The sequence below is a fragment of the Trichococcus sp. ES5 genome, assembly GCF_900067165.1.
GTDB classification, from domain to species: domain Bacteria; phylum Bacillota; class Bacilli; order Lactobacillales; family Aerococcaceae; genus Trichococcus; species Trichococcus flocculiformis.
The window spans coordinates 1-230,686 of the sequence record NZ_FJND01000002.1; the positions used below are offsets into that span (position 1 = coordinate 1).

Sequence of the window (230,686 nt, forward strand, 5' to 3'; positions counted from 1 at the left end):
TGTATCCTGAACGAGTTTTGGCGGATAAAATATACCGAAATCGCACAAACTTAAGCTACTGCAAAGAACTCGGAATCCGATTATCCGGCCCGTCGCTCGGCAGGCCCAAGAAGGATCAGAAGATTGACAAAAAACAAGAATACAGCGACAACTGCGATCGAGTAGAGGTCGAGAGAGGCTTCAGCCTGGCGAAAAGAAAGTTCGGGCTCAGGCTTATTCGAACACGCCTTGAAGAGACCAGTCTCTGTGTGATTGCTTTATCCATCCTTACAATGAACCTGTCCAAGGTTTCATTGCGCATTTTTTTGACTTTCATCCAATGGATGAGCTCCCCTAGAATTGAACCTCTAATGAAGCCGTAAGCTAAAAATAGGGATTTATTCAGCAGGCATTATTTAATGAGGCACAGTGAAAAAATTGTCGGATTTCATTATTTTAAATCATAAAAACAGAAGGAATGTTGCTAAGTAAATTATGGATAATTAGTGGTTATTTCTGAAAAAAGTTAACGAATTATACAAAAGTGTGTTCGGAAATTACTATCATTTTTGTTCGGAAATACGTGTTATTCATAAACTAAGAATCATGTTAATCTTTTGATGTTGCATTAAATAATTAACAAACTACTAGAAAAGAGTAAATTCGTTTGTGTTTATTATTTTATTTTCAGCGTTCAAGGAGTCAAAAAAATTTTATAACTAGATTTGAGCTTATGGATAAGGCATATGAATAATCACAAAATGGAGGAGAAATTATATGAAAAAGAAGATTTTATTACCAGCATTAACAATATCGATGGCCGGGTTATTTTTGCTTGCAGGATGCTCTCAGAATACAGATGCCGCAAATACATTAGAGGAAACAAGCACCAACAGTACAACTCAAGAAAGTTCTGCGATTATACCAGAAACGATAGCGAACGATGATGAAATTAAAATAATGGTCATAAGAAAAATCGGAGGGGATGATCATACTGCGCAATTCCTCGCAGGCGTGACACAAGAAGGCGAGTCTTTGGGAATAACGGTGGACACCTATAGCGCTAATGGAGACAGCGCAAAATTTCATGATGCAATCAATCAGGCCGCAGAAAAGGATTATGATGGTTTTATCATATCTCATGGCGATGATGAAGCAACATTAGAGGATATAAAAAAAATCACTGATAAAGGTATACCTGTAGTTACATTCGATTCTAATCCCGAAGCAGCTAAGATAGACGGAGTAACACTGACTTCGCAGGATGATGAATCATTGGCACTCCTTTCGTTAAAGAATCTTATTCAGGATCATGATGGAGAAGCAAATATAATTTATTTGTGGGTAGATGGATTTCCTCCAATGGTCAATAGAAATAGGGTATATGAAGTATTGTTGGAAAAATACCCTGGAATCAATGAAGTGGAAAGATTCGGTATTGCAGCATCCGATACATCAGTCCAGACTCAAAATGCTGTAGCTGCAATGCTTGCTAAACACCCGGAGGGTACGATTGATGCAATCTATGCTTCTTGGGATGCTTTTGCTATAGGTGCTCAACGTGCTGTGAAAGAAGCTGGCCGTGATGAAATCGAGATATATGGTATTGATGTGTCGAATGCAGACTTGCAGGCTATGCAAGAAGAAAACAGTACATGGGTCAGTACGGCTGCAGTAGATCCAAAACTTATCGGTGCAGTTGACACAAGAATCTTACTTAAGAAAATCGCAGGAGAAAGCACACCGAAATATTATGATTTAGAGGCTGCATTAATAACACAAGACAAACTTGAAGATAGTGGAGAAACCATAACTATGGAAACTTTGTCTGAAGTGATACCTGGCTGGGGAGAAACAACAGCATTCGAAGAACCCTGGATGACAACGTTAAAAGCAGAAAACTCAAAATAATATATTAAGTGGTCAGTGAGGCTGTGAAGATTCACTGGCCATTTTATTTAGTCAGTATGAAACTATTAATCAAAATTAGATATTACAGGAGAGCGGATGCATAATGAGCACTTTTAATTCAGCGCTTTTAGAAATGAGAGATATTTCATTAGAATTTCCTGGAGTAAAAGCATTGGAAAATGTTAATTTTATCTCTTTAACGGGAAAAGTTCATGCGGTAGTTGGTGCCAATGGTGCAGGGAAATCAACCTTGATGAAAGTTTTGTCAGGGGCAAATAATTCTTTTTCAGGGGATATCTATATCAATGGCGATAAGAAAAATATTAATACACCATCAGATGCAAAAAAATTAGGGATTCAGGTTGTTTATCAGGAAGTGGATATAGCCCTTATCTCCAATTTAACTGTGGCAGAAAATATTATGCTTGACGATATGGTTAATAATATGGAAAAGAGGGTATTCATTAATTGGAAGGAAATTCATAGGAAAGCCTCGGATGTTCTCGGAAAATTAAATTTAGATATAAACACAAAAAAGCAAGTAGATGAATTGACTCTTGCAGAAAAACAGATGGTTCTCATTGCAAGATCAATACATCAGAAATGTCAGTTGCTTATTTTGGATGAGCCAACAGCACCCTTAAGCAATTTGGAAACTGAAGAGTTATTTCGCGTAGTAAACGATTTGAAAACTGCAGGTGTGGGTGTCATTTTTATATCTCATCGACTTCCTGAATTATTTCAGATTTGCGACGATGTGACGGTTATGCGGAACGGAAAGATAGTATCAAACAGAAAAATATCTGAAACTACGCAAAATGAAATCGTCGAGGATATGCTGGGAAGGAAACTTGAAGATATATTCCCGGAAAATAGGAGAAAAATTGGAAAGACAATATTTGAGGCAGTCAGTTTGACTGATAAAAATAAATTGAAAAATATAACTATTCAATTAAATCAAGGAGAGATAATTGGGATAGCAGGTTTGGTAGGAGCAGGAAAGACAGAACTGTGTAAAGCCTTGTTCGGAGATGCTGAGGTGATATCAGGTGATGTTCTACTGGAAGGTAAGAGGCTTGATTTAAAAAGTCCCTATTATGCAGTAAGGAACGGACTTGCTTTTGTACCGGAGGAAAGACGCAAAGAAGGAATATTTGCGGAAGAACCCATTACAACAAACATTTCTTCAGCCAATATAGAAAAATTCAGTAAATTTGCCGGATTCTTAGATTTTAAAGGTGAAGTAAACGCTGCAAAAAAATCCATAGAAGGCCTAGGAATAAAAACTACAGATGAAAAATGTAAAGTAGGATTACTTTCAGGCGGAAATCAGCAGAAGGTTGTAATTGGTAAATGGTTGGATGCCGATGCCAGGATATTTATTTTCGACGAACCAACAAAAGGAGTAGATATAGGGGCGAAGAGAGATATATTCAACCTGATAGGTAAATTGGCTTCGCAAGGAAAAGGAATCATCTATGCATCCAGCGAACTGTCAGAAATCATGGGTATAACAGATAGGATTTATGTATTATACGACGGAAAGATTGCAAAGGAGTTTGAAACTGCTAGTACAAATGAAGAAGAAGTGTTGTTTTATTCTACAGGGGGAGGAAATTATGGAATTAAAATATAAAGAGAAGATTGATAGTGGAGTTTTTGATTACTTATATAAATTCGGGACGATTATTACCATTTTTCTTTTGATAATGATATTTGGCATAGTCGAGAGTTCTTTTTTACAGCCAGAAAATATCATCAATATCTTAAGGTCCATATCAATCGTAACAATTATAGCCGTAGGTGTTACAGTTTCGCTTACAGTAGGCGGTTTTGACTTGTCTGTAGGCTCTGTAGCGTCTGTAGCTGACGCGGTAGTACTATCGATGTTTGTCTGGTATAACCAGGTTACATGGGTATCCATACTTGTTGCTCTGGGAGTTGGACTAATAATGGGTGCGATAAACGCATTGCTAATAGTAAAAGTTAGAATACCGGATATGCTGCTGACACTAGCTACCATGTTCATATTTCAAGGTGTGGCACAGACCTATACAAGAGGCGCTACAGTATCTAAAAATATGATTATGCCTGATGGTAATTTTGCACAAGGGAACGTAACTGAACTTTTCAAAAAATTGGGCCAGGTGCCATGGATAATAATAATAATGGTTGCCATAGTGATCACTGTTCACGTATTCCTTACAAAAACAAAACACGGTAGATATATGTATGTTATTGGGGGAAATCAAGAAGCAGCAAGACTTTCAGGAATTCCTGTGAAAAAATATAAGGTGTATGCATATCTGATATCTGCGTTTTTTGCTTCTGTTGGAGGGATCATCCTAGCGTCCAGAGTACAGACTGCTGAAATAAATGCAGGATCAGCATATCTTATGGATGCAGTAGCGGCTGCATACATTGGATTTTCTGTTGGTGGCTCCGGTAAACCTAATGTGCTGGGAACATTTGTAGGAGCCATACTGATAGGAATACTTCAGAACGGACTCGTTATGATGTCCGTTCCATATTATTCCATGGACATAGTGAAGGGGCTTGTACTTGCTTTTGCTTTAGCCCTTACCTATTGGAGAAAAAAATAAACTGGAGGTAGGGAATGTGTCAAAATTCACAGAAGGTTATTTTACGATGAATGAGGACGATGCCTTGGAATATGCAATCACCGAATTGGGATTGTTCAATCCGGAATCTATGCTCAGTTGCAAAGAAATCGGAGATGGCAACTTAAATTATGTGTTCAGAATTATTGATGCGAATTCAGGTGAGGCAGTGATTATTAAACAGGCTGGACCAATCGCGAGAATTTCCGATGATTTTAAACTTTCACCGGACCGAAATAGAATAGAGAGCGATATCCTGAAGATTCAGCACACTCTGGCAGAAGGATTTGTGCCTGTAATTTTTAAGTATGATTCTGTCATGAACTGTACGGTAATGGAGGATTTGTCAGACCACAAGATCATGCGTGCAGCTCTTCATGAGCACAAAAAATTCCCGCTATTTGCGGAGCACATAGCTACTTTTATGGCCAATACATTACTCTTGAACTCAGATGTTGTCTTGGATCATAAAGAGAAAAAGCAATTAGTGAAAAACTTTATTAATCCTGAATTATGCGAAATAACGGAAAATCTGGTGTACACAGAACCTTTCTATGACTGTGAAAGAAATGATGTGACTCATGCTATAAGAGAATTTGCACTGAAGGAACTGTGGTCAGATGACAAATTACTTTTGGAAACTGCAAAGTTGAAATTTGAATTCATGAATAACGCTCAAACTCTTGTGCATGGCGATCTTCATACAGGATCTATATTCATAAAGGAGGATTCAACAAAGATAATCGACCCTGAATTCGCTTTTTATGGGCCTGCAGGTTATGACGTCGGTAATGTGATCGCAAACCTGATTTTTGCATACGAAAATGCGGAAGCGCGTATAGAAAACCCTAATGAAAGAGAAGAATATAAATCATGGCTTGGAGAAACGATTGTGGATGTAGTGAACTTGTTCAAAGCGAAATTCAATAAACTATGGGAAAAAAGAGTCACTGAACAAACGGCAGCTTATATCGGATTTCAAGAATATTACTTGGATAGCATCATTCGGGATACTGCAGCAGTTGCAGGTTGTGAATTAATCAGAAGGATAATCGGGCTTGCTCATGTAAAAGATATTACAGAAATAGAGGATCCAAAAAAAAGGGAAAGGGCAGAGAAAATATGTCTTTCAGTAGGCAAAAAATTCATCCTTGAGAGGGATTCCTATAAGGACGGCAGAGATTTTATAAACATAGTAAATTCAATCGAGAAAATCATAATCTGACAGGAGGTGCATCATGGATGGATTTCAAAATTCAGGCGTTGCGGTCACTGAATCAGTTAGGCTTGATGACGACAATAATGCCTTGATTATTTTAGATCAGACGCTTCTGCCTAATGAAAAGAAGTATTTAGAAGTGAAGAAAATTGAAGATGTATGGGAAGCAATCCATTCGTTAAGAGTGAGGGGCGCTCCAGCAATCGGAATTGCTGCTGCATTTGGAATATACTTATGGGCAAAGTCATCTCAATCTGAAACATATGAAAATTTATTTGAAGATTTTATAAAGGGCAAGGATTTTCTTGCAACGTCTCGCCCTACTGCAGTAAACCTTTTTTGGGCACTCGATAGGATGGAAGACAGGTTAAAAGCTGAGGAACACAATAAAAAAGCAGAAATGATTGCTGCGCTAAAAGACGAAGCGGAAAAAATTCGCCTGGAGGATGAACAAGTCTGTGAGGCGATCGGCAAAAACGCCTTATCACTACTTGAGCCAGGATGGGGAATACTAACTCACTGCAATGCTGGAACAATAGCAACATCCGGATTAGGTACGGCCTTAGCACCTATTTATCTGGGACAAGCTGAAAGTTATGATTTCAAAGTGTTTGCAGATGAAACAAGACCTTTACTTCAGGGAGCCCGGCTTACAGCATGGGAACTGAAAGAGGCAGGGGTGGATGTTACGCTGATATGCGACAATATGGCTTCCATCGTTATGAAGGAAGGGAAGATACAAGCCGTTCTGGTGGGGTGCGACAGGGTTGTGGCCAATGGTGATGTAGCTAATAAAATAGGAACTTCCGGTGTGGCAATATTGGCAAATTATTACAGCATACCTTTTTATGTATGTGCACCTTTATCGACGATAGATTTAAAATGCGAAACGGGAGATAGCATTGAAATAGAGATCCGCAATGGGGAAGAGATAACTTCAAAATGGTACGAGAAGCCTATGGCTCCTGAAGGTGTCAATACGTATAATCCTTGCTTTGACGTGACTGACCACAAAATAATAACAGCAATTATTACAGAAAAAGGTATTGCTTACCCTCCATATGAAAATAGCCTTAAGAAATTTTTTGAATAGTAGAAATTTTTGAAAGAAGAAAGGAGACAAAAAATGTTTTTTTCTGGTGATAGCAAGCTGCAGCTCCCCTGTGAAAGATTTACTGTGATATACAGAATTTGGGGTGATAAACAAGAAGCTCATGAAAAAGCAAAGGATATTTGTATTGAACAGACCGTAGAATTCCCTGAGGAATTTATTCCAAAAGGAGTGATAGCAAATAATATTGTAGGAAGAATAGAATCTTTTGAATCCTATGATAAAAAAAGCTATACAGCATTTATCAGTTATCCCGTGGAAGCTGCTGCAAATGAGTTTACCCAGCTTTTAAACGTCATTTTTGGGAATATAAGTATGAAACCCGGTATAAAAGTTGAAAAACTGGACCTCCCTGAGTCAGTGCTTAAGAATTTTAAAGGACCAAGATATGGCAAAGAGGGCTTAAGACAGCTGTTGGGAGTTGAAAATCGTCCGTTGTTATCTACGGCACTTAAACCAATGGGTCTGACCAATAAGGAATTAGCAGATCTTGCGTATAAATTTGCACTTGGGGGCATAGACATAATAAAGGATGACCATGGTATATCTAATCAGGCTTTTTCTCCTTTTGAGGAAAGAGTTCATCTTTGTGTGGAGGCTGTAGAAAGGGCAAATAGAGAAACAGGAAATAGAACAATCTATGTGCCGAATATTACTGCTGAAAGCAACCAAATCGTAAACAGAGCCAGACTGGCAAAGGAAATTGGGGCAGGTGGGCTCATGATTGCGCCTGGGCTTACAGGTCTGGATGTTATGAAACAAATTGCTGAAGACGATAGCATAGCGCTTCCTATCATAAGTCATCCAGCTTTCCAGGGAAGTTATGTTTTGGGCAATAACGGAATATCTCAACAGGCGCTTTTTGGACAAATCGCCCGTCTTGCTGGAGCCGATGGGACTATTTTTCCAACCTTTGGCGGCCGTTTCTCATTTAGCCGTGAACAATGCATAAACATAGCGCACGCTTCAGAGGAAAAGATGGGTAATCTGAAGCCGATTTTCCCTTGCCCTGCAGGCGGGATGAGTCTTGAAAGTATTCCCGAATCGCTGCAAGCATACGGAAATGATGTGATTTTCCTCGTAGGAGGAGGCTTATTTAAACATGGGCCTGATATAATCCAGAACTGTAAATATTTTCGTGGGCTAGTCGAGAAGATCAGCAATGTCTGAGATTTGAAGTTGGATTGATTTTTTTATTTTTTGTATTTACAAACATTGCTAGAATTTTTTTAAGAAAGGGAGATTTATTGTGGGGAAATCTTATACTTATCAGGATGTCGAAAAAGCAGCTCATAATATCCGGAAAAATGTTTTGAAATTAACGCTAGAAAGAAACGGTTGTTACTTAGCACAGGCCTGTTCTTCCGCAGAAATTTTAGCTACGCTTTACATGAAAGTATTGCATTTGAGTAAGAGCAAAGCGCCAATGCAGCCCGGCCTGTTTCCAGGAGCTCCATCAAGAGAGAACATGGAATACTTGCAAGGCGCAGCATACCATGGTGATTTAGGTGCTGGAAATGATCGTTTGTTTATATCCCCAGCTCACTACGCTGCACCTGTTTATGCAGCATTGATAGAATGCGGAAGATTGGCAGAAGATGCTTTGGATAAATTCAATACAGACGGTTATGCAATGGAAATGATTGGCGCGAATCACACACCCGGATTCGAAACAGCTGCGGGAACGTTAGCGCAAGCTATCAGTACCGCAGGTGGAACTGCGCATAGTAGAAAATTGAAAAATGAAGATGGCCGAGTATTTGTTTTCATGTCCGATGGCGAATTACAAGAAGGGCAATTATGGGAAGCCATCCAAGCGCTCTCATTTTATAAATTAGATAATTTCGTATTGTTCGTCGATGTAAATGGTCAACAAGTAGAGGGATTAACGAAGGATGTAATGAACATCGAACCAATTGACAAGCGATTTGAAGCTTTTGGTGCAAAAGTTATTACAATAAACGGCCACGATGTTAAGGAAATTAATAAAGCGACAACGAAGGGTGAAAAAGATAAACCTTTGGTCATCCTATGTAAAACATCTGGTACGACAGACATACCGCTTCTAGAGGAAAAGAAGCCATATTTACATTTCATTCGCTTAAAAAAAGGTGAAGAATATGACAAATTCAAAAAATTCTATGACAAATATTAATTTGTGAAAGGAGAATAGTATGATAACCGAAACAAATGTACACTCAAGAAACTTAATCAAGTTTTCGAAAGATAATGATGACGTCATTGTTATGTCGGCAGATTTAGGAACTTCGTGTGAAATAAAAGAATTTCAGGAAGCATTTCCTGAAAGATATCTTTCAATGGGAATTGCAGAACAAAATATGTTGAGTTGGGCTGCAGGCATGGCGAAAGAAGGTTTTAGACCATTAATTCATACATTTGCTGTTTTCCTTTATAGAAGACCCCTTGATCAGTTGGAAATGTCAATCGCTTATCCCAATCTTCCAGTAGCGCTTCTTGGATTTGTTCCGGGCATTACCACTCCAGGTGGAGTTACACATCAATCGATTGAAGATGTTGCGGTGCTTAGAGGTATTCCCAATATGACCATCTTTGATTGCGGGGATGCAACGGATGTAGAATCTGCGTTGGAAATTGCAAAGGAGGTAAATGGTCCCATTTATATAAGAATGCTGAGAGGTGAAATACCTCGCCTGTTCAATCCGCTAAAGCCAACTCAATTTAATAAAGGCAGAACGCTGAGTGAAGGGACAGACATTACATTATTCTCCAGCAGCGTATGTACAGAAGAAGCCATGCGTGCAACTAAATATTTAGAAAACCAAGGGCTATCTGTCCAGCATGTCCATATCACAACATTGAAGCCATTTAATGATCCGCTTGTGGTTGAAAGTATTAAAAAGGCAAAATACGGTGTTATTACAATGGAAAATCATACAGTTATAGGCGGTTTAGGAACTGCGGTAGCCGAAGTAATGGTCGAAAATCAAATCGGCAAGAAACTTATCAAAGTTGGTATTCAAGATGAATTCACCCATGGCGCATCCAAACCATATTTAATGAAAAAATACGGGTTGGATGCTACAGCGCTGATTAATGCAGTAGAAAAATTAATCGGGAAAAACCTTAATTTTAGTGAAGCAGATTTAGATTCTATTCGTTTGGAAGATTATGATGCTGTTTAACTACATCCGTTGATCGTTTCCTGACTGTACTTTAACTTCTTTTGAAACAAGAGGTATCCCACAGTTGGACATAAACGTATGAATATATTTTTTACAATCAAAAGAATAATATTTCAGAAAAAATGAACGTCACCCCAATTTTGAGGTGGCGTTCATTTTCAGTTATTGGATTTATTTGTCTTCCGAATGGCGTTCGCCGACTTGGAACTCATCAGAGTGCTCAAACATGTATTTCACTGTGATGGCTTCTTCGCCTGTCAGCAGTTTGAAATCATCCGTGAAGTTGTCCATCTTGCCCAGGCGGATCGCTTCTCCGAATGTTACCATGCCTTCAGAAGAGAAGGGTGCTTCGGAGTCTTTTTTGAACGCGCCTTCCGTCGTTCTCGGCACGCCCATTGCGTCAAAGATGGCGTAGTTTTCTTCATCGGAGATGGCTTGATAAGTGACGTTGTTGCCGGTCGCTGCGTTCCCGTAATTCACGAAGTCCGTGATGGTCATCAATTCAGGTCCGTTGATGTTCAGAACCGCATCGTGGTATTTGTCGGTAGACAATGCATGCGCAACCGCTTTGGCGCAATCCTTACGGGAAATGTAGGCCATTTTTCCGTCAGCCTGGTTGTTCTGCATGACTCCGCCCATTTTTACGAAGGTGAAGTAGTTGGTGACCATGGCTTCAGCGTATTGAGAGTTGCGCAGGAAAATATGATCCATGCCGATTTCATTGATGTAGTCCTCTGTGAAGATGTGGTCGATTTTTTCGACGCTCGGGTTGGATTCGTCAGCTGCGTTGACCAATGAAGTGTAGATGATCTGCTGAACGCCGGCTTCTTTAGCAGCATCGACAACGTTTTTATGTGCGTTTTGACGTTTTGCGCCGACGAAAGGCATCGAAATCAGCGCAACTTTATCGGCATTTGCGAAAGCTTCAGCCAAGCCGTCTTTGTGGTTGAAGTTTGTTACATGTGTTTCAATCCCTAGGTCTGCATATTTCTTTAGAGCAGCCTCGCTGTATGCGCAGAAAATCAGTTTGTCTTTTTCGACCAAATCCAAAAGGTATTCCGCTGCTTGATTTCCAAGGTTTCCGTCCACGCCTGTCAATAATAATTTACCCATATTTGTATCGTCTCCTGTCTGTTTTTAACTATCTTTATGATATGTGAAACAAAGAGCAAAATCCAATGCAAAAAGCGAATAGGTTATCCGGAAATCGAATAATGCGCTTTGATGGAACGGATCAGCGCTTGGATAGCTGGCTTGGCATTGGCGGATAAATATCCCAAGGCAATCACGAATGTATGGAAGGAGCCTTCGATCGGAATCATGCGGATTTCGTCTGACGGATAGTTCAGATTGTAGTTGTCCGGAAAGAAGCCGATCAGGTTTTCGGTCCGGATCGCGAACAGTTCGGTTTCGACATCGTCCACTGTTTTGGCAATCTGTGGCTGATAACCGTTTTTTTGGGCATGCTGCAGCATCAGATCGTATGACACGCCGATGACGGAAGGATCCAGCATGACTAGGGGATGCTGATATAGTTCAGCAAGGGTAACTGTATCTTTATCAAATAAGGTATGGTTTGCACTGACAACGGCTTGGTATTTGCCGGCGTACAAAGGCACCGTCGTGATGTCTTTTTTGCCTTCGAATTCGGAGTCGAAAGCGATGGCTACATCATAGATACCTTTCACGAGATAGTCGGAAATGTTCTTCAAAAGCACCTTGTTCAGGTTCAGTTCGACGAGCGGGTTTTCTTTCCGGAAATCCGGGATGACGGAAAGAAGCGTCTGGATATCTGTCATGGCTGAATATTCGATCGATAAGGTTTCCCGCTGTTTGCTCTGGAAATTGCGCATTTTCTGCTGCATACTCTGGTATTGCTTCCAGATTACCAGCGCTTCTTCATAGAAAAGCTGGCCGGCTTCCGTTGGCTCGATCGGCGTTCTTTTGCGGTTGATCAACTGAATCTGGAACGTCTCTTCCAATGAAGCGATAGTCTGGCTGATGGTTGTCTGTGACACATAGTTCCGTTTGGCTGTCTCCGTGAAACTGCGGCAGTCCACCAGGTCAATGTAGTATTTGATTTTTTCGATGTTGATGCGGTTCGCCTCCAATCAATAATACTTCTGTCTGTAAAGTACCATATCCTACTGTTAAGAGGCAATCAGAGATTTTGACAGAATTGTTTCACGAATTCGAGGCTGGATGGAAGTGTATAGACATATCTATTTCAACTAAAGCTTTTCGACTGTCATTTTTGGATGAATGGCATATACTAGCGTTAGTTATCAAGGAGGTTATTAAATGAAAATAGAACACATCGGTCTTTGGACTGCGGATTTGGAAAAAATGAAAGAATTTTACTGTGATTACTTTAAGGCTACGGCAGGTGAAAAGTACCATAATCAGAAATCAGGATTCCAATCCTATTTCTTATCCTTCGCGGATGGTGCCAGATTGGAGATCATGCATCGCGAAGATGTAATCAAAGGCTCCCATACAAATGAAATATTAGGCTTCGCGCATCTGGCAATCGCAGTAGGCAGCAAAGACATAGTTGATGCTTTGACGCAAAAACTGGTGGATGCCGGCTATCCTTTGTTGAGCCCGTGCAGAGTGACCGGCGACGGCTATTATGAATCGGTCATCGGCGATCCGGAAGGAAACAGAATCGAAATCACGATTTGACCATAAAAGATGAGGTGAATTGAATGGATCTGAAAGCGATTGTTTTGGACATCGATGGCACGCTGTTGAATGACCAGAAAGAAATCAGCTCGAGAACAAGGGAAGCATTACTGAAAGCGCAAGAATCAGGCGTGAAAGTCGTGTTGGCGTCCGGGAGGCCGATCTCCGCGATGGAACGGTTCTCGAAGGAACTAAAACTGGATCAGTACCACGGCCTGTTGTTGTCCTACAACGGGGCGTGCGTGACGGATTGCGCAACAAATGAGACTTTGTTCAGCCAAAGCATGTCCGACGAAGTGGGCAAGGAAATCCTGGCGCACCTGGCGAACTTTGAAGTGAAGCCGATGGTCGCGCACAAGGATTACATGTACGTGAACAACGTCTATGACTGCATGATCACCGCACCGCCGCATGGATTGAAGAACATCATCGAGTATGAATCGCGCAGCGGCAATTTCAAATTGTGCGAAGTGGACAACCTCGCCGAGTTCGTCGATTTCCCGTTGCACAAGATCTTGGTCGCAGGGGAATCGGAATATCTGGAAGCAAATTGGAAAGCAATCATGCAGCCGTTCGAAGGCCGCGTGAGCGGGTATTTCTCCGCGCCGTTCTACTTCGAATTCACCGACAAGGGCATCGATAAAGCCTTCGCGCTGGATAAATCCCTGCAGCCGCTGGGAATCAACAGCGAAAATGTCATTTCATTCGGTGACGGAGAAAACGACACATCGATCATCGCCTACGCAGGGGTCGGCGTGGCGATGGGCAATGCGATCGACGCCTTGAAAGCGAGCGCGAACGAAATCACGTTGTCCAACAATGAGGACGGCATTGCGCACATGCTTGAAAGATATCTGTAGGAACACTCAATAAAATTAGTTGGAAAAGCCAGAACCGCTTTTGAGCGCTTCTGGCTTTTTGCCGATCACATATTTTAAGAATTGATTAAAAGGATAAATATTTATTGTGAAACGATAAATAAAAGGCTAAACTAACAGTAACAAATCCAAATGAGGTGTTGTAGACATGAAACGAGAAACATTCTTTTTGAAGGCGGTCGTCGTTCTGATGGGCCTTCCGGTAGTAGCGCTCTGCATTTTTATTATCCCGGAAATCGCGGCTTTCTTGGTCGAACTGGTCCCAAGCCTTACTTATTTGCAATATCCATTTATGATCGGACTGTATGCATCCGCTGGCATCTATTTCGTCGCCCTGCACCAAGTCTTTAAATTGTTGGGCTACATCGATATGAACTTGGCGTTTTCCGATTTGACGGTGCAAGTCCTGAAAAACATCAAACTTTGTGCAGCGGCGATCGGCGGGCTGTTCATCCTGTTCATGCCGCTCATTTTTATGATGGGTGATATGGATGACGCTCCAGGCATCGTCCTGATCGGCTTGATCATCATTTTCGCTTGCATGGTGATTGCTGTTTTTGCCGCTGTCCTTCAAAAATTACTGCAAAATGCGATCGCAATTAAACAAGAAAACGACTTTACGATATGAGGTGCGTAAAATGGCAATAATTATCAATATAGACGTCATGTTGGCAAAACGAAAAATGAGCGTAACCGAACTATCGCAGCACGTAGGCATCACAATGGCCAATCTATCCATCTTGAAAACCGGAAAAGCGAAGGCGATCCGCTTCTCGACCTTGGAAGCCATCTGCAAAGCGTTGGACTGCCAACCCGGCGATATCCTGGAATACCGAAAGGATGAAGAAGATGAAGAAGATGGATAGCGGTTCTGGGTCGACAGTACCTGAAAATACAGGGTAAACCCTTAGCCCGATATAGCGCGAACATTCTATATGCTTCACAGAAGGAACTCTGTTAGATTGGGGTTTCTTTTACTATGGTGAGTAAAGAAAGTAGCAACGGAATTGAATATAGGATCAGAAATAGCCCGCCAAAGTATTTTTGGCGGGCTATTTCCGTTAAATAACAGTCAGAAAAACCGCCAAAATCAACTTAACGGGGTATCTCGTGTTGCTCTTATACATTTTACCCCGCTAAATGATTTTTCGCGGGGTAAATCTTAGCTCATTACATCAGCGTAAAGTGAGCTGTTTCTTTCGAGCATGCTTTTGGCGAAGGCGCAGCGGGGGATGATTTTTTTATTTTCCGCTCTGGCCATTTCGGCCACGCGATCAACCAATTGCGCGGCAATTCCCTGGCCACGGTAATCGTCATTCACAAAGGTACGGTCGATGACGATCATGTTGCTGTCTGCAAGAGAATAGGTTATTTCGCAGATTAAGTTTTCGTTTTCGTCTTTTTTGTAGAAACGTAAGTCGCCGCTATCAAAGTTCATTGTCTGATCTCCTTTTTATTTTTTATGTATTTCCAGCATTAAATATCCGATTTCCATTTCATATTATTACTGCCGTTGAGACCAGTCAAGATATTAGTCTTGAAAAGATAGTCACGACGAATGGAAACTTCTACTTGTAAATCATCAATGAAAAAGTATACAATGAAAAAATATTGTACAGGAAATCAAATGTTATAATCGCTGAGACCTAATCTCAGTATAGCTCTATTCATAATTTCTTTATTTGTGGTGTGACCGACCTTCCATGGTCAATTTTTGATAGCAAGAAAGGGGAAATGACATGTTTTCGAAAAGATTTTATGCAGTCGTATTAACATCTTTATTCATTTTTAGCTATACATCAATAACTACTGAGGCAATGGCATCCCAATCATCATCCGAGGCAACCGCAAACCCAAATAGCTCGGCCGATTTTCAGGATGTCATTGTAAGATTTAAAGACAAACCGGGTCAGGCGGAATTACATGCTTTTAAGGGCCTGGGTGGTGATGTCAGCAATGTTTTCACTATTATTCCTGCGATTTCCGGAAGACTTCCGGCGAAAGCCATCGAAGCCCTGAAAAATAATCCTCAAGTGGAAGTAGTCGAATTGGATTATGCTGTGCAGGCACTTGAATATTCGGCAGAAAACGAGCTTGGGAACAGTTGGGGTGCAGATCATATCAACGCCGATGCAGCACTTGCATCCATGTATTCTGGCGAAGGGGTCAAGGTTGCCGTTTTGGACTCCGGAGTGAATTTCAATCACTTTGATCTTCGGGATAACTTTGACTCATCCGCAAATGAATTGGGCTACGATTTTGTTTCGGATGACTTCTTCCCCGAGGATGTTTATGGACATGGCACGCACGTAGCAGGGATACTTGCTGCAGCGAGCAACGGCTTTGGGGTTGTCGGCGTTGCTCCAAACGCACAAATCGTGGCACTCAGAGTTCTGGATGACAATGGAGAAGGTACCACAAGCAGGATCATCGAAGCGCTGCAATGGATTCAGAATTATAATGCCGCGCATCCGGATTCTCCCATACGCATCACAAACAACAGCTACGGCACCGGATCCAATTCGTCCCAGCTCGGGGCAGCTTTTGATGCATTAGCCAGCTCCGGGGTTCTGCATATTGGCGCTGCAGGCAATGAAGGGAGTGCTGCGGGCAACGGTAATAACGTCGGTTATCCGGCCAGATATGATTCGGTAGTAGCCGTCGCAGCTGTCGACAGAAATAATCTGCGGGCCAGTTTTTCCAGTATGGGCTCGGACGTTGAAATAGCCGCGCCAGGTGTAGCTGTACTATCTACATGGAAAGACGGTGTCAATCTATTAGGTCCGCAGCCGTTTTCGTTCGAAGGTTATACAGGCGAGTACTTCATAGAAGCAAACGGAACATCAATGGCTGCACCTCATGTCGCTGGTGTCGCAGCTTTGCTGATGGCAGCCGATCCGAGTTGTACAGCGGAGGCAGTCCGCAATAAAATGAATGAGACGGCCTTGGACTTGGGGGAAATCGGTAAGGATAAATTATACGGTTACGGGTTGGTGGACGCTTCCTCAGCGCTGGGGATCGGATCGATTGCAAATAATCCCCCTGTCGGATACGGCCAGACTGTAGACACAACGCAAAACAGCTCTGTAGCCATCACCCTCATCGCAACAGATCCAGACGGTGATCCGCTGACCTATTCGATTGCTACAGGTCCAGAAAACGGAACAGTAAGCGGAACAGGACCAGACATTACCTATGCACCGAACGCTGACTTCACAGGCGTGGATAGCTTTACATATGAAGTGAAGGACAGCAAAGGTGCAATTGCCACTGCAACAGTGACCATTAATGTTGCGCCTAAAGCTGTACCTGCAAGAACAGTTGATGTGGTTGTCCAGATGAGTGCTACGACCAGAAAAATAAACAAAATAAATCAGGTATGGGCCACAGCTAAAGTGAAAGTAATGGCAGCCGGTTCCCAAGTAGCTGATGCAACTGTTGCCGGCCACTGGGAAGAAGCAACAACAGGTCCTGTTTCTGGGACCACCGGAAAAAGCGGGACAGTGGCATTCACATCCGAAAAGTTAGTCCAGTCGACAGAACAAAGAACGTTCACCTTTGTTGTCGATAGTGTGGTTATAGGAGATGTCAACTATACGCTTAACGGCCAGACGACAAATTCGATAATAAGATGACAGAACACCAACATAAACTGGATTTGACTTAGGGCATTTAAGAATGAAATAAACATAAACGTATGTAAAAGACTTGAACCTTTACTTGCTGAAGGGTCAAGTCTTTTTTACTGCGCTCAGCTGTTCGGAAAAACCTATCAACTGTGTTCGGTTCTGCATAATATTCATTTATCGGCAGTCATGATACCATATGTGAATAGATATTCAATGGAAAAATTACGACAGAAAATTGCTGGTTTAATCTTCTTTTTACAGAAATAATGTCTTGGTATATTGAATCAAGCAAACAGTAAAAGCTGACAAAGGCGCTAAAGTAATCGTTGCTTCCTAAAATATCGGGAAGTTTTTTATTTGTGAGGCGATGATCAGAAACTGGAAAAAGCCATAAAGGATTGGAGGAAAACAATGGACTTGGACTTTATAAGAAAGGCTATCCCCATGTACCAGGAAGCAGCATTCCTTGTGTTGCGCTTGGGTTGGATTGGGATCATCTTTGCCTTTATCATCGGCCTAATTGTCAGTATCGTGCGCTATTATAAATTGCCTGTGTTGTCGCAGTTTTTTGAAGGATACATCGAATTGTCCCGCAATACGCCCTTGATGATACAATTGTTTTTCTTGTATTTTGGCTTGCCGCAGGTTGGTATCCACTTGAGCGCTGAAGTCTGTGGCATATTAGGGTTAACCTTTTTGGGAGGTAGTTACTTTGCGGAAGCGATAAGAGGTGGTTTGGAATCCGTCCCGAATATTCAGATGGAATCAGCGTCCAGTCTGGGTTTATCAAACACGCAAACTTTTCTGTATGTTATTTTCCCGCAGGCAATCGCAAATTCCTTTCCCAGCATCGGGGCGAACATCATCTTTCTGCTGAAAGAAACCTCCGTGTTCAGCGCAATCGCATTAGCCGATCTGGTTTTTGTCGCGAAAGATATCATGGGATTGTATTACAAGACCAATGAAGCGCTATTCTTGATGGTCACAACCTATCTGGTGTTTTTAGTGCCGATATCCCTTTTGATCCATTTCATCGAAAGGAGGTTGCGTTTTGCAGGATTCGGGAATTAACATTTTATTCGAAGGTCAAAATCTGCAACGTATCTTGGAAGGCCTTGGGCAAACGGTTTTTGTCGCAATCATATCAGTCGTGCTTTCATTCATACTGGGACTTTTGGTCGGAATGCTCATGACAAGCAGAAATATCGTTGTTCGGTTCGTCACAAGGCTCTACCTCGAAGTCGTACGGATTGTCCCCGTATTGGTGATGCTGTATATCCTGTACTTCGGCCTTACACGTTGGACAGGCATTCATATTGATAATCGAGTGATCGCCATTTTCGTGTTTACCTTTTGGGGTACGGCTGAAATGGCCGACATCGTCAGAGCATCCGTCACGTCCATACCAAAAATCCAATGGGAAAGCGGACAGGCATTAGGATTGACTGCAGGGCAACTCTATGTGTATGTCATTATTCCTCAGACCGTCCGGCGCATCGTTCCACCGGCCATCAACTTGGCTACCAGGATGGTGAAAACGACAGCGCTGTTGCCGTTGATAGGGATTATTGAAGTCATCAAGGTCGGACAGCAAGTGATTGAAGTATCCGTGAAGGACTATCCGAGTGCTTCCTTCTGGATCTATGGGTTGATCTTCTTCCTGTACTTCATCGTCTGTTACCCGTTATCGAAATTATCCAAAAAATTGGAATTGAAATGGCAAGAGTGAGAAGGGGTGAAGAAACATTGGAAAGTCCAATATTAAAGCTGAAACATGTAAATAAATATTACGGAGAAACTCAGGCCTTGGCTGATATCCAGTTGGATGTAGCCAAAGGAGAAGTTGTGACCATCATCGGACAATCAGGTTGCGGCAAATCGACTGCCCTGCGCTGCATCAATGGTCTGGAGCAAATTCAGTCCGGTAGCATCTTGCTGGATGGAAAAGAGATAGCCGCAGCAGGGACGAATTGGAAAGAAGTCAGGCAGAAAATCGGAATGGTCTTTCAAAAGTATGATCTGTTTCCGCACATGACAGTTCTTGATAATGTCCTATTGGCTCCTTTAAAAGTTCAAAAACGCAAGAAAGAGGAGGCAGCCGAAGAAGCCATTGCGTTGCTGAAACGGGTTGGTCTGGAAGATAAAGCGCATAGCTTCCCGAGGCAGTTGTCCGGCGGGCAGCAGCAACGGGTTGCAATCGTGCGAGCGTTGATGACGCACCCGGAAATCATGCTCTTCGATGAAGTGACGGCGGCGCTCGATCCCGAGATGATCAGGGAAGTCTTGAACGTCATCCTCGATCTGGCAAAAGACGGCATGACGATGCTGATCGTCACCCATGAAATGGCTTTTGCGGAGGCAGTCAGCGATAAAATCGTCTTTATGGAAAAAGGGAACATTGTTGAAATTTCTGAGGATCCGAAAGCTTTTTTCACGCAGCCACAATCGCAAAGGGCTAACGAATTCATCAACACATTCAGGTTTCAATAGAAAGACAATATATATGAAAAAACATTGGAGGAATGAAGAATGAAAAACAAATTTATCAAATCATTGGCTATATTATCAGCGACAGTGGGGCTAGCGGCTTGCGGCGCGGGTGCAACAAATGATTCTTCAGAAGGCTCCGTTGCCAATATTGAAGATAAAACAACAGTGGACACAATCAAAGAAAATGACGTCATCCGCATCGGTGTTTTCGGCGACAAACCGCCGTTCAGTTATGTGGATGCGAACGGAGACAACCAAGGCTTCGACGTTGAGATTTCCAAAAAAATCGCAGAAGATCTGCTAGGGGACTCTTCAAAAATCGAATGGGTCATCACAGAAGCAGCAAACCGAGTGGAGTATCTGGAAACAGGCAAGGTTGACCTGATGATGGCCAACTTCACCGTCACACCGGAACGTGCAGAAGTAGTGGACTTCGCCAACCCATATATGAAAGTATCTATTGGAATCGTTTCTCCAGAAGGGGATGTCATCACGGATGTTTCTCAATTGGAAGGCAAACAATTGATCGTCAACAAAGGAACAACCGCAGAAGCTTATTTCAGAGAAAATTACCCTGATATCGAACTGTTGGTCTATGAGCAAAACACAGAAACGTTCCAAGCCTTATTGGATGGCCGTGGCGCCGCTTTGGCACACGACAATACCTTGATCTTCGGTTGGATCAAAGACAATCCTGGCTTTGTGGCAGGCGTTGAAGCCATCGGGAACGAAGATACCATCGCGCCAGCAGTAGCTAAAGGCGACACCGCATTGTCGGAATGGGTGAATGCAGAGATTGATACGTTGAATGAAAGTGGCTTTATCGCAGAAGCATACGAAAAGACATTAGCCCCAGCATTCAGCTCCGATATTGATCCTGCATCCGTCCTGATAAATCAATAATAAGAGATGCAATTGTCGGCTTGGTCAGCGATAATAGTTTCCCAATACACAAATAGGTCGGGACTTCGGTTCCGGCCTTTTTGAATTTCTCAGATGTTGTGAAAATAAATCAGGTAATCTGTTGATATAAAATGAAAATATAGCGAATCATAATAAAAGTTAATAATAATTCAAGAAAAAGTTGGGTTTCAGACAATTTTACAGAAAAACGATGTTATATCAGCGCGGAAAGCGGATTCCTTTAGATTTTTCAAGTTTGACATGTCGGATGGACTCTCTATAATGAGGGATGTTGGTTTGGATGCATTCTGATAATGAATCTGTACAAATAAAAGTTAATCAGTCTGAGTCCATTTACTAGCTACCTGAAAAATTACATTCAAATGAGAACATATGTGAATAATGTCTCATAAATGAAAGCGGTATTTCTGGTGTAGATAAATATAATTACATTATAGGCTGAACCTATTCAATGTAATAGAGTATATTTGGTTCTGGCTGGAGGCATTATTTAAAACAATTGAAAAAATATATCATTGTGAGGGGCGTTTTATTTTGTCGAAAAAATATATACGGATTATCATTGCAGGTATGCTGTTGATGCTAGGGGTAGGGATTCCGATGAACGGGTTGGCATCGTTTTTCAAACCGGTAACAGAAGCGACCGGATTTTCAGTTTCTCAATTCAGTTTGGTGGGCAGTTTCCTTAATTTGACCGGAATAGTAGCGGTGCCTTTAGTCACCAAATTTTTGCTGCCTAAAATTGGCTTGCGGAAAACATCCATCCTGGGTGGTATTTTCGGAGCATTAGGATTCCTACTATTATCCAACGGAAAATCCTTGCTTGCATTCTACTTGGGGGCAATCGTCATCGGCTTATTTATGATGTCGTCAACAGCAATCGTTTCTGTAACGCTTGTGAATAATTGGTTCCGCAAAAGCCACGGCTTGGTTATGGGACTTGTTGCTGCATCGATCGGCTTAAGCACCGCTATCACGAGCGCAATTGTCCCGACTTTCATCCAAAATTATGGTTGGGAAAAAGGGTTCTTATTATTGGGCGGCATGTACGCTGTTGCTTTGTTCTTGGGAGCGTTTCTGTTGATCGAAAAGCCCGCTGATGTAGGCATGTTGCCTTATGGCGTGACGGAAGATTCGCTTGCAGCTGTAGCAGAACAAGCAACGAATGATTCTTCGACAGTTGTCACCAACCATAAAAACACGGATATGACCTATGCGCAAGCATTGCGTTCGCCAGTATTCTACTTATTGGCCTTGTCATTCGTGTGTTTCGCAATGATTTCCACATTCACCCAACAAATTCCGATCTTCTTTACGACAAAAGGTGCGACTGATGTTCAAGCAGGTATGGTTTTGTCGATCGCGGCCATCGTCATGATCGCTTCCAAGATCATCATGGGCATCGCCAGTGACAAGCTGGGTGCAACAAAAGCTTTCTACATCTTCACGATTATCTATATCCTAGCATTCTGCATCTTTGCCGCAACGGATAACATCACTATCTTAACCGGAGCAGCGATGATTTATGCAGTCAGCACAGGTGTCCCTGCTGTAATGAACCAATTAGTGACGTTTGAGGTTTTAGGGAAAAAGGAAATCACGGCTATTTGGGGCATCTTATCGACAGCAAGTAGCCTGGGTTTAGCTTTGGGCGGCCCTTTGCTGGGTTACTTCTATGATGCAACCGGCAGCTACAACATGACAATCATCGTCAGCATCGTCTTCATGGTTGTGTGCTTAGCATCGTTCTTCTTCGCTGTAACGTTAAGAAAAGGCGAACTCAGAAAGGCTTAATAGATGATTAATAATCAAAAATTGTTATCTGAACGAGAATATATTAAGCCGCTCTCCTGATCGAGAGCGGCTTTTTTGGTTTATACAGTAATTAAAATATAGCTATAAAAAATATTTTTTTATGCTTTTGAAGTGGTACAATTAAATTAAAATAACATTAATAATATTTTGTAAGGAGGGTAACTATGCAAGGTAATGTAATTCCATTATCACAGTTAATGCAAGGCGGTGGTGCTCGCTTCATTATCCCTGTTTATCAGAGAAATTATGATTGGAAGAAAGCTAACTGCAAAAAACTTTATGATGATTTGATCGATGTATCACAGACTGACAAGAAGAAGCATTTTTTCGGCAGCATCGTTTATAAACCAAGCGGAATGATGAGTGAGGTAATCATCATAGATGGGCAGCAACGGTTAACTACAGTTTCGTTATTGCTGTTGGCAATGATGAATCTGTTATTTGAAGGAAAAGTGACTTCCAACGAAGAAAGTAAGGCTGAAATGATCAAGGATTTATACTTGACCAACCCTTTTAAAAAAGGTGATGAAAAACTGAAACTGAAGCCAATAAAAAAAGATAATCTTGCTTTTCAAAAATTATTTGGCGATCCAGATGAGTTTATTATGTCATCAAATATGACCGTAAATTATTTATACTTCTATAACCGTATCCAAGAAAAGAACATTAATATCGATGAACTATTCAGTGCCTTACAAAAACTGGAAATCATGCAGGTCAGCTTAGACTCCCCAGAAGATGATCCTCAGTTAATATTTGAAAGTTTAAACTCCACCGGATTGGATTTAAGCGAGGGTGACAAAATTCGGAACTTTATTCTGATGGGAGAAACTCCTTCTAACCAAGAGGAGTACTATGAGAAATATTGGAACCTTATCGAGGAAAAAACTGCATATGACGTTAGTGATTTTATACGTCACTATTTAACGCTAAAGCAAAATAAGATTCCAAATTTGTCGAATATCTATTTTGATTTTAAAGAATATGTAATAACCAACGGGATAGCAATTAAATCGCTTTTGATTGACCTTTTGGCTTACGCAAAGCGGTATGAGCAAATAAAGGAAGCCTCTACAACAACAAAAGGCGTTAATGAGGTATTGAAGCGCATCAATGTATTGGAAATGAACGTCATGACGCCTTTCTTTCTTGAAATCCTAAAAAATTACGAAGATTCCGTCCTTAGTATGGATGAGCTACTGGAAATTTTCAGAGTAACTGAAGACTTTATCGTTAGACGATCCATCTGTAATTTGCCCACAAATGCTTTGAATAAAATATTTTCAACACTCAATAGAGATGTCTTAAAACTTGCCACGAATCAAGATGATTACGCTGAAGTGATGAAATATATACTTCTCAATAAAACTGGCAGCTCAAGAATGCCAAGAGATGATGAGTTTAGAGAGGCAATCAATTCAAAAGACTTTTATCATATCAACAACAAATGGCGCGCCTATATCTTTAACCGCTTAGAGAATAGAGAGAGTAAAGAGACAACGGAAATAGTCGACGGCTTGCTCAATGCAAAGAAATACAGCATTGAACATATTATGCCCCAAACATTATCTAAAGAATGGCAGAAAGATCTTGGAGAGAATTATGAAGAATTACATGAAATCTGGTTAAATCGTTTAGCAAATCTTACTGTTACCGGATACAACTCCAATTACAGCAATCGAACATTTTCCGTTAAAAGAGACATGCCGGATGGTTTCAAGGCCAGCCCTTTCAGGCTGAATGAATATTTAAAAAAAGCAGAAAGATGGACAGAGCCAGAACTTAAGGAAAGAGCAAAAGACATGGAAAAGAATGCATTAAATTTATGGAAATACCCAAGTACTGCATTTGAACCAATCATCACTGATGTGGGAGCCGTTCCCTTTGATTCTGATCAAGATTACACCGGTATGACGATTGCTGCTTTTGAATTTTTAGGGAGCGGAAGGATTCCAGTCAAGTTTTGGAAGGAAATGACAATAAAGATTATCAAGATGTTATTTGATAGGGATCCCAGCAGCCTCTATCAATTGGCCGCATCTGAAGAGTCTGGACTGGCAGTATCCTTTATAGAAGAAGAACGAGATGGATACGTGAAAATTGCAGAACGCCTATATTTCTACGGAGAGACGAGCACTTGGGCCAAAGAGAACAGTCTTAAAAAATTGTTCGAACTGTACAGAATAGCTGAAGATGATCTATTGATAGAATTCAAGGATGGCGAAATTGGGGACCCGGAGGGGAAAAAGAAAATCCAGAATGTAGTGATGGATACTATCAAATTAGTACTTGATACAAATCCGGAAATAATCAGGGATAGTAAAGCTAATTTCAGATACATACGGTTTACAACCCAAACGTTGGATGCTCTGATTGAGAAAACTGGGTCGGGTTGGACTGCCTCAAAACGAGTCCTTTTATATGAGTGCGACATTAAAAGTGGTAAATTAGGTTTCACGCTGTATGTGGGACCTGGTGATGAAAGCACTAGACAAAATATCTTGAAAATTGCCGAAAAAAACCAGACTCAAACAATTTTTTCTGAAATAAGCAGTGGGAAAAAATGGACTCAAATCTACAGAAAAGATATCTTGCCTAAGAATTACGTTGAACAGTTCAAAGTTGATATAGAAGATTTAAAGAATGAAATCAAGGAAAAGATGGATGACTTTTTAAGTACTGACATGATTCAAATAAATGATCTCATAGCGAGTGAGTATAGGAGTTAGTAAATAGGATAGATTAATGATTGGTGGGGTGTTACTTTTGGAAAAAGAATTGCTAGAACTGATTGAAAATGGGTATGAATCAAACTTCTTAGATTTCAAAACAAAGATGTATTCCCGTAAAGGAAATCCCGATATATTAAAGGATATTATGGCGATGGCGAATTCAAATCATCTAGGGAAAAAATATATCATAATGGGACTCGATGAGGATGGATACGGTGGAAAAAGTATATGTGGCATTACCCCCGAGGAAAAGGTAGATTCTTCAACCTATCAGCAGTTTATTTACAATAATATAGAGCCTGATGTGCATTTCAATCTGTACTACAGAGAATATCTTGGAAAAGAACTTGCTATCATTGAAATTGGCGACACTCGTGATAAACCATATGTCATAAAAAAAGACTTTAAAGAAATTAAGCAAGGGTTGTGCCTAGTAAGAAAAGGGAGTACGAATGCAGTCGCCAACCGGGGTGATTTTGAATACATGTATAGTGAAAAATCGGGGGAATTTGAACTTAAAATTCTCGGAAATTATCTTAGAGCAACAGATGGCACAGCGTTATTAGACGTTTCTTTTAGGAATTTATCCACCTATCCTGTAACCATTATTTCTGGAAGACTCCTGATTAAAGATTCTCAAAATACGATTAGATCAAAACATAATGTCAACGGGTTCGGCAAAGAGGTAGGTGCTGATTTCCGTATTGAAATCCCTGCTAAAAGAGAATTTACAGGCGACTTATATCTAGGTTTTAAATCTAGCGATTGTCTACGTCTGAGCCTTGATGATACTGGATATACCGATGAAAAGTTTATTTTTGTCCTACAATTTAGGGATTCTACCGGGAACGAATATGAAGTAACATCTCCAGATGTTACTGTATTCGCAAAAGGGAAATGCCTATGGAAAGTTAAACTTAAGAACCAATCGACAAAGTAAAATCCCGCAAATTCAAACATGATTGATCAGGTAAAGGAGTGAATTACAAAGTAATTAAATAGTTTTGATGAATTTACTTCTTTATTGATATATCAAAGGATGTACATATTATGAGAGATATGAAATCTACCAAATCGATGAAATCTAGGTAGTGCCAAAAATTCTATGGAAACTGCCCAAAATAACGAGGTGATGTGAAAAACCAAGCCCTGCTATTCAAAGTTAGGTGAAACAAACGCTCTTGACAACCGAGCCAATGGTTTCTTCCTTTGCCGTCAAGGGCGACGGTATACAAAAGGAGCAGCACAAAGTAGCCCTTGGCTTAGAAAATTTTAAACCATTGGCTTTTCGGATTGTAAAGAGTACGCTCCGCCGTTTGTTTAGTTTATTGGTTCTCTCTTTTTTAGAGGGCTCCGGTGCCAAAAGTTAAGGGGTTTGGTCCATCAGCCAATCTTGAGATAAAGAGATTAATTTTATCCATTTAGCTGGCATGTTAGGAAGTTTGTCCAGCGCAGGGATAAGCACAGGCACCTTCTTTTCCAGGGCCGCGTGCGGTCTTAAAAAGTTGAAGTAGACACAAAACAAGGTCACGAAAGAGACCGATCCCTGTTGGGATCCGAATCTGGTAGTCGCTCTGTAATTACCTTTGAATGTCCGATTCAACCTTTCAATGATTTGTTTTAAAGGGCGGTATTCCTTTGACACCGGATCATTATTTGTAAGTCCGATTACTTGCTTCACATCAAAAGGGATGCCGTGCTGGGCGTAATAGTGTTGAGCCAGAAGGTAGATCGGGTTTCCGTCGACGATAAAAGTCAGGTCTTCCGGTATCTGGGGCATCTTTTTGAATACCTCGCGCAAGGCGTAGATAGCAGATTCTGTATCACGGTTTTGCGAAACATAATTCGACAGAATAATTTTTTTGACCGCATCAAAGAAGAAAAACAAATAGTTCCAGCGACCACTCACCCGGATGTAGGTTTCATCTCCGCAGAATTGATCGGATAATTCGTAAGGGTAGTTCTCCAAAAAGGGCTTCAGAACAACGGAAGTGCTGGACGCGTAATTGAGTATGGTTTGGCCTGTAATTTTAACATTATGTACGTCGTACATAAGTGCCGCTGTTTTCCTGGCGGAAAGACCATAATTCACATGATAAGTAAGTATCAACCCCAACGTGTAAGGGGAACAATGGATATTGGCCAGATTAACTTTCGGCTGAATGATCGAGTCCTTCGAGATGGGTTCAAAAGCAAGGTTGAATTGACGGAAAAGATAATGCATCTTAAATTGGTGCGGTTGATTCTTGAATAAGGCTTTTTCTTCAGGCGTTAATTCCTTTAGCCTTCTCAAGTAATAAGGGCAATCCGTTTTTTTACATTTGTAGACATCAAATCCGTTGCGGTCTTTCACTTTTTCTAACGGATGCATACAATGCGGACATTTTAGAATGGCTTCTTTTGAGTAACGGTTTTTAGGGCTGAATACAGCGTCGCAAACTTTACAATTGCATTGGCCTTTGGCGCCATTGTTGGCATAGAGGTAGTCTGAGGGAGCGCTGCAACACGGGCAGGTCGTGTTGAGGTCTAGGTTGATTTTAACGCCCTTACGGCGTTGAATGGGCTGAAGAACCTTCCCCGTTTTTTCGAAATGAGTTTGAAGAAGCAGGCGATAGTCCAACTTATCAACTTTTTCGATCAAGGGCAGTTCATCGATCTTTAGCTTCTGGTAATTTAAATTGTCCGGAGCAGTTAACTGAGGCATGCGGGAGTTTCGCGTCAACAGGAGTACTAACTTCATCAACGCAAGAATAATCATTCGTTGACGCTTGATAATATCAACTAAATAGGTTAATAATAGAGGTAGCAACTTGTCATCTTCCTTTCTTTTGGGGAAATAGTGCGGTGTCGTTACCATCACTATTGACCAAAAATTGGGGGGTGGCAAGTTGTTTTTGTCGTTAACCCCGTTAAATCAACGAAAAAATACAAAATTGAACGTCTGGCAGAGCTAAACTTTGACAGTACAGAAATCTAAAAGGGGGTGCAAATATGATTGCTGAAATTAAAGGGAAACTGAGCCAAACAGGCTATAATTTGAATGAAAGTTTAGAAGATAACCTAACTGGGAATTTTTTTGGAGCATTGAGGTACATCCCGTTTGATTTGGCGTTGCGGAATATTTTGGTAGCTGGAGTGTATCCAAGTAAAGTTGGCGATTTAATCGGAAAAATTAGCGCTGACTTTTGGAGCGATAAAATAGAATTTTGGCCAAAAGCTGACGAAGGTGAAATCGATGCTTTACTGAATTTCGATGATACGATAATCGGTATTGAAGTGAAGTACGCAAGCGGACTTTCCTCTGATGATAATATAGATAACTCTTCTATTGTAGACAACCAATCCGTCGAGACGGAAGATAGCAAAAATCAACTTGCACGAGAGTCCAGGGACATTTCAAGAAAAGGCGCAGGGAAAACGAAGATTCTACTTTTTATCGCAAATAGTGAATCCTGTCGAAATGTCTATAACGATGTAGTAAACCGTAACATTATCAGCAATGATGTTCAGCTGGCATATATTTCATGGCAAAGCATTTTGGTAGAGTTGAAAAAATTGAAACTAGATGATCGGTATTACCAAGTTATTATCGATGACCTCATTTCCTTACTGATGAAAAAAGGATTCGAAAGTTTCAAAGACATGCAAGTAGATTTTGATGTGGACATCGACCAAGAAAAGTTTTATTCATTTTATCCAACAGATTCGTCAGATTCTGACTTTGAATCGAACAGCAAGATTAAGGGGGCAAATACATTATGAACTCAGTTGATGAAAATATCCGGAATGCCTTTATTGCAGTACATAAAACTCATGAAAATGTTAATCAACTAATGGAATATTGCCGTACAATTGCGAATGAAAAAACAAACTACAAAACTGTAAATGGAAAATTTTTAAAGTGGCAGTGGAACGGCAATTACTACGGATGGTGTATCGATGATTTTATTCTGTTGTTCCAAAGGGAAACGGATAAAATACTCAAGAATGAGTGGCGTGACGGTCCAATATATGCCATGGAGATCATGCTACATAATGATGAACACTTCGAACAGCTGCCCACCATTTACTTGTCAAAATTCGAATATGAAGATATCGCCTCGTGGGAAAAGGGATGTTCAACTTCAAATCATCAGCATTTTTATTATCCCACAAAAGCAGAATATATGGATATACAAATGATTGGAGAGGAAATATACTTAGCTACTCCCGAAATGAAAGAAACAGCAGATCAATATTACGCCGGAGTCAGAAAGGTAAGTTTCGTGCAATTACCATTACTGAGTGTAAATGCTGAAAATGCGGAAGAGACAATATTTGGTAATTTTGAGAAACTGTATCTCTCTAATTATAGTAGCCGGCATCAACTATAACAATTATGGTTATCACTATGAAATACGATTGGGTGTCTCTAATTGGTAAACCATGGCAAAACTACAACAGAATCGATTTAGCGGAAAGTCTATAATGACGGTATTTCCGCTTTTTTTTACTCTCGGAAGATCTAATCCTATAACAATTTGAGTAACTGAAATGGAAGTAAATTAAATAAATATTGAATACCCTTGATATCATTGAGATAATGAGAGCAAATGAAGATGAGGTGGTGGATGCTTTGGTTAATCGTAATAAAGATATAATTGTATCATGGGAATCTGTCAGAGATCAAAATCCAAGCGAATATATAGAAAAAGGCTATTTAGACGCAGATGACAATGTCCGCTTACGGACTGTTTCGGAGTGCTGCAACTGTTTTGGGGCAGGATACAAAGGATTCCAGGGCAGCGGAGCAAAGCATAAGTTTGAGGAAGATACGGACATCAAGCGTTTGAAGTTTTATCCGAATGGAGAGTGGGATAACCACTTAACTTCAGATGGGAACAGGTTCACGGAATTCCATATCAATTCTGCGGAAAATGACAAATATGCTTGGAGTCGATTAACGGAACTGAATCAAAAAATAGCACTCTTCTCTCACGAAAAGACATCTTCATCGAAATATGAAGCCATTTTTAAAGGCTTGTACCGAGTTAACAAAGTGGAAAGCCTGAAGAATAAGAAAGTTACCTATGATCGCATTTCGAAAATAATTCCAACTTACTATCCAAAGAATGTAATAGCACCAAAAGTAATTGCCGAAGCCTATGATAAAGAAGGATATATGGTTGCCCATTTTTATGATGCTGAGGTGTTGGATGGATTTCAGCAGAAATATGCAATGGATTACATCTACCATCTGAAATAATATTAAGATTTTTTCTAATGCATAATATTCCAAAAAAAGAGAACAGAATTGATTGAGCGGAAAACCTTTAGCGATAGAATTTCCGCTCTGCTGTGTGCGCTCGGATCATCTAGGAATTAATTGTATTGAAAAATGAATTATTTTGATATAATAAATACGGTAAACGTTTTCAAAAATTTTTATTCGATGTGTAGAAATTATTTTGATTGTGGGGGAATAATGATGGGAAACAGAAAAAATAAACACTTGAATATATTCTACCATTACAGTCAGGCCGCGGCGGATCCGATTGAGAATAATATCTCTCGAGGCCTAGCCATAATACTAGATTCAAATCCTTTCATATTGGATAGACTATTTGATTTAGTGAATAACAAAATAAGCAGCCCGGTTAGTTCAACTGTGCTCGCTAATTTAGCTATGCTACAAAAAATAGAAAAACCTCAAAGGGAATATGAAGTAAATATTCAAATGAATACAACACAAATAGAACCAGAATACTCAAATATACTTGGGATAACGTTGACAGAAGCTATACTACCAATTCCTATCATGAATCCTTCAAATAACTATGGAACGATAACGGATATAACAATTGAGTACGATGATACATTAATTATTATCGAAGTTAAACCATCGGATCACAATTGCATGGGGCAACTTATCAATCAAATGGAGGGATATATTAGCAATTATTACAAAAATAATAGCAGCGTTGTTAATGGGAATATAGTATCTGTGAGTTGGACGGAAATAGTTGAACTTATTGAGACGTATCAGATATTACACTCGTCAGATAATAAGATTATTAATGATTACTATCATTTGCTAAGAAATATTCATCCAGATTGGATACCTTCTAAACCGCTTAAACTTTGCCAAAATGAGGAAACTGAATTAATAAGTAAAAGAGTTGGAATTATTATGTCTGACTTGGTTAAAAAATTGAATGGAATAAATAATGGCATAAATTATAGTTTGACAAATAACAATACTATGATGTGCAATCTTTCTTGGATAGATCGAATAGTTGTTTGGTACGAATACGATGAGGTGAACAAAGAAGGAAAATTGACTATTAATTTTTGGCCGGGATTTACTAAACCGCAAGCATACAGTTTGATTCAAAAAACGACAGATTTTAAATTTGTGAGCAAGTCGCCCTTGTCATTTTCAACGGCATTGAACAACGAAGTTGTAAATATGCAGATGGTCACCAAACCCTATCTGTGTTTAAAGTCAATGGGTAGTTCTGTGTTAGATGCGTACTTCAATACAAGCGAAATAAAAAGTTTCAATAAACATAAATATCAAAATCTTATGAATATGACTGGAAGAAAGCACAGCATTAATAATCAGTGGACTAATATCTATACACCAGACATAACAAGTAAATTAGAAAATGTAAACCAATTTGACAATGAATTTCAGGATAAGTTTGTGAATTCTAAAAGAACTCAGTACGATTTAATATTTCCTTTTAAAGTACAGGCAAGTATACCCATGGATATTTTGAAAAAAATAGATGTCTCTTCGAACAGTTACACTGATGTGGCTGTTGTTTTAAAAGAACTCATAAATCAAATGATCAAAGAAATTGAATCGTGAGTGTTGTCATCGCATAAGATAAGTGGTTGCATTATGGTGAACCAATAGCTTTTTCCCAAAAAGGAAAAGATATGCGTATGATGGATTAATAGATGAACCAAGGCACTGTTAAACCATGGGTCTTAAAAGATTTTATTCCAAGGCTTGAACTCCAAATTCGTCGATATGAATACATTTGATTTTTTTGAGGGGAATAGTGGAATGTTTTTGCACCAAAACCCTGGATACAAGTAATTTACAGGAAGATCAAAAAAATTTAAAATTTTCAAGCTGTTGATTAACTATAAAGGTGGGAGTACGCATGAAAAAAGAGTTTAGGAAAAAGACAGTCACAGGGAAAATGCGAAATCAGGAAAAAGAGGCAGTAAAAGAAGATCAGGTTGAAAGAGAACTTACAGACAACGATCTGAAGCAAGACGAAAAAGAATTTGAATCATTCTTCTCCGAAGTGTTAAAAAAATTACCGCAAAAAACATCAGCCACTGTAATTAATGCTTATGACAAATCAAAAGAGCAGGCTGAAAAAATTCTGGACAAGAGTAAAAATCAATTTGACGGTATCTTCGATGAGTTTTTGGAAGGTGTTGATGAAGAAACCCGCAAAAAATGTCATACTACTGTTCATGCTGCGTCTTTAACGGCAGCCATTATCGGCTGTTCGCCTATCCCTTTTTCAGATGCAGTCTTGCTGGTTCCAGTCCAGTTAACGATGATGGCTCGCTTGCACAAAATATTCGGTCAATCATGGTCTGAAAGTCTTGGGAAAAGCCTGTCTAAAGAATTGATTGTTGTTGGTTTAGGCAGAAGTGCAGTCGGCAATATCGTGAAATTGATTCCCGCTGTGGGGACCGTTGCAGGTGCCGCAATTAACGGTACCGTTGCCAGCACAATCACTGAATCTTTAGGTTGGGTAACCGTAAAAATGTTAAATGATGGCGAAGATATTTTCGACCAATTCATGTCATTTAAAGGACAGTTTAATACGCTTTTTAAGACACTTCAAAATTCTAGTAAAACGTCGAATAAAAATTAAATGGATGATTCATCAAATTCAGACACTTGGAAAATTTGCTTTGGATTTGAGAATGTTAAAGTCAAAATCGAGAATATAGAGTTCTCTTCAGAATCACGAGAGTTTTAAGGAGAATAGTATTTTCTTTCGCAGTAACGAAAATCTAAACAAAATGCACTCAGCATAAGCTGGGTGTTTTTCTTTTAATAAAAATACCTGAATTCCCAGGAATTATAACAAGGTAAAATAATTCGCTTTTCAATATATGCTATTTTTTTTGAGAAGTTGAACGATTCCATTGTATTGGTAATTCTAAATTGATAAAATGAAGTAGTATAGTGTAATTTATCTAAAAATGTTTGTGCCATTATGACAAGTTAAATAAAAAAATCATTAAGCAGCAAAGAGGTGTTATATGGGTGTTAGTTATAAAAAGCTTTGGATATTGATAATTGACAAAGACATGACGAACGTGGGAGTGAGGAAGGCAGCAAAGATCAGCCCTGCTACATTCACTAAACTAAAAAAAAATGAGATTGTATCGCTCGATATTTTGATCAAAATCTGCAGAATATTGGATTGCGACATCGGGGATATCGTTGAAGTAGTAAAGTAACTGCTGTAGAGAACCGGTGGGGCAGACAGCCCGTTTAAGAAATAGTAACAATGTGGTATTTGGGGGATTATTTATGGAAAAGTATAGTTCAGGGCTTGTAGCGGAATCCTTTTGGTTCATCGAATTCAAGATTTTAATAAAATTAAGGTACGAAGGTAAATCCTGGGATGATATCAAGGCTTTATGCCTGAATGAAAATTTGCTGGGGATTTCGAAGGAATATCGAGCAAAAAGAATTTTTGGCTATCTTAAAAATAGAATTGAAGCAATTGAGGATGGTTATCTAGAAATTTTTATGCATACTGATTTGCAGACTCAAAAAATAATCAATATCCTAGCGTCAGCCAAGAAAAACAGACTATTTTTCGAGTTTCTGTATGAGGTATATCGCGAAAAAGTGAAGCTTGGAGCACTTGAGCTGACGGCAAGTGATATCAATATCTTTTTTAAAAATAAACAAGAGCAAGACGAAATTATGAGCAAGTGGACGGATGTGACTTTACGACGATTGCGCAGTACCTATATGAACTTTTTAGTTGATGCAGGGCTACTGACTATCAGTGATAAGCAAAAAAAAATCACACCTCCAATTCTGGATATAACATTAGAAAACTTTTTAAAAGACACCGGTGAGATGCAATTGATCAAAGCCATTACAGGAGTGAGCTAAATGCAGGATTTAGACAGCAGATTAAACAAGCTTGAAGATAAACTCAAGCAGCCAAACTTCCGAAAAAATAAGGGCCTAGGAAATGAAGTGGGATACTACATATTTGATTATCCTGCAGAGCAAGAACTCCTTGTCAGAGAACGGATTGATTATCTGACATCGAAATATAAAAACGGGAGCCAAGACTTTCAGTTGGTCGTTTTCGATTTGTACGACATCGTCATGGACCTTTTGATTCGTGAAGGATTCCTCGATTTGTGCATAGAATTCGAAAAAACTAAAGGATTTTCGGAAATCACCAAAGCGATAAATGAAATACTTCGAATGGAAGAGGATAACCACAGCAATGAAATCTTGGCACATATCAAGAACAATACGCCTAGCAACTCGATTGTGTTTTTAACGGGCGTCGGGAAATGCTTTCCGATATTGCGTTCCCATAAGGTTTTAAATAACTTGCATCAGTATGTGGACGATGTGCCGGTTATTATGTTTTTCCCTGGAAAGTATGATGGGCAGTCATTGATGCTGTTCTCAGAAATAAAAGACGACAACTATTACAGAGCTTTCAAGCTTGTAGATTGAGGGGTAAAACGATATGTATGTGAAAAATATGTTTGCAAAACCGATCGATAGAGAAATCAAAGGTGTTATAAAGGTTGGACAAGGTGATGACGAAAATATCAGACAAGAACTGGAAGAATACGTTGTTACGAGAGAATTGCAAAAGCATTTTGCAGACTTTTTCTCAAGCTATAAAAAAGGTATCATTGGCAACACAGACAAAATGGGAGTTTGGATATCCGGTTTCTTTGGAAGCGGTAAATCGCATTTCCTGAAAATTTTATCTTATCTTTTGGAGAATCGCTTAGTTGATGGTAAAACAGCCCTTGAATATTTTATCGAAGACAGAAAAATTAAGGATGAGATGGTTCTTGCAGATATGCGGCTTGCTGCAAATGTATCCAGTGATGTCATTCTATTTAATATTGATTCGAAAAGTGGCATGGCCGATTCGCAGAATAATAAAGAAGCCATTCTTTCAGTATTCTTAAAAGTCTTTAACCAGCACCTTGGATTCTATGGAGCGAATCCCTTTTTAGCTGACTTGGAGAGACAGCTTTCCGATGAAGACAAGTATGAGGATTTCAAAAAAGCCTTTAAAGAAATTCGTGGCAAAGAATGGGAAGATTCTCGCCATCAATTTAGACTTATTCAAGATTACGTTTGTAGGTCATTAGTTCAGATTGATTACATGAGCATGGATGCTGCAAAAAATTGGTGCGCAAGTGCAACAGGAGCCTACAATATCGATGTGGCCACTTTTGCAGAAATGGTCAAAAAGCACATTGAAAAGAAAGGCAATAACCATCATGTGGTCTTCCTTGTAGATGAAATTGGTCAATACATCGGCGATGATTCAAAATTGATGCTAAATCTTCAAACCGTGACAGAAGACTTGGGCACCGCTTGTGACGGCAAAGCATGGGTTTTAGTTACCAGTCAACAGGATATAGACAGCATCACCAAAACAAAAGGAAATGATTTTTCCAAGATTCAAGGGCGCTTTGATACCAGACTATCGCTTTCTTCTGCCAACGTGGATGAAGTTATTCGCAAGAGAATACTTGAGAAAACTGAGAGCGGTAAACAGACACTTGGTCTACTTTATGACGAAAAGGACACCATCATCAAAAATCTCATCATTTTCAACGATGGCATAGAAAAGAAACTCTATTCAGATCGCAATAATTTTGCAGCGATCTATCCTTTTGTTCCATATCAGTTCAATCTTCTTGCAAGTGTCCTGACATCCATCAGAACGCACGGTGCCAGCGGTAAACACTTAGCTGAAGGAGAACGTTCCATGCTGGCACTCTTTAAAGAGTCAGCAATGAAAATAATGGACAAGACCGAGGGGACAATTGTTCCTGTAAATATGTTCTACGATCCCTTGGAGGAGTTTTTGGATCATAGCCACAAGGGTGTGATCATTCGCGCTTATGACAATGAATACTTAAATCCCGAGAAATCAGAGGACTGCTTTGATGTCGCTGTGTTAAAAACCTTATTCATGATCAAATACGTCAAAGAAGTGGTGGCTAACCTTGAAAATATAACAAGTCTAATGGTTTCAAATATAGACGACGACAGGATTGCGCTGAAAAATAAAGTCGAGGAGACTTTGAAACGACTTGTCCGTCAAACGCTGATCCAAAAAAATGGTGAGGTTTATGTATTCCTTACTGATGAAGAGCAGGAAATCAATAGAGAAATCGAGAGTCAAAACGTTGAGATTTCAGAAGTTATCGGAAAAGTATCAGAGCTGATATTCGATGGTCTTTTTGATGAAAAGAAATATCGTTATCCTGCATTTAATGGGCGTTATACGTTCTCCTTCAACCAGTTTGTGGACGATAGACCTTACAAGGCAAATCAAAATCATGATATTTCGCTCAAAATATTGACACCGAACTATGAATTGGGGACAGATGAAACTACATTACGCCTAATGAGCGGTCAGAATGCCAGTATTTTGGTGGCGCTTCCTGATGATAAAGCATTTATGGATGAAATTCGGAGCGCTCTAAAAATAGAGAAATACCTGAGATTGAATTCTTCCAATACATTGACAAAGTATGAACAAATCAAAGAAGCGAAACGCGTTGAAATGCGCGAAAGAAGCGGAAATGCAAGGATCTTCCTTGAGCAATCCCTCAGAAATGCTGATATATACAGCAATGGGGATAAACTCCAGATTGGAGCTAAAGATGTTTCTGCTCGAATCAATGAGGCACTGGGCAAGCTCGTGAACGTAACCTACCATAAGCTGTCTTATATCGATACAGCAATGAGTGAAGCTAATATCCGGGCCATTTTGAAGGGAACTAATAATAGCCAACTTTCCATTGACGGTACTACCCAAATACCGAACAGATTGGCACTCAATGATGTTCTTGATTTCGTCAGCATGAACTCGCTAAGACATGCAAAAACTTCCATGAAATCCATTATGGAACGCTTCACAAAACCGCCTTATGGCTTTGTTGGCGATGATGTCCAGTGGTTGGTTGCTAAGTTGTTCAAAGACGGCGATATTGCGTTCTTTGTAAACAATGACGTAGTCACACTGCTGACAAAGTCTGAAGATGAAGTTTACCGTTATTTGAGCCGTAAAGAATATCTTGAAAAACTCCTCACGGAAAAGCGGGAAAAAGCTAACGACAAACAGAAAAAAGTAGTAAGAGAAGTGATGAAAGAGCTCTTCAATGTCACACCTGCCAGTGATGAAGATGATGCTATTTTGAAGAGCTTCCAACAGTACGCGACTCATCTTAAAAATGACTTGGAGAAGTTGGAGATTCATTATAAAAATGAACCAAGTTATCCTGGTGAAAATATAGTAAAGGACGGAAAGGGTTTATTACTGAATTTATTGGCGATCCAATACTCAACCGAATTCTTTAAGACAGTTAATGAAAAACAAGATGAGTTGTTGGAATTTGCAGAAGATTATGAGCCTGTAAAATCATTTTTTAGGGGGGACCAGATTGACATTTGGAATCGCAGCCTCGGACTATTAAAGATTTATGATGACAGCAAGACGTTTATTGTGAACAATGAAATCGAAAAAGTTGTTGAAGAAATAAAGTCCATTATGAAAACCCGTGCACCATACAGAGAAATTAGAAAAATCCCGGATCTTTTAGATCGTTACAAAGAGCTCTATGGCAATTTGCTTACAGAAATGGAAGTGCCCGTTTTTATCGCGATTGAAGAGGCTCGCATTCGTGTCACGGAGGAACTTGAAGGGAAAGAATGCAAAGAGAAATTATCTAGAAGAGTCATTGAGGGCTTTTCGGATCTACGTGATAAGGCGGGGTCTTGTAATAATGTCGCAACGCTACAAAATATCAAAATAGAAGCAGATGCCCTAAAAGTGCGTTTGCTCAATGAAATCAGTAAAGAAGAAGCACTGATTATAGCGACCAGACAAACTGAAAACCCAGATAAAACAACAGGCGGTACCATTGTAGATCCATCAGGTGTTTATATTTCAAATAAACCAAAAACCCGGAAAACAGTCAGTATTAAATCCATCAACTCTGAAACAACTTGGCAAATTGAAACGGAAGACGATGTTGACCGGTATGTTGAAACACTAAAATCAAACTTAAAGAAGAGCATCCAAGAAAATATGATTCTTAATGTAGAATTTTAAATAGGGGGTCAACATGAATAAGACAGCCATCAAGAACTTTGCTGTATGGGCGAGAAGAAAGCTTATCAGCGAAATATCTTATAAAGCAGGCCTGATTGGTATTAACGAAAAGGGGATTTCACAGCCCATTTCCGTTTCAACAGGCAATATCCAGTTTTTTGATATCGGAACTGGGAAACCTAACGAAATATCTGATAATGAAATCAAACAGCGGAATGCCTTGGTAAAACGAATTAGAGAAAAAGAAAGCACATCTGATTACAACACAGCCCTTCAATTTGTTATAGAGGAAGTTGCATACACTTGGTTTAACCGATTGATTGCCATTCGGTTTATGGAAGTCAATGACTATTTGCCATCTCGTATACGGGTGCTTTCCAGCGAAACACCGAAAAAATCTGAGCCGGATATGGTCACAACACCATTCGATACCGATATGGAGTTCTCATCATATGAAACGGATCGAATCATGCAGCTAAAACAGGAAAACAAGTTGGACGAACTGTTTCGTATGCTTTTTATAAAGCAGTGCAACAAACTAAACGAAGTTCTTCCACAGTTGTTTGAGAAAACAGCCGATTATACTGAATTGCTGCTCACCATTTCCTTTACAGATAGTGAGGGCATTGTTAGCCATCTTGTAAATGATATCGCAGAAGAAGATTTCACTGAGGCAGTAGAAATTATTGGATGGATGTATCAGTACTACAATTCTGAGCCCAAAGATGAAGTATTTGCGTTGCTTAAAAAGAACATCAAAATTACAAAAGAGCGTATTCCAGCAGCAACACAGTTATTCACACCTGACTGGATTGTGCGTTATATGGTTGAAAATTCCCTTGGACGATTATGGGTTGAAGGACACCCGAATGATGTTTTAAAGGCCGATTGGAAATACTATCTTGAGGAAGTCGAGCAAGAAGAAAGTGTCAAGGCTGAACTGGAAAAAATCAGAACAGAATACAAGAAACTGAATCCAATTGACATCAAGATAATTGATCCATCTATGGGAAGTGGCCATATTCTTGTTTACGCCTTTGATGTTCTTATGCAGATTTATGAAAGCCAAGGCTATACACAAAGAGATGCAGCAAGTGCAATTGTTAAAAATAACTTATTCGGTCTGGACATTGATGACAGAGCTTACCAGCTAGCATATTTCGCTGTGATGATGAGAGCAACAAAATACGATCGTAGATTTTTAACTAGAGGAGTTATGCCAAAAATATTCTCTATTAAAGAAAGCAATGGAATCAACAGAGCTCATTTGCAATATCTTGGACATTCTTTAAATGAAATGGAGCGAAATACGGCAATTCAACATTTGGAATATTTGTTGGATATATTTTTCGATGCTAAAGAATATGGTTCTATTTTGAATGTAGATAACTACAACTGGGAATTGCTAAGTCATTTTGTAGAGGATTTTCGAATTGAGGGTCAGATATCACTCGAAAGTATTGGTATAGAAGATTCACAAGAAAAATTAAGACAAATCATTGTAATTGGTGAAGCAATGGCTCAGAAATATGATATTGTTGTGACCAATCCTCCTTACATGGGAAGTAATGGTTTAGGAATTAATTTATCAGAATACGTAAAAAAGAATTACCCTGAAGCAAAATCCGATATGTTCGCATGCTTTATTGAAAAAGGATTTTCTTATGCAAAGAACAATGGATTTGTAGCAATGATTACAATGGAAAGTTGGATGTTTTTATCTAGTTTTAAAAGGATGCGAGAAAAAATTATTAGAACCAAAAATATTAGAAACATGGTACACATGCCATATCTTGGGAAAGGTGGAACCAGTCTTGGCATTAATTTCGGAACTGCTGCCGTAGTGTTTGATAATAAAAATATACATAAGTATAAGGCGCAATATGATTATATTCGTTATTATGAGACGAATGCTGATGGAATTCCGCTGGCTTTTCCGACAGTTAATGAACGGTATAAGACAGAAAGCTTAGATGTGTTTTCGAAAATCCCTAGTTCACCGATAGCGTATTGGGTAAGTGCTACTATTATTGATGCTTTTGATAATGGGAAATTGCTTGGGCAAATTGCTTTTCCAAAAACGGGTATGACAACAGGAGACAACAATAGATTTCTAAGATTGTGGTCAGAAGTGAGTATAAAAACAGTAATGCTAAATGCATCTTCTTCTCTGGATGCTAAAAATTCTCAAATGAAATGGTTCCCCTATTGCAAAGGGGGGGGCTACAAACGTTGGTATGGATATAATGAATATTTGGTCAATTGGGAAAATGATGGATTTGAAATCAAGACTAATATAAAAGCTAATGGGCTTAAGGCGGCAAGTGTGAGGAGTGAGTCGTTATATTTCAAAAAACTGATTACCTGGTCTGCTGTAACGTCTGGAAAATTTTCTTGTAGATTATGTGACGGAGGTGCAATTTTTGATTCAGGAGGTTCAAGTATTGCTATTCAAGATAACCTATTATATATACTGGGATTACTAAACAGTAAAGTTGGTCAATACTACTTGGACATAAGCAATGCAACGATTAATTACCAACCAGGCGACATAGCAGGTATACCAGTATTAGAGGGAAATGTTGAACAAATTAATACTCTTGTAAAACAGAACATTCAATTATCAAAAAGTGACTGGGATAGTTTTGAAACTTCATGGGATTTCATAAGGAATCCTCTTTTGTATTCTTTTGATACAATCGCAGAATCTTATTTGTCTTGGGAAAGGGAATGTGCTGATTGTTTTTATCAAATAAAAATCAATGAAGAAGAACTTAACCGCATATTTATTAATATTTATGGCTTACAAAATGAGCTTACTCCGGAAGTGGAAGACAACGATGTTACTGTCCGCAAAGCAGATCTACAAAGAGACATTAAGAGCTTCCTTTCATACGCTGTAGGCTGTATGTTTGGCAGGTATTCGTTGGATGCAGAAGGCCTTACTTATGCAGGTGGTAAATGGGATGATAACAAATACACTACGTTTATCCCAGATATAGATAACTGTATTCTGATTACGGATGAAGAATATTTTGGAGATGACATTGTCGGACGTTTTGTAGAATTCATCAAAAGCGTTTACAGTGTAGAAACACTTGAAGAAAATCTTGCTTTCATTGCCAAAGCACTTGGGAATAAGGGAAACACTTCAAGAGAAATTATCCGCAATTACTTCGTTAAGGACTTCTATAAGGATCATGTAAAAACGTACCAAAAACGTCCTATTTACTGGCTGTACGACAGTGGTAAACAAGATGGATTCAAGGCCCTTGTTTATATGCATCGTTATACTGCTGATACCACAGGAATTGTGCGTGTAGATTATCTTCATAAAATGCAAAAAATCTACATGAGTGAAATTAATCGTATGATAGATATGGCGGAGAACAGTAATAACACTCGTGAAATTGGACAAGCAGAAAAACGTAAGGAAAAGCTTGTCAAGCAACTCAAAGAGACTAAAGAATATGACGAGAAGATTGCTCACCTTGCCATTAGCCGTATAGCAATTGATTTAGATGATGGGGTAAAGGTGAATTATGAAAAGGTGCAGACCGGGCAAGATGGTAAGAAATTGGGCATCCTTGGGAAGATTTGAGGGGTTTAATGGATAAAATGGTAGAGTCATTCATTCAGTTGATTAGGGATGCTCTTGAAAACGTTGGGGATGAATACTATAAACTCACAACGACTTATAGGACCTTAGGAGTTGTCAGAGAAAGAATTTTTTGTTATGAGCTATACCATCAAATGAGGTTGATTCAATCTACAAGAGGACTGACCGATATACAGATACATGGAGAAATTGATAAAAGTGGTCATGTCGGGTTTGACAGAAATGCACGGAAGAACCCTGACTTTGTGTTTCATATCCCAGGTATGATGCAAGGGAATGCAATAGTGGTTGAAGTCAAAGGAAAGATAGAAGGGAACTATCAGGAAGGTGTTTATAAGGATATAGTGACACTATCAAAATTCACTAATTATAAACACTATTACCATTCCGGCATACTCATTATATACAACTATACTTACGATGAGTTTTTGCATAATATGGGAGAATTCCTTAAGAATCGATTGCAAGAAAACAAAGTCCCAACTGATAAAATCATCATTATATGTAAAAAGAGTAAGAGCATTCCTTCGGTTATAAAGAAGCTTAATGACTTTTTAGAAGAGGTGGAATAATGGCAGAGCTTAACCTAAAACAAATTACAGATAAGCTCAACAGCGAATTTGTGGGTGATGTACGCAAACTGGTATTTTGGTACGATGCAGGTGCTGAATTTGTTTCAGACATAGATAGCTTGGAACTTGAACATGCAAAAATTTTAAAGTTGGAGCATGACAATCAGTTCTATATCAAATATTTTTTGGAACGCGAAGATACTAAGACCAATTATTTGGTTTACGCTCCGTTTCCTAAACCTGTCCTTAAAGAAAACCATCTGGCAGATACGATCCGCTATTCGAAAGAGTTTTTTGCAGATCGGGCATCTTTACTTCAAGTTGACTTAGGGATTGATGAAAAATATAAACCAGTGCTGCAGCATTATATCAAGTTCTTCGGTGCAAAAGACAGAACTCAGAAATTCTATGAACTTGAGATTGAAAACTTCAACAAGAGCGTCATTGAGACCGCGCTAATGAGTGTCCTCTGCAGGACAAAAATCGTATCTTTCGAAGAAATCGTCCGTACGGTAATTACGGATGGTGAGCTGGAGGAAAACAAATATCTGGCAGAGTTTGAAAAGTATGATTTAATTGAACCGTTTTGGAAGATGTGCGAAGAAAATTTTGGCTACACCGATGTTTCGCCATCACTATCCAAATTTATTTACACGCTATTTGCCACTTATACCTCGAAGGTTATTCAGTCTGAGCTACCGCAGGCTTGGAAAAACTATTGCTCCTACAAATCAGGCAATATAATCGCGTTTTTGGATAGCTTGATGAACAGCTTGATCTATAAAGATAATTTTGATGAGTTGTCTGATTTAGTTTACAACACTTTGAATGGTGATGCCGTCTTTGAAAAGTTGAATATCAGTGATTTAGCAGAGCTTGAGATTTTCAAAAAAGCGGATGTTTTCTTGCTTAAATGGCTGATAGAAAGGCTTGAGAATGAAGACTCAGATGCCAAAGTAAACGGGCATACGATAACGGAACTTTGCCGAATGAGGAGAAAAATGCATTATGGTCAGCTGTACTATTCTGATTATTATATTTTGGAAAATGCCTATCATCTGATTATGGCAGCGCGTTTTGAGCCTAAGAAAACTGCATCGGACATATGGAAGAGCTATGTAGCGGAAGATTATGCGATTGACCAAAAATACCGCTATTTTTACTATCACTATGACCAAGTGCTCAATAGTACCCCTTTTGAGAATTTGCGGGATTTGGTCGAGAACATCTATACGAATCGTTACCTTAATCCTCTATCAGTGGCTTGGAATCGTGCTTTTATGGAGTGTAAGGGAGGTACAGGGCTGATCAAACAACAAGAGTTTTATGATAAATATGTACGTCGCGCCAAAGAGCGAGTTGTGGTCATTATTTCCGATGCCTTTCGGTTTGAAGTGGGACAGACTTTACTAAAAAGATTGATGGAGGACGAAAAATGTACAGCATCCATGGATGCTATGCAAAGTGTTTTGCCATCCTACACAAGGTTTGGTATGTCTGCACTTCTTCCCCACAGAAAACTATCTATGAGCGATGACTATAGTGTGTTGGTGGATGGCAAGGTCTGTGATAACCTAAATTCGAGAGAGCAGGTATTACAGAGTTTTGTTCCAAATAGTCGTACCGTTCAATTTGATGATATCAAGACCATGAAAATAGCTGAACTAAAAGAAATTTTTTCAGGCCAAGAGGTACTTTATGTTTACCACAATCAAATTGATGCGAGGGGCGACAAACTGAATACTGAAAATGAAGTATTTACGGCATGCGAAGAAGCTGTGGAAGAAATTCATACTATGATCAAGAGACTGACCAGCGCCAACAATATCCGTTTCATCATCACGGCTGATCACGGTTTTATTTACAAACGCGATAAACTGGTTGAAAGTGATAAAATCAGCGGGTTCGATAGGGAAAATGCTTTTGTAGGAAGAAGATATATCATTGCTTCAGAAGGCATCCATGCAGAAGGCGTAGGTACACTGAGATTGGGCGATATACTGGGCAATGAGGATGATCGAATTGTCTCTGTACCGATCGGGAGCGATGTCTTCAAAGTTGCTGGTGGCGGTCAAAACTTCGTCCATGGAGGCTCAACGCTTCAGGAAATCGTGATACCAGTTCTGAATGTCAGAACCAACAAATACCACACTGAAACGAAGGCTGTGAGTATTGCGCTTGTTAGTTCTGTTCAGAAGATTACAAACCTCACGGCGAATTTGGATTTTATCCAAACGGAAGCTGTGACAGATGTGAATAAAGAAACTACCTATAAAGTGTTCTTTATTTCAGATGATAACGAAAAAATTTCTAATGATAACCTATATGTAGCGGATAAAAAAGACAAAGATGCAAGCAAACGTATTTTCCGTTTGAAATTCACTTTCAAAAACAAGAAATATGACAAGAACAGAAAATATTACCTAGTCGCATATGATGAAGTAAATGCTCTTGAAGTCATCCGCCACGAAGTACAAATGGATTTGGCTTTTGCAGATGACTTTGGATTTAATTTCTAAGGCAGGAGGATTAAATATCAATGGAAGAAACTCGATTAGAAAAAACAGACAATCCGAATGCTGTTCTCAATAGGAAATTAAGGCAGTTCTTCGATGGAAAGATTGTCCGCAAAGACTTAACAAAATCCATAAAAGAAGGCGCAAATGTACCTGTTTATGTGCTGGAATTCTTACTGGGACAATACTGCAGCTCGGATGATCCTGAAATCATCGAAGAGGGAGTAAAGACAGTAAAGAAAATTCTCTCAGAAAACTTTGTTCGCCCGGATGAAGCTCAGAAAATTCTTTCGGTTTTACGTGAGAGAGGCAGTTATACGGTAATCGACCGTATAACTGCAAAACTCAACATAAAGGAAGATCGCTACGAGGCTGAATTTTCAAATCTTGGGGTACGGGAAATTCTCCTGGCACCGAGCTATGTTTCGGAATATGATCGTCTTTTATGCGGGGGAATTTGGTGTATCGTACAGCTGGAATATGAATATTTGGAAGAGGACAAAAGATCCACTCCTATTCGTGTACGGAAACTTACACCGATTCAAATGCCCCATATTGAATTGGATGAAATCAAAGAAGCCAGAAAGGAATTCACGAAAGAAGAGTGGCTGAATGTATTGGTCCGCTCAACAGGAATGGAGTCTGATAAATTTACTGATCGTGAAAAGTGGCTTCTGCTTGCCCGCATGATTCCCCTTGTCGAGAATAACTTCAATCTTTGTGAACTCGGTCCCCGTAGCACAGGGAAGTCTCATATTTACAAAGAGATTTCGCCGAATAGTATCCTTGTTTCCGGTGGTCAAACTACTGTTGCCAACTTATTTTACAACATGGCAAACAAAACCGTAGGGCTTGTCGGAATGTGGGACTGTGTGGCTTTTGATGAAGTAGCTGGAATTACCTTCAAAGATAAAGACGGCATTCAGATCATGAAGGACTATATGGCATCGGGCTCTTTTGCTCGAGGCAAAGAGGAGAAGGCAGCCAGTGCGTCTATGGTGTTCGTAGGTAATATAAATCAGAGTGTAGATGTTCTGCTAAAAACATCTCATTTGTTCGAACCATTCCCAGTGGCGATGGCTTACGATACTGCTTTTCTGGACAGGATGCATTGCTATGTACCCGGTTGGGAGATTCCCAAATACAGGCCGGACTTCTTCACAGATGAATATGCCTTCATAACCGATTACCTTTCAGAATTTATGAAAGAAATGCGGAAAGAGCAATTTGGCGATGCTTGCGATAAATTCTTTAAGTTTGGATCGAATTTAAACCAGCGGGACGTCATTGCTGTCAGAAAAATGATCTCAGGTTTCACGAAGCTTCTGTATCCGGATGGTGTATACAACAAAGAGGACATGACGGAAATAATGACTATTTCATTGGAACTACGACGCCGCGTCAAAGAGCAACTCAAAAAAATTGGCGGTATGGAGTTCTATGATGTGAATTTTTCCTATATCGACAATGAGACTTTTGAAGAACATTTCGTTCCAGTGCCGGAGCAAGGGGGCGGTAAACTCATCCCAGAAGGTATGCCCAATCCAGGTCATGTTTACACTATTTCACGTGGCAAAACAGGAATGGTAGGTGTTTACCGATTAGAGACACAGGTTCTTCCGGGCAATGGAAAGTTTGTACGGACCGGGCTTGGATCGGATCGTGATGCGAGAGAAGCTACGAATACAGCCTTTAATTATTTGAAAGCAAATGGCAGAAATATCAGCAATTCCATAAGCACCACCACAAAGGATTATATTGTCAACTATCAGGATTTAAACGGCATAGGTATTACAAAAACCTTGACGCTACCGACCCTTGTGGCAATATGCTCGGCGGCCCTTCAGAAGCCAACTCTATCAAACCTTGCTGTACTTGGTGATATCAGCATTAGCGGAACAATCCTGAAGGTCGAGGAACTTGCGAATACCTTACAGGTCTGTCTGGACAGTGGCGCTAAAAAGGTGCTGATTCCAATAACCTCCGCAGTCGATATGGCCACAGTGCCGCCAGAATTGATGGGAGCGTTTAGTATTATCTTCTACAATACCCCGCAGGAGGCTATTTTTAAGGCATTGGGAGTGGAGTAAAGGATAATTGCTGGATGCTAGTAGATTCAATTTGCAGCCGAAAAAGGTGATAACATAAATCTAATTATTTGAGGAAATGGGTTTGATTTACACTATGGCTTTAAAACTAGATATTACAATTACCGAAACATTCTAATGAAGCATTATCCAGATTCGTGTGATGCTTTCGAGGATTTTCCATATATCAATCTGTCAGGTTCAGACAAGTGGAGCGATTTGGAACATTCCTTAACGATTGGTTATGAAGAATGTATCGAGAATACTGTTGATGAAGAGTATCCAGATTTGAACGACGATAGCGATTCGCGATGGCATGGAATTGATATAGACCTTGAAGAACAAACGAAATTCATATGAAATATTTGCAAATTCACCTCTATAATATTGAAAAATTAAAGATAAATTCTATTTTAAAAGGAGTTATTCAAATTATGTTTATTAGTAAGGTTAAAATAAAGAATTTTAGAAATTTCAAAGACGTTGAGGTTGATCTTGGAGAGCATATGGTTATTGTGGGTGAAAATAAAATAGGGAAATCTAATTTCTTGCATGCTTTGCGTTTAGTGTTAGACCCATCTTTACCAGAGAGTAGTAGAATGTTACAAACATCAGATTTTTGGGATGAATTACCTCGTCCAATTAAGAGTGAAGAAATTAGAATTGATATAGAACTGAAAGATTTTGAAGATGATACGAAGCTAAAAATAATTTTATCTGATTTTTTGATTGATAAAAATCCACTTATTGCTGGGCTTTCATATATATTTTCGCCCGAAGACAATGCAGATGGAGATGAAGAGAATTATATATTTAAAGTTGTCGGGACTGCTAACGAAAACACGTTTAATTACGAACAACGAAGATGGCTTCCATTTGAAGTGTTGTCTGCATTAAGGGATTCAGAAAGTGATTTAGCAAGTTGGAGAAGATCCCCATTAAGACCTTTAATTGAAGTCGCTATAGGGGCAACAAAAAAAGAAGAACTTGATAATGTTGCTAAAGAAATTACAAAATCAACTGATTCTTTAAAAGAACTGAATGAAATAAAAAAATTGACTAAGAAAATAAATAATCAGCTAATAAATATCGTGGGAGATAAACATGCTGTCGAAACAAGTTTAGGGTTTTCACCGGCAGATCCCAATAAACTGTATAGGGCAATAAAAATGTTTATCGATGGTGGAAACAGAGGTGTAGGAGATGCGAGTTTAGGGTCTTCAAATTTATTATATTTAGTATTAAAATTAATTTCATTAGAACAATATGTGAAAGAGAATAACAGAGCTCATACTTTCTTAGCATTAGAGGAGCCTGAAGCTCATTTACATCCACATATTCAGAGGTTAGTATATAAGTATTTATTAAATGATAATAAAGTAATCACAGCAGATGAGGATGATTCATTAATAATTCATAGTATTTCGAATATTTTGACAACTCACTCTCCGTATATTGCAAGTGTTGCACCTATTAAGTCCATAGTTCTAATAAAGGATTCTCAAGAGGAAAAAAAGAATTCTAAAATAGTTTCAACTGTAAATATTCAATTAGACGATAAGGATATTAAAGATTTAGAAAGATATATTAATGTAACCCGAGGAGAATTGCTCTTTGCGAAAGGAATAATTCTAGTTGAAGGGGATGCTGAAGAATTCTTATTACCTGCTTTAGCTGAGTTGGAAGATATTGATTTCGATAAAAATGGGATTACTATTTGTTCCGTCTCAGGAACAAACTTTCTTCCTTATATTAAGTTATTAGGACAGAATGGACTCGATATTCCTTTTGCTATTTTGACAGACTATGATCCTAGGGATTCATTACCTTTGGTTCATAACAGATTAATCAAATTATTAACTGAAATTGACAAATCAACTTCTTATAAAGAATTGGATACCGCCACTCTAATTGCCAAAGGAAAGGATTGGGGTATTTTCACCAATAAACATACTTTAGAAATTGATTTGTTTGAGAGTTTAAACTATGAAATAACTATGACTTTAGATGAGTTAACTACCAATAGAAATGCAAAGTCAAGAGCAAAGAAATGGGGTGAAACGAAAAGCATTTCAGGTGATGAAAGTAGTTACCTTTCAGATATTGAAAATATAGGGAAGGGTAGGTTTGCACAAAGATTAGCTACTAATTTAAGTCCAACTTCAGTTGTTCCTGAATATGTGAAAGGAGCATTGAAATATGTTAAATCAAAAATCCAATAGTAAAATATATAAAAAAATTGCGCTGGAATTGGAAGGGAATCACGAACAACAAGAGGTTTACAATTCTAGTGGGAATTGTGTAGTGTTGGCTGGTCCTGGAAGTGGAAAGACTAAAATTCTTACATTAAAGCTTGCTAAAATATTAAACGAAGACATTGAATCGCCTCAAGCAATTGCTTGTTTAACTTATAATAATGAATGTGTAAGGGAACTTAAAGAACGATTAGCTAAATTAGGTGTAAAAGAAAATAATTCAGTTCTTATTAGTACAGTTCATTCATTTTGTTTGAATCAAGTCATCCGTCCATATAAGCATCTTGTAGAAACTAATTTGCCTAACAAAATTAAAGTTGCATCTTCAACTCAAGTAGATAATTTTTTGCTAAAATCATTTAATCTAACCTTAGGCCGTAAAACGCAGTGTACTGGTGCTTATAAAAATTCGTTTAATATTTACAGGAGAACTATTTTAGATAGAAATTTACCAGAATGGAAAGGGAATGATCAGGATATTGCTGTATGGATAGAAGATTATGAGAGACTACTGAGAGAAGAAAATTTAATTGACTTTGACGATATGGTTTTAACCGGATTAAATATGATTGAACAGAATGAGTGGATTCAAAAATTGATTCAGGCTAAATTTCCAGTGATAGTAATTGATGAGTATCAGGACTTAGGTGTATCCTTAGATAGAATAATAAGGACGTTATGTTTTAAAAATCAAATACGCCTACTCGCAGTTGGAGACCCTGATCAATCTATATATGGTTTTACAGGAGCCCAACCAAATTTATTAGTTGAATTATCAGAGAAGCACGAAGTAGCGAAAATTATATTGAAACAAAACTATAGATCTAAACCAAATATCGTTAAAGCTTCAATGGCGGTAATCTCAGAAGAAAGAGATTTTATTTCAAATAGAACTGATGGAGAAGGTGTAATTAATTTACATAGTATCTCAGATGGGCTAAAGGCACAGTGTTATTACATATGTGATGTTATTATTCCGAAGATATTGGAAGCAGATCCAAGCAACAATCTCGGGGAAATCGGAATATTATACATTGATAAAAATGATGGAGATATAATTAGCAGCACATTGAATGAATATGGGTATCAATATATTCGAGTAGATGGTAATGCTCCATACAACAAAAATATTTTAACATTATGGATAGAAGATTGTGCAATGTGGTGCAGTGGAGGCTGGCAAAAAGGGCACCCTAAACTATCTGAAATAGTTGCTACTTTCAGAAAATTTTATCTGAATTCCAGCTCAACGAAAAGGGAAATTGAACAAAGTGAAAGCATTCTTTGCAAATTTTTGTTTAGAAATCGAGATATCGATTTAAGTTTATTAAAATGGCTTACTTCATTTCATATGGAGGTCATTTCAAAGTTTATAGACAATTTTATAGAAGAACCAGATGTTACCACTGAGTACAAAAAAATGTTTTTATCCGCTCAAAGTGGCCAACTAAAAGATTTTTGTGTCTCATCTCTATCTCATCTATTGGGAGGTAATGATTATCTTAACTTATATACCCTCCATAGTTCAAAGGGGTTAGAGTTTAAATATGTTATTATTTTCGGTTTAGAAGAAGGGAGAATTCCTTGGTTAAATGTTAATGAAAATAAAATTAAAGAATCAAGAAGCCTTTTTTATGTTGGACTAACTAGATCGAAAGATGAAATACATTTACTATATTCAGGATGGTATGAAGATTATAATAAAAGGCGTAGAGAGCACGGACCATCAAGATTCATTACTGAACTTCAAGACTTTATTAAGAAAAATGAAAATGTTAAATGAAGTAGCTATTCTCATTGATTATACTCTGAAGTTAATTGACTAAAACGTCAGAGTATATTGATTTTGAAATCTGATTTTCTTACTGTTAATAGCAAAACAAGAACTTCATGATATCTTTGAAGCATAAAATTTAATTAATTCTAAATTAAGCGACAATTCTGCAAATTAGAGGAGATTTCGCTTTTTTTTTTACCCTCAAACTCAATGCACCCATCCCCTTATGGTAAAATAACCATATTGACTTACACGAACAGGAGGCGATCCGATGGGGTTGCAGTTTATTTTAGGCAAGGAATCGGCGGACAAGAAACAGGTGATATATGAGTGGATTTCGCGGATTATGACGGAGGAGCCGGATGCGGAAGTATTCGTGCTGGTTCCGGAGCACGCGAAGTTCGAGGCGGAGATGTCGATTCTGGAAAAGCTTTGGCAATTCGAGGCTTTTCGCGGTCAGGACATGATGGGCTCGATGAATCTGCAGACGTTCAGTTTCAGCAGGTTGGCGTGGTATTTGCTGAAGAAGTCGCCGATTTTCCAGCAACAGCAATTGTCGGAAGCCGGCCTCAGCATGCTGGTGCGGAAGATTTTGATGGAGAAGGAGCAGGATCTGATCCTTTTCCGCCGTGAAGCCAATAAAGAAGGCTTCATCAAGCAGCTGACTGATCTGTTTCTAGAGCTGCGCAGCGGCCGCATCGAAGAGGAGGATCTGCAGGGGATTTTGGCGAACCATGCTGAATCCGGCAATGAGGCCGACTTCCAGCTGAAGCTGACCGAACTGAAGGAGCTTTACCAGGCCTTCAATGAAGCGCTACTGGACAAGTACCTCGAAAAGGAAGTCATCCTTGAGGCGTTGGCAGGGGTCATCGAAACGCTGGACATGCAGAATACCTATGTCTTCATCGACGGTTTCTACCGTTTCACAGCCCGCGAGCTGCAGATCGTCACGACGCTGCTGCGCTCCGCCAAACAAGTCACGATCACGTTAGCGTTGGACAAAGCCTATGTCGACGAACCGCCGGCCATGCATCAACTGTTCTATACGGCCGGCTCGACCTACCATACGCTTTATCATTTGGCGCGTGGTCTGCGCGTGCAAATCATGAAGGACCATTGGATTGCGAAGGATACGGACGGCTACAAGGATGCGCTGTTGACACTGGAGAATTATTGGATCGCATCCAGCGATGCGACTGCCAACAAAGTCCAAGGTTCTTTTGAGCTGACTGCAGCTCAGAAAGAAGATATCCGCATTTGGGGTTGCGAAACGAAACAGGCGGAAGTTTTTCATGTCGCCAATGAAATCAAAAAACTGGTCGCCGAGGACGGCTACCGTTACAAGGATATCCTGATTTTGGCGCGGACGGTCGAGGAATACGAAACGATCGTCAAGCCAATCTTCGACAAGGACGGTATGGATGTTTTTTATGATAAAGCGGACGCAATGAAGCATCATCCGTTCATGGATTTCATCGACGCACTATTCCGCATCCGTCGCCATCATTGGCGCTATCCGGACATCATGCGTTTGCTGCGCACGGAACTTTTGATGCCGCCAGCCAATCCTGACAATCCGCAAGCGCTCGAGGAAACGGCGGCAGCCGTGCTGCGCTTCCGCGAACAGGTCGATGTGATCGAGAACGTCCTGTTGGCATACGGCTACGAAGGCAACAGCTGGCTTTCGAAAGATGACTGGTATTTTGCGACATTCAGGGACGAGAACGGCAACAGCAACCAGAGCCCCGAGGATAGACGGATGCAGGATACCTCCAACGAGGTCCGCAATTATCTGAGGGATCTGTTGCTGCCGTTTTTCCAGAAGATGGCGAAGGCCAAGACCGGCCGGGAAGCCGCGAAGAACCTGTACAATTTCCTGATTGCCGCCAAAGTCGACAAACAGATGCTGTTCTGGCGCGATGAAGCATTGGCGCAGGGGGACCTGATCCAAGCGCGGCAGCAGGAACAGATCTGGAAAGTTTTCCTGAATCTGCTGGACGAATACGTCGAAATTTTGGGGGACAGCCCTTTCCAGGCGGCAGCTTTCCATGAAATCCTTTTGACCGGTTTTCAGAACGCAACCTTCAGTCTGGTGCCGCCGAGCATCGATCAGGTCGTCTTCTCGAGCATCGAGGGGGCGCGTTTCGAGCCGGCAAAGGTGGTCTTCTTGATGGGGATGACCCAGGACCATCTGCCTGCGCAGAAAGAGAACAAATCATTGTTGACGGAAGAGGACCGCGAGCGGCTCAGTGGCTCGTTGAATAATAATGAAGAGAAATATCTGCATCCGACGACCGCAGAATCGATGGCCGCAGAACCGTATGTGGCCTACCAGGCTTTCCTATCGGGGACGGAGAAGGTCATCTTCAGCTATCCGATGAGTGCGGACGACAGCAAGAAATCACCGAAGATTTCGCCTTATGTGTCGCGCGTAGCCAATGCGCTGCAGATCCCTGTCGAAATCAAGCACCAGGACATCGCTGACGCGGAGGATACGACTGCCTTCCTCGGCAGCAGACAGCAGAACATCAGCCAGCTGGTACATCTGCTGCGCCATCAGCGCGCGACGAATGAACCGGTGCCGACGCTATGGAAGTACATCTTGGCGTACATCTCAAAGGATCCGCAAGCCAAACGGATCATGCAGCAGGTCTTCGCCAGCCTCTGGCACAAGAATGTGCCGAGCAAGCTGACTGCTCCGGTCGCCGAACAGCTCTACGGGAAAGACCTGTATCTGTCGGTCTCGCAGCTCGAGCGCTATTTCGAAGATCCGTACAGCCACTTCCTGCAATACGGCCTGAAGCTCAAGGAACGGGCGAAATACGAGCTGTCCGCTGCCGGTACGGGCGAATTTTTCCATGAAGCCTTGGAACAGATCGTCAACCAGCTGAAGAGCAGGCTCATCGACACCGCTGATCTGAGCGAGGAGACGGTCAAGCAGATTGCCGATGCTGTTCTGCAAAATATCTACGGGAACGACAAATATAAGATTCTGTCGACCTCCAACCGGATGGCCTTCATCCGCGACCAACTGGGCGAAACGATCCAGAAGATGGCTTGGGTCCTCAACCAGCACAGCCGTCGGACGGCGCTGAAGAACATCCGCACCGAAGCGGTCTTTGGGCAAATGGGCGGCGAACAGATGCTGGACGGGTTGGACATGCCGCTGAACAACGGCGGCACCCTGCATATCCGCGGAAAGATCGACCGAATCGACCTGGTCAATGCCGGGGACGAGAATTACCTGACCATCCTCGACTACAAATCGAGCGCGCACAGCTTCAATTTCTCCGACGCCTACTACGGATTGGCGATGCAGATGATCACCTATCTGGATGTGGCCTTGTTGAATGCCGACAAGTTGCTGGCTGGGAAGACCTTGCCGGCAGGTGCTTTCTATCTGCACGTCAAGAACCCGTTCATCAAGCAGAACAGTTTCATGACGCTCGAGGATTACCAGAAGACGATCATCGCCGATTACAAGCTGAAAGGGCTGTTGTTGAACGACACAGCCGTTTTGGATCTGATCGATCCGGCTGTCGAAAGCGGTCAGGCTTCGGAAATCTTCACTTTCAAAAAACTGAAGGCCGGCAATCTGGGCAAAAATGACGATTTGATCACACTGGATGATTTCAACCACCTGATCGCCAAGAACCGGGCCAACATGGTGGAGGCCGGCGAGAAGATCCTCTCCGGCGACCTGAAACTCGACCCGATCAAGGAACGGCCGTATACGCCGACCGTCAGCGGGCCTTATCGCGCCATCTCGCAGTTCGACAACACGTTGCCGGAGAACCGTTACCGCAAATACATCAAATTGACGAAGGAAGATGTCCTTTCGAAGATCAAGCAAGAACTCGACGGGAACAATCAAGAATCGAACGAGGAAGGGGAGGAGCAATGATGACGGGCATACCGGCACGCACACCCAATGAAAAATTCACGGAAACGCAATGGCAATCGATCTATCAGACCGGGGACAACATCCTCGTCTCCGCCTCGGCAGGTTCCGGCAAAACGACGGTTCTGATTCAGCGGATCATCGAAAAAGTGAAGGGCGGAACGAACGTCGATGAACTGCTGGTCGTGACCTTCACCGAATCGGCCGCCAAGGAAATGAAGGAGCGCATGACGGGCGCCATCCAGACCGCCATCAACGAAGCCCAGTCGCAGGAACAATACCTGCACCTGATCAAGCAGCTCTCGCTGATGCCGCAGGCGAACATCTCGACAATCCACGCCTTCTGCCTGAAGGTCATCCAGCGCTATTTCTACCTGATCGATCTGGATCCGGTCTTCCGCTTGCTGGCGGATACGATTGAAGTCGAGCTGCTGAAGGAGGATGTCTGGGAAGAGGTCAAGGAGGAACTCTACGGGGAGCCGGATACGCACTTCAAGAATCTGGCCAAGGCCTATTCGAAGGACCGCAGCGACGACGATCTGATGAAGCTGATCTTCTCGCTCTACGACTTTTCGCGCGCGAACCCGATTCCTTACCGATGGCTGGATTCCCTGTCGTCTTTGTACAACACCGAAGACGGGTTGACGAACAGCGTCCTCTATCAGGAATTGCTGAAGCCGCAGTTGCTGAGCCTGATCGAAGGCATCCGCTACGACATCGAACAAGCGCGGCATTTGGCCGGGCAAGATGTGGAGACGGCTGCCCAGCGCGAAATTTTTGAAACCGAACAGGGCTATGCCGACCGCCTGTTGGAAGCTGTCCAGCAGGATGACTACGAATTGGCCTACACGATTGCTAACGAACAAGTGCAGTTTGCGCGTTGGCCGAGTGCTAAGAAGGCCGATGCGGATGAAGTGAAGGATCAAAAAGCACTGCTGAAAGGCCTGCGCGACAAATACAAGAAGGATTTCGCCGCGTTGAGCGCGCAGTACCTCAACCGGCCGCTTGCGGAGCAGGAGGAAGTGCTGCGGGGCATCCATCCTTATGCTGAAGAGATGGCCCGGGTGACGAAACGCTTTTCCGAAGCCTATTGGGAACGAAAATTGGACGACAATGTGCTCGATTTCAACGATCTGGAGCATCTGACGCTGCAGATTCTAGCGCCGATCGCCGAGGACGGGGAGCGCAAGATGAGCGACGCGAGCGCCTATTACCGCAACAAATTCGAAGAAGTGCTGATCGATGAATACCAGGACGTGAACCAACTGCAGGAGAGCATCCTCTACTGGGTGACGCGGCACCAGCCGGAAACCGAGAACCTGTTCATGGTTGGGGACGTCAAACAGTCCATTTACGCCTTCCGCTTGGCCGACCCGAGCCTGTTCCTGCGCAAATACGCGGCCTTTGCCGATAAAAACGGCGGGGAACGGATCATTCTGGCGGAAAACTTCCGGTCGCGCGCAGAAGTCATCCATTTCACGAATTTCATCTTTGAGCAATTGATGGACGAAAAAGTCGGCCAGATGGACTACGACGAAGCCGCGAAGCTCCAGGCCGGCAACAAATCCTTCCCGGAGAGCGAGCGCAACCAGACCGAACTGCTGATCTACCTGTCGGAGAACGCCGACAATGACGAGGAAGCCCTCACGCCGGAGAACGACCTCGAAGCCGACCTGACGATCGACGACAAAACGGCCGGGGAAGTCACGATGGTGGCGCAGAAAATCAAGGCGCTGATCGATGAGAAGTTCCTGATCTACGACAAAAAGACCAATGAAGAACGGCCGCTTTCCTACCGCGATATCGTGCTGTTGACGCCGACAAAGAAAAATAACCTTGTCATCCTGGAGATCTTCAAGGATTTCCAGATTCCGGTCATCCTGAACGACACGGAAAGCTATTTCCAGCGCACTGAGGTTTCGATCATCCTCTCTTTGCTGAAGGTGATCGACAATCCGCGTCAGGATATCCCGCTTGCGGCAGTGCTGCGTTCGCCGATTGTCGGTTTGGACGAGAAGCAGTTGGCGCTGATCCGCATCCAGCAGAAGAACGGCGATTTCTACGAAGCTGTGCAGCATTTCATCAAAATATGCGAAGCTTCCGGAATCGAGCAGACTGCGGAAATAAAGGATGCGTACAGCAAACTGGCACTGTTCATGGGACGCTTGCACGAATGGCGCAACACGGCCAGACGGAGCAGCCTTGTCACTTTGATCTGGACTATCTACAACGATACCCACTTCCTCGACTACGTCGGCGGAATGGTCGCCGGCAAACAGCGGACGGCCAACCTGCACGCACTCTACGAGCGGGCCAAAAAATACGAGGAAACGAACTACAAAGGGCTGTTCCAATTCATCCGCTTCATCGAGAAGATCCAGCAGCGCGACAAAGATTTGGCGGAGCCGACTTCTTTCAGCGACGATGAGGATGCCGTAAGGGTCATGACCATCCACGCCAGCAAAGGCCTGGAGTTCCCGGTCGTCTTCCTGATGGATCTGTCGAAGCGGTTCAACCTGAGCGATACGCAAAGCAAATACATCTTCTCGGAAACGTTTGGACTAGGAACCGATTATTTCGACGTGCAGCAACGGGTTCAATATCCGTCCTTGGCGCGCCAAGCGTTGGCGATCGAAAAGAAAAAGAAATTGCTGGCGGAAGAGATGCGCAAGCTCTATGTGGCCCTGACCCGCGCCGAACAGAAACTGTTCCTGGTCGGTTCCTACAAATCCGAAGAGAAACTTTGGGCCGATTGGCAAGTGGCCGACGGAACAAGCGGGAAACTGCTGCCGGATTACCTGCGGCTGCAAGCCAGCTCGATGATGAAATGGCTCGGCATGTGCCTGTACCGGCACGAGGACGCCGAGAACGACCATTTCCACAAGGAATACCGGGGCGAACTGACGCACTATCCGGTACACTTCAGCATCCAGACTTTCCGCGAGGAAGACCTGTTGTCCTACATTCCGGTCGTTATGGAGGAGATCAACGAATCGCAGTGGAAAGACGAAATCGAGCAGATGGCGTCGGCGAAAGTCGAAGCGCATGAGCATTCGCTGGCGGAAGAAATGAAGCTGGCTGTTGCCCTGATGGAAGCGAAATACCCCCACGAAGCGGTAACGACGACCACTAGCTACCAGTCCGTTTCGGAGATCAAGCGGCTGTTCGAAGATCCGGACGAGAGCCATATGCTGAAGTTGGATCTGTCCGACACCAAACGGGTCTCCCGCTATGTGGAGCCCGAGTTCCCGCGTCCGCGCTTCATGCAGGAGACGGTGATGCCGAACAGCGCCGAAATCGGTACCGCGACGCATTTCGTGATGCAGTCCGTGGATCTGGAAAAGGAAATTACCGCAGCCTATGTGACGCAACTGTTGCTTGAATTGTTAGGGAATGGGCTGCTGGAGCAAGCCGTCGCGGAGAAGCTCGATGCGGAACAGATTGCCAAGTTCTTCGAAACCGAGTTGGGACAGGAAATCCAAGCGAACGCGGACAGGGTGAGACGGGAAATGCCGTTCTCATTGCTGATTCCGGCCAGTAGGATCTTCACTGAGATACCGGAAGACTCAAGCGACAATCTGCTGATCCACGGTATCATCGACGGCTTCATCGAGTACGACGATCACATCGTCCTCTACGACTTCAAAACCGACTTCGTGGGCGACCAAGCGCCGGTATTGCCCGAGAATATCGTCGACAAGTACCGCGGCCAGATGAACCTGTACAAAAAGGGACTCGAAACCATCCGTCAGAAACCCGTCAGCGCGGCATATATTGCGCTGCTTTCGAACCATACCAATGTGGTTGTTTGATTACGGCGGTATATTATTGAACGACAAACAGAAGGTGCAGCATCCTTGGTTTTCTCCAAGGATGCTGCACCTTTTTCGATACCACGCTGTGCGTGGTGGGGCGCGGGGGCGCGAATTGTCGAATGTTCTTCTAACATTCGACAATTCAGTCTCGTTGGAGGGTCAGATTGTCGAATGTCTTCCACCCATTCGACAATTTAGCTGTTCGTTGCAATAACATTATCGGATATCCTGCATGCATTCGACAATTTCTACCTTATCGCTACCCAGGGCGATACCGGCAACAAAAAAAGGTGGAGCATCCAAGGAATAAATCCAGGATGCTCCACCTTTTTCTGATTTTTCAACAACAGCCCGCTCAAGGTTATTCCAAAACAAGCTGACTATTGGCTTGGATTGTACCAAGAATTGTCCGTGACATAGGCCCGACAAGCAACAATTGTAATGGCAATGCGACAATAACATTTCATGGTTTTTTAGTTTTCTCCTCCCGCGACTTCAGTCGTGGGAGGAGAAAACGATTGGCCAATCGCGCCAAAAACTCTCCTTGATTTCCTAGCTCCTTCCTCTTTCATTTAATGCGAACATAAGTTCTGTTTTTGGTGTACTTTCACTGGCGATTTTAGTATAATAGGGTTATTAAAAGGTGGTGAATGCCGTGGAACTAAATCTGACGATCAAAGCAAGGTTGAAGCTCTCGGACCCTAAAGACGCATTGGCGTTTCAAGAAGTCTGTGAACAGTATAGGCAGGCATGCAATTACGTATCTGATTATGTTTTTAATCACGATTTCGAGTTAAGTTTCGTTAAATTAAACGAATTTTTGTACCATGATGTTCGCCAGCGGTTCCATTTGAAATCCCAATTGACCCAATCAACCTTTCGGACAGTTGCGGCCCGATACAAAACCGTTCAAACGCAACTCCGTCGCAATCCAAAAAAATATGACAGTGGCAAAAAGGATGGGGCCGGAAAGCCAGTGTACATTACAGTTCAAAAGGACCTGAATTGGCTCTGGCACCCTATCCAGTTTTCTCAACCACAAGCAGATTTGGTGCGCAATCGCGATTGGAGCATTGTCGATAACGGCAAAACGTTTTCAATCAATACGCTGAAGGGGCGCGTGAAGTGCAGTTTTTTCCTCAACGGTTTTGAAGAGTATCTTGACGGTACCTGGGCGTTTGGTTTGGCGAAATTGGTCAAATCAGGCAAGCATTGGTTCTTGCATATTTCGGTAAAAAAAGAAGTCGCCGAAATGGAATTGACAGACATCAAACACGTTGTCGGAATCGACAGAGGGTTGCGTCAATTAGTGACAACCTATGACGAAAAAGGCAAAACCACTTTCTTCAACGGAAATGCAGTCTTGAAAAAGCGCGGGCACTACAAAGAACTGCGCCGCAGTTTGCAGACACGCAACACCAGGAACTCCAAACGTCGGATCCGGAAAATGGAAAGTCGAGAGAACCGTTGGATGGCAGATGTGAACCACTGCCTGTCTAAGACACTCGTCTCCCTATATGGTTCCGATACGGTATTTGTGTTGGAAGATTTGATTGGCGTGCGTTTCGCAACGGAACAAGTTGCGAAATCTCAACGCTATGAGCAAGTGTCGTGGGCTTTCTTTCAATTCGGGCAGATGCTCACTTACAAAGCCAACAAAGTTGGCTCAATGGTGGTTGAAGTAAGTGCCGCGTATACAAGTCAGCGTTGTCCCAAGTGTGGCACAATCAAAAAATCCAATCGGGATAAGCACCATCACGAATATTATTGCCCATGCGGTTATCGTTCAAACGATGACCGTGTTGGCGCAATGAATATCCAACAACTTGGGACACAATACGTAAGCGGTGTAGCGAATCCCAAATTTGAGAAACAACAAGCAAATTCCTAGTGCATAAATGTGCTGGATTGCCGGCAAAGTCAACTGTCGGGCTGCTCCATTCCGGTTGAATAAGAATGTTGCAGTGAGTAACGCCAACATTTTGAGGGACCAATCGATCTCAAACTACTCAGGAGTCCGCAGGACGTTTGGACTGCGTAGCGTTAAGCGTAAACCTAAAAGGTATTAGCGAAGCTAATGCACTCGTCACGAAGTGGCGAGAGGCAAGCCCGTGACTTCAGTCATGGGTAGTTGACTCTCCACGCTTCACTATAGGCTGCCCATAAATCATCAGGATGCCTCCTTCAATAAGAACACCGAATAATGACATGAAAGTGACCATCCCTAGAACCATCAAACTGGAGATTGTCAAAATTAACTGCAACTTATTTTCTTTTTTGATGGGTAGTCGAAAAGCGATTTTCTTTGCGATCACTCCTACAACGAATACGTCCAAGATAAAAGCGACAACAAAACCTGGTATTAAGCCTGCCGCAAGCGGCACAAACCCTAAATTGTTATGTAACAGCAGATTGTACAGGCTCATTCCTAACACCATCATTGAGCACATTGTCGTAGTGAAAAAAATTCCTTCTTTCTTGTTTGTGGGCATGTAAACACACATTCTATTTTTGTGTAAAGTCAACCATGGTATCACAAATTTAGAATGCGTGTAAGAAGTATTTTCATAAATAGTTTAAGTATTTTGAAATTCATTATATGGCTATTGCGTAAGTGTCTTCTGAGCCTTGCTCTCAAAGGCTCCTTTAAATGCTGCTATCAGAAATCTATTTCCTTCATCATTTCATCAAAAGAAACAACTTGAGGGTTAGCAATATGTTGTTTCATGGCAATGTGATAAAGATCCATATCGATCTCATCTTCAATTTTTTCCAGCACAGCATTCCTGAAGAGGGAGGAGACCGTAATATTTTTTGTTTTCGCATATTCTTTGATCAATTTCTCATCTTCTTCGTCCATCCGCAATGAAATTGTGCCCATTTCTACCACTCCTTTGTGTATAATGTAATATAAAGCCTGCTGCTATTCAACAATTATCAATTACAGCGCTAGATACGGTGAGCCATTTTCTTCCATTTTGGAAGCTCTAGAAAAGGAGGTAGTGTAATGAAATTCAAATTGAAGGTTACAACGTCCCGTACTTCTCGAATGGAAGAGTTGGTAAAGGCTTCTAATTTTTATGCAGCTACCAAATTTCCGGACAGAAGTCCTCACATGAGGGAACCAAAAAAAGCAGAGATACTCGAGTCTTGGGAGAAACGCCGTAACGGTTTCAAAATAGGGAATATATAAGTGAAAATTAGAAGATGGAGTAGGGGGATAATCTTCCTGCTCCATTTTTCTGTCTTCTTAGAGCAGATTATAAGTGTCTAATCATTAATGCCATCATTTCATCAAAAGAAAGGATGGCACTTTTCGTAAGCTTCCACTTTCGTTTCTTTCGGGATTATGGTACTTTTAGGAGGATGAAGTAAAAGGAGGAATCTCGATGAAACGAATCGATCGAATCTACGAGTATATAAAAATTCGCTCGCAGGAGTGTACAGAAGCTGCTTTTGAGCAGGGGAACGAAGGCGTGACGACTCAGGAAGTTGTGACGGAGCTTCAGATCATACGGCCCAATGCAAGCAGCGACTTAAATGAGCTCGTGCGTCAGGGAAAACTGATCAAATCCTCTGGACGACCAGTCAGATATGCGGATCACTCTTTGAAATGGAATAAGCAACCGCAAAATAAGATGCATCCATATAAAGAAGACCAGCCCAAACCAACAGCAAGGGCAACCAGCGAAACACGCGTTCCCGCTTCTGACATTTCTCGTGTTCCCGCAACCCGGGAAGGAAAGCATACGGGCAACCGTGAAACGAATAATGAGGTGTTTGCGAATGTAATCGGTTCAAATGACAGTATGCGGACTCAAGTTGATCAGGCAAAGGCGGCGATCCTCTATCCTCCTAAGGGGTTAAGCTGCTTGATAACTGGACCTACAGGAAGCGGGAAAACTTTTTTTGTTCATTCGATGTTTCGGTTCGCGCAAGCAAATCAAGTTTTTGCAGCTGATAAGGAGCTGGTTGTGTTCAACTGTGCCGACTATGCGCACAATCCCGAATTATTGATGGCTCATTTATTCGGCTATCGCAAGGGTGCCTTTACAGGAGCGACGGAAACGACGGACGGCTTGATCCAACGGGCAGACGGCGGCATGCTCTTTATGGATGAAGTGCACCGCCTGCCGCCGGAAGGACAAGAAATGATATTTTATCTGATGGATCACGGCACCTACAATCGCTTGGGCGAAACCGATAAAGCCAATAAAGTCAATGTCCGACTTGTTTGCGCAACGACGGAAGATCCCGCTTCCAGTTTGTTGCAGACCTTTGTGCGACGCATCCCGATTGTCATCAAGTTGCCTCAATTTTCGGAGCGGCCGATTGCAGAACAGGTGGACTTGCTGAAACGGATGGTTGCCATCGAAGCCAATCGCATCCAAAGAAGTATCCATGTGAAACAGGACGCGGTGAAGGCTTTGATCGGCAGCGTCACTTATGGAAATGTCGGTCAGCTGAAATCGAATGTGCAACTTGTTTGCGCGCGGGCTTTTTTGAACTATATGAATTCCAGTGACATCTCGATAACGTTGGATGAGCTGACACCAGAAATCCAAAACGGTCTGATGAATCTGGCGAATAATCATCGTGAGCGCTTGAATGAACTCACTCGGATACTGGAGCCCATCCTGACCATGGTACCGAATGAAGGAACGGAAAGTCCAATGATAAGGGATTCCTACGATCTTCCATATAATCTGTATGAGATAATCGGGAATAAGGCTGCGTTGCTGCGGGAGGAGGGGCTTGACCAAGAATCCATCAACCAATTCATTATGACCGACATCAATGTCCACCTCAAATCTTTTTATCGTGATACGGGTTTGACCTTCGATACAGAGAAGAAGCTTTCTGAGATCATTGATCAGCGGATCATTGGCTTTGCAAAAAATATGTTTGAGTATGCCCAAAAACATCTGGATTATCACTTCCAGCGGAATTTCGTCTATGCGATGAGTCTGCATATCAGTTCGTTTTTAAAACGAATTCAATTGGGAGAAAGCAGCCGCACGCTCCATGCAAGCATCAAAAATATGGTGGAAGATTACCCCAAAGAGTTTTCGGTCGCCAAATGGATGAAACAAGAGCTACAAAAAGAATACAACATCAACATCCCTGAAGTGGAGACCTATTACCTGACGTTGTTGTTGGTCTCGCTAAAGCAAGACAATGTTACAGGCCGCGTGGGCGTTGTGATTGCAGCCCATGGCAGGAGCACAGCAACGAGCATGGCTGAGGTTGTGACGACATTGCTGGGGGTCGACAATATCCGTGCCGTGGATATGCCGCTTGAGATGAAGCCCCAAGTAGCCCTCGAAAAAATTATTCATTGTGTCCAAGAAATCGATCGAGGGAGTGGCGTGATTTTGTTGGTGGATATGGGTTCGCTGACGACGTTTTCTGAAAAAATCACGGAGAAAACAGGGATTGAGGTCAAAACCATCGACATGGTCACGACCCCTATCGTTTTGGAGACCGTGCGGAAGACGGACCTTGTAGAAACGACACTTGATGAAATTTATCGATCGCTTCAATCTTTTCGCGGTTATGCAGGCAGCCACGTGACCACAAGGGAAGAGAACGGTCACTCCTTAAAGCTCAAAAAGGCAATCGTTGCTATTTGCGCTTCGGGCGAAGGGACCGCGCAAAAGATGAAAGAGATGCTCGACAAACATCTGGAGAAATATTTTGATGTGGACATCGAGGTGCTGCCGATTTCGGTGATCGATATGGATAAGCAGCTCGTAACCTTGCAACAGAAATATGAAATCTTAGCGACAACAGGAATCGTCAAACCAAAAATCGATGCCGTTTACATTCCAATGGAACATTTTTTCAGTGGGGATGCCGAAAAAGTATTGGACTATTTGGTGGAAGAGTCCGAATCCTATGATGAAAATGAGTTGACATCGGAAAAGGCAAAGCAGATATGTCTGGAATACATGGGCGAAAGCTTTACTTTCTTGAATCCACAAAAGCTGATTGAGCCTTTGTGGAAATTCAGCAGTTCCTTATTGGAAAATAAAGAAAATTATTCTCAATTAATCAATATTCTGATGCACCTGGCGGGAATGTTTGAGCGGGCCTTGCGCCAGGATACATTGATTGCACCGCAAGAAGAACTGAAATTGACTGAACAGACAGAGCGGTTCCAGCAGTTGGAACAGGCTTTAAATATTCTGAGCGGCACCTTTCAAATCGAAATGCCACAAGATGAGATATACTATCTGGAGCAACTGTTGGCCTATCAAGAATAATGATACAGTAAACCATACACTAGCTTTCAGTGCGAACGATACACTAAAACACTAATTGTTTTAGTGTATTTTTTTGTTTCTTAATTCCGTATGATTAAGCCATACACTAAGTTGGCACGCTTTTTGCTAATAGTATAATGACTGGTAAATCGCCTGCCAAGCTTTTTATCCAAACAGTCGCAAAATATATTCAATGGGAGGTATACAAATGGTAGGAATTATCCTAGCAAGTCATGGGAATTTCGCTGAAGGTATTCTGCAATCGGCTTCGATGATTTTCGGCGAACAAGAAAATGTCAAAGCAGTGACACTGGCGCCTAGTGAAGGACCGGACGATGTCAAAGCAAAGATGCAAGAGGCTATTTCATCCTTTGACAACCAAGATGAAGTACTGTTCTTAGTCGATTTATGGGGCGGCACGCCGTTCAACCAAGCCAACAGTCTTTTCGAAGCACATAAAGACACATGGGCGATAATCGCCGGAATGAACCTTCCGATGGTCATCGAAGCGTATGCTGCACGATTGAGCATGGACTCAGCACAAAAAATTGCTGCACAAATTCTTCCAGCAGCGAAGGACGGTGTGAGAGCTAAGCCAGAAAGTTTAGAGCCGAAGAAAGTGGAAGCGGCTTCTGCAGTGCAACAACCAAAAGGCAACCTTCCTGTAGGGACAGTCGTTGGTGATGGAAAAATCAAGTTAGCTTTAGTTCGATTGGATTCACGATTGCTTCATGGACAAGTAGCAACAACGTGGGCAAAATCAGCTGGAACAAATCGGATCATCGTGGTTTCGGATGATGTCTCAAGAGATGAATTGCGGAAAAACCTGATCGTGCAAGCAGCACCGCCAGGAGTCAAAGCCAATGTGATTCCAATCAAAAAAATGATTGAGATTGCGAAAGATCCTCGTTTTGGGAACACCCATGCCCTCTTGCTTTTTGAAAATGTGCAAGATGTCGTTCGGGTAATTGAAGGCGGCGTGAAGATTGAGGAGTTGAATGTTGGATCAATGGCTCACTCAGTCGGCAAGGTTGTCGTGAATAAGGTCTTGTCAATGGGGCCTGAAGATGTGAAAGCATTTGAAGCATTGAAAGCAAAAGGTGTTAAATTTGATGTCCGGAAAGTTCCGAATGATTCATCGGAAAAAATGGATGCGTTGCTGAAAAAAGCTAAAGAAGAATTAGCTAAGGCATAACAAGAAAAGAGGAGGTATATTATGTCAGTCGTTTCTATTATTCTGGTTATCATCGTGGCGTTCTTTGCCGGGATGGAAGGTATTTTGGATGAGTTCCAATTCCATCAACCACTCGTTGCATGTACATTGATCGGTCTGGTCACAGGAAATCTTGAAGCTGGTATTATTCTTGGAGGATCATTACAGATGATCGCATTAGGTTGGGCAAACATCGGAGCCGCTGTAGCACCTGACGCAGCACTCGCTTCTGTCGCATCTGCAATTATTTTAGTTTTGGGTGGTCAAGGGGTAGACGGCGTATCTTCCGCTATTGCCATTGCGATCCCTCTGGCTGTAGCTGGATTGGTTTTGACGATGTTCGTTCGTACACTGGCAGTTCCTGTGGTTCATATGATGGACGCAGCTGCAGAACAAGGTGACTATCGTAAAATTGAGTTGCTTCAAATTGGAGCAATTGCCATGCAAGGTTTGCGGATTGCAATTCCTGCAGCATTGCTTTTGTTCATCCCTGCAGACGCAGTCCGTTCCGGATTGGAAGCAATGCCGGGCTGGCTGACTGATGGAATGGCAATCGGTGGTGGTATGGTTGTAGCGGTTGGTTATGCAATGGTAATCAATATGATGGCCACCAAAGAAGTATGGCCGTTCTTCATCATCGGTTTCGTCGTTGCCGCTGTATCTGAATTGACATTGATCGCATTAGGAGCCCTAGGTGTCGCAATGGCATTGATCTACTTGAACCTTTCTAAAATGGGCGGTTCCGGTAATGGCGGTTCCAGCAATACTGGCGATCCACTTGATTCGATACTCAATGACTATTAGGAAAGGAGACTGCAAACATGGCACAAAATACGGTAGATAAAAAATTCGTATTAACTAAAAAAGATAGACTAGCTGTCGCTTGGCGTTCCACTTTCATTCAAGGATCATGGAACTACGAACGGATGCAAAATGGCGGCTGGGCTTTCGCAATGATTCCAGCAATCAAGAAACTTTATCCAGCAAAAGAAGATCGCGTCCTAGCGTTGAAACGCCACTTGGAATTCTTCAACACACATCCATATGTGGCATCTCCGGTATTAGGAGTAACGCTGGCTCTGGAAGAAGAACGTGCAAACGGAGCTCCAGTAGATGATGTTACGATTCAAGGTGTGAAGGTCGGAATGATGGGACCTCTTGCCGGTGTTGGTGACCCTGTGTTCTGGTTTACAGTCCGTCCGATTTTGGGAGCTTTAGGCGCATCCTTGGCCTTAACAGGAAACATCCTAGGACCTATCCTGTTCTTTGTTGCCTGGAACGCTATCCGTTGGGGATTCATGTGGTATACCCAAGAATTCGGTTATAAGGCTGGATCAAAAATCACTGAGGATTTATCTGGCGGAATCCTGCAAGATTTGACAAAAGGAGCTTCCATTCTGGGGATGTTCGTATTGGCGGCCTTGGTGCAACGTTGGGTATCGATCTCGTTTGCTCCAACCGTTTCATCAGTCAAGCTTCAAGAAGGCGCATTTATCGATTGGGAAAACCTGCCAAGTGGCACTGCCGGCATCCAGGAAGCCCTGATGCAGTATACTTCAGGCTTGTCGTTGACGGACACTAAAGTCACAACCTTGCAAAACAACCTGGATCAATTGATCCCTGGATTGGCAGCGCTGCTGTTGACATTCCTTTGCATGTGGTTGTTGAAGAAGAAAGTATCTCCAATCGTGATCATTCTTGGCTTGTTCATTGTCGGTATCGGCGGACGCTTGATCGGATTGCTGTAATTTTCGGATGCATCAAAAATAACGATTATGAGGCTCAGGCAAACCAGCCTGAGCCTTGTTTTTCTTGTAAAAAGTAAAGAGTGTATATTATACTCAAATCAGACACAAAGAGAGAGGGGCTTATACAATGGTTGAATCCCTGAATGCAAAGGTTGACATGGTAGTGGATGGTACTTCATATATGGGGCTGACCGACTATGGTAAAATTATGATTGGAGATCAAGCGTTTGAATTTTATCATCATCGTGATCCGCGAAAGTTCATTCAAATTCCTTGGGAAGAGGTTGATTATGTACTGGCATCCGTGATGTTCAAAGGGAAGTGGATTCCACGTTTTGCGCTTCAAACAAAGAAGGATGGTACGTATACTTTTTCAGCAAAAAATCCCAAGGACGTGTTGCGTGCGATCCGCATCTATGTAAGCCCGGATCATATGGTTCAATCATTGGGCTTCTTCGATGTTTTGAAGAATGCCTTCAAGCATATGTTCAATAAGAAAGCATCCTAAATAGTGGCAGGAAATCAATTTGCATACGGTTTACGGTTGCTGGATGAACGATTTAAGGAGGTTCTAATGTGGTAATGGATATTCGGTTGGTACGAATCGACGATCGTTTGATTCATGGGCAGGTGGCAACCGTGTGGACAAGACTAAGTAAGGCAGAGCGGATTATTGTCATCAGCGACGAGGTGGCGAGGGATCATCTGCGTAAGACGCTCTTGCGGCAGGTCGCCCCACCTGGTGTAAAGGTCAATGTGATTCCAGTGGAGAAGTTTGTCGAAATTTACTTCGATGATGCGCACAACCAATTTCGGGCGATGCTCTTGTTTACGAATCCACTCGATGTCGCACGCATCGTCCAAAGGGGCGTTCAGCTTGATTCCGTCAATATCGGCAGTATGAGTTATTCAGATGGAAAAAAGATGATCACGAACGCAGTAGCGGTTGATAAACGCGATGTTCAGGCTTTCGAGTACCTGAATTTTAAGGGTATCCACTTGGATATCCGGAAGGTCGTCGCTGACAATAAATTGGATCTCATGCAAGTGCTGAAAAAAGAAGGTTTGGTCTGAGCGCATATTAAAAGAAGACACGAAGCGAATGGAACAGCGCCTTGTGCCTTCTTTGTTTTTACGGAATGGTATATTATCCAGGGGGTGACAGCGTGCTAAAAGAAGCATGTGCAGAAAATTTTACGAACGTCCCAGAACTCATCGAGCGCGGGGCTAAACGGATTGAATTGTGCGATAATTTGGCAGTAGGGGGAACAACACCAAGCGTTGGCGTCATCAAAATTGCAACGGCGTATTGTTCCGACAAAAATGTATCCCTTATCGTGATTCTGCGACCAAGAGGCGGAGATTTTGTTTATTCTGCTATGGAAAAAGCCATCATGATGAGGGACTTAGAAGAAATAATTGCCTTGCAGGCCAATGGTATAGCGGTAGGTGCGTTAACTGCAGCAAACGCATTGGATAAACCCTTTTTGGAGGAAATCGCCAAGCTGGCCAGCGATAATGGAATCGAACTTGCTTTCCACATGGCGTTTGATGAAATACCGGAAGAAAAGCAACGAGACGCCTTATTGTGGTTGGGAGAAATTGGTTTCAAACGGATTTTGACGCATGGCGGTCCTAAAGAAAATACGATTTTTGATAACGCAGCGCACATCGCCGAACTTGCGAAAATCAGTCCCGGTATGACGATCATGCCGGGCGGCGGTATTACGAAAGACAATCTTGCAGACCTTGAAAAAACTTTGGGATTCACCGAAGTACACGGGACGCGAATTGTGTAGGAACCTATCAAAAGCAAAAAAGAGACTGTATCAGAACCAGAACAGGATTTTCTGGCTTTGATGCAGCCTCTTTTGTATGGGCTTACCCCTTTATGCGCAGAGATGCCCCGCCAAAACCTATTTGGCGGGGCAAAATGTCCAAGAAAAACACGAGATTCCCCGTCAAAACCTATTTGGCGGGGAAAAACGTCCGCGGACAACATGAGATTCCCTTCCAAAACCCATTTGGCGGGGAATCCCACCGCCAAACCGCAAAGAAGGGGCTGCCTCATCATCGAGACAGCCCCTTCGTTAGGCATTTTTAGTAAGTGTAGTTATTCAGCGCATTCCACAACAGGAACTCGTTGACGCCGGCATCATACAGTGCCTGCACTTGGGCATCGACTTGTTCTTTGCCGTAGGTTTGGTAGAACCCGGAACCCAGGTAAGAAGCGGTGAAATCCTGAAGCCATGGTCGGCTGATAGGTGGAGTTTCAAGTGTTGCAAGCAACTCGTTTTCGACCTTCATGTATTCAGCAACTAGTTCATACGGGTACAGATCCGGCTTGTAGATGCCGAAGTAATCGGTGCCCCAGTGGCTCGGATAAATCATCGAGGAGATGACATCGACATTTTCGGAAATCTGCGGGAAGTTCTGGCCGATGCCGGATGCTTCGACGACAGAGGCTGTATAGCCGAAGATATCAACGGATACGTCCACGCCGTAGGGCATCAATTTTTCTTTCGCATAAGCGGTAAAGTCTGTGATGGCTTGCACGCGTTTTTCGTCGTCGGTCATTTCCAAGTCAGCGTATTCGCCCATGTCGTAATTCAAGTCATCGCCCCAGACTTCGAAGCCTTCCGGGAAGCGGACATAGTCGAACTGGACTTCCTTGAATCCGACTTTGGCTGCTTCGATCCCGACATTGACTGCATAATCCCAAGTCTGCTTCAGGAACGGGTTGATGAACGATTCGCCGTTGGAAGCGACCCAGACGGAGCCATCGCTTTCGGTGAAGGACATCTCCGGTTGTTCGTTGGCCAACAGCGTATCCTTGAAGGTCACGATGCGGGCAATCGGATAAATCTGTTTCTCTTCCATCACGTCCATCAACTCTTCGATATCTGGGATATACTCTTCCGTATTTTCCTGGATGTGGCTATCCTTCGAGTTGAAGTCTGCAGTCACGACGCCCATGTCATCCTTGATGTCGATGACCATCGCGTTCAGATCGTTTGAATCGACGTAATCGACTAGTTTGTTGAATTTTTCTTCATAGCCGACCGAGTAGGCCGTCACGTAGATCCCTTTTACGCCGTCAGTCGGATAGGCGATTTCGACACCACTGTCGTAGAAGAATTTCTTCGGTAGTTCCTTGGCGGTAGGTGTCTTCAAAAGGGCACCTTGGCGCAGCGTCAGCGTGCTAGTGGCTGCTGTCGTTTCAGCAGAGCTTTCGGTTTCGCTGGCCGATGCAACCGTCGTGCTGGATAGGAAAAACAATAAACTAGCGGCAGCGAGTGTCTGTTTAAAATAAGTCATCATTACATTTCCTCCCGTTCAGGCGATTCGATCACATTTGGATCCACGATGGTGATATCTTTCGCGCGCAGGCCATCGATGATGGCGCCAATCGCGTCGTTTGTCCAGGGACGATCATGCATCAGCAAGTTCGCGCCGTCACCCAAGTATTTTGAATTGACCATGACATCGGCTAAAGCAGTGCCTTCCATGAATTCTTCGACCCAGTCATAGCCGTAGGTCCAGTTCATGATTGTCATGCCTTCCGTTGCGGCGATCGCGATGGTGTCCTCATTATATTGTCCGTATGGGGCACGCAGGAAGCGTGGACGCTCGCCGGTGATTTCTTCGATCAGGTCGTTCGTTGATTTGATTTCCTCCAGTTGTTCGTCATAGGTCAAAGTTTGGAAATCGGGATGCGAATAGGAATGGTTCCCGATTTCGAAGCCCATGTCATAGACGGTCTTGATGTCTTCTCGCGCTTGCTCGTTCGTGAGGAATTGTCCCATTACGAAGAAGATGGCATTGGCATCCTTCGATTTGACGGTTTCGGCAATTTCCACGGTATAGCTGTTCGGTTGCTGCGGCGCATCATCAAAAGTCAACAAAGCGACCTGCGTGTTGCCGTCCTCATCAATCGGTTGGACAGTGGAAATCTCTGGATTGATGCGGTATTCGTAGCTGACGGGCTCAGCTTTTTTTGCTGGCGTTTCTGCAGCGGCAGCCTCAGAGGATTCCGCAGCGCCGGCAGAAGAATCGGCTTCTGCACTTCCTTCCGTACCGATTGCGGCGATGGCTGCTTCCAATTCAACCAATTGCGCATCCAATGTCGTCAAATTCTCAGCGACTGGAGCGAGGTTGGCTTGGTTTGTTTCGGCGCTAAGATTGATCGCTTCGATGCCTGCAAAGAACGTATCAAAAGTGGCATCATCTGCTCCGAAGCCGGTCAACAGTTCTTCTTCCTTGTCCAAGCTGTCTCTATAGGCAGCCAAGTAAGTCAACGAATTTTCGCTGAACAAATCCAACGTTTCGCCGATTGCCTGCATCTGATCCAGCGGCAAGGTCTCTTCGTCGAAGGCAACAAAGTCGGCTTTCGTTTCGGCCAATCCTTCCAAAGCGCTTTCAATCGAATCGGCTAAAGTGCGGCGTTCTTCCAGGTTGCTGAACACGGCTGCCGATCCGTCTTTGAAAGTCTTCAATTCTTCATCGCTGGCCAGCGATTCGTCAAATGTTGTCTGTAATGCGGTCTCCAATTGTTGCAGCTCATTCAATTGGGCAACAATTTCGGTTTCTTCGGTTCTGATCTGGGTGATTGTTTCTGTCGTTTCTTTCACTTGATCTGCGCAGGCTGACAATACCAGTGCACTGGTAAAAACTAATGCAATCTTCTTACCTCTCAACATAAACAAGCTCCTTTATTACGTGATATATAATGTCTACTGAATAATTAACAAACCTTATCATAACAGCGTTTTTAGATGTTTTTTGGTATAATAGATGCATGGAATCCAGCGCAAAACACCAAAAACCCGTGCACTTTTTTCAAAAATGATACGAAGAGGCGATGAAAATGTACAAAAAGCAGACGAATCGGCAATTAACCATTTATGACTTCGATCAGCCATTGGGCCTGACGATGAACCCAGAAAACCGTTGGGTCAAAAAAGCGGATTCGATTCCCTGGTCAGTCATTGAAGATAAGTACGCTGCTCTGTTCAACAGTGACAGAGGAAACATCGCCAAACCGGTAAGGATGGCACTAGGTGCCTTGATTATTCAAAGCGAATTTCAGTATGCAGATACCGAAGTCGTCAATCAGATTCGCGAAAATCCCTATCTGCAGTACTTTGTCGGACTACCCTCTTATAAGGATGAAAAGCCGTTCGACGCTTCTTCGATGGTGCACTTCCGTAAACGTCTCTCGTCCGAAATTCTGATTGAAATCAATGAATTGATCCTCAAACCTATAGAGGATGGAGCAGATGATTCCCAAACTGATGATAATGACAATGATGATGACAATGATGCATCAGGATCTGAGAATGAAGGGACGCTAATTCTAGATGCCACTTGCGCGCCTTCAGAAATCAAGTTCCCGCAAGACACGGAACTGTTGAACGAATGTCGGGAAAAGTTGGAAGGCATCATCGACGTAATCTGCGAAGCAAACCACCTTCCCAAACCCCGCACCTATCGGAAAATGGCCCGAAGGGATTATCTCAACATCGCGCGCAAGAAAAAGAAAAGTGGCAAACAAATTCGCAAAGCCATCGGCAAGCAACTGAACTACATCCGGCGGGATTTAGGTTACATCGACGCATTTCTGGAGCAAGGTTATACGCTAGGAACGAAGCAAGCCGACCTGTTGGGGACTTTGCGGAAATTGTATGAACAGCAGCTCTACATGCACACAAGCAGGACGCACAAAGTGCAGGATCGCATCGTCAGTATCAGCCAGCCGTTTATCCGCCCGATTGTCCGTGGAAAAGCCAAGAATCCAGTGGAGTTCGGAGCCAAACTGGACATGAGCATAACCAATGGGTACGCCCGACTCGAAAAAATTTCCTTCGATGCCTACAACGAGAGCGAATGCCTCATAGTTGCGGTGGAACGGTACAAAGAACGGATGGGAGTTTATCCTGAACGAGTTTTGGCAGATAAAATATACCGAAATCGCACAAACTTGAGCTATTGCAAAGAACTCGGAATCCGATTATCCGGACCGTCGCTCGGCAGGCCCAAGAAGGATCAAAAGATTGACAAAAAACAAGAATACACTGACAACTGCGATCGAGTAGAGGTCGAAAGAGGCTTCAGCCTGGCGAAAAGAAAGTTCGGGCTCAGGCTTATTCGAACACGCCTTGAAGAGACCAGTCTGTGTGTAATTGCTTTATCCATCCTTACAATGAACCTGTCCAAGGTTTCATTGCGCATTTTTTTGACTCTCATCCAATGGATGAGCTTACCCAGAATTGAACCCCTGGTGAACCCGTAAGCTAAAAATGGGGATTTATTCAGCAGGCATTATATAACAATACAATCTTCATTATACCGAAAATGAGGATTCTTTATCAAGGTCGATTGCGCTATATGCAGAAAATTGTTAAAGATACATTAAAATGATAGTCACAACTTACCTGATGTGTAAGGCAAATAAGGCTTCAAGCGGAAATGCCGGAATCAATGACTATACAATTTTGAAAATTAGTTTACAATAGATAGAGGCAAAAGATACGGAAAAACGTTAATTTCAGAATAAGTGAGGCTATCGGATGATTATCTATTATATATTGGCCATCTTGCTGTTGGTCCTGGACCAGTGGAGCAAACTGGCCATCGTAAATAATTTTGCATTGCACGAAGTAAAGGAAGTGCTGCCGGGCATTTTGTCCCTGTTCTACATTCAGAACGAGGGCGCTGCCTGGGGGATTTTTGAAGGAAGAATGTTCTTTTTCTTCATCATCACAGTAGTTGTTGTGGGTGCGATGGTTTATAATGCGCATAAACAGGGGTTCGACAAAAAAATCGTGGGCATCAGTTACGCTTTTCTTTTGAGCGGTGCCATCGGAAATTTCATCGACCGGATGCGGTTGGGTTATGTTGTCGATATGTTCCGCTTGGACTTCATCGATTTTCCGATTTTTAATGTGGCGGATGTCTGTTTGACGATAGGCGTCATCCTGATGACGATCTATATCCTTTTCATGGAAGAGGAAGAAAAGGTAAGTACAAAAAATAAGCTAAAGTAAAGTGGGATTCAAATGACAGAAAAAATCGTTTTTAATATTGATGGTCAAACCGGCAGAATCGATAAGATCTTGGCGGATTTCATGACCGGTACGAGCCGTTCGCAAATTCAGGCATGGATCAAAGACGGCAACTTGATGGTGAACGACAAAGCCGTCAAATCGAATTATAAGGTCCAGGATGGGGATCTTCTGGAATTGACGATTCCGGAACCAGAACAAATCAACGTCACGCCCGAAGACATAGCATTGGATGTCATCTACGAAGACGATGCGTTATTGGTGGTCAATAAGCCGTCAGGAATGGTTGTGCATCCATCCAAAGGGCATCTTTCAGGCACCTTGGTCAACGGCTTGTTGTTCCACGTAAATTCGCTATCCGATGGTACGGCCAACATCCGTCCTGGCATTGTGCACCGCATCGATATGGATACATCCGGCTTATTGGTCGTAGCTAAGACGAACGAAGCGCACCAAAAATTGGCGGAGCAACTTGAGAACCACACGATGGAAAGGGCCTATCTTGCTTTGGTCCATGGCGTCATTCTGCATGAGGATGGTACCATCGATGCGCCGATTGCCCGGATGATGGTCGACCGCAAGAAGCGCACCGTAGCTGACGGTGGTAAAAAAGCAGTGACGCATTTTGAGGTCATTGAGCGTTTCCGTGATTTCACCTTACTGAAGCTGCGCCTTGAAACCGGCCGGACGCATCAGATCCGCGTCCACATGAAATACATTGGCCATCCGTTAGCCGGAGATCCTATGTACGGACCAGCTGAAACGCTCGGTGGTCACGGCCAATATTTGCATGCGGCAACTTTAGGCTTCATCCATCCGAAGACGGGCGAAAACATGCACTTCGAAGCGCCATTGCCCGACTTCTATAGCGAAAAATTAACTGAACTGCGCAAAAACTGATTGACAGAAACGGCTCTATTCGTTATCATTACAGTAATATTCAAGGAACCTTTAAAATAGTCCAGAGAGGCTACAAGGTGCATCACATTTTGTATAGCGTCACGTGACTGTACCCTTATGCCCACATGCATAAGGGTATTTTTTTTATTATTGACGACGAAGGAGTAGTGGAGATGGCAGAAGAAATCGAAATCATGGATGCTCAGACGATGAAACGCGCGCTGACCCGCATCACGCATGAAATATTGGAAAAAAACGATGGTACCGAGAACCTGATTTTGGTGGGCATCAAAACGCGCGGCATCTACCTGGCCCAGCGCATTGCGGAACGAATCAAAGATTTTGAAGGCATCGAGGTGCCTGTGGGCGAGTTGGACATCACGCTTTACCGCGATGATGTGCACCGCGAAACGAATGAGAACCCGGTGTTGCATGAAACGAACATTCCGTTTTCGGTTGCCGGCAAGCATGTCGTACTGGTGGATGATGTACTGTTCACTGCCCGAACGATCCGGGCTGGCATGGATGCAGTGATGGATCTCGGCAGAGCGAAACGGATCACAGTCGCGGTCCTGATCGACAGAGGTCATCGGGAACTGCCGATCAAGGCGGATTACGTCGGCAAAAACATTCCCACATCCCAAGCGGAACAGATTTCCGTCCGTCTGGATGAAGTGGATGGCATTGAAAAAGTAACATTAATCAAGGCGTAAACAAATAGATTGGTGATTCTTTAACTGTGTCCTGAGAGACTCAGAAGAATTTGCTTTGAAGCTTGCTCCATTGCATTTTTTTAGATCACCTTATTTTGTCAAAATTAAGGAGGAAAATAATTATGAGTCAAGCTATGATGACAGTCGTCAGTCAGACAGAAATCGCAAAAGATATTTTCGAATTGCGCCTGAAAGGGGCATTAGTGAATGAGATGGGAGCACCGGATCAGTTCTTGCATATCAGGGTCCCTGGGGATGAACTGCTTTTGAGACGCCCCATCAGCATCGCCGCAATCGATGCCGATAAAGAAGAGTGTGTCATCATCTATCGTACCGAAGGGAAAGGCACTACCATCATCAGTAAGCTTACAGCAGGAGATGAATTGGACATCTTGGGGCCATTGGGTAATGGTTATCCGATCGATATGCTCGCAGCAGGTCAAAACGCTTTATTGATTGGGGGCGGCATCGGTGTTCCTCCGCTCTATGAATTGGCGAAACAATTGCACGCGAAAGGTGTCAACATTGTCAGCTGCTTCGGTTTCAAAAACAAAGAGGAAGTTTTCTACGAAGAGGAATTTGCATCATTCGGCAAAGTGAACATCGCGACTGATGATGGAAGCTACGGCAAACATGGCTTCGTCACGCAATACTTCGATGAAGTGGATGGCTTTGTGCCGGACGCAGTCTTCGCTTGCGGACCGAAAGGCTTGTTGGTGGCGGTCTCGAAAACATTCGATCCAAGCCTTACTTACCTTTCTTTGGAAGAACGGATGGCTTGCGGTATCGGAGCTTGCTACGGCTGCGTCTGCGACAAGAAAAACAGCACATCCGCTTATGATAATTACAGAGTCTGTGTCGAAGGACCGGTCTTCAGAGCAGAGGAGATAGTATTATGAATCGATTAGCAGTCAGTTTACCTGGATTGGAATTAAAAAACCCGATCATCCCGGCGAGTGGATGTTTCGGCTTCGGTGAGGATTACGGCAAGTTTTACGATTTGAGTTTGTTGGGCGCCATCATGACGAAAGCAACGACACTTGAGCCCCGCAAAGGCAATGCCACGCCGCGTTTGGCGGAAACGCCATCCGGTATGTTGAATGCCATCGGATTGCAGAATCCCGGTGTTGAAGCCGTTGTCGCGCATAAGCATACGGCGCTTGAAAAATTCGATGTGCCTTTGATCTCGAACGTTGCCGGAAATACAGTCGACGACTATTACCAAGTCTGTAAGGCGGTTTCCCAATCGCCGAACGTCAAAGCGATCGAATTGAACATTTCTTGCCCGAACGTCCACAAAGGTGGTCTGCAATTCGGAACCGATCCAGAGATGGCAGCTGCTGTAACGCGTGCGGCAAAAAAAGGTGCAACCGTGCCGGTTTACGTGAAACTGTCGCCGAACGTGACGGATATCGTCGAAATCGCTAAAGCGGTTGAAGCAGCTGGAGCAGATGGCATTACGATGATCAACACACTGATAGGCATGCGCATCGATCTGCATACGCGCAAACCGGTCATCGCAAACAAGACGGGAGGCCTATCCGGCCCTGCAATCAAACCGGTAGCCATCCGCATGATTTATCAAGTGGCACGCGCAGTCGATATTCCGATCATCGGGATGGGGGGCGTCTATACAGTTGATGATGTTCTGGAAATGTTCATGGCCGGAGCAAGCGCAGTCGGCGTCGGCATGGCCAATTTCACCGATCCGTTCGTTTGCCCGAAACTGATCGAACAGCTTCCGCAACGCATGGATGAACTTGGCATAAACAGCCTGAAGGAATTAATCAATGAAGTGAGAGAAGGCATCCTGAATGAACGATAAACCGATAATAGCATTGGACTTTTCAACAAGCGAAGAAATCAAGGGCTTTCTTCGGTTATTCGAAGATGAATCACTTTACGTAAAAGTGGGGATGGAATTATATTACCAACACGGAGCAGAAATTGTGAAGTGGATAAAAGATTTGGGCCACGAAATTTTCCTGGACCTGAAATTGCATGATATCCCGAACACGGTTCACCGCGCCATGAAAGGCTTGGCTGCTTTGGGTATCGACATGGTCAATGTCCATGCAGCAGGCGGTTCGGAAATGATGAAAGCTGCTAAAGAAGGCCTCGTTGCCGGTACGCCGGCAGGAAGCGATGTTCCGAAATTGATCGCGGTCACACAATTAACTTCCACATCCGAAGAAGCGATGCAGGCGGAACAGTTGATCAAAGTCAGCCTTCAGGAGAGCGTGCTGCATTACGCTGACCTCACCTGCAAATCCGGACTTGACGGCGTCGTCTGTTCCGCATGGGAAGCGCGCATGATCAAGGACCACACGAATGAAGACTTCATCTGCTTAACACCGGGTATCCGCCCGGCCGGCAGTGCGGTTGGAGACCAGAAGCGTGTCGCAACACCAGGCCGTGCAAGAGAAATCGGCTCAACTTTTATTGTAGTCGGTCGTCCGATCACCCAGGCAGCTGATCCGGTTGCAGCCTATCACGAAATCAAGAACCAATGGAATGGAGCAGAGTAAAATGACGATAGCAAAAGAAGTAGCAAAATCATTATTGGACATCAAGGCAGTGAGCTTAAGTCCACAGAACCCATATACGTGGGCATCAGGCATCAGAAGCCCCATTTACTGCGATAATCGTGTCACCATGAGCTTCCCGGCAGTGCGTAAATTGATTGCCCAAGGTTTGGCTGATCTGATCAAAGAAAAATATCCGGATGCAGAAGTGATCGCCGGAACTGCGACTGCAGGTATCCCGCACGCAGCTTGGATCGCTGACATTTTGGACTTGCCGATGGTCTACATCCGCAGCAAAGCGAAAGATCATGGAACAGGACGTAAAATCGAAGGGAAAATCACTGAAGGCCAAAAAATGGTCGTAGTCGAAGACTTGATTTCCACAGGCGGCAGCGTCATCGAAGCTTCCAAAGCAGCTGAGTTGGAAGGCGCAAATGTATTGGGCTCCGTAGCTATCTTCACTTATGAATTGGCTAAAGGCACAAAAAATTTCGCCGATGCTGGTCTTGCGATCGACACATTGTCCAACTACAGCACACTTTTGGAAGTCGCGCACGAAACTTCGTACATCACCGAAGCTGAAATGGATTTGTTGAAAGACTGGAGCAAAGACCCTGAGAACTGGTTCAAGGGCTAATTTAACGGTCAAATAGTTATCATACGAACCCCCCGTAGACAAGATCTTGAATCTTGCTTGCGGGGGTTTTTCATCATTTTCTTGCAAGTAAGCGCTCTAATGGTGGTATACTGGATGCATGTGTTTTTTTGACAAGTACGGGAAGAGGTGAAAAGGATGGCGAAACAGGAATTCCAACTGAAACAGACGCAGCAACAATCGGTCCGGATGACCCAGCAGCTGCGGCAGGCATTGCACATTCTGCAGATGCCCATGTCGGAACTTTCCGCCTACATTGAGGACAAGGCGTTGGGTAATCCTCTGATGGACATCAAAAAGCAGGCATCGGACACGGGCGCGGTGGCCGTCTCCAATGTATATACGGCGGATAATCAGACGCCCTGGTATGAACGCATGGAAAGCAAGAATCAGTCGCTCTATGATTTTCTGCATGAACAGATCTATCTGAACATGAAAAACACGCCACTCAGGCAGCTGGTTCTGTTCCTCATCCGCTATGTGACGGATGATGGCTATCTGGACATCAAGCTGGAAGAGGCTGCAGAGGCAACCGCGGCCGAGGATACAGAAGTGTTGGACGCCTTGACGCTCCTGCAGCAATTGGATCCTCCGGGTGTCGGTGCCCGCGACCTGCAGGAGTTTCTGATGCTGCAGACCGAAAGGGACGAACAGTCGCCCCCGCTGGCCTACTACATACTGGAAAATTATTTCAAGGAACTTTCCAGCTATCGCTTGGATTCGATCATGGAGGCCGAGGAGATCGACCATGACGAATTGATCGAAATCATCACCTACATGAGTAAGCTGAAGACGAAACTGCAGTGGGAAACCACATTCGAGGAGACGGTCTTCGTCGAACCGGACATCTATGTAGCCATTGCCGAGGACAACACCTTGGACGTTTCGTTCAATCAAAGCGGCCTGCCTTCGGTCGCGTTCAACGAAGACTATTACAGCGAATTGCTGGCATTGGCGGATAAAGATATGAAACGCTATCTGGAAGAAAAAAAGAAAGAAATTTCCTGGATCCAGCAGTGTGTTCTCCAACGGACACAGAATGTCATCAAAATAACGGAAGCCATCCTGCAGCTGCAGGCGGATTATTTCCTGGAAAAAGCCTCGTCGATGAAGCCTATGACGATGAAAAACATCGCCAAACTAACGGACCTGAGCATTTCGACAGTTAGCCGGGTCGTGAACGACAAATATATGGCGACCCCAAAAGGCATCTTTGAATTGCGTTTTTTCTTCCGGAGCGGTTTTATGAAAGAGGATGACGGGGATCAGGTAGCCATCTCATCCATCGTCATCGAAACCGAAATCAAGGAAATAATCGGCCGCGAAGAAAAGGCGAAGCCGGTTTCCGACCAGATGATTGCCGATCATTTCACCGCTCAAGGAATAGACATCTCCCGCAGGACGATCGCGAAATACCGCATGGGTTTGGGCATACCCTCCAGCTCGAAAAGAAAAAGGATATAGTTACGTCGATCGGTGCGGCTGGATAAAAAGAAATACAAAAAAACTGCCTCATTTTAGAGACAGCTCAACGTTCAATTGGTTCTATTGTTACGCAGTTGCTTGTTTTCAGCTAGATTTCCGTAAGTTTGGTTTCCTTTCGGCGTAAAACGGTTTTTCAATTCGGGAAGCTTGTCTGTCCTCGTAGCCTCAAGTCGGGACTCTTCACCAGATTTTGGAAGATTCTTTTTGGCAGTGGACAGCATCAAGCGTATGCGGTTCAACTGGTTCACGGAAGAAACGCCCGGATCATAATCGATGGTTGTGATATTGGATGTGGGATACTGGCTGCGCAGTTCCTTCAGCGTACCTTTGCCGACGATGTGGTTCGGAAGGCAGCCGAATGGTTGCATGCAGATGATGTTGTTTGTTCCGCTTTTCAGCAATTCGACCATTTCGCCGGTAAGGAACCAGCCTTCGCCGGTCTGGTTGCCGATATTGAGAATCGATGCTGCTCCCTCAGCCAACTCATAGATGCCGCTGATGCCGTCGAAACGCTCCGATGCGCGTAAAGCTTTGTCCATCGGCTTTTCGCACATTTCAATGGCTTTGATCATGGCTTCCGCCAGCCGTTTGCTGGATTTTGAGAAGCCCAATTCATCCGTTTTGTACACTTGGTTATAGAAGCTGTAGTTCATGAAGCCGATCAGATCGGGCACGACTGCCTCTGCGCCTTCTTCTTCCAGAATTCTGACAAGGTCGTTGTTGGCAGTCGCCGAGTATTTCACGAGTATTTCACCGACCACGCCGACACGTGGTCTTATTTCGTTGCGGATCGGCAGGGTGTCGAAATCACGGATGATCGCTTTCATGTTTTTATTGAACAAGTGGAAGGAGCCGTTTTCGACGTTTGCTCTCACCTGTTTCAGCCATTGGGCATGCAGGGCATCCGCGCTACCTTTTACGACTTCATAAGGTCTGGTGCGATACACGACACGTTCGAATAAATCGCCATACAAAACGGCGATCAGCAGGCGTTGTAGCATGACCGGCGTGACCTTGAAACCCGGACTTTGTTCAACACCTTTGTTGCCCATCGAGAAGCTGACTACGGGTATTTGAGGGAATCCTGCATCCACAAGCGCTTTTCTCAGCAAAGGAATGTAATTGGTCGCCCGACAGCCGCCGCCTGTTTGGGTAAGCAATACGGACGTATTCTGCAAGTCGTATTTCCCGCTTTCGAGCGCCTTCAGCATCTGCCCGATGGTGATGATGGCAGGATAGCAGGCGTCATTATTGACGAACTTCAAGCCTTCCGAAATATCGTCCTGACCCTCTTCCTGGAGAGAACTATTCAGTTGGACGATAGTGTAGCCCAAGCTGCTCAACGCCACTTCAATCAATCCGTTCTGGTGGATTGGGCTCATCATTGGCACCAAAATCGTATGGTTTTTGCGCATTTCCTTTGTGAAGATGATTTGCGGCGGCGTTTCGTATAGTTTTTTCGGCTCGAAGTGCTCTTTGTCGCGTTCCGCCATGGCTGCCTTCAGGGAACGGATCCGGATCCGGATGGCGCCTAGGTTCTGTCCTTCATCGATTTTCAGAACCGTATGGATTTTGCCGTATTGCTTCAGTATCTCACTGACCTGATCCGTCGTGACGGCATCGATGCCGCAACCGAAGGAATTCAATTGGACCATCTCGAGGTTTTTAACCTTTGTGACGACGCGAGCCGCCGCATAGAGGCGGGAATGGTAGGTCCACTGGTTCACAACCCGCAGATCGTCGACATCCTCCAGATGAGAAATGCTGTCTTCCGTCAGAACGTGGAATCCGTACGCGATGATGACTTCACTGATGCTATGATTGATTTCCGGATCAGAGTGGTAAGGGCGCCCGGCCAGGACGATGCCTTTCTCGTTATTCCGGACAATTTGTTCGATGGCTTCCTCCCCTCGCTGTTGCATGTCGGCTTTGTAGGCATTCAGTTCGCTGAATCCCTTCTCGACGGCGTCTGCCATCTCCTCCCTGGAGATAACCCCGTCGGAAAAGGTCTTGGTCAAAGCCGCGATGACTTGATCCTTATCGTTCAGGTTCAAGAAAGGGTTCCGGTAATCCTGGGCACCACTGCGGATTTCATCAATGTTCATGCGGATGACATCCGGGTAGGATTGCACGATGGGGCAGTTGAAATGGTTGTCCGCATGCTTCGATTCGACTGTTTCAAATATTACGCTCGGATAGAAAATCACATCCACCTTTTTGTTGATCAATTGCTGTATATGGCCATGAACCATTTTGGCAGGGTAACAGATGGTATCGCTGGGAATCGTTCCGATTCCCGTTTCGTACAGTTTCTTGGAGGAGCGGCCTGATAGTTCCACGCGGAAGCCCAGCTCATTGAATACCGTGAACCATAAAGGATAGTTCTCGTATAGGTTCAACACACGAGGGATGCCGATCGTCCCTCGCGACGCTTCTTTTTTCTTCAGCGGTTTGTAGTCGAACAGACGTTTATATTTGTAATCGACCAGATTGATTTTTTCGTCGTGCTTTTCGATTGTAATCTGGGCGCCTTTGTCGCAACGGTTTCCGGTTACGAAACGACGGCCATCCTTGAAAACCGTCACGGTCATCAGGCAATTATTTTCGCAAAGGGTGCAGTGCGTTTGTTTCTTATCAGCTGTAAAATCCTTTATGCTGTCGGCATCGATGATCGCGGACACATCACCGGCTTCGAAAGCTTCCATTGCGATCAGCGCACAACCATAAGCCCCCATCAATCCGGCGATGTTGGGGCGGATGACTTCGCGCTTGCTGATCAGTTCGAAGGCGCGCAGGACCGATTCGTTGTAGAAGGTCCCGCCTTGGCAGACAATCTTTTCACCTAAATCTTCCGGACGTTTGATTTTTATGACTTTGTAGAGGGCGTTCTTGATGACCGAGATGGACAAGCCGGCAGAGATATCCGCAATCGTGGCACCTTCTTTCTGCGCTTGCTTCACTTTTGAATTCATGAAGACCGTACAGCGCGATCCCAGATCGACAGGATGATCCGCCTCCAAGGCAATTTCCGCGAAATCTTTGATGTCATACTTCAATGTTTTCGCGAAGTTTTCAAGAAAAGACCCACAGCCGGAAGAACAAGCTTCATTGAGCTGGATGGAGGAGAGGATGCCGTTGCCCATGGTCATGGCTTTCATATCCTGTCCGCCGATATCCAAAATGAAGTCCACGTCCGGTTGAAATCTGCTCGCCGCTTTGTAGTGGGCAATGGTTTCGACTTCGCCCAAATCTACCACAAGCGCATTTTTTAGCAAAGCCTCACCGTAACCGGTTACACAGGCTTTGCCGATGTAGCTGTTCTTAGGCATTTTTGCATAGAGATCTTCAAGGATGCCCATGGTCACCTGCAAAGGTTCGCCTTCGTTATTGCCGTAATAGGTGTATAGCAGCTCGCCTTCCGGATTGATCAGCGCCACTTTGGTCGTGGTCGATCCGGCGTCTATACCCAGAAAAGCGACGCCGATATGATCTTCCAATGGCGATCGACTGACTTGCGCTTGTGCATGACGGGATCGAAAAGCCGTCAGCTCTGCTTCGTCTTTGAACAGAGGAGGCAAAGTGACGTCGGGCGTAAGTGCTTGATTGTTTTTCGTGTTCATCTGACGGAATAATGCCGGGAAACTAGTTGTTTCATTGCCTTCGGAAGACAAAGCGGCACCGATTGCGACGAACAATTGGGGATTATCCGGAAAAATGATATCTTCAGGCGCAAGTTTCAGCGTCTCGATGAAACGATTACGCAGTTCGCTCATAAAACAGAGCGGACCGCCCAGGAAGGCCACTTTGCCTTTTATCTTTCGACCCGATGCTAATCCGGCAATCGTCTGATTGACGACAGCTTGCAGAACGCTCGCCGCGATATCTTCCTTCCGGGCGCCGTCGTTAATAAGCGGCTGGACATCGGTTTTTGCGAATACGCCGCAACGGGATGCAATCGGGTAGATGGTGTGGTGTCCTTTTGAAAGCTCATTCAGACCAGCTGCGTCGGTTTTCAGCAGATCTGCCATCTGATCAATGAAGGCGCCTGTTCCGCCTGCGCAACTACCGTTCATTCGTTGTTCCAAAGAACCTTCGAAAAAGGTTATTTTCGCATCTTCACCGCCTAGCTCAATTACGACATCCGTCTCGGGTATGAGCGCTTCGACTGTTTTGGTGCATGCGATGACTTCCTGGATGAAGGGGATATCCAACAATTCCGCCAAACCAATTCCACCGGTTCCGGTAATTTCCAAAGTGAAGGTGATATTCCCTAACATTTCATGTGCTTCCGTGAAAATCATTTTTATTGCGTTTTTAACATCGGAAAAATGGCGCTCATATTTTGAAAATACCGTCTCGTCCTTTTCATTTAAGACGACGATTTTTATCGTTGTAGATCCGACGTCTATCCCGATCCGCATTGGTTTTGGCATAATAATTATTCACTCCTGAATATCGTTTTAATTGCGATGAATAGTAATATTTAACATAACAGAAAAATATTTACGGCTATTTTGTGTTCATTCCATTACTTGATTATATAGGAAAAAAACAAAATATACAAAATATACAAAATATACAATAAAAATCATTGAACAAGACGGTACGATCCGGAACATCTCAACTATAAAAGCACAATAATGCTCAGAGATAACCCACCAAACTACAGAGAAAAGGCTGTCTCATTTTTGAGACAGCCCCCAAAGCACGTTTAAGGAGAAGCAGACTTTATACTATCGATCTTGCGACACCACGGAAACCTTCTCTCAATCAGCCTTCAGCGTCCGGACCAATTCCTTATCCGGCGTCACATAAAGGGTTTTTTGGCCTTCGTAGATGACGAAGCCGGGTTTCGCGCCGTTTGGTTTGCGGATGTTCTTGACCGCAACGTAGTCGACAGGGACGTTCGAAGAATTCTGGAACTTGGAATAATAGGCGGCCAAGCTCGCCGCTTCAAAGAGTGTCTCTTCGGAAGGGTGATTGCTTTCGATGATGACATGCGAACCGGGTATGTTTTTCGCATGCAGCCAAATATCCGATTTTTTTGCCGTCTTCAGCGTCAATTGATCGTTCTGCACATTGTTCTTTCCGATCAGGATGGTCGTGCCGTCCGATGACAGGAATTTGTGGGGCTTGCTGGTTTTGTGCTTTTTCTGTTTACCTTTGTACTTTTTCTTCAAATATCCGGATTCGCGCAGCTCGTCCTTTATGTCCTCCAAGTCCTGCGGATCGGAGAGTTGGATCAGCGTTTCGATGGATTCCAGATACTCGTTCTCCGCAAGGGTCTGCTCGATCTGCTCATTCACGTATGTGACGGCAGTGGTGAGCTTCTGATATTTGGAAAAATATTTTTGGGCATTCTGGGAAGGGGTCAGCGCTGGATTCAAGGCAATCGTGATCGGATTCTCATCATCGTAGAAGTTGTTGAGCGTCACTTCCAGATCGCCTTTTTTCATTTGATGCAGATAGGCCGTCAAGATCTCTCCCTTGATCCGGTAGACATCAGCTTTTTCCGTCTCCAACAGCGTCTGGTCCAGTTTCTTCAGCTTCAGCTGGTTCTTCTTGCGTTCCGTGTTGACGATATGGAGCAGCTCGGAAGCCACTTGGTTGATGCGGTCCCGGGATGCTTTTTCATCATAGTAGGCGTCCAACAATTCGCTGAGGCTGTCGTAATGCCTTTTCTCTCCCGGAAGACTACGGAACGGGAAGGGGGTAAAATGTTGTTTCTTTGCGGGTTCCTCGGTCAATGTCGGGATAGCTGTGTCCAGCTGTTGTTTAAATGCGAGAATCGCATCCGCTGCAGACAATCCATCCTGCTCCGTATAATAGCTGATTTCCATTGCGGAATCGCTGCCCAAGCCCTGAAAAGCTCCTTGCAAGGATTTGAATAGCGGTAATTCATCGTTGAATGTGGCCGCGACAGATGCCAGTTCCTCCTTGTCCATCTCAAAAGGGCTCGCTTTGTCCTGATGAGGCGGCAACTGATAGGTGACACCTGGATGCAGCGGCCGGTAACTGTTTTGGTAAAACGGCACATGCTTCAGGCAATCGATGATCATCCTGGTTTGTTTATCAATCAGGAAAATGTTGCTGTGGCGACCCATCAATTCGATGATCAATTCCATCTGGCGCTGGTCGCCGAGTTCATCGAAATTCCGGAACGAGAAAATGACGATCCGGTCGTTGCCCAATTGTTTGATGTCTTCGATGTAGGCACCCTCCAGATTTTTGCGCAACACCATACAGAAATTAGGCGCGGAATCGGGATTGGATAAGTTATCATTGATTACTTGTATCCGAGCGTAGGATGGGTGAGCTGACAGCAATACCCGTTTGTTTTTCCGATTGGCTCGTATGGTAAGAATAATTTCGTGTTGAAACGGTTGATAGACCTTGCTGATCCTGCCGTTTTCCAGGTCGCGGTTCAATTCCTTGACCATGGCACGTGTAAATACACCATCAAAAGACATGAGAACACCTCCTAGTACATGTCAATATACGCCTTTCATTATACCATATCATCTCCGACGTCTGTCCTGTTTCTTTTTCGTATCCTATTAACGAAAAAAACATAAGTTTTAATGGTTATGAAAATGTTAGAATAAAGAAAAAATATGCGAAAATTTTCGGGTTTTTACTTTTATTTTTCTGAAAAAGAATTCCCGCAAATAAACACATGTTCCAAATAGGCAGTTTTAAAAAACGACCGGTCCTGATGTCGATAGCTGATAAGCTACCCCTTTGCAATGCTGGAAGCTATTATCAATAAATACCGGGCCTGAAAAAATGGATGTCCAGATGCCCAAGCAGGCAAAGGCGGGGATGAAACAAAATACTGTTAGTTCCACGATTAAACAAACAGCATATTGATATTTCGGTTCGTTTTTTTTATTTATCGGAATTTAATGAACACCTATGTGCAATATGTCCGATATCTCTTGCGAAAAACGTATCGAACGTGTGGATACAGTGTAATAATAGTACGATGAAATGCTTATATATAAGTATTTAATCGTATACTCCTGGAATCTCTGGCTAACATTTTTTTAGAATTTCGTTTCATCAAATAACACTCCAGGAAATCAATGATCAGGCTAGGGCGCAACTTGATCATTGAACCTGAAAATAAAAAGTAAATAAAATGACATTTAATGTTGCTTTTACACAGTCAGTGACTTATACTAGGGAAGTAATCGAAACATGGAAGCGGTTGCGGCTTGCTGGACCTTGTGCGTTATTGAATATCAGCACCATTATGATTGGAGCCCGTCATAATGGGGGCCTGCTGTTCCTTCATAACCACCAACAAAAAGTCGTCAGCATTTCTCCGTGCGGTGTTGCAGAAGAAAAGGATTGTGATATCCAAACTGAATCCATCGCGACAAGTGGACTTGGGGGCTTGTCGTTTATTAAAAATCTCATCGCTTTGTGGTGAGAGAAATAACCTTGGGGGGATGGAGTACGTAATGGATGAATCAGCAAAATTGCAAGGTATGGTGTTTTGCTCATTTTTTCGTAAGCTAAATCAGCAAACGTATACTGCCATTATTCAATGCATATCCATCCTTCATTCAGCACCCTTCGATTACCTGTATACACAAAAAAGGTGCATTCATTTTGTAGGCCAACTTGAGCTTCCCCCGAAGTTTTTTGGGTCAATCAAAGGAAAAAAGCATGATCACAGGGTTGTTCCTTGATCATGCTTTTTGTTTTGCGGAAAGGAAGCGGAAGACAATATGAGAATACCTCATCTTTTTCTAATCCTACTCTTGACTTTGTTTTTCGCATTGGTTACTATTGAATTATCAATCATAAAGGAGCAATCAAGCATGTCAGCATATACTCGCGTTTCCGAAATGAATTTTTTTGATTGGCAAAGCCACGTGGAGTAGGTTGTTCTTTGTGACGTATTGATTGTCCATAGATACAGCCTCAGATGAAACATCTGAACAGTATCTATGTGGATTACTAAAGATATTTAAGCCGCCACATAGACAATATCGGTCTGTGTGGCGTTTTCTGTATTCAGCCGCCATACTTGGTTCAGATGGCGGTTTTTTTATCACCTTTTTACAAAATAAGAAGCAGAAACATTGGAGGAATCAGAAATGAACAAATTATTCAGAGTACGCGCAAGCATCTTGACCTTAATGGCAGCGACAGTATTAATGGCATGCGGCAATACGGAGGGCAATAATGCGGACACCTCTTCGGACGGTTCTGCAGCAAGCTCCACCGACAGCATCAACTCGGATTTGCCTTACATCGGTATTATGCAATTGACTACCCATCCGGCACTCGATCAGATTGGGGAAGGTATTATCGACCAATTGGAAGAGGCCGGATATGTGGACGGCGTAACGGCAACGATCGATTTCCAAAATGCGCAAGGCGACCAGTCCAATATGCAATCGATAGCGGAGCGGTTCGTTTCGAATGACGCGGACATCATGATCGGCATCGCTACCCCTGCAGCACAAGCCTTGGCGAACGCATCCAGCGATATTCCGATCATTTTGGGAGCCATCACGGATCCGGTGGCTGCCAGCCTTGTGCAGTCAATGGAAAAACCGGGCGGCAACATCACCGGCGTCAGCGACAAGACTCCGGCCCGCGATCAGTTTATTTTGATTCAACAATTGCTTCCTGATGTCAAAACGGTCGGTATCCTTTACTCATCAGCAGAGGACAATTCAATCAGTTCCGCTAAAGAGGCTGAAGAAATTGCTGCTTCATTAGGCTTGAAGACCGTCACGAAAACAGTCACTTCAACGAACGATATCGCGCAAGTCGCTGAAAGCCTTGCTTCCGAAGTGGATGCTATCTACGTACCGACAGATAATACTATCGCAAGCGGATTGGCGACATTGATCCCGGTTGCGGATTCTTACAACATCCCGGTATTCCCTGCTGTGGACACGATGGTTGAAGAAGGCGGATTAGCGACAATCGGTTTGAATCAATATGCATTGGGAACTCAAACGGGTGCTGTTGCGGCTGATATCCTGGCTGGGGCCGATCCCGCTACTTACCCGGTACAGTACGCGACTGGGATCCAACTGGTCATCAATCGAGCAAAAGCAGACCAATTGGGCATCACGATTCCTGATGATATCGCACAGAACGCCATCTTTGTAGGTGAAGGAGAGTAAATTTAATGAACATGATTATTTCCGCCGTCTCCCAAGGGTTGCTTTGGAGTATTCTGGCACTGGGTTTATTTGTAAGTTTCCGTATATTGGATTTGGCTGACATGACTACCGAGGGTTCATTTCCCCTCGGTGCGGCTGTCGCTGTTCAAGCCATCACTTTAGGCGCCAATCCTTATATCGCTATTATATTTGCCATCATTGCCGGCAGTTCAGCCGGACTGATAACTGGTTTTTTGATCACAAAATTGCAGATTCCCAGCCTTTTGGCGGGTATTCTGACGATGACTGGCCTCTATTCCATCAACCTGCGCGTGATGGGTAGAGCAAACATCAGTCTGTTGGGCAAGGATACGATTTTCACCGTTTTCCAAAACATGAATCTCCCAAGACATTTCGACACGATTACGTTGGGCTTGTTGGTAGTCGTATTGATTATTGGGCTCTACGTCATCTTTTTCAAAACGGAATTCGGTCAAGCTGTCATCGCGACAGGTGACAATGAAGCGATGGCCCGCTCATTGGGTATTTCCACAAATACGATGAAAATCGTCGGCCTGATGATTTCGAACGGCATCGTCGCATTGGCCGGGTCCATCATCGCCCAGGACAATGGCTACGCCGACATCAGCATGGGTATCGGAACGATTGTCATCGGTCTGGCTTCGATCATCATCGGCGAAGTATTGTTCACGAACGTCTCTTTCAAAATGCGTTTGGTTTGCCTGATGCTCGGTTCGGTCCTGTACCGCTTGATCATGGTGATGGTATTGGAAGCCGGCATGAATCCGAATGACTTCAAGTTGATTTCAGCCGTATTGTTGACCTTCTTCTTGGCGTTGCCGAAAATCAAGGAAACCTACTACATGTACTCATTGCGAAAGAAGGTGAAGCGAAATGACTAATCATGAAGCGATGTTGACGATGTCACATGTCTCCAAAACGTTCTACCCTAGTTCACCCAATCAGGTCAACGCCCTGCAGGACGTCAATCTGACGGTCAGACAAGGCGATTTCATCACCTTGGTCGGAGGCAACGGAGCAGGCAAATCAACCCTGTTGAATGCCATTTCCGGAAACTTCCTGCCTGATACAGGCGATATCATCGTAAACGGACAAAATGTTACATTCCTGAAAGAAGATAAGCGCGCGCCATACATCAGTCGGGTCTTCCAGGATCCAAAAATGGGGACCGCTCCACGGATGACGGTGCAGGAAAACTTATCCTTGGCATACCGCAGAGGCCAAAAACGGACGCTGCGCTTCGGGACTTCACACGAAGAAAAAGCATTCTTCAAAGAGGAACTGAAAAAATTGGGCTTAGGCCTGGAAAACCGTATGGGCTCTGATATCGGGCTTTTGTCGGGCGGCCAAAGACAAGCCATCGCGCTGCTGATGGCAACGATGAAAAGACCGGATATCCTTCTGCTTGACGAACATACGGCAGCGTTGGATCCGAAAACGGCCAAATTGGTTTTGGAATTGACGAATCAACAAGTGGTCGACAACAACCTTACCAGCATCATGATCACCCACAACCTTCAGGACGCGATCCAGTACGGAAACCGCATGCTGGTGCTGCATCACGGTCAAATCATGAACGATTACGACGCTGAAACGAAGAAAACATTGACGCCCGAAAAAGTGTTTGCTGAACTTCAGGAATTATCCATCCAAGACATCTTGGTCTGACAGAAAGGTAGTGATCTTTATGTGGCATCCGGGAGATGCGATTGGCTTCATCAGCTGCTCGAACGGATTGACGAATAATGACCGCTCGCTGGAAATGGTTTCGTCGCTCAGCCGGAAACTCAAGCATGATTTTGGCCTTGAGACCGTAATGAGTGACGTACTTTTCCTGGATAAAGAGACACAGCAAACCGAGGCCCCTGCATCCCGTGCAGGGGCTTTATTGTCCCTTTATTCCGATGCGAGCGTAAAAGCGATATTTGACTTATCCGGCGGGGATTTAGCCAATGAAATATTGCCTTATCTCGATTTCGGGATCATAAAAAAGAATCCGAAACCCTACTTCGGCTACAGCGATAATTCTGTGATCGTGAATGCGATCCAAGCCAAGACCGGCATCCAGAATATCCTCTATAACCCAAAAGTGCTCGTGAGCCAGGAGGAAGCATTCCAAACACAAGCCCTCCGTGATTTATCCAGCGGTAACGATGCAGACTGGACCAGCACGTTCGGAATAGGCGGAAACAGTGCCTCTGAGCAATCTTCGGTAGTTTTTTCAGGCGGGAATCTGCGTTGTTTCCTGAAGCTGGCAGGGACCCCTTATTGGCCGGAATTGGAAAACAAAGTGATGGTCCTCGAATCGGCAGGCGGCAGGTACGAAGCGATGTGCAGCGGGTTGGCGCAACTGGAACAATTGGTCGCGTTCGAAAAAATCAATGGTATGCTCATCGGGCAATTCACGCAAATCGAGTTGGATGGAAAAAAGGCCGCTTTTCTGGCTGTGTGCAGGGGCTATGCTTCGCGGTACGGGTTCCCGGTGTGGGAAACGGCCTTCATCGGACATGATGACCGTTCCAAGCCGATCCGCATCGGCTGAGGGGACTGTATCTTGCTTGATTGCGAAAAAACACAACATCCGTTTAGTCATCATTGACAAAAGTGTCTATGCGCGTTATTATTTTAGCAACAGAATGAATTTCCTTTAACGAGAGTCCAGAGAGACTACTAAGGAGCATATCAGGCGTACTGCGCCTTCATCATGACTTTATGCCCATTGTCTCTTTGACCATGGGCTTTTTTTCTGGAGATTTATCCTATCGCACAATTTAATAGCGAATGTGAGACTTTAAGGGGGTCCTGTGAGGCCCGCAAGGTCACTAGATGGCCGCTCTGTATCCAAATATGGGAGCGGCTGACCTAGAACCTGAAGAACTTACAAATTCTTCGGGTTCTTTTTGCCTCCATTCACAAAAAAACTAATTGGAGGGCTTTTAAATGATGCAGACGACAAATCAGATCGCATTAAAAAACTTTGTAAGTGTCGAGGAACTCACGAATCTGGAAATCATGTCCCTGATCCTGCGTGCATCCGAATTCAAAAACGGCGTCCAACCGGACAGAAATTTGACTGCGGGAATCTACGCTTCGAACTTATTTTTCGAGAACAGCACACGCACGCACAAAAGCTTTGAAATGGCGGAGCATAAGTTGGGGATGCAGGTCATCGGTTTTGATACTTCGACCAGCAGCGTCAGCAAAGGCGAAACGCTTTATGACACGGTCCTGACCTTATCGGCGATTGGCGTGGATGTGGTCGTTATCCGCCACAGCGCAGAAGCCTACTACAAAGAGTTGATCGAAAGCCCGGGCATTACTGCGTCCATCGTGAACGGCGGAGACGGCGCCGGCCAGCACCCAAGCCAGTGCTTGCTTGATCTCTTGACGATCTACGAAAAGTTCCATACTTTCAGCGGTGTGAAGGTGGCCATCTGCGGCGACTTGTCGCACTCGCGCGTCGCCAAAACAAACATGCAGATGCTGCAACGCCTCGGAGCGACCGTTTATTTCACAGGTCCTGAAGAGTGGTACGATCCTACTTTCGACCAATACGGCACGCACATGGACATTGATGACATCATCGGCGAAGTCGATGTCATCATGCTGCTCCGCGTCCAGACGGAACGTCATGGCGGTAAAGCAATGCGCTATACAAAAGCAGAGTACCTGGATCAATTCGGACTGACTGTCGCTCGGGAAGCCCGCATGAAGGAAACAGCCATCATCATGCATCCCGCTCCAGTCAACCGCGATGTGGAATTGGCGGATAGCCTAGTGGAATGCCGCCGCTCACGGATTGTGACGCAAATGAAAAATGGCGTCTTTGCCAGAATGGCCATCTTGGAAGCCATCGTAAACGGAAGAACAACGAACGGATAACAATAACAATTCACCAGTGGAGGGATAACATGTCAGTTTGGATAAAAAACGCGAAAATGTTGGGTCAAAAAGAGGAACTTATTCCTGTAGAGATATATGTGAAAGACGATAAGATCGCCGCGATCGGCCAGGATCTGCAGGTAGCGGATGCTGATGCAACCGTCATCGATGCCAAGGGTGGTCTGGTCACTCCCGGATTGGTAGATGTGCACGTACATTTGCGTGAACCAGGTTTCACCTATAAAGAAACCATCGAAACAGGCACACAGGCAGCTGCTCGCGGAGGATTCACTACTGTCTGCGCAATGCCGAACGTGAATCCCGTTCCGGATACGGCAGATAAATTTGCTGCTATCCAACAGCTGATCAAAGATACTGCCATCATCAAAGTCAAACAGTACGCGCCAATCACCGAGAACTTGCGCAGTGATGTCCTGACCGATCAGAAGCAATTATTGGAAGCCGGCGCTTTCGCCTTCACCAACGACGGTGTCGGTGTCCAAACGGCCGGAACAATGTATTTGGCGATGCAGGAAGCCGCAAAGAACAACGCCGCACTTGTTGCGCATACAGAAGATGACTCCCTGTTGTTCGGAGGCGTGATGCACAAAGGTACGCGCTCCGACGAATTAAATCTGCCAGGAATCTTGAGCGTTACGGAATCGACACAAATCGCCCGCGATGTGCTTTTGGCGGAAGCGACAGGCTGTCATTACCATGTCTGCCATGTTTCCACGAAAGAAAGCGTACGCGTTATCCGTGATGCCAAACGCGCAGGGATCCATGTCACTGCCGAAGTCGCACCACATCACTTGATTCTGATCGATGGTTCCATCCCAACGGATACTGCCATCTACAAAATGAACCCGCCATTGCGCGGCGCTGAAGACCGCGCAGCCTTGATCGAAGGTTTGTTGGACGGCACAATCGACTGCATCGCAACCGATCATGCACCGCACGGCGAAGAAGAAAAACAAGGCGGTATGGTCGGCGCTCCATTCGGTATCGTCGGCATCGAGACTGCTTTCCAATTAATGTATTCCAACTTCGTCTTGGGCGGCGTCTTCACCTTGAAACAACTGGTCGATTGGATGACCGTCAAGCCTGCAGCATTGTTCGGTATGGGGTCAGGGACACTGGATATCGGATCCCAAGCGGATATCGCCATCTTCGATTTGGCCAACGAATACGAAATCCGCAGCGAAGACTTCCTTTCGAAAGCGACAAATACACCGTTCACCGGCTGGAAAGTCAAAGGTGAAACACTTTATACATTAGTGGATGGCAAGGTCGTCTACACCAAATAAATGCAAGACCCGGAGTAAGCAGCGAATTGCAATTCGTTGCTTATTTCTTTATAATGACTAGGCACAATAATGAATGGATAGGTGAAAAAATGACGAAACATTTAAAGAACATGTTATTGGTCATCGTTGCGGTCACCATAACCGCTATCGGGGCGAGTTTCACAGTGAAAGCCAACGTCGGCGTGGGTGCCTATGAAGCCCTTAACATGAGCATCAACCAACTTTCCGGCATCAAAATCGGAACGCTGGCAATCATATTGAATATCACATGTGTAGGCATCCAATGGCTTTTGATGAAAAAAGATTTTTCGCTCAGACAATTGTTTCAGATTCCTGTCACATTGATTCTCGGCCAAGTGATGAACCTGATGCTTTATACAGTTTTTTCCGGTTTGACGATCGACCAGTACTGGGTGAAGATCGCCATGGTCATTTTAGGGGGCATCATAGCCGCAATCGGGGTCGGATCGATGATGGCTTTAAATTACATCAGTATGCCTTTGGAGGGCGCTTGTATGGCCTTCAGTAACCGTTTCGGCTTCAACTTCGGGAAAGTGCGCCAAATAGTCGATGTGTTGTTGATCGCAGCTGCTTTGCTGATCGCATTCTCAACCGACACCGCCATTACCGTACGCGAAGGGACCATCATCAGCATGCTTTTCTTCCCGCCAAGCATGAATTTCGTCTATGAAAAAATCAGATCTTCGGCCGCTGCGCAGGAACTCTCCATCGATCTGGACTGATTCATTTAGTCATAAACCACTAGATATGGTTTGTTTTTTAATCGATAATACTGTATGATGTATCCATAAGCTTTATTCGAAAAAAGTTTTTATCGGATAATCAATGGAGGGAACCATCATGTCGAACAAGAATGTCACAGTATACACGAAACCAAATTGCATGCAGTGCAATTTCACAAAGAAATTTTTGGATGACAACAGCATCCGTTATGAAATCAAAGATATCCAGGAATCCGAAGTGGCCCTGGCTGAAGTCAAAGAGTTGGGTTTCCAATCTTTGCCTGTAGTCGTCTTTGATGGCGTTGAGCCATTTTTCGGCTTCAGACCTGATTTGCTTGAACAATTGATCACCGCGTAGCCGCCGTTATCCGAACAGCGCCAGATTGTCCTTTCAGGGGCATCCGGCGCTGTTTTTTCTGCTAATTGTGGTGAGTCGTGTTAAAATAGAGGAAACAAAACAACAATTAGAAAGAAAGGGGAGTAAATTTTATGGAAAAATCGTTATATCACACAGAGGTCATAAATAGTGAGGGTTTGAACGGAATAGCCAGAGTATCCGATGGGTCTTCTTTACGAACGTCGGACCCACTGAAAGATTTGCCTGGATTTAATCCGGAGCAATTATTCGGCCTCTCATGGTCGACCTGTTTAAACGCAACCATCGAAGCTCTGTTGAAAGCTAGAGGAGCCCAAGCACGCAGCCAGGTGCAAGTGCATGTCGATTTCTGCAGGGAAGAAGACGGAAAAGGCTTTTATTTCGATCTGAAGGCCTTTGTTTCAGTCGAAGGCATGGAGTTAGCAGACGTCGAGAAACTTGCGCAATCCGCCCATAAACGCTGTCCAGTTTCAAAAATCATCGGTGACTACAATCATGTCACCATCGAAGTTGTCCCTTTCACAGAATAGCGCCTTTTAAATCGTCTGCTGCAATTATCAACTAATCCGTATCACTTTGCATCAGTCTGTTTTGTGATAAAATAGTTAAAAGCAGAAAAGGTGGCGTAGCATATGTTAAAGGACTTTGATTTTGATAAAAAAGACAAGACATTATCCGGCACAAAAAGGTCTGAACTCGGCAGTGAATTGGCCGCTTTGCAAAGAAAATTGGTCAGTAGCGATTCATCCATGCTGATTGTCGTCGATGGCTGGGAATCCTCAGGAAAAGGGCATATATTGAAGGATCTGACGAGAGAATTGGATCCGCGTTATTTCGAAGTAAGCGCCTTTGATGATGCCTTGGACGATTACGCAGAGCGTCCTTTTTTGTGGCGTTTCGCACGGGATTTACCCGGAAAAGGGAGGATCGCTTTTTTTGACCGGAGTTTCTATTCTGAACTCATGAACGATCTGAAAGTGAAGGATGAACGACTGGAACATCACCTTGGCTATATTAGTTTCTTGGAGCGGATGCTGGTTGCTGATAACACGATTGTCCTGAAACTGTTTCTGCACCAGTCCGAAAACACGATGGAAAAACGGATTTCGAAACTGAAAGAAGATCCTTACAGAGAATTCCTCATCACGAAAGACGATGAAAAACAACTCAAAAAGTACCCTAAATATTTGAAACATTTCGATAAAATACTGGAAAACACAAATTTCGAATCGTCTCCGTGGCACGTAATTTCTTCAGAGGATCTGAAAGACGCTTCCCGAGAAGCGATCAGCATCGCAATCAGCACTTTGAAAAGTCATCTTGAGCAGACCGAAAAGAAACCACCCGCGCCGATACGTTCCGGCCTGAAGGAAAAGCCACTGGCCAAAGTCGATCTGAAAGCCGCCATAATGGAAGAAGAGTATGAGGCGCAGCTGCCAAAACTGCAGGAAGAAGCGGGGCAATTGGTCTACGAAATGTGGCTGAAAAAGATTCCGTGTATCCTTGTGTTCGAAGGGACGGATGCAGCCGGCAAGGGTGGTGCAATCAGCCGATTAACGAGACTGATCGACCCCCGCAGCTATGATGTCGCCACAACTGCTGCACCTACGGAAAACGAGAGCCGGTATAACTATCTTTGGCGTTTCTATCAGACTTTCCCGGTAAAAGGAAAGATGACCATTTATGACAGAAGCTGGTACGGCCGCGTATTGGTTGAACGGGTGGAAGGTTTCACGCCAGAACACCGCTGGGCCGCTGCCTATGATGAAATCAATGAAATGGAACACAACTTGGTCCATGACGGCTTGTTGATCATTAAGTTCCTGATCGTGATCGACAAAGAAGAGCAAAAACGGCGCTTCAAGGACCGGGAAAACGACCCGGAGAAGAATCACAAGCTGACCGACGAAGATTGGCGGAACCATGAAAAATTCGAGCAATACGAAGAAGCGATGAACGAGATGGTCGCCAGAACAGACACAAAAGATGCTCCGTGGATCATAGTCGAAGGGACCCAAAAAGAATATGCCCGGATCAAAGTGTTGAAAGAATTCATCAGTCGGGCAAGAGCCTTCATTGATAGCCATGAGGGCAAAAAGTAAGCAAAATAGTCGAATGTAAGCGGGGCGTATAATTTGTTAACAAACAAGAAAGTAACCATCTATGTAACGGGCGGCATCGCAGTCTATAAAGCAGCCGATCTCGTCAGAAAATTCATCAAAGCGGGCGCCGAAGTTAAAGTCGCGATGACCGCTTCGGCCCAGGAATTCGTCACGCCGTTGACATTCCAGGTATTGAGCAAGCACGTCGTCTACACAGATACCTTCGATGAAAAAGATGCACAGTTCGTCAGTCATATCCATTTGGCAGATTGGACGGAGCTTGCAGTCATAGCGCCAGCAACAGCAAACATCGTCGCCAAGATGGCGAACGGCATTGCCGATGATTTTGTGTCGACAGCGCTATTGGCTACGACGGCTCCACGCCTGATTGTGCCTGCCATGAACCAACATATGCTGGAGAATCCGGCTACAGCCCGGAATATGGAAGCTCTGAAAAGTTACGGCTATGAAATCATGGAACCTGACACAGGCTTTTTGGCTGAAGGTTATGAAGGCAAAGGGCGCATGCCTGAACCGGAAAAAATTGTGGAGGCCGCACAGCTGGTCGTTCTGAATAACGCCAAAGAACTGCCTTTGAAAGGTAAAAAAGTGCTCATCACAGCAGGAGGAACAAAAGAGCGCATCGATCCGGTAAGATTCATCAGCAATGATTCTTCCGGAAAAATGGGCTACAGTTTGGCTAAAGCCGCCCGTGATTTAGGTGCTGAGGTGACATTGGTAACCGCAACGAATCTGTTGCCGATACCTTTTGGAGTCGAATCAATTTACGTACAATCATCCGAAGAAATGGAATCAGAAGTGTTAGATAAATTTCACAATCTAGATATGGTCATCATGGCAGCGGCTGTATCTGATTACAGACCGAAAACACAAGCAAACGTCAAAATCAAGAAAACAAACGAGGATTTAACTTTGGTTTTGGAGAAAACGATAGATATTCTGGCTGAACTAGGAAAAAGAAAAACAGGCCAATTTTTGATCGGTTTTGCGGCTGAAACGAATGATGTCGAACATTATGCGCTGGATAAGCTGAAACGCAAAAATGCGGACATGATCGTAGCAAATGACGTTTCGAAAGAATATGCAGGTTTCAACAAAGAAACAAATGAAGTGACCATTTTTCAAGCGGATAAAGAACCAATCCAAATTTCGGTGCGGTCAAAAGATTTGATTGCTGAAGAAATCTTGTATGCAGCGATCGATTCGATGCATGATGATGTTGACGCGGGATAAGTTAAAATGACGAATAAATAATAATATGTAGCAAAATTGCGATAACGTTGATTATTTCGCAATTTTGCTATTTTTATGCGGTATGGTCCGGACGATTATGGTTATCTCAGTATATGATCATTTTTAGATTTAACTTAGTATAATATATATTATGTAAACTAGAATATCCAAATTTAAATAGAAGGTCTTCACCCTATGCTTTTGGAGAGATTTATCAGTATTTTTCTATTATTCTGGATCGCCACAGATAGTAATCTTATTTTTTGTTTTATTTGAGAAAATGTTCCTCGTTGAATTTTTTTCAACTGGACAAATATGCAAAAACATTCTGGAGTATCCACACATATGTTTGAATTTATTTTACGTCAAGATGATTAATCAGGTAATCTGCCGGCAATATAGATTCGCAACCTAAAAAGCGCCCGAGATTTTCCCCGAACGCATGTGAGGGCGCTATGTCAACTTTTCAGAAATTTCTTTGATAACCATATCCTTTAGGGCGTCAAAACTTTCATCCCAAGTTGCAACATTGACACATAGCGAAATTGCTTCATCTGTCGTGAGTGACAATTCTTTGCTGTTCAATGTCAGAAAGGCTTCTAAAGCAACGAAGGCTGTACGTTTATTTGCGTTGTGAAAACAATGTTTTTTGACTAGGTTGATAAACAAGATCGCTGCTTTTTCAATGATTGAAGGATAAACCTCTTCTCCAAATGCAGTAGCATAAACAGAATTGACACACATATGCAACGATCCAGAATCTTTTACACCAATCAATTCATCTGGAGAGTATCGCTGAATGAGATATACATTGATCGCAATGAGTTGGCTTTCAGACAAAGAAACGATCATTTGTCGACCAATTCTTTCAATGCTTCATCATTTTTGTCGCAAATCCCCTTCACCAATTCCATAAACGACTCTGTGATTACTTCTTGTTTCTTTTTCATTGTTACCTTTTCACCCTGTGTATCAAATTCTAAGGTGTCCCCTTCTTTAAGGCCAATTTGCTGCAACACTTCCATCGGAATAGTTACCGCGAGACTGTTTCCGACTTTTCTTAATTTTCTTTCAATAACTTTATTTTCTTTTGTCAGAGTCATTTTCTATTCCTCCTATCATTTGTATACACATTATACATTATACAAGTTATATAGTGAAGAACAAACGCTCTGATACCCGTCAATCGAAATATTCAAGCAGCTTTTCTTTGACTTCTTCGAGGAATTCCAAATCGGAAGCAGTTGGATTTTCGATTTCCAGCAATGTGAGATAATCATCCGAATCCATGCTGTTTACCACCAGTTCTGTTAAAGAACCATGTGGAAATTTGTTCATGCGGATGTCGAGCTCAGATTCGAGATACGCACGGTTACAACCTGAATAGGACTGGATCTTTCTGATCAGATCATCATAATTCACGTTTTTTCTTTGCTCTGTCACAATTTCTTCCATGAACATCAGGATATCCTGTTCCGTTTGACTCTCGTGATCCGGAGTCACCCTTTCCTTCAGGCCTTGCAAAAACTGCTCCAATTTTATTCTGTTGACCGTCACGTTTTTCATAGTACCTCTCCTCGCTCCAGAAACATTTCCAGCAACCTTCGTACCTTTATATTACCACCAAAGTAGCTGATTGAACGAATCAGAGCATTTGCGATACAGGCAAAGAAAAAGAAAAAGCGAAAGCGCCCTTTCCTATTGCCGGAATATGGGCGCGTTCGCTATGTTTTTTCTATTTTCAGCTTCTTACAGGTACAGCTTGCAGCATTTGGTACAATTCAGAAGGAGACGGCACATCGCTGATGTTTTCGGAGTAATGGCTCAGGACAACTTGCCCTTTTCTATCGACGACGATTGTCGCCTGCAGTTGTAATTCATTCCCCTCAAATCGTTGACATTCGATCCCATAATAGTCGAATTCCAGCAATTTATCTTCAGAAACGCCGTATACAAGTTGTCGCATTGACTCTGAAGAAGGAATATTGAAGTGCCCATACAATTCCTGCTCTGGGTCCGCTATGACAGTGAATGGGATGTTCAATTTGGCAGTTCTTTCGGCAACAGCAGCTTCTGTGCCCTGTATCACCATCAGGATTTCGATACCCTGTTCTTTGAGGAATTTGTAGGCATCGCGGTATTTCAGCATGTCCAGTTGGCTCATGCCGCACCCCAGATGTCTCAGGAAAATCACTGCAGTGAAATTGCGTTTCAGCTGAGATTGGAAACTTTCACAATTTCCATTCTTCGTCAAAAATAAAAAGTCGTCTATTTCTGTTCCTTCGGTCAACTTCATGTAGCCCACTCCTTCCGCTTTCCCCTTAAGATTATTCCTTCGAGTGCCATTTTTAATGCCGGTACGTTGATTCCATGTAAGAACATCTTACCGTTTCTTTCTGATTTTGTCGATGTTATTGTTACATTTTCTTGTCAGAATATATTCCACGAGATTTTCCAAAGGCTGTAGCTGTTGTCATATTTGTCTAATAGCTACAAATTAACAGCGCTTACAATTTGTGATAGATTGACTTTGATGAGGCAATCAAGCATATAAGGAGGTGTAGAATATGGCAAGAGGAGGCGGTGGCGGTTCACGTGGAGGAGGCGGTTCATTCGGCGGCAGCCGTGGTGGCGGTGGCCGAAGCAGCGGCGGTCGCGGCAGCTCTTTTGGCAGCGGTTCATTCGGCAGCAGCAAAGGCGGTCGTGGTGGAAGTCGCGGAGGAAGTGGTGGATCATTTGGTGGCGGCGGGTTTAATATCCCCCGTTCCGGTTCGAGTGGCCCGATTTTCCGGAGCGGCCCTATCATCAGAGGCCCCTCATCCGGCGGTCCTATCTTCTCAGGTGGAGGTCCCAGAGGCGCTCCGGGATGCGGCTTAGGATGCGGCACGATTGCGTTGATAGTGATCATTCTGGCTGTCGTTTTTGGTTTGATTTTTTCTTTCAATTCAGGTTCCTCTACCTCCAGTTCGGGTGGAGGCAATGAAATCACCCTTTCCACAGTGGAACGGGAGCCCCTTCCGGATGGTTCAGTAACCGAAACTGATTATTATACGGACACGATTGGCTGGATCGGCAACCGGTCGGAATTGACTTCCGGTATGAAGCATTTTTACGAGAAAACTGGCGTGCAACCCTATCTTTACTTGACGGATGACATCAACGGATCGACCAATCCTTCGATGGAGGATTTGGAAAGCTTTGCGAACGAAAAGTATGACGAACTTTTTGCGGACGAAGCCCACTTGCTGTTGGTCTTCTTCGAATATCAGTCCAGCATGTACATGGATTATTATGTTGTCGGTACGCAGGCTGCCACCGTCATCGATACGGAGGCCGGCGATGTCTTGCTCGATTATATCGATTCCTATTACTACGACGACAATAAGACGGACGAAGAATTTTTCAGCCATGCTTTCCGAGATTCTGCGGATCGCATCATGGAAGTGACGCGTTCCCCGTGGATTACGGTCCTGATCGTATTCGGCGTTGTTGTTCTGCTCGCCCTTCTGTTCTTGTGGTGGAGGCATGCCAAAAAACAAAAGAACCTGGAAGCGCAGCAAACCGAAGACATCCTCAAGACGCCGTTGGATACGTTCGGCAACACCGAGACGGAAGAACTGACGAAAAAATATGATGCCGATGTCCCGCAACAAACCGATACAACCGATATCAACCCTACCCCGCAGCCAGAAGACGAAACCAAGGAAGATATGAAACCCTAAGGAGGAAACGGAAATGGCAATACTGGAGAGATTCTCGGATATCATCAGTGCAAACATCAATGCTTTGATCGACAAAATGGAAAATCCGGAAAAGATGATCGACCAATACCTGCGCGACATGATGGAAGATTTGGCTGAGGTAAAAAGGAGCACGGCCGGCGTCATGGCTGAGGAAACCCGGACTAAACGCTTGGTCGACGAGAACCAGGCCGAAGTCATCAAATATACGGACTACGCCAAAAAAGCCTTGGCTGCTGCCAATGAGAACGATGCCCGAATTTTCCTGACCAAAAAGCAGGAATTGGAAAATGTCGGTGCCGGATTGGCGACTTCATACGCTTCAGCCCATGAGAATGCCGTCAAGATGCGTCAGATGCACGATAAACTGGCAACCGACATCGAAACGCTCAAATCCCGCCGCGAAATGATCAAATCCAAGATGGCGGTCGCCAAAACCCAGGAAACACTCAACAAAGCGACGGATTCCATCGCAAGCACGAAAGGTGCCATGAGCTCTTTCGAACGCATGGAAGAAAAAGCCGACAAAATGTTGGATGAAGCGAATGCGATGTCCGAGTTGAACATGACACCGATCGACGAAGCGAAGGCACTGGAAGAAAAATACGCCAGCCAAGGCTCGGCATCTGTCGAAGATGAGCTTGAGAAAATGAAAAAAGATATGGGATTATAAATCACCATCAAATTAAAAAAGTGCACCCTGCCGACTTTAGATGGCAAGGTGTACTTTTTGCTGTTTTTGTGGAAACGCATTTTGAGGCGATTTCAATCGGGAATGTGTACCCACCATCACGAAACTCTCTCAAAACACGTTATTTTTCTATGGGTGTTAAAATCCGAAATCGATCCGTTTGTATACGTTGTTGATGTTCTCCTGGGTGATGTCGATATAGCGGAGCGTGACCGCCTGCGAAGAGTGCTGAAAGATTGTCTGGAGCAAGGAAATATCGACGCCCTGCTTATAGGAATGGTAGCCGAAGCTCTTCCGCAGCGAATGGGCACTCAAGGTGATGCCGATCATATCCCCGGCATGTGCGATGATGCGGTGCGCCTGCGTGCGTTTGATATGGCTGCTCTTGTCGGCGTTGGAATAGAACAAATAGTCAGCAACAGTCAGCCCTTCCCGTTCCACGTAATCCGAAATGGATTGCTTCAAGCGGTCATGGATGGCCAGCTCCTTCTTCTTGCCCGTTTTCATCTCGACGATCTGATACGACTCTTTCCCTAGCACTTGCCCTACCTTCACGTTCAGGATGTCGCTGATGCGCAACCCAGTACGGATGGCATACTCCAGCAGCAGGCGATTTTTCGAATGAGGCGGATAAACGTCCATCAATGTTTGAATTTGGCTAATGTCTTTGATTGCATGAGTGGTATTCACTGAAATGTCCTCTTGTTTCCTCTATTTTATCCCCTCCGATATCCGGGGGGTTTCGGGTGATTTCGCTAAAAAAAGCATACCATTTCGGCATTGATAAATCAACGTTTCATAGGGAACACAATTATACATGTGTTCCCTTATTTGGTATCCAAATTCATAATTTGAACGGCTGCAGAAACGATTTTTGAGACGATTTCGCGCATGACTAAGGACAACGGTGCGTGAAACGGTACAAATGGCCCCTATTAGGGAATACTTTGACTTTGCGCCGCGGAAGCTTCATACTTATTTAATAAAATCATAATACATTTCGTAGTCTATCTTTGATACAATTTTAGGAAGCTACGAAAGAAAGAAGGTTAAACCATGAAACTGAAAAAAATGATGACAACAGGTCTGGCTTCATTGGCCTTATTGGGAATTACCGCTCCGGCAGCATTCGCCGATAAAGTCGCAATCGAACCGATCTTCACTTATGGCGAAAGTCTGAATGCCGCCCAACTGGAGGAAACCAGAGAAACACTGGGAGTGGCCGATGGGACGAATGAGTTGGTTGTGGCCGTCAATGAACTGAACGGATTGCTGCAGGATGATTATCCTTATAGCCAAGTCTATTCGAGCACGTACATCACGCCTGCCGACAGCGATGGTGCTGTTTCGGTGGAAATCCTGACTCCTGAAACAATCACCTCCATCACAGAGGCACAATACAAGAATGCCGCCATCACAGCCGGTGCAGTGGATGTGGACATCAAGGTGGCATCCGCCGTCACAGTTGACGGATCCGGGGCATTGGCAGGCGTATACAAAGCTTTCGCTGATTCAGGGAATACATTGGACTCTGAAGCTGTAGGGGTAGCCCAGGAAGAATTGGCTGTTACTTCTGCAGTTACCGAAGAAAATAAAGACAACAGCGGGTATTCGGATGAGTTGATGAACGCAGCGATTGTAGAAATGAAACAGGATATCCAAGAAGCTAAGGATGCCAACAACGGCACCCTCAGCGCAGATGAAATCCGTCAGATAGTCGAGGATGTGCTGAAAAACTATAATCTTGACAGTATTCTGTCAGCGGACAACATCACGAATATCCAAAATCTGATGATTAATTTCGGTGACATCAATCTGACGGCCGAGCAAAAAGAACAGATCGCAGCTTTCGGTAAAGAACTGCAAGCCACTGGCGGAAAATTGTTCGAGAAGGCAAAAACGGCCTGGAGCACTGTTGATCAAGAACAACTGAAGGAAGACAGCATGGGCATTTGGGAATCCATCGTCCAATTCTTCACGAACCTTTTCGGCGGGAATGACAGCACTACAACCGAAACCGAATAACCCAAGCTTCAACAACCGGATAATGAAGAAGCCTCCCTTTCTGTATACGTCGAAAGGAAGGCTTCTTGCTATTTGGTGATTCGTTTGGATTTAATCATGGTAGTTCCCTATCGTCTTCACAAAAAAATACAATTTGCATGTTATCCTCTTTAATGAGCACTGATGCATTTATCGAAAGGAGGATACTCGTTTGATGGACCTTCCCGTATTGATTGTTCTCTTTGTTGCGGTAGCTTACTTCAACTATTCCAGCCATGGCAGGTTTGCGTATACGTTCGGCATTTATCTGGACCTCCCCAACGTCATCATCCATGAGTGCGGCCATGCTCTGACGGCGCGCTTATGGGGCGGAAGCATCCAGTCGATAAAATTCAATGTCCTGCCCGCAATCGTCAAAAATAGCGGCATCCTCGGATTGGCCGAAATCGGAAACCGCAGCGGGTTGGGGATGTTCTTTAGCCTTTTGGGCGGCTATGTTTCGCAGGCATTGTTCTTTGTGGTCATGTCCTATCTCTATTTACAGGGACTGTTGCTTTGGATCATTCCGCTTTTTTTGGGCATCTATCTACTAACGAATTTGTTGGCTCGGGAAAAGAGTTTTTGGCAGAATCTGATCATCCTGATTGTTATTGGTATTTCTATTTTGATCTACCGGAACGACTCCAGCATTCTGATTAGGATTTATCAGTCAGTTGACATCATCACAAGCAGTTTCGTCGTCTGGTATATGCTTGGTTTGGCCCATCAATTTTTCATTGTTTTGCTTTTAAAAAATGACAGCCATTGGGACGGAACAGCTTTGGCGACTAAAACATATATCCCTACTATCATCTGGAAAGGCCTCTTTCTCCTTGCCATGGGCGGAGCGTATTTCGCCCCCTCTTGGCTGCAATTACTATTGGTTTAAATCAGACAATCCAAAAAGCTGAAGAAACGCCTCTATAATGGCATTCTTCAGCTTTTTTTGCTGGTTTTATCGTTGGGTCAGATGTGCTTCAATTTTGGCGATGTCTGACAGATCTTTTTCCCGGCCCAACTGCTTCTTCATAACGATGACTGATTCCAGGCTAGCGACCGGAACCCCCTCGATCATCGTGCTGTCCCCGCTATGCCAATCCTCAAAAATTTCTACGTCTTCGCTGTAGATCACTTTGCGGGCAAATTCGCCTTGTTTGATCGGGTATCCCTGAGCTGCTAAAGCTTGGAACGCTTCCTTTGTGCAGCTGATGTCGATATCTTTAGTTTCCTCTTTTATGCCATGCATCACCAATGCCGTTCCGGTGATGACGCAATAGTCCCCAGCTTTCAACGGAAGCGCCGAAACGCTTTCCTTGATTGTTTCTTTTAAAAACATGTCCCTCACTCCTCGTTCATTCACCCAGAGTACATTATATCATGCAGCCAAATCAATTTATTAATGCGAGGCAAAAAAAGAGGGGCCAGCGAGCAGATTATGTGCTCGCTGGCCCCTCTTTTTTGATTCCGTTTATTTCACGTCTTTGAAAAGACCCGTAAAATCGAACGTTGCAAAATAATCCGCTGGTGTTTCTGCGCGGCGGATCATTTCCGTGCCGCCGTCTTCCTTCAACAGGATTTCGGCCGAGCGCAATTTTCCGTTGTAGTTGTACCCCATCGAGAAGCCATGCGCTCCTGTATCATGAATCACGACCAAGTCGCCGATGTCGATTTTAGGCAGCATGCGGTTAACGGCGAATTTGTCGTTGTTTTCGCACAATCCGCCGGTCACATCATACAAGTGATCTGCTGGCTGATCTTCTTTGCCCATCACGGTGATGTGATGATAAGCACCGTACATTGCCGGACGCAACAAATTGACTGCGCTGGCATCCAGGCCGATGTAATCTTTGTAGATGTGTTTTTCATGGATGGCCGTCGCCACCAAGCAACCGTATGGCCCAAGCATGTATCTGCCTAGCTCTGTGTAGATTGCAACATCACCCAAACCAGCAGGCACTAATATCTCTTCGAACGCCTTTCGGACACCTTCGCCGATTTTTGCTACATCCGCAGCTTTTTGCTCCGGTAGGTAAGGAATGCCGATTCCACCTGATAAGTTGATGAAAGTGATATCCGCGCCTGTTTCTTCCTTCAGTTCGACGGCCGTCTGGAACAGGATGCCTGCAAGGATCGGATAGTATTCATCCGCAACGTTATTGCTGGCTAGGAACGAATGCAGGCCGAAGTGCTTCACGCCTTTTGCCATCAACTTTTTGAAACCTTCCGTCAATTGCGGACGTGTGAAGCCGTATTTTGCGTCTTCGGGTTTGTCCATGATTTCGTTGTTGATCGTGAACTCACCGCCTGGATTGAATCGGCAGCTGACCGTTTCCGGCAATCCGGCTACTTCTTCCAGGAAATCGATGTGAGTAATGTCATCCAAATTGATGGTCGCATTCAGTTTGTGGGCGAATTGAAAGTCTTCTTTAGGCGTCACGTTCGAAGAGAACATGATTTCATCGCCTTTGAATCCGAGTGTATCAGCCATCATCAACTCTGTATAAGTCGAACAATCGACGCCACAACCTTCTTCTTTCAGAATCTGCAGAATGGCCGGTGTCGGTGTTGCCTTCACAGCGAAGTATTCTTTAAAGCCTTTGTTCCAGGAGAAAGCTGCATTCAATTTGCGCGCATTCTCACGGATACCTTTTTCATCATATAAATGGAAGGGAGTCGGATACTGTTGTACGATTCCTTCCAACTGCTCTTTTTCAACAAATACTTTTTTTGTCATTTCGCTTCAAATCCTCTCATAATTTCGACTACTTTGATTTCGTTCTGCAACGATTCTTTCAATAAATCAACTACATTTTTCTTCCCGGAATACAGGCACGTGGAAAACTCGCCCTCATCGATATCACCCGTCAAAACGGTCGTGGAGTCCACGATGATCCGTACTTGCTTCTTCGGCTTCTCTAAAACATGGACAGTCATGCCTTCCTGAGGGAACGGCGTATCAGTTATGACGACCATTTTTATGCCGCGCTGATGCGCAACCTGCATTTCCGTCAAAAGGTCCGGCAGGATATTTCCGGAAACGGACAAGTAGACACGGGACTTGGATTCTGAAATCATATTACGCATTTTGTCCAGTATGCGGTGTTCGCCTGTGATGGTTATGTACCCCTCCGCATCTTCTCTTCTTTGCGGGATATTCTTGATCAATTCCTGCTTGGATTCCTGCAGGGATCGGATCTTATTCCCGCAGAATTCCTCCACTGGCACTGGCGTGTATCGGGTTGTCTCCCCCTCAATGATGAAAGCCGCTCCTTTTTCAACCAATGAAGCTAATGATGCATAGGCGTTCGAGCGTGAAATGCCGGTTATTTTTGATACTTCATAGCCGTTCAAATCCCCGTCCGCAAGCAAAGTCAGGTAGATGGTTGCTTCGTGTCTGGTCAAATTAAATCGCGTCAACAATTCTGTGTTATCCACTGAATAAATCCTCTCGTTTCAATGCGTGTTCTGCTTTTTTGACAGTAGTATTACTGCATAGGAACACTATATACTATTTCCGTTTTCTTGTCTATTTCTAATGCTTTTTTCATGATTTTTTTTGATTGATCTATCGGTCCCATGCTGCTCTTCAGACAACATGATGGCTGTAGTGCTCAACTAAGTCCCCGAGCATGTCGGTGGCGATGTCGTTCTGGCCTCCACGCGGGACGATGATGTCGGCCTGGATTTTGGACGGCTCAATGAAGGAATCATGCATCGGTTTGACGGTCGTCAGATAACGGGCGATCGTACTCTCATAGGTGCTGTTCCGTTCGCGGATATCCCTCTCGATTCTTCTGATCAGACAGATGTCAGGTTCCGCATCCACAAATATTTTGATGTCGATCATTGGCACCAACTTGGGTATGGCCAAAATCAGGATTCCTTCCAGTATGACGACCGGTTTTGATTCGATCGAGGTCGTCTTTTTCGAACGCGCTTGCGCACCGAAATCGTAGATCGGCGCCTCGATGTCTTGTCCTGACCGGAGTTTGGCCAAATCCGCTATCAGAAGATCGTTATCGAAAGCATTAGGAGGGTCGAGGTTCAGCTTTTCACGCTCTTGTGCACTCAGATGCGTCTGATCTTTGTAGTACCAATCCTGCGATCTGTATCCATTATAAGCTTTCGACGGGCCACAGGCGAACGCGAATGGCAAAAAAAACAAGAATCTGCTTGAGCGGCAGGCTCTTGTTTCCTTACGTTGTATTCAAATCAAAAATAATGATTTGAGGACCGTTATAATCACAACCAAGCTAAACATTGACAAGACGGTAGTGAAAACGACGATTTGGCTCGCCAAATCCGGGTCCCCGCCCATTTGTTGCGCCATCGTGTAGCTGGATACAGCAGTCGGTCCGCCTAACAACGTCATCATCGGCACCAGATTTTCTCGGGTCAATCCGTAGAGGACAGCCAGCGTCAGACCAATTATCGGGATTAAAACCAACTTGAAGAATACCGTCAATGCCAGTTGGATGCGTGCATTCTTCAAGGCATCAAAGCGGAAAGTACCGCCCATGACAATCAGTGCTAACGGTGTAACCAGCCCTTTGATGCCGCTCAGCGTATCATCGAGGAATACAGGGAACCGGATGCCGGTAAGACTGATCAAAATTCCTGCAAGCGTACCGATGAACATCGGGTTCTTAAGGATGTCCAGAATAATCTGCGCTGGTTGGATTTTATGGTCCGAATAGATGGAAAGTGCCACGACCGACAGAACATTATTTAAGGGAACGATGACTGCAATCAGTATCGATGTCATCCCCAACTGGCTTTCCGACAACAGCGAAGTGGCAATCGGCAAACCGAACAGGACAAAATTGGAGCGGAATGTCCCTTGCAGCATCACTCCGCGTTTAGTATTGTCCTTTTCGATGCGCGGAATGAGCACTGCAAAGAGGAAGAAGATGCTCAACGTGAGGCCTACAGCGAAGAGAAGCACGTCCACTCTGAAGGTGCTTCTGACATCGGCTTCGTAAACATTCATAAGAAGATTGATCGGCAAAAAGAATCGAAAAATAGCATTATTCAATTTTTGATAGGTAGTGCCATCCAATAGTTTTGCCCGCAATAATCCCTGCCCGATCAACATGAACAACAATAAAGGCATTACTGCATTCACTGCAATGGAAAAATTCTCCAATAAAACATCTCCTTTACGTGCAAGTAGAATTAACGATACGCAGCCCTTTTGAGTAATGAAAGGCTGAATCAAACAACACTATCAGTGTACCATACACAGTTGGAGAAGACATACTGATCGCTTATCCATGGACTTTCGATTCAATATCTGCGCGTTATTCTTTGCTCTCAACCCTCTTAAAGCGCTATACTTGAGTAAAGCAGAGAACAGGGGTGGTCAAGATGATTTATGAATTCAGGATTGCTGTCCGCGATATCGGCGTGCCTATATGGCGGGATATCCAAGTGAACAGCGATGAGACTTTCTATGATTTCAACAGTATCATCCAAGCCGCATTCAGTTGGAGCGGGTTTTTCGAACACCGTTTTGAAGTCACGCGCTCCGGAGGTACCGATCTCCTTCCCATCATCATCGAAGAGACACCATTGGATACTCTGGAAGATTACACGGACGACAGCGACTTCAGGGGATATTCCGATGAAGAACGTGAAGATGTGAATGAAATCGAAGAAAATGACTACGATTATTACGATGAAAACGACAGCGCGGAAAATGAGTACCAGACGCTGCAGAAATTTTTCACTGATATCGATGATGCTGCGACCTACATCTATTTCACAGATGCCGTGATAGAAGTGGATATCCAACTCACGGAGATGGTTGTTCCTCAAGAAGATTGCCGCTATCCGATTTGCGTAGCCGCGAAAAATGCCAGTCCTGACGAAATGGAGGACCGCCCCACGATTCTGCAGAATCGGGATAAGTTGAAACTGACAGACTCACAAGATTTGATTCGTTTGATCAACTTCGCATTATCTCAATTGGGGGACTCGGATATTTTCGACACGGAATATGAAAACTTTGGGTCAGAATATGCGTTCGATACAAGCTGGGATGATGTGTTGCCTGATGAGACGGAAGATTCTCCGCCAAATTTCTGATTCCTCTTTTACATTACGCAGCGTACCGCTCATTTAGCAGCGGTATGTTTTTTTGTGCCTCCTGACCGAGTACCCTCACTTTTGCTTGCTTCGGTCCTCATTTTTTGTCATATGTTGGAACAGGTCATACTTTCTTAATAAAATAATCGTCATTCCGAAACAAATGCATCATAAATCTGTGTTATGATATCTTTTGACTGCTCCTGAATCGCAAAAAAAAGCGTTATTCCGCAATTTTTTCAGAGCAAATAGACATACAAGGGGGATTAGGCATGACCTACCCAGTCATCATCGTTTTTCTACTTATCCTGACATTCATTCATATTATGAGACAACGCAACGGCAAGGAGTCCAGATTTCCATTTACGTCAGTGCTTCTCGGTATACTCTTTGGATACCTGCAGCAGGCTACTGCTATCGGCAGCATAGTCGGCATTACGGACCTTGGTTTTTACCTTTCGTTCGCATTTTTAGGCCTGGCCACTCTACAAGTTCTGTTTGGAAAAAGTAAGCAAAAACGCGAAGCAAGTGCCCGAATCCGTAGCGGCGTATCCGGCTTGATATTGGGGACCGGGTTCCTCTATCTGCACACCCAAACAGCCAGCGATCAACTCATAGTTGCCAGAACAGGCATTTCCGACTTGACGCTCTACGTAGCCATCGCTTGCTACGCACTGGCATTCCTCTCCTTTTCGGCCAACTTGAATAAATTGCTGAAGAAGCATGGCACCCATTTCAGAAATGGTATACTCGGCGTCTTCTTTGGCACATTTTTCCTTTTCCTCGATACGCAAACGATGGCTAGCGATTTTTTGACGAACATCACGGGAGTACGCAATCTGCTCGTGTATGCCGCACTCATCAGTTATGCGATTGCTGTCTTCAGTATGCTTATGGAGGGCAACAAGCGCTTGAAACTGGCCAGCGGCAACACCAAACGGGCGATCCTTTGCGCAGGCTTGGGCGCACTATTGAGATACATCCATCTCCGGACAACTTTGGATGATCTCTTAGGCGTATCCGGCTGGATAGGCGCTCTCTCGTTCGGTCTCTTTATTGCAGCCGCAGTTTTTCTGGCGTTGGACCTGTTCAAATCGGGTAAGCTCAAAACCAAGAAGCGCTCTGCTGTAAAGTCGACCAAAAAAACGAAACCTAACTTTACAGAGGAACAGCCGGTTCCTGTAGAAAATCTGGATGCAAGCGGGCTCTCACGGTCTGAATACAGGCGCAAACAAAACTTGTAAGCCTTCCGAATCGCTTATATTTTAAATAAAAAAGCAGTGGACTCTCATCATCTGAGAGCCCGCTGCTTTTTTCAATCTTCGTCCTTGATGTCAGGATCTTCCGGCAAAGGCGTGTTTAAATAGGCCTCCAATTCGTGTTTGTACTTTTCCCTTTGTTCAATAAAAAAATTGAACTGATCGCGATTCAGTAATATTTCATCATCCACCTCGATTATGCGGACTTGCCGTCCGCGGATCAAGCGATGGATTTCACTGATCGGAACTTCCAGATAATCGGCAGTTTCTTGAATATTCAGATACATAATAACACCCTTCATAAAACTCATTTTATTCATTGTACACCAAGTATAGAAATTTCGGAGGGAAATCTCTGATTCATCAACGCAGGCGATTGATGTCGGGATTGAAGTAGTTCTTTCGCTTGACCCAGACAGGACCGTCCCTCTTCGTGATCAAAAGCACATCGATTGGTCCAACGACCGTTTCCATCGCAAAGGAGATTTTCCCTTTGAAAGAGGTGATGTTGACCAATGTTTCAGCTATCAAAGCAAGTTCTTCCTTCGGCATCGAATCGATCGTCATCAACACGGGGGTCAAATGCCGTTCCTGTTTCATGTTGTCGAAGGCATTCAGGCCTGATTCGATCAGCGTCGCCTTCAGTTTGTTGATTTCCGGAGCATCACTTTCCTTCAACAACTTTTTCTCGGTCAGTTCCGAAATGAGTTTTTCGAGTGTAGCGCGGAGCAATTCCCCGAGATCGACCTCCAGATCAGGCGCTATGCCGTTTATGACCGTATGGACCATATCCTGTTGCGCAAATGGAACTATGGCCGAGGAACATCTGTCTTCGACGAAATCATTCAGCACGATTTGGCGCACAGTCAGCCGTTTTTTGATTACTCTATCGACGACGCCGGAAATGTCGTACTGATAGATGCTGGGGAACAGCTCATCGAGGCCGAAACCGGCGATCACCAGTCCGGAGTGGGTGTCGGGATAATAACTGTCGCTGTAAACATAATTCCGCACAAGCTTATAAAGATCCGACTTAAATTTGTCATAGTGGTTTAAGCCCAAGAACACCGTATCGAAAAGCTCCTTAAAAACCTCGTCCAGTTTCTCACCGTAACGATCGGAGAAAACTTTGATCGGCGCCTTTTTGGTGATGCTCTTCATTTTTTCGCTTTCTTTCAGCAAGGCGGGAATCTTTTCCTCGACAGCTTTTTGGTAATCCGCCAGAGTGAAAGCACCGGGTGACGGTACATAAGTTGTATTCTCCAAAATATTGCTGACATTCTCCGCATAACCGATGATGAGCACCTCGGTAAAAATTGAGGAGTAGATCTCATCCACATTCTCGAGATAATTGAAGAATTCTGTGCAGTAATCCCAGACAGTATCCAATGGCCGGGCACCTATTTTTTGATGAAAACCTGTCACGATGATTTCCCATGGAATCCCCATGAATTGTACATTCCCGAACATCATGATACCGATCGAATGGCTCGGGCCGAGCGAAAAAATCTTATTGCCGGAATTGAATATTTTCATTTGTTCGCTGTTCCCCATCGTCAGAGCGGAATCAGCCGCCAGCACCAATCCGTTCGCGTTCAATATCCCTACTTCTGCCGTCATGACGGTTCCTCGCTTCCTTTTGTAAACCCATTCCCGAAAAGCGTTTTCTTTCCTTCATTATAGCCTTCCTCGGGCCTTTTCTCAAAACATTAGGATGCCTGCCTGAGGGCAGCAAAAAAAGCCAGTCGCTACTATTGGGCAGCGACTGGTCCGGATTGATGCTAGTCAGTGAAAGAGTCCAAGCGTGCGTAGGACTGATAACGGTCTTTTGCAGCCAGGAGGCTCTCATCAAAGATAGCCTGTACATGCTCGGCATCATATTGGTTGTATAAGGAAGAGTAGCGAACCTCTTCCATCAGGAAATCCTGGAAACGTTCAAACTGCGGTTCCTTAGAATCCAACTTGAAGGGGTTTTTTCCTTTCAGTTTGTTTTCCGGGTGGAAGCGGTAAAGATGCCAATAGCCAACTTCCACTGCATCTTTTTCGTGCTCTTGCGATACGGTCAACCCGCACTTGATGCCGTGGCTGATGCATGGGGAATAAGCGATGACGATGGAAGGCCCATCATATGCCTCCGCCTCGGAGATGACTTTCAGCGTGTGTCTAGGGTTTGCGCCCATCGCGATCTGGGCGACATAGACATACCCGTAATTCATCATCATCATGCCCAAGTCCTTCTTGCGGACCGGTTTGCCGCCGGAAGCAAACTCTGCGATGGCACCCAGGTTAGACGATTTCGAAACCTGTCCGCCTGTGTTGGAATAGACTTCGGTATCCAGCACGAGGATATTCACATCTTCCCCGCTTGCGAGAACATGGTCGATTCCGCCGAAGCCGATATCATAGGCCCAGCCATCGCCGCCGATCATCCAGGTGGAACGCTTCATCAGATAGTCCTTATAGTCCGTCAGTTCATTGACCAATTGGCGTATCTCCGGATCCGTTGTGTCCGCAGTTTCCAAAGCTTGGATGTAGGCTTCAGCTAATTTGCGGGCGCCATTTTTGTCATTGAATCCTTCAACCCAAGCCGTTGCAGCTGATCTGAGCGAATCAGCTATCTGTAAGTTCAAAAGTTTCCCTGTCAATTCAAGTGTGCGTAGGCGCAGCTGTTTTGTCGCATGGTGCATCCCCAAGCCGAATTCCGCATTATCTTCCAAAAGGGAATTTGCCCATGATGGTCCGCAGCCTGCTTCATTTGTCGTATACGGGGTGGAAGGTGCCGAGCCGCCGTAGATGGATGAGCAGCCTGTCGCATTCGCGATCTGCATACGATCGCCAACCACTTGGGTGACCAGTTTGATGTATGGTGTTTCGCCGCAGCCAGCGCAGGCACCTGAAAACTCGAACAACGGTTTTTCGAATTGGCTGCCTTTCACCGTGTTGATGCCGACAGGATTTTCCTTGTGCGGCAGACGGATCATGTAATCCCAGTTATTGTTTTCCTCCAGATGGTCCTCACGGTTTTTCATCTCGATCGCTTTTTTGCGGGCGGGACAGGTCAGGACGCAGATACCGCAGCCCGTGCAATCGGCAGCGGAAACTTGGATCCGGTATTTATAGTCTTTGTACGGGCGCATCCCGTCCAGGAATTCCATACCTTCAGGGGCATTAGCTGCCTCGTCTTCTGTGGCCAGGAACGGCCGGATGGCGGCATGCGGACAAACAAAGGAGCATTGATTGCACTGGATGCATTCCTCAGGGTTCCAGATCGGTATCTGTACCGCGATTTCGCGTTTCTCGTATTTCGTTGTCCCCTGCGGGAAAGTACCGTCAGCGCGGTCCACAAAGGCGCTGACCGGCAATTGGTCGCCTTCCATCCGTTCCATCATGCTGGCGATGTTGCGGACAAAATCCGGGTGGTCATTCAATACTTCCGGCTCATCCTGCGCATCCTTCCAGCTATCAGGGATGCTGATTTTTTGGACAGCTTCCATACCGGCATCGATCGCTTTCTCGTTCATGGAAATGATGGCTTCGCCTTTGTGCCCGTATGATTTGCGGGCCGCTTCCTTCATGTACTGCATTGCCTCTTCAGCAGGTATGACCGGCAGGATTTTGAAGAAGGCTGCTTGACAGATCGTATTGATCCGCCCGCCCAGACCGATTTGTTTGGCAAGATTGATGGCGTCGATCGTATAGAAGGCAATCTCATTTTGTGCGATATACCGCTTCATCTTGGCAGGCAAACGCATTTCGAGATCCTCGGCACGCCAATTGGTGTTCAGCAGGAAAGCGCCGCCCGGCTTCAGGTTCTTCAGCATGTCGTATTTTTTGACGTAAGCATGGTTGTGGCAAGCCACGAAGTCAGCCTTTTCGATCAGATACGGTTCATGGATAGGCTCCTTGCCGAAGCGCAGATCGGAAATGGTTACCCCGCCCGATTTTTTCGAATCGTAGGAAAAATAGGCTTGGACATGCATATCGGTATGATCCCCGATTATTTTGATCGAATTTTTGTTGGCCCCGACAGTCCCGTCGGAACCGAATCCCCAGAACTGCGCCTCGAAAGTGCCTTCCTGACGAACGTCGATCTGTTCATCGATCGCAAGCGACAGGTGGGTGACGTCATCATTGATGCCGATCGTGAAGGGATGCTTCGGTTGCTCTTTCTTTAGGTTTTTATAGACTGCGAACAGCTGCTCCGGTGTTGTGTCCTTCGACCCCAAGCCATAGCGGCCGCCGATGATCATCGGACGGTCAAGTTGATTGCTGAAGGCAGCCACGACATCCAAAAAGAGCGGTTCGCCTATGGAGCCGGCTTCTTTCGTGCGGTCGAGTACTGCAATCCGTTTTACGGTATCCGGCAAAGCCTTCAAAAAGTGTCCGACGCTGAATGGACGGTAAAGATGCACATTCAGGACACCCACTTTTTCCCCTAAGCGATTCAGGTAATCAGCCGTCTCGCAGGCTGTTTCATACACGGAGCCCATGCAGATGATGACCCGATCGGCATCCACGGCACCGTAATAATTGAACAGGCGGTAGTCGCGGCCTGTCAATTGGTTCATCTTTTCCATATAACCTTCCACAATTTCCGGAACGGCATCGTAATATCTGTTTGCCGCTTCCTTGGTTTGGAAAAAGACGTCAGGATTCTGAGCCGTTCCCCGCAGTGTCGGGTGGTTCGGGCTGAGGCTGCGGTTACGGAATGCCTTCAAGGCATCCTGATCCAGCATTCCCGCGAGGTCGTCATACGATTGGACCTCGATTTTTTGGATTTCATGCGAAGTCCTGAAGCCGTCAAAGAAATGCAGGAACGGCACGCGCCCTTTGATTGCCGCCAAATGGGCGACTGCGGCCAAGTCCGTCGTTTCCTGTACGCTCGAGGATGCCAACATAGCATAGCCTGTCTGTCTGCAGGCCATCACGTCCGAGTGGTCGCCGAAGATGGAAAGCGCATGGCCCCCGACCGCACGAGCGGCAACATGGATGACAGATGGTAACAATTGTCCGGCCATTTTATAGAGGTCGGGTATCATCAACAACAAACCTTGCGATGATGTGTAGGAACACGCCAAGGCGCCCGCTTGTAGCGCTCCGTGAACAGTTCCGGCTGCTCCTGCCTCGGATTGCATTTGGGTCACTTTCACGGTTTGGCCAAAGATGTTCTTGCGGCCCTCCTGCGCCCAATGATCGACAGCATCCGCCATCGGTGAAGAGGGTGTAATGGGATAAATCCCCGACATTTCAGTAAAAGCGTAAGATGTATAGGCTGCAGCCATATTTCCGTCGACAGTCATATACATTTTCTCGTTGGACATAAAGGATTCCTTCTCTCAAATTGTATAATTCACATATAGGTGATAAAGCAACTATTTTTTAGGCCATATCCTTCAGAATGGCATCAGCTGATGCATTTGCATGCTTTCATTATAGCAAAATAGTAAGTGCTCCGGTACACAAAGAAAGGCATTTATTCCCGAATTACCAAAACTTTAAGTATTCTTTATGCATTTATTATCTATATCGATTGGTATAATCCATGAAAATCTTTCATTCCGAAACCGGCGGAGTGAGGATAGGCAATTGCCTTCTGATGGATGCAACGCGCTCGAGATCCAGCGACACGATTGCGATGTCTTCCTCAAAACCAAGTTGAGCCAGCACGCTTCCCCATGGATCAGCCACAAGCGAATGGCCGTAAGCATGGTAACTGAAATCGAGATCGCGGGCGGGACTGACCCCCACCATGAACAGCTGATTGTCGACTGCGCGCGCCCGGAACAGCAATTCCCAATGCGCAGGGCCGGTCGTCATATTGAACGCCCCGGGAACAATGCAGACAAGGGCTCCTTGTTTTTGGAGCAGCTCCCAGTCGCTTTGGAATCGGACGTCAAAACAGATGCCCAAGCCGAACAGGCCGAATTCGGTCTCAAACACACCCATTCCGTCCCCAGGGGTCAACGTATCGGATTCTCTGAAAACTTGCCCGCCCTCGACCTGGATATCGAATAAATGGTTTTTGCTGTAGTCGTGGATTTCGTTGCCTTGGCGATCGAAAGTATAACTTGTGTTGTAAATTTTATTATCCCTGATTTGCGGAATCGATCCGCCTACCACATATATAGCGTGTTCTTTCGCCATACCCGCGAGCCTAATGTAGGTTTCCCCGCCTTTCGGTTCTGCGTACTCTCGGAAATAGGCGTTATCATAAGGACAATTGAACATTTCCGGGAGCACCGCCATATCCGCTCCCCCTTGCGCCGCTTTTTTGACCAATTCTTCTGCACGTTTTAGGTTCGTTTCCTTATCCGCTGTGACCATCATCTGAAGTAAGGCTATTTTCATCCCCATCACCGTCCTATTCATTTTCCTTAGTATAACGTTTTACGGACTTAGTGTCACAAAAAAGCAGAGAAGGCTAAATGGCCTGTCTCTGCTTTTCGATTTCTATGAACTACGACCTGGGTGCCAATCAAAATGCTGGATCAGCATCAGTCTTCTTCATATTCACTGGCGTTATCATCCATATGCTGGCTGCTTGCAATTTGAGCAGCTTCGATGCTTTGGTTGTATTTTTCCAGCTTCTGCTGGACTTTATGGAAGACGCTGCCTTGTGTGTATGTTCCATCCGGTTCGCGTTTTCCGCAATTCATTCCGGTCAATAGCTCGATCCCTTCCGCAACGGTCTTGACGGAATATATGTGGAATTTGGCAGCTTCCACAGCCGCGATGATTTCCTCCTTCAGCATGAGATCGTCCACGTTCTGATTCGGAATGATGACCCCCTGTTCTCCGTTCAAGCCTTTAGCCTCGCATAGATCGAAAAAGCTTTCGATTTTTTCGGTGGCGCCGCCGATCGGTTGGATTTCACCCTTCTGGTTGATGGATCCCGTGACAGCCAGATTCTGCTTCAGCGGAACATCAGCAAGGCTGGACAGGAGCGCATAAAGTTCGGCACTGGAGGCACTGTCTCCGTCGACACCTCCGTAATTCTGTTCAAAAGTCAATTGGGCGCTTACTGCCAGCGGTTTTTCCTGCGCAAACTGACCGCCCAGAAAGCCTGCCAGCGTCAATACCCCTTTTGAATGGCTGCTGCCGCTCATTTTGGTTTCGCGCTCGATGTTGGTCACGCCGTTCGAACCGACATAGGTACGGGCCGTGATTCGCGTCGGATGGCCGAAAGCGTATTCTTCTGTCTGTATGACCGAGAGGCCGTTCACTTGGCCTATGACCGAATCTTCTACATCGATCATGATCTTGTTCTTCAATAACATTTCCTGGAATTTTTCTTCAATCATATTGGCCCTGTATTTCCTCTCAGCCAATGCTTTTTGCACGTGCACATCGGAAACGATCGTTGCACCTTCGTATTTCGCGATGGCGCTGGATTCATGTACAATCTCAGTGATTTCGTTGAATTGAGTGGACAATTTGGCCTGATTACCGGCAAGACGTGATCCGTATTCGATTATTTTTCCTAAGCCGGTACGGTCAAAATGGAGGATTCCAGTTTCTTCGCAGATTGAGCTGATGAAAGAGACATATTTCCTGATATTCTCTTCGTTGCGTTCCATGCTGATATCGAAATCGACTTTTACTTTGAACAGTTTCCTGAAATCTTCATCATAGGTCAGTACTTTGTAGAATATCGGGCTCCCGATCAAAATGATTTTGACGTTCAAGGGAATCGTTTCCGGTTTCAGCGTCAAGGTCGGCACGTAGCGGTATTGTTCGCCGATATTCTCGATCAATGCTTGCTGATGCTTCAGAACCTTTTTCAGGGCATCCCACATGAACGGATCGAACAGCACATCTTTTGCCTGAAGCACCAGATAACCGCCGTTGGCCTGATGGATGGCGCCTGCTTTCACCATCGTGAAGTCCGTAGTCGTGTACATGAATTGGTTTTTGTATTCTATTTTCCCGAAGATATTGTAATAGTTCGTAAAAGGTTCGATGATCGCTGGGGCGCCTTTGCTGTTTTCATTGTTCACAAAGAGATTGACTTTGTATTTTATGAACGGGTCACCGTCGCTTTCCGGCAGCTGGAAAGGATTTTGCGCTTGCGGTGCATCGGCCAACCGGAAGATGATGTTGTTTTCGGTGATGTCCGTCAAAACTTTATCGAGATAATCCAAGATTTTTTCTGAATAAGCGTACTTTTCTTTTAATCTGGCGATGGGAGGCTCTGTCGCAAATCGGGTTATTTGCCTGTCCAATTCCTTTAGCTGCTTATCAGCCTCTTTTTCTAGTGCGCGGGAACCGCGGATGATCTCATCCAGCCTCTTTTCAAGCTTGTAGGTATTTTCATCAATGATTTTGCGTTCTTCTGCCGAAAGAGCTTTGTATTCTTCTGGTGAAAGCTGCTTGCCGTCCCTGATCGGGATCAAGGCCACGCGTCCAGGAGCTTGCCTGACGATGAATCCCGCTTTGAGAGCTTCCTGTTCGATACTCCGAAAAATAGAATCAACCTTTTCCTGGACCACTTGGATGATGGTGCCTTTCTGTTGATCATAATCACTGCTCTCGAACGTTTTCGGAATTAGGCTGCGCATATCCTCTACGAACTCGGTCATGTCATTGCGGAATATTTTGCCTTGCCCTGCAGGCAGAGACACCGCAATCGGTTTGTCCCGATCGGTAAAATTGTAGATATAGCACCAATCATCGGGCGTATTGCCTTTCTCGGCCAAACGGGACACCACGGTCTGGACATAGGTGCTCTTTCCTGTTCCCGGTGGTCCGGAAACAAAGATATTGTAGCCGGGCACTGCCATTCCCAACCCGAAGTCCATCGATTTCACGGCCCGATCCTGACCGATGATGCCCTGCAAGGGAGGGACATCCCTGGATGATTCGCAAAAATTCAGTTCACCGGTATGCAGATAACTCCAACGCAGCTTCTCGACCGGAATACGGTATTTTTCTTCAAGCGACATGCAAAGGACTCCTTTACTGTTGAATTGCGCGTTTTTTGCCGGCGTAACGTATCTCCGGACACCGGAAAGTAAGCGCCGTCATATCTCAACTCTATTGTATAACAATTTTGCCGAGATGTGGAATTTTTTCTAATTTTTATTCAGTTATGAGCACGGGCCATTATTAAGCAAAATCATCATTATCCACTTTTCAGTTATGGATTGCTGCGCTATACTGATGCAATAGAATGGAGGTACCCCTTGCATGCGTTTTACTTTTGACACCAAATTTTTAGCTTTATCCCTATGGATGGCCGTTATTTTTTTCTTGTCCCACCAAAATGGCCATGATTCGTCCGAAACCAGCGGAATCTTATTGGAATTGCTGAAATTATTTGGGATTGGCCCCGGCAGTTCCGTTCAGGGTGTACTCAGTTACTTAGTGCGTAAGGCAGGCCATTTCACCGAATATTTGATTTTGGCTATCCTGTTTTTGCGTACTCGGAAAGAGCGGGGATCATCGGGAAGATCAGCTTTGTATGCGTTGCTGTTCGTATTTTTGTACGCCTCCTCGGACGAGTTCCATCAATCCTTCATTCCGGGAAGAGGTCCTGCATTTACCGATGTATTGATCGATACCGCGGGAGGATTGACCGGCATCATCCTTTTTGAATGGAAGCAGAGCATGCCGGAAAGGCAAAATCGGATCTTCTGCAAAAAATAAACAGGCATCCATCTATTTGATGGTGCCTGTTTTAAAATTATGGAAAAGCCCAGTCGCTGACCTAATCGACGGCATCTTTGGGCTCGTTGAAGACATAGACGTTCAGATCGACTGAATCGTCATCCACGCTTTTTGCCATGATGTGCAGCCCTTCGCAAATCAATTCATTGTCTTTGAAGAGGGGCGTTACCCGATAGCGGACTGTTGTGCCAGATTGGATCGCTTCACTGACAATGTATTCCGAGGCGAAATACATGGCCGGATAGTTCGCGTTGCGGTACAACGTCACCAGATTGCGCCAGTCCTCACCGCTTCCTCCTAGCACATCCGCCAGCAAATGCCCGCGGTTCAGCTGTTTTGGATTCGAATCATTCTGATTGCTTTTCGACCAGCCAGTCGGCAGGATGCTGCTGTTTGCATCGGTTCCCGTCTGGTACATTTCCGGCGTGATCATGGCGTTCATTGTGGTGACGCGGTTCAGCTCATCCAAATCGCCGTAACGGATCCAGCCTTCCCCTTCAAAGCGCAATTCTGAATCATCAAAGGTGCTCTTCCCACCGTTTATTTCGAGGAAGTCCGGGCCAGTATATTGAGGCGCATCATCCGTGGACAGGATTACTGCAGTTGTGGTTGTGCCGTCCTGGTTTGAAGTCGGATCGACTCCTTCATGTATCTCAATCCAGGTAAGGATGAGAAACCAGGCAAACAGCAAAAGCAGCCTCAACAGTTTGTGCTTGCCTGAAGTTTTTCTTTTTGCCATTTTTTCCCCCACAGATAATATTTGAAAGCATTCCTTCATTCTATCAGTCAACCATTGGGAGTGCAAACAGATTTCTGTCAATAATCGAACCCGTTTTCTTTGTCTGAGCAGATTGTATTTTTGAGAACAAAAAAACTCTTCTCAAATTACAAGAAGAGTCGGTAAGGCAAAATTATTCAGTTACTGGCTCATTTTTGACACTCGCCCGGATATCGAATTTCCCTATCGGATCCGGCCCACGCATGACTTCCCGTTTGATTTGGAGCAGGCCATCCTCGTTCACCCGCGTTTTCCATCTGACCAATTGGATCTGGCCACCGGTAATCTCGATGGCGGTTATGTTTGTCGGATAAATGCAGCACCCCGAATTGAAGTAAGGCAAATCTTTAGTCTTCGGATATTTGAAACGGTGCGTATGGCCGCAGATCAGCATTTTTTCATGCTTCTGGATCCACTTCACATAGTTTTTTTCGATTTTATGCCGTTTGTTCATATTTTTTACAGGGCTTGTCGGGCTTTTGACGCCGAATGCATGCAGGAACCGCCAAAAGTACTTCAAGGAAAGCATCGTAGGGTACCACAGTTGATCGTTGGGCAGATCGCCTTGCATGCCGTGGATGACGAATATTTCCTGTTTCGTCTTCCGGTCCTTCAAAACCAAGGCTTCGATTGGTCGGATTCCGGGGAGGAAATCGTAGAAGAACTCGGTATATTCATCATAGTTCCGGAAGTAATTTTGTTCCACATACCATTGGCTTTTCAGGTAGATATTGTGGTTCCCGTAAATCATGATCAGACGTTTTTCGTCATAAAAACGTTTCAGGATAGCGAATACCTCAGGATGGGCATTTTTGATGTGCTTGAACTCGTGGTGTTCCCACAGTTCATCGCCATCCCCGTTTTCAACGTATATGAACTCATTTTTGTAATAGTATTCCAAAGCATACAAAAAAATGTTTTTGTTCCGTGCGAATTCATCCGAAAGGCTTCCATCGCCTCTGTGACAATCGCTCAAAAAAACATAATTGGATGTTTCGTCGATGTATTCGACCCTGGCTTTTTCGTAGGCTTCCGTCAGTCGTTTATCCGTAAACATGCACTTCACCTCATCTCACTGAATCCGTTACTTATATTATAGTTATCCAAGACCGGAAGCGCCACTATTTAGAGTGTTAAGGAACAAGGAGTGCACTGAAATATTTTATCCGGTTCTGCAACTCAGTTTGGTTCGGAGTGTCTTTTTGATGCTCTCGACAGAAGCGGCACGATGCCCAACAGGACCATACCGAATCCGACGATGTAAAAATAAAGGAGATAGACTGAATCAGTGCCGGCTATTTCCAGAACGCCCTTCAGGAAACTGCCAACCGTGAGAGTAGCGATCCCTGAATGGTAGAGGTTGGAAAAGCTGCGCAATCGCTCTGCATCTTCAATATCAACCTTTGCGCGGTTCACGAGATAAATGAGCAGCCCTCCTGCCAATGGGAATAAGAACATCCAAGTCATTGCCGGCGATGTGACGCCGTGCCCAAACAACCTATAAATCTTTTCGAGGACGACCATCGCAACGGTCGCTATGAGATAGGTGATGCCCGTTTTTTGCGGTGCAGAAGACTTGTTATTCATATCCAATATAGACAATGTCGCTCACTTCCCTTTCCCCTGTGCTGTTGCCGCTTGTCGGATTATTGATGATTTCGCCGTTGAAATAGAGTGTCGACGAACCACCGCCATCCAAGTTATAGGCCGTGACAGCCCCTCTGTTTTGCATTTCTTCCGCCAATTGCAGCAGAGAAAAGCCTTCGCTTTCATCGGTCCGGCCATCCGACACGATGATGATGTAGTGCAACGGCGAAATTTGGCCGATGGCGGTCCGCGGATTGCTGGTCATCGATTGGGATACTTCACTTGAAGCATCCACGCTGATTTCACCATCTTCGATCAATGCGGGGCCAAAAGAAATGATTTGCGCAATGCTTGATGTGTCCAGGGAAGACAGACTCGTTTCATTTTCGGAAATGATCGAGAAGTCGCCCTCGTCATCGATGACCAACGCCTCCACATCTTCGGTTTCCCTTGCCGTATCACGGTAAAGTGTTCCATTCCTGAGGACATAACCCGCATCCCGGAAACCATAAAAATCGCCGTTGATCGCCAAAATCGCATCATGGCTGGCAGCGATGCTTGAAGTGACAGCTTTTATGTTCCTGCCGTAAGTGTCCTGTGCCAAAGCGGTTTTCAGAAAGGTAGCATCGGAAACTTGGATATCCACCGCATAATAGGTTGTATTGTTGCTCCGTCCTGTTTCGATGGATATTTGGATATTCTCATCTTCGTAGGAAGATTCGGTGACGATGGCTTCGGTGATCGTTTGTTCACTTACGGATTCGGATACATCCGCCTCCGTCTCCTCATTGCTTGTGCTGGTCGTTGTCTCTGTAGCGGATACCGCAGACAGAGACTTTGGGATGACAAAGGCATCCAATAAGACGAATGCAGTTGCTGCACTCAACAGGCTCGAGTAGATGAGAGCCCAACGATAAGGCTTCGAAAAAAATTGTTTCATAAAATGGTATGTCCTTTCTTGACCGTATTGAATACGTATTTTTTTTGGATAACGTAACTGGAAAAAAAGAGCGATCCATCAATGAATGCTTTTACAAGCAACAACGGAATCGGCAAGTCGCTCAAAAGCTCCACCAGCAGTCCGCTCAAAAACAACTGTGTGATGAAGAGAGCGCCATATTTGATTCCTTGGCTTCCCAATGACCGTTCATTTTGGAATACCCAATGCTTATTCAGCATAAAATTCACAGCTCCGGAGATGCATCTGGCCAACAGGGTCGCAAGGCCTATTTTTGCTGTCTTGGATGGGAACAGGTGGGTGCTGAACAATCCGAACAAAGAGAGGTCCACCAGTGCTGACAGCGCTGAAGACAGACTGTATTTCAGGATATTCCAATAGATGCGGACCGAGTCCTTGATCGGGTCGAAATGCGAGGCGCGGTTATTCTCGATGTAGATGGTCTCTATCAGCACTTGCCTAAAAGGGATTTTGTTTTCCGCAAATGTCATGAGCATATTCATCTCATATTCATATCTTTCCCCTGTCAGACCGAGGCACAGATCAGCGTACTGCATCGGAACGCCCCGCAGTCCGGTCTGGGTATCTTGGCAACGGTTGCCTGTTGCGGCGCGGAAAATCGAAGAAGTCATTTTGTTGCCGAAGCGGCTGCGGAAGGGAATGCCCTGCTCCTTGAAATTCCGTACGCCCAACACCAGTGCCTGCGGATTTCCGCCCAGCGCGCCGGCGATTTCCCCGATGTTTGCGACCGCGTGTTGCCCATCTGCATCCGCCGTCACAAAACCAGTGCTGTCCGGATACTTGTCCAAAAGAAATCTGATGCCCGTCTTCAAGGCCCGTCCTTTTCCGCAATTGCTGGGATGCGTGCAGACATCGCATGCGTATTTGCTTTTCAAAAGTTCGAAAATTGCTGCATATTCCGCACCGCTGCCATCGTCCACCACGATAGTGTGCAGATCCTTTTTCTGTAGCTCTTCAACCAATAAAATCAACTTTTCGTCAGGGTTAAGAGCTGGAATGATTACGACTGGATTCATATTGACGCCTCCTAATTTTTCAGTCCGGCCAACCGTTGCTCCTTTTCTGGTGCTGATTCCATTTTAAAAGAACGCACCCACTGAATTCCTCGAAATCCATACGAATAGTTGCGGAAAAAAAGTAGCGAAACATACACAAATAAAAGCCCTCACCAAGTTTGGAGCAAAAAAAGTGCCTCAACCACAGGAACCGCTCCTGCTGTGGTTGGGGCACTATCATTATTCGGTATATTGCTTAATTCTGAAACACTGGGGTGGAAAGGTATCTTTCGCCGTTATCCGGTGCGATCGTCACTACTGACTTGCCTGCACCAAGTTGGCCGGCCAAAGCTATTGCTCCTGCCACTGCCGCACCGCTGGAGATGCCCACAAGAATGCCTTCTTCTTTGGCAAGTCTGCGCGTCATTTCGAAAGCTTCTTCACTTGAGATCTGGAACACGCCATCGAATACCGCTGTGTCCAATACCTGCGGAATGAAGCCGGTACCGATGCCCTGAATCTTATGCGGTCCTTTTTGGCCACCGCTCAACACTGCGGATTCGGAAGGTTCAAGCGCATAAATGCCGACATCCGGATTCGCTTTTCGTAAGGCTCTCCCTACCCCTGTGATCGTACCGCCTGTTCCGACAGCCGATAAGAAAGCATCGGGGCCGACGCCGTCGAATGCCTCAATGATTTCCGGACCGGTTGTTGTTTCATGGATAGCCGGATTGGCTGGGTTTTCGAACTGCAGAGGCAGAAAATGGCCTGGTTGAGCCGCAATTTCTCTGGCTTTTGCGATAGCTGTAGGCATCCCCTCAGCCCCGGGAGTCAACACAAGTTCGGCGCCATAAGCCGAAAGCAACAGACGCCTCTCGATGCTCATCGTATCCGGCATCACAAAGATGGCTTTATAACCTTTCGCTGCCGCCAACATAGCCAAACCCACGCCTGTATTGCCGCTGGTCGGTTCAACGATTGTGTCGCCCGGCTTCAAGATTCCCTCTTCTTCCGCTGTCGCGATCATGTTCAAGGCGATGCGATCCTTGATGCTGCCGCCGACATTGAACGCCTCCAATTTTACATAGACATCGGCGAATCCTTCCGGTACGACTTTATTTAATTTAATGATTGGTGTTTCCCCAATCAATTCTGCTACCGATGATACGATTTTAACCATAGTAATTCCCCCAGTAAGTTTAATATGTACGACAGTATGTGCCAAAATTCGAGAACGACTTTACTTCTCGGACCTTGAGTGATGATACTAGCTTAACACGCGAATGTTGCTGTGAAAATCAGACATAAACGAACAATGGTGATCGGTTATTCCGAACACCCTTGCTTAACAAGCGTATCACCTTATTATTCGTGCCCCATCAATTTATCTATTGCTGCCTTCGCTTGCTTGTAGCGCGCGTAGTAACTGAATTCGTCCTTGTCGCCGTCCCCTTTCGCGTCAAGCAAGACAACTTTATCCAGATTGCCGCTTTTTGCGATTTCCTCAAGCATCATATCATGGATGGTCCTCAAAAAGACGTTCTCTGAAAATTCCATATTGCGGTAACCGTCGTCGACATATTTCAAAGTCGGTGGTACAACCAAGATCAGGTCCCATAATTGTCTAGCAATAAAGGCATTGGCCGATTGCTCGAAAATTGCGTATTCATCTTGAGTGATGGCATAATCATCGTCCTTAGCGCCAAGACGTGCATAGACTTTTGTTACCATCACGTCTGTATCCAAGATTGCCATCCCTTGGCTAGCTGGATCGGCGATTGTATCCCGGTTCAGCTGGAACTGTCCCGTGACTAACCGCTGATAGTCCATGCCATCCAATTCGAAGTCATTCACATTCGACTCTTCTTGATACTGGCGTGAATATTCAAAACTGAAAGGGCAGGAATACAATTTCGCCAAATCCTTGACCAATGTCGTTTTCCCCCCGCTCGGAGCACCCAAAACCAGTATTTTTTTTGTGAACGCCCTGCGGAAAGGCAAAGCGATGGCATTAAAATAGCGCAAGGCATCGTTTCGGATATTCAGACCGGTTATAGGGTACAGGCTGGTATCAACCAGATGGACCTCGTCGCCGGATTCTCTTTCTAACGCATCCGCCTGCAGCGTTTTACCGGTATACCAGATTTTTTCCGCATCGCTGTACTGTAATGAATCAGCTATCTTGAGCTTGATGACTTGCAACCAAGACTTCCACGCGCTTTCTTTTTGCGGAATACGTTGACCGGCTGCCATCACCACATAAATCTGGTTATCATCCGCAAATAATTCGCGCATATATCGGAATCTCCTGTATACATCCAGACCGAAAGGCTCGCCGAAATCACCATCTTCACCACACACGATCACGACGCAACCGTCATTCTCTTTCTTGGCTTTCAGGATGACTTCCAAATGGCCGATATGGCAAGGTGCGAACGCCCCGAAAACGATACCGATCCGGCTGCCGCTTAATTTGTCTTTGTACAGATTCCCCATCTCAATTCTCCCTTCTGAAGAACGTATTCTCTAGGATACTAATCTTACCTCTTACCTACATTCTACAACTTCTTCGACGCAGCGTATAGCACGAAGGTCCTATCCAAACCATACAATCAGGAACAAGGCGGATTCCCCAAAAAACTTTCAGGACTAATATTACCTGTGTGGTTCTTTTTTGCGTCCGGAAATCTGTTTCCCCGCTGGCGTTCCTTGTGGCCGCGAGCCCCAATACACCCTACTTCAGGCCACGTCTCAGTGCATAGATATATTGCACGATCGGATGCTTCATTCTCACTGATTGTTCCATGTCCATGATTCGTTTCTTGCCGACGCGCCTATCCACTAAGGCCAAGCAATTCAACAGAATGTCTTTGCTTGCGAGACTGTCTTCGATGGGTTGGCTCAAAAATACATCAGCGGTTTTGTTGAAATCGGTTTTGCTTAAGGCCACTTGGGCGGCCATCGTTCCCTTCGCATAGGCCAACAGTTTGCGATCGCTCGCGATTACTGCCAACCGTTCTTCAGGTACTTTTCCGCCGGTTTCTTTCCTGATTTGTTCAATTTCGGCTTCGCTGAGCGGAATCATGACTGCAGGATCATTCTTGATGTCCTGTTCCGACAGGTACCACCTTATTCCTGTCGTTCCGTCCTTCATGTTGAAGATTTTTTTATTGTCTACGGCTATGCGACACTGGCCGTTTTTTTCGGGTGAATAGCGGTAGCTGGTGGATAGGTACTCCACTCTGCCCACCAACACAGGCGCGAGGAAGTTCTCCAACTGCGGCTTCATTTTACTCCAAATCATAATATCCTCCATCAGCAGCTTCAGTGCTGTCCATTTAGTCTACTTTACATTATGTCCAAAAATGTCATGGTCGGTCAATCTTTTTTTACTAGCGAACAGGGCTGAATGCTCACAGCACTAAAATCAACCTCTAAACGATTATAACTAACTGGCAGACTCTGATTCTATTTACACAACTGACCTCTGGGTAGTTAAATATGGGATTTATGCCATGTTCTTGACCACAAAGCAAAAAAACAGCCACAACGATCGCACGGATCATTGTGGCTGCCTTATTTGCACAAATATGAAATCTATTTTTTTTCGTCCTCGTGCATCTTGCGGATCAATTCATCAATCTTGCTTCCGTAAGCCACTGATTCATCTCGTTTAAAGATCAATTCCGGTGTCTTGTAGAGGGTCAGACGCGTTCCAAGTTCCTTGCGGATGAGGCCAGTCGCCTTATCCAAACCTTGTTGCGTTTTTTCGCGATCGCTGGCAAGTTCCGACAAAGTGCTGTAATAGATGGTTGCTTGCTGCAAGTCTCCGGTGATTTCCACATCGGTGATGTTCACATTTGCAACACGTGGATCTTTTACACGCTTAGCCAGGATATCATTGACTTCCCGTTGTATTTCTTGTTTGATTCTTCCTGCTCTGAAATTAGCCATTTCGGTTCACCTCTCACTAGTTAGTTCGATTGCTGTAGAGCATTATTTCTTGATTTCAACCATATGATACGCTTCGATGACATCATCGATGCGGATATCGTTGTAATCTTCGATCATCACACCACATTCGAAGCCTTTTTTAACTTCTTTGGCATCATCCTTGAATCGCTTCAAGCTGGCAAGTTTGCCGTCAAAAATGACGATGTTGTCACGGATGATACGGATGCTGCTGTTTCTGCCGATGTAGCCATCGGTTACGAAAGCTCCACCGATTGTGCCGACTTTAGAAACTTTATAGGTCTCACGGATAAGCGCTTGACCGGTTACTTGCTCTTCGAATTCAGGATCCAGCATCCCTTTCATCGCTGTTTCGATTTCATCGATGGCATTGTAGATAATACGGTGCAGACGGATATCCACATTTTCGCTTTCTGCTTGGATCTTCGCTTGAGGAGTCGGACGAACGTTGAATCCGATCATGATTGCGTTACTGGCTGCTGCCAAAGTAACATCACTCTCGTTGATCGCTCCAGCTGCGGAGTGAACGATTTTGACGCGGACACCCTCAACCTCGATTTTTTGCAAGCTTGCTGCCAAGGCCTCAACTGAACCCTGTACGTCAGCTTTGATGATGACATTGACTTCCTTCAGTTCTCCGTCTTTCAAGCTGGAGAACAAGTTATCCAAGGTCACGCGGTTTTGTGTTGAACGTTGTTCCATAAGGGCACGTTTCGCACGTTCTTCACCTGCTTGACGCGCAGTCTTCTCGTCTTCAAAGACGACAAAGTGATCACCGGCTTGCGGTGCTGCGTTCAAACCTGTAATTTCGACAGGCATTGCAGGTCCAGCCGTTTTTACACGTCTGCCTTGATCGTTGGTCATTACGCGGACACGACCATGCGTATTACCGACTACGATCGGATCGCCGATCTTCAAAGTACCTGATTGCACCAAAACGGTAGCGATCGGGCCTTTGGATTTATCCAAACGGGCTTCGATGACGGAACCGATCGCTAAACGATTCGGATTAGCTTTCAATTCCTGGACTTCAGCGACCAACAGAATCATTTCCAACAATTCATCGATACCTTGTCCGAACTTAGCCGAGATGTTGACGAAAATCGTTTCGCCGCCCCAAGCTTCCGGAACCAAACCTTGATCAGATAACTCCTGCATCACGCGATCTGGATTTGCTGTCGGTTTATCGATTTTATTGACTGCCACAATGATAGGAACATCTGCCGCTTTTGCATGGTTGATGGCTTCGATAGTTTGCGGCATCACACCGTCGTCAGCTGCGACAACGATGATCGTGATGTCTGTGACATCCGCTCCGCGGGCACGCATTGTCGTAAAGGCAGCATGTCCAGGTGTATCCAAGAAAGTGATCGGTTTTCCGTCGATTTTGACCTGGTAAGCGCCGATATGCTGCGTGATTCCGCCTGCTTCGGTTTGAATTACGTTCGTGTTGCGCAGTGAGTCCAAAAGCGTCGTTTTACCGTGATCGACGTGACCCATGATTGTGACAACAGGTGGTCTTGAAACTAATTCTTCCGGATTCTCTTCCATTTCGAAATAGCTGTTCAAATCGGAAATATCCTGCACGATTTTTTCTTCAGCTTCGATGCCATAATCGGCAGCCAACAATTCCAAAGCGTCTTTTCCTAGTGCTTGGTTTTGTGTAACCATGATGCCCATCAGGAATAACTTTTTGATGATTTCAGCTGGTTCACGGTGCAACTTTTTGGCAACTTCCATTACATTCATGCCATCTGTATAGACGAAAGTTTCCGGTAACTCGCGGAATTTGCGTGGAGGTACTGCCGGTCCTTGCTTCGTTGTGCCTTTTTTGAACTTCGAGCGTTTGTTTTTGTTGTAGGGATTGTTGCCTCTCCCTTGATTTCCTTGGCTGCGCGGATTGGAACCGCCGGAATTTTGACCGTATGATGGACGGTTTGATTTGGCTGGCGCATTGGTAGTGGTATTCGTGTTTGCAGTTTTCTGCACTGGTTTGTCATTTGATTTGTTTGGCGAAACAGAGTCAACTCGATTCATTTTAGTATTTGGACGATTTTGTCCAGCTTGGCTTGTGGCTTGCGCCGGCCGTTTTGCATTTTTGTCTGTAGAAGTTTTTGCATGTCCTTTATTTTCGGAACCGTTGTTTTGATTCGAAGAAGGATTCGATGGTTTATTTTTCATGTCTGTGTTTTTCCTCAGTTCACTCTTATCAGTAGTTTTATGTATTTTTGTTGCAGGCGCCTTTTTGTTTTCTGCTGGTTGCTTTTTCTGTGTCGCATTGGATTGCTGTGCACTCGGCTTGGCAACCTGATTTCCAGCAGTGGAAGAGATGGATTGGTTCAACTTTTTGATGTCTCCGTCTTCCATGGTTGACATATGGCTATGATAATCGATCCCCAATTGTTTTGCTTTATCCAACACCGTTTTGCTTGATACCTTGTGTTCTTTTGCATATTCGTAGACACGTTTTTTTTCCATGTCATCACCTTCCTTATCTCATTACTTTGTTCCTTTCAGCCGCATGAAACTTTTGGCGAATCCTCTATCAGTCAAGGCGCAAATGGAACGGGACTTGCCTATTGCTTGACTGATTTGTTCCGAAGTGAAATGCACCAGGAACGGGACTTCATAGTAGCGGCATTTGTTTTCTAATTTTTCTTTGGTGTTAGTGCTGCAGTCTGTCGCACAAAGCACAAAGACTGCTTCATTTTTTTGGATGGACTTGATGGTCATTTCTTCACCTGTAATCAACTTGCCGGCGCGCAATGACAAACCCAGCAAATTCAACATCTTGTCTTCAGGTGTCATAGCAGGCTCCTTGCTTTTTGGTGTTCGACATAATCGAACAGCTCCTGATAGAACGCATCACTGATCGCGATCTCAAGGTGTTTTTCCAAAATATGCTGTTTCCAGGCCTTCTGTACCAATGCAGGTTCCATAGAGACATAGGCTCCTCGGCCATTCATGCGGCCTGTGGGATCGATGGCTATTTCACCTGCTTGATTTTTTACGATGCGGACTAATTCTTTTTTTGGCTTCATCTCATTGGAGACGACGCATTTCCGCATCGGAATTTTTCTTGTCTTCATAAACTTTCACCTCACTGATTAGTCTTGAAGGTCCTTTGTTAATTCATCATAGCTTTCTTCCGGATCTGTCTCGACTTCCGATATCAATTGCTCGACATCTTCAGGATCAAGGATTTTTTCATCATCTTCGTATTCTTCCGTGTAATCTGTATCTTCCGTTGGGACAGCAATGTCATCAGCAACTTCCTCTGCCGTGAAAATTTTGTCCAAGCCAGCGAAAGAATGAAGCGTGTCAGCATCGTCTTCATCGGATGCAACTTTTTGGGCACCGGATTCCATCAATAACTTATTATACTCCGTTTCGGACTTAATATCGATTTTATAGCCTGTCAATTTAGCCGCTAAGCGTGCATTTTGACCTTTCTTACCGATTGCCAGTGATAGTTGATAATCAGGAACGATCACTGTGCAACTGCCGTCTGCTTGATGGAAATCAACGTTCACGACTTGTGCCGGATTCAACGCATTTCCGATGTAGATCGATGGATCTTCGTTCCACTCAACGATATCCATGTTCTCTCCGCGCAATTCGTTTACGATCGCTTGGACACGCTGGCCTCTTGGTCCTACGCAGGTGCCGACAGGGTCGACGTTTTTATCGCGGGAGCGCACGGCTACTTTTGACCGGTCTCCGGCTTCACGGGCGATCGAGACGATTTCGACTACGCCATCGAAGATTTCCGGAACTTCTTGTTCGAACAAGCGCTTCAGCAAGTCGGGATGGCTACGGCTGACAAAAACCTGTGGCCCTTTTGAAGTGTTCTCGACTTTTGTGACGTAAACTTTGATGCGGTCATGCGGCTGGAACGTTTCATTCGGTATTTGTTCCTGCTTGGATAATACTGCTTCAATTTTTCCAAGGCTCACATAAATATAGCGGCTATCCATTCTTTCGACGACACCCGTCAAAATATCATTTTCATAAGCGATGAATTGATTGTAGACGATGCTGCGCTCCGCCTCACGGATGCGTTGCATGATGACTTGTTTGGCTGTTTGAGCGGCAATCCGCCCAAAATCTTTCGGAGTAACCTCAAAACGGATCTTATCGCCTAGTTCGTAAGCTTTGTTGATCTGCAGAGCATCCTCCAAACTTACTTCCAAAGTCGAATCGAACACCATATCCACTACTTCTTTAACTGCGTAAACATGGATGTCCCCTTTTTTAGTATCAAATTCCACTTCAACGTTTTGGGCTTGTCCGTAATTGCGTTTGTAAGCAGACACAAGCGCAGCTTCCAACGCACTGATGACAATCTCTTTTGAAATACCTTTGTCTTTTTCCAACACTTCAAGAGCACTTAACATTTCTTTGCTCATATTACTCGTTCACTCCTATCTCAAAAAATGATTAAAATTGGATAGCCAATCTTGCGTTTGCGATCTGTTTTCTTTCGATTTCGATATCTTTTGTTCTGGTTTTGATTCTGATCGTCAATACAACGGAGTCATCGTTTACTTCCTTCAACGTTCCTTCATAGAATTTCTCGCCATCTATTGCTTGGTAGAAGGACAGATGCACGTATTTGCCGATAGCATTCTGCATATCTGCTTCCGTCTTCAATGGACGTTCTGCACCTGGCGAGGACACCTCCAGGAAATATGCCTGAGGGATCGGATCTGGATCAATAGCGTCCAGTGCTTCACTGACTTTTTCGCTGATCAATGCACACTCTTCAATATCGATGCCGCCTGGCTTATCTATATAAATTCTGAGAAACCAGTTTTTCCCTTCCTTCAAAAACTCCATATCCACTAATTCTAAATTCTGTTCATCAACTATTGGTTGAACCACTACACGAACTTCATCTACTACACGACTCACAGAAATCCTCCTTTATCAATCCTACACCACTGTCAAACATTGGCTGACTGCGTAAAAAGAGTGAGCGTTTCCGCTCACTCCTTCCGACGACTTATTCTTTTATAATCATACACCATTGTGTCAGTAAATGCAAGGACCTACCAACCTAACGGCTTTGGAATAGCCTTTCCTTAAAAATCAAATAAAGAAAGTTGATTTTCATCGGGTAAGTTTTTCAACACTCCGTTTTCATTCATGTAATCAATGATTGTCTTTGAAACTTTCCCTCTTGTCGCCAAATCTTCTTTGGATAAGAATGGTTGGTTTTCCCTGGCTTGAACAATCTGGTTCGCCACGTTGCCGCCTAGTCCCGGAATAGCCCGGAACGGCGCAATCAGCGTATCCCCCTCGATCACGAAATTATTCGCGTGCGATTTGTCAAGATCGACCATTTTGAAATTGAAGCCGCGCTCCACCATCTCGTTCGCCAATTCCAGTACGGTAAGCAAACTTTTTTCCTTGACTGAAGCTTCCAACCCTTTATCCATGATTTCTTTCATGCGGGTCTTGATCATTTCTTTCCCTTGCGTCATCGCGACTAAATCGAAATCCTGCGCGCGCACGGAGAAGAAAGCACAATAATAACGGATCGGTTGGTGCACTTTGAAATAAGCGACGCGCAAAGCCATCAATACATATGCCGCAGCATGGGCTTTCGGGAACATATATTTGATCTTCAGGCACGATTGGATATACCATTCAGGTATTTCTTTTGCCCGCATCTCCGCCTGCCAATCGTCTGGGATCCCTTTCCCTTTCCGGACACTTTCCATGATTTTGAAGGCCAAACCATCATCCATACCGTGATGGATCAGATAGACCATGATGTCATCACGACAACCGATAACATCCGCCAGCGGGATATTGTTCTCGCGGATGAGTGTTTCGGCATTGCCCAAATAAACATCTGTTCCGTGGGAAAGACCGGAAATCTGCAGCAATTCCGCAAATGTGTTCGGACTGGTCTGCTCCAGCATTCCCCGGACAAAGCGCGTCCCGAATTCGGGAATTCCGAGTGTCCCGGTTTTACTGAATATTTGTTCAGGCGTGACGCCCAATACATCAGTACCGCCGAAAATCTTCATGACATCCGGATCATTGGGTGGGATCGTCTGGGGATCGATTCCGGATAGATCTTGCAGCATCCGGATTACAGTCGGATCGTCGTGTCCCAGTATATCCAATTTCAGCACGTTATCATGGATAGAGTGGAAGTCAAAGTGGGTCGTTTTCCATTCAGAATCTTGGGCATCGGCCGGGAACTGGATAGGTGTAAAATCATAGACATCCATGTAGTCCGGAATGACGATGATACCGCCTGGATGCTGTCCCGTCGTCCTTTTTACTCCCGTGCAGCCTTTTGCCAACCGATCGATTTCCGCTGACGAGAATCTGAAATTGTGATCCCGCTCATAGGCTTTGACATAGCCAAAAGCTGTTTTATCAGCCACTGTACCTATTGTTCCGGCACGGTACACATATTCCTCACCGAAGAGCTCCTTGGTGTAAGCATGGGCGTGGGCTTGATATTCCCCTGAAAAGTTCAAGTCGATATCAGGTACCTTGTCCCCGTAGAATCCAAGGAAGGTTTCAAAAGGGATGTCGTGCCCGTCTCGGTCCATATCCGCTCCGCATTTCGGGCAGTCCTTCTTTTCCAAGTCGTAGCCGGAACCGATCGAGCCATCTTCATAGAAGTAGGAATATTTGCATTCCGGACACCGGTAATGCGGCGGTAAAGGATTGACTTCCGTTATACCGGTCATGGTGGCTACAAAACTTGAGCCGACCGAGCCCCGGGATCCAACCAGATAGCCGTCCTGGTTGCTTTTCAGAACCAGTTTTTGGGAAATCAGATAGATGACCGAGAAGCCGTTTCCGATGATCGAATTCAGTTCTTTTTCCAGCCTTTTTTCGACCAGTTCAGGGAGTTGTTCTCCGTAGAGGCGTTTGGCTTCATCATAGGAGAGCCTTGTGACTTCCTCATTCGCCCCCTCCATGTTCGGCGTGTACAACTGATCCTTGATTGGGATTATTTCATCGATGCTGTCGGCAATTTTTTGGGAATTAGATACAACGATCTCCTTTGCTTTTTTTTTGCCGAGGAAGGAGAAACAATCCAACATCTCGTCTGTCGTCCGGAAATGGGCTTCCGGCAGATGCAGGACTTTTCCTTGATTCACCTTCAAAGACCCAATCAATATTTCCCGGTAGATGGCGTCTTCCTTGTTCAAGTAATGCACATTCCCGGTTGCGACGACCGTCTTGCCCAATTCATCGCCGATGGCAACGATTTGGGTAATGATCTCTTCCAGATCACTTTCATTTTTCACCAGTTCTCTCGTGATGAGCGGCGCATAGACCTCTTTTGGCATAACTTCGATGTAATCATAGAACTTGGCTTTCGCTTTAGCAGCCTCTGCCCCTTTTTGCATCATCGCCTCAAATATTTCGCCATCGCTGCAGGCAGAGCCGATCAATAAGTTTTCCCGGGATGCTTGCAGAACGCTGCGCGGCAGACGCGGTGTCCGGTAATAATAATCAATATTAGAAGCAGAAATGATTTTGAAAAGGTCCTTCAGCCCATCCTGGTTTTTTGCCAAAATCGTTGCATGGAACGGCCGCGCTCGTTTGTATGAATCGCCGCCGCCGATGTATTTGTTCAGTTCATCATGAAATAGAATGTTGTGTTCTTCGCGGGCTTCCTTCAGGAATATCCAGCAGAGGGCGCCGGTTGTTTCGGAATCATAAACGGCCCGGTGATGCTGTTCCAAACCGACACCATAGCGTTTCGCCAACGTATTCAAACGATGGGATTTCAATTGCGGGTGCAGGAAACGGGACATCTCCAAGGTATCGATTACAGGTTGTGGCGCTTCGGCCATACCATAGCGTTCATAGCTGTTGTTCAAAAAGCCCATGTCAAAGCTGGCATTGTGGGCTACAAGAATGGTCCCCTCGGCGAATGCAGCGAACTCCTCGAGCACCGTTTTTTCCGGCTTGGAATCGCGGACCATATCATCGGTTATGCCCGTCAATTGGATGGTCGTCTGCGATAACGGATGGCCCGGATTGATGAATTCTTCGAATGTTTCGATGACATTTCCTTTGTACATTTTTACGCCAGCCAGCTCGATGATCGTGTCGTAAACTGCCGATAACCCCGTTGTTTCAACGTCGAATACGACATAGGTCGCTTCACTTAGATCCTCATGGACCGGATTATAGGCTATCGGAACGCCGTCATCGACGACATATGCTTCAATTCCGTACAATATTTTTACGTTATTCGCTTTTCCGGCTGCGTGAGCATCCGGATAGCCTTGCGCAGCAGCATGGTCGGTCAGAGCGATGGCCTTATGTCCCCATTTTGCCGCTTGTTTGACAAAATCACCGATCCCATTGGTGGCATCCATCTGACTCATATTTGAATGCAGGTGCAATTCCACCCTTTTTTCGTCTTCAGGCGCACGATCTTTCCGTTCCGCATGAGCAACTTCGTTCACGTCTCGGCCGTTCACAACCAGATCCCGCATGAAAGTGTCTTCTTGGACACTCCCGCGCACGCGCACCCAGATTCCTTTTTTGACAAGCTCAAAGTTCTGTTCATCCGTTTCATTCGACGAAAACAGTTTTACCGAAAAGGAAGAGGTATAATCCGTCATTTTAAATACGAGCAGTTTCCGCCCGGACCGCAATTCGCGGATTTCACTGTCGAAAATATAGCCTTCGATGACCACCGAACGCTCTTCTTCGGTGATTGAGGCCATCTGCTTGATTTCTTCCTTGCTGGAAATCTGTCTGCCGATCAGCAAGGGGCCGTTATTGCTGCCTTTAGATTGCGAGCCGTCGCTGCGCTGTCTATCCTGCTGATTTTGTTTGATGGCTTCCTCTGCTTGTTTGACCAACATTTCATCCTGTTCTTGTTTTCGGGCCAGATATTGTGCCATTCTGGCTTCGGATGCTGCCTCGTCCACTTCGATTATGATCTGGAAACTCGGAAATCCCAAGACCAGGTAATTCTGTTGGATAATGGACAAGTAGTTGTCTGCCAAATGATTTTTGGTGATTTCGTTTTCAACACTGATAACGACTTTATTGTCCAAAACAACGGGTGTATGTTTGGCAAAAAGACTCAGAACCAGTGGTGATGATATATTGCTGCGTTGGACGACTGTTTCCCAATAGTCCAAGATGCTCTCATTCGTCAAAATCGGTTTCCTGGTTTTGATCTGAAAATCGATTGTGGCGATGGATTGGAATTTTATTTTCATGTGGTTCATCAAAGCAGTGAACACTTCGAAAGGCAGAACGTTATCAAAAACGAACTGAAATGACCATAATTTTGATTTTTTATGCACGATGACTTGTTCGATTTCCCCGTTTTCAAAATACGGTAGATACTCCGGCTGGTGATGCAAATTTATCTGTTCCAACATCTGCTGGAACAATTCATGTTTCGATAACGACATTTGATCTCTCCTTCTCAACTAACAAACAAAAAGATTCAAAGAATGAACGTTCCTTTCTTTGAATCTTCTTATTTTCTTCCTATCATTGGCCAAAGAAAAATCTTTGAATATCATTCCAAGTGACGATGACCATCAGCAGAAGCAACAGCCCCATTCCGATAGCCGTGATGATGCCTTCCTTCTCTGGATCCAACGGCTTGCCTCTGATTCCTTCAACTAGGTTCAGCAGTAGTTTCCCGCCATCCAATGCTGGAATCGGCAATAGATTCACGACACCAAGGTTGATGCTCAAATAGGCCAGAAAACTGAGTACGCTCAGAAAGCCATAATCAACGACTTGCTCGGTGGCCGCATAAATAGCGACAGGCCCGCCGAATGAGTCAGCCTGAAAGCCGGTCCTGAACATGGCAAAGACCAATCCGAAAATGGAAGTGGCAATCACCCAAAATTCTTTGAATCCGTAGCTGATTTTAGCCATCAGCGTGCGATTCATCGGGACAGCGACACCGATCAAACCATACTCGTTGCCTTGTTCATCAGTTTTCGTGTCAGGTGTGACGAGGACATCACGCGCTTCTTCTCCATCAGTCACGACTGTAAGTGTGATTTGGTTGCCCGGATTGGCTTGGATGGCCGTAACCAGTTCCGTCCAGTCAGCGGTTGCATCGCCATTAACAGCCAATACCTCATCATTCTCCCGCAATCCGGCTGCTTCCGCCGGGCTGTCAGGTTGGATTTCTCCCAAGCGACTCTCGTTTACTGTAACGCCGCCTTGCACGAACGCAATCGCGATGAATACCGCGATACCCAAAATGAAATTATTCATCGGTCCGGCGAAGTTTGTCAGCATCCGTTTCAGCAAAGGCGCTGATTGGTATTGTACATCGATGGGAGCGATCTGAACTTCTGTTCCGTCGGTCTCGATGATTGTCGCATCGCGTTTTACTGCGTATCTAACGGGTTCTGAACTTCCCGGAATGATTCCTTTTATGAAAAGTGCGTGTTCCAGATCAGCCTCCAGTAATTCTATCGGCACAGCCTGCAAATGCTGTTTGTTGCTCAAATCTATTTGAATGACCTGTTGCTCTTCATCAAGGGTGATGTTAAGCGGCATACCCGGTTTCAACTCGGTGTCCTCATCCCCGATGCCGGCCATCCGCACATAACCACCGATGGGCAGCATCCGGATTGTGTAGGTTGTCCCGTTTTTGCGATGAGAGAAGATTTTCGGTCCCATGCCGATTGCGAATTCACGAACCAGAATGCCAGCTTTTTTCGCAAAATAGAAATGGCCGAATTCGTGGATGATCACTAATATGCTGAACACGATGATGAACGTTATGATTGTCTGAAACATGTAATCCCTCCCTTTTTGTAGCGTGTCTTCGCTTTGTTAAAAGATGAAATGCAGAAAAATATGGAACACCGGCATCACAAAAAGCGTGCTGTCAAAACGATCAAGCATGCCGCCGTGTCCGGGTAATATCTTCCCGGCATCCTTGACGCCAAAATAACGTTTGAATGCCGATTCTACCAAATCCCCCATCTGGCCACAGACCGAAAGTAAGGCTGCCAGCATGATCTGGAGTCCTAAAGATAACTCCAGCGGATTGTAGTAATGGAAAAATACGATGGCGATCAGCACAGCGGCTATCGAACCGCCGACAGATCCTTCGATTGTTTTATTTGGGCTGATAGCCGGAGCCAACTTGTTTTTGCCAATTTTTCTTCCGATCATGTATGCGCCGATATCCGTTCCCCAAATGATGAACAACACTAAGAGCACCATCCAAAAACCGATGTCCCTTGTCTGCATGAAATAATAAAATCCTCTCCCGACATAAAGGGAGATCAGGACAGAAGCGGCTGCATCGTCGAAGGTAAAATCGTTCCGCGAGAACACAGTAAAAATGAACAGTACCAACGCCTCCAGATAAATTAAAAGCATCGCATCGATGCCATCGGGGATGAACTGCAGATAAGATTCCGGCAACATCAATAATACGGTCGCCAAAGCAGTGATGATACCTTCGACACTGAAGATGGACAGCTTTTTCATCTTCAATAGTTCTTGAACAGCGATCAAACCGATTGCTGTCATGAGCAGTTGCAGCGGCAGTCCCCCAAGCCACAAGAATGGGATGAATACTGCGGCAGCCACTAAGCCTGTGATTACTCTTTCCTTCATAATATCCTCCCTATATGCCGCCGAAACGACGATTGCGATGCTGATATTCTGCTAAAGCCGCCCGCAAGCTGGCTATCGAAAAATCAGGCCAAAATTCTTCCGTAAAGTACATTTCGCTGTACGCTGCCTGCCACAGCAAGAAGTTGCTGAGTCGGATTTCTCCACTGGTGCGGATCAGCAAGTCAGGATCCTGCCATTCACCAAGACCGCTTGTGAATAGGTAACCAGAGAATACGTCATCAGTGATTGCGTCTGCCGAGAGTTTTCCTGCTGCGACATCGTGCGCAATCATCGTTGTAGCTTGAAGGATTTCAGCCCTGGAACCATAATTCAACGCAAAATTCAAAATAAGACCGGTATTGTCCTTTGTCTTTTCGATTGCATTTTGCACGACTTTAAGCGTCTTCTCGGGCAACTGATCGATCCAGCCGATGGTCGTCACTTTGATGTTGTTCTGCATCAACTCCGGCATAAAGACATCAAAAAAATCGATGGGCAATCCCATCAAAAAATTGACTTCGTCAGTCGGACGTTTCCAGTTTTCAGTCGAAAAGGCATACAGCGTCAATACCTTCACATTAAGGCGGCTTGCCTCTATGGTTATCTTTTTAACCGTATTCATACCCTCTTTGTGTCCGTAAACCCGTGGCATCAGTTTTTTCTTTGCCCAACGGCCGTTCCCATCCATAATGATGGCAACATGAGCTGGAATGATGCCATTTTCGTCAAACTGCAAATCTGTTTTTGGATTCTCACTCTTGAATAGAGCCATGCTTTATCCCTCACTTTTTCATAACTCTTTTTATTTTAACAAAAACCCGCCTGAATTCCTATGATTAACCGGAATTTATATAATTTTTAAAAAGAGCCAGGGCACAAATCATTCGAAATGATTTGTGCCCTGGCTGCTTCCCAACGAATGGAATGTTAAACGTCCAAAATTTCTTTTTCTTTGTCCGCCGTTATTTTGTCTATTTCTTTGGAAGATTTGTCGGTGAACTCTTGTACTTTCTTTTCATAAGTCCGTAACTCGTCTTCTGTGATTTCTTTGTTCTTTTCTGCTTTTTTCAACGCCTCGATGGCATCACGGCGAATATTGCGGATAGAAATCTTAGCTGCCTCGTTTTCTTTGCCAACAGTTTTTGCCAACTCTTTACGACGCTCTGAAGTCAATGCCGGAATCACCAAACGAATGACGTTGCCGTCATTGGCTGGGTTGATGCCCAAGTCGCTTTGGTAAATCGCGCGTTCGATATCACCGATACTGGATTTGTCGTAAGGTGTGACCAACAACATGCGTCCTTCAGGAATCGTGATGGATGCTAATTGATTCACTGGTGTGCTCGTTCCGTAGTATTCAACTTCGATACGATCCAATAAACTCGCATTCGCGCGGCCTGCTCGAATCGAGCCTAGTTCGCGGATCAGTGCAGCTTCCGTTTTTTTCATTCTGTCGATCGCATTATCAAGGATTTCTTTAACCATAATTATTTCCCCCTAACAGTCGTTCCGATATCTTCTCCCATTATAACACGGCGAATATTCCCTTGTCTGTTTAAGTTAAATACAACCAGCGGGATGTCGTTATCCATGCTTAATGAGCTTGCTGTAGTATCCATTACTTGCAATCCTTTGGAAATAACATCCAAATGAGTCAATTCAGAGAATTTAGTTGCATTCAAGTCCTTCATCGGATCGGATGAATAGACCCCATCAACATTGTTCTTAGCCATCAAAATAACATCAGCATTGATTTCAGCGGCACGAAGGGCTGCTGTCGTGTCAGTAGAGAAGTATGGATTGCCGGTACCGGCAGCAAATATCACTACGCGTCCTTTTTCAAGGTGACGGACAGCTCTTCTGCGGATATACGGTTCGGCAATTTGTCTCATTTCGATGGAAGTCTGAACACGGGTAGGAACCCCTTCATTCTCCAAGGCATCCTGAAGAGCCAGAGAATTCATGACAGTCGCAAGCATGCCCATATAGTCGGCTTGCGCTCTCTCCATACCCATTTCAGCGCCTGTCGTGCCGCGCCAAATATTGCCGCCGCCCACAACGATAGCTATCTCCACACCCAAGTCATGTACTTCTTTGATTTCTTTTACGATTTCTTCAATCGTCGGTGGGTTAATTCCGAAACCGGTGTCGCCCGCTAAAGCTTCACCACTTAGTTTTAAAACAACGCGTTTGTATTTTGGTTCACTCATTCTATATTTCCCTCCGTAATTGGCTGACCCCTGATTAATCAGGCTTATGACTATGATAAAAAAGCCCCAATTAAGGGGCAATTTTCATTATTTTTTAACTTGGCTCATTACTTCTTCTGCAAAGTCCACAGAGCGTTTCTCGATACCTTCGCCTACAGCGTAGCGAACGAATGATTTAACAACGCCGCCTTTTGAAGCAGCAAATTGTGAAACTGTTTGATCTGGATCTTTAACGAATGGTTGGTCGTTCAATGAAATTTCGCTCAAGAATTTGTTCAAACGGCCTACGATCATTTTTTCAACGATGTTAGCTGGTTTGCCTTCGTTCAAAGCTTGTTCAGTCAGAACTTTCTTTTCATGCTCAAGTTCTTCTGCGGAAACTTCGTCGCGAGAAACATATTTAGGATTGATGGCAGCGATGTGCATAGAAATATCTTTAGCAGCATCAGCATCCGTAGAGCCTTCCAAAACTGTCAATACAGCGATACGTCCGCCTTGGTGCAGGTATGCGCCGAAAGCATCAGCATCTGTTTTTTCAACGATAGCAAAGCGACGCAAAGTAATTTTTTCGCCGATTACAGTAGTAGCATTCAAGATGACATCGTTCAATGAGCCGTCTGCAGTTTCGATCGCTAAAGCAGCTTCCAACGTTTCTGGTTTGTTTTTAGCGATGATTGCTGTAATATCAGCTACCAAGTTTTGGAATTTGTCGTTTTTCGCAACAAAGTCAGTTTCGGCATTGATTTCAGCGATAACAGCTGTATTTCCGTCAACATATACGTTTGCAAGTCCTTCAGCAGCGATACGGTCAGCTTTTTTGGCTGCTTTTGCCATACCATTTTCTCTTAGGTAGTCAACCGCTTTGTCCATGTCGCCATCGACTTCTACTAGAGCTCTTTTAGCATCCATCATGCCTACGCCTGTCATGTCGCGTAATTCTTTAACCATTTTTGCTGTTACTTGTGCCATTTTATGATTCCTCCTGAATATTCTTTTTCATAAAAAAAGCTGCCCCAAAGAGATAGAAAAGATGTCGGCTACCTAATTGGCTATATCTTTCTTCTTTTCTGAGACAGCTCATTGCTTCAAACTAAATAGGAAATATTATTCGTTGTCGCCTTCAACGACTTCAACGATTTCTTCTAATGAAGTTGCTTCGTCAGCTTCAGCCGCAAAAGTTTCTTCAACAGAAATTTCAGCTTGATCATTTCCTTGGTTGCCTTCGATGAAAGCATCAGCCATTTTAGCAGTGATCAATTTAACTGCACGGATAGCATCGTCATTTGAAGGGATTACTACGTCGATTTCATCTGGATCACAGTTAGTGTCAACCATAGCGACGATAGGAATGTTCAATTTGTGCGCTTCTTGAACAGCGATTCTTTCTTTTCTTGGGTCAACGATGAACATTACATCCGGGATTCTAGGCATATCTTTGATACCGCCCAAGAATTTTTCCAAACGTTCTTGTTCTTTTTTCAAGATTGAAACTTCTTTTTTAGGAAGTAGTTCGAAAGTGCCGTCTTCAGACATAGCTTCGATTGATTTCAAACGTTTGATACGTTTTTGGATAGTATCCCAGTTAGTCAAAGTACCACCTAACCAACGGTGATTTACGAAGAACTGACCTGAACGGATAGCTTCGTCTTTAATTGAATCTTGCGCTTGTTTTTTAGTCCCTACGAATAAAGCTACGCCGCCTTCTTCAGCAACATTAAGCATATATTTGTATGCTTCGTCTACTAATTTTACGGTTTTTTGCAAGTCGATGATGTAGATACCGTTTCTCTCTGTAAAGATGTATCTCTTCATTTTTGGGTTCCAACGACGAGTCTGGTGACCGAAGTGTACGCCTGCTTCCAATAATTGTTTCATTGAAATTACTGCCATGTTTATTTCCTCCAAGTTTGTTTTTATTTTCCTCCCCCGATTTCTTCTACAGCAGAAACTCATCTTACGATAAGCAACGTCCGCCGTATCGATCAAGGTGTGAAATGTGGTTTTGCACCGTTGATAATTATATCGAATTACGCTGAAAGAAGCAAGCCTTTTTTCTGAAAATGAATAACAGAAACTTTTTTATAGGATATATCAGGATTGTATCCCCAGAATCTGCTTGATATCATCATTCGTCAACCGTTGTCTGTTGAGCGCTTCTTCCCCTTCCGATACGACCAACTGATCAAAGAGCATTTTTTTATCTTGCTGGAGTTGATTGATTTTCTCTTCGATGGTTCCCTCTGCAATGAAACGATACACTTGCACGTTTTTCTTTTGTCCGATGCGATGCGCTCTGCCTGCGGCTTGCTCTTCGACTGCCGGGTTCCACCACAGATCGAAAAGGATGACAGTGTCAGCGCCAGTCAGGTTCAGCCCGGTACCGCCCGCCTTCAGTGAAATCAAAAAGACGTCCGTATTGCCTTCGTTGAACTGATTTACGAGCGTAATTCTTTCTGCAGGTGGGGTTTTTCCGCTGAGGTACAGATGACTTAAGTTTTCCTTGGCCAATTCCGCTTCAATCAACTTGAGCATCGAAGTGAACTGTGAAAAAACCAAAACATGCTGGTTGTTTTCTTGAGCATTCCTCAATATTTCGACCAGTTGCTCCAATTTACCGGATCCTCCCTCATAAACCGGATCCACCAAACGGGGATCACAGCAAATTTGACGCAAACGAGTCAACCCGGCCAAGATTTCCATCCGGTTCCGTTGGAAATCCTCACTGTCATAATCAGATACCTTTTCCTGCAGTTGCTGCAGATAAGCCAAATACATGACTTTCTGTTCACGGTTTAGACTGCTGTATATGTCCGCTTCCGATTTCTCCGGCAGGTCGCCCAACACATCCGCCTTCAACCGCCGCAACATAAAGGGTTTGGCTGTTTTCGAAATATCTTCGAGTGGCATTTTTTTGAATTCCTGCAATTTTGGAAATAACCCAGGCAGGATCAATTGGAATATCGCCCAAAACTCCGTTACGCTGTTCTCGATCGGCGTACCGCTCAATGCTATGTTGACTCGGGCGTTCAATTTCGCAATGGCACGGAACGTCTTGGTGTTATAGTTATTGACGTACTGGGATTCATCCAGAATCATCGCATAGAAATCACACTTTTGATAAGATTCGATGTCCTGACGGAAACTTTGATAAGATGTGATTGCGATACCGCTCTCCGGCAGTTGGGACAATTGCTCTTCCCGTTCCTTTTTCACGCCGCTGATGACGCTGATCTGAAGCAAAGGTGCGAATTTCTGGAATTCGTACTTCCAGTTGTATATCAGCGAAGCCGGAGCGATCACGAGAGCAGGTTTATTTTCGTTTTTGCCTTCTTCTACTTCACTGAGCAAGAAGGTGATCAGCTGTAGCGTCTTACCGAGTCCCATTTCATCAGCCAAAATACCACCCAAACCATAGTTGGCAAGGAACTTTAGCCATTTGAAGCCGGTCGCTTGATAGGGACGCAAATCCGCTTGCAACGATTTCGGCAGTTCAGCGGGAAACTCATCCGGGTGCTTGATGAAATGATAAAGTTCATTAAGGAAAGCTTGACTGCCTACCTCAGGGTTCAAGTCATTGATTTCTTTTTCAAGCGTCAGGCTTTTTATCATCGGCATGGACAGAATCCCCTCACGAACTTGTGACTCATCTTTGATCAACGAAAGGAAGCGATTCATCTCCCTCATTGTTTCCGTCTCCAAAGACAATATTCGCCCGTCCTCCGTCTTGTAATAGGCGTCATTTTTTTTTAAACTGTTCAGTAATTTGTCTATTTCATTATCCGAAATTCCGTCAACATCAAAACGAATATCCAAAAAAGAATCCCTTGTTCTGCGTTGGACTGAAGTTGACACGACTGTGTCCTCGACTACCAGGTTCTGCAGATCCGGACTTAATTCCACTTCAGCATAGCGGCGCAATGTTGGTACTTTTCTGTAAAGAAAGCTGAATAGGTCGATATCTTTTGCAGCCAGGAAAGATATTTGGTTCTCGATGATGTTGAATTCCAAAGCTTCCAACACCTGCAGGATTCTCTCTTCCGCTATTGTGTCTCTGATCAAGAATTGGGAAGCCGTTTTGGCAGCGCGGTTTTGATTGAAGACTGTTTCTCCGTATTTGAATAAAATTTCCCCTTTTATCCGTTTTGTCGGGCCGCGGAAATGGATTGAGACAGTCAATGGTTCATCGATGATGTTACGTTCCAGTTCATCGCTGAAGTGCACTGTTCCGATCTGTTTCAACAACGGGATAACGTAGGTCAGCAAATCCGATACATCGGACTCTTCGACTCCGATCACATCTGAATCCTCAAAACGTTTCTCAAAAAAAGAGAGGTATCCTAACAGTTTATGCTGTTGCGCACTGAGCGGATGGATTTTGTTGGCTTCGATTAACCAGTCGTACTCCAATAGATGAGTAATGTTGTCGCGCTGGATGCGAAGCTCTATTCCTCTGCCTTTTTTTCCCAACAGGAATTGATAACCCGGTTTTTCGGGACTGATCTGTACATCCGGATATGTATCATCACCGTCAATCCATTCCACCCTGCCGGTTTGGATTAAATCTTCCAAAAGGGAGTGCGCTGAACTCGGCGGAATAATCAGATAGGAATCCAATTTTCTGGCCGTGACATTCAACAATTGCTTGTTCAACGCCGCGGGTTGCTCTTCCAACAATTTATGCAGTCGATGGATGATGGCTTGGTCCGATTCTTGTATCTTCACAGACCGAAAGTCGATCGCATCTCCAAGACGGTAATCCCATTTTTCTTGTTTGGTGAATTGTTCCGTAAATTGTTCTATATTTGTAACCATATACGATTTATCAATCCCTGCACGCAAGGAAAGAGCTAATACATGTTCACCTGTGTTTTGCATCAGATTATTTGGTTTCATGCGGAGAATCTGCAGCGTATACTGCACTAAAAAATCAGCTCGGGTCGTCAGGCTCTGGGCACCTTTATTTTCTTGGAAGAAAATCTGCGTCAAGTCATTCACAAATTCCTGACCGGCAGCTTCTGCATCTACCTGAAACTGCTCTGCACTGCTTTCCGTCAAAATTCGGGTGCCGCATTTCTCTTTCAGATATAATTCAACAGCGATCGTATGCTTGCAATACTGATGGTTTTTCCAGTATTTACACTGGCATAGATCCTGTTCTCTGGCTGTACCATCTAAGGTGACATGATACATTTTACTGCCGAGCACTTCACAATGCCAAACCTGAGTGTGGAAATCCGGTTGTACGGATAGCACACGGTCCTCATTCACATATTCGCGTCCCTCTTGTATCAACTTGTCCGGCATACTCCATTTCACGCTATCACTTCCTCTGTTTCTTGCTGTCCACTCTTTATTGTACTGCAATTCCGTCGAAAAATATACCTTCTTCCCCATTGACGCTTGCCGGAGATGAATATTTAGCTTGAAATATTACACAAACTATCACATACTAATTAGCATAATGCTAAAGCAAAAGGAGACCTGTCATGTTTTTTAAAGCAGTTGTTAACATTGTGAGATTTCTGGTCTGGATAGTGAACGGCAAGACCGAAATCCAAAACAAAGAGTACATTCCAAAGGATACAGTCTTCATCCTTGCAGCACCCCACAGAAGTCTGCTGGATCCAGTTTTTATTTCTTTTGGTGTTTACCCGCATATCTTTTCCTCAATGGCGAAGCAAGAGCTTTTCAAGGGGAAATTTATCACCTGGGTACTCACTCATGTGAACGCGTTCCCTGTCAATCGTGAAAACCCGGGTCCGAGTGCACTGAAACAGCCTGTTTCCATCCTGAAAGAAGGAAAAACCAATCTGCTGATTTTTCCGACCGGATCGAGACATTCCGCCGAAATCAAAGGTGGGACTTCATCCATAGCCAAATTGGCCAATGTACCGATCCTCCCAGTTGTCTATCAAGGCCCGCTCACATTCAAAGATCTTATTTTGAAACGCAAAAAAGCGACAGTCCGCTTCGGCAAGCCCATATACCTGCCGAAGGAAAAGCGGATCTCCAGAGAAGAATTGGCGGCCTACGACGAATTGCTCGGGACTACTTTCCGTCAGTTGGATCAGGAAATCGATCCGAACTTTGTGTATGTAGCGAAATAAATCAGCTGATGTTTGATGTCAAGTATGCAGCAGCTTTCAAAAAAAAAACAGCACCGGAAAATTTCCGGTGCTGTTTTTTGGCATTGCTGCCGATTCGTTTGGTCAATCGTTCATTGACTGGAGCATGTACATGTCATAATAGGTTCCCCGCTTGGCGATCAGTTCTTCATGTGTGCCTCTTTCGATGACGCGCCCTTTGTCCAGCACTAGGATCAGGTGAGCATCCCTGATGGTCGACAAACGATGTGCGATCGCAATCGTTGTTCGGCCTTCACGCATCTTGCGCATGCTTTCTTGGATCAACAGCTCCGTTTCGGTGTCGATATTGGCCGTTGCCTCATCGAGGATGAGCACTTTTGGATCCCGTAAAATCGTACGGGCAAACGAAATCAATTGACGCTCGCCGCTTGAATAGCTGGCTCCTCGTTCAATCACTTTTGCGTGGTAACCTCCGGGAAGCGACTCGATGAATGAATCAGCATGCACAAACGCAGCCGCAGCCTCTATTTCCCGATCGGTGTAGTCCTTATTCATCAATCGGATATTATGCGAGATGTCGCCGTAGAAGAGGAAAGAATCCTGAAGGACCAAACCTATTTTCGAACGGATTTCCTCGATTGGATATGCCTTTATCGATTTCCCATCAATCAAAATTTCGCCCTTCTCGAATTCGTAAAAACGCAACAAGACATTGATGATCGAGCTTTTACCGCTGCCGGTATGTCCAACCAACGCTACCGTTTCACCCGGATTGGCTGTAAAGCTGATGCCTTTCAGCACATCCTGTTTCCCGTCATAAGAGAAAGAAACATCTTTAAATTCGATTCTGCCCTGACTGATCTCCAATTCCGAATCTGCGGGTTGATTTGGCGCCAATTCGGCGTTATCCAATACACTCAGGACCCTGGAACTGGAGACGATACCGTCCTGCAGGGCGCTGAGGTTGTCCATCATCATTCCCATAGGACGGAAGAAATTTTGAATATAGGTAGTGAATGCATAAATGACCCCCAACTCCACAACGCCGTTCAAAGTCTGGTAGCCAAATAACCAAAGGACAATCGCCAAAGCAATTGCCTGCAATAGGTTGACGACCGGCATCAACATCAAAGCATTCATCTGGACCATCGCTACGCGACCTTTACTGTAATCATCATTGATTGCATCAAATTCTGCGCGCAGACGTTTTTCTTGGCGGAACTGCTGAATGATTGCCATACCGGAAATGGATTCATTTAATTTCGTATTCAGCTGGCTCAGTCTTTCACGCATCGTCCGGTAGACACGTGTGCTGTATTTTTGATAATACCAAATCAGACCTGCCATTATCGGGACAAAAACGATGAAGAGCAAGGAAATCTGCTTGTCCAATGTCCACATTGCGATGAACACGGTAATGATGCTGAAAATCCCTTCTGCCAAAGCCAAAAACACATTCCAGAATTCTTTGATGGTTTCTGTGTCATTGGTGACGCGAGACACAATCGAACCAGCTGGAGTTGTATCATAATAACGCATCCCCAATTGATTGATTTTACGGAAAACAGCATTTCGGATATTCTCGACAGTTTGTTCGGATGCCATGCTGAATATATAACGCTGCAGATAAGTGACTAACATCTTCAGCAGTATGGATCCCAGATAGGCCATCGCAAAAAACAGACTGATATTGGTCGTGACATCGCCCACAGCCAGATAATCATCCATATAAATTTGGATGATTCGCGGGGCCACAACATTCACCAACGATAACGCGATACTGAAAAGCAAGGCGATGAAAAATTGATAACGAAAAGGATGGGCAAATCGGAAAATTCTTTTGATTACCCGTAGCTGTTCCTTCAATGGAATTGTCTTAGACCATACTGATCCACTCATGCTTCATCCTTCCCTTCCAATTTGGTTTCGAGTTGTTGTTTTTCATACATTCTTCGGTACCAACCATTCAATTCCATTAACTCATGATGAGTCCCGCGTTCGACGATGCGTCCTTCATCAAGAACAATGATTTCATTCGCATGCATCACACTGCTGATCCGATGGGCTGCGATGATTGTTGTCTGGTCGGCTCGTTGTTGCTTGAGTCCCGTCAAGATTGCTTCTTCGGTTTTCGCGTCCACAGCAGATAAAGAATCATCCAAAATAAGCAGTTCTGGTTCGGTGACTAAGGCTCGCGCAATCGCTATCCGTTGTTTTTGCCCACCTGACAGAGAAACACCTCTCTCGCCGACCAGCGTATCGTATCCAGCGGGGAAGCCAAGGATATCATGATGAATGGCCGTCAAGCGCGCTGCCTCCTCCACCTTTTGCTGGCTGATGGATGGATCAGCGAAACGGATATTTTCCCTGACGTCAGAAGAAAACAGAAAGTTGTCTTGGGGAACGTAACCGATTCCGCTCAGCAATGCATCCAATGAATAATCGCGAATATCGAGCCCATTGTAGTTGATGCTGCCTGTATATTGGTCATACTCACGCAACAGCAGACGGAAAATCGTACTTTTGCCCGATCCAGTTCTGCCGACAATCCCTAACGTTTGCCCCCGCTTTAAATGGAAGGTGACATCATGGAGGCTAATTTCTTTGCTGTTTTGATAGTTGAATGAGGATACCTGAAAATCCAAATCGCCTGAAACCACAGTCCGGATGGCATTTTTCTGCTCCTGGATCGTTGATTTTTCCTTCAGAAGCTCATCAATCCTGCTATAACTGGCACTGCCTCGCTCAAGTACATTGAAAAGTCTGCCCACTGCCAACATTGGCCACGCCATCATTCCGATGTAACTGATGAACGAAACCAACTGACCGATACTGATGCTGCCTTCCACGACAAAGCGACCTCCGAATATGATTGTCAGCGCAAATGAAAGCCCCAAAATAAGTTGGATAGCTGGATCAAATAAGGCATCAACCAGATAGACAGATTTATTTTTTGCAACGACATCTTTTGTCATTGCTTCGAAATCACGAATATCCTCTTCTTCTTCACCAAAAGTTTTGATGACTTTGACGCCGGATACGCTCTCTTGCGTTTTGTCATTCAAACTCGAGAAAGCGGCCTGTGCTTTGCGGAATCGTTTATGCATCTTTTGTCCGAGGATTCGTGACACCAACGTCAAAGCCGGCAATGGGATCATAGCAATGAGCGTCAAACGCCAATCGATCAAGAAGAACATCGTAAAGAGCGTGATCCCGCCTGAAGAAATTGAATCTGCCAATGTCAGGATACCTGCGCCAGCGACCATGCGGATGGCATTCAAATCATTCGTCGCATGCGCCATCAGATCGCCTGTCCTGTACTTTTGGAAGAAGACAGCATCCATTTCGGTGAAATGCTTGAACAATCTTGACCGAAGTATCTTTTCCAGTTCTGCTGAAGTTCCCCAAATCTTCATCCGCCAAATATAACGGAAGAGGTACTGCAGCACGCCCGCTATCAATATGATCGCTGTCCACTTCCACAAAGACGCCATCGTTAACGTGCCAAGTGCTATTTCATCGATAATGATTCCGACGATGCGCGGCGATACAACCTGAAGTATAGCCACAATGATCAGGAAAAAGACGCCCACAAAATAGGCTTTCCATTCCTGACGAAAAAACCAACTCAATTTTTTGAAAATACTCACGGATATTTCCCCTTTCTTGCGTTTATTCAGACAAAATAAAAATGTGGAACCGTAAAGATCCACATTTTGTATATTATTTCATTAGTCTATTTCTTTTTCTTTGTTGATTGTGCTTTCATCGAAGCCATAATTTGTTTAACTTTTCTTTCGGATGGTTTTTGACCCATCTGCATCATCATAGAACGCAACATTTCTTCATTGATCGGTGGATTTTCTTCAAAATATTTTACCATATAACGTCTTGCAAGGAAAAATCCGCCAACCGCGCCTATTACTATTCCTAAAATAACCATCATTACCCATGCTGTTGTTGACACGTATTCATCCCCCTTTCCAAAGCATTCATTCATTAATTGTACTAAAGATTATGAGAAAAAGAAATAGCAATCACGGATAAATTTAGCGATTTTTGGAAAACGCTTCAACATTTGCTGGATTTGTGGCAATACTAGGCATATTCTTACATAATTTTCAAAGAACATGCGAACATCTGTTTGATTTTTTGGGGGATTAATGGTATCCTAAACGATATAAATATAGGATTACGGAGATGATGATCTCATGGTTAAAAATAAAGATTCACGCCAAATTGAAGTGCTTCAATACATTTATGAAGAAGTCCAGGAAAAGGGCTACCCGCCGACCGTAAGGGAAATCGGAAATGCGGTAAAACTGTCATCTACATCTACAGTTCATGGCCATCTGTCGCGTCTTGAAAAAAATGGTTTTATCCAGCGGGATCCTACAAAACCCCGTGCGATAGAATTGACCCAAGCAGGTCTGGACAAATTGGGGATCCTATCAGATAAAATGCCGTTGTTGGGTACTGTCACAGCCGGAGCGCCCATACTTGCCGTAGAAGAAGCAACCGACTATTTCCCGGTTCCCCCGGATCTGCAATCCAATGCGGGATCTTTATTCATGTTGAAAATCCGCGGAGAAAGCATGATCGATGCCGGCATCTTCGATGGCGACTCCGTCATTGTCAGAAAACAGAACACGGCTGAAAACGGAGATATCGTCATAGCCATGACGGACGATGATGAAGCGACCTGCAAACGTTTCTACAAAGAAAATAACTACTATCGTCTGCAACCTGAAAATTCGAGCATGGATCCGATCATCCTGGATTCTGTCCTCATCCTGGGTAAAGTAGTCGGCCTGTACCGGAACCACATCATTTAAAGAACAGTCCTCCAACTGACGCAAAAAGGCTGCCAACCGGCAGCCTTTTTGCGTGTCTATGCTTATTTAGGATTGCTTCTCTTAGTATTCCATCAGCGTGAAGATGTCATACCCTTGGATCAGATCTCTGCCCTTTAAATCCAGCAACTCGATCAAGAACGCCAAGCCCACAACTTCTCCGCCTAATTTTTCAACCAATTCTATAGTCGCGGCTGTAGTGCCGCCAGTAGCCAACAAATCATCACAGACCAGCACTTTATCGCCAGGCAAGATGGCGTCTTGATGCAGTTGCAATGTCGCTTTCCCGTATTCCAGCCCGTAGGATACTTCTACTGTTTCGCGGGGCAATTTGCCTTTTTTGCGGGCCATCGCGAATCCGCAGCCTAATTCCACAGCCACAGGGCAACCGACCATGAAGCCACGCGCTTCAGGTCCGACTACTTTATCAACATTCAAGTCTTGAGCATATTTCACGATTTCCTTGATTGAATAACGATAGGCTTCGCCATTTGCCATCAAAGGGGAAATATCGCGGAAAATGATGCCTTGTTCCGGAAAATCTTTTACGTCAGCAATATATTTTTTTAAATCCATTTTTATGTTCCTCCTAATTATTGAACCATCATCTGTTCATTCAACCATTTTGTCAGTTGCGAAAACGGGCTGTAGATGAATATTTTTTCAGCTTCCATTTTCTGCAGGCGATCTTTGTATACTTGTGTATCAGCCAAAGCCCTTTTGACGGGATTCTTGACCTCATTGATGAAACCATTGTCTATTGTAACAAATCCCGCCTCCAAAAACACTTGAATCATGAAAATGGCAAGATTTTTCTTGATTTTTAAATATTCTGCCAAAGCATCTAATCGATTTCTCACGTCGATATCCTTATGCGAACGGATATACTGGTAAAATTTTGCAAACTGGTCTTTAGGAGGAACGCCATCTGCGTATACGCCATTCGATTCATGAGAGACGACATACACATTTTCGAACTGATTACTCTTCAGGAGATTCGCCAAAAGGTTCAGCTTCAAAGGACATTCGAAGAGCACGAGATTCTTGGCGCTGACGGCCTGCAAGGCATCCACTGTATTGTCCGTGAGCAAGGCCGCATTCGAACTGCTTGGAATACGCTCATAAAATTGTTTCATGATGTTGGAAGTCGAAAATAGATACAAGGCATCTTCCACAGCCAATACCGATTCTTGGATGACCGAACTCCTTTTGTCAAAAAACTGAACATGTTTATTTTTAATGTCCCTCAACTGCAGTTGAGGCTTCGCGCTGTCCCGCCAAACATTAATTGAAAGCTCGCCGATTAGGGAAACGACATCCGCTTCATTCAAATGATTGCTGATGCTCCCCTTATTGAAGCCGATCACATCCAGAAAAAGCTCCTTATCCTTGAGCTTGAACTTTAGATGCTTGTTGTCGGCACCGATTTGTCTGATGTCTGTCAAAGGTACATTTTGGAAGCCGAATATCGGCTTCGGATTGTCGGTACCATATGGTTTCAGCAACTCCAATTCCTTCAAAAACGGCAAGGTGACGTCAGCAAGCGGCAAGATGGCGTCTATATAAATGGATTCGCCCAGCACGATTGCATCATGATAGCGAGCAGCATAGTTGTTGATCTTTTCAGAGAAAGCGGCTAAATCAGCAGCAGGAAGACTCATGCCTGCTGCCATTTTGTGCCCACCGAACTTCGTAAGCGAATCCTTTGCATCTGCCAATGCAGCATAAATGTCCAACGCCTCGGTGCTGCGGGCTGACCCTTTCGCGATACCGGTTTTTTCGTCGATATTAAATAATACGGTTGGCCGTCCAAATTCCTCGACCAATTTGCTTGCCACGATTCCGAGAACGCCCTGATGCCAATTCTTGTTGCCTAACACAACAACGTCCGGCAAATTTTCATTCTTCGCCAATTGGATACGGGCTTCTTCATGGATGGACTGAACTATGCTTTGTCTCTCGACGTTTTTTTCCTGAATATAGGCAACTAATTCAGCAATTTTTTCTTCGTCGAATGACAGCATCAATTCAGCGCCCGGACCCGCATCTTCCAATCGACCGACTGCATTCAAACGTGGTCCGATGATGAAACCGATGCTCTCTTCGTCCAAAACAGCCGTATCTATTCCAGCGGCTTCCATCAATGCAGCCAGCCCGAGCCGATGCGCTTGTTTCATGACTTGTAGTCCTTGTTTCACGATCCAGCGATTTTCGCCTGTCAAACTAACAAGGTCCGCAACAGTGCCGATAGCAGCCAGGTCAAGTGATTCAAAGGGCATTTCCCCCAGAAGGGCCGCCGCGATTTTTAGGGCGACGCCAGCTCCGGAAAGATCCGGGAAAGGATAGGACCCGGCAGGATGTTTCGGGTGGATGACAGCATATGCATCAGGTAAGACAGCCGGCAATTCATGGTGATCGGAAACAATGACGTCTACCCCCATTTTTTTTGCCATCGCTATTGGTTCGTGACCGGAAACTCCGTTATCGCAAGTCAGGATCAGTTGCGCCCCGTTTTCGATCAGTTTTTTGAATGCGGCAGCATTTGGGCCGTAACCATCCGTGAAGCGATTCGGCAAATAATAACCGACATTGCCTCCCAACACTTCAATGGTTTCCACGAGTATGCAAGTACTTGTGATGCCATCCGCATCGTAATCACCATAAACAACGATTTCTTCCCCTGATTCAATAGCTTCAGTCAAACGATGGACGGCTTTATCCATATCGTGCAGCAAATATGGATCATGGAATTCCATTTGGGTCCCTTCGACGAATGCTGTGATTTGTTCCTTTGTTTCAAGTCCGCGCTGCATGCACAGTAGGACGAACTTTTCTGATAAGCCCGTAGCCTGACTGATTCCCAGGCTTATAGATGCATCAATTTCTGATTTGCGTATTTTCCAATTCATCTTTGACGATAACAATTTACCGACTCCTTACTTTGTAAACTATATAGAAGCACTGCAGCTTCCTTAACCGAAAAAAGACTAGAAGCTAAACCCGTTCTAGTCTTTTCTTTCTAACTTGAAGTAGCCATCAAATGAATCTCTAGCTCTGTTTTTATCAAATTTTGCTCGGTTGATCTGGGTTACCAACAGTCAGCTTTTTTATCAACTCTTCTTCAAGCGAATTGATTTTGCTGTCTTTCTGGGATAACTGCATCCGCAGATCGCTCAGTTGCTGTTCGTATCCGGCTTTTGCAGTATCTACGGCTGTTTGGATCTCTTTGCTTTTTGCGTCGACTTCGGCACGCATCTGTTTGAACTCTTTGTTCTTCTTCGTCGCACTCCCTGTCGCAACCAATAAAGTGATGAGCGAGCCCATCAGAAGTGAAACAAGAATGACGATGATCAGAGGTCCATCCAAGACGGCGAACCCAAAATTGACCGGCACAGAATCAACGTTAAAAACGGCAAACAACACAATGATGATGATCAAAATAATACCTGCTACTAATCTCCATTGATTTTTCATTATAATCGCCCCACTCATTTTGATGTTTACACACTCTTATTATCATCTTTTTGCCCATGCATCGTCAACTTACAACCCTTGAGAACAAATGTAAGTATGTTCTCAATGGTTCCGGCAATTATTTCATCAGAGCAATGTCGAACTCGTCATAGTCATTGACAAGTTTTGTATTCTGAAAGACTTTACGGGCATCCCGCTGCAGCTGATGCGCATTGCCGTTCAAGTAACGCGCACTGATGTGAGTCAAATAAAGTTGCTTTACGTTTGCTTCTTTTGCTACGTTAGCGGCATCGATGCACGTTGAGTGGAAATAATCAGAAGCTATCGCTTGGTCTTCTTTCCCAAAGGTACTCTCATGAACCAACACATCGGCATCTCTGGCTAAAACGACTGTATTTTTCGTTCTTCTTGTGTCGCCTAAAATCGTTACGACGCGTCCATTAGTTGTTTTTCCAATAAAGTCCAGTCCGTTGATGGTTCTTCCGTCAGGCAAAACAACAGTCTCGCCGTTCTTGAGTTTTCCATAGAGCGGTCCTGCGGGAACATCCATCTCTTTGAGTTTATCGGCCTGCAATTCTCCTGGATAGTCTGCTTCTTCAACACGGTATCCATACGAAATGATACCATGATTCAGCTTTGCACAACTGACGCGAAATTGCTCATCTTCAAACACAACGCCATCTTCCGTTATTTCGTGGAAAAAGATCGGATAGCGCAAGTGCGACTGGGATATACGCAGACTGGTCAACACAAATTCCTTTATTCCGACAGGGCCATAGATGTTCAAGGGAGTATTGCCGCCTTGAAAAGCCCGACTGCTCAAAAAGCCAGGCAGTCCGAATATATGATCTCCATGCAGATGGGTGATGAAGATTTTTTCCACTTTCCTGGGTCGGATAGTTGTTTTGAGTACACGCTGCTGTGTACCCTCCCCGCAGTCAAAAAGCCAGATGGCATTGCGTTCATCCAACAGCTTCAATGCTATACTGGAAAGATTTCTGCTGGTGGAAGGAACACCTGCTCCTGTGCCTAAAAATTGAATTTTCATAATCAATTGCTCCCATTTTCATCATTTAATTCTTGATAGATTTGCTCTGCCACAAAAAGGGCTAATTGTTGAGCGCCAGTCGGATTCGGATGGACTTGGTCCTCCAGAAGCCAATCGCCATGCCCGCTGCTGTAGGCATTCCAATCCAGAAGATGGACATTGGAATGCGTGCTTTCGGCAAGTTCCAATTGCTCATTCACGCTGTCCTTCCAGATTCTCGGAACATTCGTGGTGAGAAAAAACAAATCCTTGGATGTCCCGATTTCCTCTATGAAGCGTTCTATTTGCGTACGGGTGAAAGTCCCGTTGGAACCAAGAAAGACAACAACCGTATCATGTAATTGCTCCCGTTTTTTTAAATCAGCAATCACCTCAGTGGTTTGGTATAGCTGTCTGCTGACTGCACCTTCGACAACTGCCCGACCAAAAATAGTAACCAGCTGATCCGAAACCGAGAGCAACACAGAGTCGCCTATGAAGGTAATATCAGCATCATGGGCAAATAAAACTACCTCTCGTTCCAGCCCTTCAATATTGTTGATGGCCCTGCTGCGGGCGGAAGCATCACGATTGATTTCTTCCATCTTACTCTGGCTGGCTGCGATCTGCTCTCGCAATTCCTGCACATCGGCATTTTTGCCGGATTTTGCCTGGACCAAACCAGTCAGTGCAATCAGCAGCAGGCAAACACTGCCGGTTGCAAAGATTTTTTCCGGAAAATGCCCGGTGAAACCGAGGGATCCTGAAAGTTTTCTTTTGGAAAAAGTATCCCCAAGACGCCAAGACGGCCCAAACGGTATTTTCCGCCGCTCTTTTTCGAATAGTTGGTAACCTATTTCGGAAAGACAGAGGATGAGTACCAGTTGGATCAAAACATGGCGACCGGGATCAACGCTTGTATCAACTACTTTTGCTTGATAAAGGGAAACGACCGGATAGTACCACAGATACAGAAGGAAACTCCGCCTGCCGATCCACTGAAACGGCTTGAACCGCAGTATTTTTGAAATGAAATTTGCCGGATGTGCTGTTAAGACAACCGCAATGCCGATCATGACACTATTGAAGAACATCCCGCCTCTGTAAGTGAATGCCTGACTATCCAACATGCTGCTGAACATGACGCCGAGAACAGCGTAGCTCAATAATCCGGCGAGCGTCAATCTTCGACCAATCTGCTTCGGCACCGGTTCGTCCAGCCTCTCCAACGGCCAGACAACCGAAAGCGCGCTGCCGATCATAAACGAAAATAAACGCGTATCCGTCCCGTAATAAACGCGTGAAGCGTCCTCTCCAGGTACGTACAACATCCCCATCGCAAGAGCGGAAAACAAAGAAAGTAAGACCGCTGTGTAGAGGATTATCCGTTTATCTTTGTACAACGCCAACAGCAACAACATAACCAGTGGCCAGATGATATAGAATTGGCTTATGATCGAAAGGAACCAGAGATGCATGAACGGTGACTGCACATAGAATTGTTCAAAATAAGAAGCTCCAACAGAAATTTGCCACCAGTTATTGAACATCCCTAATGAAGAAAGGATCCATGGCCGTAAATTCAGTAAGAGTCCTCTTTGGAACAAAGTGATATATGCGGTCACTACTATCATCATCGATAGCAACGGAAAGAAAAGCTTGTGGAACCTTCTGGACAAATAGCTCTTGTAAGCCAGTTTGCCCTTTTCGCTGTATTCTTTGATCACCGACGCTGTAACGAAAAATCCGGTCAGGATGAAAAAAATGTTAACTGCTAAGTAGCCGCCGGGCAAAACATGAGGCATCAAATGATAGAAAATGATGGCAATAATCGCAAGCGCCCGCATCCCATCCAATGGAACGGAACGTTTTTGTACTGTCACGATAATTATCCCCCATTTATTGATACTGATGTTACTTTTTAATCGACGAACTCAAAATGGTAAGTCATGATGCGGACCATGTCGCCGTCTTTCGCTCCCTTGGCCCTCAGTTTTTCATCCACACCCATTTGGCGCAGTTGACGCGCGAAACGCATGATGCTTTCGTCATGAGCAAAATTGGTCATGTTGAATAATTTTTCCAGTCTTTCGCCACCCAAAACCCATGTGGAATCAGGATCGCGTCCGATAGTGAATTGTTCTTGATTTTCTTCGAATTTGTAAAGGACGGATGATTCGACTTCTTCTTCGTCGAATAATGGGAACTCCGGCGTTTCTTTCAGAACTTCTGCAGTGTAGTCCAACAATTCGGCTACGCCGGTAGTCGACCAGGCTGAAATCGGGAAGATTCTCGGTGCTTCGTCATCTCCGAATTTTTCGGCGATTTGTTGTTTGAAGATTTCAAGATTATCTTCCGCTTCCGCCACATCCATTTTATTGGCTACAATCACGGTCGGTCTTTCCAGTAAACGCAATTGGTAACTTTCCAATTCTTTGTTGATTTTTTCATAGTCATCGAAAGGATCTCTGCCTTCTGTGCCGCCCATATCGATGACATGCAGAATGACTCTTGTGCGCTCGATGTGGCGCAAAAATTGGATCCCCAGACCTACGCCTTGGGATGCGCCCTCGATCAATCCCGGTAAATCGGCCATGACAAACTCTTCTCCACTGCGGGTTTGTACCATACCTAAATTGGGCACGAGCGTAGTGAAGTGATAAGCTGCGATTTTTGGTTTCGCTTTTGACACAATCGACAGCAATGTCGATTTACCGACTGATGGGAAGCCCACTAAACCGACGTCCGCGATGACTTTCAGCTCAAGCTCCAACTCCAGCTCTTGCCCGGGTTCACCATTTTCGGCGATTTCGGGTGCAGGGTTTCTCGCAGTGGCAAAACGGTTATTCCCGCGTCCGCCACGTCCGCCTCTTGCGACTACAGCCTGTTGGCCAGCTTCAGTCAGATCAGCGATGAGTTCTTTTGTTTCCGCATTGCGCACAATCGTACCCGGCGGCACCCTGACTATCGTGTCTTTTGCTCCACGGCCGAACATACTCTTACTCATGCCGTTTTCACCGGGCTTGCCCCTGAAATTGCGGTTATAACGGAAATCCAACAACGTGCGCAGGCCTGGATCCACTTCGAAAATGATGCTTCCCCCACGACCGCCGTCGCCACCTGCAGGCCCCCCATCGGGAACATACTTTTCGCGACGGAAAGCTACCATACCATCGCCGCCTTTACCGGCTTTTACATGCACTTTTGCATGATCTAAAAACATTGACATCTTTTTTCCCCCTTGGAAAACTGTTCGGCACTCTATATGCCGAACAAAATGATTCGATTGGCCCAACATTTCCAAATGCGCTTCCGCAGACAAAAAGTTGGACCGTTATCTTTAACAAATAATTTGCGCTTCTTTTTTCTGAACCGCTCATTCTTCCCTCTTAATTTACCATATTAACCAAAAAACGAAAAGAAAATACAGTATGGGAGGTATTGATCCCGCCAGCGCTCGGCGAAAAACAAAATGATGGAGTCGGGAGTAAACAATGTTAGCCCCGCCTCCATCACTTCACTATTTAAGGATCAATTTTCTGACATCAGCAAACTGCATAATGCTCAACGTCAGGTTTCCGAGCGTGTTCAAACGGTTACTGCGGATCGCAATATCCTCGACCATTACCATGTTTTCATCGAAATAAGCTTCAATGTATGGCACAATCGCAGCCAAGGCCGCATAATCCGCTTCCGGATCGCCGTGTGAAAGAGCCAAATCGAGATGGTTAATCTGTACGTACAGATTCTTTTCGCTGGCTGTTTCAAGAAGATCTTTCTGAACAGGAATCGATTCTTCAGGATTCCCGGAAATGTTTACGACACGCGCAAGAGCTTCCATGATCGCCTTGAACGATGCCTCTTCACTGTGCGCCTGCAATACTTTTGCGTTTGCAAACAAAATGTTGACATCTTGTTCTCCGGATTGCAACACAGCTTCCACTATATCATATCGGATGCCGTAGTTTTGAAGTTTCTGTTGGATACGGGCTTTTGCAAAAACAGCAAGTTCATTCATTGTTTTGGAGAACGATTCTGTATCTTCAACCGCATACACCTCTACCAACAAGCTGGAGAGCAACTCTTCCAATGAAAACGACCATTGGTATTTTTCGATGATCTGAATGACCCCGATCATTTGACGGCGCAAAGCATAAGGATCATTCGATCCCGTCGGAACCATTCCTTGCAAGAAGAAGCTGATGATGCTGTCCAATTTGTCCGCCATCGCCAAAACTGCTCCGACTTGGGTCTCCGGCAATGCACCTTCACTGGACACAGGGAGATAGTGTTCGCGGATTGCGGTCGCTACTGCTGCGGTTTCGCCTTGTTGTAGCGCATAGACTTCACCCATGATCCCTTGCAATTCCGTAAATTCGGAAACCATATTGGTTACCAAATCAAATTTATAGATGAAAGCCGCACGTAACAATTGCGTTTTGTCATCCTCTGCCAAATCAAGCAAATCAGCAAGGTGAGCAGCAATTTTAGCTGTGTTGTCCATCTTATCATGAATGGACCCGATTTTCGAATGGAATGTGACTTTTTTTAATTTTTCGACCGACTGCGCAATAGTGATGCGTTGATCTTCGTTGAAGAAGAATAAGCCATCCTCAAGTCGTGCTGTCAGGACCTTTTCATTTCCTTTCTTAACGTTATCGATGAATGCGCCATTCCCGTTGCGTACGGATATGAAGTACGGCAACAGTTTCCCGGATTTATCCTTCACTTCGAAATAGCGTTGGTGGTCCTTCATCGATGTGATCAATACATCTGCCGGCAACGTCAAATATTTGCTGTCGTATTCCCCGAAAAAGGCAGTCGGGTATTCGACCAATGCTGTAACTTCTTCCAACAAGGTTTCATCGTTAGGGATGATCCAGCCGTTTTCAGATTCAATCTGCTGGAATTGGGCACGGATCATATTTTTTCTTTTGTCCTGGTCGGCGATGACGTGTTGTTCCGCTAATTTTTCTGCGTACTCACTTGCATCCGCAAGCATCACTTCTTTGCCCAAGAAACGATGTCCGCGCGTGGTCCGGCCTGAAACGACATCCAAAACTTGGAATGGGATGATTTCATCGTCAGCAAGGGCCGCAATCCAATGGATCGGTCGGATGTATTTGAAGTGATGGTTGCCCCAGTGCATCGAAACAGGGAAAGTCATCGACTCAACAACTGTGTTCAATTCCTTCAGGACTTCTGAGGAAGCTTGTCCGCTCGTTTCCTTCTTGACGAACACATACTCTACACCATTCAGTTCATCAAAGAAGATATCTTCAGGCGTCAATCCTTGCCCGCGGACAAAACCTAGTGCAGCTTTTGACCAGCTGCCGTCCGCCTGCAAAGCGATTTTTTTTGCGGGTCCTTTGACGATTTCAGCCAAATCCGCCTGTTTATCACTCACTCCGCTGGCGATGACCGCCAATCGTCTCGGTGTTGCATACATTTCGATTGCATTAAAGCTGATGCGGTTATCTTCTAAAAAAGCAGTCATCTTTTCTTTCAGTTGGATACTGCTGCTGCGCACATATTTCGCAGGCATTTCTTCCAGTCCGATTTCTAATAATACAGTTTGACTCATCAATTTAGTCCTCCTTCAGGGCAAGTTCTTTTTGATCATCCGAAAGCAAAGGGAAACCCAATTCTTTTCTCTTTTGGACAAAAGCTTTCGCCAATTGGCGTGCCATATTGCGGATCCGCGCGAGATAACCTGCGCGGTCTGTAGCAGAAATGACCCCTCTTGCATCCAACAGATTAAAGGCATGCGAACTCTTCAGGACATAGTCATACGCCGGATGCACAAGACCATTTTCGATCTGTTTTGTCGCTTCTGCTTCAAACGAATCGAACAGTTGGAACAATAAATCAACGTTGCTCTCCTCAAACGAATATTTGGAATGTTCATATTCCGGCTGGCCGAAGATTTCGCCATATTTCACGCCCTCTGTCCATTCAAGATCGTAGACACTGTTCACATCCTGGATATAAGAAGCCAAGCGCTCCAGCCCATAAGTGATTTCGCTCGTGACAGGGCTGCATTCCAAACCGCCCACTTGCTGGAAATAGGTGAACTGGGTTACTTCCATCCCGTCCAACCAGACTTCCCAGCCCAAGCCTGCGCAACCCAATGAAGGGTTTTCCCAGTTGTCCTCTACAAAGCGGATATCGTGTTCGATCGGATCGATGCCCAGCACCTTCAGACTTTCCAGATAGAGTTCCTGGATATTATCCGGTGATGGCTTCATGACCACCTGGAATTGGTGATGCTGATACAGGCGGTTGGGATTCTCACCATAACGGCCGTCAGCAGGACGACGTGAAGGCTCCACGTAAGCGGCATTCCATGGTTCTGGTCCGATTGCGCGCAAGAAAGTGTACGGGCTCATTGTTCCGGCACCCTTCTCCGTATCATAGGACTGCATCAATAGGCAGCCTTGATCTGCCCAAAAATTTTGTAGCGCTTGAATCATTTTTTGCACAGTTAATTTGTTTTCCATCATAATTCTCCTCCACTTGAAATAATACATAAAAAAAGTCCCTATGCATCAAGTTTCCTTGAAACATAGGGACGAATATTTTCGCGGTTCCACCCTAATTCCGGCTGACGCCGGCACTTCGTTACAGGACTCGGATACGCCTTTCCGCAATAGTCTCCCGCTTTGGCTCACACTATCCCAAATTCGCTTTTCGGTACTGACCAGAGGTACTTTTATCTTCAACGTCCAGTATTTAGTTATCCTCAATATTAGCCTTGTTTATGCAGATTGTCAAGAATTACTTGGATCGGACTGTACGCTTTCGTTCGGCTTGTTTGGCTCCGGTTCGGTAGCGGAACGGAACGGGATTTCAACCTTTGTCTCCCAAGCGTACATCTGATCGATGAAGCTCTTACTTTTCAGGCGGATCCCGACATATTCTTCATATAATTCGTCGATGAAGGCTCTGAGCGCCTGTTTTGTCTCCGGTTTTATTTTTATGTTCCCGACTTGCTTGGGCGTTACCAATTGGAAAATACGGGCAAAATGGATTGCCGCAGGGCTTGCATGTGATCTTCTGGGATCCTCACCGTAATGTTTCTGGCATAGCGCTCCGGAATATTTGACCGAAAAATCGAATGGTTCCTGTTTGCTGTGACAGACAACGCATTCCTGCAGTTGCGGAGCTGCTCCGAAATATTTCAATACCCGCATCTCGAAAATGTTCACTATGACTTCCGCATCCATCCCGTTCTGCATGGCGACCAGAGATTCCTCGAGCAGATCGTAGAGGTCGGCTGCCTTGATGGCATCATTAATGGCCGCATCGGCTAAGTTGTTCAAATAAGTCGCATAGGCATTCAGGTGGATGTCCGTTTGCATGTTGGAAAAATGGGAGATATCGCGACTATCCTGAAGGAAGCTGAGTCCGTCATCTTTGATGTGGCCAAGATAAGTCGCTTTCGTGAATGGCAGCAACGCTGCTTTCAGGGAATGGTTCGGATTTTTGATGTTCTTTACAAAAAACATCCGTTTTCCATGTTCACGCGTAAATATTTTTACCAAAGCATCCTTTTCCCTGTGTTTTCGGATCGATAAGACGATGCCATCAAATTGCTGATATATCTCCATGTCGCATCCTTTCAAAAACAGAAGAGCCCGGAAGGCAACCTCCCAAACTCTTTCTGATTGCTATACGAATACCTTTAGCGCACGAGCTGATCAATCGTAATCTTTTTGGCGGTAACCGTAGTCCTGCAGATAACTCTGTTTGTCGCGCCAATCTTTTTGGACTTTTACCCAAAGTTCGAGGTAGATCTTATCACCAAGCATCGCTTCGATATCGCGGCGTGCACGGACACCGATTTCTTTCAACATTTTCCCGCCTTTGCCGATGATGATGCCTTTCTGGCTAGCACGATCGACGATGATGGTTGCGTGTACGTGCACTTTATCATCTTCATTGCGCAACATCGATTCCACGACGACTGCCACGGAATGCGGCACTTCTTCTTTGGTCAACTGCAGGATCTTTTCGCGGATGAATTCGGACACGACGAAATATTCCGGATGATCCGTCACTTGATCGTCCGGATAGAATTGCGGTCCTTCCGGCATGTATTTTTTGATGGTGACCATCATTTCATCGACATTGTTCCCTTGAATGGCGGAAATCGGAATCACTTCATTAAATTCATTGTCTGACGTATAGTCCATAATGATTTTAAGCAATTCCTCCGGCTTGACCTGATCGATTTTGTTGATGACCAAGAATTTCGGCGTGCGCAGATTTTTGAGTTTCTCAAGGATAAAATTATCGCCCGCCCCTCTTTTTTCTGCCGCATTCACCATAAAGAGAACCAGATCCACTTCATTGAACGTACTGTATGCGCTCTTCAGCATAAAATCGTTCAAACGCGTCTGCGGTTTGTGGATTCCGGGAGTGTCGATGAACACAATTTGGGAATCATCCGAAGTGACTACTCCTTGGATTTTGTTCCGTGTAGTTTGCGGGACATCGCTCATGATAGCGACCTTTTGACCGACAATACGGTTCAGTAGGGTGGATTTTCCTACGTTCGGTCTCCCGATGATGGAGACGAACCCAGATTTGAAATCTTCTTTTTTATTCATACAAAACTCCTCAAATTAACTTATAATATAATTCCACAAACTCGGGCAAAAAAATGATAGCTGCAATAACAATGGTAAAGAGTACTGTAACCAAGACCGCTCCGGCAGCGATATCTTTTGCTTTCTTTGCGAGAGGATGATATTCGTAATCCGTAACCAAATCGACCACATTTTCAAATATCGTATTCAAAAATTCCATGATGATGACCAAAAATATGCAGAAGATGATCACGATCCATTCCGTTGTGCTCGATTCGAAAATCCATGCCAACAGAAGCGGTATCAAGCCCAACAAGGCATGGCTGCGCATATTCTTTTCTTCTTTGAGGATAATGCCGATGCCATCCAAAGCATGCCTAACTGAAGCGAAAAAATTTGGATTCTTGCCAACTTTCCCCATTTTTTCCTTACTCGTCTCTTTTAAGTCCATAAGCATCCAATATCTCTTTCTGAAGACCAAACATTTCCTTTTCGTCTTCCTCCGTCATGTGATCATAACCATTCAAATGCAGGAAACCATGCAAAGCAAGGAAACCCAGTTCTCTTTCGAAACTGTGACCATAGGACTCCGCTTGTTCAAGGGTCTTTTCGGTTGAAATGATGATATCGCCAATGTTGGTGGGGAACAATCCGGATATGCTTTCCATATTGATTGGGAAGTCATCATCCATGTCATCATTCAGCGCAAAGCTGATGACGTCCGTCGCTTGATCTTTGTTGCGGTATTCTCGATTGATCTCCTGGATACGATTGTTGTCCACAAACGTGATCGACAATTCGGTATCCGGTGCCAACTTCAAATACTCCCCCGCAAAGGAAATCAGGGAATGGACCAACTCCGTGTGGTCTTTTTGTACAGATTCTGTTTCATCAAAAATATCTATTTCCATATAATCGCTCACTTTTCTATGTTGTGTTTTGTTTCCTCTTTGACATCATATGCTTTGATGATGTTCGCAACGACCGGATGCCGCACGACATCATAGGTATCAAAGGTGACAAAAGCGATATCCGGGATGCCCTTAAGTTTCTTCTCGGCATCAATCAATCCTGACAGCGCCCCTTTCGGCAAATCGATTTGGGTCTTGTCACCGTTGACGATCATTTTTGAACCGAACCCGAGCCGCGTCAGGAACATCTTCATCTGTGCGACGGTCGTATTCTGAGCCTCATCAAGGATGATGAAGGCATCTTCCAGCGTCCGTCCACGCATATAAGCTAGCGGCGCAATTTCGATGACTCCCCTGTCCATCAAACGTGTGGTGTGCTCAACCCCGTAGATTGCATAAAGCGCATCATAGACCGGACGCAGATACGGGTCAACTTTTTCCTTCAGATCTCCGGGTAAAAATCCCAGATTTTCACCAGCTTCAACAGCTGGACGTGTCAGGATGATTTTTTTTACTTTACCGTTCTTCAGAGCCTCAACAGCCATCACTACGGCCAAGAACGTTTTCCCGGTCCCGGCAGGACCTATTCCGAAAACAACATCTTTATTCTTGACGGCTTGCACATATTGTCTTTGGCCGAAATTTTTTGCCCGGATAGGCTTGCCTGCGTATGATCTGCCTATTTCCTCTTCGTAAAGGTTAATGAAGAAGTCAAGGCTTCCGCGTTCCGACATTTTTATAGCTGTGACGATATCTGTTTGTGAAATAGGGATGCCGCGCGCTGACAGTTCCAATAGTTGCTTAATCAGGGAGCGGGCTCTGTCGACAGCTGGCTCTTCACCACTGATTTCAATTTTCATGCCGCGGCTTGTAATGGTCACATGCAGAGCATCTTCCAGCATCCTCAGATGCTTATCCTGCGATCCAAATAATTGAGGCAAGACGGATGCGTCCGTCACTTCAATTTTCTCTGTTTTATTCACTTTATCGGTCAAACAAGCTACACTCCTCTTTTTGGGGATTTTTTTCACTGCTCATTGCCTACATTATAACATAAAGCGGCAAGGCTTATGAAAGTATTTATCCCTCTTACGTTCAAGGTGATTCTGCAGAACGACAAAAAAATGGAATGATACGGAGATCATCCCATTCTTTATCGATAAGTCTCTAAGAATTTTAGAATGTGAGCATCTGACTGTTAGAATTTACGTTTTCTGGCAGCTTCAGATTTTTTCTTGCGTCTCACACTTGGCTTTTCATAAAATTCATGTTTACGAGCGTCTTGTAGAGTTCCAGTTTTTGAAACAGTACGTTTAAAGCGACGAAGAGCATCATCAAGAGATTCGTTTTTACGAACAACTGTTTTTGACATTAAATATTCCCTCCCTCCGAGCATTAAAAGTAACGTTTCCTTTTGAAAGTAAGTAATCAAAATGAAATTGTTCTTTTGATATTATATCATAGAAGAAAGCAATTGCAACGTTTTATTGTAAAACAACAATAGGATTTCTACCATCAGAATAAACCTGAGTTTTCTGTACTGACTTTCGCGCTATCCGGCAGTCAGACAGTTCTTGCAAACACCAAATATTTCGAAGCGGTGGGAAGAAATCTGGCATCCTTCCAACTGTTGCTCGAAGAAATCCATCGGACACATCTGCAAAGCAATCGTCATTCCGCATTGTTGACAAATAAAGTGATGATGATGGTGTCCCTCGTGCAGACAAGTGATCCGGAAAAGTTTTTCGTTGTTCAATTCTGTTTCTTCCAAGATTCCAACTTCAACAAAAGTGTACAGATTGCGGTATATCGTATCATAGCTGAGTGTCGGATATTCCTCCTCCAAAGCCTGTAAAACTGCTTTTGCCGGAAGGTAGCGGTTCTCTTCCACAAAGACAGTAATGATATCTTCTCTTTTTTGAGTGTATTTATAACCGTGCTTTTTTAATCGCTGCAGTGCAATTGTTACGGTATCTACTGGCATCATTTTCCCTCCCGACTCTATCATTTTCAAATTGACTATAGTATATTATTAGTGAGAATGCAATGATTAAGATTCAGGAAGGACGAAATTATATGGAACAACAGGAGCAACAGGACCTACATTTTGTCATTATATCCGATTCAGTGGGAGATACGGCCAGGAAAGTCCTTCAGGCAGTCTTGGCGCAATTCCCATCACTGACAGTTCATATGTATCACTATCCGTTCATCAGAAAAATGAAGGATCTGGAGCCAGTATTGGAAGAGGCCAAAGAGCTGAAAGCATTTGTCATCCATACTTTGGTCGTCGAAAATTTGAGTGAGTTCACAGACGATTTCTGCGAAGCAGAGAATTTGCCTTGCTATAACATACTGAAGGACTTGGTCAAGGATATTTCCAAAGCAACGGGACAACTGCCACTCAAGAGGGCGGGCGCTTTGCACCGTCTGGACGACGAATATTTCAACCGGATCAGCGCTATCGAATTCGCTGTCAAATATGATGACGGAAAAGATCCAAAAGGCTTTTTGGATGCGGATCTCGTCCTGCTGGGCGTTTCGCGTACTTCAAAAACCCCACTTTCCATGTTTTTGGCAAACAAAAACATCAAAGTAGCAAACTTGCCGATTATGCCGGAAGCCTCAGTGCCCGAAGAGATTTGGCAAGTGGATCCGAAGAAAATCGTAGGATTGACCAATGATGCCGAAGTGTTGAATAATTTCCGAAAAGAACGGATGATCGCCTACGGATTATCGCCTGAAACCATCTATTCGGACATGGATCGTATCCGGGCTGAATTGGAATATGCGTATGATTTGTACAACAAATTGGGTTGCATTGTCATCAATGTATCCAAACGTTCTATAGAAGAAACAGCCGCGATCATCATGAGCAGCATCGAAATCTCCGATACAACCATCATTCCGTAAAACCAAAAGAAGAGAACCCGTTGATTCATTCGGGCCCTCTTCTTTTTTCTATTTTGCAGCCGGGCAGTTTGGTCAGAACCCTCTGCTGGATCCACCGCCTCCGGAAGAACCGCCGCCTCCGAAGCCGCCACCACCACCAAATCCACCGCCTCCAAATCCGCCTCCGCCATATCCGCCACGATGATTGTTACCGCGGTAACTGCTCCCGCCGCCTCCACTAAGAAGCAACCACCACAACGGGTTCATTCCACCACCACGTCCACCGCGACCGCCTCTGCCACCAAAAAAGAAGGACAACAGCAAAAGAATAAACAGGAATTGGATAAGGGATGCGAAGAACGACGAATCGTCCTCCACATATTGCGTCGTATTGACAGGATAACCGGAGAAAATCACTTCATCATCATATTGATACTCCTGATTGATGACAACTGCCGCCTCCGTAAAGATTTCTTTCAGGCCACCATCGAAATCGTTGGCCGAAAGATACTCCAGATGATTGTCCAGAATTCTGCCCGTTCTACTGTCCGTCAGGGCACCTTCCAGACCATACCCGATCTCGAAGCGGATTTCCCTTTCTTCCAGAGCCAACAAAATCAGTACACCATTGTCAGCATCCGCTTGACCGATTTTCCATTTTTCAAACAGATCGACAGAATACTCCTCGATTGTCTCGCCTTCCAGTGAATCAACCACTGCCACGACAACTTGAGGTTTCTCCTCGGTCAATTCGTACTGCTCATTCACACTCATGATGAATGTTTTTGTTTCTTCGGAGAGCGTACCGCTTGGATCATAGACATAAAATTCGCTTGTCGGATCTGGTAACTCCTGCGCGTTTTTGGATGGTGCGAACATCATCGAAAAGAAGAATGCTCCCAAAACCAAAAGTAGTTGCCATCGCACCTTTTTTCTCATTTGAAACAAAGCATCCTCAACCCCTCAATTATTCGTCATCTGTATTCAGATCTACACTAGGCGCGGTTTCAGCGCCGCTGACCGCTTCAAAATAAGATTTTTCATCAAATCCGAAAAGTCCGGCCATGAGCGACCCAGGGAAGCGTTTGACTTTGTTGTTGTATTGTTGCACAGATTCGTTGTATCGATCCCTTTCGACAGAAATTCTGTTTTCTGTGCCCGCCAACTCATCCATCAAAGCCGTCACCTGCTCATTCGATTTCAATTCCGGATAGTTCTCGACAATCACCAACAGACGCGAAAGTGCAGATTCCATTTCGTTGCTGGCGGCAACCTGTTCTTCGGTCGTTTGGGCACTGCCGATTCTGGCACGGGCATCAGCGATTGCGCCGAACACTTCCTGTTCCTGTTCCATGGCTCCTTTTACTGATTCCACCAAGTTGGGGATCAGATCATAACGTCTTTGGAGCTTGGTTTCCACATTCGCCCATTGCACATCGACATTGCTTTCCTCAGTCACCAAACCATTATAAGAGCTGATCAATGGCACTCCCAACAACAACACTGCAATAAAAACACCGATTAAGCCTTTCAACCAACCTTTCATCTTCCCATCTCCTTCATTCATTTATTTTGTGCTTGTATATAATTATCCCTGATTCCAGACAAAACCGCATCCATCCAAAGATGTATTTCTTACTGGTTCAATATGTCTTCCAATAAGCCCGGATTGAATGTCTGCGACTTCAGCATATCCAATTCGAATCTGTAAGGCGCCTTTTTGTTCTTTTTGTCCTCGCCCACGAACGGCGTTTCCAATATTTTCGGCAAATCCTGCAGTTGCGGATGGTGAACGATTTTATTCAGAGTTTCGAAGCCGATGGTGCCGAATCCGATATTCGCATGTCTGTCTTTGTGGGCCCCTCTCTCGTTTTTTGAGTCGTTGACATGAATCATTTTCAAACGTTCCAGGCCGATGATGCGGTCGAATTCTTCCAACACACCATCGAAGTCCTCTTTGACGTTATAGCCCGCATCATTCGTATGGCACGTATCCAACGTCACCGAAAGTTTGTCGTTATGGACTACCCCATCCATGATGGCAGCCAGCTCTTCAAACGTCCGGCCGATCTCTGTGCCTTTTCCGGCCATCGTTTCCAATGCAATCTGCGCTGTCTGACTAGGCTCCAGCACTTCATTCAAGCCCTTGATGATCTGTTTGATGCCTATCTCAGAACCTGCGCCGACATGCGAACCTGGATGCAACGTGATTTGTTTTGCACCAAGCGCTTGAGCCCGCACGATTTCTTCGCGCAAAAATCCGATCGCAAATTCAAAATGATCCGGTTTCGTTGTATTCGCCAAATTGATGATGTAGGGTGCATGGACGACCAACTCGACCAGACCATGCTTCGCCATATAATCCATTCCTTCCGGAATATTCATCTCATCGACACTTTTTCTCCGGGTATTCTGCGGAGCGCCTGTGTAAATCATAAATACCGAAGAACCGTATGACGCTGCCTCCTCTGCTGAACCCAACAGCATTTTTTTGCCGCCCATAGAAACATGTGAACCTATCTTTAACATATCTTCACCCTTTTATTGTGTATTATCCTAAAAAGCAATTCCGCCTAATCCAAAGCAACAGACGAAAAAAAACAGCCTTATGATACGATTATTGTATCATAAGGCCTGTTTTCATTACCATCAGATGCTCTTTTTAGTTCAATTGCTAATCCAAGGTTAGTCCAAAGAGGCGATTTTCAGGCTCAATTCTTTCAACTGAGCTGCGCTTACTTCGCTTGGGGCGTTCGTCATCGGGTCGAAAGCTTTCCCGTTTTTAGGGAACGCGATCACTTCGCGGATGTTCGATTCACCAGCCAACAACATGACCAAACGATCCAACCCTAAAGCGATGCCCCCATGAGGTGGGAACCCGTAATCGAATGCATCCATCAAGAAACCGAACTCCTCTTCAGCCTCTTCTTTACTGAAACCAAGTGCCGCAAACATCTGCTCCTGTACTTCTCTTGTGTGGATACGCAACGAGCCTCCGCCGATCTCATAACCGTTCAGGACGATATCATAGGCTTGCGCATAAACTTCTTCCGGATGTTCGGCTAATTTGCTAAGATCTTCATCATTCGGACGTGTGAACGGGTGGTGCATTGCAGTGTAACGTTTTGCGTCCGCATCGTACTCAAGCAATGGCCAATCCACAACCCAAACGAAAGCGAATTGGGATTTGTCGATTAGATCAAGATCGCGGCCAAACTTCAGACGCAACTCTCCAAGCGCTTGATAGACGATTTCTTTTTTATCAGCAACAAACACAAGCAAGTCTCCAGGCTCAGCATCCATCAGTCTGATCAATTCATCGCTGTCTTCGGTAAAGAATTTCGCCACGGCGCCTTTCAATCCATCTTCTTCGACTTTCATCCAAGCCATGCCTTTTGCGCCGTATTGTTTGGCGTACTCGATCAGGTTATCCATGTCTTTGCGTGAATAAGCATCGGCTTTACCTTTAACGTTCAAGCCACGGACTTGTCCGCCGCTTTCACTTGTTGCTTTGAATACGTTGAATGAAGAAGTTTTCGCAAATTCGTTCATGTCGATCAGTTCCAACGCGAAACGAGTATCCGGCTTATCACTGCCGAAACGGTTCATCGCCTCATCATAGGAGATGCGAGGGAATGGAGCCGGAATATCTTTGCCCAGAACGTCCTTCATGACTTTTTGAAGCATGTTTTCGGTAATTTCCTGAATCTCCTCAGCAGAAAGGAAACTTGTTTCGATATCCACTTGCGTAAATTCTGGCTGTCTGTCACCGCGCAAATCTTCATCGCGGAAGCAACGAACGATCTGGTAATAGCGGTCAAATCCAGCGCCCATCAGCATCTGTTTGAACAGTTGCGGCGATTGTGGCAGTGCGTAAAATTCGCCTTGGTGGACACGGGATGGAACGATATAGTCACGCGCACCTTCCGGAGTCGATTTCGTCAAATATGGTGTTTCGATATCCATAAAATTCAAGTCATCCAAATAATTACGGACAGTACGCGTCGTTTGATGGCGAATTTTCATGTTGTTCATCATTTTGTCTCTTCTTAAGTCAATGTAGCGGTATTTCATGCGCAGTTCATCCGATACGTTCAGATCGCCTTCGATATAGAACGGCGGTGTTTTCGCTTTCGCCAAAATTTCCACGGATTCCGCTTCAATTTCGATCGTTCCTGTACCGATATTCGGATTAATTTGATTTTCTTCACGTAGGACTACTTTACCTTTGACTTGCAGGACATATTCTCCACGGATCGTTTCTGCAATACGGAAGGCTTCTTCGCTGAATTCCGTGTTGAAAACGACTTGGACGATGCCTTCACGGTCACGCAGATGGATAAAGATCAATCCACCCAAGTCCCTTCTTTTGTTTACCCAACCATTGGCGACGACAGTCTGCCCAACCGATGCTTCTGTCAATAATCCGCAATACTCTGTTCTTCTTTCCATTTTCACTACCCTCTTCTGTATTTTCTAGTCTTCTTTTCCAAAAAATTCATTAAAAGCCGTCATATCGGCTGTCTGTGTTTTGTACACTTTATCGAAATCAGCATAAATTTCAGCCAATGATAAAGTCTGTTCTTTGCCGGTTGACATCACTTTGAATTGCACCTGTTTGTTATTCAATTCATTCTCGCCGATTGTCAGGACCACTTTGGCTCCATTTTTCGTAGCGGTTTTGAATTGGGCTTTGGCTTTGCGGTCATGGAAGTCTCGATCCGCCGAATACCCTGCTTGGCGCGCATTTTGGACCAATTTCAAGGTTTCGATGTTCGTAGCTTCTCCCAGACCGACCACATAAACATCCAACTCGGATAATTTTGGCACATCGACTTGCTGGTCCTTGATCAAAAGGATCAGCCTTTCCAAGCCCATTCCGAAGCCAAATCCAGGAACCTCCGGCCCGCCGATTTCCTGAACCAAGCCATCATAGCGGCCACCGCCGCAGATGGTCGTTTCGGCTCCGAAGACTGCGGACGAAGTCATAATTTCAAAGATAGTGTCTTGGTAATAGTCGAGTCCGCGGACCATATTGCTGTTGATAGTGAACGGAATTTCCAATGCCTGAAGCATTTCCTGAACCGCCTCAAAATGTTTCCTTGAATCATCCGACAAGAACTCCAAGATGCTTGGTGCCTGGGCAACGATTTCCTTGTCGCGCTTGTCTTTGCTGTCCAACACGCGCAACGGATTCTTATGTAAACGAGTCTGGGAATCTTTGCTCAGTTCATCATGGAACGGTTCTAGGTAGGCGATCAGCGCTTCGCGGTATCTGATCCGGTCTTCAGTTTTCCCCAAAGAATTGATGACCAATTTCAGATCGCTCAATTCCAATTCCTTCAGTATATCCCATGCCAATGCCATTGTTTCGACATCGGTCGCCGGATTCACGCTTCCGAAAACTTCCACACCCAATTGGTGGAATTGTCGCATTCTTCCGCCTTGTGGTCTTTCGTAGCGGAACATTGGGCTGATGTAATAGACTTTCAGCGGTTTTGGATGTTCAGGACCGAACAGTTTGTTCTCAACATAAGCCCTAACCACCGGGGCTGTTCCTTCCGGCTTCAATGCGATATGGCGTTCGCCTTTGTCGAAGAAATCATACATTTCTTTCGATACGATATCGCTCGTATCGCCAACGCCTCTGGAAAACAACTCATAGCTTTCAAACATCGGCGTGCGGATTTCCGAAAATTGATAGTCATGCAATAAGATTCGGGCTGTCTCTTCCACATATTGCCAAATTTCTGCTTCCTGCAAAAATATGTCAGCAGTCCCTTTTGGTTTTTGTATCATTTTTATAACCATTCCTTTCGCTTCATACTGTTTTTTGTCTGAAAAAAAGCAAAAAAATAGCCCTCTTTCCATCATGGAAAAGGACGATTAGTCAGACGTGGTGCCACCTTTATTCGAAAGCATAGCTTTCCTTTAACGAGTAACGTTCGTGGCGTAATAGCTTTTCACTATTAATCCTCCAACCTGTCTTTCAAATAAACGTTTGGGAGTGCTCTCAGCCGCGGCAATCCTCTCTGAATCAAACCAATCTATTCTACTTCGATCTTCACTGGACATTTATAATTTCCTTAACGATACAAGATAAGCTTCGAATTGTCAATACTGTTTTCATCATATTTTCATCTTGATGTACTTCCCCCCTGTCCAGATACAGCACAACTTTATAATTTCTGAAAAGGCTTTGCATTGGATAACGTATCTTTGCTATAATGATAGAAGAATTGAACAATTTTTGTAAATTTTATGCATCCCAAACCAGAAAGGAGACAATCAGTGAAAACTATCGGAAAAAATAGACATCTGTTCTTCTTGATGCTTGTTTTGCTATTTGTTGGATTGGGCTCCTTCGGTACGGTAGCATTAGCCAACTATACTTCGGTCAGCATCTCCGCCAGCATCGTAAACGTCCGGTCCGGTCCGGGTTTATCTTACGATATTATGACGCAAATACAAGGCGGATCCTCTGTCAACGTTTTAGCGGATAAGAACGAATGGTATAAAGTCCGGTTATCGGATGGAAGAATCGGTTGGGTAGCAAGCTGGCTGATCAACAATACCGAAATCGCGGCAACCTCCGAATTGCTGGCAACGGTCCTTGCACCCTCCGCCAATATCCGGCAGGAGAACAATGAAACATCTGAAGTCGTCGGAACGGCTATTTCAGGTGAAAAATTCGCCCTATTATACGAAGAAAACGGTTGGAGCCAAATCCAATACAACAATAAAGTTGCTTGGATTTTGTCTGAGCTGATCGAAATTTCACCAGGCAGCATTCAGTTGGCGCCAGAAACAGTCGATACCACTGCCGTTGTTGCAGACGACACTAATCCGAAAGTGATCATCACGATGGATGGCGTAAATGTCCGCAGCAGTGCTTCGACAGGCAGCAATATCCTGTTCATTGCCGAAAAAGGCGAAGAGTACGAACTGATCAGCGAATCCGGTGATTTCTATAAGATCCTATATGAGGGAAACAAGGAAGGTTACGTCGCCTCCTGGTTGGTGGAAACATCCGAATCACTCGGTGCGCCAGTCACTGCGTCATCGACCACCACGCTTGCAGAAGCGACAATCGTGATTGATCCGGGCCACGGAGGAGAAGATCCGGGTGCGGAAGGTACTTATATTTATGAGAAGGAAGTCACACTCAAAACCGCTCAAGCTGTGGCGGAAAAATTACGCAGTGCCGGAGCCAACGTCATATTGACGCGCACCTCGGACATCTATGTCACTTTGGAAGATCGCGCAGAAATGAGTAATGTCAACAATGCTGATTTATTCATCAGTCTGCATTACGACTCCACCGCAAGCGGTACTTCAGCGACTGGCTTTACGACTTATTATTACGCAGATGAGGATATCCCGTTAGCCAATCTGGTCGATAATCACCTGGCTGACACCTTGCCGTTGCAGGACAACGGATCCAAGTTCGGAGATTTCCTGGTTACACGCGAAAATGATCAGCCGGCCTTGCTGTTGGAACTTGGCTATATGAACAACGAATCCGACGTCAAGACCTTCAATTCCGACTACTATCGCTCGCTGGTGGCAGAAAGCATCTACCAAGCATTGACCGAATATTTCCAATAAGAAAGCGGAACGGGTTCGTTCAGCCCTGAGTAAGGAAACACTGTGACCTAATCGGTCAAGTACTCTGATGTCACAGTGCGACATCAGAGGGCCTCACTGCGAGACCAGTTGGATGGCCTGATGACAGGAATAAGCGATTGAAATCGCAAGAGTCATGACAATTTAGGAAATCGTGCCGACTGAGCATCGAAGAGCCCAATTGCTGAGAGACTTCCGAAACAAAGGAATCAACGTGACCGTACCGGTCAGTTGTATCATGTTTCTAAGCAATCAAAGATGGCAAGAACCATGACAAGTCGAACAGTATGTCTTGGCTCGTAGAGACAAGAGGTTCCTTTATCACTTTTCCGAAGGGCTAACCCGTGAAGCTAGACATCAAGAAAACAGAGTCTGCAGCTTGAACCTCGAATGGTTCAAGCTGCAGACTCTGTTATTTGTTTTTGGAATCGATGATTATGGTTACAGGCCCATCGTTGACCAAAGAAACCGCCATGTGCGCCCCGAACTCACCGGACGCCACTGAGAATCCTTCAGCTCTTAACCGTTCATTGAACTCTTGATAGAGCGCCTCGCCGGTTTCGGGGGCGGCCGCATTGATGAAGCTTGGACGATTGCCTTTTTTTGTATCAGCGAATAAAGTGAACTGGGATATGGAAAGAATGTCTCCACCCACATCCTTCAAAGAGCGGTTCATTTTCCCCTCTTCATCCTCAAAAACCCTGAGATTTGCAACTTTACGGGCAAGGTAGCACACATCTTCTTGTGCATCCTCTTTACCGATACCGACCAATAGCATGAACCCTTTACCAATTTCTCCTATGATTTCCCCATTAACCAAGACGGCTGCTTCCGTCACTTTCTGCACAACTACACGCATAAATTTCCTCTATTCACTTTGATTAATCAGGATATGACCCTTCTGACTGTGTACACATCCGGAATATTTTTTATTTTATCAACGATTTTATCCAGTTGACTCAAATTCTGAATTCCAATTTTCAGCGTAATGACCGCAATTTTATTGCTGTCGACTTTCCCGTTGACGCTGCTGAGATTTTTGGTCATTGTGTTCACCACATGCAGAATTTCATTCAAGAGGCCTGAGCGATTATAGCCTTCGACTGTCAACTCGGTTTCGTAATCGATGGTGGACGTGCCGGCATCCTCCCATTCGACTTCGATCAGCCGATCGCCATGTTCTCCCGATACCTGCACATTCGGGCAATCTTTCCTATGGACTGAGATGCCGCGCCCTTTTGTGATGTATCCGACAATTTCATCTCCTGGGACCGGATTGCAGCAATGGCTGATGCGGATGAGCAGATTATCTACACCTTGAATGACTACACCACCTTCATGGCGGATCTTCATTTTAGGGTTGTCTTTTTTCGTTTTTTGCTCGATTGTGTCCAACTGTTGTTCCGCTTTGTGTTTGTCCCGCTCCCGGCGTGCTTTCTCGGTCAAACGGTTGGATACAATAAACGCGGACAATTCACCGAACCCGATGGCTGCATACAGATCATCCTCTGAATTGACATTGAAGCGATTCAATAAATCTTTGATTGCTTGTTTCGTCAGGAATTCTTTTGGTGAAAATTCCATTTCCGTCAGTTGTTTTTCCAGCATATCGCGGCCTTTGATGACGTGTTCATCACGGTCCTGCAGCTTGAAGTAGCGTTTGATTTTGTTTTTTGCCTTACTGGTGGAAACCAAGTTGACCCAGTCCCTGCTCGGACCGAATGAGTTCGGTGATGTCATCACTTCGATGATATCGCCATTCTGCAGTTTGTAGTTCAAAGGGACAATCTTGCCATTGACTTTTGCCCCAATGGTTTTATGTCCGATTTCAGTATGGATATTATAGGCGAAATCCAAAGGGCCGGCACCCGATGGCAATTCGACGACATCGCCTTTCGGAGTGAAGACATAAACCTTGTCCTTGAAGATATCCTCCTTGACGCTTTCGACGAACTCACTAGCATTCTTGGAATCATCCTGCAAGTCGATCAGATCACGGAACCAATCGATCTGATGGGGCATCTTATCGGGATCGATTTTTTTGGTGATACCCTCTTTGTATGCCCAGTGAGCCGCAACCCCGTACTCCGCGACTTGGTGCATTTCGATTGTCCGGATTTGGATTTCGACTGGCGTTCCTTGTGTCCCGATAACTGTCGTATGCAGCGACTGATACATATTCGCCTTAGGCATGGCGATATAGTCTTTGAACCGACCCGGCATCGGTTTCCATTTTGTATGAATAGCACCCAAAACGGCATAACAGTCTTTGATGGAATGGACGATGACGCGGATAGCCAAAAGATCATAGATTTCCGTGAATTGTTTCTTTTGGTCCTTCATTTTCCGATAAATGGAGTTGATATGCTTCGGCCTGCCGTAGATGTCGGCCTCAATCTCTAATTCATCGATTGAGTCTTTGATTTTGTTGATCGTGTCCTTGATGTAGAGCTCCCGTTCATCGCGTTTGCTGTTCATCAAGTGAACAATCCGGTAATATTGCTGTGGATTCAAATACCTGAGCGACGTATCCTCCAATTCCCATTTGATCCGGTTCATCCCCAGGCGGTGGGCCAAGGGTGCATATATCTCCAAAGTCTCATTTGAGATGGTCCGTTGTTTTTCCGGCTTGTGATATTTCAATGTCCGCATATTGTGCAATCTGTCCGCTAGTTTCACCATGATGATCCGTAAATCCTTCGCCATGGCCATCAACATTTTGCGGTGGTTTTCAGCCTGTTGCTCTTCATGCGACTTGTATTCGATTTTCCCTAACTTGGTAACGCCATCCACCAGAATGGCGACGGTTTTGGAGAATTCCCGTTCGATATCATCCAAAGTAAATTCTGTATCTTCCACAACATCATGCAAAAATCCCGTTGCGATCGTTTCTGGATCTAATTTCAAATCTGCCAATATCGCTGCGACTTGAGTCGGATGAACGAAGTATTCCTCACCGGACTTCCGCATCTGTCCGCTATGAGCCTCCCGGGCAAAATCACACGCTTTTTGGACAAATGCCACGTGGGTTTCATTCATATATTCCGCGCATAGCTGCACAACCTCTTCAGGTGAATAGGTTTTGATTTTCGGCATGTTGTCACTCCTGACTCTTTAAGATTATGTATTTCCTTACTGCAGTTCCATTCTCAGACGGAACCAATACCGAGCATACGCTGTTCCGTAAATAAAAAAATGAATATTTCCTTTTATTATACTTTAAATCGGAACGATGCGCCATCAACAATTATCCTCGGTTCACGAGCATAATGCACTATAAAAAACCTTGAAGGACAGCTTCATAAAAAAAGCAGTCATTCAAGGTTCCTTGATCATTTAATTATTCGGATGCAAACGGAGCACCCCATGCATTTATCTGACCGCAAGCCAACCTTCGACGATTTTCTTGCCACTGGAAGTGCCCAAACGAGTCGCGCCGGCTGCAATGAAAGCCAAGGCGTCTTCGTACGTGCGCACTCCACCGCTTGCTTTCACATCCATCACGGGACCGACAGTTTTACGCATCAGTGCGATATCTTCCAAAGTTGCACCACCTGTCGAAAAGCCGGTGGATGTCTTGACAAAGTCGGCACCAGCCTTTTGGGCCAACTGGCAAGCGATGACTTTTTCCTCATCGGTCAACAGACAGGTCTCAATGATGACCTTCAGGATCGCTTTGCCTTTTACGGCTTCGACCAAAGCTGCGATTTCATGTTCGACAGTCTGATAATCGCCATCCTTCAAAGCGCCAATGTTGATGACCATATCGACTTCATCAGCACCGTTCTGGACCGCCTGTTTCGCTTCGAAAGTCTTCACTTCAGCCGTATTGGCACCATGCGGAAACCCAATGACCGTACAGACAAGCACATCCGAGCCGGTCAGGAAGGCTTCTACTTTTTTGACCCAGTAGGGTTGCACGCAGACGGACTTGAAGTCATATTCCCTCGCCTCTTCGCAAAGGGCTTTGATTTCCTCCTCTGTCGCATCTTGTCTTAATAATGTGTGATCGATATACTTGTTTAATTTTTCAACCATTTTTATCCGCTCCTTTTCTTAATTCCATTTCATAGGATACTGCCGCCAACGCATATAAAGGGGCTGTTTCGGCCCGCAAAATCCTCGGTCCCAAAGCACAGCTCTTATGGCCGGCTTGTCTGAACGCCGCCAGTTCTTCCGGCGCTAATCCGCCTTCAGGGCCAAATACAAACAACAAAGAATCGCCTGGTTCAAGATTTCCCAGTGTGTTCACCAAGATGCTGCCCTCACCGACCTTTGCATCCTCTTCATAGGCAATCAATACTTTACTGTATTTTTCCGCTTCCGCCAACAACTCTTTGAGGTTGTGCACAGGATGCACAAAAGGCTCTTTTTGGCGGTGCGATTGCTCCGCGGCCTCTCTCGCAATTTTCTGCAGGCGCTGCTGTTTTTTTGCGCTTTTGTCCGCTGTCCACTTCACAACCGCATTTTTTGCTGAAAAAGGCAGGAAGGCTGCCGCGCCCAACTCTGTACCCTTCTGTACGATATATTCCAGCTTGTCGCCCTTCGGCAAACCGCAGGCAATCGTAATCTTGACCGGAAGTTCCGTTGAACGGTCTTCATCAGCCACCCATTTCAAACTGACCGTATTTGCGGATATGTCAATGAGCTCCGCAACGAACGAAATGCCTGAATTGTCGGCCAAATATACTTGCTCCCCCTGCTTCATGCGCATCACATGCACCATATGGTGATGGAAATCATCCGACAAAATGATCGGCTGCGTTTGATAATCTCTTGTCAGCGGCGGAATGATGTATCGTTGCATGCTTCAATCCTCCAGGTTTTTAGTGCAGATCAGGCAAACCCAATCCTTCATTTGCTTTTCTTGTTCGATCTCAAAGCCATTGCTGATCAAAGCAGCGATCAGTTCCGCTTTCTTCGATTCGATGATGCCCGAAAGGATGAAATAGCCATCATCCTTAAGATTCTTGTAGGCATCGGGAAGCAACAGCAGAAGGATTTCCGCCAAGATATTCGCAACGATGATGTCCGCTTCTTGATCAGCGATCCCTACCAAAAGGTTGTTCTCTTTGACGATGACGTCCGAAGCATAAGCATTATAAGCAATGTTCTCTTTGGAGACGCGTGTTGCGATTTCGTCGATATCGTAGGCATAGACAGTGTCTGCGCCCATTGCCTTGGCTGCGATGCTCAAAACGCCCGATCCGGTACCAACATCGATCACTTTTTCGCCGCCCCGCATCACTGCTTCGAGTGCTTCGATGGACAGACGCGTGGTTGGATGCGTGCCGGTACCGAAGGCCATGCCTGGATCCAATTGAATCAGCATTTCTTTTTCATCTTCAGGTGTGTATTCTTCCCAATAAGGTACAATCGTCAAAAAGCGGGTCAAGCGAATCGGATGGAAATATTCTTTCCAAGAGTTTTCCCAATCCTCTTCCTTCACTTCGTTGATCTGCAGCTCATTCCTCCCGATTTTTAGATCGATCTTTTCCAGTTCCGCCAGCTGTTCTTTGATGAACAACACAGTGTCCTGAAAACCCGCGTTGTTCGGATAATAAGCCATGATATAAACGGCATGCCCTTCTTCAGGCAACGCACGTTCCTCCTTTATTTGCCCGAAACCGTCGTCCTGAAGATTGACGAAGTCCAATTCGTCATCTATGGCGACACCTTTCGCACCAGCTTCCATCAATATATTCGATACAGCCTCAACTGCTTCGGTAGCAGTCACAACCTTCACTTCATTCCATTCCATTTACATTCACCTTTCCTACCATCAAGGATAACGATAATACGTTTCATCAAATCTTCCTAATTCCTTCAGTGTTTCGATTGTCTGCATAAAATTCAGCTCATTCCAATGCAATTCGAAGCTGGACTCACTCTCGTCTTTCAGAAAATCCCTGAGTTTAGTGTTTGCTTCTCCGACCGTCAAGCGAATATTCTTAACGACCGCTTCCGCCAATCCTCCCTGAATCCCTTTTTTCCGATCGAATGGGATACCCGTTAAATACTCCTCCGTTTTGATTTTTGAAGACGCGCGATCATAAAACAAAACAGAATCTTCAAAAATGAACCGATCTTCGTGATTCGAGTGGCCAAATATGTCAGAAATACTATTGTCTGGAGGATAACTGACTTCTAATAATAACACAATTTCGACTGTATGGAACGGTTTATGCCACTCCAATCGCCATTCACAAGGCAAGTGTTGTTCTTCCAGTTCCTCGTGGAGTTTGTCGATCATACTTTTGTTCATTCTCTTCCTCCTCGTGCCCTCATTTCGGCTGATCTTTACTGGCTCTGTGCCGCCTCCGGATGATGCTCTCCATCCATTGTAGCAAATAATGAGAAAAAGATATATTCCGGGCTATGCATCAGCAAATTATTTTAGTGAAAATCAGCCCCGGATTATTGAGGGAACGATTTCTAAAAGATCCGGTTTATGATATATTTAGTCTAGGCAAAAAGTTGGAGGGATATTTCATGACAGAACACTCAGAGATCAGACAATCCATCGATTACTTGGTCGCGCGCATCGCACGTGATTACCAAAAAGAAGAATACAAAGACTGCTTAAAAATCCAAATTCCGTTCGGTCGCAGGGCTGAAATACTTTTGGCTGACGATTACCTCACTCCGGATGAAAAAATCATTTTTGAGGATGGTATCGATCCGGCCATAAAAAGTGAACTCTTCAAAGAGGTCCTGCAAGCTAAAACGGATAAGGTCTTCAAGAGTTTTCTATTGGAAATATTCGGCAAGCAGCCGGTTCTTAATGAAAATTTATCCATCACAACCACTAAATCGGGCGACAAGCAATACATCATCATCAATTTCCAAGGAGCCTTGCCATATTAAGCTTTCCATTCACGCAGAGGCTTTATGATCCGCGGCTGAAGCAAGAAAAAATTAAGTTGAGTTTATGCGAAAAGCCTGATATGATGTTGATTAGAATATTTGCTTATTAATATTACTTTTTTATGCTATACTGTTTAGGTAACAAGGACAACTAACGAGGTGTGCAAATATGGCAGATAAAAATCTAACAACTAAAGATATTCTGCAAAAAGAATTCAAAAGCGCTATGAGAGGCTATAATGTTGCAGAAGTCGATGAATATCTGGATATGATCATAAGAGATTATGAATCTTATCAAAAAGATCTTTCTTATCTTCAAAGCGAAAATGAACGTTTGATGAGCCGTGTGGATGAGTTGACGAAGCAAGCAGTTTTAGCTAAGCCGACCCAATCGAATGTATCATCAGTCGGCAGCGGTGTAACGAATTTTGATATTCTGAAACGCCTTTCCAACTTGGAGAAACATGTATTCGGTTCAAAATTGGATGAAACCAACGAAGAAGCAAACTAGCATCAATAGACATTTGTAAATTTCGGGTAATTGCGGTCTCCTTCATGGAGGCTGAGGAAAGTCCATGCTCGCACAAGCTGAGATGCTTGTAGTGTTCGTGCTTAGCGAAACAATAAGCTAAGGCAATCGAGAGATTGACGGCAGAAAAAAAGGCTAAGGGCTCTGCCTATGCCTGAGTATTCTTGAAAGTGCCACAGTGACGAAGCAGACGGGGAAATCTTTCTGGTGGAACGCGGTAAACCCCTCGAGCGAGCAACCCAAACTTTGGTAGGGGCACTCTTTCCAAGGAAATGAACGAGGGAAAGAGGCAGAAATGCAGATAGATAATTACCTCCGCCATCAGAGGCCTGGCTCCGATGGCGTGACAGAACATGGCTTACAGAAATTTACAAATCAGGCTTTTTTTCTTCAAAAAGAATACGATCGAGGATGGGACAAGCTAATTTTTGTCCCATTTTTCGTGCATTATCCGGCAATTTCTAAGGCAAAACAATAAGGAGCACTAAATGAAAACTTATCAACTAATGGCTACGGCCGCAAGCGGCATCGAAGCAATCACCGGCAATGAGCTGAAAAAAATGGGCTACAATGTCCAAGTAGAGAACGGCAAGGCCTACTTCACCGGTACGGAAGCGGACATCATCACCACCAACCTGTGGCTGCGCACCGCTGATCGCATCAAAATCGTTTTCGGCAAATTCGAAGCAAAAACCTTCGATGATCTTTTCGAGCAAACGAAAGCTTTGCCGTGGGAACAAATCCTACCGATGGATGCAGAATTCCCTGTTTCCGGCAAATCACAAAAATCGACCTTGTACAGTGTCCCCGATTGCCAAGCGATCGTAAAGAAGGCCATCGTCAACCGTCTGAGCGAATACTATCACCGTCGTACCCGTTTGCCTGAATCCGGCGCACTTTATCCGATTGAAGTGGCCATCAACAAGGATGAAGTGATCCTGACGATCGACACAAGCGGTTCCAGTCTTTTCAAACGCGGTTACCGTTCCGAAAAAGGTGGCGCACCATTGAAGGAAAATATGGCGGCCGCTTTGGTGATGTTGACCAATTGGTTCCCTGATCGCCCCTTCTATGATCCGACTTGCGGTTCCGGCACGATTCCGATTGAAGCAGCTCTTATCGGCTTGAACATCGCGCCTGGTTTGAAGCGCTCATTCCCTTCCGAAGAGTGGAACATTTTTGAAGAAGGTATGTGGGATCGTATCCGCAATGAAGCCAAAGCTGCCGCGAATTTCGATGTGAAGTTGGATATCGGCGGTTCGGACATCGATCCACATGTCATCGCCATCGCGAAGAGCAATGCCGAGAAAGCAGGCGTTGCGGATTATGTCACTTTCAAACAGTTGGCTTTGGCCGACTTCACGACTACCAAGGAATACGGCACAATTGTCTGCAACCCGCCCTACGGTGAGCGTCTTTCCGATCAAGAAGAGATCGAGATACTCTACAAAGAGATGGGCCAAGTTTTCCGCCCATTGAAGACATGGAGCAAGTACATTCTGACGAGCGAATTGCTTTTCGAAGAATTTTACGGCGAAAGAGCTACGAAAAAACGCAAACTCTACAACGGCAGATTGCGTACCGATCTGTTCCAATATTGGGGAACGCGCCCGCCGAGAGTCAAAAAAGAACTTGATGCCAGCGAAACCAAAGAAAAATAATTTTTTCAAATAAATAAAAGCAGTCCGGACTCCTCGCTGATGCGGTTTCGTTCGGACTGCTTTATTTTTTCATATTCCCGAAAAATCTCAAGCTTGCTCATTTGTTCTTTTTGGTGAGCTGATAGAGTGCTTTTTTTGCGAGATTATCGGCTCCTTTATTTTCCTTTTCCGGAATCCATTCCAAGTAAAAATTCGTGAACGCAGCCAATTCCTGCAAGGTCTCTTCCAGATACAATTTGTGTTCCGTTTTTTTTGTATACTTTTTCCTGATCGACTCGGCAACAAGTTTGCTGTCTGTATAACAAAAGATGAGTTGGTCTTGTTTGTTTTGCGCTTTCAGGTGGCGCAAGCCATACAGAAGCGCTTCGAATTCAGCCCGATGATTATCCATCCTGCCCTCTAAAGGCAGGCCTATTTGCTCTTGTACACCGTCCTCAACGATCAAAATCCCAATGGCAGCATACCCTTCTTTTCCGGTGGCCGCCCCATCCACAAATAATTTTATCAAATGCTCCACATCCCAAAAAACAAAGGTGAAAGAAAATCCTGAACGGATTCTCCTCACCTTTGCGGTTTACTGTACTTGTTTATGATTCTGCCACGACGATCACATTAGTGGCTTGTGGTCCTCTTACGCCTTCAGCGATATCAAACTGAACGTGTTGCCCTTCCTCAAGTCTTTTGAAGCCTTCTCCAGCTATACCGGTAAAATGTACGAAGATGTCGTCATCCTGTTGGTCGAATTCAATAAAACCATACCCTTTATCATTATTGAACCACTTTACTTTGCCAAATTCCATTGTACATCCTCCTTAAACCCTCAATTCTTTGGAACTGCTTTCACAAAGACGGGTTACCCCCATTATAGAGAGGAATCCCTATAGAGTCAATTATTCTGATAGCTTCATTGGCACTTATTCAAAAAAACCAAAAAATTCGGCCAGCTTATTTTCCAATTGATCAATTTCATCGCGGATTTTATTTTCGCTCGGCTCGCCCGTCGATCCGATCCCATTGTAAATGCGGTAGACCACCTCCAACCACTCCGAAACGGACGGTATGGTCCTGGCTTCGAACGGATAAAGAAGGGACAACTGCATGAAAAAGGCATTTTCCATGGCATCTGCCACAGTCGGATTTTTATTGGCGATTTCTTCACGGATATACGCCATTCCTTCTTTGTACGTCTTTGACTCGATCAAGGGGACCAATCCAGCCAGGTCCAATTTTTCTTCGCTTCCGTCCAACCTGACAGCTACCGTCGGATGGAGCCCACGCGCAAGAAATTGATGAATGATCTCTGTTTTGAGCATCCGATGGAGATTATTATTCATGAGTAAGCGTTGCGCTATCTTGCCGAATTGATCATCCTCCAATTCCTTCAATTGTTGCGCGTATGTCTGCTGCTTGTGGAACGGTTGCGTATCGATGTTTTTTTCAGCTTGGAGGATTTCTGAACTTCTTTTTAGTTTTTTTTCCAAATTTTTCAGTTCAGCTTTCTCGACTTCGGCCTCCAATTGCTCCAAAGCAAATTGATGTTCCATCGAAAGCCCGAAAGTATTTTTGCGTGCTTCGATTTGTTCACGAGCCATGTCGAATGATCCGGAATGCAATAAGCCTTTCAAGTAAAGGAAATCAATGTCGTCGACCGAAATGGCGGAAGCAATATCCGGACGCATTTCGTTTATCATCTCCAGGCACTTATCTGTTTGATCAGTCTCTTGCAACAACATGAGGTACAGCGGGAGGATATCGTCCGTCTTTTTGATGGCAACAGCCTTGCCGATCCATTCTTCCGCAAGCTGCAGATTCCCCTCTTCAAATGCCAATAGTCCCTTTTTCAAGTATCCTTCGTAATTTAATGGAAAAATAATTTTATCTCCCATTTCCATCACCCCAATCTACGCTGATTTTCCAGTTAGGTTATTATAACACAAAAGCGAACGCGAAAAAAACCGCCCCGCACAGCTGCTGCTGTGTGGGCGGTCCATAATCGTTCAGTGATCAATAGTTCCGGAATCGTTTCTGGCGTTGCTCGACCAATTCAGCTGGCGTCAGTTGCTTCAGCTCTTTCAGCTTGGCACTTAATTCCTGCTTCAGTTCCAGCATGACATCATCCGATTTACGGGCCACTTTCCTACGGGTTTCCATAATGATTTTGTCGATGACGTCCAATGAAAAGAGATCATCAGGCGTCAACTTCATTACTTTGGCTGCTTCATCGGATCGTGAAGAATCTTTCCACAAAATGGAAGCAAAGCCTTCCGGTGACAGGACAGAATACATGGTATTCTCCAACATCCATACCTCGTTGCCCATTGCCAGCGCCAAGGCTCCGCCGCTGCCTCCCTCACCGATGAAGATGGCGATGAAAGGAACCGTCAATTGGCTCATCACCAAAAGCGACTCAGCGATGGCTTCACCGATGCCTCGATCTTCAGAATCGACATCGCAAAAAGCGCCTGAGGTATTGATGAAAGTAACGATCGGACGATTGAATTTCTCCGCCTGTTTCATCAAACGGATCGCTTTGCGGTAGCCCTCCGGATGCGGCGATCCGAAATTCCGGTAGACATTTTCAGTCACGTCATGGCCTTTTTGGGTTCCGATGACGGTTACCGGCATATCATCCAACAATGCGATCCCACCGACGATAGCAGGGTCGTCACCGAACTTTCTGTCGCCGTGGAATTCAACAAAGCCTTCACAAATGGCATGGATCATTTCTGTCGCCGTCAGACGGGAGATGCTTCTTGCAGAGGTGATAATTTCTTTGACATCCTTCACTGCACTTCACCCGCCTTTTCTGCAAAAGCATGCAACAGCAATAGATGCTGCAATGCTCTCCTTAAATCTTTTCTGGCTACTATTTTGTCGATAAAGCCGTTTTCCAGCACTTTTTCAGCTGTCTGGAAGCCTTCTGGTAATTTTGCTTTGATTGTCTGTTCGATGACGCGCTTGCCGGCGAAACCGACAGTCGCCCCTGTTTCAGCTAGGATAATATCCCCCTGCATTGCAAAGCTGGCCGTTACGCCCCCAGTTGTCGGATCGGTCAGGACTGTGATGTACAAAAGTCCTGCTTTACTGTGATTGGAGACTGCAACGCTGACTTTAGCCATCTGCATCAAGGACATGATGCCCTCTTGCATTCTGGCACCGCCTGAAGCCGTGAAGACGATGATTGGGAGCTTTTCAAGCGTTGCACGTTCAAATGCACGTGTCAATTTCTCGCCGACCACTTTCCCCATGCTTGCCATGATAAAGTTCGAATCCATCACACACAAAGCAACTTTATGCTTATTGATGAATGCCGCGCCTGTTACAACCGCTTCGTCAAGTCCCGTTTTTTCTTTGGCGATCTTCAATTTGTTCTCATACCCGGGAAACGCCAGTGGATTTTCTTCAGGCATGAGCGCATTCCATTCATCAAAAGTACCTTCATCAACGATACTGGAAATGCGTTCGTATGCCGGGATCCTGAAATTGTAGGCACAATGCGGGCATACTTTATCTTTCCCTAAATCCTTGCTGTAGATCGTCTTTTGACAATTCGGGCATTTTTCCCATAGGCCTTCAGGAACGATCGGTTTCTGATCGTCTGCTTTTGAAGCGGGACCTTGAGCTATCGGAATGTAAGGACGCTTACGAAATAATTTCATTTCCTCACCTCTAGTGTGACTTGTTGACTAATTGATTTATACACTTTCCTCTTCTTCAGGCGCCCACGTCTTCAGGAACACATTTTGGAGATATTCTGTATCGTAATCTCCGGAAATGAAGTTTGGATCCTGCAGAATATCTTCTTGGAAGAATTGGTTCGTGTCGACTCCCTCGATGACCAGTTCCTGCAGCGCACGCCTCATCTTGGCGATGGCTTCACTTCTGTCGTCGCCTTTTGTGATGATTTTGGCGATCATCGAGTCATAGAACGGCGGAATAATATATCCGCCGTACATGGCGCTTTCCACACGCAAGCCATTCCCGCCGCTGGGCAAGAACAGGTAGTCGATTTTCCCGGACGAAGGACGGAAGCCCAAAGCCGGATTTTCAGCATTGATACGGCACTCGATCGTATGACCGGTGATAACAACTTCATCTTGCGTAAAGGACAAAGGCTCACCGCTCGCAATGCGCAATTGTTCCTTTACGATATCGATGCCAGTCGCCATTTCGGTTACCGGATGCTCCACTTGGATACGTGTGTTCATTTCCATGAAATAAAACCGTTGTTCCGTATCGACAAGAAACTCGATTGTCCCTGCATTGGTATAGCCGACATGTTTAGCCGCCCGGATGGCGACGTCCCCCATGGCTTTGCGGGTCTCCTCAGAAATAAATGTGGATGGACTTTCTTCCAACACTTTCTGATGATTGCGTTGCAAGGAGCAATCACGCTCGCCCAAATGGACGACATTTCCGAAAGAATCACCTAAAATCTGCACTTCGATATGGCGAGCCGGCGTGATGATCTTTTCAAGGTACATGCTGTCGTCCCCGAAAGCCGCCTTAGCTTCCGCTTTCGCTTGGCTGAAGGCTGCCTCCAGTCCGTTTTCTTGGTAGACTTTCCGCATCCCTTTACCGCCGCCTCCAGCGGCAGCTTTCAGGATGACGGGATAACCGATTTTCTCAGCTTGTACCACTGCCTCTTCGTATGAAGAGATGTAGCCTTCGCTTCCCGGAGTGACTGGTACGCCTGCTGCAATCATCGTCTTGCGGGCATTTGCTTTATTGCCCATCAGGTCGATGATGGTGGAAGAAGGTCCGATGAATCGGATATTCATTTCTTCACACATTGTGGCGAATGCGCTGTTTTCCGAGAGGAATCCGAAGCCTGGGTGGATAGCTTGTGCCCCTGTAACGACTGCTGCACTCAAGATGCTTGTCATGTTCAGATAGGAATCGCTTGCTTTTGCAGGGCCGATACAAATAGCCTGAGTGGCTAGTTGTGTATGCAGTGCTTCGCGGTCAGCTTCAGAATAGACCGCAACCGTTTGGATTCCTAACTCATGACAAGCACGAATGATCCTGACAGCAATTTCTCCTCTGTTTGCGATCAATACCTTCGTAAACATATTATCTACCAATGATGAATGTCATTTCAACTTCACAAACTTTTTTGTCACCGACAAAAGCTTGCCCATAACCGATACCTGCAAATTTCTTCAATTTGACGATATCCACTTGGAGGCGAAGAACGTCTCCTGGAACAACTTTTTGACGGAATTTGACTTTATTCAATCCGCCCAAGTAAGCTGTCTGACCCTTGAAATCAGGCAATGTCAACAACGGAATAGATCCTGCTTGAGCCAATGCTTCAACAATCAGTACACCTGGCATTACTGGCTCTCCAGGGAAGTGGCCTTGGAAGAAAGGCTCGTTGATTGTTACGTTTTTGTAGCAGACGATGTGTTCGCCTGGTGTCAATTCTTCAACTTTATCGATGAAGAAAATCGGATAGCGATTCGGGATGATATCCATTACTTCTTGTGCACTCAATAAACTCATTTTATTAGTCTCCTTTTATTAGACGATACGGAACAATGGTTGGTTGTATTCAACGATTTGTTCATTTTCAACCAACACTTCAACGATTTCCCCATCGAATTCGCTTTTGATTTCATTCATAAGTTTCATCGCTTCCACCAAACAGACAACGTCGCCTTTTGCGATGCTCTGGCCTTTAATGGCGTAAGGTTTTGCTTCAGGGGTCGGTGCCAGGTAAACAACACCGACGATCGGGGAAGTGATGATTTTTCCTTCTTTTGCAGTAGCCTCTTCAGAAACAGCCTCCTTGAGGTTTTGGACTGGAGCGATCACTGCTGGACTAGGAACTTCTGCCGGGATGTTGTCGCTTGACTGCTGGTTCGTTTGAACCAACTTGTTCTTCGACAACAGGAGCTGAAAGTCACCTGTCTGATAGTGCAACTCAGTCAAGGTTGAATCATCGATCAAGGAGATCAGGCTTTTTACATCTTCAATATTCATGTATTAAGCCTCCCATTTTTTGAAACATAGTATGGCATTGTGGCCGCCGAAGCCCAGAGAGTTACTCAATGTGTAAGTGACTTCTTTTTCACGTCCTACATTCGGGATGTAGTCCAGATCGCAATTTTCATCAGCCGTTTGGAAGCCGATTGTTGGTGGCATGAAATCATCTTGGATAGCTTTGACACAGGCAACCGCTTCGATACCGCCGGCTGCGCCCAGCAAATGTCCCGTCATACTCTTTGTGCTTGAGATAGCGACATTGTGAGCTTCTTCGCCGAATGCGTACTTGATTGCAGCCGTTTCGCCTGAATCATTTGCAGGCGTACTTGTTCCATGAGCGTTGATGTAATCGACTTGCGCTGGAGTGATGCCTGCTTCTTTCATCGCTAGGATCATCGCTTTGCCAGCACCGCTTCCATCAGCTGATGGAGCCGTCATATGATAGGCATCACAGGTGACGCCATAACCGACAACTTCAGCCAAGATGTTTGCGCCGCGTGCCAGTGCGTGATCAAGATTTTCAAGCATCAAAATGCCCGCACCTTCACCCATGACAAAACCATTTCGTTCTTTATCGAAAGGAATGGACGCACGGTCCGGATCGGTGCTAGTGGATAAAGCAGTCAGAGCCGCGAAACCAGCGATACCGATTTCACACACCGTAGCTTCCGATCCACCTGCAAGCATCAAATCGGCATAACCATGCTTGATGCTGCGGAATGCTTCTCCGATTGAATTTGTCGCAGAAGCACAAGCAGTAACGATGTCCATGCTTGGTCCTTTAGCACCGAATTTGATGGCAGTATTTCCTGCCGCCATGTTGCCGATTGCCATCGGAACGAACATAGGTGGGACGCGTTTCGGTCCTTTTTCATGCATTTTGATGATGCCGGATTCCATTGTAATGAAACCGCCGACACCAGAGCCGATGGTAACGCCAAAGCGGTCCGCATCGATTTTTTCCATGTCGATGCCGCTTTGTTCCACGGCTTGAGCAGAGGCAGCTACCGCATATTGCGAAAACAAATCCATACGCTTGTATTCTTTTCGGTCCATATACTTGGTCGCATCAAAGTCTTTCACTTCACCTGCGACGGAAATGCCCGTTTCGCTTGCATCAAAATTTGTGATGGCAGCAATACCGTTTTTACCGTTTTTGATGCCGTCCCAAAATTCAGTGACTGTATTTCCTAAAGGGGTGATAGCACCCATACCTGTAATAACAACGCGATTCATATTTATCCTCCTGTCTTACATGTACATGCCGCCATTGACACTGATGGTCTGGCCGGTGATGTAAGTATTCTCACTCAAGAAGACAGCAGTGTTTGCCACTTCTTCGGCTTTTCCAAATCGTTTCAATGGGATTTGCGTCAACATTTGTTCTTGAATCTTTTCCGAAAGAACATCCGTCATTTCCGTTTCGATGAATCCTGGTGCAATGGCATTACATGTAATGCCTCTTGTTGCAGCTTCACGGGCGACAGATTTCGTCAATCCGATGATGCCGGCTTTGCTGGCAGCATAGTTGGCCTGCCCTGTATTTCCGGTTTCACCGACTACGCTTGAAATGTTGATGATGCTGCCGGCTCTTTGTTTCAGCATTAGCGGCAAAGCGTGGCGGATCATATTGAAGGTACCCTTCAAATTCACTTGATAAGTGGCATCAAAGTCCTCCTCATCCATGCGCATGATCAATTTGTCGCGGGTAATCCCAGCATTGTTAACCAAAACATCCACGGAACCGAATAGTTCTTTGGCTTGGCTGACGATTTCTTTGGCAGTCTCAAAATCGCTGACATCTCCTAGGAGCGTTTTTACAGTTACACCGTAAGATTCCAGATGCGCAACTTTTTCTTCAGCAATCGGTTTACGTGCATTCAGAACGATATTGGCTCCACGTTTCGCATAAGCTTCAGCGATGGCTTCGCCGATTCCTCTTGAACTACCAGTGACGATGACCGTCTTTCCTTTTAAATCCAAGACTATCCCTCATTTCTTGTCTGATCTTCTTATTTTTGTAATCCTTCAAGGGTCTTGCTGAGGGATTTCAAATCCTCCACATTATATACAGCGACCTCTTTGTTGATTTTTTTGATGAATTTGCTTAAAGTCGTGCCTGGGCCGACTTCCACAAAGGTGTCCACTCCCAGTTCAACCAACTTGCGGACGCTGTCTTCCCAAAGTACCGGCGATTCGATCTGACGCACTAAAAGGCCCTTGATGGCGTCTTTCGCTACGATCGTCGCTTCGGTATTGCCTACGACAGGTATCCTCGGTTCACCCACGTTCACCTCAGCCAAAGCCACTTCCAACTTTTCCGCTGCAGGATGCAACAGTGCTGTATGGAAAGGACCGCTGACGTTCAACGGGATAATGCGCTTCACGCCTTTGGACTCAAGAATTTCGATGGCTTTATCCACGCCTTCGATTTCTCCGCCGATAACAATCTGCGTCGGCATGTTGTAGTTGGCAGGCGCGACATAGGCTGTCTCGCTCGCTTCCCGGCAAGATTCTTCGATGACAGAACGTTCCGCATTCATGACGGCAGCCATTTTCCCACGGCCTGCCGGCACAGCTTCGCTCATGTATTTTCCGCGTTTCGCTACGAGCGAAATAGCCTCATTAAAAGAAAAAGCATTGGCTTTCACCAGTGCTGTATATTCTCCGAGGCTCAATCCTGCAACAAAATCTGGCTGAATTCCCTTTTCAGCTAGTAATTGATCAAGGGCGTAGCTAACCGTTAAGATTGCTGGTTGTGTATATTCAGTTAAATGAAGCTTGTCATTCTCTTGGAAACATAATTCTGCAACATCGTAACCAAGTGTTGCTGAGGCTTCCTCAAAAACAGCGCGCACAACGGCATACTCGTTATAAAGTTCTTGACCCATACCGAAACATTGTGCACCCTGACCACTATAGACAAAAGCTGTTGCCATTATTTCACCTCTATAAATTTGTTACTCAGCCCACAATTTAGCTTGGGCCAAAATAACTTCTTTGCATTCCGTCATATACTCTTGTATGATCTCGTGACACGTTTGTTCCTTCGAAATCAAACCGGCGATTTGTCCGGCCATCATCGAACCGTAGTCTTTATCGCCATCAACAGTCGCTCTTTTCAGAGCGCCTTTGCCCATTTCTTCAAGTTTTGCCAAGTCCGGATTTTCCTTGCTTGTCTCTTCTTTTTCGACTTGCAGATATTCTCTGGTCAACTTATTGCGCAACACACGAACAGGATGTCCGGTAATCTGACCGGTAATGACTGTATCGATATCTTTCGCCTTGAGAATAGCATTCTTGAAGTTTTGATGTGCATTGGATTCTGTGGCAACTACAAAACGAGTACCTACCTGAACAGCAGATGCGCCCAACATGAAAGCAGCTGCCATCCCACGTCCGTCGCCGATACCACCGGCAGCGATGACTGGAATCGAAACGGCATCGACAACCTGAGGAACCAGGGCAAGTGTCGTTGTTTTCCCGATGTGACCACCGGATTCCATGCCTTCGACTACGACAGCGTGTGCGCCATCTTTCTCCATTCTTCTCGCTAAAGCTACGGAGGCCACTACCGGAATAACGGTGATGCCTGCTTCTTTGAATTGGTTCATATAACGGGCTGGACTTCCGGCGCCGGTTGTGACAACCTTAACGCCGGCAGCGATCACTGCTTCTACGATAGCATCGACATGCGGATTCAAAAGCATGATGTTTACACCGAAAGGCTTATCCGTCAATGCTTTCATTTTCGAAATTTTCTCATTCGCTACATCCACACTATCATGTCCAGTCCCGATAAGACCCAAACCACCAGCATTGGAAACGGCACTTGCCAAATCAGCATCCGCTACCCACGCCATTGCCCCTTGAATGATGGGATATTGAATACCTAATAATTCACATAATTCTGATTTCATACAAGGCCTACTTTCCTGCTACTGCTTATTCTGCTAATTGAGCGTCAACGTATTTAACTAAATCTTCAACAGTGTTGATGCCTTCGTCTGATTCGATTTTGATGTCGAATTCGTCTTCGATGTCGTTGATGATTTGGAATAAGTCTAAGCTGTCCGCATCTAAGTCTTCTCTGAAGTTAGTTGTTAATTGTACTTCTTCTACTTCTTTGTCCAATTGGTCCACGATAATAGCTTGAATTTTTTCGAATGTCATAATAAATTCCTCCAAATATGTTTTTTTTAGTTTAATGATACTACGATGGCTCCCCAAGTGAGGCCGCCACCAAATCCTGTCATCAGCACCTTATCTTTGGTGCCGAGTTGAATTTCCTTGGTTTGAACAAGCTGATCCAACAATATCGGAATGCTTGCTGCTGAAGTGTTGCCCGTTTCCGCAATGTTTGTGGCAAACAGTGAAAATGGCAATTTCACTTTTTTGCTGATTGCCTCCAATAAGCGCACATTTGCTTGATGAGCCAAAATCTTCTTCAGATCGCCATCAGAAAGATTTCCCTTCTCCATCACTTCGCGTATGACGCTTGGCACACTGCGGATTGCAAAATCAAAGATGGCTCTGCCATCCATCGTAAGGAAAGCTTGTTCCTTTTGCGAGGAGTCTCCATACGGATTTTCTACTTTCATCGTGTTCGCCACTAATGCCATATGGCGTCCACCATCAGAATGGATCGCTTCTGCAACGAAGCAATCATCTTCCGTTCGTTCCAACAACAATCCGCCAGCGCCATCCCCAAACAGAACAGCCGTAGAACGGTCTTCCCAGTTGACGACTTTTGACATTGTCTCAGCACCGATGATCATGCCATATTGATAGAGACCGCTCTGCATCATATGGAGACCGGTGGACAATGCGTAGACAAAGCCGGAACAAGCTGCATTGATATCGAAACAGAAAGCATTTACTGCGCCTATCTTTTCTTGCACTAAACAAGCAGTCGACGGGCTGAGAGCATCCGGCGTCATTGTTGCTACGATAATGAAGTCCAGTTGGTCTGCAGTGATCTTACCGTTTAGCAAAATTTTGACGGCCGCTTTGCTTGATAAATCGGAAGTATTTTCATCCTTCGAAATGTGTCGGCTGCGGATGCCTGTCCTTTTGCTGATCCACTCATCACTTGTGTCCATGATTTTAGACAGATCATCGTTTGAGATGACCTGTTCAGGAAGGTAGTGACCTGTTGCGCTAATCTTTGAACCCAATTTCATCAACCCTGTTCCTTGATATTTTGAACTAACCCAAATAAGAAACCGTGAAGATTGTTTAGGCCTTTCAGCAAAACTTTCACTTCCTGATCTTCCATATCGCGAATAGTATTTTTTACCATCTCTCTATGGAACTTATCATGAAGACGATACAGTAAGCGTCCTTTTTTGGTTAATCCTAGTTTTACGACTCTGCGGTCTTTCTCCATCCGAATGCGTTCGACATACCCCTTTTTTACCAGAGCGTTTATGGCCACCGTCAAAGTTCCCGCAGTAATGTTCAATTTTTTTGCTACTTCAGAAGTTGTATGAGCTTGATACATGCCGATTGCCTCGACTGTATGCATCTCCTTGATGGATAAATCAGAAAATGTACTGACACGCAATGCACGCTCTTCGATATCCAACACTTCACTGAATACTGCTACGAGATATGAGTTAATTTTATCTATGGAATGATCCAAAGATAGCTCTCCTCCTTTCGATGCCCAATCAAACCACATGCGCTTGAAGGTCAAAATAGTTTGATGTTCAAACCTTTCGACTTTCAAACTATATAAAATTTTATACAACCTGTCAAGCATTTCGATAATAATTTTTCTGTTATATCTTCCGGTGCCGCAAGATTCATTGAGTCCCTACTCTATTTAAAACGGTTACGTTGAACTGCAGGATAACCAACCTGCTTGGTATGGCCTGCCGCAACAAAAAGAAGCGACGATGAGTGCCGCTTCTTTTGCATATATGTATTAATCAACTTTAACAAATTCTTCAATGTCTTTGAAATTTACGATTGTTTTATCCTCGCAGATGTCTTTCATCGTGCCGGAGGACAAATCCCAGTAGATCTCTACGACGGCGCTATTTGTCAATAATTTCCGGATTACTCCTACCATTTCCTGCTTGCGGAAGGTAAATTTTATTTCGTCACCGATTTCAGGTCGTATAGATTCCTTGATGGCTTCGACGACTTCCAAAGCCTGCTCATACGATACGCCAAGCAGATTCGCAATACGTGAGTTGCTCGTGCCCTTACGTAATTCGCTCTCAATCATGGTTTTTGTTTCATCAGTAATATTTCGTACCATCTCCATTATCGCCTCACTTTTAAGAACCAGGAACTACAACACACTTACAAGTAGTAGTATACCACACTTTTCATCATTTAGCCTATTTTTCCAATTATTGCCTTTAACATCGAAACATATCTTTCATTTTATTGACAGCTGTCCGCAATTTCATTCTAAATAGGTATTAATTATCTGTTCAGTATGAGGTATAATAAGGATGTGAAGATTTTAACATTCTGTTTAGGAGGGATTTATGATGTTGAATGATCTGATTACGATACTGAAATATGAATACACGGTGCACCCAGGAGAATATTTCAATGTCGATACCTACTGGGTAAAAAACATGTCTGAAGTGAAGACTGTCATCATCGACCAGGATCATGTATTCACGAAAATGGTAAGTTTTTATCCCAAAAATTTTGTCATCTATTTGGAGCAGTTCCCTGACCAAAGCATCTATCGCACCAACTTTCCGCTGAAAAAAATTGATAACAGCGATTCGCATGAGGTTCTTTTCGACGAGACGACAAAAAATATCTTTGAATATCTGGATTGATTTCCGGATATCTTACAAGCCATTCTACAGAAAAAGATCGCTGCAAGGATAATAGTCCTTGCAGCGGTCTTTTCAATTATTTTTAGACGTCTCAAGAGAGATTCGAACTCCCGACCGTTCGCTTAGAAGGCGAATGCTCTATCCGGCTGAGCTATTGAGACAAAATGATTATTCGGCCAAACAAATTTGAAGAAGTTTCAAACCAGTGCCACAAGAAATGATTATACAGCAATCCGTTTAAATAGTCACCATAATTTTGACTATTTCCACAAAAAAATTTCACTGCTGCAACAAATAGATAATTATGTTTTGCTATCCATCTTCAGCACTGAACATCGCTCTGTGCCGAGAAAAAAAGCGTCACACCCGCTTCACAACGGATGTAACCCCTTCTCTGACAAGGACATTTGATCCTGAAAACAGATAGGACGTCTCAAGAGAGATTCGAACTCCCGACCGTTCGCTTAGAAGGCGAATGCTCTATCCGGCTGAGCTATTGAGACAAAATTTTGAGTCCTCAAAACGACTCACAACATTTAATATTATAGGCGATGACCAGCTTAAAGTCAATACTATTTCGTAGGAAGGTTTCGAGGTTTTCCTGCAGGTGAGCTCCTTATGTAAAAAAAAAAAGTGATTTTCAGGCTGAGTACAGATTTGACTCAACCTGAAATCACAAATCATTCTGCGAAGAACGTATCCTTCACGGCTGCAGTGACTGCCAATTTGACATGCTCGTAGGTCAGTCCGCCTTGCACATACAAGAGATAAGGCGGTCTGATCGGCCCGTCTGCCGTCAATTCCAGGCTTGCGCCCTGAATGAAGGTTCCGGCAGCCATGATGACATCATCTTCATAACCGGGCATATAGGCCGGAATCGGTTTGACTGCTGCGTTAACCGGCGAATATTTCTGGATCGTCTGGGCAAAAGCAATCATCGCTTCCTTGCTCGGTAATGCGACCATCTGGATCAAATCAGTGCGGGGGCTGTCCCAAGCAGGGGTAGACGGTACGTTGCACTCCTCCAATAATCCTGCTGTATAGACAGCACCTTTCACCGCTTCGCCGACAACATGGGGCGCCAAAAATAAGCCTTGATACATCTCCAAAAGGCTGTAGAGTGAGGCGCCTGCTTCACGACCGATACCGGGAGTTGTCAGTCGGTATGCACACCGTTCAATCAGGTCCTCTCTGCCAGCGAGGTAACCACCCATCTTCACGATGCCGCCGCCCGGGTTTTTGATGAGGGAACCGGCAATCAGATCCGCTCCGACTTCAATCGGCTCAAGTGTTTCGACGAACTCGCCATAACAGTTGTCGACAAAAAAGACAACTTCCGGACCAACGTGCGGTCGGATTGCCGCAATCATCTCCTTAATTTCGTTTATTGTAAAGGAAGGTCTGGCTGCATAGCCACGTGAGCGTTGTATCGCGATTATTTTTGTTTTTGTACTGATTTTTCTAAGAACACTCGGAATATCCACTTTGCCGTCCGCAAGCAGATCGATATGCTGATAAGCGATGTTGAACTCTTTTAGGGAGCCGATTCCGTTTCCGGTCAAACCAACGATGTCCAACAACGTATCGTATGGCGTTCCGGTTACGTAGATCAATTCATCGCCGGGACGCAAGACTCCGAAGAGCGCAGTCGAAATAGCGTGTGTTCCGGAAATGATTTGCGGCCTGACCAAAGCGGCTTCAGCCTGAAAAATCTCTGCATAGACTTTCTCGAGCGTATCGCGGCCGTCGTCATCATAGCCATAGCCTGTGCTAGGATTAAAATGGTAATCGCTGACGCGGTGCTTCCGGAAAGCCTCAAGCACCTTGCCTTGATTAAATAAAGCCTTCTCCTGTATTTCTTTAAACACGGGCTGGATTTTGTTGTCCACTTTAACGACCAGATCCGCCAGTAGTTCTTCTTTATTCGTCACTTGCATCAGTTACTTTGTCTCCTAACCACTTTGAATTCGTTTTAGCATATCCTCTTAAGCGATATGCGTTTGTTTCCTCTATGTACTCAATGGATTCCACAAAGGTCTCTTGCTGCATCTTATTCATCGTCCGGGCTTCAGGGCCGCTTGCATCAATGTCCTTTGTATACGGAACCAACATTTTGGCGATTTCATCCCAGATGAAGTCCTTCAATCGGTTGATGTCGTCATCTTCAAGGGCAGAAATTACGATGTTCGGGAAGAGTCTCGGCTGGAAATCCGGGCTTGCAAGATCCCGTTTGTTGTAGATCGTCAACATAGGTGTCTTATCCATGTCCAAATCCTTCAACAATGCCAAGACGGTCTTCTCATGCTGATCGATGAAGGAAGTCGAAGCATCCACTACATGCAAAAATACATCCATATTGCGGCTCTCCTCCAACGTTGAATGGAAAGCATGGATCAACTGTGTCGGAAGGTCCTGGATAAAACCTACAGTGTCGGTTATAGTTGCCTGGAATTGATTAGGCAATGTCAGCTTCCTTGTCAAAGGATCCAGCGTTGCAAACAATTTATCTTCTTCCAACGTTGCTGCATCAGTCAAGCGGTTAATGACCGTCGATTTGCCTGCATTCGTGTAACCAATCAAGCCGATTTGGAAAACTTCGCTGGCATGGCGCTTTTCTCTTGCCCTTTGACGGTGAAGTTCTGTTTCTTCCAATGTCTTTTTGATTTCCTGCATCTGACTGTGTATATGTCTACGGTCGGTCTCGAGTTTTGTCTCACCCGGTCCTCTTGTTCCTATTCCACCGCCTAGACGGGATAAATTAACGCCTTGACCCATCAAACGCGGCAACAGATAACTCAACTGCGCCAAGGCTACCTGAAGTTTCCCTTCTTTACTGCGTGCGCGCATTGCAAAGATATCCAATATCAGTTGAACACGATCGATGACTTTGCAATCGACAGTTTCTTGGATGTTGCGCACTTGCTTGGAAGAAAGCTCCTGTTGGAAAATGACGGTATCTGCTTCTAATTCTGCACACAAATTCACTAGCTCTTCCACTTTCCCTTTGCCGATGACAGTGCGCGAATCCTTACGTTCCCTCTTTTGGGTCAATACGCCGACAACTTCCCCTAATGCGGTTTCGGTCAATTCAGCCAGTTCTCTCAGCTCATATTCAAAGGCTTCATCTGTTTGATTCGTCTGAACGTTAACCAAAATTACTTTTTCTTTCGTATTTTCCATAGAATTTCCAACTTTCTTTATACGTTCTTTATCATCCATCAGGCTAAGAACGCCTCGACTAAATCTTCGATTTTCTGCATATCATGGCTGTTCCGAACCAAATCAAACCAATGGATGCCGCTCATTCTGTTTCGAAACCAGGTCAACTGCCGTTTGGCATAGCGTCTGGAATTTTGCTTCAGCATTTCTGTGGCTTCTTCATATGTGATTTCACCATTGAAATAACCGAACCATTCTTTGTAGCCGATGCCTCTTGTCGCTTGCGTCTTGACGGGCAGTTTCCTGTCAAAAAGAGCTTTAGCTTCTTCAACCAGACCCTTATCAGTCATCAGATCCACCCGTCTGTTGATGCGATCGTAAAGGATACCGCGATCGGTGTCAAGCCCAATCAGCAAGGCGTCATAATGTGGAGCTGTCTCCCGATCTGCCTGATCCGAGAAACGCTTTCCGCTGAAGTGGATCACTTCCAAAGCGCGGATCACCCTTCTGCTGTTGTTCGGATGGATCTGTTCAGCTGCTTTGGGATCCTTCGCCTGCAATTGTTTCCATATGCACATGGCATCAGTCCGCTCCAACTCAGCCTCCAGTTGTTTCCGGTAGTCAGGATTTTCGGCAGCCACCCCGCCAAACTGCATATCAAACAATAGTCCTTCTATATAAAGTCCCGAACCTCCGACAACGATCGGTAGCTTGCCTCTGGCCAGGATCGACTCGATTGCTTGTCTGGCGTCCCTTTTGAAATCGGACGCCGTGTAATCCTGCTCCACTGGAATGATATCCAAAAGATGGTGCGGGATGCCTTCAGCCTCTTCCTCGGTCACTTTAGCCGTACCGATGTCCAACCCTGCGTACACTTGCATGGAATCGCCATTGATGATTTCACCGTTATATTTTTTTGCCAGTCGGATGCTCAGTGCGGTTTTCCCCACTGCTGTCGGTCCGACAATGACCATGATTTTCTCTAAATTTTTCTTTGTTTCAGACACCCTGAATCACCTTTCTCATCTGCAGTGCGCGTTCCGGATAATCCGTGATCATCGAATCGATATTTTTGCGCAGACAAACCTGCATTTCGACCTTTCGATTCACCGTCCAAACGCGTAGCGGAATCTTTGATTGTTCGAAAGGGGGCAGACTGCGCAGAATCGAGAATTTCGGATGCCAACCTTCCACAGCAATTCCTTCACCTAGATCCAGTCGTTGCTTGCCTTTCTTACTGAAAAGCAGGGCAATTTTCGAGTCTTGGCGCAACTCCTTGATTTTTTTCAAGGTTTCGTAATGGAAACTGGAGTAGATGACCGAAAATTGGGCAAGATAAGGCTCTGCCAAAGCAAGCACCTTTTCTTCGATTGCGGAATATTGAAACACATCCGTCTTCAATTCAACATTAAGGACGCCTGTAAAGTGATTCTCGGCCAAAAGGGTCAACACCTCCTGGAGCGTCGGGATACGGGCGTTGCTGTATTTCGGATCGAACCAACTGCCGGCATCCAGTTCCTTCAATTGCTTCAGCGTCATCTCTTTGACATAGCCTTTTCCGGATGTCGTGCGGTCCACGGTCTCGTCATGGATGACCACTACCTGACCATCCCTGCTTAAATGGACGTCCAGTTCGATACCGTCGCTGGAAACTTTCAGAGCTTCCTGAAAAGCCTCCAGTGTATTTTCTGGCCGGTTTCCGCGGCTGCCTCTATGCGCGATGATTTTAGTGTATGCCAATCTCTTCAATCCTTCCGGTCTGTTCTACTGCGCAGTTCTTCTGTTACGCTTTGTTTTTTTCGGTATCGGCCAACTCAAGCAATTCTTTCGCATGAGCCAGCGAAAGTTCCGTGATATCGGTACCTGCCAACATCCGCGCCACTTCGTTGATGCGTTCAGCACCGAACAGCGACTTGACATGCGTCTTTGTCCGATCGGCAATGATTTCCTTTTCTATATAAATGTGCTGATCCGCCATCGCCGCCACTTGCGGAAGATGCGTGATGCAAAGCACTTGTGAGTAACCGGCCACCAAGTGGATCTTATTGGCTATCGCCTGCGCTACCCTGCCCGAGACACCCGTATCCACTTCATCAAAGATGATGCTGGTGATGCCTTGGGTTTTGGTGAAAATGGCTTTCATCGCCAACATCATCCTTGAAAGTTCGCCACCGCTGGCAACCTTCGCCAATGCTTTTAAAGGTTCGCCGACATTCGTCGCAATATAGAATTCCACCTGATCCAAGCCGTTATCAGTGATTTGAACCTTTCCTGGTTGTTCATGGAACACCGTCTTGAAAAGGACCTTGTCCATGTACAATTCCTTCAGCTGCAGTTGGATCTGTTCTTCCAGAACGGTTGCAGCTTTCTTCCGGATAGTGGTCAATTGTCTGCCGACAGCCAAGATCTCTTCTTTTGCTTTGTTGTAGTCCACATTGAGTTTCTCAAGGTAGCTTTCCCGGTTTTCGATCAGATCCAGCTCTTGGGAAATTTTTTCGTAATGCCCCAGCACTTCATTGATTGTGTTTCCGTATTTCCGCTTCAACTGGCGGATCAATTCCAATCGGTTCTCGATTTCGTTCAAGCGCCCTTCATCGTAGGACAATTGCTCGATCTCCGACAGGATGTCACCTGCGCATTCCTGCAGTTGGTAATACGCTGCCGAGACCGAGGATGCAATTGCCTGGTAGACTGGATTGATGTCCTGCACTTTTTCCAGCGCCGCCATGCCGAGACCGATTTTGTCGATGCCGTTCTCTTCACTGTTCTGCATTGAATCGTACGCACTCGTTAAAGCCTGCATGACTTTTTGGTAGTTGACGAGCAGGTTCCGCTCCTCTTCCAATTTTTCATCCTCTGCAGCATCTTTCAACTGCGCTTGTTCGATTTCCTGGATTTGGAAAGTCAACAAGTCGATTCTTTGGACCGTTTCTTTCTCGTCCGTCTTCAGTTTGATCAGTTGCTTGCGTGTATCCACATATTTGGCATAAGTATTGAGATAGGTCGTTTTGACTTCTCTCAGTTCATTCCCGGCAAACTGATCCAGCAGGTCGATATGTTTTTGCGGATCCATCAATTCTTGATGCTCGTTCTGCCCGTGGATATCGATCAGCGTTTCGCCTACTTCACGCAGAGTCGCAACTGTCACGATTGTCCCGTTGACGCGGGAAATGTTTTTGCCGTTTCGGGAAAGTTCCCGCTGCAGCAAAACTTGGTTCCCGTCTGCTTCGATTCCGTATGACTCCAACACGGAAACTGTCTTGGCGTTTTCGGGAATACTGAAAAGCCCTTGGATGACCGTCTTGTTTTCGCCGTATCGAATCAAATCGTTGGATCCTCTTCCGCCTGCCAACAGACCTACGGCATCGATGATGATGGATTTCCCTGCGCCGGTTTCCCCAGTCAGCACGGTCATACCCTCGTCGAAACTCACTTGAAGATTTTCAATTATTGCAAAATTTTTAATGGACAACTCTTGTAACATTCCGTATTCCCCTTCGCAATGGTTCCTTAGTCACCTATTTATCGGAAATCGAGATTGATTTGCTCTTAAGCTGCAGGTAAGCCTCTTTGACGACTTGCTGGCTGTCTATTTCCGGAGAAATGATTCCCGGCGCATGATCATTAGCCTCTAAATGGACCAAAAATTCGATGTTTCCGGTCCCACCTGTGATGGGCGAAAAGCTCAGATTTTTCACATCAAACCCGGTCAGCGAAGCGAAATCCAAGATGTCCCGCAACACTTCATTATGGACTGCCGGATCACTGACGATGCCTTTTTTGCCGATTTTCCCTCTTCCAGCTTCGAATTGCGGTTTGATCAGCGCAACGACGTCTCCGCCGACAGCGATGATTTCCTTCAGGACAGGCAAAATCAGTTTCAACGAAATGAAGGATACATCGATGGAAGCCATCTCGGGCCTTCCTTTTTCAAAATCCTCAAGCTTGCTGTAACGGAAATTCACCCGTTCCATCACCTCGACGCGCTCATCCTGGCGCAACTTCCAATCCAATTGGTTGTAGCCGACATCCAGTGCGTAGCATAATTTCGCTCCATTTTGGAGCGCGACATCCGTAAAACCGCCCGTTGAACTGCCGATATCCAAAAAGATTTTGTCCTTAGGGTTCACTTGGAATAAAGCGATGGCTTTTTCAAGTTTCAATCCGCCACGGCTCACGTATTTCAATGTTTCTCCTTTTATGTGGAGCGTTTTCTCGACGGAAATTTTTTCGCCCGGTTTGTCGTAGCGCTGGTTGTTTTCGTCATAGATTTGCCCGGCCATGATCAATCTTTTGGCTTTTTCACGGGAATCTGTCAAGCCCTGTTGTACTACAAGTAAATCCAATCTTTCTTTTTCCATGATAATCTCCCGTTATATTCTGACATAATCCAATATTTGGCGGAATACATCTATTTTGTTCTCCGTATCGCCATTGGATAGTACCACTCGATTCAAACAGTCTTCCGCTTGGCGAATGACGTCGTTCAGTTCTTGAATGGCTCCGGCGATACCCAATAAGGATGGGTATGTATTTTTGTTCAATGCGGCATCATGATGGATGGTTTTGCCTGTCTCGGCCTCATCCAACACGACATCCTTCAGATCGTTGTGGATTTGGTATGCCAAACCTAAGTGTCTGGAGTATCTTTCCATCTCGGTTATGAACAGTTCATCCGCATCCGCGATGAGGCATCCCGCCGTGACAGCGTACCTTATCAATGCGCCGGTCTTTTTATCGTGGACTTGCTTCAACTCTTCTATTGTCAGTGCCTTCTTTTCACCATCAACATCATCCATCTGGCCGGCGATCATGCCGTTCGGACCCGAGGCTTTCGCCAACAAGTCGATCAGTTTGATTCTTTTTTCCGCCGGAATGTCAGAGGATTGTGCAAGGATTTCAAATGCCGCCGTCAACAACGCATCACCTGCAAGGATTGCGGTGGATTCTCCGAATACTTTATGGGAAGTCAAGCGCCCCCGTCTGTAATCATCATCATCCATGGCCGGCAGATCATCATGGATCAAGGAATACGTATGGATATATTCCAAAGCGGCTGCGGCTGCGAAGCCATCCGCAATCTCACCGTCGGCCAACCAAAGCGTCGCCAACACTAAAAGAGGGCGAATTCTTTTTCCGCCCCCCATTAAAGAATACGCCATCGCTTTGTGCAGATTTTCTTGCGAAGGCACACGTGCATCCAATTCCGAGTAGAGGAAAGCATCGAATCGAGGCATCCATTCCGATTGAAATTCACTAAGATTCATGCCTGTCATTCTCCTTCGGTTTGGGTTGCCGGCGCTTCAAAATTCGCTTCCGAACCGTCCGGATTAACGATTTTTGTCAACGTTTTTTCAGCATTGTTCAAAGTGTCTTGGCAATATTTGCTGAGATCCATCCCGACCTTGAATTGCTCCAATGCCTCTTCCAAGGGGACATCCCCTGCTTCCAGTCTTGTTACAATAGCTTCTAATTGGTTCATCGCTTCTTCAAAACTTACTTTTTTTTCGGCCTTCATCATTTTTCCTCCACCACTTGTTTTACTTCCGCTTCGGCGTAACCGTCCGAAAAATTCACTTTCAATTTATCGCCGCTTTGCAATTCCTTGACGGATGCGACTACGTTCCCGTCCCTTGTCGTATAAGTGTACCCCCGCGACATGATCTTCAACGGGCTCAACAAGTCCAACGATTGCATAGCCGATGTCATGCGCATTTCCTTTTGTTTCAAGTAGCGGTCCATGGCCCTTTGCAGTTCATCGGTGACCTGCTGTCTGCGATTGCCGGCCAGCTGAACGTCTCTTGCCGGATTGCGGTTTTCAAGACGCAATTGCAGCCGTTGCGACTCATTGGAGCGCAAATGGATCTGCTGTTGCATCTGATTTGCCAGTCGTTGCTGCACCTGGTCGGCTTTGATGGCATAACCTTCATACATCCGCTCCGGTTGTCTGAAGATATACGATTGCATGGCGCGATTCAATCGTTGTTGTTGCATCGTATGCAGATGCCGCATTTTCTGATAGAGCCTGTTGTCGATCTGATGGATATAACGGATGACATCGCTCAACACCGGCACAGACAATTCTGCCGCTGCTGTTGGGGTAGCGGCACGGACATCGGCAACAAAGTCAGCCAATGTCGTATCCGTTTCATGACCTACAGAAGAAATGACCGGGACACTCATAGCCGCTATTTGCCGAACGACCGCTTCCTCGTTAAAGGACCACAGATCCTCGATGGAACCGCCGCCCCTCGCAACAATGACAGTATCAAAATCGCCTTTATCCTCAATCAATTTAAGATTGCTTACGATATTGGCAGCGGAATCCTTCCCTTGGACTATCGTCGGATAAAGCACGAGTTGTACAATCGGATATCTCCTTTTGACGGTCGTCATGATGTCACGGATGACCGCACCGCTGGGACTGGTCACAATGGCTATCCGCTTAGGAAAGACAGGAAGCTTTTTCTTCGGTAGCGAAAACAACCCTTCGCGCGTTAATTTTTCCTTCAGTTCCGAAAAGGCTTGGTACAAAGCACCGATGCCATCCGGTTCCATATGTTCGACCATTATGTTGTAGGTTCCGCCCGATTCGTAGACATTCACCCGTCCAATGAGCAGGACCTTCATCCCTTCCTTGGGCTTGAAGGCTAACTTGTCGAATCTGCCTTTGTACATCACCGCAGAGATGACAGCATGGTCATCCTTCAGGCTAAAGTATTGATGGCCCGGACGCGGACGATAATTGGATATTTCACCAGTAAGGTAGACACGTTCGAGATAAGGATCGGCATCAAATTTTCTTTTGATGTATTTGGTTAAAGCGGTGACGCTGAGATAGACAGGTTCCAACTTTGTGCCTCCTTGACTATTTTGCTTTATCGATTGTTTGTTGCAATAGCATCGTGATGGTCATCGGCCCTACACCGCCGGGCACTGGTGTGATATGGCTTGCGATGCCCATTGCAGCAGCAGTGTCCACGTCGCCGATCAACTTGCCCTCCGCGCTGCGGTTCATCCCGACATCGATGACGACTGCACCCTCTTTGATGAAATCAGCAGTGACGAAATGGCCTCTGCCGATTGCCGCAACCAGAATATCAGCTTCTTTAGCTAATTCTTTCAGATTTTTTGTGCGGGAATGGGCAATCGTGACTGTTGCATTTTTGTTCAGCAACATGATGGACATTGGTTTTCCGACGATATTGCTACGGCCGATAACCAATGCTTTTTTTCCTTCAAGCGCGATGTTGTATTCTTCCAAAATCTTCATGATGCCGTACGGTGTGCAAGGCAAAGCTGATTCATTGCCCAGGAAGAAGTTGCCGACGTTCATCGGATGGAAACCATCCACATCCTTCTCATAACGGATGGCGCGCAAAACTTTTTGCTCATCTATGTGTTTCGGCAATGGTAACTGCACCAAAATACCGTGCATACTGTCGTCTTGGTTCTGCTTTTCAACTTCAGCCAGCAGATCCGCTTCGGAAATGTCTGCCGCAAGGCGAACGACACGCGAATTCATGCCCATTGCTTCGGATTGTTTCTCTTTATTGCGGACATAGACTTGACTTGCCTTATCTTCGCCGACCAAAATGACGCAAAGCCCCGGAGTTTTTCCTTCCGCTGTCAATGCTGCTACTTGTTTTTTCATCTGGTCCTGCATTTTTTTGGCTAAGCCTTTTCCATCCATGATAATCGTTTCCATTAATCAATCTCCTTTTCCTCGGTGTTATCGTTTATTTTACCATAATATCTTTGATTACAGTTAGAAAAGCGGGCCTGGTATATCCGATTTCATCAACTAAAAAAAGAAAACCCTTAAGCCGAAGCATTAAGGATTTTCCGTTTTAGGAATGAGGTTGGACAATACGCCATTGATGAATTTGCTCGATTGTTCATCGCAATATAGCTTTGAAATTTCGATTGCTTCATTCAACGCTACCCTTTGAGGTACCTGTTCCGTATCTCCCAACAGCATCTCATAAGCAGCAATCTGCATGATCAAAGCGTCTGCTTTGGCCAGTCTGCCCACGGTCCAGTTCTTCAGATAAGGTTGAATCGCTTCATCGATCGCCGCTTGATTATCCAATACGCCATGCACCAATGTGATCAAGTAAGGATAATCTTGAATTTCGACATCCTCTTCGCTGTTCCATTCTTCTGAATCACTCAACAAAGCTTGCTTGATGGCTTCTTCAGGGGTCAATTCTTCGTTTGTCTTCAATTGAAAAAGAGCTTGAAGCGCCTTTTCACGGATTTCTCTTCTTGTTAAACGGGAATTGCTCACGCATTCTCCCCCAATTCTGTATCCAAATCAAGATAAGTACTATCTTCGGATTTTGGTGCAACGAGACCGACCACATGGACGTTCACTTGCGACACTTCCAGATTGCTCATGTAAAGGACTTGTTCTTTCACTTTTTCTTGCATATCCAAAGCAACTTTCGGCACGGAAGCGCCGTATTTGATGTAACAATAGACATCAACCGACAAACCATTCTCATCGACAGTCAAATGTACGCCTTTGTTATGGGTAGTGCGACCCAACAGTTCATTGACGCCAGTCTTGAAAGACCCTTGCATCGCATAAACACCTTCTACTTCATTCGCTGCAATACCAGCAATTACTTCAATCACTTCAGGAGCAATTTCAATCTCTCCCAGCGGAGCCGGACCGTTTGCTAAAGGAATGTTTGTTTCTTCCATCATCTGTCATTCTCCTTTCTTGGGAAACACTATGCGCGGGATACGTATGAGCCGTCCGTTGTGTTGACGATAAGCATATCATCCGCATTCACGAAGAATGGTACATTGACCATCAATCCAGTCTCCATTTTAGCCGGTTTTGAACCGCCTGAAGCTGTATCGCCCTTGGTTCCTGGCTCAGTTTCTTCCACGCGCAGGATTACTGTATTCGGAAGATCGACACCGATTGTTTCTGATTCATACATCAGGATATTGACTTCCATGTTTTCTTTCAGATAGTTCAATTCGTACTCGATTTGGCCTGCGTTCAATTCGATTTGTTCATAGTTTTCTGTGTCCATGAAAACGTAAGCACCGGCACTCTCGTAAAGAAACTGCATTTTACGGTTCGCGATGTGCGCTTTTCCGACTTTTTCACCCGCACGGAAAGTTTTTTCCTGTACAGCTCCAGTGCGAAGATTCTTCAATTTTGAACGGACAAAAGCCGCACCTTTACCTGGTTTTACGTGTTGGAAATCGACAACTTTCCATAACCCTCCATCAATTTCGATCGTCAAGCCTGTCTTAAAATCATTTACTGAAATCATTTATAATTCCTCCTGTGGCAGCTCATTTGAACTAAGTTTACCATTATTTTAATGCGGATTCTATTTTTTTATAAAATAATCAACTCTTTTGGAGAATGCGTCAAAATCTCGTTGCCGTTATCACGGATCACAAGATCATCTTCAATCCGGACGCCGCCAATACCAGCGAGATAGATGCCCGGTTCATTTGTGATGACATTTCCCGGAACAAGCACTTTCCTGGCTTTTTGCGATGTATTCGGCCCCTCATGAATCTCCAAACCGATTCCGTGGCCATTTGAGTGGCCGAACGCATCTCCGTACCCGTGTTCCGTAATGTACTCGCGTGCGACACTGTCTACTTCTATGCCGCTCATGCCAGCTTTTGCCGCTGCATTCACGCGCAATTGGGCAGCCAGCACAATCTCGTAAATCTTCTTCAATTCTGCATGCGGTTGCCCCACTGAAACCGTGCGGGTCATATCCGAAACATAGCCATTGTAATAGCAACCAAAATCCAGCGTCACGAAGTCGCCTTTTTCGATTAATTTCGGACTGGCGACACCGTGCGGCATAGCGGAACGAATGCCACTGGCGACAATCGTTTCGAATGAAACGCCACTCGCACCTAATTCACGCATGTGGAAATCCAAGCGGTTAGCAATTTCTATTTCCGAAACTCCTGGACGGATATGATCAAGGATGAACAGGAAACCGGCGTCTGCAATTTCACAAGCACGGCTGATAGTTCGAATTTCATCTTCGTCTTTGACTTCACGCAACTCTTCAATGATGCCCGAGGCAGGAATCAGGTCACAAGTCACAAGATCCTCTAAATCCTCGACACTTCGGAAAGACAGGATGGCATCTTCGAATCCCATTGATGCTAGACCTTTTTCTTCCGCGATCTTTTTCACTTCATCGAATATTGGTCCTTTATTCTGAATAATCTGAAAACCCTGTGCCTGTGAAGCAGCTTGTTGGGTGTAACGGAAGTCGGTCACAAAAAAAGCTTCCTCTTGAGTGATGACCGCCAAACCGGTCGTACCCGTAAAATTGGAAACATAACGTAAGTTATATTGACTTGTCACCAGCATTGCATCCATCTTCTTCGCTTTGATGGCATCTTGCAATTTTGAGACTCTACTCATTTCACATACTTCCTTCCAAAAAAATCCTGTTTGTTTATGAACATACCTATCAATTATATCAAAAAAGTGCTCGTATAGATAGGGGGAATTCGTCAATAAGAGCTTTGAGACCAGTATTAGACCCCAAATCCGATGAAACAGCCAAGAACCGCACAAATAACCCGACGTACCTCCGGGTTACTTGTGCGGTTCTTTATGCTGTTTATCTCAGGTCTGGTTCTCCATATATCCTTTATGACCTTTTATTTTGCATATCACTCCGGGGACAGGATTTCCAATACCAGCGTTTCGCTGTAGGCATTTTGCAGGGTCACGGTGGCAGTGACTTTGCCGCTCGCATCCGCCACGCAGTGCACGATTCCTTCTTCAAAATACAGGGAAGCCGGTACGATCCGATTTTCCGGACTCGATATTTTGTTATGTTCCTTCAGCCAGTAATCTGTATACGCCAGTAAAGTTTGCGCTTTGTAGTGGTTTTCCGTCAATCTGTAAAGATAGAGCTGATTCTCATAAACTCTTATGATTCCGAAAAGCATCATTTGTGAAAGGAACAAGTAAAAAATGGTGATCGGCAAAATCGAGCCGCCCCTGCCTAGTGATCGATCACTATTTAATGGGGGCTTTCGGCAGGATGAGATGCGCTCTGCGCGTCTGGTCGTCCGAAAGCGTAGCCTGGATAGAAATCCCTTCATTGGTCACCTCGTATTTCAACGCTTTGACTTGCAGCAGCATCGGATGATAGCCTTCTCCGTTTTTGTAACGAAGCACTTTATTGATACGGAACTCATAAGTATAAACAGCAGTATCAGCCGGATTTTTTGATTTGGTGCGGACGGTCGTACTTGTCTTTTGCACCATCAACTCGTCTTCCAACTCATGCTCGAGTTGGATCAGGAAAAGATGCCATTCCGCATCCTGTCTCTGCTCCAGCTGAATATTCGCAGTGCGGATTATTCCCATGCCTCCAACTATCAGCAGGAGCACCAACGTATTGACAGTCAGCGCAAACGCCGCTTCCAATAAAGTGAATCCGGCTTGCGATTGTTCAGGGTTCTTTTGCATCGATTTCGTCGGCATGCACCGTCACCCTTTCTGGCCCATCATCACCGCTCACTATAAGTTCTGAGGTTTCCGGATTCCAAGTAGTGGTGAACAGTATACCTCCGGAAGCCTGACTTTCGATTGGGTTTCCTCCTTTGGCGATGACCTGCATCTGGTCCTGCGCGACCCGCCAGTAGGCAACTTCCGCTCCCGCCGCTTTTAAAGTCGTGAAAAATTGAACGGAATGCGGCATCAGCACATAGATTGAGATGCTGACCATGGCCAAAGCGATCAGACTTTCGAAAAGCATATAACCACTGCTATCGTTTAGCTTTATTGACTTCATAACGACCGCTCCCCAATTGGATTGTGATGGTATAGCGATATCGGGCCGTTTCCATGATGATGGTATTCGGCTGCAGATATCCGCTGCCTCCTTTGATGAATCCGGTGTAGCCTTGAATCACTTTTGATCCTTCAGGCAAAAGCAACTTCCGATTGATGTAACGGTCCGATCCGGCACCGTCTTTAAAAACAGCATAATGCGTTGCGCCGATTGGTCGCAGGACATCCATATTGACGCCATTCCCTGTGATGACCGCATAACTCTGAGCTGTGTGAAGTTCCGTCAAGAAATCGTCCAAAAACAGATTGAACGCGAGTTCATCCGTTGCGGTTTCAACTTGCGGGGTCAGCAGCAAAATCATGGAGGCGATCATCAGTACCAACAGGCTCTCCAATAATGTGAATCCGCTTTTATACATTATTCAAGCCTTCATTCAAATCACTCGATTATGGAAACATTACCGCCTGCTATTGTGAGCTTGGCGGTTGCTTGGGTCACTTGATTATCGTTTAGGTAACCACCATCCCCAAGGACGGTAAAGCTGGCCGCTTCCGTCCCTGTATCCAATTCATACATGTCAGCCTGTGTCTGCACCACAACCGCCAAAGCATCCGTGCCTTTAGTCTCTACACTAGTTTTCGTGTTCGCCACATTCGGGATGATCATCAGCATCAGCACAGAAATAATGAAAAGGACGAGTACCATTTCCATAAGTGTAAAGGCTTCTTTATTTTTTAGTGTTTTTTTTATTGATTTCATTAATACATTCCTCCTAATGAACTTAGCATCGGCATCAACAATATGAGATAGATTGCCATCACGATGACGGCGACCATGAGGAACAAGACAGGCTGCAACCAGCCGATTTTCTGTTCGATGTCCGCTATCAACAGCCGGAAACATTCTTCGCTGTACATGCTCAATTTGATCGGCAATTGGCTGGTTAGCTCGCCGTGATAGATGATCCAGCCCATCTCCTCTTTGAAAACGGGATAACGTTTGATGATTGTCGTCAGGCTATCGCCCTGCATCAACCCTTCCTCCACCAATCCGGATATGTCCTTCATCCAGGCAGTCCCTTCATCGCCTCGCATCAGCGAAACGATCTGGTTCAGCTGCATGCCGTTGCGGAAGAAATAAGCGTATTCCCGGCAGAAAAAAAAGGAATAGTAGAGTTGTACCCATTTGCTGAATAGCGGAATCCGGCAGAACAGCAAAGATTTTTGGAAAGCTGATTTCTTTTTCAAATAACTTTTTGCCAACAGGACTAAGCTGGCAGCTAAGGCTAGCGTACCCAGTATGATGAGCGGCAGGTTCTCCAGGTAAAGCAGGATGATGCGGACCAGCAAGCCGGAACCCTCTTGCGAGGGCACCAGCATCGTCTCCAAACTGGGCAGTAGGACCTGTCTGATCGCAATCAGCATTACGTTCGCGAACACCAGCAAAAACAAGGGGTAGATCAAGACTTTTCTGAGCTTATGCAGTTGTTTATCCTTTTCAGTCAGGAAATCGGAACAAAACAGCAAGGTTTCCGTCAATTTTCCGTGAAGGAAGGATAAGCGCAGCTGCGATACGACTTGTTCCGAAAATCCGCATCCAGCCAATGCATCCGCAAGATTGATACCTGTTTCCAGTTTGACCAACATGCGCTGGATATCGCCCGAGCGCTTCGGCTGCATCACCTTCAGAAAGGCAAGCCCTTCCGACAACGAAAAACCTTCCTTCAGTAATTCACCTAAGCGCCTCAAAAAATAAGCCTGCTCTTTTGCCAGCCAACGTTTTTCAGACGAGATTCTCCAAGTAATTTTTTTCCGTAATGTATCCACACGCATAGGCTTTTCGCAATTTATCATTCAGTGTGACAAACCGCTTTCCGTCCTCCTTGTTCTGCAGATGGTTCTGCAGTTCCTTACCTGCCAAAATTTCATAGATAGCAGCCGACTTTTCGTTTACATGATAATGGGCGCAGTGAATGGTGCACTTACCGGAGCACAGTGGACAATATTTTGCGATCAAACGTTGGGAAACGACAGCGAGCAACGTCTGCTTTATTTGTTCGGAAGAAATCGCCAATTCCCGCAGCCTTTCCAATACCCCGAATGACTCTTTGGCATGGATTGTCGCAATCACCAAATGCCCCGTCAATGCGCTTCTTACGACCATTTTAGCTGTTTCCTGATCCCGGATTTCGCCTATGACGAGAATATCCGGATGATGACGCAGGCACTGGCGGATGAGCAGGTCATATGTGATACCTGCCGCTTCATTCACTTCAGCCTGCAGAAACAGCGGCTCCTCAATTTCGACCGGATCCTCCATGGTAATGATCTGCAGCGGTTCATCGGCATATTTCCTGCGCAGTAAATGATAGATCGTCGTTGTTTTGCCGGATCCGGTAGGGCCAGAGAACAGGACAAGACCGCTCTTGTGGTCCAACAGTTCGAGCAACTCCGCCTCCTGGGCCGGGAAAAATGCGTGCAAGCCCGGTTCAAAACCCGGATTGGCATAAAGCAGACGGATGACAAGCGACTCCTGGTAGCGGAAATTTGCGATGGTGGACAGCCTCAGTTCAATTTTTTTGCCGTTCAGCCGGTACCTGACAGCACCGGATTGCGGTTTCCGCCTTTCACCCACATTCATGTTCGAAAGAAATTTGAAATAAGAAATCAGCCGCTCACCCTTTTCGATTGAATACACCGCTACTTTCGATAATCCGGTACTCACGCGGAAAAAGAGTTCATAATGGTCTTCGTAAGGGAGCAGATGGATGTCGGAAACACCCAGTCGCATCGCATCGGCCAACAAGCTCTCTGCTTTTTCTTCCATATTCATCACCTCATTTCTATTTTGCCGTCACTTATAGCTTCTGCAAAATCCTGGCTTCCGCTCTTTCTCCAACGAGAAAATTAGTTAAAAATATGTTATATTGGCATAAACAGCGGTCCTACACGCGAAAAACAAACGGGATCACTCAATATAAGGGAGGTGAACTTTTTTGAAAAAGAACGTTGTTGGTTCGATTCTTCTGATTGCAATCGGAACATTTCTGTTCGCGATGGGCATCAATATGTTTTCCGTGGCGAACCATCTTGGCGAAGGCGGTGTCACCGGCATTAGTTTGTTGGCCTTCTATACCTTGGACGTCCCTGTAGCCATCACGAGTTTCGTGTTGAATGGCATCATACTGGTCATCGGATTCCGATTTTTGGAAAAATCGACCATGAGGCTGACGCTTTTGGCTACACTGTTGATGTCGGTGTTTCTCCATCTGACTGCTGCTTGGCGCTATCCGATGGAAACAATCATTCTGGCTCCGCTTTGCTCCGGGTTTTTGGTCGGCACAGGCTTAGGACTCGTGATGCAGGCAGGCGGTTCAACAGCCGGTACCGACATCATCGCCTTGATTTTCAATAAATATCTCGGTTGGAGCACCAGTATCGCACTGGTCGTATTGGACCTGTTCGTCGTCGGACCCTCCATCTTCGTCATCGGGCTGGAGAATGTCGTTTTGACTGTCGTGCATCTCTATGTGCAAACGAAAGTGCTGGATTTCATCCTGGAAGGGTTCAATCCGAAAAAACAAGTCCTGATCATCTCGGAGCGGCATCAGGAAATCGCTGATGCGATCGATAAAAAAATCGGCCGCGGAATGACCTTCTTGGAAGGTGAAGGCTATTACTCCAAAAGCCAGAAAAAGGTGATTTTGATAGTCGTCAACAGACAGCAATTGATGCCGTTAAACCGTATTGTGACAGCCATCGATCCTAAAGCTTTCTTCACTATCAGCGAAGCTCAAAGCGTCATCGGAGAAGGTTTCTCTTATTTGATTTCGGATGAGCAATACCAGCAGAAAATCAACGATTTCATCGATGAACAGTCGCAACAACAATAAAGCAACGACACAACGAAAAAGAACGGCAAAGGACCAGTAAAAATGTCCTTGTCGTTCTTTTTCGTTAGAATGCTGTGATGATCATACAAATAGTTGGACCTTCAGGAAAGCAGAAAAACGACGGTCTTCATGATATCCATTTTCTCCACCGCAGCATTGTAGTTCATTCTGGCAATCTTCAGGTTCTGCTCTTCTTCGCGCATTACGGCGAGATTTTTTTCCGAATTGTTTTTGATCCATTCACCTTTCACATCCGCTAAGGCGATTTCCTGACGCTCCAGTATTTTCTTCGCTTCCTGCAGCTCGAACTTCAACAATCCGAATTTCCTTTCCAGATCTTGTATTTTTATCGGATTCTGTTCCTTCAATAGTTCAATTCTAGCTTTCAACTCTTCCATATACCTTGCTGCCTCCAATTCCTCAAAAACAGCTGTCTTAGCTCTTTATGCCGTCAAAAATTTGCATATTTCCAGTCCGAACTGCCTTGCCTGATCCGGACCGCTCGCAGTGATGACATTGCCATCGACTGTCAACGCGGACTCAGAATAAATGGCTCCTTTTGCTTCAATAGTTGCGATTTCGGATTCGAAAACAGTCGCATTTTTCTTCTTCAACAAACCAGCATTCGCCAAGACCACCGGCGCGATACAGATTGCAGCAACCATTTTGCCCTGCCCGTTCATCGCCTGTGCCAACATCCAGGCATGCGGATCGTCGAAGAAAACACGGCTCCCCTGACCTCCAACGAACACCACTCCATCAAAACTGGTCGTATCGACATCCTCAACCAAAAGATCCGACTGCGCAATCCCGCCATGCACCCCCATACAAGTTCCGGTCTTGTGGCTTGCGATCCACATCTCATGCCCGCATTTCGCAACCTCTTCCTGGGTCATGAATAATTCTTCATCACGAAAGTCTTCAGGTGCAATCACAAATATTACTTTTGCCATACGGTTGTCCCCCATTCATAGTTTATCCCGATTGGATAATGATCGCTTCGCTTTAAGAGCCGTGATCGAAAATCCCAAGGAAAATCCGACTTTAGCTATCTAAATTATACTACAAGCCTAGCAAGAAAGCGATTCCAACCAGGCGGCACTGCCTATTACTAGGCTCCGAGTCGAATCCGAAAAAACGGTTGCCTACCTTGTCCGCAAACAGTGGTAAGCAACCGTTTTTTATTTTATCTGTACTATATTATTCTTCGTCGTCCAGATCAGCGTTGTGGAATACTTCGGAGACGTCATCATCGTCTTCCAGTTTTTCCAACATCGTTCTGAATTGCGTTTCTTTGTCCGCTGCAATAGACGACAAAGTTTGCGGAACCATTGTGACCTCAGCTTCAGCCAGGACATAGCCTTCTGCCTTCAAAGCTTCGGAAACAGCATCAAAATCGGCAGGATCCGTGTAGATTTCGAAAACTTCATCACTCGTCTGCAGCTCTTCTCCACCGGCTTCCAATACGCTCATCAACATTGTATCTTCATCCACATCCAAGTCTTCACGTTCGATTGCGATATAGCCTTTACGGTCGAACATGTAACTAACCGAACCTGATTCACCTAAAGATCCTCCATTTTTATTGAAAGCAACCCGGATATTAGTGGCGGTACGGTTGCGGTTGTCGGTCAAAGCATGGACCAAAACGGCTACACCGTTCGGACCGTATCCTTCGTAAGTGACTTCTTCATAATTTTCGCCTTCTCCAGCAGATGTTGCTTTTTTGATGGCACGCGTGATGTTATCATTCGGCATGTTCGCTGCTTTCGCTTTATCGATCATTAAGCGCAGGCTCGGATTAGATGAGGGATCCGGACCGCTGTTTTTTGCAGCCATATAAATTTCTTTCGATAATCTCTGAAAAATTTTACCTCGTTTTTGATCTGCAGCGCCTTTTGCACCTTTGATTTTACTCCATTTTGAATGTCCTGACATTCAGATCCCTCTTCTCATCTATTAATTTACTCAATCATTTTATCAAAAGTAACCGCTTATGGCAATTCACTTTCTGCCTTTTCTGACTGTAAAGAAGAACCAACCGGTGATTACCGCCAAAACTGCTCCTGCGCCGGCCAAGACCACATCTTCCTTCATCGCAAATGCCGGAGACACCAGCGATTGATGAAATTCATCCGCAGCCGCGTAACTGATGGAAAGCAGCAGCGCCACAACAATAGGCGTAACTACATCCCGCATCTTCCCGGAAAGACCGCCATACCAAAGATAAGTCAAAATGAAATAGGAAAGGAACAACCATATCTTGCTGCCGAAGAATCCCAGAAAACCGAAATAGCCCAAAGCCTCCGTGCTGACCATCTGCTCACCGTATCGGAAGGTGAATGTTGCGAATAACCCGGAGAGCGGTTGCGATTGCAGGAAATTCGCGATGATGTTCGGCAAAGCATAAAAATCTTGTCGGAAAGTGGCACGGTAATAGAGATAACCCATGATCAAAACTGCTCCCACTATATATGAATTGCTTCTTTGCTCTTTTTGCATGTAGTATTTTTCCTTTCCTGATGTGAATTCTTTTATTATTTCTGATGTAAAACGGATATAATGTACTTATGGCAATAAATTAGTCAATCAAGACTGAGAGGATGATCAACATGAAATATAGCCTTACCTGGGATTTGGACTCGTTTTTCGAAGGCGGGAGTTCTTCGCCGGACCTACAAGACAAGATAAAATCCATCCAAGACGGATTGAAGGATTTTGAATCCGCAGCAAACAATTGGAACCCTGAACGTGATAAACCGGAATACTCTGATTTGAAGGATTTGCTTCATTACGAGGAACAGTACACAAAAGCCCTGATGCAGTGCAACAGTTTCATAACAGGTATCCAATCCGCCGATGTATCGGATTTGAATGCAAGCGCAATCCATGCGCGAATAATTCAATTGTACAGCAAATTAACGATTATTCAAACGACTCTGAAGAAAAAAATAACCGCCATCGCAGAAAACGATTGGACGCTGTTGGTGGAAATGCCTGCCTTTTCAACTCTTGCATTTGCACTGTCAGAATGGCGCCAACAGGGCAGTCGCCTCCTCTCCGATAAGGAAGAAGCCTTATTGGCAAATTTGCGTGTCGATGGATTCAATGGCTGGAGCGCGCACTATGACACGCTCGTATCCTTCATCAAGATTCCTTTTGAAGAAGCTGACGGAACTTTGAACGAACTATCAGCTGGTCAAGCGATGAACCGGATGTATGCCGATCCTGATCCGAGCGTCCGCAGAAAAATATTCGTCGAGTGGGAAAAAGCTTGGGGATACCTTGCTCCAGCCTTCGCCGATACGCTGAATCACCTGCAAGGTTTCCGTTTGGCGGATTTCGAGGCGCATCAGGATGAGGACTTCTTGGTGGAGCCATTGCGTTACAACCGCATCAAACGCGAGACACTGGATACGATGTGGCAAGCCATCAGTGCGAACAAACAGCCCTTCCTTTCATTTTTGGACCGCAAAGCCGCTCTGATGGGCAAAGACAGGCTGGCTTGGTATGATGTCGATGCCCCTGTGTCACTCGGCAGTTTCCAGTCAAAAACCTTCAGCTTCGACGAAGCAGTCGATTACATCATCGAACACTTTGCCTCCTTCGGTCCGAAACTGGCAGACTTTTCCTTGGACGCCGTCAAAAACCGCTGGGTAGAAGCCGAGAACCGATCAGGCAAAAGACCTGGAGGCTATTGCGAAGATTACCCGGAATCGAAAGAGTCACGGATTTTCATGACCTTTACGGGTTCAGCCAGCGATATGAGTACACTGGCCCATGAATTGGGACATGCCTTCCATTCACACGTGATGCGCGATCTGCCGGATCTGAACACGCGCTACGCCATGAACGTCGCCGAAACGGCATCGACTTTTGCGGAAACCATCATCAGCGCTGCCACAGTCAGGGAAGCGAGCAGCGATGAAGAAAAAATTTCCTTGCTCAACACGAAGCTCGAAAATGCGACGGCCATGTTTCTGAATATACATGCTCGTTATCTTTTCGAGAAGACCTTCTACACCGAAAGGATGAACGGCTTTGTCACTGCAGAACGACTGTCAGTAATGATGGAAGCCGCCCAAAAAGAGGCTTATCAAGATGCCTTGAGTGACTACCATCCCCTATTCTGGGCGAGTAAATTGCACTTTTTCATCGATGATGTGCCCTTCTACAATTTCCCTTACACGTTTGGCTTCCTGTTCAGCCTGGGAATCTATGCGCAATCGTTGCAGCAGACTGAAAATTTTGAAGAAACCTATATTTCGTTACTGCGGGATACTGGTTCGATGACAACTGAAGACCTTGTGCTGAAGCATCTTGGTGCCGATATCACGCAGCCGGACTTCTGGAATCAAGGATTGGAGATCATGGCAGCTGATGTAAAGGAATTCCTGCTCCTGACCGAAAAGTATGTCTAAAGACAAAAGACAAAACACATCCCTGCGACCTGTATTTTGGGTCGTAGGGATGTGTTTTTAAGAGCGTGCCGGTCCATAAACCTTTATAAAGGAAGGTAGTATCGCGATTTCAAGCGGAAATGCAGGGCCTTCATCACCGTCTACATTCGTGATCAGTTTATCGCCATCCGCAATGGCGACAGTAGCGTGTTTGAATGTTCTATAGATGACAGTATCCGAATTTTTGAGTTCACCCATGATAAGCTGAGGCAGGATTTTCAGAGAATCCAACAGACTGAACTCCTTGAAAACGACCATTCGCATTTTCCCGTCATCGACTTCTGCTTGTGGCATGAAACGCTCGAAACTGGCGATTGAATTCGTTAAAGCAATCAGGAGGAGCGGGGATTCCTGAGTAAATGTTTCCTCATCCACTGTTATGCGGAAACGATGCATCGGCTGGTTCGCCAGCGCTTTCCCTCCTTCAATGAAGTAAGCCAGTGGACCTAATTTTGTTTTTTGCTCCACACTCACTTCTTCCACAGCTTCAGGAATCGCGCCGGCAGCTACATTAGACACAAAATATCGGTCATTGACTTTGCCGATATCCAAATCCAACAAGACCGCAGTTTCAAACATTTCGATAGCCTGCCCGGGGTCCAAAGGGATGCCGAGCGCCCTTGCCAGATCATTGACAGTGCCCAATGGTACGAAACCGAAAGCGACATCTGTTCCGGCAGCCGCCAAGCCGTTGATGGTTTCATTGACTGTGCCATCACCTCCCATGCAAAACACAGCTTCATGGCCGTTCTTTGCAGCTTCATACGCAAACTTCATGGCATCGCCCTGTTTCCCTGTTTCTTTGACTGTCATCTCTTCGAACATGTTTCTCAATTGCGTTTCCATCAATTCCAGATAACTAGAGGCCATTTCGCCCCCTGATGATGGATTGACGATCAATGTACAAATGCCCATTTCATTCCCCCACTTTCATTTTATCTCTAATGTAAGTGTAGCATGCAACACTCACATCCATAAAGTAGAACACCATTTTTCGAATTTTGAGCATATCCTTGGCTTTTCGCTTACAAAATGTGTATAATTTCATAACGTTCGAAGTAAAACAGATTGAATTAGGGGGAGCAGTATGACAAAAGACTATCGTGTCCTACTCTATTATAAATATACACCGATAGAGGATGCAGAAACATTCGCGCAAGAACATCTACGATTCTGCAAAGAAATCGGCTTAAAAGGAAGAATTTTGGTAGCACCGGAAGGCATCAACGGCACGGTCTCCGGAACAATCGATCAAACACAAGCCTACATCGCTCAAATGAATGCAGATCCGCGCTTCAGCGACATCACCTACAAAATCGATGAGACAGACGGTCATGCCTTCAAAAAGATGTTCGTCCGCCCACGCCAGGAAATCGTTTCCTTGCATTTGGGAGGAGACGATCTCGATCCCAACGAAACTACTGGTGAATACTTATCTCCGGAAGCTTTCCGCGAAGCCATTCTAGACGAAAATACTGTCGTCATTGATGCCCGCAACGATTATGAGTACGACCTCGGCCACTTCCGCGGAGCTGTTCGTCCGGATATTGCAAACTTCCGCGAATTGCCGCAATGGATCCGTGAAAACAAAGAACAATTTATGGAAAAACGAGTTGTGACTTATTGCACCGGCGGCATCCGTTGTGAAAAATTCTCAGGTTGGCTCGTCAAAGAAGGTTTTAAAGATGTCGGCCAACTGCATGGCGGGATCGCAACCTACGGCAAAGACGAAACGGTTAAAGGCGATCTTTGGGATGGGAAAATGTATGTCTTCGATGAGCGCATCGGTGTGGATATCAATCGTATCGAACATGTCGTGGTCGGAAAGGAATGGTTCGATGGAACACCATGCGAACGCTACGTGAATTGCGCCAATCCAAGCTGCAACCGGAGAATACTTTGTTCCGAAGAAAACGAGCACAAATACATGCGCAGCTGTTCGCATGAATGTCGCGTCCATCAGCCGAATTATTATGTGCAACGTAATCAATTGACGCAGTCTGACGTTGAGGAACGTTTGGCTGCCATCGGTGAAACATTTGAGAATACTGCTACTACAACAGTATAGCAATAACATTGTCAGCAAGGATATTATTCCTTGCTGATTTTTTGTGTTCCTCTCACTTAGTGATTGTTCACGCTATGTAATAGTCAGGGCAAAGCTTTTTTGTTATACTTATAAGTGACCACCTGAAAAGGAAAGAGGGAATTTATGAAGAATCCAGATGGAAATAATGCGGAAAAATGGCTGAAAAAAACCGGCGAATTTGTTAAACGCCTTGGGCAATCAATAAATAGCCGCCTCCAGCGGATTTTCACGAAAGAAAATGCTTCAAAAACAAAAGAGAAAGCTTTGCTTTGGGAACAAAAAACCCACAAGCGTATAAACCAAAGTAAGACTTCATTGCGAAAAATGAAACAAAAGTTGGACACCGAAACAAACATGAAGCCGCTCCTCTCAAAAGGAGCTTTCGGTCTCAATGTTTTTTTCGGTGTCATCCGGAACATTTTTACCGGAATCCTACTTCTGATGGTCTTGTTGGGCATGTTCGGCGGTGGCGTTGGTCTGGGTTATTTCGCTAATTTAATTTCAAAAGAAACTGTACCCACCTATGAAAGCATGGCTGAAGACATCGGGAATGTCGAACTCGTTTCCACTATGTATTATGCGAACAGCGAAGCCATTTCGGAAATACGCACCGATTTGGTCAGGACAACTGTCGGATCAGAAAACATCTCTCCGCTCATCAAAGAAGCACTCATCGCAACAGAAGATGAAAATTTTTATGAGCATAATGGGATTGTACCTAAGGCCATTTTAAGGGCGTTGGTGACTGAACTGACCGGATTCGGCAGTCAAAGCGGCGGTTCAACATTGACGCAGCAGCTCGTCAAACAACAGATTTTGACTAATGAAGTGACTTTTTCCCGCAAAGCCAATGAGATTTTATTGGCGCTACGGCTTGAAAATTTCTTTACGAAAGATGAAATTCTGACAGCCTACCTGAATGTCTCGCCATTCGGCCGAAACAGCAGTGGTTCCAACATCGCCGGTATAGAGGAAGCGGCGAACGGTATTTTTGGCGTCCATGCTATCGATGTTTCGTTGGCTCAGGCGGCGTTTTTGGTAGGTATCCCACAGAATCCATACACTTATACCCCTTTCACCCAATACGGAGAAAGAAAAGAAGATTTGACTGCAGCCCTTAACCGAAAAAATACTGTGCTTTTCCGGATGCTCAGCGAGGGATATATCACCAAGGAAGAATATGATGCTGCAATCGCGTATGACATCACCCAAGATTTCGTACCTGCTAATGCCACACAAGAGGATCGGAACAGTTACCTTTATCAAGCTGTCGAACGTGAAGCAATCCTTGTTCTGATGGAACAGGCCGCAGCCGCAAACGAGCTTACGATGGACGATCTGGAAGCCAACATCGAATTGTACAACGAATATTACGCCGATGCCGACAACACGTTGCGCTTGTCCGGCTACAACGTATACAGTACAATCGACAAAGATGTCTACAACGGCATGCAAGAAGTGGCAGCAGATTACGGACAAACTTTGGGCGAAACCTTTGTGGATTCTTATGTCGATGCAAACGGAGTCACGCAGGAAGTGATTGAGCTTGCGCAAACAGGCAGTGTTCTTATCGAAAATCAGACCGGTAGAATCATCGGCTTCATCGGTGGACGAGATTTTTCAGTCAACCAGGTGGACCATGTATTCAGCACGAAACGTTCTCCTGGTTCCACGATTAAACCGTTGTTGGTCTATGCACCGGCGATTGAACAAAATCTGATCTATCCCGCCTCGATGGTGCCTGATACAAAGATAAGCATCAAACAGCCAGATGGCACATTATGGGAGCCTACTAACTTCGGCGATACCATTTCCAATACTTACGTGACCGCGCGCCAGGCCCTCTACCAATCTAAGAATAAT

Annotated in this window: 204 protein-coding genes, 2 tRNA genes, 1 other RNA gene and 3 pseudogenes (1 of these 210 cut by a window edge); 89 read left to right on the forward strand and 121 right to left on the reverse strand. The window is 44.8% G+C overall.

What is annotated here, in order from left to right; translation table 11 throughout:
• The 9 genes and pseudogenes from TES5_RS02280 to TES5_RS02320 form a co-directional block, all read left to right on the forward strand.
• Nucleotides 1-317: pseudogene (locus TES5_RS02280) on the forward strand (transposase); the annotation flags it as partial.
• A gap of 439 nt (nucleotides 318-756) precedes the next feature.
• Nucleotides 757-1,890 (forward strand): sugar ABC transporter substrate-binding protein, encoded by a 1,134-nt coding sequence (locus TES5_RS02285; RefSeq protein ID WP_068559377.1) that lies wholly within the window; start codon nucleotides 757-759, stop codon nucleotides 1,888-1,890.
• Between the two features lie 103 nt (nucleotides 1,891-1,993).
• A complete protein-coding gene (locus tag TES5_RS02290; protein ID WP_068559379.1) occupies nucleotides 1,994-3,526 on the forward strand; it encodes a sugar ABC transporter ATP-binding protein in 1,533 nt (510 codons plus the stop codon).
• Nucleotides 3,510-4,493 carry an ABC transporter permease gene (locus TES5_RS02295; RefSeq protein ID WP_068559381.1) on the forward strand — a complete coding sequence of 328 codons (984 nt, stop codon included), beginning with the start codon at nucleotides 3,510-3,512 and terminating at the stop codon, nucleotides 4,491-4,493. Before TES5_RS02290 ends, TES5_RS02295 begins: the two co-directional genes overlap by 17 nt.
• A 16-nt stretch (nucleotides 4,494-4,509) precedes the next feature.
• Nucleotides 4,510-5,736: an S-methyl-5-thioribose kinase gene (gene mtnK, locus TES5_RS02300; RefSeq protein ID WP_068559383.1), complete on the forward strand. Its 1,227-nt coding sequence runs from the start codon at nucleotides 4,510-4,512 to the stop codon at nucleotides 5,734-5,736.
• A 13-nt stretch (nucleotides 5,737-5,749) separates the two neighbouring features.
• Nucleotides 5,750-6,823, forward strand: a complete 1,074-nt coding sequence (gene mtnA / locus TES5_RS02305) for an S-methyl-5-thioribose-1-phosphate isomerase (protein ID WP_068559385.1) — start codon at nucleotides 5,750-5,752, stop codon at nucleotides 6,821-6,823.
• Between the two features lie 33 nt (nucleotides 6,824-6,856).
• A complete protein-coding gene (locus tag TES5_RS02310) occupies nucleotides 6,857-8,011 on the forward strand; it encodes a RuBisCO large subunit C-terminal-like domain-containing protein (protein WP_068559387.1) in 1,155 nt (384 codons plus the stop codon).
• A gap of 79 nt (nucleotides 8,012-8,090) precedes the next feature.
• Nucleotides 8,091-8,996, forward strand: a complete 906-nt coding sequence (locus TES5_RS02315) for a transketolase (protein WP_068559389.1) — start codon at nucleotides 8,091-8,093, stop codon at nucleotides 8,994-8,996.
• 19 nt (nucleotides 8,997-9,015) lie between these two features.
• A complete protein-coding gene (locus TES5_RS02320; RefSeq protein WP_068559391.1) occupies nucleotides 9,016-10,005 on the forward strand; it encodes a transketolase family protein in 990 nt (329 codons plus the stop codon).
• A gap of 171 nt (nucleotides 10,006-10,176) precedes the next feature.
• On the opposite strand, the gene TES5_RS02325 is transcribed toward TES5_RS02320, so the two are convergent.
• The gene (locus TES5_RS02325; protein ID WP_068559393.1) at nucleotides 10,177-11,118 is read right to left on the reverse strand and encodes an NmrA family NAD(P)-binding protein; all 942 of its coding nucleotides are present in this window, start codon (nucleotides 11,116-11,118) and stop codon (nucleotides 10,177-10,179) included.
• Between the two features lie 83 nt (nucleotides 11,119-11,201).
• On the reverse strand, nucleotides 11,202-12,116 hold the full coding sequence (locus TES5_RS02330; protein WP_198143284.1) for a LysR family transcriptional regulator: 915 nt from the start codon (nucleotides 12,114-12,116) through the stop codon (nucleotides 11,202-11,204).
• Nucleotides 12,117-12,306: 190 nt separating this feature from the next.
• Here TES5_RS02330 and TES5_RS02335 point away from each other — a divergent pair, with 190 nt between their 5' ends.
• The 4 genes from TES5_RS02335 (at nucleotide 12,307) to TES5_RS02350 (ending at nucleotide 14,434) form a co-directional block, all read left to right on the forward strand.
• A complete protein-coding gene (locus TES5_RS02335) occupies nucleotides 12,307-12,690 on the forward strand; it encodes a VOC family protein (protein ID WP_068559395.1) in 384 nt (127 codons plus the stop codon).
• A 23-nt stretch (nucleotides 12,691-12,713) separates the two neighbouring features.
• The gene (locus tag TES5_RS02340; protein WP_068559397.1) at nucleotides 12,714-13,550 is read left to right on the forward strand and encodes a Cof-type HAD-IIB family hydrolase; all 837 of its coding nucleotides are present in this window, start codon (nucleotides 12,714-12,716) and stop codon (nucleotides 13,548-13,550) included.
• Between the two features lie 166 nt (nucleotides 13,551-13,716).
• Entirely contained in the window at nucleotides 13,717-14,196 is a 480-nt protein-coding gene (locus TES5_RS02345; RefSeq protein WP_068559398.1) for a DUF2975 domain-containing protein, read from the forward strand.
• Nucleotides 14,197-14,206: 10 nt separating this feature from the next.
• Complete coding sequence (locus TES5_RS02350; RefSeq protein ID WP_068559400.1) at nucleotides 14,207-14,434, forward strand: helix-turn-helix domain-containing protein; 228 nt, start codon at nucleotides 14,207-14,209, stop codon at nucleotides 14,432-14,434.
• A 296-nt stretch (nucleotides 14,435-14,730) separates the two neighbouring features.
• On the opposite strand, the gene TES5_RS02355 is transcribed toward TES5_RS02350, so the two are convergent.
• A complete protein-coding gene (locus TES5_RS02355) occupies nucleotides 14,731-15,006 on the reverse strand; it encodes a GNAT family N-acetyltransferase (RefSeq protein ID WP_068559402.1) in 276 nt (91 codons plus the stop codon).
• 301 nt (nucleotides 15,007-15,307) lie between these two features.
• Here TES5_RS02355 and TES5_RS02360 point away from each other — a divergent pair, with 301 nt between their 5' ends.
• The 8 genes from TES5_RS02360 (at nucleotide 15,308) to TES5_RS02395 (ending at nucleotide 26,098) form a co-directional block, all read left to right on the forward strand.
• Nucleotides 15,308-17,203, forward strand: coding sequence for a S8 family peptidase (locus TES5_RS02360; RefSeq protein ID WP_068559404.1), 1,896 nt, complete (start codon nucleotides 15,308-15,310; stop codon nucleotides 17,201-17,203).
• Between the two features lie 405 nt (nucleotides 17,204-17,608).
• Nucleotides 17,609-18,268, forward strand: coding sequence for an amino acid ABC transporter permease (locus TES5_RS02365; protein WP_068559406.1), 660 nt, complete (start codon nucleotides 17,609-17,611; stop codon nucleotides 18,266-18,268).
• The gene (locus tag TES5_RS02370) at nucleotides 18,249-18,926 is read left to right on the forward strand and encodes an amino acid ABC transporter permease (protein ID WP_068559409.1); all 678 of its coding nucleotides are present in this window, start codon (nucleotides 18,249-18,251) and stop codon (nucleotides 18,924-18,926) included. Before TES5_RS02365 ends, TES5_RS02370 begins: the two co-directional genes overlap by 20 nt.
• A gap of 17 nt (nucleotides 18,927-18,943) precedes the next feature.
• Complete coding sequence (locus TES5_RS02375) at nucleotides 18,944-19,687, forward strand: amino acid ABC transporter ATP-binding protein (RefSeq protein ID WP_276528509.1); 744 nt, start codon at nucleotides 18,944-18,946, stop codon at nucleotides 19,685-19,687.
• Nucleotides 19,688-19,726: 39 nt separating this feature from the next.
• Complete coding sequence (locus TES5_RS02380; RefSeq protein ID WP_068559413.1) at nucleotides 19,727-20,590, forward strand: cysteine ABC transporter substrate-binding protein; 864 nt, start codon at nucleotides 19,727-19,729, stop codon at nucleotides 20,588-20,590.
• Nucleotides 20,591-21,145: 555 nt separating this feature from the next.
• Nucleotides 21,146-22,405 carry an MFS transporter gene (locus tag TES5_RS02385; RefSeq protein WP_068559415.1) on the forward strand — a complete coding sequence of 420 codons (1,260 nt, stop codon included), beginning with the start codon at nucleotides 21,146-21,148 and terminating at the stop codon, nucleotides 22,403-22,405.
• A 185-nt stretch (nucleotides 22,406-22,590) separates the two neighbouring features.
• Nucleotides 22,591-25,155 carry a DUF262 domain-containing protein gene (locus TES5_RS02390; RefSeq protein ID WP_068559417.1) on the forward strand — a complete coding sequence of 855 codons (2,565 nt, stop codon included), beginning with the start codon at nucleotides 22,591-22,593 and terminating at the stop codon, nucleotides 25,153-25,155.
• A 37-nt stretch (nucleotides 25,156-25,192) separates the two neighbouring features.
• Nucleotides 25,193-26,098: an AlbA family DNA-binding domain-containing protein gene (locus TES5_RS02395; protein ID WP_198143285.1), complete on the forward strand. Its 906-nt coding sequence runs from the start codon at nucleotides 25,193-25,195 to the stop codon at nucleotides 26,096-26,098.
• A 426-nt stretch (nucleotides 26,099-26,524) separates the two neighbouring features.
• On the opposite strand, the gene TES5_RS15500 is transcribed toward TES5_RS02395, so the two are convergent.
• Nucleotides 26,525-27,967: a DDE-type integrase/transposase/recombinase gene (locus TES5_RS15500; protein ID WP_068559420.1), complete on the reverse strand. Its 1,443-nt coding sequence runs from the start codon at nucleotides 27,965-27,967 to the stop codon at nucleotides 26,525-26,527.
• A gap of 182 nt (nucleotides 27,968-28,149) precedes the next feature.
• Between TES5_RS15500 and TES5_RS02405 the strand changes: the two genes are divergently transcribed.
• The 19 genes and pseudogenes from TES5_RS02405 (at nucleotide 28,150) to TES5_RS02495 (ending at nucleotide 60,964) form a co-directional block, all read left to right on the forward strand.
• Nucleotides 28,150-28,920, forward strand: a complete 771-nt coding sequence (locus TES5_RS02405; protein WP_068559422.1) for a hypothetical protein — start codon at nucleotides 28,150-28,152, stop codon at nucleotides 28,918-28,920.
• Nucleotides 28,917-29,531 (forward strand): hypothetical protein, encoded by a 615-nt coding sequence (locus TES5_RS02410; RefSeq protein ID WP_068559424.1) that lies wholly within the window; start codon nucleotides 28,917-28,919, stop codon nucleotides 29,529-29,531. The genes TES5_RS02405 and TES5_RS02410 overlap by 4 nt, the downstream gene beginning before the upstream one ends.
• A 209-nt stretch (nucleotides 29,532-29,740) precedes the next feature.
• Nucleotides 29,741-30,403, forward strand: a complete 663-nt coding sequence (locus TES5_RS02415) for a hypothetical protein (RefSeq protein ID WP_143148181.1) — start codon at nucleotides 29,741-29,743, stop codon at nucleotides 30,401-30,403.
• 222 nt (nucleotides 30,404-30,625) lie between these two features.
• The gene (locus tag TES5_RS02420; RefSeq protein ID WP_068559428.1) at nucleotides 30,626-32,011 is read left to right on the forward strand and encodes a hypothetical protein; all 1,386 of its coding nucleotides are present in this window, start codon (nucleotides 30,626-30,628) and stop codon (nucleotides 32,009-32,011) included.
• 301 nt (nucleotides 32,012-32,312) lie between these two features.
• Nucleotides 32,313-33,044 carry a YcjF family protein gene (locus tag TES5_RS02425; RefSeq protein WP_068559430.1) on the forward strand — a complete coding sequence of 244 codons (732 nt, stop codon included), beginning with the start codon at nucleotides 32,313-32,315 and terminating at the stop codon, nucleotides 33,042-33,044.
• A gap of 394 nt (nucleotides 33,045-33,438) precedes the next feature.
• Complete coding sequence (locus tag TES5_RS02430; RefSeq protein ID WP_068559432.1) at nucleotides 33,439-33,639, forward strand: helix-turn-helix domain-containing protein; 201 nt, start codon at nucleotides 33,439-33,441, stop codon at nucleotides 33,637-33,639.
• Nucleotides 33,640-33,712: 73 nt separating this feature from the next.
• Nucleotides 33,713-34,309, forward strand: coding sequence for a DUF1819 family protein (locus TES5_RS02435; RefSeq protein WP_068559436.1), 597 nt, complete (start codon nucleotides 33,713-33,715; stop codon nucleotides 34,307-34,309).
• On the forward strand, nucleotides 34,310-34,894 hold the full coding sequence (locus tag TES5_RS02440; protein ID WP_068559438.1) for a DUF1788 domain-containing protein: 585 nt from the start codon (nucleotides 34,310-34,312) through the stop codon (nucleotides 34,892-34,894). It abuts the gene before it with no gap.
• A gap of 13 nt (nucleotides 34,895-34,907) precedes the next feature.
• Complete coding sequence (brxC, locus tag TES5_RS02445) at nucleotides 34,908-38,531, forward strand: BREX system P-loop protein BrxC (protein WP_068559440.1); 3,624 nt, start codon at nucleotides 34,908-34,910, stop codon at nucleotides 38,529-38,531.
• A gap of 13 nt (nucleotides 38,532-38,544) precedes the next feature.
• Nucleotides 38,545-42,132, forward strand: a complete 3,588-nt coding sequence (gene pglX / locus TES5_RS02450) for a BREX-1 system adenine-specific DNA-methyltransferase PglX (protein ID WP_068559442.1) — start codon at nucleotides 38,545-38,547, stop codon at nucleotides 42,130-42,132.
• Between the two features lie 8 nt (nucleotides 42,133-42,140).
• Entirely contained in the window at nucleotides 42,141-42,722 is a 582-nt protein-coding gene (locus TES5_RS02455; protein ID WP_068559444.1) for a hypothetical protein, read from the forward strand.
• Nucleotides 42,722-45,241 carry a BREX-1 system phosphatase PglZ type A gene (gene pglZ, locus TES5_RS02460; protein WP_068559445.1) on the forward strand — a complete coding sequence of 840 codons (2,520 nt, stop codon included), beginning with the start codon at nucleotides 42,722-42,724 and terminating at the stop codon, nucleotides 45,239-45,241. The genes TES5_RS02455 and pglZ overlap by 1 nt, the downstream gene beginning before the upstream one ends.
• A 20-nt stretch (nucleotides 45,242-45,261) precedes the next feature.
• Entirely contained in the window at nucleotides 45,262-47,328 is a 2,067-nt protein-coding gene (gene brxL, locus TES5_RS02465; RefSeq protein WP_068559447.1) for a protease Lon-related BREX system protein BrxL, read from the forward strand.
• Nucleotides 47,329-47,412: 84 nt separating this feature from the next.
• Nucleotides 47,413-47,685: pseudogene (locus TES5_RS15760) on the forward strand (AbiH family protein); the annotation flags it as partial.
• Nucleotides 47,682-49,547, forward strand: coding sequence for an ATP-dependent nuclease (locus TES5_RS02475; RefSeq protein ID WP_198143286.1), 1,866 nt, complete (start codon nucleotides 47,682-47,684; stop codon nucleotides 49,545-49,547). The pseudogene TES5_RS15760 and the gene TES5_RS02475, both read left to right, overlap by 4 nt.
• Nucleotides 49,525-51,363: an ATP-dependent helicase gene (locus TES5_RS02480; protein WP_068559451.1), complete on the forward strand. Its 1,839-nt coding sequence runs from the start codon at nucleotides 49,525-49,527 to the stop codon at nucleotides 51,361-51,363. Before TES5_RS02475 ends, TES5_RS02480 begins: the two co-directional genes overlap by 23 nt.
• Nucleotides 51,364-51,628: 265 nt before the next feature.
• Nucleotides 51,629-55,261, forward strand: a complete 3,633-nt coding sequence (locus TES5_RS02485; RefSeq protein ID WP_068559453.1) for a PD-(D/E)XK nuclease family protein — start codon at nucleotides 51,629-51,631, stop codon at nucleotides 55,259-55,261.
• Entirely contained in the window at nucleotides 55,258-59,070 is a 3,813-nt protein-coding gene (addA, locus tag TES5_RS02490; protein WP_232309270.1) for a helicase-exonuclease AddAB subunit AddA, read from the forward strand. Before TES5_RS02485 ends, addA begins: the two co-directional genes overlap by 4 nt.
• Before the next feature lie 658 nt (nucleotides 59,071-59,728).
• On the forward strand, nucleotides 59,729-60,964 hold the full coding sequence (locus TES5_RS02495) for an RNA-guided endonuclease TnpB family protein (RefSeq protein WP_068559457.1): 1,236 nt from the start codon (nucleotides 59,729-59,731) through the stop codon (nucleotides 60,962-60,964).
• Nucleotides 60,965-61,203: 239 nt separating this feature from the next.
• Here the strand turns inward: TES5_RS02495 and TES5_RS02500 are convergent.
• Together TES5_RS02500 and relB are read right to left on the reverse strand one after the other, a co-directional pair.
• A pseudogene (locus TES5_RS02500) lies at nucleotides 61,204-61,565 on the reverse strand (DUF2798 domain-containing protein); the annotation flags it as partial.
• Between the two features lie 167 nt (nucleotides 61,566-61,732).
• Complete coding sequence (gene relB, locus TES5_RS02505) at nucleotides 61,733-61,954, reverse strand: type II toxin-antitoxin system RelB family antitoxin (protein WP_068559460.1); 222 nt, start codon at nucleotides 61,952-61,954, stop codon at nucleotides 61,733-61,735.
• 126 nt (nucleotides 61,955-62,080) lie between these two features.
• On the opposite strand from relB, the gene TES5_RS02510 reads away from it, so the two are divergent.
• From TES5_RS02510 to TES5_RS02545, 8 genes are all read left to right on the forward strand, one after another.
• The gene (locus tag TES5_RS02510; RefSeq protein WP_068559462.1) at nucleotides 62,081-62,266 is read left to right on the forward strand and encodes a hypothetical protein; all 186 of its coding nucleotides are present in this window, start codon (nucleotides 62,081-62,083) and stop codon (nucleotides 62,264-62,266) included.
• Between the two features lie 196 nt (nucleotides 62,267-62,462).
• Nucleotides 62,463-65,339: a sigma 54-interacting transcriptional regulator gene (locus TES5_RS02515; protein WP_068559465.1), complete on the forward strand. Its 2,877-nt coding sequence runs from the start codon at nucleotides 62,463-62,465 to the stop codon at nucleotides 65,337-65,339.
• A gap of 208 nt (nucleotides 65,340-65,547) precedes the next feature.
• Nucleotides 65,548-66,534 (forward strand): mannose/fructose/sorbose PTS transporter subunit IIA, encoded by a 987-nt coding sequence (locus TES5_RS02520; protein WP_068559467.1) that lies wholly within the window; start codon nucleotides 65,548-65,550, stop codon nucleotides 66,532-66,534.
• A gap of 21 nt (nucleotides 66,535-66,555) precedes the next feature.
• On the forward strand, nucleotides 66,556-67,356 hold the full coding sequence (locus TES5_RS02525) for a PTS mannose/fructose/sorbose transporter subunit IIC (protein ID WP_068559470.1): 801 nt from the start codon (nucleotides 66,556-66,558) through the stop codon (nucleotides 67,354-67,356).
• Between the two features lie 17 nt (nucleotides 67,357-67,373).
• Nucleotides 67,374-68,300, forward strand: a complete 927-nt coding sequence (locus TES5_RS02530; protein ID WP_068559472.1) for a PTS system mannose/fructose/sorbose family transporter subunit IID — start codon at nucleotides 67,374-67,376, stop codon at nucleotides 68,298-68,300.
• 127 nt (nucleotides 68,301-68,427) lie between these two features.
• Complete coding sequence (locus TES5_RS02535; protein ID WP_068559474.1) at nucleotides 68,428-68,808, forward strand: DUF956 family protein; 381 nt, start codon at nucleotides 68,428-68,430, stop codon at nucleotides 68,806-68,808.
• A gap of 68 nt (nucleotides 68,809-68,876) precedes the next feature.
• Nucleotides 68,877-69,374 carry a mannose/fructose/sorbose PTS transporter subunit IIB gene (locus TES5_RS02540; RefSeq protein ID WP_068559476.1) on the forward strand — a complete coding sequence of 166 codons (498 nt, stop codon included), beginning with the start codon at nucleotides 68,877-68,879 and terminating at the stop codon, nucleotides 69,372-69,374.
• Between the two features lie 92 nt (nucleotides 69,375-69,466).
• The gene (locus TES5_RS02545) at nucleotides 69,467-70,099 is read left to right on the forward strand and encodes a copper homeostasis protein CutC (RefSeq protein WP_068559478.1); all 633 of its coding nucleotides are present in this window, start codon (nucleotides 69,467-69,469) and stop codon (nucleotides 70,097-70,099) included.
• Nucleotides 70,100-70,400: 301 nt separating this feature from the next.
• Here the strand turns inward: TES5_RS02545 and TES5_RS02550 are convergent, their stop codons facing one another.
• Together TES5_RS02550 and TES5_RS02555 are read right to left on the reverse strand one after the other, a co-directional pair.
• Nucleotides 70,401-71,621 (reverse strand): putative glycoside hydrolase, encoded by a 1,221-nt coding sequence (locus TES5_RS02550; RefSeq protein ID WP_232309272.1) that lies wholly within the window; start codon nucleotides 71,619-71,621, stop codon nucleotides 70,401-70,403.
• Nucleotides 71,621-73,000, reverse strand: a complete 1,380-nt coding sequence (locus TES5_RS02555) for a polysaccharide deacetylase family protein (RefSeq protein ID WP_068559480.1) — start codon at nucleotides 72,998-73,000, stop codon at nucleotides 71,621-71,623. Before TES5_RS02555 ends, TES5_RS02550 begins: the two co-directional genes overlap by 1 nt.
• 167 nt (nucleotides 73,001-73,167) lie before the next feature.
• Between TES5_RS02555 and TES5_RS02560 the strand changes: the two genes are divergently transcribed.
• The 9 genes from TES5_RS02560 (at nucleotide 73,168) to rpoN (ending at nucleotide 81,621) form a co-directional block, all read left to right on the forward strand.
• A complete protein-coding gene (locus TES5_RS02560; protein WP_068559482.1) occupies nucleotides 73,168-74,592 on the forward strand; it encodes an IS5 family transposase in 1,425 nt (474 codons plus the stop codon).
• Between the two features lie 277 nt (nucleotides 74,593-74,869).
• Nucleotides 74,870-75,346, forward strand: coding sequence for a signal peptidase II (gene lspA, locus TES5_RS02565; protein ID WP_068559484.1), 477 nt, complete (start codon nucleotides 74,870-74,872; stop codon nucleotides 75,344-75,346).
• A gap of 12 nt (nucleotides 75,347-75,358) precedes the next feature.
• A complete protein-coding gene (locus tag TES5_RS02570) occupies nucleotides 75,359-76,264 on the forward strand; it encodes an RluA family pseudouridine synthase (RefSeq protein WP_068559486.1) in 906 nt (301 codons plus the stop codon).
• A 173-nt stretch (nucleotides 76,265-76,437) separates the two neighbouring features.
• Complete coding sequence (pyrR, locus tag TES5_RS02575; protein WP_068559488.1) at nucleotides 76,438-76,977, forward strand: bifunctional pyr operon transcriptional regulator/uracil phosphoribosyltransferase PyrR; 540 nt, start codon at nucleotides 76,438-76,440, stop codon at nucleotides 76,975-76,977.
• Between the two features lie 122 nt (nucleotides 76,978-77,099).
• Nucleotides 77,100-77,876 carry a dihydroorotate dehydrogenase electron transfer subunit gene (locus TES5_RS02580; protein WP_068559490.1) on the forward strand — a complete coding sequence of 259 codons (777 nt, stop codon included), beginning with the start codon at nucleotides 77,100-77,102 and terminating at the stop codon, nucleotides 77,874-77,876.
• On the forward strand, nucleotides 77,873-78,802 hold the full coding sequence (locus TES5_RS02585; protein ID WP_068559493.1) for a dihydroorotate dehydrogenase: 930 nt from the start codon (nucleotides 77,873-77,875) through the stop codon (nucleotides 78,800-78,802). Before TES5_RS02580 ends, TES5_RS02585 begins: the two co-directional genes overlap by 4 nt.
• Entirely contained in the window at nucleotides 78,792-79,505 is a 714-nt protein-coding gene (pyrF, locus tag TES5_RS02590; RefSeq protein ID WP_068559495.1) for an orotidine-5'-phosphate decarboxylase, read from the forward strand. The genes TES5_RS02585 and pyrF overlap by 11 nt, the downstream gene beginning before the upstream one ends.
• Before the next feature lies 1 nt (nucleotide 79,506).
• A complete protein-coding gene (gene pyrE / locus TES5_RS02595) occupies nucleotides 79,507-80,139 on the forward strand; it encodes an orotate phosphoribosyltransferase (RefSeq protein WP_068559497.1) in 633 nt (210 codons plus the stop codon).
• A gap of 156 nt (nucleotides 80,140-80,295) precedes the next feature.
• Complete coding sequence (gene rpoN / locus TES5_RS02600; RefSeq protein WP_068559498.1) at nucleotides 80,296-81,621, forward strand: RNA polymerase factor sigma-54; 1,326 nt, start codon at nucleotides 80,296-80,298, stop codon at nucleotides 81,619-81,621.
• A gap of 71 nt (nucleotides 81,622-81,692) precedes the next feature.
• Here rpoN and TES5_RS02605 read toward each other — a convergent pair whose 3' ends face one another.
• Both TES5_RS02605 and TES5_RS02610 read right to left on the reverse strand, forming a co-directional pair.
• The gene (locus TES5_RS02605) at nucleotides 81,693-86,075 is read right to left on the reverse strand and encodes an acyl-CoA dehydratase activase-related protein (RefSeq protein ID WP_232309273.1); all 4,383 of its coding nucleotides are present in this window, start codon (nucleotides 86,073-86,075) and stop codon (nucleotides 81,693-81,695) included.
• Nucleotides 86,076-86,408: 333 nt separating this feature from the next.
• Nucleotides 86,409-88,112: an NFACT RNA binding domain-containing protein gene (locus tag TES5_RS02610; protein WP_068559500.1), complete on the reverse strand. Its 1,704-nt coding sequence runs from the start codon at nucleotides 88,110-88,112 to the stop codon at nucleotides 86,409-86,411.
• Nucleotides 88,113-88,783: 671 nt separating this feature from the next.
• Between TES5_RS02610 and TES5_RS15125 the strand changes: the two genes are divergently transcribed.
• The 12 genes from TES5_RS15125 (at nucleotide 88,784) to coaBC (ending at nucleotide 100,479) form a co-directional block, all read left to right on the forward strand.
• The gene (locus TES5_RS15125; protein WP_157080383.1) at nucleotides 88,784-89,077 is read left to right on the forward strand and encodes a hypothetical protein; all 294 of its coding nucleotides are present in this window, start codon (nucleotides 88,784-88,786) and stop codon (nucleotides 89,075-89,077) included.
• Nucleotides 89,078-89,750: 673 nt separating this feature from the next.
• Nucleotides 89,751-90,794: a tryptophan ABC transporter substrate-binding protein gene (trpX, locus tag TES5_RS02620; RefSeq protein WP_068559504.1), complete on the forward strand. Its 1,044-nt coding sequence runs from the start codon at nucleotides 89,751-89,753 to the stop codon at nucleotides 90,792-90,794.
• 5 nt (nucleotides 90,795-90,799) lie between these two features.
• Nucleotides 90,800-91,696: an ABC transporter permease gene (locus TES5_RS02625; RefSeq protein ID WP_068559506.1), complete on the forward strand. Its 897-nt coding sequence runs from the start codon at nucleotides 90,800-90,802 to the stop codon at nucleotides 91,694-91,696.
• The gene (locus tag TES5_RS02630; RefSeq protein ID WP_068559508.1) at nucleotides 91,689-92,483 is read left to right on the forward strand and encodes an ABC transporter ATP-binding protein; all 795 of its coding nucleotides are present in this window, start codon (nucleotides 91,689-91,691) and stop codon (nucleotides 92,481-92,483) included. Before TES5_RS02625 ends, TES5_RS02630 begins: the two co-directional genes overlap by 8 nt.
• Before the next feature lie 19 nt (nucleotides 92,484-92,502).
• Nucleotides 92,503-93,357 (forward strand): LD-carboxypeptidase, encoded by an 855-nt coding sequence (locus TES5_RS02635; protein WP_068559510.1) that lies wholly within the window; start codon nucleotides 92,503-92,505, stop codon nucleotides 93,355-93,357.
• 398 nt (nucleotides 93,358-93,755) lie between these two features.
• Complete coding sequence (locus tag TES5_RS02640; protein ID WP_068559512.1) at nucleotides 93,756-94,697, forward strand: aspartate carbamoyltransferase catalytic subunit; 942 nt, start codon at nucleotides 93,756-93,758, stop codon at nucleotides 94,695-94,697.
• A 29-nt stretch (nucleotides 94,698-94,726) separates the two neighbouring features.
• The gene (locus TES5_RS02645) at nucleotides 94,727-96,004 is read left to right on the forward strand and encodes a dihydroorotase (RefSeq protein WP_068559514.1); all 1,278 of its coding nucleotides are present in this window, start codon (nucleotides 94,727-94,729) and stop codon (nucleotides 96,002-96,004) included.
• 89 nt (nucleotides 96,005-96,093) lie between these two features.
• Nucleotides 96,094-96,747 carry a YczE/YyaS/YitT family protein gene (locus TES5_RS02650; RefSeq protein ID WP_068559516.1) on the forward strand — a complete coding sequence of 218 codons (654 nt, stop codon included), beginning with the start codon at nucleotides 96,094-96,096 and terminating at the stop codon, nucleotides 96,745-96,747.
• Nucleotides 96,748-96,865: 118 nt separating this feature from the next.
• Complete coding sequence (nrdH, locus tag TES5_RS02655; protein WP_068559518.1) at nucleotides 96,866-97,105, forward strand: glutaredoxin-like protein NrdH; 240 nt, start codon at nucleotides 96,866-96,868, stop codon at nucleotides 97,103-97,105.
• Between the two features lie 131 nt (nucleotides 97,106-97,236).
• Nucleotides 97,237-97,653 (forward strand): OsmC family protein, encoded by a 417-nt coding sequence (locus TES5_RS02660; protein ID WP_068559520.1) that lies wholly within the window; start codon nucleotides 97,237-97,239, stop codon nucleotides 97,651-97,653.
• Between the two features lie 102 nt (nucleotides 97,654-97,755).
• The gene (locus TES5_RS02665) at nucleotides 97,756-99,225 is read left to right on the forward strand and encodes a hypothetical protein (RefSeq protein WP_068559522.1); all 1,470 of its coding nucleotides are present in this window, start codon (nucleotides 97,756-97,758) and stop codon (nucleotides 99,223-99,225) included.
• 33 nt (nucleotides 99,226-99,258) lie between these two features.
• Complete coding sequence (gene coaBC / locus TES5_RS02670) at nucleotides 99,259-100,479, forward strand: bifunctional phosphopantothenoylcysteine decarboxylase/phosphopantothenate--cysteine ligase CoaBC (protein ID WP_068559526.1); 1,221 nt, start codon at nucleotides 99,259-99,261, stop codon at nucleotides 100,477-100,479.
• 453 nt (nucleotides 100,480-100,932) lie between these two features.
• Here coaBC and TES5_RS02675 read toward each other — a convergent pair whose 3' ends face one another.
• The 4 genes from TES5_RS02675 to TES5_RS02690 form a co-directional block, all read right to left on the reverse strand.
• Nucleotides 100,933-101,331, reverse strand: coding sequence for a type II toxin-antitoxin system death-on-curing family toxin (locus TES5_RS02675; protein ID WP_083546373.1), 399 nt, complete (start codon nucleotides 101,329-101,331; stop codon nucleotides 100,933-100,935).
• Nucleotides 101,328-101,582 carry an AbrB/MazE/SpoVT family DNA-binding domain-containing protein gene (locus TES5_RS02680; protein WP_068559528.1) on the reverse strand — a complete coding sequence of 85 codons (255 nt, stop codon included), beginning with the start codon at nucleotides 101,580-101,582 and terminating at the stop codon, nucleotides 101,328-101,330. The genes TES5_RS02675 and TES5_RS02680 overlap by 4 nt, the downstream gene beginning before the upstream one ends.
• 79 nt (nucleotides 101,583-101,661) lie before the next feature.
• Nucleotides 101,662-102,045 (reverse strand): hypothetical protein, encoded by a 384-nt coding sequence (locus TES5_RS02685; RefSeq protein ID WP_068559530.1) that lies wholly within the window; start codon nucleotides 102,043-102,045, stop codon nucleotides 101,662-101,664.
• Between the two features lie 175 nt (nucleotides 102,046-102,220).
• Entirely contained in the window at nucleotides 102,221-102,775 is a 555-nt protein-coding gene (locus TES5_RS02690; protein WP_068559532.1) for a redoxin domain-containing protein, read from the reverse strand.
• A 271-nt stretch (nucleotides 102,776-103,046) separates the two neighbouring features.
• Here TES5_RS02690 and TES5_RS15325 point away from each other — a divergent pair, with 271 nt between their 5' ends.
• Both TES5_RS15325 and TES5_RS02700 read left to right on the forward strand, forming a co-directional pair.
• A complete protein-coding gene (locus TES5_RS15325) occupies nucleotides 103,047-104,201 on the forward strand; it encodes a hypothetical protein (protein ID WP_068559534.1) in 1,155 nt (384 codons plus the stop codon).
• 13 nt (nucleotides 104,202-104,214) lie between these two features.
• Nucleotides 104,215-104,892 (forward strand): PspA/IM30 family protein, encoded by a 678-nt coding sequence (locus tag TES5_RS02700; protein WP_068559537.1) that lies wholly within the window; start codon nucleotides 104,215-104,217, stop codon nucleotides 104,890-104,892.
• Nucleotides 104,893-105,048: 156 nt separating this feature from the next.
• Here the strand turns inward: TES5_RS02700 and TES5_RS02705 are convergent, their stop codons facing one another.
• Nucleotides 105,049-105,600 (reverse strand): tyrosine-type recombinase/integrase, encoded by a 552-nt coding sequence (locus TES5_RS02705; protein ID WP_072763674.1) that lies wholly within the window; start codon nucleotides 105,598-105,600, stop codon nucleotides 105,049-105,051.
• Nucleotides 105,601-105,966: 366 nt separating this feature from the next.
• Here TES5_RS02705 and TES5_RS02710 point away from each other — a divergent pair, with 366 nt between their 5' ends.
• Nucleotides 105,967-106,935, forward strand: a complete 969-nt coding sequence (locus tag TES5_RS02710) for a DUF1002 domain-containing protein (RefSeq protein ID WP_068559539.1) — start codon at nucleotides 105,967-105,969, stop codon at nucleotides 106,933-106,935.
• 193 nt (nucleotides 106,936-107,128) lie between these two features.
• Complete coding sequence (locus TES5_RS02715) at nucleotides 107,129-107,842, forward strand: M50 family metallopeptidase (protein WP_068559541.1); 714 nt, start codon at nucleotides 107,129-107,131, stop codon at nucleotides 107,840-107,842.
• A gap of 66 nt (nucleotides 107,843-107,908) precedes the next feature.
• Here TES5_RS02715 and TES5_RS02720 read toward each other — a convergent pair whose 3' ends face one another.
• From TES5_RS02720 to TES5_RS02740, 5 genes are all read right to left on the reverse strand, one after another.
• The gene (locus TES5_RS02720; RefSeq protein ID WP_068559543.1) at nucleotides 107,909-108,289 is read right to left on the reverse strand and encodes a hypothetical protein; all 381 of its coding nucleotides are present in this window, start codon (nucleotides 108,287-108,289) and stop codon (nucleotides 107,909-107,911) included.
• A gap of 132 nt (nucleotides 108,290-108,421) precedes the next feature.
• Complete coding sequence (locus TES5_RS02725; RefSeq protein WP_068559546.1) at nucleotides 108,422-109,687, reverse strand: diaminopimelate decarboxylase; 1,266 nt, start codon at nucleotides 109,685-109,687, stop codon at nucleotides 108,422-108,424.
• Nucleotides 109,684-110,388, reverse strand: coding sequence for a TrmB family transcriptional regulator (locus tag TES5_RS02730; RefSeq protein WP_068559548.1), 705 nt, complete (start codon nucleotides 110,386-110,388; stop codon nucleotides 109,684-109,686). Before TES5_RS02730 ends, TES5_RS02725 begins: the two co-directional genes overlap by 4 nt.
• A 151-nt stretch (nucleotides 110,389-110,539) precedes the next feature.
• A complete protein-coding gene (udk, locus tag TES5_RS02735; RefSeq protein ID WP_178137776.1) occupies nucleotides 110,540-111,109 on the reverse strand; it encodes a uridine kinase in 570 nt (189 codons plus the stop codon).
• 51 nt (nucleotides 111,110-111,160) lie between these two features.
• Nucleotides 111,161-112,099 carry an AEC family transporter gene (locus TES5_RS02740; RefSeq protein WP_068559553.1) on the reverse strand — a complete coding sequence of 313 codons (939 nt, stop codon included), beginning with the start codon at nucleotides 112,097-112,099 and terminating at the stop codon, nucleotides 111,161-111,163.
• Nucleotides 112,100-112,320: 221 nt separating this feature from the next.
• Here TES5_RS02740 and TES5_RS02745 point away from each other — a divergent pair, with 221 nt between their 5' ends.
• Together TES5_RS02745 and TES5_RS02750 are read left to right on the forward strand one after the other, a co-directional pair.
• A complete protein-coding gene (locus tag TES5_RS02745) occupies nucleotides 112,321-113,040 on the forward strand; it encodes an IS1096 element passenger TnpR family protein (RefSeq protein ID WP_068559554.1) in 720 nt (239 codons plus the stop codon).
• Nucleotides 113,041-113,312: 272 nt separating this feature from the next.
• Nucleotides 113,313-114,284, forward strand: a complete 972-nt coding sequence (locus tag TES5_RS02750; RefSeq protein ID WP_068559556.1) for a hypothetical protein — start codon at nucleotides 113,313-113,315, stop codon at nucleotides 114,282-114,284.
• Between the two features lie 71 nt (nucleotides 114,285-114,355).
• On the opposite strand, the gene TES5_RS02755 is transcribed toward TES5_RS02750, so the two are convergent.
• The 5 genes from TES5_RS02755 to TES5_RS02775 form a co-directional block, all read right to left on the reverse strand.
• Nucleotides 114,356-114,586: a hypothetical protein gene (locus TES5_RS02755; protein WP_068559558.1), complete on the reverse strand. Its 231-nt coding sequence runs from the start codon at nucleotides 114,584-114,586 to the stop codon at nucleotides 114,356-114,358.
• A 76-nt stretch (nucleotides 114,587-114,662) separates the two neighbouring features.
• On the reverse strand, nucleotides 114,663-115,919 hold the full coding sequence (locus TES5_RS02760; RefSeq protein WP_068559560.1) for a hypothetical protein: 1,257 nt from the start codon (nucleotides 115,917-115,919) through the stop codon (nucleotides 114,663-114,665).
• A gap of 161 nt (nucleotides 115,920-116,080) precedes the next feature.
• Nucleotides 116,081-119,620, reverse strand: coding sequence for a pyruvate:ferredoxin (flavodoxin) oxidoreductase (gene nifJ, locus TES5_RS02765; RefSeq protein ID WP_068559562.1), 3,540 nt, complete (start codon nucleotides 119,618-119,620; stop codon nucleotides 116,081-116,083).
• Between the two features lie 232 nt (nucleotides 119,621-119,852).
• Nucleotides 119,853-120,647, reverse strand: a complete 795-nt coding sequence (locus TES5_RS02770) for a carbon-nitrogen hydrolase family protein (RefSeq protein ID WP_198143287.1) — start codon at nucleotides 120,645-120,647, stop codon at nucleotides 119,853-119,855.
• Between the two features lie 146 nt (nucleotides 120,648-120,793).
• On the reverse strand, nucleotides 120,794-123,241 hold the full coding sequence (locus TES5_RS02775; protein WP_068559566.1) for an AAA family ATPase: 2,448 nt from the start codon (nucleotides 123,239-123,241) through the stop codon (nucleotides 120,794-120,796).
• A gap of 244 nt (nucleotides 123,242-123,485) precedes the next feature.
• Here TES5_RS02775 and TES5_RS02780 point away from each other — a divergent pair, with 244 nt between their 5' ends.
• On the forward strand, nucleotides 123,486-123,944 hold the full coding sequence (locus TES5_RS02780; protein WP_068559568.1) for a VanZ family protein: 459 nt from the start codon (nucleotides 123,486-123,488) through the stop codon (nucleotides 123,942-123,944).
• 61 nt (nucleotides 123,945-124,005) lie between these two features.
• Here TES5_RS02780 and TES5_RS02785 read toward each other — a convergent pair whose 3' ends face one another.
• The 23 genes from TES5_RS02785 to TES5_RS02895 form a co-directional block, all read right to left on the reverse strand.
• On the reverse strand, nucleotides 124,006-124,704 hold the full coding sequence (locus TES5_RS02785; protein ID WP_068559570.1) for a DNA/RNA non-specific endonuclease: 699 nt from the start codon (nucleotides 124,702-124,704) through the stop codon (nucleotides 124,006-124,008).
• 172 nt (nucleotides 124,705-124,876) lie between these two features.
• A complete protein-coding gene (locus TES5_RS02790; RefSeq protein ID WP_068559572.1) occupies nucleotides 124,877-125,800 on the reverse strand; it encodes a metallophosphoesterase in 924 nt (307 codons plus the stop codon).
• 122 nt (nucleotides 125,801-125,922) lie between these two features.
• Nucleotides 125,923-126,345 carry a hypothetical protein gene (locus tag TES5_RS02795; RefSeq protein ID WP_198143288.1) on the reverse strand — a complete coding sequence of 141 codons (423 nt, stop codon included), beginning with the start codon at nucleotides 126,343-126,345 and terminating at the stop codon, nucleotides 125,923-125,925.
• On the reverse strand, nucleotides 126,323-127,270 hold the full coding sequence (locus TES5_RS02800) for a phosphodiester glycosidase family protein (protein WP_068559577.1): 948 nt from the start codon (nucleotides 127,268-127,270) through the stop codon (nucleotides 126,323-126,325). The genes TES5_RS02795 and TES5_RS02800 overlap by 23 nt, the downstream gene beginning before the upstream one ends.
• Nucleotides 127,267-128,325 carry a bifunctional glycosyltransferase family 2/GtrA family protein gene (locus TES5_RS02805; protein WP_068559579.1) on the reverse strand — a complete coding sequence of 353 codons (1,059 nt, stop codon included), beginning with the start codon at nucleotides 128,323-128,325 and terminating at the stop codon, nucleotides 127,267-127,269. Before TES5_RS02805 ends, TES5_RS02800 begins: the two co-directional genes overlap by 4 nt.
• 235 nt (nucleotides 128,326-128,560) lie before the next feature.
• Nucleotides 128,561-129,484 carry a cysteine synthase A gene (gene cysK, locus TES5_RS02810; RefSeq protein ID WP_068559581.1) on the reverse strand — a complete coding sequence of 308 codons (924 nt, stop codon included), beginning with the start codon at nucleotides 129,482-129,484 and terminating at the stop codon, nucleotides 128,561-128,563.
• A gap of 185 nt (nucleotides 129,485-129,669) precedes the next feature.
• On the reverse strand, nucleotides 129,670-130,800 hold the full coding sequence (locus TES5_RS02815) for an AAA family ATPase (protein WP_068559583.1): 1,131 nt from the start codon (nucleotides 130,798-130,800) through the stop codon (nucleotides 129,670-129,672).
• Nucleotides 130,801-131,038: 238 nt separating this feature from the next.
• Complete coding sequence (locus TES5_RS02820; protein ID WP_068559585.1) at nucleotides 131,039-131,608, reverse strand: SF0329 family protein; 570 nt, start codon at nucleotides 131,606-131,608, stop codon at nucleotides 131,039-131,041.
• Nucleotides 131,609-131,901: 293 nt separating this feature from the next.
• Nucleotides 131,902-132,258, reverse strand: a complete 357-nt coding sequence (gene rbfA, locus TES5_RS02825) for a 30S ribosome-binding factor RbfA (RefSeq protein WP_068559587.1) — start codon at nucleotides 132,256-132,258, stop codon at nucleotides 131,902-131,904.
• A gap of 42 nt (nucleotides 132,259-132,300) precedes the next feature.
• Nucleotides 132,301-134,754 carry a translation initiation factor IF-2 gene (infB, locus tag TES5_RS02830; RefSeq protein WP_068559589.1) on the reverse strand — a complete coding sequence of 818 codons (2,454 nt, stop codon included), beginning with the start codon at nucleotides 134,752-134,754 and terminating at the stop codon, nucleotides 132,301-132,303.
• A 21-nt stretch (nucleotides 134,755-134,775) separates the two neighbouring features.
• Nucleotides 134,776-135,084 carry a L7Ae/L30e/S12e/Gadd45 family ribosomal protein gene (locus TES5_RS02835; RefSeq protein ID WP_068559591.1) on the reverse strand — a complete coding sequence of 103 codons (309 nt, stop codon included), beginning with the start codon at nucleotides 135,082-135,084 and terminating at the stop codon, nucleotides 134,776-134,778.
• Nucleotides 135,081-135,365, reverse strand: coding sequence for an RNase P modulator RnpM (rnpM, locus tag TES5_RS02840; protein ID WP_068559593.1), 285 nt, complete (start codon nucleotides 135,363-135,365; stop codon nucleotides 135,081-135,083). Before rnpM ends, TES5_RS02835 begins: the two co-directional genes overlap by 4 nt.
• An 18-nt stretch (nucleotides 135,366-135,383) precedes the next feature.
• Nucleotides 135,384-136,685 (reverse strand): transcription termination factor NusA, encoded by a 1,302-nt coding sequence (gene nusA, locus TES5_RS02845; RefSeq protein WP_068559595.1) that lies wholly within the window; start codon nucleotides 136,683-136,685, stop codon nucleotides 135,384-135,386.
• A 31-nt stretch (nucleotides 136,686-136,716) separates the two neighbouring features.
• A complete protein-coding gene (rimP, locus tag TES5_RS02850; protein WP_068559597.1) occupies nucleotides 136,717-137,190 on the reverse strand; it encodes a ribosome maturation factor RimP in 474 nt (157 codons plus the stop codon).
• A gap of 170 nt (nucleotides 137,191-137,360) precedes the next feature.
• Nucleotides 137,361-141,698, reverse strand: coding sequence for a PolC-type DNA polymerase III (locus TES5_RS02855; protein WP_068559598.1), 4,338 nt, complete (start codon nucleotides 141,696-141,698; stop codon nucleotides 137,361-137,363).
• An 82-nt stretch (nucleotides 141,699-141,780) separates the two neighbouring features.
• The gene (rseP, locus tag TES5_RS02860; RefSeq protein ID WP_068559601.1) at nucleotides 141,781-143,055 is read right to left on the reverse strand and encodes an RIP metalloprotease RseP; all 1,275 of its coding nucleotides are present in this window, start codon (nucleotides 143,053-143,055) and stop codon (nucleotides 141,781-141,783) included.
• Nucleotides 143,056-143,091: 36 nt separating this feature from the next.
• Complete coding sequence (locus TES5_RS02865) at nucleotides 143,092-143,886, reverse strand: phosphatidate cytidylyltransferase (protein WP_068559603.1); 795 nt, start codon at nucleotides 143,884-143,886, stop codon at nucleotides 143,092-143,094.
• A 10-nt stretch (nucleotides 143,887-143,896) separates the two neighbouring features.
• Nucleotides 143,897-144,658 carry an isoprenyl transferase gene (locus TES5_RS02870; protein WP_068559606.1) on the reverse strand — a complete coding sequence of 254 codons (762 nt, stop codon included), beginning with the start codon at nucleotides 144,656-144,658 and terminating at the stop codon, nucleotides 143,897-143,899.
• Between the two features lie 155 nt (nucleotides 144,659-144,813).
• On the reverse strand, nucleotides 144,814-145,371 hold the full coding sequence (frr, locus tag TES5_RS02875; protein ID WP_068559612.1) for a ribosome recycling factor: 558 nt from the start codon (nucleotides 145,369-145,371) through the stop codon (nucleotides 144,814-144,816).
• Between the two features lie 2 nt (nucleotides 145,372-145,373).
• Nucleotides 145,374-146,096 (reverse strand): UMP kinase, encoded by a 723-nt coding sequence (gene pyrH, locus TES5_RS02880; RefSeq protein ID WP_068559613.1) that lies wholly within the window; start codon nucleotides 146,094-146,096, stop codon nucleotides 145,374-145,376.
• A gap of 87 nt (nucleotides 146,097-146,183) precedes the next feature.
• Nucleotides 146,184-147,065 carry a translation elongation factor Ts gene (tsf, locus tag TES5_RS02885; protein WP_068559614.1) on the reverse strand — a complete coding sequence of 294 codons (882 nt, stop codon included), beginning with the start codon at nucleotides 147,063-147,065 and terminating at the stop codon, nucleotides 146,184-146,186.
• A 135-nt stretch (nucleotides 147,066-147,200) separates the two neighbouring features.
• Nucleotides 147,201-147,986 (reverse strand): 30S ribosomal protein S2, encoded by a 786-nt coding sequence (gene rpsB, locus TES5_RS02890; protein WP_068559617.1) that lies wholly within the window; start codon nucleotides 147,984-147,986, stop codon nucleotides 147,201-147,203.
• A gap of 201 nt (nucleotides 147,987-148,187) precedes the next feature.
• Nucleotides 148,188-151,412, reverse strand: coding sequence for a DEAD/DEAH box helicase (locus TES5_RS02895; RefSeq protein WP_068559620.1), 3,225 nt, complete (start codon nucleotides 151,410-151,412; stop codon nucleotides 148,188-148,190).
• A 170-nt stretch (nucleotides 151,413-151,582) separates the two neighbouring features.
• On the opposite strand from TES5_RS02895, the gene TES5_RS02900 reads away from it, so the two are divergent.
• Entirely contained in the window at nucleotides 151,583-152,203 is a 621-nt protein-coding gene (locus TES5_RS02900; RefSeq protein WP_068559623.1) for a lysophospholipid acyltransferase family protein, read from the forward strand.
• A 102-nt stretch (nucleotides 152,204-152,305) separates the two neighbouring features.
• Here the strand turns inward: TES5_RS02900 and TES5_RS02905 are convergent, their stop codons facing one another.
• The 3 genes from TES5_RS02905 to TES5_RS02915 form a co-directional block, all read right to left on the reverse strand.
• The gene (locus TES5_RS02905) at nucleotides 152,306-154,081 is read right to left on the reverse strand and encodes an ABC transporter ATP-binding protein (protein ID WP_068559625.1); all 1,776 of its coding nucleotides are present in this window, start codon (nucleotides 154,079-154,081) and stop codon (nucleotides 152,306-152,308) included.
• The gene (locus TES5_RS02910; protein ID WP_068559627.1) at nucleotides 154,078-155,832 is read right to left on the reverse strand and encodes an ABC transporter ATP-binding protein; all 1,755 of its coding nucleotides are present in this window, start codon (nucleotides 155,830-155,832) and stop codon (nucleotides 154,078-154,080) included. Before TES5_RS02910 ends, TES5_RS02905 begins: the two co-directional genes overlap by 4 nt.
• An 86-nt stretch (nucleotides 155,833-155,918) precedes the next feature.
• On the reverse strand, nucleotides 155,919-156,149 hold the full coding sequence (locus tag TES5_RS02915) for a YneF family protein (protein ID WP_068559628.1): 231 nt from the start codon (nucleotides 156,147-156,149) through the stop codon (nucleotides 155,919-155,921).
• A gap of 244 nt (nucleotides 156,150-156,393) precedes the next feature.
• Between TES5_RS02915 and lexA the strand changes: the two genes are divergently transcribed.
• Nucleotides 156,394-157,017: a transcriptional repressor LexA gene (gene lexA / locus TES5_RS02920; RefSeq protein WP_068559629.1), complete on the forward strand. Its 624-nt coding sequence runs from the start codon at nucleotides 156,394-156,396 to the stop codon at nucleotides 157,015-157,017.
• Between the two features lie 81 nt (nucleotides 157,018-157,098).
• On the opposite strand, the gene TES5_RS02925 is transcribed toward lexA, so the two are convergent.
• The 15 genes from TES5_RS02925 to TES5_RS02995 form a co-directional block, all read right to left on the reverse strand.
• Nucleotides 157,099-157,611: an adenine phosphoribosyltransferase gene (locus tag TES5_RS02925; RefSeq protein ID WP_068559630.1), complete on the reverse strand. Its 513-nt coding sequence runs from the start codon at nucleotides 157,609-157,611 to the stop codon at nucleotides 157,099-157,101.
• A gap of 17 nt (nucleotides 157,612-157,628) precedes the next feature.
• Nucleotides 157,629-159,959 carry a single-stranded-DNA-specific exonuclease RecJ gene (gene recJ / locus TES5_RS02930; RefSeq protein ID WP_068559632.1) on the reverse strand — a complete coding sequence of 777 codons (2,331 nt, stop codon included), beginning with the start codon at nucleotides 159,957-159,959 and terminating at the stop codon, nucleotides 157,629-157,631.
• Nucleotides 159,960-160,098: 139 nt separating this feature from the next.
• The gene (locus TES5_RS02935) at nucleotides 160,099-160,509 is read right to left on the reverse strand and encodes a LapA family protein (RefSeq protein ID WP_068559634.1); all 411 of its coding nucleotides are present in this window, start codon (nucleotides 160,507-160,509) and stop codon (nucleotides 160,099-160,101) included.
• A gap of 118 nt (nucleotides 160,510-160,627) precedes the next feature.
• Entirely contained in the window at nucleotides 160,628-161,557 is a 930-nt protein-coding gene (gene rnz / locus TES5_RS02940; protein ID WP_068559636.1) for a ribonuclease Z, read from the reverse strand.
• Between the two features lie 2 nt (nucleotides 161,558-161,559).
• On the reverse strand, nucleotides 161,560-163,419 hold the full coding sequence (locus TES5_RS02945) for an acyltransferase family protein (RefSeq protein WP_068559638.1): 1,860 nt from the start codon (nucleotides 163,417-163,419) through the stop codon (nucleotides 161,560-161,562).
• Nucleotides 163,420-163,457: 38 nt separating this feature from the next.
• Nucleotides 163,458-164,765, reverse strand: coding sequence for a GTPase ObgE (gene obgE, locus TES5_RS02950; RefSeq protein ID WP_068559640.1), 1,308 nt, complete (start codon nucleotides 164,763-164,765; stop codon nucleotides 163,458-163,460).
• A gap of 291 nt (nucleotides 164,766-165,056) precedes the next feature.
• A complete protein-coding gene (glyS, locus tag TES5_RS02955) occupies nucleotides 165,057-167,120 on the reverse strand; it encodes a glycine--tRNA ligase subunit beta (RefSeq protein WP_068559642.1) in 2,064 nt (687 codons plus the stop codon).
• Nucleotides 167,121-167,124: 4 nt separating this feature from the next.
• The gene (glyQ, locus tag TES5_RS02960) at nucleotides 167,125-168,036 is read right to left on the reverse strand and encodes a glycine--tRNA ligase subunit alpha (protein WP_068559829.1); all 912 of its coding nucleotides are present in this window, start codon (nucleotides 168,034-168,036) and stop codon (nucleotides 167,125-167,127) included.
• 270 nt (nucleotides 168,037-168,306) lie between these two features.
• Complete coding sequence (recO, locus tag TES5_RS02965) at nucleotides 168,307-169,146, reverse strand: DNA repair protein RecO (protein ID WP_068559644.1); 840 nt, start codon at nucleotides 169,144-169,146, stop codon at nucleotides 168,307-168,309.
• A 90-nt stretch (nucleotides 169,147-169,236) separates the two neighbouring features.
• Nucleotides 169,237-170,148 (reverse strand): GTPase Era, encoded by a 912-nt coding sequence (gene era / locus TES5_RS02970; protein WP_068559646.1) that lies wholly within the window; start codon nucleotides 170,146-170,148, stop codon nucleotides 169,237-169,239.
• A gap of 10 nt (nucleotides 170,149-170,158) precedes the next feature.
• Nucleotides 170,159-170,584, reverse strand: a complete 426-nt coding sequence (locus tag TES5_RS02975; protein WP_068559649.1) for a diacylglycerol kinase family protein — start codon at nucleotides 170,582-170,584, stop codon at nucleotides 170,159-170,161.
• Nucleotides 170,556-171,038, reverse strand: a complete 483-nt coding sequence (gene ybeY / locus TES5_RS02980; RefSeq protein WP_068559831.1) for an rRNA maturation RNase YbeY — start codon at nucleotides 171,036-171,038, stop codon at nucleotides 170,556-170,558. The genes TES5_RS02975 and ybeY overlap by 29 nt, the downstream gene beginning before the upstream one ends.
• Nucleotides 171,039-171,046: 8 nt before the next feature.
• Nucleotides 171,047-172,033 (reverse strand): PhoH family protein, encoded by a 987-nt coding sequence (locus tag TES5_RS02985; protein ID WP_068559651.1) that lies wholly within the window; start codon nucleotides 172,031-172,033, stop codon nucleotides 171,047-171,049.
• A 203-nt stretch (nucleotides 172,034-172,236) separates the two neighbouring features.
• Nucleotides 172,237-172,410 carry a 30S ribosomal protein S21 gene (rpsU, locus tag TES5_RS02990; protein ID WP_068559653.1) on the reverse strand — a complete coding sequence of 58 codons (174 nt, stop codon included), beginning with the start codon at nucleotides 172,408-172,410 and terminating at the stop codon, nucleotides 172,237-172,239.
• Between the two features lie 180 nt (nucleotides 172,411-172,590).
• Nucleotides 172,591-173,022 carry a Fur family transcriptional regulator gene (locus tag TES5_RS02995; protein ID WP_143148176.1) on the reverse strand — a complete coding sequence of 144 codons (432 nt, stop codon included), beginning with the start codon at nucleotides 173,020-173,022 and terminating at the stop codon, nucleotides 172,591-172,593.
• Between the two features lie 92 nt (nucleotides 173,023-173,114).
• Here TES5_RS02995 and TES5_RS03000 point away from each other — a divergent pair, with 92 nt between their 5' ends.
• On the forward strand, nucleotides 173,115-173,951 hold the full coding sequence (locus tag TES5_RS03000) for a pyruvate, water dikinase regulatory protein (RefSeq protein ID WP_068559656.1): 837 nt from the start codon (nucleotides 173,115-173,117) through the stop codon (nucleotides 173,949-173,951).
• Between the two features lie 72 nt (nucleotides 173,952-174,023).
• Here TES5_RS03000 and TES5_RS03005 read toward each other — a convergent pair whose 3' ends face one another.
• From TES5_RS03005 to hisS, 5 genes are all read right to left on the reverse strand, one after another.
• Nucleotides 174,024-174,869 (reverse strand): TPM domain-containing protein, encoded by an 846-nt coding sequence (locus TES5_RS03005; RefSeq protein ID WP_068559658.1) that lies wholly within the window; start codon nucleotides 174,867-174,869, stop codon nucleotides 174,024-174,026.
• A 28-nt stretch (nucleotides 174,870-174,897) separates the two neighbouring features.
• A complete protein-coding gene (locus tag TES5_RS03010) occupies nucleotides 174,898-175,476 on the reverse strand; it encodes a LemA family protein (protein WP_068559660.1) in 579 nt (192 codons plus the stop codon).
• An 89-nt stretch (nucleotides 175,477-175,565) separates the two neighbouring features.
• The gene (locus TES5_RS03015; protein WP_068559662.1) at nucleotides 175,566-176,459 is read right to left on the reverse strand and encodes a deoxyribonuclease IV; all 894 of its coding nucleotides are present in this window, start codon (nucleotides 176,457-176,459) and stop codon (nucleotides 175,566-175,568) included.
• A 156-nt stretch (nucleotides 176,460-176,615) separates the two neighbouring features.
• Nucleotides 176,616-178,382: an aspartate--tRNA ligase gene (gene aspS, locus TES5_RS03020; protein WP_068559664.1), complete on the reverse strand. Its 1,767-nt coding sequence runs from the start codon at nucleotides 178,380-178,382 to the stop codon at nucleotides 176,616-176,618.
• A gap of 24 nt (nucleotides 178,383-178,406) precedes the next feature.
• On the reverse strand, nucleotides 178,407-179,729 hold the full coding sequence (hisS, locus tag TES5_RS03025) for a histidine--tRNA ligase (protein ID WP_068559833.1): 1,323 nt from the start codon (nucleotides 179,727-179,729) through the stop codon (nucleotides 178,407-178,409).
• Between the two features lie 492 nt (nucleotides 179,730-180,221).
• On the opposite strand from hisS, the gene TES5_RS03030 reads away from it, so the two are divergent.
• Nucleotides 180,222-181,538 carry an N-acetylmuramoyl-L-alanine amidase gene (locus TES5_RS03030; protein WP_232309274.1) on the forward strand — a complete coding sequence of 439 codons (1,317 nt, stop codon included), beginning with the start codon at nucleotides 180,222-180,224 and terminating at the stop codon, nucleotides 181,536-181,538.
• Nucleotides 181,539-181,968: 430 nt separating this feature from the next.
• Here TES5_RS03030 and dtd read toward each other — a convergent pair whose 3' ends face one another.
• The 6 genes from dtd to TES5_RS03060 all read right to left on the reverse strand — a co-directional run bounded on the left by dtd (nucleotide 181,969) and on the right by TES5_RS03060 (nucleotide 187,821).
• A complete protein-coding gene (gene dtd / locus TES5_RS03035) occupies nucleotides 181,969-182,415 on the reverse strand; it encodes a D-aminoacyl-tRNA deacylase (protein WP_068559668.1) in 447 nt (148 codons plus the stop codon).
• A gap of 26 nt (nucleotides 182,416-182,441) precedes the next feature.
• Nucleotides 182,442-184,652 (reverse strand): RelA/SpoT family protein, encoded by a 2,211-nt coding sequence (locus TES5_RS03040; RefSeq protein WP_068559670.1) that lies wholly within the window; start codon nucleotides 184,650-184,652, stop codon nucleotides 182,442-182,444.
• 276 nt (nucleotides 184,653-184,928) lie between these two features.
• Complete coding sequence (gene deoC / locus TES5_RS03045) at nucleotides 184,929-185,594, reverse strand: deoxyribose-phosphate aldolase (RefSeq protein WP_068559671.1); 666 nt, start codon at nucleotides 185,592-185,594, stop codon at nucleotides 184,929-184,931.
• Nucleotides 185,587-186,363: a 16S rRNA (uracil(1498)-N(3))-methyltransferase gene (locus TES5_RS03050; RefSeq protein WP_068559673.1), complete on the reverse strand. Its 777-nt coding sequence runs from the start codon at nucleotides 186,361-186,363 to the stop codon at nucleotides 185,587-185,589. The genes deoC and TES5_RS03050 overlap by 8 nt, the downstream gene beginning before the upstream one ends.
• A gap of 3 nt (nucleotides 186,364-186,366) precedes the next feature.
• On the reverse strand, nucleotides 186,367-187,317 hold the full coding sequence (gene prmA, locus TES5_RS03055; protein WP_068559675.1) for a 50S ribosomal protein L11 methyltransferase: 951 nt from the start codon (nucleotides 187,315-187,317) through the stop codon (nucleotides 186,367-186,369).
• A 21-nt stretch (nucleotides 187,318-187,338) separates the two neighbouring features.
• Nucleotides 187,339-187,821, reverse strand: coding sequence for a DUF3013 family protein (locus tag TES5_RS03060; protein WP_068559677.1), 483 nt, complete (start codon nucleotides 187,819-187,821; stop codon nucleotides 187,339-187,341).
• 227 nt (nucleotides 187,822-188,048) lie between these two features.
• Between TES5_RS03060 and TES5_RS03065 the strand changes: the two genes are divergently transcribed.
• The 4 genes from TES5_RS03065 (at nucleotide 188,049) to TES5_RS03080 (ending at nucleotide 190,613) form a co-directional block, all read left to right on the forward strand.
• The gene (locus TES5_RS03065; protein ID WP_068559679.1) at nucleotides 188,049-188,423 is read left to right on the forward strand and encodes a hypothetical protein; all 375 of its coding nucleotides are present in this window, start codon (nucleotides 188,049-188,051) and stop codon (nucleotides 188,421-188,423) included.
• 169 nt (nucleotides 188,424-188,592) lie between these two features.
• Nucleotides 188,593-188,934, forward strand: coding sequence for a cell division regulator GpsB (gene gpsB, locus TES5_RS03070; RefSeq protein ID WP_068559682.1), 342 nt, complete (start codon nucleotides 188,593-188,595; stop codon nucleotides 188,932-188,934).
• Between the two features lie 18 nt (nucleotides 188,935-188,952).
• Nucleotides 188,953-189,318: RNase P RNA component class B (gene rnpB / locus TES5_RS03075), an RNA gene on the forward strand.
• A gap of 122 nt (nucleotides 189,319-189,440) precedes the next feature.
• On the forward strand, nucleotides 189,441-190,613 hold the full coding sequence (locus tag TES5_RS03080; RefSeq protein ID WP_068559684.1) for a THUMP domain-containing class I SAM-dependent RNA methyltransferase: 1,173 nt from the start codon (nucleotides 189,441-189,443) through the stop codon (nucleotides 190,611-190,613).
• Between the two features lie 97 nt (nucleotides 190,614-190,710).
• On the opposite strand, the gene TES5_RS03085 is transcribed toward TES5_RS03080, so the two are convergent.
• The 16 genes from TES5_RS03085 to TES5_RS03160 all read right to left on the reverse strand — a co-directional run bounded on the left by TES5_RS03085 (nucleotide 190,711) and on the right by TES5_RS03160 (nucleotide 202,869).
• The gene (locus TES5_RS03085) at nucleotides 190,711-191,121 is read right to left on the reverse strand and encodes a ribonuclease HI family protein (protein ID WP_068559686.1); all 411 of its coding nucleotides are present in this window, start codon (nucleotides 191,119-191,121) and stop codon (nucleotides 190,711-190,713) included.
• 79 nt (nucleotides 191,122-191,200) lie between these two features.
• Nucleotides 191,201-191,413 (reverse strand): cold-shock protein, encoded by a 213-nt coding sequence (locus tag TES5_RS03090; RefSeq protein WP_068559687.1) that lies wholly within the window; start codon nucleotides 191,411-191,413, stop codon nucleotides 191,201-191,203.
• Nucleotides 191,414-191,527: 114 nt separating this feature from the next.
• Nucleotides 191,528-192,499 (reverse strand): tetratricopeptide repeat protein, encoded by a 972-nt coding sequence (locus TES5_RS03095; RefSeq protein ID WP_068559690.1) that lies wholly within the window; start codon nucleotides 192,497-192,499, stop codon nucleotides 191,528-191,530.
• 118 nt (nucleotides 192,500-192,617) lie between these two features.
• Nucleotides 192,618-193,400, reverse strand: coding sequence for an acetyl-CoA carboxylase carboxyl transferase subunit alpha (accA, locus tag TES5_RS03100; protein WP_068559692.1), 783 nt, complete (start codon nucleotides 193,398-193,400; stop codon nucleotides 192,618-192,620).
• Nucleotides 193,397-194,272 carry an acetyl-CoA carboxylase, carboxyltransferase subunit beta gene (gene accD / locus TES5_RS03105; protein WP_068559694.1) on the reverse strand — a complete coding sequence of 292 codons (876 nt, stop codon included), beginning with the start codon at nucleotides 194,270-194,272 and terminating at the stop codon, nucleotides 193,397-193,399. Before accD ends, accA begins: the two co-directional genes overlap by 4 nt.
• A gap of 36 nt (nucleotides 194,273-194,308) precedes the next feature.
• On the reverse strand, nucleotides 194,309-195,685 hold the full coding sequence (locus TES5_RS03110; RefSeq protein ID WP_068559696.1) for an acetyl-CoA carboxylase biotin carboxylase subunit: 1,377 nt from the start codon (nucleotides 195,683-195,685) through the stop codon (nucleotides 194,309-194,311).
• A gap of 1 nt (nucleotide 195,686) precedes the next feature.
• Nucleotides 195,687-196,118 carry a 3-hydroxyacyl-ACP dehydratase FabZ gene (fabZ, locus tag TES5_RS03115; protein ID WP_068559698.1) on the reverse strand — a complete coding sequence of 144 codons (432 nt, stop codon included), beginning with the start codon at nucleotides 196,116-196,118 and terminating at the stop codon, nucleotides 195,687-195,689.
• A gap of 18 nt (nucleotides 196,119-196,136) precedes the next feature.
• The gene (accB, locus tag TES5_RS03120) at nucleotides 196,137-196,598 is read right to left on the reverse strand and encodes an acetyl-CoA carboxylase biotin carboxyl carrier protein (RefSeq protein ID WP_068559700.1); all 462 of its coding nucleotides are present in this window, start codon (nucleotides 196,596-196,598) and stop codon (nucleotides 196,137-196,139) included.
• Between the two features lie 3 nt (nucleotides 196,599-196,601).
• Nucleotides 196,602-197,837: a beta-ketoacyl-ACP synthase II gene (gene fabF, locus TES5_RS03125; RefSeq protein ID WP_068559702.1), complete on the reverse strand. Its 1,236-nt coding sequence runs from the start codon at nucleotides 197,835-197,837 to the stop codon at nucleotides 196,602-196,604.
• A 15-nt stretch (nucleotides 197,838-197,852) separates the two neighbouring features.
• Entirely contained in the window at nucleotides 197,853-198,584 is a 732-nt protein-coding gene (gene fabG, locus TES5_RS03130) for a 3-oxoacyl-[acyl-carrier-protein] reductase (protein WP_068559704.1), read from the reverse strand.
• A gap of 29 nt (nucleotides 198,585-198,613) precedes the next feature.
• Entirely contained in the window at nucleotides 198,614-199,540 is a 927-nt protein-coding gene (gene fabD / locus TES5_RS03135) for an ACP S-malonyltransferase (protein ID WP_068559706.1), read from the reverse strand.
• 21 nt (nucleotides 199,541-199,561) lie between these two features.
• A complete protein-coding gene (gene fabK / locus TES5_RS03140) occupies nucleotides 199,562-200,521 on the reverse strand; it encodes an enoyl-[acyl-carrier-protein] reductase FabK (RefSeq protein WP_068559708.1) in 960 nt (319 codons plus the stop codon).
• Between the two features lie 25 nt (nucleotides 200,522-200,546).
• Nucleotides 200,547-200,774 (reverse strand): acyl carrier protein, encoded by a 228-nt coding sequence (locus TES5_RS03145; protein ID WP_068559710.1) that lies wholly within the window; start codon nucleotides 200,772-200,774, stop codon nucleotides 200,547-200,549.
• 26 nt (nucleotides 200,775-200,800) lie between these two features.
• Nucleotides 200,801-201,784: a beta-ketoacyl-ACP synthase III gene (locus TES5_RS03150; protein ID WP_068559712.1), complete on the reverse strand. Its 984-nt coding sequence runs from the start codon at nucleotides 201,782-201,784 to the stop codon at nucleotides 200,801-200,803.
• Entirely contained in the window at nucleotides 201,784-202,245 is a 462-nt protein-coding gene (locus TES5_RS03155) for a fatty acid biosynthesis transcriptional regulator FabT (RefSeq protein WP_068559714.1), read from the reverse strand. The genes TES5_RS03150 and TES5_RS03155 overlap by 1 nt, the downstream gene beginning before the upstream one ends.
• Before the next feature lie 285 nt (nucleotides 202,246-202,530).
• Nucleotides 202,531-202,869 carry a hypothetical protein gene (locus TES5_RS03160; RefSeq protein WP_068559835.1) on the reverse strand — a complete coding sequence of 113 codons (339 nt, stop codon included), beginning with the start codon at nucleotides 202,867-202,869 and terminating at the stop codon, nucleotides 202,531-202,533.
• A 235-nt stretch (nucleotides 202,870-203,104) separates the two neighbouring features.
• Between TES5_RS03160 and TES5_RS03165 the strand changes: the two genes are divergently transcribed.
• Nucleotides 203,105-203,410 (forward strand): hypothetical protein, encoded by a 306-nt coding sequence (locus TES5_RS03165; protein WP_143148175.1) that lies wholly within the window; start codon nucleotides 203,105-203,107, stop codon nucleotides 203,408-203,410.
• Between the two features lie 87 nt (nucleotides 203,411-203,497).
• Here TES5_RS03165 and TES5_RS03170 read toward each other — a convergent pair.
• From TES5_RS03170 to comGA, 23 genes are all read right to left on the reverse strand, one after another.
• A tRNA-Arg gene (locus TES5_RS03170) sits at nucleotides 203,498-203,571 on the reverse strand.
• A gap of 268 nt (nucleotides 203,572-203,839) precedes the next feature.
• Nucleotides 203,840-203,913 (reverse strand) — tRNA-Arg (locus TES5_RS03175).
• Nucleotides 203,914-204,090: 177 nt separating this feature from the next.
• On the reverse strand, nucleotides 204,091-205,347 hold the full coding sequence (locus tag TES5_RS03180; RefSeq protein ID WP_068559717.1) for a methionine gamma-lyase family protein: 1,257 nt from the start codon (nucleotides 205,345-205,347) through the stop codon (nucleotides 204,091-204,093).
• A complete protein-coding gene (gene hflX, locus TES5_RS03185) occupies nucleotides 205,331-206,590 on the reverse strand; it encodes a GTPase HflX (protein ID WP_068559837.1) in 1,260 nt (419 codons plus the stop codon). Before hflX ends, TES5_RS03180 begins: the two co-directional genes overlap by 17 nt.
• A 38-nt stretch (nucleotides 206,591-206,628) precedes the next feature.
• Nucleotides 206,629-207,543, reverse strand: coding sequence for a tRNA (adenosine(37)-N6)-dimethylallyltransferase MiaA (gene miaA / locus TES5_RS03190; protein ID WP_068559839.1), 915 nt, complete (start codon nucleotides 207,541-207,543; stop codon nucleotides 206,629-206,631).
• 25 nt (nucleotides 207,544-207,568) lie between these two features.
• Complete coding sequence (locus TES5_RS03195; protein WP_068559719.1) at nucleotides 207,569-208,309, reverse strand: glycerophosphodiester phosphodiesterase; 741 nt, start codon at nucleotides 208,307-208,309, stop codon at nucleotides 207,569-207,571.
• A 43-nt stretch (nucleotides 208,310-208,352) separates the two neighbouring features.
• Nucleotides 208,353-210,053 (reverse strand): DNA repair protein RecN, encoded by a 1,701-nt coding sequence (recN, locus tag TES5_RS03200; protein ID WP_068559722.1) that lies wholly within the window; start codon nucleotides 210,051-210,053, stop codon nucleotides 208,353-208,355.
• Nucleotides 210,054-210,087: 34 nt separating this feature from the next.
• A complete protein-coding gene (locus TES5_RS03205; protein ID WP_068559723.1) occupies nucleotides 210,088-210,930 on the reverse strand; it encodes a TlyA family RNA methyltransferase in 843 nt (280 codons plus the stop codon).
• A 12-nt stretch (nucleotides 210,931-210,942) separates the two neighbouring features.
• Complete coding sequence (locus tag TES5_RS03210; protein WP_068559726.1) at nucleotides 210,943-211,836, reverse strand: polyprenyl synthetase family protein; 894 nt, start codon at nucleotides 211,834-211,836, stop codon at nucleotides 210,943-210,945.
• A gap of 5 nt (nucleotides 211,837-211,841) precedes the next feature.
• On the reverse strand, nucleotides 211,842-212,087 hold the full coding sequence (locus TES5_RS03215; protein ID WP_068559727.1) for an exodeoxyribonuclease VII small subunit: 246 nt from the start codon (nucleotides 212,085-212,087) through the stop codon (nucleotides 211,842-211,844).
• Entirely contained in the window at nucleotides 212,087-213,421 is a 1,335-nt protein-coding gene (xseA, locus tag TES5_RS03220; protein WP_068559729.1) for an exodeoxyribonuclease VII large subunit, read from the reverse strand. Before xseA ends, TES5_RS03215 begins: the two co-directional genes overlap by 1 nt.
• Before the next feature lie 16 nt (nucleotides 213,422-213,437).
• Nucleotides 213,438-214,277, reverse strand: coding sequence for a bifunctional methylenetetrahydrofolate dehydrogenase/methenyltetrahydrofolate cyclohydrolase FolD (gene folD, locus TES5_RS03225; protein ID WP_068559731.1), 840 nt, complete (start codon nucleotides 214,275-214,277; stop codon nucleotides 213,438-213,440).
• A 126-nt stretch (nucleotides 214,278-214,403) separates the two neighbouring features.
• Complete coding sequence (gene nusB, locus TES5_RS03230) at nucleotides 214,404-214,859, reverse strand: transcription antitermination factor NusB (protein ID WP_068559734.1); 456 nt, start codon at nucleotides 214,857-214,859, stop codon at nucleotides 214,404-214,406.
• Complete coding sequence (locus TES5_RS03235) at nucleotides 214,856-215,281, reverse strand: Asp23/Gls24 family envelope stress response protein (RefSeq protein ID WP_068559736.1); 426 nt, start codon at nucleotides 215,279-215,281, stop codon at nucleotides 214,856-214,858. Before TES5_RS03235 ends, nusB begins: the two co-directional genes overlap by 4 nt.
• A gap of 26 nt (nucleotides 215,282-215,307) precedes the next feature.
• Entirely contained in the window at nucleotides 215,308-215,865 is a 558-nt protein-coding gene (gene efp / locus TES5_RS03240) for an elongation factor P (RefSeq protein WP_068559737.1), read from the reverse strand.
• A gap of 68 nt (nucleotides 215,866-215,933) precedes the next feature.
• The gene (locus TES5_RS03245; RefSeq protein ID WP_068559739.1) at nucleotides 215,934-216,995 is read right to left on the reverse strand and encodes a M24 family metallopeptidase; all 1,062 of its coding nucleotides are present in this window, start codon (nucleotides 216,993-216,995) and stop codon (nucleotides 215,934-215,936) included.
• 254 nt (nucleotides 216,996-217,249) lie between these two features.
• Nucleotides 217,250-217,570: a hypothetical protein gene (locus TES5_RS03250; protein ID WP_068559741.1), complete on the reverse strand. Its 321-nt coding sequence runs from the start codon at nucleotides 217,568-217,570 to the stop codon at nucleotides 217,250-217,252.
• A gap of 31 nt (nucleotides 217,571-217,601) precedes the next feature.
• Nucleotides 217,602-218,072, reverse strand: coding sequence for a competence type IV pilus minor pilin ComGF (gene comGF, locus TES5_RS03255; protein ID WP_068559743.1), 471 nt, complete (start codon nucleotides 218,070-218,072; stop codon nucleotides 217,602-217,604).
• Nucleotides 218,041-218,382 carry a type II secretion system protein gene (locus TES5_RS03260; RefSeq protein ID WP_086988080.1) on the reverse strand — a complete coding sequence of 114 codons (342 nt, stop codon included), beginning with the start codon at nucleotides 218,380-218,382 and terminating at the stop codon, nucleotides 218,041-218,043. Before TES5_RS03260 ends, comGF begins: the two co-directional genes overlap by 32 nt.
• Nucleotides 218,357-218,800: a competence type IV pilus minor pilin ComGD gene (comGD, locus tag TES5_RS03265; RefSeq protein WP_068559748.1), complete on the reverse strand. Its 444-nt coding sequence runs from the start codon at nucleotides 218,798-218,800 to the stop codon at nucleotides 218,357-218,359. Before comGD ends, TES5_RS03260 begins: the two co-directional genes overlap by 26 nt.
• Before the next feature lie 20 nt (nucleotides 218,801-218,820).
• Nucleotides 218,821-219,141, reverse strand: a complete 321-nt coding sequence (gene comGC, locus TES5_RS03270) for a competence type IV pilus major pilin ComGC (protein WP_068559750.1) — start codon at nucleotides 219,139-219,141, stop codon at nucleotides 218,821-218,823.
• A complete protein-coding gene (gene comGB / locus TES5_RS03275; RefSeq protein WP_072763671.1) occupies nucleotides 219,141-220,235 on the reverse strand; it encodes a competence type IV pilus assembly protein ComGB in 1,095 nt (364 codons plus the stop codon). Before comGB ends, comGC begins: the two co-directional genes overlap by 1 nt.
• Nucleotides 220,165-221,208 carry a competence type IV pilus ATPase ComGA gene (gene comGA, locus TES5_RS03280; protein ID WP_306298095.1) on the reverse strand — a complete coding sequence of 348 codons (1,044 nt, stop codon included), beginning with the start codon at nucleotides 221,206-221,208 and terminating at the stop codon, nucleotides 220,165-220,167. The genes comGB and comGA overlap by 71 nt, the downstream gene beginning before the upstream one ends.
• Before the next feature lie 169 nt (nucleotides 221,209-221,377).
• Here comGA and TES5_RS03285 point away from each other — a divergent pair, with 169 nt between their 5' ends.
• Nucleotides 221,378-222,274: a YitT family protein gene (locus tag TES5_RS03285; RefSeq protein ID WP_068559755.1), complete on the forward strand. Its 897-nt coding sequence runs from the start codon at nucleotides 221,378-221,380 to the stop codon at nucleotides 222,272-222,274.
• A 101-nt stretch (nucleotides 222,275-222,375) separates the two neighbouring features.
• On the opposite strand, the gene TES5_RS03290 is transcribed toward TES5_RS03285, so the two are convergent.
• From TES5_RS03290 to TES5_RS03305, 4 genes are all read right to left on the reverse strand, one after another.
• Nucleotides 222,376-222,672, reverse strand: a complete 297-nt coding sequence (locus TES5_RS03290) for a hypothetical protein (protein ID WP_068559757.1) — start codon at nucleotides 222,670-222,672, stop codon at nucleotides 222,376-222,378.
• Between the two features lie 45 nt (nucleotides 222,673-222,717).
• Nucleotides 222,718-223,227: a DJ-1/PfpI family protein gene (locus TES5_RS03295; protein WP_068559761.1), complete on the reverse strand. Its 510-nt coding sequence runs from the start codon at nucleotides 223,225-223,227 to the stop codon at nucleotides 222,718-222,720.
• 247 nt (nucleotides 223,228-223,474) lie between these two features.
• Complete coding sequence (locus TES5_RS03300; protein ID WP_068559763.1) at nucleotides 223,475-224,212, reverse strand: YebC/PmpR family DNA-binding transcriptional regulator; 738 nt, start codon at nucleotides 224,210-224,212, stop codon at nucleotides 223,475-223,477.
• 66 nt (nucleotides 224,213-224,278) lie between these two features.
• Nucleotides 224,279-224,776, reverse strand: coding sequence for a VanZ family protein (locus TES5_RS03305; protein ID WP_068559765.1), 498 nt, complete (start codon nucleotides 224,774-224,776; stop codon nucleotides 224,279-224,281).
• 110 nt (nucleotides 224,777-224,886) lie between these two features.
• On the opposite strand from TES5_RS03305, the gene TES5_RS03310 reads away from it, so the two are divergent.
• A complete protein-coding gene (locus tag TES5_RS03310) occupies nucleotides 224,887-226,695 on the forward strand; it encodes a M3 family oligoendopeptidase (protein ID WP_068559766.1) in 1,809 nt (602 codons plus the stop codon).
• A gap of 57 nt (nucleotides 226,696-226,752) precedes the next feature.
• Here TES5_RS03310 and TES5_RS03315 read toward each other — a convergent pair whose 3' ends face one another.
• Complete coding sequence (locus tag TES5_RS03315; RefSeq protein WP_068559768.1) at nucleotides 226,753-227,649, reverse strand: diacylglycerol/lipid kinase family protein; 897 nt, start codon at nucleotides 227,647-227,649, stop codon at nucleotides 226,753-226,755.
• Between the two features lie 172 nt (nucleotides 227,650-227,821).
• On the opposite strand from TES5_RS03315, the gene TES5_RS03320 reads away from it, so the two are divergent.
• Both TES5_RS03320 and TES5_RS03325 read left to right on the forward strand, forming a co-directional pair.
• Nucleotides 227,822-228,802 carry an oxygen-dependent tRNA uridine(34) hydroxylase TrhO gene (locus TES5_RS03320; protein WP_068559770.1) on the forward strand — a complete coding sequence of 327 codons (981 nt, stop codon included), beginning with the start codon at nucleotides 227,822-227,824 and terminating at the stop codon, nucleotides 228,800-228,802.
• 144 nt (nucleotides 228,803-228,946) lie between these two features.
• Nucleotides 228,947-230,686 carry the 5' portion of a transglycosylase domain-containing protein gene (locus TES5_RS03325; RefSeq protein WP_068559772.1) on the forward strand. 1,023 nt of this gene lie beyond the right edge of the window, so 1,740 of the gene's 2,763 nt are visible here — the first part of the coding sequence; its start codon is at nucleotides 228,947-228,949; its stop codon lies off the right edge, out of view.

Bases quoted from the DNA above. Each gene is read 5' to 3' on its own strand.
- TES5_RS02285 (WP_068559377.1), top strand. From the start codon at position 757: ATGAAAAAGAAGATTTTATTACCAGCATTAACAATATCGATGGCCGGG.
- TES5_RS02290 (WP_068559379.1), top strand. From the start codon at position 1,994: ATGAGCACTTTTAATTCAGCGCTTTTAGAAATGAGAGATATTTCATTA.
- TES5_RS02295 (WP_068559381.1), top strand. From the start codon at position 3,510: ATGGAATTAAAATATAAAGAGAAGATTGATAGTGGAGTTTTTGATTAC.
- mtnA (WP_068559385.1), top strand. From the start codon at position 5,750: ATGGATGGATTTCAAAATTCAGGCGTTGCGGTCACTGAATCAGTTAGG.
- TES5_RS02310 (WP_068559387.1), top strand. From the start codon at position 6,857: ATGTTTTTTTCTGGTGATAGCAAGCTGCAGCTCCCCTGTGAAAGATTT.
- TES5_RS02320 (WP_068559391.1), top strand. From the start codon at position 9,016: ATGATAACCGAAACAAATGTACACTCAAGAAACTTAATCAAGTTTTCG.
- TES5_RS02325 (WP_068559393.1), bottom strand. From the start codon at position 11,118: ATGGGTAAATTATTATTGACAGGCGTGGACGGAAACCTTGGAAATCAA.
- TES5_RS02335 (WP_068559395.1), top strand. From the start codon at position 12,307: ATGAAAATAGAACACATCGGTCTTTGGACTGCGGATTTGGAAAAAATG.
- TES5_RS02340 (WP_068559397.1), top strand. From the start codon at position 12,714: ATGGATCTGAAAGCGATTGTTTTGGACATCGATGGCACGCTGTTGAAT.
- TES5_RS02345 (WP_068559398.1), top strand. From the start codon at position 13,717: ATGAAACGAGAAACATTCTTTTTGAAGGCGGTCGTCGTTCTGATGGGC.
- TES5_RS02350 (WP_068559400.1), top strand. From the start codon at position 14,207: ATGGCAATAATTATCAATATAGACGTCATGTTGGCAAAACGAAAAATG.
- TES5_RS02355 (WP_068559402.1), bottom strand. From the start codon at position 15,006: ATGAACTTTGATAGCGGCGACTTACGTTTCTACAAAAAAGACGAAAAC.
- TES5_RS02360 (WP_068559404.1), top strand. From the start codon at position 15,308: ATGTTTTCGAAAAGATTTTATGCAGTCGTATTAACATCTTTATTCATT.
- TES5_RS02365 (WP_068559406.1), top strand. From the start codon at position 17,609: ATGGACTTGGACTTTATAAGAAAGGCTATCCCCATGTACCAGGAAGCA.
- TES5_RS02380 (WP_068559413.1), top strand. From the start codon at position 19,727: ATGAAAAACAAATTTATCAAATCATTGGCTATATTATCAGCGACAGTG.
- TES5_RS02390 (WP_068559417.1), top strand. From the start codon at position 22,591: ATGCAAGGTAATGTAATTCCATTATCACAGTTAATGCAAGGCGGTGGT.
- TES5_RS02405 (WP_068559422.1), top strand. From the start codon at position 28,150: ATGATTGCTGAAATTAAAGGGAAACTGAGCCAAACAGGCTATAATTTG.
- TES5_RS02410 (WP_068559424.1), top strand. From the start codon at position 28,917: ATGAACTCAGTTGATGAAAATATCCGGAATGCCTTTATTGCAGTACAT.
- TES5_RS02415 (WP_143148181.1), top strand. From the start codon at position 29,741: ATGAGAGCAAATGAAGATGAGGTGGTGGATGCTTTGGTTAATCGTAAT.
- TES5_RS02420 (WP_068559428.1), top strand. From the start codon at position 30,626: ATGGGAAACAGAAAAAATAAACACTTGAATATATTCTACCATTACAGT.
- TES5_RS02425 (WP_068559430.1), top strand. From the start codon at position 32,313: ATGAAAAAAGAGTTTAGGAAAAAGACAGTCACAGGGAAAATGCGAAAT.
- TES5_RS02430 (WP_068559432.1), top strand. From the start codon at position 33,439: ATGGGTGTTAGTTATAAAAAGCTTTGGATATTGATAATTGACAAAGAC.
- TES5_RS02435 (WP_068559436.1), top strand. From the start codon at position 33,713: ATGGAAAAGTATAGTTCAGGGCTTGTAGCGGAATCCTTTTGGTTCATC.
- TES5_RS02440 (WP_068559438.1), top strand. From the start codon at position 34,310: ATGCAGGATTTAGACAGCAGATTAAACAAGCTTGAAGATAAACTCAAG.
- brxC (WP_068559440.1), top strand. From the start codon at position 34,908: ATGTATGTGAAAAATATGTTTGCAAAACCGATCGATAGAGAAATCAAA.
- pglX (WP_068559442.1), top strand. From the start codon at position 38,545: ATGAATAAGACAGCCATCAAGAACTTTGCTGTATGGGCGAGAAGAAAG.
- TES5_RS02455 (WP_068559444.1), top strand. From the start codon at position 42,141: ATGGATAAAATGGTAGAGTCATTCATTCAGTTGATTAGGGATGCTCTT.
- pglZ (WP_068559445.1), top strand. From the start codon at position 42,722: ATGGCAGAGCTTAACCTAAAACAAATTACAGATAAGCTCAACAGCGAA.
- brxL (WP_068559447.1), top strand. From the start codon at position 45,262: ATGGAAGAAACTCGATTAGAAAAAACAGACAATCCGAATGCTGTTCTC.
- TES5_RS02475 (WP_198143286.1), top strand. From the start codon at position 47,682: ATGAAATATTTGCAAATTCACCTCTATAATATTGAAAAATTAAAGATA.
- TES5_RS02480 (WP_068559451.1), top strand. From the start codon at position 49,525: ATGTTAAATCAAAAATCCAATAGTAAAATATATAAAAAAATTGCGCTG.
- TES5_RS02485 (WP_068559453.1), top strand. From the start codon at position 51,629: ATGGGGTTGCAGTTTATTTTAGGCAAGGAATCGGCGGACAAGAAACAG.
- addA (WP_232309270.1), top strand. From the start codon at position 55,258: ATGATGACGGGCATACCGGCACGCACACCCAATGAAAAATTCACGGAA.
- relB (WP_068559460.1), bottom strand. From the start codon at position 61,954: ATGGGCACAATTTCATTGCGGATGGACGAAGAAGATGAGAAATTGATC.
- TES5_RS02510 (WP_068559462.1), top strand. From the start codon at position 62,081: ATGAAATTCAAATTGAAGGTTACAACGTCCCGTACTTCTCGAATGGAA.
- TES5_RS02515 (WP_068559465.1), top strand. From the start codon at position 62,463: ATGAAACGAATCGATCGAATCTACGAGTATATAAAAATTCGCTCGCAG.
- TES5_RS02520 (WP_068559467.1), top strand. From the start codon at position 65,548: ATGGTAGGAATTATCCTAGCAAGTCATGGGAATTTCGCTGAAGGTATT.
- TES5_RS02525 (WP_068559470.1), top strand. From the start codon at position 66,556: ATGTCAGTCGTTTCTATTATTCTGGTTATCATCGTGGCGTTCTTTGCC.
- TES5_RS02530 (WP_068559472.1), top strand. From the start codon at position 67,374: ATGGCACAAAATACGGTAGATAAAAAATTCGTATTAACTAAAAAAGAT.
- TES5_RS02535 (WP_068559474.1), top strand. From the start codon at position 68,428: ATGGTTGAATCCCTGAATGCAAAGGTTGACATGGTAGTGGATGGTACT.
- TES5_RS02550 (WP_232309272.1), bottom strand. From the start codon at position 71,621: ATGATGACTTATTTTAAACAGACACTCGCTGCCGCTAGTTTATTGTTT.
- TES5_RS02555 (WP_068559480.1), bottom strand. From the start codon at position 73,000: ATGTTGAGAGGTAAGAAGATTGCATTAGTTTTTACCAGTGCACTGGTA.
- TES5_RS02560 (WP_068559482.1), top strand. From the start codon at position 73,168: ATGTACAAAAAGCAGACGAATCGGCAATTAACCATTTATGACTTCGAT.
- lspA (WP_068559484.1), top strand. From the start codon at position 74,870: ATGATTATCTATTATATATTGGCCATCTTGCTGTTGGTCCTGGACCAG.
- TES5_RS02570 (WP_068559486.1), top strand. From the start codon at position 75,359: ATGACAGAAAAAATCGTTTTTAATATTGATGGTCAAACCGGCAGAATC.
- pyrR (WP_068559488.1), top strand. From the start codon at position 76,438: ATGGCAGAAGAAATCGAAATCATGGATGCTCAGACGATGAAACGCGCG.
- TES5_RS02580 (WP_068559490.1), top strand. From the start codon at position 77,100: ATGAGTCAAGCTATGATGACAGTCGTCAGTCAGACAGAAATCGCAAAA.
- TES5_RS02585 (WP_068559493.1), top strand. From the start codon at position 77,873: ATGAATCGATTAGCAGTCAGTTTACCTGGATTGGAATTAAAAAACCCG.
- pyrF (WP_068559495.1), top strand. From the start codon at position 78,792: ATGAACGATAAACCGATAATAGCATTGGACTTTTCAACAAGCGAAGAA.
- pyrE (WP_068559497.1), top strand. From the start codon at position 79,507: ATGACGATAGCAAAAGAAGTAGCAAAATCATTATTGGACATCAAGGCA.
- rpoN (WP_068559498.1), top strand. From the start codon at position 80,296: ATGGCGAAACAGGAATTCCAACTGAAACAGACGCAGCAACAATCGGTC.
- TES5_RS02605 (WP_232309273.1), bottom strand. From the start codon at position 86,075: ATGCCAAAACCAATGCGGATCGGGATAGACGTCGGATCTACAACGATA.
- TES5_RS02610 (WP_068559500.1), bottom strand. From the start codon at position 88,112: ATGTCTTTTGATGGTGTATTTACACGTGCCATGGTCAAGGAATTGAAC.
- TES5_RS15125 (WP_157080383.1), top strand. From the start codon at position 88,784: ATGACATTTAATGTTGCTTTTACACAGTCAGTGACTTATACTAGGGAA.
- trpX (WP_068559504.1), top strand. From the start codon at position 89,751: ATGAACAAATTATTCAGAGTACGCGCAAGCATCTTGACCTTAATGGCA.
- TES5_RS02625 (WP_068559506.1), top strand. From the start codon at position 90,800: ATGAACATGATTATTTCCGCCGTCTCCCAAGGGTTGCTTTGGAGTATT.
- TES5_RS02630 (WP_068559508.1), top strand. From the start codon at position 91,689: ATGACTAATCATGAAGCGATGTTGACGATGTCACATGTCTCCAAAACG.
- TES5_RS02635 (WP_068559510.1), top strand. From the start codon at position 92,503: ATGTGGCATCCGGGAGATGCGATTGGCTTCATCAGCTGCTCGAACGGA.
- TES5_RS02640 (WP_068559512.1), top strand. From the start codon at position 93,756: ATGATGCAGACGACAAATCAGATCGCATTAAAAAACTTTGTAAGTGTC.
- TES5_RS02645 (WP_068559514.1), top strand. From the start codon at position 94,727: ATGTCAGTTTGGATAAAAAACGCGAAAATGTTGGGTCAAAAAGAGGAA.
- TES5_RS02650 (WP_068559516.1), top strand. From the start codon at position 96,094: ATGACGAAACATTTAAAGAACATGTTATTGGTCATCGTTGCGGTCACC.
- nrdH (WP_068559518.1), top strand. From the start codon at position 96,866: ATGTCGAACAAGAATGTCACAGTATACACGAAACCAAATTGCATGCAG.
- TES5_RS02660 (WP_068559520.1), top strand. From the start codon at position 97,237: ATGGAAAAATCGTTATATCACACAGAGGTCATAAATAGTGAGGGTTTG.
- TES5_RS02665 (WP_068559522.1), top strand. From the start codon at position 97,756: ATGTTAAAGGACTTTGATTTTGATAAAAAAGACAAGACATTATCCGGC.
- TES5_RS02675 (WP_083546373.1), bottom strand. From the start codon at position 101,331: ATGATCGTTTCTTTGTCTGAAAGCCAACTCATTGCGATCAATGTATAT.
- TES5_RS02680 (WP_068559528.1), bottom strand. From the start codon at position 101,582: ATGACTCTGACAAAAGAAAATAAAGTTATTGAAAGAAAATTAAGAAAA.
- TES5_RS02685 (WP_068559530.1), bottom strand. From the start codon at position 102,045: ATGAAAAACGTGACGGTCAACAGAATAAAATTGGAGCAGTTTTTGCAA.
- TES5_RS02690 (WP_068559532.1), bottom strand. From the start codon at position 102,775: ATGAAGTTGACCGAAGGAACAGAAATAGACGACTTTTTATTTTTGACG.
- TES5_RS15325 (WP_068559534.1), top strand. From the start codon at position 103,047: ATGGCAAGAGGAGGCGGTGGCGGTTCACGTGGAGGAGGCGGTTCATTC.
- TES5_RS02700 (WP_068559537.1), top strand. From the start codon at position 104,215: ATGGCAATACTGGAGAGATTCTCGGATATCATCAGTGCAAACATCAAT.
- TES5_RS02710 (WP_068559539.1), top strand. From the start codon at position 105,967: ATGAAACTGAAAAAAATGATGACAACAGGTCTGGCTTCATTGGCCTTA.
- TES5_RS02715 (WP_068559541.1), top strand. From the start codon at position 107,129: ATGGACCTTCCCGTATTGATTGTTCTCTTTGTTGCGGTAGCTTACTTC.
- TES5_RS02720 (WP_068559543.1), bottom strand. From the start codon at position 108,289: ATGTTTTTAAAAGAAACAATCAAGGAAAGCGTTTCGGCGCTTCCGTTG.
- TES5_RS02725 (WP_068559546.1), bottom strand. From the start codon at position 109,687: ATGACAAAAAAAGTATTTGTTGAAAAAGAGCAGTTGGAAGGAATCGTA.
- TES5_RS02745 (WP_068559554.1), top strand. From the start codon at position 112,321: ATGATTTATGAATTCAGGATTGCTGTCCGCGATATCGGCGTGCCTATA.
- TES5_RS02750 (WP_068559556.1), top strand. From the start codon at position 113,313: ATGACCTACCCAGTCATCATCGTTTTTCTACTTATCCTGACATTCATT.
- TES5_RS02755 (WP_068559558.1), bottom strand. From the start codon at position 114,586: ATGTATCTGAATATTCAAGAAACTGCCGATTATCTGGAAGTTCCGATC.
- TES5_RS02760 (WP_068559560.1), bottom strand. From the start codon at position 115,919: ATGACGGCAGAAGTAGGGATATTGAACGCGAACGGATTGGTGCTGGCG.
- nifJ (WP_068559562.1), bottom strand. From the start codon at position 119,620: ATGTCCAACGAGAAAATGTATATGACTGTCGACGGAAATATGGCTGCA.
- TES5_RS02770 (WP_198143287.1), bottom strand. From the start codon at position 120,647: ATGAAAATAGCCTTACTTCAGATGATGGTCACAGCGGATAAGGAAACG.
- TES5_RS02775 (WP_068559566.1), bottom strand. From the start codon at position 123,241: ATGTCGCTTGAAGAAAAATACCGTATTCCGGTCGAGAAGCTGCGTTGG.
- TES5_RS02780 (WP_068559568.1), top strand. From the start codon at position 123,486: ATGCGTTTTACTTTTGACACCAAATTTTTAGCTTTATCCCTATGGATG.
- TES5_RS02785 (WP_068559570.1), bottom strand. From the start codon at position 124,704: ATGGCAAAAAGAAAAACTTCAGGCAAGCACAAACTGTTGAGGCTGCTT.
- TES5_RS02790 (WP_068559572.1), bottom strand. From the start codon at position 125,800: ATGTTTACGGATAAACGACTGACGGAAGCCTACGAAAAAGCCAGGGTC.
- TES5_RS02800 (WP_068559577.1), bottom strand. From the start codon at position 127,270: ATGAAACAATTTTTTTCGAAGCCTTATCGTTGGGCTCTCATCTACTCG.
- TES5_RS02805 (WP_068559579.1), bottom strand. From the start codon at position 128,325: ATGAATCCAGTCGTAATCATTCCAGCTCTTAACCCTGACGAAAAGTTG.
- cysK (WP_068559581.1), bottom strand. From the start codon at position 129,484: ATGGTTAAAATCGTATCATCGGTAGCAGAATTGATTGGGGAAACACCA.
- TES5_RS02815 (WP_068559583.1), bottom strand. From the start codon at position 130,800: ATGGGGAATCTGTACAAAGACAAATTAAGCGGCAGCCGGATCGGTATC.
- TES5_RS02820 (WP_068559585.1), bottom strand. From the start codon at position 131,608: ATGATTTGGAGTAAAATGAAGCCGCAGTTGGAGAACTTCCTCGCGCCT.
- rbfA (WP_068559587.1), bottom strand. From the start codon at position 132,258: ATGGCTAATTTCAGAGCAGGAAGAATCAAACAAGAAATACAACGGGAA.
- infB (WP_068559589.1), bottom strand. From the start codon at position 134,754: ATGGAAAAAAAACGTGTCTACGAATATGCAAAAGAACACAAGGTATCA.
- TES5_RS02835 (WP_068559591.1), bottom strand. From the start codon at position 135,084: ATGACACCTGAAGACAAGATGTTGAATTTGCTGGGTTTGTCATTGCGC.
- rnpM (WP_068559593.1), bottom strand. From the start codon at position 135,365: ATGAAGACAAGAAAAATTCCGATGCGGAAATGCGTCGTCTCCAATGAG.
- nusA (WP_068559595.1), bottom strand. From the start codon at position 136,685: ATGAGCAAAGAAATGTTAAGTGCTCTTGAAGTGTTGGAAAAAGACAAA.
- TES5_RS02855 (WP_068559598.1), bottom strand. From the start codon at position 141,698: ATGTCGTTATCGAAACATGAATTGTTCCAGCAGATGTTGGAACAGATA.
- rseP (WP_068559601.1), bottom strand. From the start codon at position 143,055: ATGTTTCAGACAATCATAACGTTCATCATCGTGTTCAGCATATTAGTG.
- TES5_RS02865 (WP_068559603.1), bottom strand. From the start codon at position 143,886: ATGAAGGAAAGAGTAATCACAGGCTTAGTGGCTGCCGCAGTATTCATC.
- TES5_RS02870 (WP_068559606.1), bottom strand. From the start codon at position 144,658: ATGGCTCTATTCAAGAGTGAGAATCCAAAAACAGATTTGCAGTTTGAC.
- frr (WP_068559612.1), bottom strand. From the start codon at position 145,371: ATGGTTAAAGAAATCCTTGATAATGCGATCGACAGAATGAAAAAAACG.
- pyrH (WP_068559613.1), bottom strand. From the start codon at position 146,096: ATGAGTGAACCAAAATACAAACGCGTTGTTTTAAAACTAAGTGGTGAA.
- tsf (WP_068559614.1), bottom strand. From the start codon at position 147,065: ATGGCACAAGTAACAGCAAAAATGGTTAAAGAATTACGCGACATGACA.
- rpsB (WP_068559617.1), bottom strand. From the start codon at position 147,986: ATGGCAGTAATTTCAATGAAACAATTATTGGAAGCAGGCGTACACTTC.
- TES5_RS02900 (WP_068559623.1), top strand. From the start codon at position 151,583: ATGTTTTTTAAAGCAGTTGTTAACATTGTGAGATTTCTGGTCTGGATA.
- TES5_RS02905 (WP_068559625.1), bottom strand. From the start codon at position 154,081: ATGAGTGGATCAGTATGGTCTAAGACAATTCCATTGAAGGAACAGCTA.
- lexA (WP_068559629.1), top strand. From the start codon at position 156,394: ATGGTTAAAAATAAAGATTCACGCCAAATTGAAGTGCTTCAATACATT.
- TES5_RS02925 (WP_068559630.1), bottom strand. From the start codon at position 157,611: ATGGATTTAAAAAAATATATTGCTGACGTAAAAGATTTTCCGGAACAA.
- TES5_RS02935 (WP_068559634.1), bottom strand. From the start codon at position 160,509: ATGAAAAATCAATGGAGATTAGTAGCAGGTATTATTTTGATCATCATC.
- rnz (WP_068559636.1), bottom strand. From the start codon at position 161,557: ATGAAAATTCAATTTTTAGGCACAGGAGCAGGTGTTCCTTCCACCAGC.
- obgE (WP_068559640.1), bottom strand. From the start codon at position 164,765: ATGTCAATGTTTTTAGATCATGCAAAAGTGCATGTAAAAGCCGGTAAA.
- glyS (WP_068559642.1), bottom strand. From the start codon at position 167,120: ATGAGTCAAACTGTATTATTAGAAATCGGACTGGAAGAAATGCCTGCG.
- glyQ (WP_068559829.1), bottom strand. From the start codon at position 168,036: ATGGAAAACAAATTAACTGTGCAAAAAATGATTCAAGCGCTACAAAAT.
- recO (WP_068559644.1), bottom strand. From the start codon at position 169,146: ATGGAGATATATCAGCAATTTGATGGCATCGTCTTATCGATCCGAAAA.
- era (WP_068559646.1), bottom strand. From the start codon at position 170,148: ATGAATAAAAAAGAAGATTTCAAATCTGGGTTCGTCTCCATCATCGGG.
- TES5_RS02975 (WP_068559649.1), bottom strand. From the start codon at position 170,584: ATGCTTATGGACTTAAAAGAGACGAGTAAGGAAAAAATGGGGAAAGTT.
- ybeY (WP_068559831.1), bottom strand. From the start codon at position 171,038: ATGGAAATAGATATTTTTGATGAAACAGAATCTGTACAAAAAGACCAC.
- rpsU (WP_068559653.1), bottom strand. From the start codon at position 172,410: ATGTCAAAAACAGTTGTTCGTAAAAACGAATCTCTTGATGATGCTCTT.
- TES5_RS02995 (WP_143148176.1), bottom strand. From the start codon at position 173,022: ATGCCAGTAGATACCGTAACAATTGCACTGCAGCGATTAAAAAAGCAC.
- TES5_RS03000 (WP_068559656.1), top strand. From the start codon at position 173,115: ATGGAACAACAGGAGCAACAGGACCTACATTTTGTCATTATATCCGAT.
- TES5_RS03005 (WP_068559658.1), bottom strand. From the start codon at position 174,869: ATGAGAAAAAAGGTGCGATGGCAACTACTTTTGGTTTTGGGAGCATTC.
- TES5_RS03010 (WP_068559660.1), bottom strand. From the start codon at position 175,476: ATGAAAGGTTGGTTGAAAGGCTTAATCGGTGTTTTTATTGCAGTGTTG.
- TES5_RS03015 (WP_068559662.1), bottom strand. From the start codon at position 176,459: ATGTTAAAGATAGGTTCACATGTTTCTATGGGCGGCAAAAAAATGCTG.
- aspS (WP_068559664.1), bottom strand. From the start codon at position 178,382: ATGGAAAGAAGAACAGAGTATTGCGGATTATTGACAGAAGCATCGGTT.
- hisS (WP_068559833.1), bottom strand. From the start codon at position 179,729: ATGATACAAAAACCAAAAGGGACTGCTGACATATTTTTGCAGGAAGCA.
- dtd (WP_068559668.1), bottom strand. From the start codon at position 182,415: ATGCGTGTAGTTGTGCAGAAAGTGACGGAAGCAGCCGTCTTGGTTAAT.
- TES5_RS03040 (WP_068559670.1), bottom strand. From the start codon at position 184,652: ATGCCGAAAATCAAAACCTATTCACCTGAAGAGGTTGTGCAGCTATGC.
- deoC (WP_068559671.1), bottom strand. From the start codon at position 185,594: ATGGTTGAAAAATTAAACAAGTATATCGATCACACATTATTAAGACAA.
- TES5_RS03050 (WP_068559673.1), bottom strand. From the start codon at position 186,363: ATGCAACGATACATCATTCCGCCGCTGACAAGAGATTATCAAACGCAG.
- prmA (WP_068559675.1), bottom strand. From the start codon at position 187,317: ATGGAATGGAATGAAGTGAAGGTTGTGACTGCTACCGAAGCAGTTGAG.
- TES5_RS03060 (WP_068559677.1), bottom strand. From the start codon at position 187,821: ATGAACAAAAGTATGATCGACAAACTCCACGAGGAACTGGAAGAACAA.
- TES5_RS03065 (WP_068559679.1), top strand. From the start codon at position 188,049: ATGACAGAACACTCAGAGATCAGACAATCCATCGATTACTTGGTCGCG.
- gpsB (WP_068559682.1), top strand. From the start codon at position 188,593: ATGGCAGATAAAAATCTAACAACTAAAGATATTCTGCAAAAAGAATTC.
- TES5_RS03080 (WP_068559684.1), top strand. From the start codon at position 189,441: ATGAAAACTTATCAACTAATGGCTACGGCCGCAAGCGGCATCGAAGCA.
- TES5_RS03090 (WP_068559687.1), bottom strand. From the start codon at position 191,413: ATGGAATTTGGCAAAGTAAAGTGGTTCAATAATGATAAAGGGTATGGT.
- TES5_RS03095 (WP_068559690.1), bottom strand. From the start codon at position 192,499: ATGGGAGATAAAATTATTTTTCCATTAAATTACGAAGGATACTTGAAA.
- accD (WP_068559694.1), bottom strand. From the start codon at position 194,272: ATGAAATTATTTCGTAAGCGTCCTTACATTCCGATAGCTCAAGGTCCC.
- TES5_RS03110 (WP_068559696.1), bottom strand. From the start codon at position 195,685: ATGTTTACGAAGGTATTGATCGCAAACAGAGGAGAAATTGCTGTCAGG.
- fabZ (WP_068559698.1), bottom strand. From the start codon at position 196,118: ATGAGTTTATTGAGTGCACAAGAAGTAATGGATATCATCCCGAATCGC.
- accB (WP_068559700.1), bottom strand. From the start codon at position 196,598: ATGAATATTGAAGATGTAAAAAGCCTGATCTCCTTGATCGATGATTCA.
- fabF (WP_068559702.1), bottom strand. From the start codon at position 197,837: ATGAATCGCGTTGTTATTACAGGTATGGGTGCTATCACCCCTTTAGGA.
- fabD (WP_068559706.1), bottom strand. From the start codon at position 199,540: ATGGCAACAGCTTTTGTCTATAGTGGTCAGGGTGCACAATGTTTCGGT.
- fabK (WP_068559708.1), bottom strand. From the start codon at position 200,521: ATGAAATCAGAATTATGTGAATTATTAGGTATTCAATATCCCATCATT.
- TES5_RS03145 (WP_068559710.1), bottom strand. From the start codon at position 200,774: ATGACATTCGAAAAAATTCAAGCTATTATCGTGGACCAATTGGACAAA.
- TES5_RS03150 (WP_068559712.1), bottom strand. From the start codon at position 201,784: ATGAAATTGGGTTCAAAGATTAGCGCAACAGGTCACTACCTTCCTGAA.
- TES5_RS03160 (WP_068559835.1), bottom strand. From the start codon at position 202,869: ATGGTACGAAATATTACTGATGAAACAAAAACCATGATTGAGAGCGAA.
- TES5_RS03165 (WP_143148175.1), top strand. From the start codon at position 203,105: ATGATGTTGAATGATCTGATTACGATACTGAAATATGAATACACGGTG.
- TES5_RS03180 (WP_068559717.1), bottom strand. From the start codon at position 205,347: ATGCAAGTGACGAATAAAGAAGAACTACTGGCGGATCTGGTCGTTAAA.
- hflX (WP_068559837.1), bottom strand. From the start codon at position 206,590: ATGGAAAATACGAAAGAAAAAGTAATTTTGGTTAACGTTCAGACGAAT.
- miaA (WP_068559839.1), bottom strand. From the start codon at position 207,543: ATGGTCATTGTCGGACCGACAGCAGTGGGGAAAACCGCACTGAGCATC.
- recN (WP_068559722.1), bottom strand. From the start codon at position 210,053: ATGTTACAAGAGTTGTCCATTAAAAATTTTGCAATAATTGAAAATCTT.
- TES5_RS03205 (WP_068559723.1), bottom strand. From the start codon at position 210,930: ATGGAAAAAGAAAGATTGGATTTACTTGTAGTACAACAGGGCTTGACA.
- TES5_RS03210 (WP_068559726.1), bottom strand. From the start codon at position 211,836: ATGAATCTTAGTGAATTTCAATCGGAATGGATGCCTCGATTCGATGCT.
- TES5_RS03215 (WP_068559727.1), bottom strand. From the start codon at position 212,087: ATGAAGGCCGAAAAAAAAGTAAGTTTTGAAGAAGCGATGAACCAATTA.
- folD (WP_068559731.1), bottom strand. From the start codon at position 214,277: ATGGAAACGATTATCATGGATGGAAAAGGCTTAGCCAAAAAAATGCAG.
- TES5_RS03235 (WP_068559736.1), bottom strand. From the start codon at position 215,281: ATGATGGAAGAAACAAACATTCCTTTAGCAAACGGTCCGGCTCCGCTG.
- efp (WP_068559737.1), bottom strand. From the start codon at position 215,865: ATGATTTCAGTAAATGATTTTAAGACAGGCTTGACGATCGAAATTGAT.
- TES5_RS03245 (WP_068559739.1), bottom strand. From the start codon at position 216,995: ATGAGTAGAGTCTCAAAATTGCAAGATGCCATCAAAGCGAAGAAGATG.
- comGF (WP_068559743.1), bottom strand. From the start codon at position 218,072: ATGCCGACGAAATCGATGCAAAAGAACCCTGAACAATCGCAAGCCGGA.
- TES5_RS03260 (WP_086988080.1), bottom strand. From the start codon at position 218,382: ATGAAGTCAATAAAGCTAAACGATAGCAGTGGTTATATGCTTTTCGAA.
- comGD (WP_068559748.1), bottom strand. From the start codon at position 218,800: ATGTATAAAAGCGGATTCACATTATTGGAGAGCCTGTTGGTACTGATG.
- comGC (WP_068559750.1), bottom strand. From the start codon at position 219,141: ATGAAATCAATAAAAAAAACACTAAAAAATAAAGAAGCCTTTACACTT.
- comGB (WP_072763671.1), bottom strand. From the start codon at position 220,235: ATGATAAATTGCGAAAAGCCTATGCGTGTGGATACATTACGGAAAAAA.
- comGA (WP_306298095.1), bottom strand. From the start codon at position 221,208: ATGGAAGAAAAAGCAGAGAGCTTGTTGGCCGATGCGATGCGACTGGGT.
- TES5_RS03290 (WP_068559757.1), bottom strand. From the start codon at position 222,672: ATGGAAGAGTTGAAAGCTAGAATTGAACTATTGAAGGAACAGAATCCG.
- TES5_RS03295 (WP_068559761.1), bottom strand. From the start codon at position 223,227: ATGGCAAAAGTAATATTTGTGATTGCACCTGAAGACTTTCGTGATGAA.
- TES5_RS03300 (WP_068559763.1), bottom strand. From the start codon at position 224,212: ATGTCAGGACATTCAAAATGGAGTAAAATCAAAGGTGCAAAAGGCGCT.
- TES5_RS03305 (WP_068559765.1), bottom strand. From the start codon at position 224,776: ATGCAAAAAGAGCAAAGAAGCAATTCATATATAGTGGGAGCAGTTTTG.
- TES5_RS03310 (WP_068559766.1), top strand. From the start codon at position 224,887: ATGAAATATAGCCTTACCTGGGATTTGGACTCGTTTTTCGAAGGCGGG.
- TES5_RS03315 (WP_068559768.1), bottom strand. From the start codon at position 227,649: ATGGGCATTTGTACATTGATCGTCAATCCATCATCAGGGGGCGAAATG.
- TES5_RS03320 (WP_068559770.1), top strand. From the start codon at position 227,822: ATGACAAAAGACTATCGTGTCCTACTCTATTATAAATATACACCGATA.